We start from the raw sequence: 230686 nt of genomic DNA, 5'->3' as shown, positions 1-230686 counted from the left end.
TAGTTTGTCCGGTCGTGTTGACGCTTGCCTGCTGAACAGTGTCCTCGACCGTCCATAGAACCGGGTTACCCATCCGCACATTTGGAAACACATCGATCCAAAGCCATCCAAAGCAAACGATTGCCCCCAAGGCCAATGCACACTGACACAGAAACGCGAGGTGGTGTTTGAGCTCTAGAAAGTGTTCGCCGAGTGCACCAGCGACGCGTCCCGTTTCAAGTTCCTCACTGTCACCTGGCTCTTGAGTGGATCCACGCGTCCCGGTCAGCAGATGCCAAAGTTCGGCGGACACATACTTCACACCGGCCCAAAGAATCGACGCAGACATCAAGGTTGCGGCCGTGAAGATGATCCGCTGAATGATCTCGTGCGTCGTGACGCTGTACCCAAGTGCAGACAAACCAATCAAAAACAACGGCAAACCGATGCCAGCGAAATACATCAGGAATCGACCGCGATGGATGACGCTACCGCAATACTTTTCAATCAACGGTTCCAGAAAACCCCCGACCGGTCGCAACGCCAAATGCATCGTCCATCCAACCAGCAACATCGCCAGAATGAATCCCACTCGAGCGACGGAACCACGCCACATCCCGTGATCGATTTGGCTCATCAATGTGATGGTGTACGCAGCGATGACCAATCCCATCCCAATGATGGTCAGGTACTTCATCGCTCGTGGGCGACGCGACAACTCGATGTCGACATGCTGATCCAAGTACCCGTCCGCCCGCAGCCATTGCCGTGGGACTTCGATCAACCACGCTACCAAACTGCCTGCACAAAAGGCACTCGCAGCATGCAATGTTGCTTCGGACACCACACCGGTTCCCAACCATCGACCAATCCAGAACAGGACCGCGGGAATCCCAGCGGCGACCAAAACCGTGAGCACACCGGCGTAAAGCTTCCGCTTATTCGGCGATGCCTTCCGCATTCTCCTACGGCTTCCGATGGCGACCAACCAAGACTTCGCGATCCAACGAAGCACCAATATCAAGACGATTCCGACGAGCAAACCAATCGCACCCACTGGATTGGCAGAGATTTTCCGCTCAAAGGTCGGGCCAAAGTCGGCACTTCGATTGGAGTCAAACAAGGCCGCCATGCCGCCTTTCAGATTGCGAGCGTCACGCAGTCCGATTGGCTCATCACTGCGAATCCACATGACATGCCGATCGATCAGCATTCGGTAGTCGGTTGCCAATGACTGCGATGCGGTCGCGATAGAATCCAATTCACTGATCTTTTGCTGCTGATCCTGATAACCGACCTGCAGCGAGCGAATCCACGCAGCTCGTTGACGCAGCAATTCCTCCACTTGCAAACGCAGCGGATCGCCATAGCGGTTTGCGTCGTAACCAACATCACCAAGAACTTGCGCCGCTTGCTGCTCCGGATCCGAACCATCCAACCGGATCAGGTCGAGTTCCAATTGTTTTTGTCTCGCCTTCCCAAGTGCTTCGCTGGCCAAAGCCGTCTGGCTGTTTTCAATTTGCCACTGATCCAGCTGATCCTTTTTGTGGCGAAGCAACAAACCAATGGTCGGTGTCAAACCGTGGCGAGTGAGCTTTTGATGGACGTCTTCGTAGTCCGAACGCGTCGCATCGAGTTGATCCTTGGCATCGTAAAGGCGAGTCGCTAGTTGGTTGTAACTCGTTGCAAGTTCGATCCATTGCTGAACCAAATCCACGTTTTGATTTGCGATGTCCGCCGCAATGGGATCTGATGTTTGAGCGAGCGAGCGGAATCGCATTTCGGATTGCTGAGCGGCTCGCACATGCATGTCGGCGTAGGGCGATTGTCGCCACTCGTCGGACTCTCCGCGTTGGCGTGGCAGCAACGGATAGCTCACCGTTTTTGCTTCCGTGGCATCTGCGCCATCCCACTCCGACGTGGTGCGGGCCCAATCTGAATCGGTGCGGGACCATCCCGACGCTGTGCGGGCTTGTCGGTTGAGATTCAGAGGCGATGCTTCAGACGACGCTGTGTACCTTTTTTCGACGGGCCGAGTTTGCAGCTGCGAATCGCCCAACCGCGACGACCGCGAATCAGCGAACGAACTGGACGGATTGCCGGAAGTGAACGCGTTGTTGGAGGTGAACTCGGGAGGCGACAAACGTCCTCGCGTCGAAGTTTCGGAGTGTCCGTGTTCGGTGTAACCCGGGCTCGCGCTGACTGATTCGGTTTGGGTTGCCCAACCAGGACTCGACGAAATGACAGTCGAAGACGTGACGTTTGATGAAGTGAAGGGAGGCGGCTTGGGAGTCGTCCAAACAATCTCTTGCGCGTCTGCGATGCTGATGGTGAGCCACACCAATATGCAGCAGATAAACCACAGCAAAACGGTCCACCGCCTGCCGATGGAGCGATCGATATCAATTGCCGATGCCGTGGCATGAGCCAGCGAAATTCGCATTTGCGAATGAGTGGAACGAGACGTCGATCTCAGTGGGTGGCTCATCGGGACCACTGCGTGCAATCAGTATGGCGGCGAAACCGCCGGAAAGATTTGGCCGTCGGCGGAGAACGGACACCGTTTCAATACGGAAATTTGAGTTTGATCGCCACAGCGATCGTGTTTCACGCCGCGGAGAGCGACAAAACAGCGAACCCAGGCAAAATACAGCAACTCGTAACGTCCTCGCGGACGCATTAGACTTCCACGTTCCGTACTCTTTTTCCGATCAGGAACTTCCGATGGCTATCCGACGTTTGATTCGAAGTGCTCTATTCTCGTCAGGCATTTGTGGCCGGTCGGCAAAACGATTGTTGTTGCTCGGAACTTTGCTGATTTTTGGCGGCAACGCGATCGCAGAGGATTGGCCTCAATGGCGAGGCACTGATCGCGATGGCAATTGGACCGAGACCGGGATCGTAACTGAGCTGCCTGAAGGCCAACTTCCGCTGAAATGGTCGGTAGCAATCGGTTCAGGCTACAGCGGACCGACCGTGGCTGACGGACGCGTCTATGTCACCGACCGTCAATCGGAGCCCAATGAAATCGAACGTGTGCTGTGCTTCGCAGAATCAGATGGCAGTCTGATCTGGGAACAGTCTTATCCAGCCGCTTACGAAATCGGCTATCGAGCCGGTCCGCGTGCCAGCGTCACTGTTCATGAAGGAAAGGCATTGGCGGTGGGTTCAATGGGACATTTTCATTGTCTCGATGCTGCCAATGGAAACATTCTTTGGAAACACGATCTGCATCAGGAATACGATATCGACATGCCAGCTTGGGGCATCACTGGTGCTCCTCTTGTAGTTGTCGGCGACACCGATCAGCCCATTGTGATCCAGATCGTCGGGGGTTCGGACGGGGCGTGCGTGGTTGGATTTGATTTGGCAACCGGCAAAGAAGTATGGCGTTCGCTTGATGAACGTGCCTGCTATTCCGCTCCGATCCTGATTCAACAAGGCGGCAAAGATGTCGTCGTCTGCTGGACGGGAGACAGCATCAGCGGATTGTCTCCTTCGACCGGCGATGTGTTCTGGAGCATCCCGTTCCCTCCGTCTCGTATGCCGATTGGAGTCGCCACACCCGTCGTCAATGACAACCTTTTGTTTGTGACTTCGTTCTACGATGGTTCGATGATGGTCGAGTTGTCCGCGACCGAACCAACCGCGAAGAAAAAGTGGCATCGAGTCGGTGTCGACGAAAAGAACACACGTGCTTTGCAATCAATCATCAGCACACCGGTCATGCGTGACGGATACGTCTACGGTGTCGACAGCTATGGCGAACTGCGGTGCCTCGATGCAGAGACCGGCGAACGGGTATGGGAAGACACCACCGCGGTTCCGCGAAATCGCTGGGGCACGATCCACACTGTGGTCCATCAACAAGCGGGATCGCAAACGGATTGGATGTTCAACGATCAAGGTCAACTAACGATCGCACATTTGACGCCAGAAGGATATCAACCGCTCAGCCAAACACATTTGCTTGACACAACCACTGTTCAACTGCCACGCCGCAACGGTGTCACCTGGTCTCATCCCGCATACGCTAACCGCTGTATCTTTGCCAGAAATGACAAGCAATTGGTGTGCGCATCTTTGGAGGAATGAACGCCGAATAAGAGTCGGCATTGCCCGGTCCACTTGTGTTCCAACGCGATTGGGATAGGGTTGCCTTCGTAGGGGGGATCACTCATTTTGTCGGGATTCGCCCAGTCCATTTTTCTAGGATCAAATTGATGTTCACGAAGCTCACCCAATTGTTGCTCGCCCTCGCGTTTGTTGCTGTTTTGAGCGGATGCGAAAAAGGCTCGGACACCGCTGCCGGAATCGCTGACCAAGCCAAAGCGGGCGTCGATTCCGCTGCTGGTTCCGCGAAAGACGCGACCACAGACATGGTTCCTGAAGCTGCCAAAGAAACCGTTGATGGTGCCATCGACCAAGGTGGCGAGAAAGCCAAAGAAGGCATCGATGCAGCTGCCGGCACCGCCGAGTAGTCAAATGGACTCGCGATAAGTCCGATCGAACCGCAGTTCATCACGGAGCCAGACTTGCCAGCGATTTCAATTCGCTGCGGGTGGGCTCCGTTTTTTCGTGATTCACGGTCTGGCGAACGTGCCCATACACCACGGATCGGACGGGAATTTCCAAGAGCAAACAAAGGGGTCTGGAATCAGCGGTGACCAGACGGACAATGGATGACCATCTCGGTCTGCCGAGAGCGTTGATGAATTTCTCATGCCCCAGGATCGTTTCGTGGCCTCCGATTCCATTGCCAGCCGCGTGCAACAACTCGTCGACGAAATTAATCGCCACAATCGCCTGTACTACGACGATGCGGCACCCGAGATCACCGACCTGCAATACGATCAATTGCTGGCCGAGCTTACGCAACTCGAAAACGATCACCCGGACCTCCGCCGGCCCGATTCGCCAACACAATTGGTCGGCGGCGATGTTGTGGACCAATTGGTTCAGGTTCCGCACCGCGTTCCCATGTTGTCGATCGACAACACCTACAGTCGCGAAGAATTGGCCGCGGCGATGGAGCGAATTGAGAAATCGCTCGAAGGCGAATCGGTTGCGTGGACAATGGAGTACAAGATCGACGGTGTCGCCGGTTCCATTCGCTACGAGAACGGTGAATTGACACTGGCACTCACACGAGGCAACGGGCAAGTCGGCGATGACATCACACACAACGTTCGCACCATCCGCGAATTGCCCCGATCGATCGCCGATGCCGCACTTGCACATCCGGAAGTTGCCGGCGGCAACGTTCCCGAAGTTCTGGAAGTACGCGGCGAACTGTACATGACCGACGCGGATCTAGCGGACCTCAATGTCCGTCAAACCGATGCCGGTCACGAACCGTTCAAGAACACCCGCAACGTCACTGCGGGAACGATTCGCTTGCTCGATCCCAAAATCGCAGCCTCACGCAACATCCGATTCTTCTGTCATGGCAGCGGCGAATTAGTCGGCGTTCGAGCATCTGACCACATGACGTTCCTGCAACATGTTCAGGCGTTAGGAATCCCGATCGCACCGGATGTTGTTCGCTTTGAAAACAAAGAGGATGCACTTCAAGCGATCGCGAAACTCGAATTGGAGATGCCTGATCTGCCGTTTGAAATCGACGGCATCGTGTTCAAAGTCGACTCGTTCGAGCAGCGCGAAAAACTGGGTGTCCGCAGCAAGAGCCCACGCTGGGTAATAGCTTACAAATTCGAACGCTATGAAGCCATCACCACACTTGAGGCGATCGATGTGCAAGTCGGCAAGACGGGCACAATCACGCCAGTTGCTTACCTGACGCCGGTCGACATCGCCGACACCACCGTCTCGCGAGCCTCCCTGCACAACGCTGACGAGATCGAACGATTGGACGTTCGCGTCGGAGATACCGTGGTCGTCGAGAAGGCCGGCAAAATCATTCCCAAGGTCGTGCGAGTCGAGAAACATGCTCGCACCAAACCACTTCCTAAGTTCGAATTCCCAACCCACTGCCCACAGTGCGATGAAGTACTGACTCGTGACGAAGGCGGCGTTTACATCCGTTGCACTAACCCGGCGTGTCCCGCTCAACTTCGGCAACGATTGGTCTACTTTGGCAGTCGAACCGGCATGGACATCGATGGCCTGGGTGAAGAAGTCGTCGATCTGCTGCTGCAAAAAGAGTTGGTCGAAAACTACGCCGACCTTTACCGATTGAATGTGGATGAACTCGCCGAATTGACTTGGCCGCGGTTGAGAAAGGGCAAAGGCGATGAGATGATCGAGGTGCAGTTCGGCCGTAAGAACGCCGAGAGCCTTGTCGCCGGCATCAACGAAAGCCGCACCCGCGGGTTGGCTCGCGTGCTGTCATCGATCAGCATCCGTCACATCGGACCACGAGTCGCCAAGCTTATCACGGCGAAGTTTTGGAATCTTGATCTACTGCGTTCGGCAAAGGCAGAAGACCTGGCGGCGATCCATGAGATCGGCGATCGAATCGCTGAAAGCTTGGTCAAATTTATCCACAGCGAATCGGGCTCACAAACGCTCAGTGATTTGGATGCCGTGGGCGTCACAATGTCCGAAACGGAACCGGTCGCAACACCTGACGAAGAAGCAAACCTGCCACTGGCGGGCAAGAACATCGTCGCGACGGGAACGTTGCAGCACTACACTCGCGATGAGATCAAAGCCCGCATCGAGGAACTCGGTGGGCGTGCTGCGAGCAGCGTGAGCAAGAAAACCGATTTCCTGATCGCGGGCGAGAAGGCGGGCAGCAAACTCACGAAAGCCGAATCACTTGGGGTCGAAGTCCTCAGCGAAGATGACTTTCGGTTGCGGTACGAAACCGAGGCGACTTGATCACGCCCCGTCGGTTTCCTCGTCTGACTTCGGTGGCAATTTGCCCCCGTTTTCTTTCGCCACAATCACCGCCTCTTCCAAGTCCCGCACCAACTTTGGATTGATGTGTTTGGTCAGCATTTCACGTGTCACGCTGAACATCTCATCCACTTTGCGTTGTTGATTGGCATTCTTCCCGATCGCTTTGATGAACTCAGACTGACGCTTGCCCATGTCGTTGGCGAGACGTTCGTTGGTCGGTTGATTTCGCAAAACTTCCAACAACTCTTCGGCTGGTTCTAAATCACCCCGTTCGAGTCGCATCATGATTCGAGCTTTGAACAATTCGCGAATTGCCAGAAGGTCGATGATCGAATTTTGGACGCCACGGATGTATGACTCAGCTTGCAAACGCATGTCGTCGCCACCGAGATCGGCAACCATCTTTTCGTGATGACCGGGAACCATCGGCAATCGAGCCAACACGGCGCCGCCGTTTTTGACGTACAACAATCGTAGAGGCTGTTCGTCGGTCGGTTCAACATCCAAGCGACCGTTCCAATCGGTACGGCCAATGAATGTCATGCTTTTGCCTTCGAGTTCCTTTTCGTAAATCTCGTATCCAATCAGCGGCTGATTCGGGTCACCCTTGGCATGCAAACGCAACAGCGTCTGATCTTTTCGCGGTCGGATACGGAGCCCGACTCGGTGGGTGCGTGCGTTCTTTCGACCCTGCAGTCCACCCGCTCGCCCCGCATGAAAATCCATTTTGACGCGGCGCCCGTCCAACTCTTTGGCGAGCAAGTAGGCCCAGTCGAGCGGCCCAATCGAAATCGGATTGCCGTTGCGATCATCTTTGCGAACCATCGGCACCAACACGTCGCCTACGTCGACCAGTGCCGGTGAATTCTTGTCAGTCACCAATCCCGACGCTCGCACCAATCCAACTGCATTGCTCTTTCCCGCGTCATCGATCCGGGCCACGGGAGCAAAGACATCTCGCAGCGTTGCGCCGACAACTTCAGGCAATAGATTGAAACTGGAAACGGTGGCTCGTGATGTGTCGCCGAAATACCGCATCAGAGTATCGAACTCAACGCTTTCGACTTTCATCGGTGAGGTTGCCGTTCGAATGCGAACGATAAAGATTTTGTCATAGGCTTCCGCGGCATCGATGACCTGACCGGTAATTGGCGGAACAATGATCTTGGCTTCTGGTTCGGTCAGAGTTTCCGCCATGCCGCGCGAGACCAAGATGGCCTCGGTGTCTTCTTTCGCCCACGCGTCCTTCAGTGCGACGGCATCGCCCTCGATCGCATGCAGGATTCTCAGCCAAGCATTCTTTGGAGAATCTGGATCACCAGCCAATCGAGCGTTGATCTCTTCCATGCGGCCCGTCGTGGTCAAAATGCTAGACGCGTAACGGCCCACATCACCTGCGAAACGAATTCGGACGGCATCACCGTGAGACCTTTTGACGGCAATCACCGGATCCGTGGCGGCTAACGTATCGAAGTTGACTTCGGATAACACTCGCATTGCCATCGAAGCCACTGACATGGGCGCGTCTTCGATCTTCGTTCGCCATACCGCATGAAAATCGCGATCGAGGACCTTCTGCAAATCATCTCGCAATGTGTCGGCACAAACACGAGGAGAGTCTGACGCAACCCAAATCAATGTTCGATATGGATCGAAATCGAATGGTTGAACCTCTTTGGTCTCGACTTCCGCGCCAGGATCAGTCTCCGACGCTGGATCCGTTTGGACAGCAGCATCGCCATTTGGCTCTTGCCCACGCGCAGATGGCCCCAGTGCGATGAACAAGGCGATCAGAGTGGTCGCATATCGAAGCAGCGGACCGGAATTAGAAAACGATGTTGCGATACTCATTGACTCAACCGCCATTTTTCAGCGTTCTGATACAGCGACACGATGTCAGACCCCACGCCCAGCAAGTCTCGACTGTAGGCGTACGAATCGACCAATTGCCACAACGGCAGCACAGGCAGTTCGTGGTGAGCGATCGCATGCAAATCCAACAATCGGTCTCGAGCATCTCGCCAGTTCTTAGACTCTTCTAAACGTCGCAAACCAAGTCCAACCAATTGATCGGTGCTGCCAGCCATGCCTTCGGGACCGAGCACGCGACGAGCGTCAATGATGGGCTCCCATACCGCGGCCGACACATACGCAATGTCGGCGGTCCCCGGATCCGGAAACGCGCGACCGACGGGCAACTCAACCAACTCGATTTCCAATCCCAACAATTGCCATTGGCTGCGAATGGCTTCGCAAGCGATTCGAGAAAGGTTCTCCGGTGGAAACGCCAGACGAATTGGTTTTAGCTCAGGTGGCTTTTCTTTTTTCCGTGACGCTTCGGATTCCATTTGCTTGGCGGTCATCGTCATCAGGAGCTTCGCCAAACGGGGCTCGTAATTCCGCGGTGCAATGGATTGATCATAGGCGTAACCAAGCGGGTCATTGTCTTCGAGTCCCGCGGGAAATGGCCCTGACAAAACGCGACATCCAGGGACTTCCAAGCTTTCCAGCAATTCACCATTCAAGATGTCTTCCCGGTTGGTTCCATACACCAACGCACGCCGGAATGTCTTGTCGGCCAGATACTCGTGGTCGCTGCACGGAACCAGCATGTGCACGCTGGGAAGCGGATATTTGACGACACGAACCTTTCGATTGCTGGACAACCGCACCGCATCAGCGGGGAACAATTGGTCCAGCACGTCGACCTCGCCTTGCAACAATTTGCTCACGCCGTCGGCTGCGGATTCCGTTCGAATCTCAACAATCTCGCGTGGCTGCAATTCGGTGCGAGGCTCTCCCTTGAGGACATAACGCACCACGTCGCCTTCGACGACGTCGCGGCGATAGTCACCGGTGGGAGAACCTGGCTCGCCGCCAAACCAAGATCCATCAACGGTGACCTGAATCAATGCTGATGGAAGCACGTTGGGACGCCGTAAGATGCAATCGATTCGTTTGGGACCGTCCAGCCCGATGGCCTGAACCGCGGCGGCCCAAGGCGAGAAGTAAGTCGGCGATTCTGATTTGACTCGGTCCGCCAAAACATCGGCCAGATAGAAGCCATCGACTTGATTGAGAGGTTCCGGCAATCGTTCGGGTTCCAAAAACATCGAAAACCGTTGACGGTCAGGACTCTGTTCCGTGTCACCGAAAATGAATTCGTACTCGCCGCCCTCGGGACCTGCTCCCTGCATCTCGAACAACACGCGGTACAGCAACCGTCCGGCGCGACGCGCGGCCCAGTTATCTAAACGAGTTGGATCCAAAACGGTTGCGGTTTGCAAAACTCCGACGTTCACCAACGGGTAGATCTGATCGACTTTGCGAACCAGTTCCGTGCCGCCTTCGATGTCCGGTTTGAGGAAGATACTCTCACGCGAGAACTTGCGTGCTTCGCGATATTTCTTGGCTTCTAGTGCTGCCAAAGCCTGGTCGCGTTTGTCTTCCGCCATCGATAGGAATCGAGCATTCCATTTCTTGATCGATGACAAATCCTGGCCGCGATATTCCTTTTCCAACCGCGTTAGCAACTGCTGTCCCAACTCCAACTTTCCGTCGCTGACGAGTTGCTCCATCAGCTGATCCGTCAACGCGCCGATTGCGGTCAAAACCGTTTGCGTCTTGTACTCTGGTGCATAGCGACGCAGTTCTTCCAACATCGCCAGTGACGCACCGTACTCACCATTCTTTGCTCGTCGCCCCGCATCTCGCCACAGGAACTCCGTCCGCAGCTGTCTCAAGCCGGGCCGAGCCGGGTAGTCACGAATCAACACCGACAGAAACGGGTAAGCACCGACGAAGTCACCTGCCTTGATTCGTTCGGCCGTTTCTCGTTCGAGACGTTTTTCCCAGAAATCGATGTTCTCGATGTCGGTCCACTTCGCAACAAATTCTTGTTGCTCCACACCGACGATGCTGAACTTCAGCGATCCAGTCGGCGAGGCTGGGATCTCGCGTCTAGGTAGATCCAACAACCGAGTCTTGACCCAACCGCCGCCGGACTTCTGCGTGAAGTAAATCAGGTCGTGAGGTTCTTCCTGCAGCAGTTCCAAACCGGGAGCTTCCGGACGACCGGACTCGGCATAGTTCAGCAATTGGGCGTGCGCACTGGACGTGCACACGACGAAAAGAACCACCGCCAGAAAAGCTATCTGAGCGACGCGTGGAATGCAGCGAGGTCGTCGAAAATGCAACACGTTGGAATTCATCAAGGACTGGAATTGCATGGATATCAGGCGTCACCGGGAATGTTCGTGATGTAGACGACACCTTCCGTGCCCGGGACCAGCAACTTATCGCCAACAGGCAACGGGCCGGCCGACAAAGGTTGGCCCAAGAGGGTAGTGCCAACCACATTGCCGGAGGCGGGATCGACCGCGGTCAACCAACCATCTTTGCCGGTCAGAACCCAACGACCACCGGTCGAAACGACTTGGTCGACCAACAAGCCGCCTTCTGGCATTTGCGTTTGGAAGAGAGGTTCACCAGATGCACTGAAACCTCGCAACACTTGGTCGTCTGTGATCAACAATGCGATCTCACCATTGGAATCCGACGGAGCAGCGATGGGGCCCCAAACGATCCGTCCGTCCAAGACCTTCTTGAACGTTTGTTCGAGCCCCGTTTGATCGTGTCCGACCAAGTAATCCGATGCGGGACCACTGACACTGCCGAGCAAGCTCGATTCGATGCCGGCCACGGTGCCCAAGAAAGGCGACTCCAAGTCAACGCTCGATAACTCTCGAATCTGGTCGCCGACTCGCAATCGATAAAGCTTCTTCCGACTGTCTGCGATCAACACTTGATCGGGGTCAGCGGCACTCTTGATTGGGTTGGTCCACTGAACCGTGGCGGTGGGGTCGCTGGCCGGTTGGAACGGAGCCCCTTTGACGCTTCCGGTTTGCCAATCCATCAACACAGCACGCCCGGTATCAAGCGGCAAGAACAAACCACCGCCACTGAACGTTGCCACTCCGGTCGGCTTGGGCCCGGTCAACTGGAACGTCACCTTGCGTAGTTTTTCACTTCGGCGGGTAGGGTCATAGATCAACGCTTCACCCTTCTGAGATTGATTCAGCAGCATGCGCCGAACGTCATCCACCACAATGGGGTTTTGGAAACTCATCGAGATTCCGTTGGCACCTGGGTTTTCGATCGGGCCTTGCGTTGAACCCTCCGAGAGCGATTCCGCCGTCAACTCGAACAGTGCACCTTGGCTGGTGACCGCATGAAAACCACTTTCGGGAGCGCGCGTGATCATGGCGATTGGTGTTCCGACATCGGTCCGCCACAATTCGCGTCCCGTCTTAGGTTCCGCCGCCGTCACACGAATCGCGGAGGTGCCTTTCAACACGCGAGCGTGAACGAGAACATCCTCAAGCGACAATGGTTGGCCGATGAAGGTGTCACCTTCGTTCTTGCCCCAATCGTAAACGACGCGGCCCGTGTTGATTTGCAATTCATAACGACCGATTCGCGTTCCGGTGATCCACATTTGACTGCGACCGACCGCCATACGAGTCAGCGTGGGTTTGTCATACGCGGCAACTTGCTGAGCGATCAGCGAGACCTGCTCTTTTTCAGATGTGGGCTCAATGTCGTACACCGCAACTTGGCCACGATCGGTCAATACGATCAATCGACGGTTTTGAACAATCGGAGGTACGACAACATTGCCATCCAAGCGGAAAGGACTTTGAGCGATCTTGATGTTTTCGCCGTTTTCGTCGACTTTCAGCACGTGAACCTGAGCGTAGTCGCTACCGGCGTTTTCGATCACAAACACGTGCCCCAACAATGACACAGGAGCGACCGCAATCGTTCCTTCGTCGTGTTCGAGATACAAGCTTTCGATGCACTTGCCATCGCGTGCGTTGAGCACATACAGGTTGCTGTGACTGCCGGGGATATAAATTCGATTCAGCGTGTCATCGAGTCCCGCGGGCGTCGATAACTCCTGCGACAAATCCGTCGACCATTTGACATCGCCCGAATCCGAATCCAAGGAAACCAACGTGCCCGAATCCATGGTCACCAAGATGGAATCGCGTCCCGAAACAGGTTCAACAAACGGCTCGCCAAATTTCGCACGCCATTCGACTTCGCCGTCTTCTCCGCGACAGCGACGAATTTCGTCGTTGGCCATGTCAGACAAAAGGACTGCGGTGCCATCGTCCAAACGCAGCGGCGTGTAATCTTCGCCTTGCCCGGTGTAATCACGCCACAACAAACGACCGTCGTCGACCGCGAACGCTAATACCGATCCACCGGCACGCAGAAAAAAGACTTCCTCTTCCACGCCCGGAATGGAATCACCCTGACGTGTTGTCAGCACAATGGACTTCACTGCGGCGTCACTGGCCGGTTCGTTCGTGATCTTCGGAGTCTTTGCCGATGGCTTGACCAACGTTTGTTGAATGTCGCTCGCTTCTTCAATCAATGTCACCAAACGCGGATCTTTGGCCAGTTCAGGAAAATCACGAAGCAACGAGTCGCGTTCGTCGTAAGCTTCCTTTGTCTTTTTCTCCGCCAATGCGGATTGCATGGCAGCTTCAGTCGCATCCAAACGAACGTTGCGATCAATTTCTCGTTTGACGCGGTTGCGTGCTTCACTCAATTGCAACAAACGACCCGACAACGTTGTCTTCATTGTCGACAACATGTAGTTCGGGTTGTCGATCAGCGTTTGCTGCTCATCGAGTCGCTCAAGCAGGCGCCGTTTCTCTTCGGTTTCTTTTGCCGCCTCGGCTTCTCTCGCGATGTTCTCAGCGACATCGACGAGGAAGCCAGCTAGGTTGCCGCGTTCATCGTTCATCGCCTCTTCATTGATGATCGTTGGGAGCTTCTCCTTTGCCATTTCCAAACCGGCAACGGGGTCAGTCATTTGCTCGGCACGAAACAATTCGCACATCGTGATTCGTGTTCGCGCCAGCGAGGAGTACTGGCTGTTTTCACCAAACTGATCGAGGTAAGCGATGTAGGCGTCTTGGGCGGGTTGATAACTTTGGCTGTCGTACTGCTTGTTTGCCAACGCAATGAACTCGTCCGCGTTACCCTTGGAAAGCACAAACCAGAGCACACCGCCGGCGATGATCAAGAATCCGATGATTCCCAAGTAGCCATAGATCTTGAACGAGTCCCACGTGGACTTGGTCTCTGGCTTCTTCACTCGAGCAGACGGGCGACCGCGAGACGGCGCTCCGTCCATCGCATCCCCCATGACTTCCGCCTCGGCGACCACTTCGACGGGTTCTGCCTCAATGGCTTCGACTTCGACCGGATTGTCACCAAATGGGTCGTCGTCTTCGATAACGGCTTCGGCAACCTCTTCATCGTCGATCAATTGCGCCGTCAAATCTTCTTCGCCTTCGATCACTTCCGCAGCTTCGGAATCGTATGATTCGCTGCGCAGTTCCCCGATCAGCTTGGTCGCTTGGAATCGTGTCAGTTGCCCATTGTCGACCAACAACTTGGCCACCGCTTCGGGCGTCACGCGCGAGCCACCTTGAGACATTTGTTCTCGCAACGCCTCAATGATCTCTTGGTCCAAGAGACCCCGCCGTTCCAGTTGGTCAATCAGTTCGTTTGCAAGCATGTTGATGAATGTGAAACCGCCGACCATCGAGCCGGTGGGTTCTGTTGGTGGATAGAAAAGACAAGAGGCAAGGAATCACAACTGCTGACGCGGGGACATTGTCAGCGTGCGATGAGGGGGACGAGCGTCTAGAAAAGGATCAGTCAAAACCGTCGACTTCCGTGACCTGCAAGGCCGCAAAACCAGCAATCGTTCCAGCGTCCATGCCATCGACCAGAAACTGCAGCTTGGCATTTTCGTGAACCTTGATGTTCAACTGCATGCCATCGCGATTGTCGCCCACCGCCTCTTTCAGGGCACTGATCAAGTTCTGTTTACCAGGTGTTTCTTTTTCCCATTCAGGAGCAAGAACGAGGAAGCCGCCGTTCTCGTCGATCTCGAGTTCGACAGGGTCTTTTTCGTCGGTTTCTTCAGGATCGTTGTTCGTGCTGGGCAGCTCGGATTGCTGGCGAGGCATCTGGATCGACTTTTGCAGCGAGAAGCTCGCCGTGACCATGAAGAAGATCAGCAGCAAGAACGTCACATCGACCATCGGTGTCATGTCCAACTCGCCGTCATCGCGTTTCTTCCGCGGCGGCAGGGCATCGTCATCATCGTCATCCAAACTGAACGCGGCGGGTTCGACCGAGTCAGCCGCCGCAGCAACATCGCCCATCGCGGCATGAGCTTTGGAAGCAGCACTCCCGACAGCCACCAACTCAGGCTCCGCATCCACAACTGGCTCCGCTGGGATCGCTTCGACCGCCACCGGTTCAGCCTCGATTGGCTCAACCTCCACCGGTTCGGCTTCGACGACAGCGGGCGCCTCCGGGATCGTGATAGGTGAGTCACAACCTGGGCACCGAATTTTTCGTCCGCCCAAGCGTTCGTTCACGAGACGTGACTCACCGCAGGAAGGGCACTCAAATTGGATTGACATGTTTGTCACTCAAAACGGATGCGGGTTAGGAACGAATGAAAAAAGGTACCTGACACCTTTTCCCAGCTCGTTGCTTACTGTTCTTTGACGGCGATGTAAGTGAATTCTAAATCTTGAAACGCGTCGCCAATGATCTTCTGGACTCTGGTGACCTCGGACACCTTCACCTCCGCGTCCCCGAGCAACATCACTTGGTTCTTGTTTGTCCCGATGGACTTCTCCAATTCGCCAGTGACGTATTCAACGATCTCACTGGTCGCGGTCTCTTCGTCTTTACTGAATTCACTACCGTCGTAACGACGCAAAATCGCGGGTGAATCACCGCCGGCGGGTTCAATGAAAATGACGGCCGAATCCTTCGCTGAGATCGCCAAACCGTTGGTCGCCTCAGGAATCTTGCCGGTTTGGGTCGGATCCATTTTGGATGCAACCACAAAGAAGATCAGCAATAGGAATGTGATGTCGATCATCGGAGTGATGTCCATCTCCTCCTCGGGACGCTTCTTCCGAGGCATCGCTGGTTCGTCGTCATCATCATCGTCGTCAATGAATCCTTGACTCATTATCGCACTCCAGCAGCAATCGCTTCGGCGTTAGAGGAGGCACCATTTTTGGTTGCCGCGCCTTGAGACTTGGCCAAACCAACCTTGAAGGCTTCGAAGAATCGCTGCAGACCAGAGCCCAACAAGTCTTCCATTTTCGCGATCCGAATCATCACGGTGGCGACCAACAACATCAGTGGAATCGCGATTGCCAATCCACTGGCCGTCGTCACCAGTGCAACCTGAATATCGCCGGCCAGAGCGGAAGGTTCGACTTGCTCAGCCGTTGCGAGCGTTTTAAACGCCCCCATCATCCCGAACACCGTCCCGAACAGCCCGATCATGGGAGCACTTTTGATAACCGTGCTGACCCAGCTAAGCCGGTACTCAAGATCGCTCATCACGTCGCGTTGAAAACGGTCCATCATGATTTGCTTGGCACGTTTGAATCCTTCGTCGCGATTGACGACGGCCATATCGATCATTTGTGGAATCGCACGCACGTCTCCGTCGCAGTACTCGTGCACGCCTTCATAGTCGCCCGCACGCAGCATTTGCTCGACGTCATCCATGAACGCGTCTTGTTGTTCTTCCGTCTTGAATCGTTTTTGGCCGACGCGAGTCCAGACGATCACGATCTGATACAGCCCCCAAAGCGCAACGGCAGCAAGAGCCAGGTACGTTGAGTTGGAGATAATTTCGTACAGCGAAGTTTCAGCGAGCAACAACGTTTTGTCCTAAGTACTTTCAGAGTGATACGGTTGTTTGTTTGGATTCGGTTGGGCGTCCCGCTGAGGAGACAACTTGGTCTGGTGCCAGCCCGCTTTGTCTCGCGTACTGGACTTGGTTGGGTGTGGTTTCAATCAGGCTCGTGTTGGTCGTGCGACCGGATCGGAGCCGACAAAGATTCGTTGGGAGGTGAAGACGACCAGGGTCGCTGCACTCCATTGTGGTCACCCGTTTGGAAATTTCACGTCATTTGCCTTTGCGATATCGCTGATCCACGACTTCGAATTGGTACCCGCTTCCGCTCGCGGTGCTTTGGAAGATCGTTTTGGCGATCGAAACGACGCTTGGATGTCCCTTTTCTCTGGCGTATTCGAGCTCGATATGGGCCAGTTCATTTTCCAACTGTTCCGGAATGAACTTCAACATCTGGCGACCGGTGACATTGATTCCGGCCTGAGTCAGCAGAGTTCGGTCGAACTGCATCAGGGGGCTGGGTGTCGTCCACATGAAGTACAGACGCTTTTCTGATTCACTGTCGTCGACGTGCCGCGATTTTGGTTTGCTCGCCAAATTGCTCGCGTAATCGACGCCCTGAACGGAACCGCCGATCGCCCCGAGCTCGATTTTGTAGTAGTCCAACTGGCTGGCGTATGGCTTCAACCCCTTGGCCGAAAAGTTCAATTGCCAACGTTCAAATCGTGGAATGATGTCTTCGCCTTCACCCTCGGGACCAGGTGGACGGCTGTCTCCCTTTCCCGTGCCCGCGGTGCTGGCTGTCGCGCTCGTGTTCATGGTGTCCAGAGCACCGGCGACGCTGCTGACCGCATCGGTCACCGCTTCGATCGTGTCCTGGAGGGTCGGCTCCATCAACTCTTCGACTTCTTCCGCTCCCGGCGGTTCAAAGTCGCGTTCGAAACCTTCGGCGTTGTCGGCACGACCGGCCGCGTTTTCTTCGATCGGCGGGAATGACTTGACTCTTTCTGGCATTCGCATCGTCAGCCAGACGATGAACAACATCAGAACAAAGGCGCCGATAAACAGAATCAGCGACATGAACAGCGAAGTCACCACGTCGAACTTGCTGGTCCGCAAACGTTCGCGTTCTTCCAATCGCTGCTTCTGAATCTCCGTCATGCCATCCGTGCCGGCAGAACCCACCCCTTGCGACGCACCGCCATTGCTCGTGGAGTTTGAATTTTCGTCGATCTGTGGTTCGTCGATCACGTTCTGATCGGAAGAAGCCATGTATCAATCCTTGAGCAAGGAACGACCAATTCGTTGGCCAGGAAAAGTGTTTTGAAGAGGCCGATTGACGACAACACCCATCATAGCGTACTTTCCTTACTTGTCGCCGAGGAACTTGCTCTTTTGAAGCAAGCAAAAGGCAACATTTCCGGGGCAATACGCCTCAAAATCTCGGTTAGATAGCTCAGTTGGTAGAGCACGGCCCTGAAAAGGCCGGTGTCGGCGGTTCGAGCCCGCCTCTAACCACTTCCATCTTTCTTGCCTTTCGTCGCCGGAATCACCCGACCGACGAAAGAGCCTCTGATTCGCGGCCGATCACCTCATCGAGCCAAACACGCGTCCGGAACCTTGCCGGATCAATGCGTGCCCGAATCCAGCGCGTTCCCGAGCTGGTTCTTGCCCTGCCGCCGGCGCCGCCGAAGGATTTCAGCGGCGAGCTCTTACCGGCTACCCAAACGGACTATTTTCGGCCGATGGCTTCCAAGTAGGCACTCAGTTCCTCGCGAACCTTCGGGAACAGCAGGAACAGCCCAATCATGTTGGGAAAGACCATTGCGAAAATCATCGCGTCAGAAAATTCGATGACCGAACCCAGCGAAACGGCTGCTCCAATCACCACGACCAAGCAAAACAGCAATTTGTAGGACAAGTCAGCCGCCGTGCTGCGTCCGAACAGATACTTCCACGATTGCAGACCGTAGTACGACCACGAAATCATGGTTGAAAACGCGAACAGGATGATCGCGATCGTCAGCAAGTAACGGAATCCCGGCAACACGCTGTCAAACGCGGCCGAGGTCAAATCCACCCCGCCCATTCGAGCACCATCGATCAACACGGTGCTGGTTGCCGAGTCGACTTGCCCCCAGGCAAACGAATTGTCGGCGTTGAAAAGAACGATCACAATCGCGGTCATCGTGCAGATCACGACCGTATCAATGAATGGCTCCAGCAACGCGACGATGCCTTCCGAAGCGGGAAAACGCGTCTTCACGGCCGAGTGAGCAATCGCGGCAGAACCCGCTCCGGCTTCGTTCGAAAATGCGGCTCGACGGAAACCTTGCACCATCACGCCCAACAAACCACCAAAGCCAGCCTCCAGCGAAAACGCTCCGGAGATGACTTGGCCGATCGCCCAAGGCACGCTTTGAATGTGCATTAAGATGATCCCGAGTGCGGCGATCACGTACATCAATGCCATCAGCGGCACGACCTTCTCGGTCACCTTCGCGATTCGTTTGATGCCGCCGATGATCACGATCGCGACCAAAACCGCCATCACCAAACCAATGATCGTTCCTGAAGACCCCGTGTCGGGCAGCCCCAGCAAGGACTTGATTTGCTGGGCCGCTTGATTGGACTGAAACGCGTTGCCACCACCAAACGATCCGCCCACGCAGAACACGGCAAAAAGCACGCCCAAGACCTTTCCAACGGGCGCCATCCCACGCTCCGCAAGACCTTTCTTGAGGTAGTACATCGGTCCGCCGTGCACCACACCATTGGCATCCACGTCGCGGTACTTCACACCCAAAGTGCATTCGACAAACTTGGTCGACATGCCCAACAAACCGCAAACAACCATCCAAAACGTCGCGCCAGGCCCACCCGCAGCAACCGCAACGGCGACTCCAGCGATGTTCCCCAAACCAACCGTTCCCGAAACCGCGGTCGCCAGAGCTTGGAAGTGCGAAACCTCGCCTTCGCCCTCGTCGCGAATGGTGTCGACCAGGTCACCGTCTACCTCCATGACCTCGACTCCCTTCGGGATGTCTTGGCCTTGTTTCTCAATTTCGTCGAACTTCCCGCTGACCACCTCGATCGCCAAAGGAAACAATCGCAGGTTGATGAACCCAAACACGATCGTGAAGAACAACGCTCCGCCAACGAGCAAGATCAGCACGAGCGGCAGGGGACCAACCCCCGGCAACTCCACACTGAAGAAAACAACGCTTCCCCACGTGTCGGCAATTGGCCTGAAAAAATGATCGACCTGCTGGTCCAGCCCCAACGCCGGTTCAACAACCGACTCCTCCGCCACCTCCTCTGAGGTCACTTCTTCTTGCGCGAATGCAGCCACTCCCCCCGTCCCGAAAAGGACAACAACCAAGGTGGCGATTCTTAGCAAGCTGAAACGAGCGAGCTTTGACAACAACATGAAGACTCCTGTACGAAGGACTGATTCGAACCAAAATGATGGGGAGATGGGCCATAGGATAGTGAATCCTTCGCAAACGCGTCGGGGGTTTGTCACCAGGGATGTGCCAAGAAACACTCGAAAGCGGCTGAACTCGCAAAAAAGTAGCCTTACGTGACAAAACTCTGCATTCTGAACGTCGTTGGACTGACCCCAAAACTGCTTCGCCACGCTCCCAACCTCGCCGCAATGGGAAATCACCGGGCTTGGACCAGCCCCGTCCCGGCCGTGACCTGCACCAGCCAAGCGACCATGCTGACCGGACTGTCACCACGAGATCACGGCATCGTCGGCAACGGTTGGCTATACCGCGACACCCAGGAAATCCGTTTCTGGCAGCAAACCCGCACGCTGGTCCAAGGCGACGTTTTTTACGACCGCTACGAAACCGCCAAAATGTTTTGGTGGTTCAACCAATCCACCACCGCCAAGTACGGGGCCACTCCCAAACCTCACTATGGATGCGACGGCAGCAAAGTCTTTGACATCCTGGATTGGTCAGGCTGCAACCTGACCGAGAAACTCGGCCCGTTCCCGTTCTTCGGTTTCTGGGGCCCCGCAGCGGGCATCGCGTCGAGCGACTGGATCGCCAAAGCCACCGCACTGGTCATGCGTGAGAAACAACCGCAACTGACACTGTGCTACTTGCCGCACCTGGATTACGATTTTCAACGCTTGCCCGATCACGATCCAGCCCGAGTGGCGGAGGTCGACGCCGCCGCTGCCAAAGTCATCGAGGCCGCCGGCGAGATCGGAGCTCGAGTTGTCGTCGTCAGCGAGTACGGCTTGGTCCCCGTCGACACGCCGATCGGAATCAACCAAGTCCTCCGCCGCAACGACTGGCTGAAAGTCCGTCGCGGTCCCTTCGGCGAAATCATGTTGCCAGGCGAAAGCGACGCCTTCGCGGTCGCGGATCATCAACTGGCCCATGTCTACGTCCGCCACCCCGAACTGATCCCCACCGTTCGCAAAACGCTGGAAGAAACACCCGGCATCGCATCGGTCGTTTCGCCCGGCGACCTGCAACTGGACCATCCACGAAGCGGCGAACTGATCGCCTTGGCCGAACCCAACGCCTGGTTCACATACTACTACTGGCTCGACGATGCCAACGCCCCGGACTTCGCGAGAACGGTCGACATCCATCGCAAGCCGGGCTACGACCCGTGCGAGCTGTTCATGACCAGCAAGCTTCGCGCAGCCGCACGACTGGCTCAAAAGAAAGCCGGTCTCCGCTACAAGATGGATGTGATCCCACTGGACCCAAAACTCGTTCGCGGCAGCCACGGCGTCCTCATAGCAAACCACAGCGATGGCCCGCTGGTCATCGGCCCCGGCGAGCCACCCGAAACCATGCAAGGTTTCCCGAACTACGTCGAGCAGCTTCTAGCTTCTAGCTTCTAGCTTCTAGCTTCTAGCTTCTAGCTTCTAGCTTCTAGCTTCTAGCTTCCGTGCTCGTGCTCGTGCTCGTCGCTCGTCAGCTCGTCAGCTCGTCAGTTCGTCAGTTCGTCAGTTCGTCAGTTCGTCAGTTCGTCAGTTCGTCAGTTCGTCAGTTCGTCAGTTCGTCAGTTCGTCAGTTCGTCAGTTCGTCAGTTCGTCAGTTCGTCAGTTCGTCAGTTCGTCAGTTCGTCAGTTCGTCAGTTCGTCAGTTCGTCAGTTCGTCAGTTCTTTTTTTCGATTACGAGTACGAGCACCGGTCTACGACCTGAGCACGAGCACGACGGGAAGCACAATCGCGACGGGATCAAACGTCGTTCGCCACTCGCTTGTTTCGATGACGAGCACGAGCACCGGTCTACGACCTGAGCACGAGCACGACCTGAGCACGAGGCTCGATGCCGCAGGAGCTGTTACGAGCGAGACGGAATCAAATGTCGTAGTCCGCCCCATCTTCGGAAACTTCGCCGAACTTCATCGCCATTCGAGTGAGCATCGCGACGACACGAACGAGTGGAAGCTTGAGTTCCTCGCTGCGAATGGATGTGATGCCACCGGTTGCGACCAAGACATCTTGGATTGCCGAACACTCCAGCGCCGAACCGCGGGCAATGTCGAGAAACCGGGCTCGATCCCGCAGGCTTCGCTTGCCATTCCCTTCGGCAATGTTCAGCGGAATGGACTGCGCGGCCCGCAGCCATTGATCGCGAGCGTGACGATGAAGACCACTCAGTGAATCGGACACTACGAAAGCCGAAGAAACATAATCCACTGCCACCCGGTAGACATCCAGCCGCTCGTGATCGAATTGCGGTTCCCCCATCGAAGTGCCTCGCCTTTCCAAAAGAATCAAAACAAATCACCTCTCGCTCTCGCTCTCGCTCTCGTGCTCGTGCTCGTGCTCGTGCTCGTGCTCGTGCTCGTCGCTCGTCGCTCGTCAGCTCGTCAGCTCGTCAGCTCGTCAGCTCGTCAGCTCTTTTTTTCGATTACGAGCACGAGCACCGGTCTACGACCTGAGCACGAGCACGACGGGGGGAACATGACTTCGCTACGAACCCGCAGCGCTCGAAACACTCTCGGTGTCCTTCGCTGCCTTGGGATCGTGCAGCGGGAAATACTCTTCGACAACCGAGTGAAATTCCTCCGGCGTGGAAACCTTGGCAACGTGAGTCCGGAAATAACGGGCTCCGTGCTTGCCTTGGGCGTAGCAACACGCGTACTTCCGCATCAGTACGGTTCCCTTTTCGTCGCCAAAGCGGTCCACCACCAATTGATAATGCTTCAGCATCACATCGCGCTGCTCCGGCAAAGTCGGCTCGGGCGGGATCGGTTCGCCTCGCAGCGCCGCGGCGGCTTGGGCAAACAACCATGGCCGCCCCAGGCACGCGCGAGCGATCATGACCGCATCGACATCGTACTGATCGAATGCAGCGACCACTTTCTCCGCACTATCCAAATCACCGTTTCCGATCAACGGAATGTTGCGAAGGTGCGATTTGATCTCGCTGATCCGTTCCCAATCCGCATTGCCTCGGAACATGTCCGCTGCCGTCCGACCATGCACGGTGAGCGCCGCCGCACCAGCCTCCTCGACCACCCGAGCGATCTCGTTGCAGTTGATATTTTCGCGACTGCACCCCAAGCGGATTTTCGCCGTCACCGGCGTCGGGGCACAAACCTGAACCAATCGCGAAATGATCGCGTGCATCCGGTTGGGTTCCCGCAGCAAGTAGCTTCCGCTGTGAGCCTTTTCAGTGACTTGCCGAACCGGGCACCCAAAATTGATATCAACCACGCTGACGCGATACTCTTCCGCCAACCGGCGACCGACCTTGGCCATGGTCTCCGGATCGTTGTCCCAAATTTGAACCGCCAGCGGCCGGGGTTCATCCGCCACCCCCCACAATCGATCGGGGTGCTCGGCTTCATTTTCGTCCAGCCAAACGAACCCACGAGCGTTGACCATTTCGGTCGCCAACAGCCCGGCACCGCCAAATTGACGTACAATGTGGCGAAACGCAGCGTTGGTGAACCCAGCCATGGGTGCCTGCAAAATCGGCGGGTCAATGACCAAATCACCAATCCGAAGCGGCGGCACGGTTCGCGTGGGGGCGGATACTGGCGTGGCGTCTTTCTCAATCATTCGACGGTCGGCTTTCGCGGCGGTTTGTTTTCACTTCAGTTTATCGTCGCTTTGCAAAATTGGCGAATCGCCCGTTCATGAATCCCAAGCCTTTTCGCGTTGGCCTGGTCGCTTGGCACGCTCTACCGGCCATCGTCCCGCCTACAACGTTTCCCCATGCTGTTGGCGACGTCGCAGAAACAGCAACCACCGAACGGCCCTCACTGAAGAGGTACGGCGAGACATTCGGTGGACTTGAGACGGCAATGTGGACGCTCGCTCAACACCTTGCTCGACAACCAGATATCCAGCCCGTCTGCTTTCTGGAAGCCGATCGCCCACGCAACGGCACCATGGATTGGCCCACTGAAGTAGAGGGCGTGAAGCTCGAAATTAGCGTCAATCGGTTTCGTGCGATTCGTCATGCGGTGGGAGAATGCATCGACACCGAATCGAAACGCATCAAACGCTTCTCACCGCACTTGCTGTGGCAAATTCCATTTCTTGCGATGACGCGACCATTTCGGTCTCGCGACCCAATCGACAGCCATCCCGACCCTCGGTTGACCGACCGATCGATCGACGCCTGGATCAGTTTTGGAGTCAACTCTTCAAGTTCACGGGTGGTGGCAACCGCAGCAATCGAACAAACGCCAAGTTTCGTCTGCATTCGATCCAATGCTGGATTGGAGGACGGATTGGCAACCGACTCAGAATACCGAAACGAATGCGGCGAACCATCCTCCGCCCGTCGCTATGCGCTTATGCGATCGGACCAAGTTGTTTGCCAAAGCCAATGGCAACTCAACCGACTGAGACAGATGTTTCATCGCGAAGGACTATTGGCCCGAAATCCAATTGTTCGCAAAGACTGGCAACCGCCTTTCACCAATCCCGCTCCCAAATCATTTCGAAATCCCTTCGACGTGCTCTGGATTGGTCGCTACGACGATTTCCACAAGCGTCCTTTGCTTATGCTGGAAGCCGCCAATAAGCTGCCGCATGTGTCATTCAAAATGATCGTCAATCCATTTGACCCTGATATTGAAAAATGCGTTCGCCGCGAAGCCCCCAGGAACGTTGAGCTGATCGACCGAGTTCCCTTCGCCCAAATGCCGATGGTCTTTGCTGCGGCCAAGTTGTTCGTGTCAACGGGAAGTCTTGAACACGAAGGTTTCCCAAACGTCTTGTTGCAATCGGCCGCCTCCCACACGCCCATTGTTGCATTGTCTGATCACGACAACTTCTTGTCACGATCGGGCGCGGGAGTAGATTGCAACGACTTCGTTGAACTACTAGCACAACGCATCACCGAGCAACTAAAGAGCGATGCGATCAACTGGGAGAAAGTGGACGACTACCTTGATCAACATCACAGTGCTGATCTGATTGCATCCAATTTCGCCAACTGGATTCGTTGCTCGATCGCTAACGAACCCATTGTGCCCGCAACCACTGGCAAAAACACCTGACAGCTGGCTCACCTCTTAAGTGACTCACTGATCAACGAAGATATGCTTCGGGTTAACAGTAAGGTACCAATCCATCCAAGCTCTCTCTGCTTTTCGTAGCTCACCTTCGGTCGGCTTGTCAGGCATTTCGAATCCCTCAAATCTCCGACTGATGAATCGCAAGCCGTCTCTCGCGTACCGACGAACCGCCAAGTCAGGATCACTGAGGGCGTAGATGAGTGCTGGCACCACCCGCATGTCATCGCTTTTGCCCAACAATCGGGCTGCGACTCGGCGAGCTTGGTAGGACTGACTGCCGCGAACCAACCGCTCCAATCGATCAAGCTGAGCACGTAATTCCTTGGGATCGGTTGCCAGTTGCATATTCTCGGGCAACGACTTTCCCTCTAGAGCTTCGTTGCCATCGTCTTCAAGAGCCGACAACAAATCCAACACCGACGCGCCAACAGGCTCACCCTTGATCTGAGAACCTTCGCGACGAATCTTGGTTGTGTCTTTTGGCAAACCCTGCCCACCAGCAAGAGTACCACTACTGGCTGCCGCAATACTTCTCTGGGTACTCCGAATCAGAAACAAAATCGCGAAACAAGTCCCCGCAACCGACCCGGAGTGGTCATGGTCCTCAACACCCCATCCGCCCGACTTGGGGTCTTGATAGCCGATCAACTCGTCGACACCCTGGTTGTACCAACTGGGACTCTCGTCAGGCTTCAAACCGAGTGCGATTTCCTTGAAGCTCTCGTAACGCTCTTGGGTGTAGAGCTGGTAGTAGTAGTAATCTTTCGCGGCTCGCTTGTATTCGGTATTTGCCAAATATCGATCGGAAGCCTTGATCGCACCGATGACCTTTTCGCTATTCACTGTCGCTCCCTTCCGCCGTTCGCTGTTTGCATCTGGCACGTATAGCTTGATCGCCTTTGGCGCACCTGGGAAAGCCGACATGTCCGAGCGGCTCGTATCACCCCACAGACGCAGCGCATCACCAGCGATCAGGATGCTACTCCCACCGGCATAGGCCATCGCAGGGTACACGTCTTTCTGCCGAATGTTCGGCCTTCCTGCACCGGGATCCTCCGCTTGGTAAGGCCAACCACCGCTAGGGTCTTGGACTCGAATCAACCATTTCGCGCACGCCGCGACGCGTTTGTAGTCGAGCGGAATCCCAGCGTGGTCCAATGTCCAAATGGCGAGAACACCGTATTGCGTCTGAGAAATATCCCCCGTTTTGTGGCCGATGTAGCTGAATGCACCGTTGGGGTACTGCAGTTCGTACAAAAATCCTTGCAGAGTTTTGAGCTCCGATTTGTATTTCTCTTTGTCTACCTCAGCGAGCAACATGACGGCGACGGCTGTGGAATACACCTCAAAACTGATCCCGGGAACATTGCGTTTTCCACTGCGGATCACCCCAACCATCGTCTTGACCGCCGCGATGCCTTGCTGGACGACACGCGCGTTAGGATCGTGTTTCACTTTGAAGTGGGTGTAAGCGACCAGGGCGCGCTCCCCTAACCCACCAGCAAATCCACTCGTGCCGTAGTGATAGTCCTTGGGGTCGGCGTTCTCAAGGTAAACCAACCCCCGGTCGACCATGTTGACAACTTTCGTGTCAAACGGGGTGTACGCGAGAGCCGTGTTCGTATGAATACAAATCGCAGCGAGACTCGCAAATGCCCAAAGAAGGGTCTTAAGTATCATCTAAAGCCTTTGAGCGTTCGTGTGGTGGCAGACGATGGACGTGATTTCTTACCCAATTCATTGAGCGAGAGCATCATTTTGTGCCCGGCCGTTCGGGCCCAGACCGATTTTCTCTAGCGTTCTCGCCTTGGACACAGTGAATGGAACAAAGTGGAACGCTCATTTTCGATCAGCGTGAAGCCGGAATGGACCGGGTTCACGTCCTTTCGATGGGTCGGCAGAGCCGTTAAAAACCTGACCGAGTGAGTTTCATCGATGCACCGAGTATAACGTACGGACGTCTTTTTTTGCAACGAAAAGGGTGCTTTTCTGCCGGCCGCAAAGCCCCGCCGACTCCGGCGGATGCCATCGAAGCGGGGACCCGAGCAAATGACATCCCCCGGACCGTCATGCACCTTGAATAGACGTCTCACGCCAAAACGATGACCGAATCGAAAGGACACGGCATTTTGTGCAATAAACAACGGGGTGATGGGCCCTCCTCCTTTCCCTGGCTTTCGCTGGCGATTGGTTTTCTCGCGATTGCATCGGGCATCCTTTGGCTCGTTCCAGCAGAATTAGTTGAAAAGGCGGTCACCATCGGTGACGGAGAAACAGCTCGTGTTTTGGCTGCCAAACTGCGAGAGCTACTGCTTCCCTTTTGTGCCATCGGACTGATCGCGTCAGCAGCTAGCTGGATACTGGGAGCTCGCGCAAAATCTTTCTACGACCTCCGCCTGCATTCCTGGCTTGCCGCAACCATTGACGACCAGCCTAGACCTCAACCTTACGCGAGCCTGTCGGTCCCAGAACACCTGTTTTGGGCAGGGTGCGCCGTCATCGCGGTATTGACTTACGATTGGCGGACTTTGTTCTGGGGATTCTTTGAAAGCGATGACTACTCCATGGTTGAAGTCGCTCGCGACGGAGATTTCCCGGGCTCTCTGTTGTCGACGCACAACGACCACGTACTTCCGCTGCTCCGATTGGAGTTTTCGGTATTGTACGAGATGTTCGGCACCAATCCATTCGCATACAACTTGGGTGTCATCGCTTCTTTTTCGTTGATGCTTTACGCAGGCTGTATTCTTGCCAGAGAATGCTCGATCAATCGAATCGGCACGCTCGCTTTTCTGTTTTTGTGCATCAACTGGTCTCTTTGGGGCGAATTCACCGCAGGATCGTACATCCTTCAGAAATACATGCAGATCACCACCTGCGGCTTGTTGAGCTGCTGGTGCTGGATCCGTTGGGAGAAGACACAACGCCCTGGATACTTCGCCGGTTGTGTGTTTGCGGTATTGATAGCCTGTTTGATGAACCCGAGCGGTTACTGGGTTCCATGTGCTGTCCTGGTCTTCGCCGCGCTCCGCTTGTATTCAAGACGCAGTACTCACCCCGTACGTGACACTGTTCGAGACGGACGTTCACTCACCTTCGCAGTCATTGGCGTGGTGGCACTTTCGATGGCTGTGTATCGCTACGCGTATTCACTTCCTGGAAACAATGAGTTTCTGACTCTGACGGATAACCCGCTCACTCTCGGCGGGTTCGTCCAACAACTCTTTGTTTTTGTATCAACACTGATCGCAACCGTGCTTGTTCCGCTACCGCACCACTTCGACAAAGTTGGTCTGCTAGTGCCGTCCTTGCTTTTGTTTCTGGTTGCAGCTGGAACGATTTTCGCTTTCGGCATCCACGGTCTAAAACGGGAACTGAAAGCGACAGCTGTGGCGTTGGTATTGGTTCTCTTAGGAATCACGGCCATGGTGTGTTTAGGCCGCCCCATTCCGGGAATCAATTACATTGTCGCTTCGAAATATCTTGGACCTGCTTATGTTTGGCTATGCCTGATTGCAAGCTTTTGCATCCAAGGTTTGTGGAATGCAACATCAACCAATAGCCGTTCTCACTGGCGACTCGTCCGGATGGTGTTCAGTATTCTTGCGATCGCTCTTTTGACACACGGAGCGATTGAGTTGGGTGCTCGTGCCGAGCTACCGTTCTTAGATCGCGATGTGTGCCGAAACAGCAAGCTCCGTGAACAGATACGTGAGCGAAACGCCATTGGCCGATTGCGCTCTGAGGTAATCGCAGTTCTGGAGCAAAACTCGACCGAGAATCTGCGCCTTCCAAATTTCTCGGGAGATGCCATCGCACATGCACTTCCGGAACTAGCGTTTCCATGGGGCGAACGACCTTCGCTTCGAATGCTGATGCCGATGCTCGAATCCAAACCTCGCACCATCAGGTGTTTACCATTAAACGGACGGTACGACGAAGACGCTTCCGATGCAACGCTTCGTGAATCAATCTCTCCTTCGTTCTTTAAGCAACTCCAAGTCAACGAACTTCTACGAGAGATCGCGTTTGCACCGGTTGATGTTGAAATCCTGGATAAAACGCCTTCGGCCAAGGACGGTGACTTTCAGCACGACCAAAACTCACCACCCAATTCACATCTTTCGCTGACCACCGCAAAAGCGGGCGGTTCCTTGCAACTCCGCACTCTGACTGGCCCATGGAACCCAACCAGCTACCCCATCCTTCGCTTAAAAATTGCAGAGAGACAAACCGTCAAACTGAACCTCGTGGTGAACGGAGAATTTGACATTCGTGTTCCACATTCAGTCGCCATCAACTCCGAAGTCGGCACAGAAGCTCATTTAAATTTGGCTCCGCTGTTTGAATACAGCTGCAGCGGTGATGTCAGGCATATCGAATTCGTCGGGGAAGAACTTGCCAAACTTTCCATCGAGAGTGCCGAGTTAGGCAACAGATAGATTCCGAAGGAAGTCGCGGCACTGATCGTTGACCATCTATAGGCGAACCACATCCCGTCCATAAATTTTCACATTCCCGGAAAACTCTTGTTTCCATCGACATACCCAGTAGCAGCTAATTCGCAGTCTTTGTTGCTGTATCTTCACGCGTCGAACTGGCTTCCATTTCGCAATCCCTTCATTTTAACGAAGGCCCTCCGAGTGCCACTCTTTCGATTTAGCACTCGGCTTCAAAATCGTTCGCTGACGGGTGAACTGCAATGAGCGATAGCACTCCTCCAGAACGACGCTCCTGGCCGCGTCGAATGGTGAATCGACTGGAGGTCGACCGGGCGACGTTTTATGCGGTCGCAACACGGTATTGGCAATTCGTGTCTGGACCGGTGACACTTTGGCTGGTGGTTCAGTTCTTCACGCCTGAGGTACAGGGTTTCTATGTGACTTTTTGGTCCGTGATCGGCCTTCAAATGTTCTTCGAGCTGGCGTTTCCTCAAACCATCGTGACCATGACCAGCCATCTTTGGAGTCAGCTTGATCTGGACAACAGCAATCGACTGGTTGGAAAGCCTGATGCGGTTTCACGACTGACTCACTTGATGCGAATTTCGGTGGTGGTGCAGGTAATCCTTGCAACTCTCTTCGCCGCAATTGCAAGCTTCTTTGGGTTATGGTTCTTCGCCGATGATCCGTCGGCTCAAACAATCACTTGGCGGGGTCCATGGTTGACGCTGGTGGGGCTATCTTCGATCGCGTTCGCTCTTATTCCATTTCTGGCTGTACTGGAAGGATGCGATCAGGTTCGCGAAATACACAAACTCAATTTGGTCCGTGGCATTGCAGGCAGTCTCGTCGTTTGGATTGCCATACCGCTTGGTGCCGCTTTATGGATTCCGGCAATAGCAACAGCAGTACGCTTGCTCTGTGAAATCGGTTGGATGTTGGGCAAATACCCTCGCTTTTTCGCCACTTTCGCTAAACGCCCTACTGGGGAACGGGTTGCCTGGCGGAAAGAGGTCTGGCCATTCCAGTCGAAATTGATGCTGAAAGGTTTCTTCAACTACTTCAATGCTGATGTGATGCTTCCGGTTTTGTTCCGGTACCAAGACGCTGTCATTGCTGGCCAATTTGGATTGACCTGGAATATTTTGCAATCAATGCGAATGGCCTGTTCGTCCTGGGTGCGAACTCGCGTCCCTCGATTTGGCGTTTTGATCGCAGAGCGAAACTACAAAGAGCTGGATCGAATTTACTTTCGAGTTGGAAAGATCGCAGCTAGCTTGCTCGCTCTACTTGGCTGCGTGTTTGTTTTAGGGGTGGCTGGACTGGACTACTTTGACTTCCGCTACGCACATCGTTTTCTTCCCGTACTTCCGACAACATTGCTCATCATTGGATTATGGACGGCATTGGTGTTCGAATTTCAGTGGCTCTACCTCCATGCTCATGGCAAGTCACCTTATTTGACACTGAGTTTGATAGCATGTTGTATCAGCGGTCTGCTCATCTGGTGGGCAGGTATTTACTATGGTGCGATCGGCGTAAGTCTAGCTTTTCTATTCATGCAGGGAATTGTCTACCTTCCACTCTCGACGGTTGGGTGGTTTCATCTGCGACGGCAGTGGCATCGCGAAGAATGACGCCGTCGCAACCATCCCGTCGAATCGATTCGGTCTTTTCCTGGTAAGGTACCGAGCTCAAAAACATCGAGCCCCCTATCGACAGCTAGTTTCAAATTCAATCAGAGTCCGTTTAAGGGAAGTTCGTTCTTCGCCAATTTTCTCATTGCGCAACGGAGCTCAGGTGAAATGACGAGAACTCGCTCCTTCAGTTCACGCGAACCATCGACAGAATGGCGTTGGCGAAGCTTGCTTTGGGCTCAATTCGTTGGACTGGCAATCAGCATGACGCTTTGCTGGCACTCGTTCGATGAAGTCCTTCAAGCCGAAAAACCTGTTGGCTTCCTGGTTGCGACTTGGAGGCTGTTTCAAGCATTCCTGCCTTTAGCCGTCTTGTTCACCGTCGGCAATGTATTGCGATGCGAGCGGTGGGCTTGCGCAATGATGACGGGCTGGTGGTATTGGATCATGGTAGATCTGATTGTTCATCAATGGACCGGCATGCATGTCGCTTCATTCGAAGTCCTTCGTCTTCTTTATGAAAAGTCGCTCAGTCTGCTTCCCTACGTGCACCTGGGTATGGTCATCCGATTTGGGATTGGATTTGCCACGCTTCTCCTATTGACTCAGGTCGGACGAATTGCAACTCGAAGGATTGCGAGGCGATGCAGCGATGCCGGAAATAGCCTGAGTTCATTGGGAGCTTCACTCGCCTGGCTTGGGGCGATTACTTTGCTTGCAGCCCCCGCGTGGATGTTCTGGGCGACTGTCCAATCTGAAATGCGAGCGGAGCCCTCGCGACATGCATTGAGTGTCATCGGCTGGCCCGCTTCAAAAAGAAGTGATAGGCCAACGCTTCTCGCGAAAGAAAGCACTTCCCTGAAGTTGACGAATGCTTCGATCCGTCGTCGTACGCAAGCGTTCCGTCTGAATGTGGCAACAAATGAACCAAAACAACGCCCTGATATTCTTTTCATCGTGGTGGAATCTCTTCGGCCAGAATTGATTGATTCAGATGTGATGCCGAATGTAAACGCCGCCGCAGAGAATGGTCTTTGGATGCAGCGGCATTTCTCTGGTGGCAACGCGAGCTCCCTAGGTCTGTTCTCGCTGTTCAACGGCTTGGATGCAATCTGGTTCTACCGGTCGGATGTGAGATACGCACCAGCAATGAATCGTTTGTTTCACCAATCTGGTTACGAATGCGGTTTCTTCGGCGCCGCGAATGATTGGGCCGCATTCCAAATGGATGCTTTCGTTCGAAAAGATGTCTACGACGCCTTTGAAGTGAGTTCTTATGACGGTCTGAGATCAGATCGCCGGGCGATTCAGGCGAGCGAAGAATTCCTAGCCGATCATGCTGATCGGCGGCCACGGTTAGCCGTGCTTTACCTGTATGCGACTCATGCCCCATTTGAGATCAATCCCCTCCTCCAGCAGGATCAGCCTGCCGCATCTAGTAATTATTCCATTCCTTTCGGACCCGCCAACCGAGAATTGATCTGGAATCGCTACCGCAATTCAGCCCGGACAGTTGATCATCTGATTGCTCCACTGTTGAAACACCCCAACCGAATCGTGGCCATCGTTGGCGATCATGGCGAATCGTTTTTAGATGACGGAACAATCGGTCACGGAACACGCTTGTCTGCTTCGCAAACCCAAACCCCAGCAATCATCGTCGGCAGAAACGTTCCCACAAAGAAGGTCCGAGAAGCGACGAGTCACGCTGATCTCCTGCCCACGCTGTTGGAGCTGTGCGACATCCAGACGAGCAGTCCAATGAGTTTTGATGGTCGTGATGTGTCGAACCCCATCTTTCGTCCACGAGTCATTGCCATCGCAGACTACTTGCGAGAGCAAGCGATCCTCATTCCGAACGAAGCGGACTTAGACCCCACATTCTTTGGCCTTCAGGTCGGAATATCGCTTCTGAAGCCCCATTTTCAAATCATCGGGACGAGAAGCCGACAGGGAGATCCTCGCCAATTCTCCCATGAAGAATTGATTACGCATCGTCAGATTGCTCGCAAATACCTCGATCAGACGTTTCCTGATTGACCACTGGTGGCTCATCGCCAGCCGTGAGATGAGCAGACAACCAGCTGCCATATCTTCCCCGCTTCACCCAGGCCTCTTATCTTCTCTATTCGTCGTGTGGTGTCACACACAGCTTGCAGATCCCCCAGAAAAGCATTGACGATGAGATTCCCAAGCCGCTATTCACGGATGAACGACAGTGCCCCAAAGTGCACTCGCAGAGGCAGACGTCGGTTACTGCTGGAGTCACTTGAAAGTCGGCGGTTGTTGGCGGTGGCTTCTGATTTGGTGACGATCCGTGGGCAAGTCACGGATAGCTTCATTGGAGGCGATTTCGAAGACGTTGCTCTGGATCTGTTCCGCGATGATGGCGATGGGGTGTTTGAGCCCGATACGGGGGACGTTGAAGTCAACATGGCCATGGCGGATCCCAGCGGCAACTATCAGTTCACCGGCGTCACCGCGGGTTCGTACTTCGTTTTCCAGCCCGCTCAAACCGTCAACGGTCGCACGCTGCAGCAACAGATCTCGCCGTTGATCACCGTCAACTCGACCCAGGTTGCCGGGCAAGCCTTTCAAACTATCGACTCGTTCCAAACCACTCAAAGCGTCGAAGACACGGTCACCGATGGGACCCCGGTGACGTCCTCGCAAGCCGCCGCCGAAGCCATCGGCGGTTCGCGAGATTTGATCGTCGACAAGACTCAAGGCGGCACGGGCGACATTGGAACGGTTGCCATTGGCGTCAACCAAGCCGTCTCGCCCAACTTGCTCAGCTTCGATGCCAACGGATTCGCCGACGGAAGCCGCTCGGTCATCTGGGACGGTGCCGACGATGACGCCGCAACCGTCGACGACGATGGCTTGGGAGCGATCGATCTGACCAGCGGTGGTTCCGCGACTGGATTGCGATTTGTCATTGGATCGGTGACCAGTGGCACGGCTGTGATCCGGCTTTATAGCGACGACGGAATCGCGGGCAGCAGGACTCTGGTCAGCCAAGCCACGCTGACCATCCCCGCTCTGCCAACGCAGCCCACCTCGGTGGAGTACATCCCGTTCAGTGACTTCCAAGCAGTCAGCGGAAGCGGTGCGGACCTGACTCAAATCGGTGCGATTGAACTCGAAGTCAGCGGCGGCCCCGACTACGACGCGATCGCGGATTTGCTTGGCACCGTTGGCCCCACCATTATCATCCAGAACATCGACAACGCGGGCGAAGCGGACTTGGAATTGACCAAGACGTTGATCACCACGGAACCAACATTGAACCAGAATGTGGTGTTCGATGTGGTGGTCACAAACAACGGCCCCGATCCAGCAACCGGTATCGTTGTGACCGACCGCATCCCCGCGGGAATCATCAACACGACCGGAACAACCTCCACGGGAACCTTCACCCCCGGCACGGGACTTTGGACCATCCCAAATCTCGCCGTGGGAGCGACGGCAACGCTGCGTCTGACCGGGCAACTGGACAGCTTGGATCCACAAACCAACGTCGCGGAAATCACGGCGGCGGAGCAACTCGACGCAGACAGTCCTCGCGACAACAACGTGCTGGCCGACGACGATCAAGACGCGGCGACCGTGACCGCGACACGAGTTGACTTGCAATTGTCCAAAGCGGTTTCCGACAGCCAACCCAACGTTGGTGACGAGATCACATTCACTCTCACACTGCAGAACTCATCGCTCGACACGGCCACCGACGCGACGCTCAGCACCGCAACCGGCATCTTGATCGAAGACCGATTGCCTGCGGGATTGTCGCTGGTCAGCAACACGCCCAGCGCCGGCACCTCCTTCAACACAACAACGAATCGGTGGTCGATCCCATCGCTCGATGTCGGCGGACTGGCAACACTGCAATTGGTCGCGCGAGTTGACCAAGCGGGCGACTTCACCAATGTGGCGGAAGTCTTGGCGGTCGCCCAAACAGATCGCGACAGCACTCCTAACAATGACTTGATTGATGAGGACGACCAAGACGAAGTCCTCATCCAAACACCCGTCGCAGACCTTTCGCTGACGAAGACCGTCTCAAACGAGTCCCCCACGGTCGGCGAGAACGTGACCTTCACAATCACAGTCGACAACGAAGGTCCCAACAACGCGACCGGCGTACGAGTCCAGGACAGCCTCCCAAGCGGTTTGACTTACATCAGCGATGTGACCTCCTCGGGAACGTACGATCCAGACACGGGACTTTGGACCGTTGGCGACGTGACCGCTCCCAACCCTGGCAACCCGATCCCGGCGATGCCAACCCTGCAAATCATTGCTCGCGTCGACAGCCTCGGGATCAAAACCAACTCGGCCACCATCACGGCGTCGGACCAGAGCGACCCGGACAGCACCCCTGGTGCGGGTCCTTCGACCGAAGACGACACCGATGCGGCGACCTTGACGCCCAACGCGATCGATTTGCAACTGACCAAGACCGTCACCCCGTCGCGTCCCGAACCTGGCGACTCGATCACCTACACGATCACGTTGTCCAATGCCGAAACCAGCGCAGCGATTCCCATCACAACGGCGACCAACATCCAAGTCACCGACCTGCTGCCGGCCGGGTTGATTCTTCAAGATGCACAAGTCACCGCGGGCACCCATGTCGACGCGACTGGAACATGGACGGTCGATTCGCTGGCCGCAGGAGCGAGCGAAACGCTGACCCTCACCGCGATTCTGGATCCTGGCCGCAGCGATCTGTTCGCTTCCATCACCAACACCGCGGAAATCACCCAGGCGGCCCAGTTCGATCCCGACAGCACGCCTGACAACCAAGACGCCAGCGAAGACGACCAAGCGTCCAGCGTCATCACTCCCGCGCAAGCCGATTTGTCGCTCACCAAAACCGTTGACAACGCCAATGCAGACGTCGGCGAAAATGTGACCTTCACCATCACAGCTCGCCACGACAGCGGAGATCCCTCAGGGCAGTTCATCGTTTTGGACACGCTGCCCGCGGGATTGGAATTCGTCGAAGCCACCGCTTCGATCGGCGACTACGATGAAACCACTGGCCGCTGGACCGTCCCGGAACTGGACGCTGATTCTGGTACCGCAGCCCCCTCATTCGCAACACTCGAAATTGTCGCGACAACGCTTTCACGAGGCACACTGACCAACTCGGCCGAGATCATTCAAGCCACGCTTCCCGATCCTGACAGCACGCCGGGCAACGGATTGATCGACGAAGATGACCAAGCGGACGCCAGCGTGCAGGCCGAACAGATCGATCTGGAACTGTTCAAAACCGTCGACAATCCCACGCCCCGATTGGGCGAAACGATCCAGTACGAAATCGTCGTCCGCAATGAAGGCTTGGACACCGCCACCGGAGTCATCGTCGAAGAAAACTTGCCCGCCGGGCTGACCTTCATCGATGCCACACCGACGACCGGCAGCTTCAATTCGTCCAGCGGTCGCTGGACAGTCGGCGAGTTGGCCCCATCCGGCTCCGCCACGTTGACCATCAATGCTCGCGTCAACAACAACGTGACGGCCGACTCACCGACGATCACCAACCGCACCGAAGTCATCGCGGCGGGACAAGTCGACTCGGACAGCACGCCTGACAACAACGAACCCGACGAAGACGATCAAGCCAGCGTGACCGCCCGCGTCGAGTTCATCGACTTGTCGCTGGAAAAGACCGTCGACAACCCGGCCCCCAACGTTGGTGATCGCGTCGCTTTCACGATCACATTGACCAACGATGGCGAAACCGCGACCACAAGAGACACAGCGACCAACATCGTCGTCCGCGACTTGCTTCCCGCGGGAATGACTTACGAATCGAATTCGCTCAGCGACGGTTCCTACGATTCCGACACGGGCGAGTGGACCATCGACTCGTTGGCCGACGACGCCACCGCGACATTGACGCTGTTCGCGATTGTCGATCAAGTCGGAACGCAAACCAACACCGCCGAAGTCGCTTCGGTTGATCAAGACGACATCGACTCGACGCCCGACAACAACGTCGCGGCAGAAGATGACCAAGCCAGCGCGAGCATCACCACGCCGGTCATCGATCTCTCCCTCACACAAACCGCTTCCCCTCAACGCCCCGCCATCAACGGCGAAGTCACCTTCACGCTGACGCTTCGCAATGATGGACCCGACGATGCGACAGGAATCATCGTTCGTGACTCATTGCCCGATGGTTACACCTTCACATCCTCTTCACCCGCCGGTGCGTTCAATTCCGCAAACGGACTTTGGACCGTCGGTAATTTGGCGTCTGGCGAAGAAACCACGCTGGAATTGACCGGCACGATCGGCGATGTCGAAACGCTGGAAAACCGTGCCGAAGTGATCGCGGCCGATCAAGCAGACCGGGACAGTGTCCCTGACAGTGGACTGGATGATGGCGAAGACGACACCGCCGCGGCAATCGTCACCCTCGCCAACGCCGACCTTTCACTGACCAAGACCGTCGACAACGCCTCGCCCAACTTTGGCGATGAGGTCACCTTCACAATCACCGTTCGCAACAGCGGCCCTGACCCAGCCACCGGAATTCGAGTCCGAGACTTTTTGCCCGCCGGAATGGACCTCACCGACCAAACCACATCCGACGGCACCTACTCGCCCGTCACCGAAATTTGGATGATCGACGAACTGGAATCAGGGCAGACCGCGACCCTGACTTTGACCGCGAATGTGAACTCCGAATCGTTGCAAACCAACGTGGCGGAGATCATGGCCAGCGACCAACGCGACCCCGACAGCACACCGGGCAATGGCGATACCGACCCAGCCGAAGACGACCGAGCCTCGGTGGACGTCCAAGCACAATTGATCGATTTGGCTCTCAGCAAAACCGTTGACGGCACCCGTTTTGACTTGGACGATCCGGTCGAATTTGAATTGACCGTTTCCAACACCGGCCCAACGACAGCCACCAATGTCGAGATCGCTGACTCGCTGCCCGCCGGGCTGATCTTTGTTTCGTCATCGACCGCGAACGGAGGCTACAACCCACAGTCGGGCACTTGGTCGATCCCAAGCATCCCCAGCAACGAGTCGGTCACGCTGACACTGAACGCGTCGGTAAACCGAGACGCGGTCACCGACGACATCCTTCGCGATGGCATCACCAACTTTGCGGAAGTCATCTCCGCCGACCAACCTGACCGCAACAGCGTGTTTGGAAACGGTGACGTCAACGAAGACGATGCTGACTCGGCGATTCTGATGATCGCCCGTGCCGATCTTTCGTTGACCAAATCCGTCGACATTTTCAACCCCAATCGCGGCGACACGATTCAGTACTTGGTCACCATCACGAACGCGAACAACGATCCAGCGACCAACGTGGTGGTTCGTGACATTTTGCCGCGCACATTGAACTTCCAAGATGCAACGCCAACGCAAGGCACCTTCGATGCCCTAACGGGACTTTGGACACTCGCACGATTGGAACCCAACCAATCCGCGACCTTGCAAATCAATGCCATCGTCGAACAGTCCGGTTCAGTGACCAACGTCGCCGAAATCATCCAGTCCGATCAAATCGACCCTGACAGCACGCCGGGCAATGCCAATGGTGATGAAGACGATCTCGCGTCGGTCGAGGTCACTCCTCAAGTCGTCGACATCAGCGTCACCGCTGCGGTGGACAACTTGGAACCCGAGGTCGATGACATCATCACGATCACGTTGACCGCGGCCAACGCCGACGGTGTTTCAGATGCTACCGGCGTCGTCGTCGAATCGTTGCTCCCCGATGGATTGACGTTGGTTCCGCCAGCTTCACCACAACAAGGATCTTACGACCCCGCGACGGGTCAGTGGAACATCGGCCCCTTGGCGTCCGGTGCAAGCGTTCAATTGGTTTTGACCGCACGCGTCGACACTCGCGGGTTAAAAACGTTGAACGCCGAAGTCACGCAAACCGATCAGTTCGACGTCGACAGTGTGCCGGGCAATGGCGATCCGGACGAAGACGATCAAGTCGCACTTGAGATCCGAGCCCCACGTGTCCTATCCAAGCGGTTGTTTTTGTCTCGCTGAAGCGATGCCACAACCGCTGCACGATGAACACCCGCCGCCGCATCCACCGGCGTCGGCGGTGCCGCATCCCGGGCCACACCCGGTCTGCATCAAATCACTCAGCTCGATGCTCTTGACTTCGGATTCGTAGCGGCGAACGATCGCATCGGTCAGCTCGCGGCCAAGAGCATCCGGTTCCCCTAAAAAGTGCAGCACCAGCGTCCCGCCGTCGAACAATTGGTCGACGTCCAGCAACACCGCTGACGATTCACTTTCCGCCAAAATCGCTTGGCATTCCCGAACCGCGCGAACCTTGTGCCGCTGCAAACGCTCGATCAGAAGATCGTCGTTGTGCGTGGTCGGCCGGAGAATCTCTAGCGTGGTTGGCGTGCCGTCATCGTCGCAAACCGACAACACTTCGGCCAATTCCACGCCACGTGGTGTCCGCACCAACACACGTCGGCCACGTTCGATCCGTCGCTCGGCACGAGCCAGATAGATTTCCCCCGCGAAGCCGATTCGAACATGGTGCGTTATCATGACGTTCAGTCTAGCCGTCTGACACGACGTCGTCGTCCCCAACTCGCCCGCCACTCACCCCGCCCGCAGGAAGCCCTTTGAGTCACCGCCGCATCCTTCACGCCGCCGACATTCATCTGGACAGCCCCCTGCAGAAACTCGACGCCTACGAAGACGCTCCCGTCGACGAAATTCGCGAGGCATCCCGGCGGGCACTCGAAAACATGACGGACTTGGCGATTGAAGAACAAGTCGACTTGGTCGTCATCGCGGGCGACCTCTACGACGGGGATTGGCCCGATCAAAACACCGGTTTGTTCTTTGTCAAACAAGCCACCCGCTTGGTCAACGAAAAAATTCACGTCGCCGTCATCCGTGGCAACCACGACGCCGCCAACAAAATGACGTCGAACCTGCCGCTGCCAAAGAACCCCGACGGCTCCGACATTCTGCTCAGCGAAAAGAAAGTCGACCAACGAGTTCTCGAAGACCTCGGCATCGTGATCCACGGCCGATCCTATGCCAAGCGAGCCGAAACCGGTGACATGGCCGCTGAATACCCCTCACCGATCGGCGGCATGTTCAACCTCGGCATCCTGCACACCGGTTTGTCGGGCTTGGACGGTCACGATCCCTACGCTCCCTGTTCCCCGCAACAACTGGCCGACAAAGGCTACGACTACTGGGCACTCGGCCACATCCACTTGCGCGGCGAACATCAAATCAAAGGCACCGCACCGGTTGTCTTCAGCGGCAACATCCAAGGCCGACACATTCGCGAATCGGGACCGAAAGGTTGCATCTTGGTCGACGTCGACGCTCGCAACCAAACCCAACGTCGGTTCGTCCCACTCGACGTCGTTCGCTTCGAAACGTTCGATGCCAACGCGGGCGAATGGTCACACACCGATGAATTGATGGACGCCTACGAAGACTGGATGAACGACCAACTTCAACTGGCGGAGGACCGGTTGCTTGTCACCCGAGTCATCTTGTCGGGCGAATCACGCCTGCATCACCAATGGATGCGTGAACAATCCAACCTGGAAGCGTCGCTGCGAGCCACTTCCGTCACTCACGGCCACGGACAGGTTTGGCTGGAACGATTGAAGATCAAAACCTCGGCCGAAGCCGATCGTTCCAACACCGAACAACACGATGCGAATCAAGAAGGCCCGCTGCAAAGCATCCTGTCCGTCGTCGAAGAGCTCAAATCAAGTGGAGGCGACTCAGAATGGATGGCCAACGAACTTTCGCCTCTGCTGAAAAAGCTGCCAACCGAGTTCAGCGGCGACCAAGCCCCAATCCGCTTGGACAACACGGAAGAACGTCATGAATGGATCGAAGCAGCAACGACAGAACTGCTCGCCCGACTGCAAGGAGGCAAACGATGATCATCGAACGCTTGGACCTGATCGCCTTTGGTCACATCACCAACCGCAGCCTCGATCTTTCCGCCGGCCCAAACCGGTTCCACCTGATCGTCGGCCCCAACGAATCGGGTAAATCAACCAGCCTGCGCGCCATCTCGTCTTGGTTGTTTGGAATGGCCACTCGCGCCGACGATGCCTTCCTGCATCCGGCGGCAAAACTCCGCGTTGGCGGGCGTCTAACATCATTTTCCAGTGATGGAACCGGCACTCAAAAAGTTCTCGAGTGCATTCGGCGTCGTGGTCGCAAAAACACGCTGCGTGGAGCGGACGACCAAGCTGAAATCGCCGACTCCGAATTAGCACAGATGCTCGGCGGAATCGACGAAGCCACCTTTCGCTCGCGATTTGGTTTGTCGCACGAAGAATTGTTGCTTGGCGGCGAACAAATCCTACGAGGCGAAGGCGAACTCGGCGAAATCCTATTCTCGGCGGGAGCCGGCATCGGACGCCTTCGCGAAATCTATGAACAGCTCGACTCCGAAGCCAGCGAACGCTTCAAACGCACTGGCAAAACGCCCACGATCAACAACAGTCTGCAAGAACTCGACGAGATGCGTCGTCGGCTACGCGAAGCGCAAGTCCCACCGGCTGAATTCGCAGACTTGCAAAAGCAACTGGCCGAAAAGGAAACCCAAATCCAAAGTTGGCGAGAAGAATCCCAATCACTCGCCCAACAAATCGCTCAACTGAAATCGGCCGAACAAGCCTTGCCGTTGATCCCACGCTGGAAAACGGCGACGCAAGAATTGTCTAGCGTGCAAGACGCCCCCATGCTTTCGGATGACTTCCCAGATCGACGACGCGAATGGGAACAAGAACAAAAATCGACCATCCGTTTGCTGCAAACTCTGCAACAAAACCATGCCGCTCTTACCGAGCAACTGAAACAACTCGGACACGATGAATCCATCGGACTGTTCGAGAGCGAAATCGTCACGCTTTATCGAGAACTCCCAGGGCGAGAAAAAGCCGAGGGAGAAAAGGAAACCCTGCGACAATCACTGGCGGTCCTTGAACGAGAGATGCGTTCGCAACTCCATGACCTCGCTTTCGGTGAAGTCCCGCAGGAATTTGACCAACAGGTAACTGATCCCGATGCGTTGATGCAACAAGTCGACTCGCTGCAAATCAGTGAGTCACAACGAGCCAAGATTCAACGACTGGCGAGCGAATACGAAAAACTGGTCCAACAACGCGATGACGCCTCGGATCAGCTCGACCAAGCCAAACGGGAACTGACGTTGGCCGAGGAAGCGTTGGCCGAATCTAAAACACCAACGCAGTTCCAATTGCTCGACCGCACCCTCGATGAAATGGGTGCCCCCGAACGCTGGATCGAAGCGGCACGCCGAGAACAATCGCAAGTCGAAAAACTGGCTCGCGAATGCCAGACCATTCATCGTCGATTGAAACTGGATCCATCCAGCGATGACGACGCGATTCAGTCCGCTGTGGAACTTTCGCTGCCAACGCAGTCGCAATTGACGGATTTGACGCAGGACCTCGATCGGGCTGGCAAAGAAGTCATGTTGTGCCAGCAACGTGGCCAGGAACTTCAACAAACACTCGCTAACGCGGAAGAAAAAATCGCCTCGCTGAACGCGGACGCAGGCGACCTTCCCACGCCCGAAGATCTTCGCGACGCCCGCCAGCATCGCGATAAAATCATTGATGCAATGAAGCAAGACGCGGGCACAACCTCCGCCGACCAATGGGCCGCGCAGCTTGCCGCAGCCGAACTGGCGATCCATCGCGCCGATTCGATCGCGGACATTTTCCAGTCGCAACACCAGTCGATCTATCGACGACAAGCTGCTCAGAACAACCTGGACCAACTGCGTCGGCAATTGTCCGAGCACGACTCCGTGCTTGCCACCGCGCAAGCATCACTGGCCCAAGCCCAAGAAAACTGGCAATCCATCTGGCAAGCGGCTGGCGTCCCAGCAAGTGATCCCGACACCATGCGGAGCTGGATTTCCGATCACCAAAAATTGATTGAACACTTTGCCGAGTTGCAAACCGCAATCGCCGAACGTGATCAATCACACGCTCAACTGCGACAAGCCATTTCACGTCTGCAACAAGCGTTGGAGATGGTAGGCTCCGACAACTCATCAAAGGATTCACTAGAACAAACCAGCACCAATCTTTCGCGATTGCATGACGTGGCGTTGACCCAACGTGCAGAGCACGCTCAACAACTCAAACTTCGCGAACAGCGTGAAAACAAACGCAACGAATGCCGAACTGAGATTCCCGGCTTAGAATCCAAACTGCAACGTCGACAGAGTGCCCTGGATTCTTGGGACCAACAGTGGGACGAACTGACGGCATCGCTCAAACTGACAACCAAACCCGCTCCGCAAGACGCATTGTCGATGATGGACTCGATCACACAGTTGATCGGTCAAAAGAAGCAACGGGACGACATCTCGCTTCGCATCGCATCGATTAGCAAAGAAACCGATGCCTTTGTCCGACGAGCGATCCGGCTGCGTGATTCGTTGGACTCACCGGACGTTGTCGCAAACTCCTCGACCATTCCTTCAGGCGACACCGCCGGCTTGACCGAACTGGCTGAGACGATTAACTCGGCGCACGAGCGTTTGCAACGGGAACAACGTGCTCGCAGCGCTCGAGACGAAGTTCAACAGCAGCTCAGCCAACGCGAACGTGAACTCGCGGATGCCAACGAGCAGTTGGAGCGACTCGCAATCACGCAACAACAACTTTTCGATGAAGCTCATTGTTCTGCTCCGGAAGAACTGGGCGACGTGGAAGAACGCAGCCGTCGCCGCATCCTCGCGCAGTCCAAGGTTGAGGACCTGCAATCTCAACTCGATCATTGGGCAAGCGGCCAGGATCGCGAATCGTTCATCGAATCCTTGCAGGGTCAACAACCGGCGATGATCGCCGAAGAACTTAAGCAGCTGACTGACAAGAAAAGCGAACTGGACGAAAGACTCTCGGCGTCTCAAAAAGAGCTTTGGAGTCTGAATCAAAGACTGGACGCCATCAACGGAAGCAGTGAGGCGTCCAAACTCTCGCAGCAAATGCAATTCTCACTTGGAAAACTCCAGCGGGAATCGGAAGAGTACATCCGTCTGCGATTGGCGGCGGCGATCTTGCAACGGGCCATGGAACATTATCGCAATCAAAACCAAGAACCAGTGCTGCGCGAGGCAGAATCCTTTTTCGCGACACTGACCTGTGACGAATATCAATCGTTGCGAGTCGACTACGGAGAAGGCGACAAACCATCGCTCTTTGGCGTACGAGATGGAATCGACGTGCCGGCCAACCGCATGAGCACGGGAACTGCGGATGCCTTGTATCTGGCGTTGCGTTTGGCGTCGCTAAAACACCAGTTGGCCCACGCCAATGCAATCCCGCTGATCATCGACGATTGCTTGATCCAGCTCGACGATCGCCGCGCCGCAGCGGCACTGAAGGTGTTCTCGGAACTCTCCACCACCACCCAAGTCATCTTGTTCACGCACCACGATCACTTGGTCGACTTGGCGTCCGAAACGCTTCCCGATGACGGCTACCACGTTCACCGGCTAGGAGAAGCCAGCTCAACCGCATCCGGGTCATCCGCTAGACCGGCCACTTCAGATCCAAAACCAAAGAAGAGACCTGCGCGGAAAAAGGCGTCCCCCAAAGCATCGCCGAAAAAGCCAGACGAGAGTCTCTCGCCTCCCGACACGCTGTTTGACGTGTTCTCACCGTGATTGTTTCGAGGCTTCGCCTCCGAATTATCAACAACAACTCTTCTGAAGCCGTTCACGCAAATTCGCCTCGGGATGAGCCGACGTCCTTAGGACGGAGCGGAAAACAAGTGGCGTAGGCTTCCAGCCTTTTTATACCCCACATCTCGAAACACCAAAGATTAGTGTCCGATCAGAGTGGATTAGTGTTCCGCCAGAGCGACCAAGGGAACACTAATCTCCGCTGATCGAACACTAATGGTTTTTGGGCAAGGGATGCTTGGCTTCAAAACGTCTGTATTCCTAACGCAAGCGGCTCCCAAAAGATGTGGGGTACAAAAAGGCTTCCAGCCTGTGATTGCGCGGAACACAGCCCAGAAGCCTATGCCACACTTACCTTCCAACACTTGAACTTCGCTCGCTGTTTAGCTCGAAGTGGAAACGCTGCGAACGTTGCAGAACAACACAATGCCGCCCCGGACGTGGCCGTCGTCGATCATGCGGCGAGAAGTCTTCCCAACAATAGACGGAAGCCGCCTCAAATTTCGGTCTCAGACATCTGTATTAGTCTGCTGGCGATAGGCGGCTGGTGACTGGCCGACCATGGATGTGAATCTTCGATAGAAGGTCGACAGGTCAGCGAAACCGGATTCGAAGGCAACCGACGCGATCGGCAAATCGGTTTCTTGCAACAGTTTTTTGGCGTGTTCGATTCCGAGTTCTCGCACTCGCCGCAACCAAGTGGTGCCCGTTAATTCACGAAAAAGATGGGTGAAGGTGCGGCGAGACAAATTGAGTTGGTTTGCGGCGGCATCGATCGTGGTTGCTTCCAAGAATGATGTCTGCAACTCATCGATGTATTGCTGGACGACCTCCACATCAGACGTCTGGGCAACACCGTTCGGCTCGAGATCCGCCACATCGTTGCCTTCCTTTCGATTGCAATCGAAATCGGTCACGCCTCGAAGCAAACGCCAAGCATCAATCATCATGTCGACGCCACACGAGGCCGACGACAAGTCTTGCGTGTAAACCATCCGCCGCAACGTTGAAGCGACAAAATGCGTTTGCCGACTCCCGCCCGACAGCTTGCCCGAAGCAATCTTTTCGGCGGTGACGGGCTCCGCCTTCAGTACGTTCTCGCAGATGCAGCCGACATACAAACTGGACGGCGTTCCTTCGCCATCGCAAATTCGATTCCGCTGATGCGGTGCTATTACAAATACATCGCCCGCTGAGAACTCAATGCCATGCTCATCCAAATGAAACATCCCCGCGCCACTGAGGAAGTAAACGATTTTGACAAATGCGTGCTCACGCCATTGCATCGAAAAGTCGGGAGCATGATGACTCTCCAACACCAAAACACCCCATGGCGGCAACTGCTCTGACATCGCTGTGCGAACTTGCCGGGCGCGAGTTGGCGGGGACAACTTTGAGTGTGTTGATTTTCCGGACATCAATTGGATCCCCGGAACTATCACACGGATGGAGCAGCCAGCTTGGCCCGCAGTGATGGAATGATGGGACGAGGCACAAACTTCGCCAAGTGATCGTCGTTCTCACTGAGTGCAGCAATCTGTTTCAACAACGATGAACTGACGTGCGCGAACCGTTCGTCGGCCATCAAGAACACGGTTTCGATATCCGCATCCAACTGGCGATTGGCCATCATCATCGTGAACTCACCAGCGATGTCGGTAAGCGGGCGGATACCGCGCACCATGACGCCGGCCCCCAGTGAACGAACAAAATCGACCGCCAAACCATCGAAGGTTTGAACACGGACATTGGGCAGGTGATTTGAAATGGTTTGCACCAATTCAATGCGCTCTTCCGGGTTGAACAAAGACTTCTTGTCGGCATTGATGCCGATCCCGACCACCAACGTGTCGAATAGCTTTGAAGCACGCTCGATGATGTGCAAATGCCCAAGCGTGACAGGATCGAACGACCCGGTGTACACCGCAATGGAATGCGACAACCCGCCAGCGTCGGTGTGGGAGGAATTCAGAGTCAAAACAGATCAGCTCCGCGCTGGATTGGAAGAGGAAACAGCGGGGGACGAGGCGACCAAATCGGTCAATCGTTGCAAATCCGCGTCGTCATTATAGACATGAACGCTAGCCCGAATGCCGCCACCGCGACAACTGATCACCACGCCCGCATCGAGTGCCCGAGTGCGGAAATCATCGGGCGATTCCCCCGGCACTTCGAAGGTTGTGATCGCACTGGCGTGAGGCGTCTCATCCCACGGCCCAAACAGCAACTTCGCACCAGCCTGCGTCAGCATCGAGCGAAGACGCTGAGCACGTTCCAAAACGCGATTTCCGATCGCATCGGCGCCGAATCGCTGCGACACCGCCGTAAACATTTGCAAACTGGCCGCAAACGCGATCATCCCCGATTGGTTCAGCGAACCGCCCTCGAAACGAGATGCGTCCTCACGCAACTCAAATTTGGATCCTGAGAACAGGTGAGCGTTTTCAACACTCTTCCATCCCACGGTCGGACACCGAAGCGAATTCAGATGACGTTGACGAATCACCGCCACCCCAGCTCCTTCGGGTCCCAGCAACCACTTGTGCCCATCCGCGGCAACGAAGTCGACATCGCAACTCCGCATGTCGAGCGGGTACATGCCCAAACCCTGGATCGCATCGAGGAACACGAGCACACCACGTGAATGTGCTTCTTTCACCAAGTGACCCAGATCCACCCGAAAGCCGCTGGCGTAACCAACCCAACTGACCGAGATCAATCGCGTGCGATCATCGACTTGAGCCATCAAGTCAGCGACTTCGACGCGTCCATCGCGACGCGGAACGATTCGAATCTCGACGCCGCGAGATTGCTGGTTCAGCCACGGATACAGGTTGCTAGGAAACTCGCCCTCCGGAACAACCATGTTGTCACCGGGTTTCCAATCCAATCCTTCGGCAACCAAATTGATCCCCGTGGTGGTGTTGGGAACCAAAGTGACTTCTTCCTTCTCGCAATGAATCAAATCCGACGTCAAGTCTCGCAATTGATTGACGGCGTTGGACCAATCCATCCAGTGGACGTCCCCGTGCGACGCCGCAACGTCAGCGAACGAACGAAGGGCTTCCGCAGCGGGCTGACTGATCGGAGCCACGGCCGCATGATCAAAGTAGGCCCAATGCTTGGTCACCGGCATTCGGTCTCGCCACCACGACCAAGGATCGTCACCCAGATCTGATCCGATCGACGTATTTGTGCCTCGCGACGAAGGCTTGGAAACCATCACGGCTTGATTCCGGTCATCAGTCCCAAACCAACACGACTGGCGGCGATGAAGGTGAACTGGATCGACTCCAGTCCGGCGTCTTTCATTCGCTCCTGAGCCTCTTTCAGCTCGGGTACCGCACCACCTTCGGTTTCGATCCCAATCCGCAACGCTTCGATCGACTCAGCCAGACTTGGGCGGTTCGGTCCTTCGAATGAATCAATCACGATCACTCGACCGCCCGGCTTCACCGCGGATGTCGCTCGTTGCAACATCAAACGAATTTGATCAGGCGAGTAGCTGTTGAGTCGTTGAGCGATCAAAACATGATCGAACTGCCCCTCAGGAAGTTCGGCTGTGAGCGCGTCGCCTTCGATAGATTCAAAGCGATCGCCCAATTCAATCGAATTGGCCGTTGCCATGGCGGCTTCCAAAGCGCCGGGGTGATCGACCAACGTGACACGAAGTTGCGGGTCGCGATGAGCCGCCGCACAGCTCCAAACCGCCGAACCACATCCCAGGTCGAGCAAGGTTTGGGGTTCTGATTCTTCAGAACTTAAGACCGTGCCTTCCCCTTCCTCGCTGCCGTCTTCTGCCGGTGTTGGACCAAAGTCCAAGATCTCAGCAGCCTGCATCGCCGCGGGAGTGTGCACCCACTGAGTCGCAGCAATCGAATCAAATCGGCTTTGCGGCACGTCGGTATCGACCGACGATTGCGATTCTGATTTCAACGCTGCCGAAGCGTTCTTCCAAACCGCATCACCCAGGTCCGCGTCGTATTGGCACAACAATCGAGCCACCGAAGAGATCGCGTAGTCCTCTGCGTACTTCTCGATGATGCCCACTGATGTCAGCGGTCGCAGCAACAGCAACAATCGCGACTCGGGCAAACCGGTTCGTTCGGCTAACACTTCAAGTGTTTTTTGGCCTTCTAATAACGCGTCGAACAAACCGAGCTCACGGCCGGTTCGCAACACATGCGAAGTCGCGTTGATGGTCATCAATTCCTGGTAGTGATCCAGGGTACGGTCTTGGGCAGACATACAATCAGAGAAGAAGAGTCAAACGGGCAGATGGAGTGGGCAAGGGGTCAGCACGAGGCCTGCATCACCGCCCCAATACCAACGAGGTTCAGTGGTTCACCACTCTTCGCCGCGAAGACGAGCGATTTCCATCGAGTCCTTGTCGCCTCGGCCGGACAAGCAAATCACCAAGTGTTCTTGGTCCGACATCTTGCCCGCGATCTCGATGGCTTTGGCCACCGCATGTGAGGTTTCAAGTGCCGCGAGAATACCTTCGCTGGATGCCAATCGTTCAAACGCGGTCAACGCCTCGTCGTCACGACAATCGATGTAGTCAACGCGTTTGGTGTCTTTCCAATAACTGTGTTCTGGACCAACACCGGGATAGTCCAACCCTGCGCTCATCGAATGGACGTCGCACGTTTGCCCATCCTCGTCTTGCATCACATAGCTGTAACTGCCGTGCAAGACACCGGGGTTTCCATAAGACAATGGCGACGCGTGATCGCCGGGCGTTGCTGATCGACCGCCGGCTTCGACACCGACCATTCGAACACCTTCGTCTTCCACAAACGGATAGAACATGCCGGCCGCGTTGCTGCCACCGCCGACGCATGCGACGACGCAATCAGGCAAACGCCCAAATGTGTCTCGGCACTGCTCGCGGGTTTCGCGACCGATCACCGATTGGAAATCGCGAACCATCATCGGGAATGGGTGCGGACCGATCACGCTGCCGATGATGTAGTGGGTGTCCTCAACCGAAGACATCCAGTCTCGCATCGCTTCGTTGACGGCATCACGCAGCGTCCGCGAACCGGACTCGACGGCCGAGATATTGGCACCGAGCAACTTCATGCTGAACACATTGGGTTTCTGCCGCCGGATGTCTTCCGCACCCATGTAAACGGTGCAGGGCAGACCAAAGTGCGCACAAGCGGTCGCCGACGCCACGCCGTGTTGTCCGGCACCCGTTTCGGCGATCACTCGGGTTTTCCCCATTCGCAACGTCAGCAACGCTTGCCCGATCGTGTTGTTGATTTTGTGAGCACCGGTGTGGTTGAGGTCTTCGCGTTTCAACCAAATTTGGGCTCCACCAACCGCCGACGACAACCGTTTGGCGTGATACAGCGGGCTGGGGCGACCGACGAAGGTCTTCAGCAATCCATCCAATTCACGCTGGAATTCCGGGTCCCGCTTGGCCTTCTCGTACTCTTCGGAAAGCTCATCGAGTGCCCGCGTGAGTGTCTCGGGAACGAAACGGCCACCAAAATCGCCAAATCGCCCGCGGGGATCGGGAACTTGGGCGGAGGCGTGTTGCTGCGACGGGGCGGTACTCATGAGGTAGTTTCAGCGGGAAAAACGAAATGGGTTCGAAGACTTCCGTAACCGAATTGTCACTGGAGAACAAAACTTGGTCAACGTGAAGCGAGACGCGTACGGAGCGATGTTTTGCACTTCTGGGGCCAAGGTTTGCTTCCAAACCGTGTTCGGCGTCGACTTCAGCGGTGCAGCCTTGGCGGGAAAGAACGCCTGGATCGCAGAAATTCAGGTTTCGTCCAGCGACTCCACTTCGCCGCCGCTGGAACTGGTGGATCTTCAACCACTCGGGCGGGTCGCCGGGCAGGACCAACGTGAGTGCGTCTACCAGTGGCTGACAAATCGGATCGTGGCCAGCGAGGACGCTCTGTGGGGAATGGATTTCCCATTTGGATTGCCCGTCGAACTGGAACTGGGAAGCTGGGACGATCAGCTGAACCATGTCGCGATGCACTCAGGCGACGCGAAAAGCTATGGCCGGTCGCTGGTCGAGCTGGCTCGCCAGAGATGCGGTGCGATTCACATTCGTCGTGAAACCGATCGCGAAACGCAAACGCCATTTGACTGCTATCACTACCGAATCATCTACCAAACGTTTCACGGCATGCGAGACGTCTTGCTGCCAATCAAAGACTCACCCACGTCCGCCGTCATGCCATTCCAGGTGAACAAGCTCGCCCGTTCGATGACTGGCAAAGCTCCCACAGCCATCCGCAGCATCGTGGTCGAGGCTTGCCCTTCGTCGACCTTGAAACGAATGCAGCTGCCTCACCAGCGATACAAACAAACCGGGAACAAGCCAATCGACGCGGTCCATCTTCGAAACCGCCAACTGATTCTCCGAGGGCTTCGAGAGATCATTCAAATATCAGCTCATCGGCGGCGGGTGATCTTGAGCAATCCTGGTGGAGACGCTTTGGACGCCGTCCTGGCGGGAGTGGGTGCATGGTTTGGCTGGAATCGCGTGGACCATGGCCACATCGCCAGCCACGGCCGCTACCCACGCGAAGGCTTTGTTTACTGTTGAGCCGATTGGGTCAAGTTTGACGACCGCGTGTGCCGATTCAACGAATACACGTGTGCGCGCACGATCGCTCGGCTTCACACTTTCGCGAGACGACCATGGGGCTGTTCGGCACCATTCAACAATCGAAGGGCGCGCTCGACGCGGCTCAGATTGGACTGCAAGTCGTTGGCAACAACATCGCCAACGCCAACACCGAAGGCTATATCCGCCAGCGTCTCGAGCAGACGCCCGCAGTGGCGTATCGCCAGGGCAACTTGATCCAAGGTCATGGTGTTCGCGCCACCGGTGTCGTGCAGGTCATCGACCAGCAGTTGGCCGAGCGGATGTTCAACGCCAAGACCGCGGCGGCCGGTGCGGACTCGCTCAGTTCGGCCTACGGTCAGCTTGAAACGCTGATCACCGACCTAGATGGCGGCGGGTTGAACGAGCAATTCAGCCTCTTCAACAACGCACTGCACGATCTGTCGACCCAACCCAATGACGCGGCCACCCGTGAATTTGTGATCATCCAAGGCGAAGCTCTCGCCACCAGTATGAAACAAATCCGGACCAGAGCCGGCGAACTGCAAGACGGCTGGAACGCGGAAGTGGACGAAGCCGCCACACAGATCAACCGACTGACAGAACGAATCGCACAGCTCAACGTCGAGATCGCTACCATCGAAGGCGGTGGGACACTCGGAAGCGATGCAACCGGTCTTCGCGACCAACGCTATCGCGACCTCGAAGAACTGGCCAGTTACGTCAACATCAACTTCCAAGAACAGGCATCGGGGAACGTCAGCGTTTTCGTCGGCGGGGACTACCTGATCGCCGATGGCAATCGGCGCGAGGTCTACTCGGCTTACGACGAGGACGCGGGTGGATTGGAAGTTCGAATTGTGGATACCGATGCACCACTCAAAGCGAAAGGCGGGAAACTCGGAGCCGCCATCGAAGCTCGAGGCGGCGTCTTTGGCGATTACGTCGAGAACCTGGATCAGATGGCGGCCGCATTGATCCGTGGAGTCAACAGCGTTCACTCACAAGGCCAAGGCCGCACGGGATTTTCATCCTTGGTATCGAGCAACACCAGCGAACCGGGTGTTCCCCTGAACGCCGCAGAACTGCCATTTGAACCGAACAACGGCAGCTTCGATTTCAACATCGTCGACACCAGCGGCGAATTGATCAGCACCACACGGATCAACGTTCGAAACCTGGGAACAATCGATGACTCGACCATCTCATCGATCGTTGCAGACATCAATGCGGTCGAAGGCGTGACCGCGTCGATCTCGGGCGACGGGCGAGTTCGAATCGATAGTGATTCGGCGACATCCAAGTTCACCTTTGGTGAAGACACTAGTGGCTTCCTCGCCGCGGCTGGGTTGAACACGTTCTTCACCGGTTCATCGGCGGTCGACATCGCCGTGAACTCCGTCGTGAAAGACGACATCGACTTGCTGGCAATTTCCAATGGCGGCATCAACGCCGACACCAACACGCTGTACAACCTGTTGGATATCGTTGATGAACCACTCGACGAACTCGGCAACCGCTCCATTCGTGGGATGCACGAACAGGCCATTTCGACGTTGGGACGCGAAATCAGTGTGCAAAAAAGTGCGACCGATGGGCTGAACGATTTGTATGCATCGCTACAAAGCCAACACCTTGCGATCACCGGTGTGAACATCGACGAAGAGTCGATTAAGATGATCTCTTACCAACGCGCGTTCCAAGCTTCCTCGCGTGTGATTTCAACCGCAGCGGAAATGCTGGACATCTTGTTGGCAATTTGATTTGAGTGGCTATCTGCAAGAACTGACGCTTCGTTTGTCCGTCGGTGCAAGCCGCTTGACTCCTGAATTCCGTTCTCGCCACGCCAACTGGCTGAAGAACTGTCAACGCGACGATGGTGGATTCGCCGGTCGCGAAGGCGAAAGCGATCCCTACTACACCAGCTTCGCATTGCGAACACTGTGGGTGCTCGGAGAACTGGACGTCGAAACAGCCGAATCCGCGGGCCGCTTCCTGCGACAACGGATGCAGAAACGTGACTCCATTGTCGACCTGATGTCGCTGATCTTTGCCGCCGCCATCCTCGAAATGGCATCGGGCGTCGTTGTGATCTCCGATGAAGACCACCAATGGCGGGACAACGTCGCCGCGCTGCTGGCCAAGCTTCGCACCGAAGATGGCGGGTTCGCGAAAACACCCGAAGGCCGGGCGGGAAGCACCTATCAAACGTTCTTGTCAGTCCTGTGCCATGAACTGATGGAAGTTCCCGTTCCGGATGTGGAAGGCGTGTTGCGATTCTTAGTCAGCCAGAACCAGCCGGACGGCGGCTACCGAGAGATTCGTGTTGCGAAACGAGCAGGCGTGAACCCGACGGCCGCGGCAATTGGATCGCTGAAGACACTCGGGCATCTGGATGCAACCGAACAAACCGACACGATCGAATTCCTGCTTGAGATGCAGGGCGACGAAGGCGGGCTGGCCGCGAACACTCGAATCCCGTTTGCGGACCTGCTGAGTTCCTGCACTGGATTGATCACGCTGGTCGACCTGGGCGCCGCTTCGCGTTTGGATGCGCCGCGACTGCAAAGCTATGCCGAGTCGATGCAGCGCGACGGCGGCTTCGTCGGCTTCGCCCTCGACCAAACTCCGGACGTCGAATACACGTTCTATGGCGTTGCCACGATGTCGTTGTTGCAGACGTTGGATTTATAGAGGAGCCCGAATTCCGGCGAATCCGGCTACGGATGTGTTTGTCGACGCATCCGAATTCTGGCGAATCCGGCTACGGGTGGATCACAAAAAAACGCCTTGCTCATGAAAGCCATGAGCAAGGCGTTTTGTATCTCTGATTCTCGGTTCAACGATCAGTTGACGGAGATACGTTTGAAGGCCACCACTTCAGCTTCGGGGTGGAATTCTTTGATCGCGGCTTCCACGGTCTTGGTGTCATCCAAGGCGTAGAACTGGCTCAACAAGCAACGCTCTTGATCGAGCAAAGTGTTGTCAGCGATGAAACGCTCGAGCTTCCCAGGAACGATTTTGTCCCAGATCTTCTCGGGCTTGCCTTCGGCTTTCAATTCTTCCTTGATCGCTTCTTCAGTCGCAGCCAAAACTTCGGGAGTCAATTGGCGACGGCTAGCGAACTGAGGAACGTTCTTCATCGGCTTGCCGAGATTCTCCTTCTCGTTCAACTCATTCTCAGCGTTGATCTGAGCCTGAAGTGCTTCGGTTTCCTTCTGCACGAACTCTTCGTCGAATTCGTTGGGGTGAAGGATCGAAGGTTTCATAGCAGCGATGTGCATCGACACGCCGCGGAAGAACTGATCCGCGTCGTCTTTTGCTCCATCTTTGTACGAAACCAAAACGCCGATCTTCGCACCCGCGTGGATGTACGAAGCCAGGTTTTCGCCTTCAACGACTTCCAGGTTCGTCACTTCGATCTTTTCGCCGACCTTGCCGGTTTCGTTGACCAAACGTTCCTTGACAGTCGTCCCGTCAATTTCGAGTGCGTTGACGTCGTCGATGGTTTTGCAGTCAGCATCGAAAGCCATCTTGGCGATGGTATTCGTCAACTCGATGAACGCTTCGTTCTTAGCAACGAAATCGGTTTCGCAACCAAGCGACAGAAGCAGACCTTTGTTGCCTTCGACCACAGCAGCCACGACGCCTTCGGAAGCTTCGCGGTCCGCACGTTTCGCGGCGACCTTTTGGCCTTTCTTGCGGAGGTAGTCCATTGCGCCGTCCAAGTCGCCACCGGATTCTTCCAGTGCCTTCTTGCAGTCCATCATCCCAGCGCCGGTGGACTTGCGAAGTTCGCTCACCGCCTTAGCGGAAATCGTCGTCATGTTTCTGTTTCCTAATCGTTGATTGAATTCAGTGAATGTTGGGGTCGAGATCAGCCTTCGCTTGACGCGGCGGCAGCTTCTTCAGCAGGTTGTTCTGCTGGCGCGGCGGCTTCAGGAGCAGCTTGTGCGTTTGGTGCCGCTTCGGTTTGGGTTTGTCCCTTGCCAGCGATCACGGCGTCGGCCAATTCACGCATGATCATTTCAACGCTGCGGATCCCGTCATCGTTGCCTGGAATCGGCAAATCGATTTGGCTTGGGTCGCTGTCGGTATCGATCAGAGCAACGGTTGTGATGCCCAATCGTTTTGCTTCGCGAACCGCGTTGCGTTCTTTGCCTGGGTCGACGATGAACATGACTTCTGGCAAACGGTTCATCGTTCGCAGACCGTTCAGGTTGCGATACATCTTGCGATATTCGCGGTTCAACGACGATTGCATTTTCTTGCTGTAGTCGTTGATGCCATCGCCTGCACGCAGTGCTTCCAGCTCTTCCAAACGGCCCAGTCGGCTACGAATGGTGCGGAAGTTGGTCAGCGTGCCACCGAGCCAACGCTCGCTGACGAAAGGCATGCCGCAACGCAGCGACTGCTCTTCGACGGCTTCACCAGCCTGACGCTTGGTGCCGACGAACAGGATCAAGCTGCCGCCAGCGGCAACTTGCGACAAATACTTCTTCGCTCGAAGCAGACCGCGAAGCGTTTCGCGAATGTCGAGGATGTGGATTTGGTTTTTCTTGCCGAAGATGTAAGGAGCCATCTTCGGATTCCAGAGACTGGTGCGGTGACCAAAGTGGACACCAGCTTCAATCATCTCTTTGACAATTTCATTCGCCATCAGAATCTTTGCCGCGCATATTCGCGGCATCTCCGGGATTTGGTCCATTGCGGGTTCGGAGAACTGGCTTTCCAACAAGCAGGAAAACAGCAGCCCCAGAGCGGTGAAAACGACGCAAAACGCGTGAATTCGGTGCCCTTCGCCCCAAAATGCAGTGAACTGGGTAAAGGATACGCCCTGCCAAAACGCAGGCGGGGCGGGAAAGGAAGGCAAAAAGTACGGCTCAGAGCGAAAATTTGCAACCCCGACGGGCTTCTTCCGATCGTGTCTTCCCAAGGAATTCACGGGTTTCCGCGAATTTCGCGGAGGCGGAATCAGCCCAGGACCACGCTCATCGGACCTTCTGCCCTCGGACATGCCCCAAAGGGCAGCATCAAGTCGATCAAAGAACAGCCACCGCGGCGGCAAATCCCCAGACGCTCAACTCACCACTCATCGGCCAAAGCCGAACCAAAATCGACTCCGATTCGGCGAATTCACTTGTTACGGATCCGCAGGCAAAACGAAACCAACCGCGAGCAAGAATCGGCCCGGCTTCACTCCGGTGAATGGTTGGCCCCTCGAAGCAAGCCGGCTGCAATCAGTGGAGTCACCACCAGACCACACAAACCCGCGTAGACGGCCTTCACGGCAATCAACGTGAACGGGCTCACTGAATCGTCATGGAAGCCAAGCAACCCAAGGAATGTGGGGATCGTCAAAAAGGGAAATGTCACCACGGAAAACGACAAACAACCGCCAAACGATGCGTCTCGCAAAATCCGGCCCACCCAACTCACCAATCGCGACACGATCCCAGAGTTTGATTCCACTTCGAGGATCGGCTGCACCATCCCCGAGTGAAGATGCCGGATAAGAATTCGAGAGCTGATCATCGCCGTGATCAACGGCAACAGAAAGCCGGTGCCAACAACTTCCATCGCAACGCTTTGCGGGAATCCCCACACCGGAATCGATTCTTGATCCAGAAACAGCAACCATCCCAGCAAAACATTGATTGCAACGTTGATCGCCAACGGAATCAGCACATAGCCGATCAACACGTAGCGAACCGTCGCCGCTGGCGACTGACTCATCGCCCACCTTCGTTGCTGACCGGCGCGTCCACTCGGACGGGCACTTCATCACGGGACGCCTCCGATCGCAGGCCACACTTCTCGGCCACATGGTTTTGCAACGCATGCACGAGTTCTTCCCGAGTGCTGACGCAGCCCTTGAACGGACTGTGCTCCATTCCGGTCTGAATTCCAGGATAAAGCGACGCATCCTCAGCCAAGATTTTCTTGACCGCCGATGTTTTGACGCGACCCCAGAATCGAGTTAGCCATTTTGACCATATCGTTTCGTGTTCACGCCGAAGCACGAAGACTGAAACGGTCACCCGACAAGTTGTCGGGGATGTCGGCATCAACACCATCACCTGAAGCATCACGTCGGTCCGCATCAAAAACAGATGGGGAAAGAGATGGTGCATACGGTATTGCGGAGAACATCCAGGCTGAATCTGTGTTGTCACCCAATTAGAAAACCGCGTCGACCATGGCGAGGACTTGATGGTTGCCCGCATGATCGTGCCACCATCGTGAATCTCGTGTTCAATCGCATCTTCCGGTTCGAAACGAAAGCTATCCGTGTGCACGGATTCCAGGTGATACGACTCGACGGTGTTTTCCGCCACCACTTTCCAGTTCGCTGGAAAATCGTAGTGCCAAGTTTCAGCATGAGCCCAGCGATCACTTGAGAACTCGTCCGTCACCGAAGCAAACGGAGCGAACTGTTCCGTCAGTGGAGGACAACTCGGATCGAGCGATACGAATATCAAGGGTCCGTGGACGGCGAGCGCAAACTTTTTCAGACACTCCGGTCCGCCGCTCATCGGCCGGAAATTCTTTGCATCCGGAATGCGACCGCTCGAACCGTCCACATTGAATCCCCATCCGTGATATTGGCACTTCAAAGTGGGGCTGTTTCCACTGCATTCACTCGACAACGTGCTGTGCCGGTGAGGACACACATTGAGAAAGCAGTGATAAGCACCCTGATGATTCCGCACCAAAATGGGAACGCCAAACAGCTCACGAGTGAAGAAGTCCCCATCGCCGGGAGCATCATGCAACGATCCCACCCAATGCCACTGAGGCCGGAACATCGCTTCCATCTCGACTTCATATTGCGATTGGCTGCTGTAGTGCTCCGGCAACAGAAGATGCGGCAACTTAGTTTTGTTGACGAACATGAGTGATGTGGGACGAGGAACACACAGACAATTTCACACCCAAACATAGCCGCCGAAGCTCGATGATGTTGTTTGTCGAGGCAATGGCTGGATGAGATCATGAAACCAACAAAAAACCCTTCGCCGAAGAACAGCGAAGGGTTTGATGTCTGGAACACAGAGGGCTGAAACGAACGTTCGGCCCGACTGGATCAATACATGTCGTGGTCGCCACCGTGACCGGCTTTGCCACTCTTTTCTGGCTTCTCTGCAACCAACGCGTCGCTGGTAAGCAACAAGGTTGCGACGCTGGCGGCGTTGCCCAGTGCGGTGCGAGTCACCTTGGTTGGGTCGATCACGCCCGACTTGACCAAGTCTTCGTAAACGTCGGTCAATGCGTTGTAGCCTTCGTTGCCCTTCATCGCCAAAACTTTTTCGCAGACGATGCCACCGTCTTGGCCAGCGTTTTCGCTGATCATGGTCAACGGAGCACGGCAAGCACGCAGAACGATGTTGTAACCAACCAGTTGGTCATCGGTCAGAGTGTCGGCAGCTTTGACTTTGCCACTGGCACGCAGCAAAGCAACGCCACCGCCGGGCAGAATGCCTTCTTCGACGGCTGCACGAGTCGCGTGCAACGCATCTTCGACGCGAGCCTTCTTCTCTTTCATTTCGCTTTCGGTTGCCGCACCGACGTTCACCTTGGCAACACCGCCAGCCAACTTGGCCAAACGCTCTTCCAATTTCTCGCGATCGTAATCGCTGGTGCTGAGTTCGATTTCGCGACGGATTTGGTCGATGCGAGCCTTGATGTCAGCGCTCTTGCCGCCACCTTCGATGACTGTCGTGTTGTCTTTGTCGACGATGATCTTCTTGGCACGACCGAGTTGTGGCAGGTCGACGCTTTCCAGCTTGACGCCAAGAGCTTCGAAGATCGCTTGACCACCGGTCAAAATCGCGATGTCTTCCATCATGGCTTTGCGACGATCGCCGTAACCAGGTGCCTTCACAGCACACACGGTGAACGTGCCACGCAGACGGTTGATGACGAGCGTTGCGAGTGCTTCACCGTCGACGTCTTCGGCGATGATCAACAAAGGCTTGCCTTGCTGAACGACTTTTTCGAGCAACGGCACCATGTCTTTGATGTTGCTGATCTTCTTTTCGAAGACCAAGACGTAAGCGTCTTCGAGAACGACTTCCATGCTGGTCGAGTCGGTCACGAAGTAAGGCGACAAGTAGCCGCGGTCGAACTGCATGCCTTCGACCCATTCTTGTTCGGTCTGCAGGCTTTTGCCTTCGTCGACGGTGATGACGCCGTCTTTTCCGACCTTGCTCATCGCGTCGGCGAGCAACGTTCCGATTTCACGGTCGTTGTTGCTGGCGATGGTCGCGACGTTGGCCATGGCTTCTTGGTCTTTGACCTTGACCGCCATGCTGTGAAGTTGCTCGGTGATGTCCGAGACAGCGGTTTCGATGCCGCTCTTCATTTGAATTGGGTTGACGCCAGCGACAACGGCTTTAAGGCCTTCGTTGAAGATCGCTTCGGCCATCACGGTTGCGGTCGTCGTTCCGTCACCAGCAACGTCGCTGGTCTTGCTGGCGACTTCGCGAACCATCGACGCACCCATGTTTTCATAGGGGTCTTCCAGTTCGATTTCCTTAGCAACGGTCACGCCGTCTTTGGTCACGGTGGGGCTGCCGAAGCTCTTTTGCAAAATCACGTTGCGACCCTTGGGGCCCAAAGTGACTTTCACGGTGCGAGCGAGTTTGGACACGCCGCGGCGAATGGCTTCGCGTGCTTCTTGGTCAAACGCAATGATTTTTGGCATGGTGGTCTATTATTTTAGAGGTGTGCAGAGATGGGTTTCAGAACGACGTGATGGAAACCATCGGCGTGGATCACTCGATCACGGCCAGAACGTCGTCTTCTCGCATGAGCAGGTATTCGGTGTCATCAACTTCCACAGTTTCGCCGGCATAGCTGCTGAACAACACGCGGTCGCCAGCGGCAAGTTGGAAGTCAGCTCGACTGCCGTCGTCCAGCAATTTGCCGGTGCCCAAGGCCACAACGGTTCCGCGAGCGGGTTTTTCCTTGGCCGAATCGGGAAGCACGATGCCGCCGGCAGTCGTGGTTTCGCTTTCCTCACGCTGAACAACGATGCGTTCGCCGAGGGGTTGCAAACGAATTTTGGTTGCACTCTTGGTGGCTGCAGCCATGTCCGTGACACCTTTCGTGGTATTGAGTCGAGATGTGGGGGAAATGTGTGGTGGGGCTGACCTGTATTGGCTGACTGATCAGACCGATCTCGCAAACGGTCCAACGTCACGGCCAACCAAAATGGCAGCTTTGTTCGTTGAAGCCGCCCAATAAGCAATCGCTGTGCCGCGCAATCCAAAACGCGACGCAAGACATTGACTCAAAGGGACTTACGCCAAAAAAGACCATCGCGTCGTCATCGCAGAAGCTCACCCGTGACAGCCCGCCACCGTGGCACAGTCGACGGAACTGCCAATTGCAGGACGCTCCCAACCCGTCCGCGAGGAGGTCGTGCGGTTTTCAAGTGCCGTGCTCGCAAGGTTGAAATCACCCTCCTGAACGCAGGAGGTTGTGCAGTTCCTAATTACTTTGCCAGTAACTCCTTGAGAACCCCGCCCGCACAGCGGGAGGGGTCGGAAAGCGAGCGTTCAGGGAGATTTCCGGGGGAGGGCAATACGCGACGCTTTCCATGCTCGGCCCCCTCCCTCACGTACACCTAAACGGCACCGCATGACCTCCCCCGAAACTTCGTTTCAGGAGAGGTGCATGTTGCCTGAACCCGCGAAAAACCGCGTGAACTTAGAGAAGAGAGACGCGATTGCTACATGCCGGGATTCACGGCGGGGACCGCCGTGCTACAGGTTGCTGCGCGGCAGATAAATCTGGCCGCTGCCGAAACTACTTCGACATTGCCTTGACGACGGCTTCGCCCATTTCGGCTGGCGATGGAGCGACCACGATGCCGGCATCTTCCAATGCGGCGACCTTTTCTTCTGCCGTTCCTTTGCCGCCGCTGATGATCGCACCGGCGTGGCCCATGCGTTTTCCGGGAGGTGCGGTGCGACCGGCGATGAAGGCGGCGACCGGTTTGGTCACGTGCTCTTTGACGAACGCGGCGGCTTCTTCTTCGGCGCTGCCACCGATTTCACCGATCATCAAGATCGCTTCGGTTTGGTCGTCTTCTTGGTACATCTTGAACAAGTCGATGTAGTTCGTTCCGACGATGGGGTCGCCACCCAAACCAACACAGGTGCTTTGGCCGAGCTTCAGCGAACTGGTTTGCCAAACGGCTTCGTAGGTCAGCGTTCCACTGCGGCTCATCACGCCAACTTTGCCGGGGTTGTGGATGTAACCGGGCATGATGCCGATCTTGCACTCGCCGGGAGTGATCAAACCGGGGCAGTTGGGGCCGATCAGCGTCGATCCGCTGGCTTTGACCTTTTCATAAACTCGCACCATGTCGATGACAGGCACGCCTTCGGTGATGGCGGCGATGACGCGGATGCCAGCGTCAACGGCTTCCAAGATGGCGTCGGCGGTGAACGGAGGCGGGACGAAAATCATCGTCGCGTCGGCACCGGTTTTCTGAACCGCTTCTTCAACGGTATCAAAAACAGGAATGCCTTCGACGTCTTGGCCACCCTTGCCGGGCGTGACACCGCCGACCATTTGGGTGCCGTAATCGCGGCACCCAAGCGAGTGGAATTTTCCGGCGTTGCCAGTGATCCCCTGGCAGATGACCTTGGTGTTTTTGTCGACCAGAATACTCATGGAAGATTGCTCTTAGCGATTAGCCGCCGGCGATTGGCCAGCAGCAGGAGGTGTGATTGGAGGGTTGATTCAAGAAGCTAGAAGCCGACAGCTCATAGCCAACAGCAGCGACGACGCCACTACGCAGTTGCCGCGACGATCTTCTTCGCCGCGTCGGTCAAATCCATCGCATTGATGATGTCGACATCGCTTTCGGCCAGCATTTTGCGGCCTTCCTCGACTTCGGTTCCTTCCAATCGCACCACCAAAGGCACGTTGAACCCGACTTCTTTGCTGGCCGTGATCAAGGCTCCCGCAATCGTTGTGCAACGAGCGATCCCGCCGAAGATATTGACCAACACACCCTTGCAGTTGGGATCCGACAACAGGATCCGGAACGCTTCGGTGACTTGAGCCGCGTTGGCTCCACCACCGACGTCCAAGAAGTTGGCCGGTTCGCCACCGTGATACTTGATGATGTCCATCGTCGACATCGCCAGCCCGGCTCCGTTGACCAAGCAAGCGATGTTGCCATCGAGCTTGACGTAGCTGAGACCAGCCTTCTTGGCCCGCAACTCGGACTCTTCCTCTTCACTAAGGTCGCGCAGTTCTTCCAAGTCTTTGTGACGGAACATCGCGTTCTCGTCGAAGATGATCTTGGCGTCCAAAGCCACCATTTCACCGTCGCCGGTGATCACGAGCGGGTTGATCTCCGCCATTTCGCAATCGAAGTCGACGAAGAAACGGCACATCGCGGTCATGAACTTATAGGCACTTTTGGCCGCAGCACCTTCGATGCCGAGCTTCTTGCAAAGCTTGCGGACTTGGAAACCGTCCAGCCCAACGGCGGGATCGAAGTGTTCCTTGAAAATCAGCTCGGGAGTTTCTTCCGCGACGGTTTCGATCTCGACACCGCCTTCGGTGCTGACCATCAAAACGGGCTTGCTTCCCGCACGATCCACCACGATGCCCAAGTACAATTCGCGAGCGATGTCGCATCCGGCTTCGACGAAAACTTTAGAAACCGTTTGCCCTTCGGGCCCGGTTTGAATGGTGACCAACTTCTTGCCCAACAATCCCTCGGCTGCCGCTTTGGCTTCTTCGGCCGATTTGACCAGGACGACGCCCTTTTGGTCCGGGTTGTCAATGACGTTGCCTTTGCCACGCCCGCCAGCGTGAATCTGAGCTTTAACGACCGCGATTTTGCCACCTAGTTTGTCGTATGCGGCAGCCGCTTCGTCAGGCGTTGTCACCATGTGCCCATCCAAAACCGGCACGCCGGCGGTTCGGAAAAGCTGTTTGCCTTGATACTCGTGAATTTTCATCGGGGGTTCAGCCCAGTTGGCAAGCGAAAGGAATGCGAAGGTACGTCTCCTCGCCATGATGGCGAGCGAGTCCGGGGTCTGTCAGACTGCCCAGAAGTGAAAATGGTAGCAGCTCGGAAAATTCCAACCACCACCGCTCTATTGATGACTGGCACCGACCCACAATCCGCCTCCTCGCCAAACCGTAACGCCAACGCGGAAGGTCCCGGAGCAGCCGGTCCAACGATGAATGATTTGGCTGGCGGCATACCAAACGGAACCGACCACGGAGTCGTCCGACTGCACGACGGCGACAACGTTTGGATGGCCGCGTGGGCCTTGGTGGCAGGCGAAACGATCGGCAACCTCCGCATCGCAGGGTCGGCCGTTCCCGCCGGACACAAAGTCGCCGCCCAAGCGATTCCCGCCGGCGAATTGGTGATCAAGTTTGGCCAACCGATCGGCAAAGCATCCTGCGACATCGGCGTCGGTGAACACGTGCACTCGCACAATTTGGTCGACGCTCACCAAGTCGACTCGGATTGGCGTTCGCTGGTCGGAACCGCTTTCTCAAAATCCGCTCCTGCAAAAAAGCCAGCCGTTCCAGCCGAGAAGACCTTTGAGGGGTTTGTGCGACCGGACGGCCAAGTCGGCACGCGAAACTACGTTCAGATTCTGGCTCGCGTGAACTGCAGTGCGACGGTTTGCCACCATGTCGCGGCTCGGTTTCCTCCCGAACGCTTGGCCGAATTCCCCAACGTGGATGGAATCGCGATCGGGACGCACACCACCGGCTGCGCCCTTCGCTACGCCGGCCAAAAACAGCAAATGCTCGGCCGAGTCCTCAAGGGCTACGCCGGTCACGCGAATGTTGGATCTTGCCTGACGATCGGATTGGGCTGCGAACAAACGACGCCCGAGTACCTGAGCGAACATCACCAGCTCGTCGCGATCTCCGACCCTCGTTCGCTGCCGGTCACCTCGCCCGAATCAGAATCGGTCTCGACGACCATGCTGACCATGCAAGCCGAAGGCGGCACGCGAGCGACGATCGATCGTGCGGAAAAGCATCTCGAAACGATGCTCGAGATCGCCAACCAAAATTCGCGAACCACAGTCCCGGCTCATCACCTTCGACTCGCTCTGGAGTGCGGCGGCAGCGATGGCCATTCGGGATGGACCGCGAATCCGTTGGTCGGTGCGATCGCTGATCGCATGGTGGCTTTTGGTGGTGCGGCCGTGCTCAGCGAGACCACGGAACTGATCGGTGCCGAACATTTGCTGGTCGCTCGTTCGCGTGACGAATCAGTGGCCCAGCGTTTGATGGACAAAGTCGATTGGTGGAAGAAGCATGTGGCAATGTATGGCGGCGAGATCGACAACAACCCATCGATCGGCAACAAAGCCGGTGGGCTGACCACGATCACTGAAAAATCACTCGGTGCAGTCAGCAAGTCCGGAACGGGAATCCTCGACGGTGTCCTGGACTACGCGGACACGGTTCCCAAACAAGGCTTGTACGTGATGGACTCGCCGGGCTTTGATCCGTCCAGCGTCACGGGCAAGGTCGCTGGCGGTTGCAACCTAGTGTTGTTCACCACCGGCCGCGGAAGTTGCTTCGGCGGCAAACCGGTTCCCGTGATCAAGATCGCCAGCCATTCCACTTTGTTCCACGCCATGCGAGACGACATGGACTGGAACGCGGGCCAGTTGCTCGAGGGTGTCGCGATGGAAGAGCTCGCAGATCAACTGTTCGAAGAGTTGCTGCGATTCGCCAGCGGAACACAAACGGCCAGCGAACGCCTCGGGTTGGGCGATCACGAATTTGTACCGTGGACGGTCGGGCCGGTGCTGTGAATTGTAAGTGGCTCTGATTTGCGATTGGCACCATGAACATTGACCTGATCATCACCGAGATGAACTTTGGCGGGGCCGAACGAGCGCTCACCCAGCTCGCCATCGGCCTTCGCGATCGAGGCGATGACGTGCGGCTGTTCAGCTTCGGCAAATTGCCCACCGCGGACTCACTGCCCAAAGGCAACGACCGACTTGTCCAACAGTTGCATGACGAAGGAATCGAAGTCACCAGCGGCGGAGTCCAAACGTCTCGCGGTTTTCTGCCAGCAACGATTCAGTTGCGACGTTGGTTGGCACGTCGACCTGGTTCATTGATCCAAACGTTTCTCTGGCACGCCAACGTGCTCGGCATACTCAATGCCTCGTCCCGACAACCACGAGTCGCCGGCATCCGTGTCGCCGAGCCCAATTCGTTGCGACTGGCGGTCGAACGGCAAACGCTTCGCAAAGTCGACCACGTGGTCTGCGTCAGCCGAGCGGTCGAGACCTTCGCCCAGCAACAACTGAACCTCTCACCGGATCGCACATCGGTGATCCCAAACGCGGTCGACGTTGATGCGTTTGCTTCCGCCGATCCAATCGACTGGACCGACCTGGGTTGGCCCGCCGACAGCCCCGTGGTTCTGTTCGTCGGCCGATTGCACACGCAAAAAGGCTTGGAGCATCTGCAGCGCACCGTCGAGCGGTTCGCTCCCGAAGACAGCCATCGCAAGTTGGTGCTGATCGGCAACGGCCCACTGCAAAACGAACTGGCGACTTGGGCCAAACAAGTCTCCGGTGACCGCGTTCGCGTGCTGACATGGCAGAGCAACATCGCAAGCTGGATCGCCGCCAGCCGCGTGGTGGTTTTGCCGAGCCGTTACGAAGGCATGCCCAACGTGATCTTGGAAGCCATGGCAGCAGGCAAACCCGTCGTCAGCAGCCGCGTCGAAGGCAGCCAAGAATTGATCGGTCACGATCCCAACCAAGGTTTCGAGCTGAACGATGACACGGCGCTCGTCCATTCGCTGGAACGATTCTTGGCCGACGAAGATCTGGCAACGCAAACCGGACAAGCCAACCAGTCTCGTGTCCGTTCCCAATTCACCGTCGACGCAATGGTCGACGCCTACCGCGAACTCTACGCCAAAATAGTGGCATAGGCTTCCAAAGTGGCATAGGCTTTTAGCCAGTGGAGTGAGAATCACAGCCTGGAAGCCTTTTTGTACCCCACATCTTTTGGGAGCCGCTTGCGTTGGGAACACAGGCGTTTTGAAGCCAAACATCCTTTGTCCAAGAACCATTAGTGTTCGATCAGCGACGATTAGTGTTCCCTTGGCCGCTCTGGCGGAACACTAATCCACTCTGATCGGGCACTAATCTTTGGTGATTCGAGATGTGGGGTATAAAAAGGCTTCCAGCCTGTGGAATGAGAATCACAGGCTGGGATTCTATGCCACTTTGTCTGCTCAGAACTGCTGACGGTTGGCCAAGCGTTCTTTCAAACGTTGATGCAACTGCTGGACGAGCTCAAGGTTCTCGTCGGCGATGTTCTTGGTTTCGCCTGGGTCCGTTTCGTGATCGTACAGCTCATGAAAGCCCTTCGGATGCGAGATCAAACGATGCGTGGAAGTGCGAATGGTTGTGGCCTTCGCATACGAAACCGCTTCACCTTCGGATGATGCTGGGTCTTTCAATACAGGCACCAACGACTCGCCATCGACCTTTGGCGGCGACGGCAAATTTGCCAGCTCGCACAACGTTGGAAACACGTCGATCGTTTCCACAATCGCGTCCGTTTGGCTGGCGTTGCTCATCGACGGATCGTGAATGATCAGCGGTGAGTGCAGCGATTCCTCGAACAAAGCGTGTTTGCCCCAAATCGCATGCTCGCCCAAGTGCCAGCCGTGGTCTCCCCAAACAACCACGACGGTGGACTCTCGCAGCCCCAGCTCATCGAGTTGCTTCAACACCTCACCCACGTTTGCATCCGCGTAAGAAACGCAAGCGGCGTAGTGCCGCCGGACCGCATCTGCGAATTCGGCGTCTTGGTTCGGATCCTTGCCCCAGCGGTTGTAACGCATGAATTCGCCAGATCGATGCCAAGTCGTTTGGCCGAATGGCTTGTTGGGATGCTCGATCATTGGCAACACGGACTGCCGGTAAGGTTTCATGTACTCGGCGGGAGCCCCAAATGGCAGGTGCGGACGAATGAACCCGACCGCCAAAAAGAACGGCTTGTTGGCGGAGTCCTCAGCCAGCGTGGTGAGTTCGTTCAGCGATGTTTCCAGAATCAAATCGTCGGGGTACTTCGCCTCGCCGCCTGCGGATTGGAACACATCCATTTGGCTGGCGTCTTTGCGAATCTCGCCGTCGGCCAATCCGTGCATGGCTCCGCGAGGATGCTGCCACGGCCCGGTCGGCATGAGGTGCCGGTCCCAAGCACCTGGCATTTCAATCTCGGCTTCTTCGTTCCAGTCCGCTCCGCCGCGACCGCCGGGATGATGCGAAACCTTGCCGACAGAAACGCTGGTGTACCCATGATCGCGGAACCAACGCGGCATCGACGGGGTGACGGAAGTCGGATCCTTCGCGATCTTTTTGGCTCGTTGAAACAACGCGTGATTTCCCGAGGGGCCATAGCAACCCGTCAGCATCGCAAATCGAGATGCACCACAGGTCGGGGCCTGAACGAAGTGGCGATTGAACTGGATGCCTTTGGCGGCGAGCGAATCAATGTTGGGCGACGAAACGTAGTCCGCTCCATAGCAGCCCAATTCAGGTCGCAAGTCATCGACGCAGATCAGCAACACGTTCTTCGGCTTCTCCGCGAAAACGTTGATCGAAGAAGCCAACGCGACGAGGGTCACGATCACGCTTCGCAAGATCCAGACCAACGGGGAGTCAACTTGCTGAGACGAAAACGGCAGTTGGAGCAAGGATCGCATCGCGAGAATCCTTCGTGGGGAGGGGTGGGCGTGGGGACGCCTACCATACTTCATCTCCATCACGATTTGTCGATTTGCCGTGGGGCCAATTTGTGGCGCATCATCGACGACGGCCCCTGCCGGGGCGGCCTGGTTTTCTTTTGGGATGGCGTTCTCGGGGCTTCCGCCGAATGGCACTTACTTTAGATCCGAGTCTCTCATTTTAGACGGTGGTTTCGTGCGTTTTTCAAACTGCATGTTTTTGGGGCGTTTCCGGTAGGCCTCGCGGCGATAACTACGTTTGCTGCGAATCGGTAGCTTGTCCTTGCGGGCGATCGACAATGCTGTTTGGTAGGCCATTCTCCAACGCTCAGGCTCCGTGTGCATGTGCCGCAGGAGGAAGGTTTGAAACGTGGTCCACGTTCGTTTGAAGCTCATTCGACGCGGCGGAACTTTCTCGAAGGCCGCCGCTTCGATCCGAAGCTGGCTGGTCAGGTTGTAAGCCACCACCGACGTATAGAGTTCTTTCATGAATGTGTCGACGCTTTTGGCGCGAATGTTCTCGGCGTCCATGACCACCTTGAAGTTGCGAATGTCAATTTCTACGTCGTAGCGTCGCTCAAATAGCGAGGCAGACGCGAAAGCATCTTGCGCAAGCGTACTGACCAGATAAAGTGTCAGCGTGTCGGTCGCCTGGACTTCATGCAAATAGACATCCAACTGGCAGTCGGACGGGAGATCTGGCTGCGTCTGGCGATTCTTCTTCGTGGGTTTCCAGGTGTGCCGATAAGTTTTGTGGTGCTCGGATTGTTCGATCAATTCGGCATCCTTCTGCAGCGACTGAAAGTTCACCTTCTTCATTCGCAGCAGGATGTCGTGACCTGCGTCGATTGCCCCATGTGCGATTCCAAAGATCCCAAATCCTGCATCGGACATGATGATCGAATTCTCCGGAAGCTGCTCAAACCCCTGCCGAGCAAGTTGCGTTTCGGAGATCGCCTCAGGACCGTACATCGGTCCCACTTGTGGAAGCATCGCTGCACCGCTGGCGAGTTCGTGAAAGACCGTCAACAGCACACAAGGCCACACGCCTTCACCGAGCTGATTGCTTGCCGGTGGAAACGCTTGCTGGAGTTCTTTTTCCGGGGCCAGTGCCAACGTGGTTCCATCGATCAAGAACACGCGTTGTTCGTCCACCGCCGGCTCGGTGGCAGAAAGGATCCCCGAGCTCACTTCCTCGGCAAACCAACGAACGACTTCTAACGGTAAGCGAGATCTAGCACGACTGTAGCCACCCGTTGCGACCGAGAGCGTGTTGTCTTCCAGGCGTTTGTTTTCGGGAAGATAAGTCGGTCGCGTATCGAGTAAATGCTTGACTGCGTTTTCAAGCGAGGCATCCGGCTTGAGTCGCTGGTAAACGAGCATCCACAGGACAACACATGCCGTATAGACGGTATGAGCTTGTTGCTCGAAGAGCTTGTTGGCATCTTCAAAGTTGACTAGCTGCTGCAACAACTCAAAAGAGCGGTCGAACTGGAGGTCAGCTTCGTGATTTGGACCGGTATAGTTCATGCCAAAATGGCTCCTTATTGGGAAAAGAAGCCTCTATGCGCAAACCATGTGCCTAAAGTGCAGTTCGTCAAGAATTTAGCGCAAAGTAAGTGCCATTCGGCTTCCGCCCCGAGCTATGAACGCGGGCTCCTCCGGAGCCATCCATTCCCATTCGCCCCGGAAGGGGCCGTCGTCCGTGATGATCTTCGCGTCCGGCCATCAAGTCCCCAGCCGTATCGGCCTGTTGATCTAATCCTAACCCGAAGCGTGAGCGAGGGATCGCGTGCCATTGCAACGAGCCTGTGGATCCCTCGCTCACGCGTCGGGTTCCAAACTCGAGTCAATCAACAGGCCGGTTCACTATCGATTCAAAAAGCTATTCAATAACACCAAACCGATTTCAGCACCCTTGGGCACCGATTTCCGCGAAGGGATCGAAGCTCGGTAGTTGCCGGGGCGAGGAGCGTCGCGATGCGAAGCACCTCGGTAGACATCATGCGAGTTGAAATCACGCGAATTGCGATGGGGATAGCTGATGGGTTTCTGCTGCACGTGCGGCACGGTCCGTGGAAGCGGCAACGGCATTTGACCAGGGAAGACAACCGGAGGACTCGATGGGTAGGTCGGTGCCGAGTAGCGGCTTCGGTGATGAACGTCACAGGTCACCGCTGGGCGGGCTGCAACGTAAGGTTGCACATAGGCCATTTGCTGCTGAAGCGCGGCGAACGAACCCAACACATCTCCCCAGCACGGCGTCAGCGCTCGAGCGATGATCGGGCATCCACTGCCGAAGACGGCTTGTTCGGTTTGTGCCTGCAGAAACTGAACGTCATTGAACTCCCGAGCCAATCGATCGGAGCGATCAGGATGACGAGCCGCGGACCGAACATCGCTCGTCTGGTCTTCGAAATCGTCAATCAAACGCAACACGCCACGATCAAGGCTTCGAACCCGCCGGGCCTCGTCTTCAAAGTGGCTGACGGCATCGCGATAACGATCCGCGGCGACGTACAGCGGCGAATCGTGTCCGGCTTGGGCGGTTTGCGGCCCGGCCAACACAGCAACCATGGCGGCGAAGAAAGTGCCCGCGGCGAAAGTCCGAAGTGAGCGTGTCATGTGCTTAAGTCCTAGTGATCCATTGGGAGAAGCCGTCCTTGATCCATTCCCCGACATCCTCATCGAGACAGCATTCCTTCATGCGACCAGGATGCCAAATAGTCACCGACACTCACAAACAACCACCTAAACCCTTTCAAGCGAACGACTTAGAAACATATTCGGTTCTACAAACCCCGCCAGAACGAAACCGCAGCCGACATCGATCCGATGACACTGACTTCAGTCCGATGTTTCAATGTGAGACACTTCTGACGACACTTGCCGGGTCTGCTCAGAGGTTTGCACGCGATTGATTCACGCAGCTACATTGGTAGCCCATCGAGCCCGCGTCTCCGAGAGATTCTTTCATGCGACCTACCAATTTCGCTCCCCGACCAAATCCGCAACATTCCAATCGTGCGAAAACCGCCGCCCTCAACCTGCGAGAGACACCGTTGTCGACGTTGCTTTGGATGCTGTTTGCGACCATCACGTTTGCTTGCTTGTCTATTACGCAGGCCAATGCCCAGGACGATCGCCCCAACGTGGTGCTGATTTTGGTCGATGACTTGGGCCTGCATGACATTGGTATCGAGGGCAGCAAGTTCCATCAAACACCTCACATCGATGCACTCGCCAAACGCGGCATGCGGTTCACGGCAGGCTATGCCAACTGCCGCGTCTGCAGCCCCTCACGAGCCAGCATTCAACTGGGTCAGTTCACCGCTCGGCACGGAATCACGGACTGGATCGGTGCGAAGACCGGCATGGACTTCAACCGTGGTGATGAGCTGCTGCCGGCCGAGTACGTCCACGCGATGCCCGCGAAAGACGTGACCTTGCCGGAAGCTCTTCGCGAATCGGGCTACAAAACGTTCTTTGCCGGCAAGTGGCACCTGGGCGGCGAAGGCTCGATGCCGACCGATCACGGTTTTGACATCAACATCGGGGGTCACCACCGCGGCAGCCCTCCCGGAGGCTTCTTTGCGCCGTTCAAAAACCCAGTGATGGAAGACGGGCCCGATGGCGAATCGCTGACTCGCCGGTTGGGAAAAGAAACCGCTTCGTTCATCGAAGGACAAGACGACCAGCCTTACTTTGCGATGCTTTCGTTCTACGCCGTTCACGGGCCGATCCAAACCACGCAAGAACTTTGGCAGAAGTACCGAGAGTCAGCGCCGGCACCGCCCGCCGATGGCAATCGGTTCAAGATCGATCGCACGTTGCCGGTTCGACAGATCCAAGACAACCCGGTGTACGCCGGCATGATGGAAACGCTCGACAACGCGGTCGGCGACGTGATGGCTGCGATCGAAGCATCCGGCAAAGCTGACAACACGTTGGTCATCTTCACCGGCGACAACGGCGGTGTCTCCTCCGGCGACGCTTACTCGACCAGCAACTTGCCACACCGCGGCGGCAAAGGTCGACAATGGGAAGGCGGACTGCGTGAGCCCTACTACGTTTCGATGCCAGCGATCGTCCCGGAGAATTCCACCAGCGACGTGCCTGTGATTGGCTCGGATTTGTATCCCACGATTCTTGACGTTTGCAATTTGCCTCTGCGTCCGCAGCAACACATCGACGGCCGATCACTTGAGACGGTGTTGGCCGGCGGCAAAGACGAATTGCTGGAGCAACGTTCGCTGATCTGGCATTACCCGCACTACGGCAACCAAGGCGGGGAACCATCGTCGGTGATCCGAACCGGTGACTACAAGCTGATCCATTACCACTTGGATTCACACGACGAGCTGTACCATTTGCCCACCGACATCGGCGAACAAAATGACCTCGCGTCGGAGCAACCTGAACGAGTCGCAGCCATGCGAAAAGAGTTGCTGGCCTACCTGAAATCGGTCGACGCGAAGTTCCCACAACCCGACCCACGTTTCGATCCTGAAAAAGCCAAGCAACGTTGGGCTCGCACTCACGGTCCCAACAAAGAACGCCTGGAAAAACGCGAAGCAGCGATGCTGGAACCCAACTGGCAACCCAACAAGGACTGGTGGGGAAGCACGGTCGACTGAACGTGCAAACGAGGCTCGATCCCGAATCAACTTTTCCACGCTGTGACCGCGAATGACGACCTGCGACTCCGCATCCCCTTCGCGACACAGCCTGGAACGTTTGCCGTGGTTGTTCTCACCCGCGGTTGATTTGGCAACGTTCGGCGGCAGCGCGTTGGTCGCCCTGGCGATGCTGCCGCTCGGTGCCGCACTCGGGTTCCTTCACGACGAAACACCGGGTTGGACCTGGGTCGCGACGATCTTGCTGATCGATGTCGCTCATGTGTACGCCACCGGTTTTCGTGTCTACTTCGACGGCACCGAACTTCGCCGGCGGCCTTGGTTGTACGGGCTGACCCCGGTCCTCGCGTTTGCAATCGGCGGTGCGATCTACAGCGAGAGCGTGACGCTGTTTTGGAGCGTGTTGGCGTATCTGGCCGTCTTCCACTTCATCCGCCAACAATACGGCTGGGTCGCTCTCTATCGATCACGAGAGGGCGACGACGAAAAAGTCGGCTGGTGGATCGATGCTTCCGCGATCTACCTGGCCACGTTGTATCCGTTGATCCACTGGCACGCTCATCTGCCGAGGCACTTTTGGTGGTTTGCCGAAGGTGACTTCATTCAGGTGCCGGAGATCGCGGCGACGATTGTGATGCCGATCTACTGGATCAGCATGTTGGCCTACGCCGCTCGCAGCCTGAGCCGAGGTCTCCGTGATGGGGCTTGGAACCCGGGCAAGGACATTGTGGTTTTGACGACAGCGGTGTGCTGGTACATCGGCATCATCACCTTCAATTCGGACTACGCGTTCACGGTCACCAACGTCATCATCCACGGCGTGCCCTACATGGTGCTGATCTACTGGTATCGATGGTGCCGGATCGCAGAGAGTTCTGATTCGGCAACTGACCAAGCTTCGGCCCATCCGCCTCGCCCGACCTCGCGACGGCAAATCAACACCGGCCGAGTCGCGTTGTTCCTGGGCGTGGTCTGGATCCTCGCCTACGCGGAAGAAATGCTGTGGGACTTCGGAATCTGGCAGGAACGCGGTTGGTTGTTCGCTTGGGTACCCCCTGGTTTTGCGAATTCGGCGGGCGAAACGCTGGCGGAAGCGTCCGTTTGGCTGGCCCCCGCCTTGGCGGTTCCCCAGATCACGCATTACGTTCTGGACGGGTTTCTTTGGCGACGCAGACAACGAGCATCTTCATGACGACGTCCGAACAGCAACGACTCGACGAAGACGAACGCCGCGAAAAGAATTGGAAACGCTGGGGGCCGTACCTTTCCGAGCGTCAGTGGGGAACGGTTCGAGAGGACTACTCCGAGGGCGGAAACTCCTGGAGCGATTTCCCGCACGAGCACGCTCGCAGCCGCGCCTATCGCTGGGGCGAAGACGGTTTGCTCGGGTTCTCTGACCGCCAATGCCGGTTGTGCTTTTCGATTGCACTTTGGAATAGCAACGACACGATTTTGAAAGAACGCCTGTTTGGACTCACCGGTCCGGAAGGCAACCACGGCGAAGACGTCAAAGAACTCTACTACTACCTGGATTCAACGCCGACGCATTCTTACGCCAAGGCGATGTATCGCTACCCACAACAGCGATACCCGTACCGTGACTTGGTCAGCATCAATGCACAACGCGGACTGAACGATCGCGAATATGAACTGATCGACACAGGATTGCTGGACGAGAATCGCTTCTTCGACGCAAAGGCCACTTACGCGAAAGCGTCGGACAACGATTTGTTGATCGACATTGCGATCACCAACCAAGGCCCTGATGCTCACGACATCACGCTGCTGCCAACGCTGTGGTTCCGCAACACGTGGGTCTGGGGATGTTTGCACGAAGGCTGCACGGCAAAGCCCACCATTCAAGCGATTGATTCGCACATCGTTCAAACGCGACACGACACACTGGAACCGTTTGTTTGCGCGTTCGAGAATCAACCGGACAGCGAGCTGCTGTTCACGGAAAACGAAACCAATTCCGAACACCTCTTCGGCACCGAAAACTTCTCGCCGTACACAAAAGACGCCTTCCATCGGTACGTCATCGACGACCAAACCGACGCAGTGAACCCGAAGCGTCATGGAACCAAAGTCGCGGCCCTGTATCGTTGGAACTTGGCACCCGGCGAAACGCGACACGTCAAAGTTCGCTTGAGCGTGAAAGAGAAAGTCGGCGAGTTTCATCCGGATCTGGGTGATGACTTTGACAACGTTATGAATCAACGGCGTGAAGAAGCCGACGAGTTCTACAACGCCATCATTCCGTCGAAAGCAACCGACGAGCAGCGTCTTGTTTCCCGGCAAGCCTACGCGGGACTGATGTGGACGAAGCAGTTTTATCACTACATCGTCGCGGACTGGTTGGACGGCGATCGCGATGTGATGACGCCTCCCGCCGCACGTCACAATGGCCGCAACAAAGACTGGCGGCACCTCTACGCTCGCGACGTTTTGTCGATGCCGGACAAGTGGGAATACCCTTGGTTCGCGGCCTGGGATTTAGCATTTCACATGATCCCAGCGGCTCGCATCGACCCGGCTTTTGCAAAGAAGCAATTGATGGTGTTGTTGCGGGAATGGTACATGCATCCCAACGGTCAATTGCCGGCTTACGAGTTCTACTTCGATGACGTGAACCCGCCCGTTCATGCGTGGGCGTGTTTGCGTGTCTTCCAAATGGAAGCCGAAACAGGCAAACGCGATTACAAGTTTCTCTCGCAAGCGTTCCAGCGGTTGCTGGTGAACTTCACGTGGTGGGTGAACCAAGTCGACAGCAACGGCGACAACGTTTTCGCTGGCGGTTTTCTGGGCCTGGACAACATCGGTGTGTTCGACCGCAGCAAAGGTTTGCCCGAAGGAGCCGAACTGGAACAGGCCGACGGCACCGCTTGGATGGCGTTCTACTGCGGCACGATGATGTCGATGGCTCTCGAGCTCGCTCGCCACGATCGATCGTATTCCGACATGGCGTCGAAATTCCTGGATCACTTCATCCGTATTGTCGACGCCATGAACGGCGGTGAAAGTGGCGGGCTGTGGGACGAGGAAGATGGCTTCTACTACGACCAACTTCAAATCGACGGCGAAACCCATCCGATGCGGGTGAAATCGCTGGTCGGATTGTTGCCCCTGATCGCGGTCGAGATTCTAGACGAAGACCTGTTGGCGGACCTACCAGGGTTCCGCAATCGATTGGAATGGTTCCTGAACAACCGTCATGACTTGGTCCAGCACATCACGTTCTGCCAAACGACGAAACGCCATCACCGAATGTTGATTTCGATTCCGACGCAAGAACGTTTGGAACGCGTTTTGGAAATATTGCTCGATGAATCGGAGTTCTTATCAGACTTCGGAATTCGATCCCTTTCGAAAAAGCACGAAAGCGAACCGTTTCGCGTCACGGTTCGAGGCAAAGAACACACGGTCGCTTACGTGCCAGGCGAATCCGACAGTTGGATGTTTGGCGGCAACAGCAACTGGCGAGGCCCGATCTGGTTTCCGACCAGTTACTTGTTGATCGAAGCCTTGCAACGGTACCACGAGTTCTATGGCGACGACATCCAAGTCGAATGTCCGACGGGATCGGGCGTGAAGATGAATCTTCGCGAGGTGGCCGATGAATTGAATCGCCGAATGTCAAACATTTTCTCGACGCCCGCAGAAGGCGGCTCGCGGCCCTGTCTCCGTGGCAGCGGGATGAAGAGCGACGAATCGTTGTGGCAGGACCAGGTCTTGTTCTACGAGTACTTCCACGGCGACACCGGTGAAGGCTTGGGCGCAAGTCATCAAACGGGTTGGACTGCGTTGATTGCCACCTGCATCGAGCATCTGCACGGTCGCATCACCGAAGGCGTCGAGTAGCATCTTCCAGTTGGCTCCCCGCTCGACGGAACAGTTGGGGACAACTGTTCTACTCTGGCGGATCGCGCCGAAACCGGTCTCAGAACAACAATTTCTTTTGCGGGCACATCAAGTCGTTCCAGTTGCTGAACGGGCGTTTTGAAACGTGTAGATTAAGCACGTGAGCGGGAGTCATTGGGCTTGATCACGTAGCAGCGTCTCTCCGAGACGCTGTCATTTGCGAGTCTCAGAGAGACTCGCCTACGTGAGGTTCTACCCGATCATTCCTGCCGACCTGCTTAACAGCTCGACTTTGACTTCCCCGCAATGGATGCCCTGATGACCGTCGCTGATACTGACTCCGCCAATATTCGCCCGATTCGAAAATTGCTGGCTGCCAACCGCAGCGAAATCGCCACCCGAGTGTTTCGGTCAGCACATGAATTAGGCATTCGCACGGTCGCAATCTATTCTCACGAAGACCGCTACGCACTGCACCGATTCAAAGCCGACGAGGCGTACCAAATCGGAACGCCCGGCGAGCCCATTCGTTCTTACCTCAACATCGACGCGATCGTCGGGTTGTGTCTCAAGCATCACATCGATGCAGTCCACCCGGGTTACGGTTTCTTGTCGGAGAACCCTGAGTTCGCCAAAGCGCTCACGGACGCGGGCATTTTGTTTGTCGGTCCCAGCGAACAAAGCTTGCGAGATTTGGGCGACAAAACCAGCGCCCGTCGCTTGGCCGAAATCGCAGGCGTGCCAGTACTCGGCGGAACCGCACAAGCCGTCTCGTCGCTGAAAGAAGCCACCGATGCGGCGGAAAAACTCGGCTACCCGATCATGCTCAAAGCGGCCAAAGGCGGTGGCGGTCGCGGCATGCGAGTCGTCATGGAACCGAGCGAATTGGCCAGCTCACTCGATTCCGCTCAGCGCGAAGCCAAAACAGCATTCGGAAGCGATGAAGTGTTCCTGGAACGTTTTGTCCAACGAGCCCGGCACTTGGAAGTCCAATTGCTCGGCGACCGCCATGGCAACTTGGTCCACTTGTATGAACGCGACTGCAGCGTTCAACGACGGCACCAGAAAGTTGTCGAACTTGCCCCCGCACCGAACCTTTCCACCGAAATGCGAGACGCGATTTGCGATGCGGCGTTGCGAATCGGACGCGCGGTCGGCAAAGAAAGTGGCGGCTACGAGAACGCGGGAACGGTTGAGTTCCTGCTCGACGTCGACAAAGACGAATTCTACTTCATCGAAGTCAATCCACGAATCCAAGTCGAGCACACCGTGACCGAAGAGGTCACTGGCATCGACATTGTCCGCAACCAAATCCTGGTCGCGCAAGGCCATCCTCTTCACAGCGAAGAAGTCGGCCTGCCATCGCAGGACGTTATCCGAACCATGGGATTCGCGATGCAGTGCCGGATCACGACGGAAGATCCCGCCGCCGAGTTCCGTCCCGACTATGGCCGCATCAGCCACTACCGAAGTGCGGCAGGTTTGGGCGTCCGTCTCGATGCGGGCACGGCATTCAGCGGAGCGGTCGTCAATCCCTTCTACGATTCCATGTTGGTGAAGGTCACCGCGAGAGCTCCCACCCTGGCCGCTGCCGCTCGCCGGATGGATCGGTGTCTGCACGAATTTCGAATTCGCGGCGTGAAGACGAACATTCCGTTTCTGACGCGGCTGGTCAATCATCCCACATTCTTGGCCGGCGAAGCCACGACGCGTTTGATCGACACAACCCCGGAACTGTTCCGTTTGCCACGCCGGCGTGACCGAGCCACCAAGCTGCTGACTTTCTTGGGCGAAACGATCGTCAACGGAAACCCGCTTGTCACGGGACGCCCGCCTGCCGTCCGCCGCGAACCGGCTCCCGTTCCTGAGATCCCAACCGCAGCCAAACCTCCTCGCGGAACCGCCGACATTTTCCGAGAAGAAGGTGTCGATGGTTTGGTGCGCTGGATTCGTGATCAGAAAGGCCTGCTGCTGACCGACACGACCATGCGCGACGCACATCAATCGCTGTTGGCCACTCGAGTTCGCACCGATGACATGCTCCGCATTGCGCCGGCTTACGCTCATCTGGCTCCGCAATTGTTCTCGCTTGAGATGTGGGGAGGGGCGACGTTTGACACATCCATGCGATTCCTCAAGGAATCACCGTGGCAACGTTTGGCTGACCTGCGAGAGGCAGTTCCCAACATCCTGACGCAAATGTTGCTGCGTGCCAGCAACGCGGTTGGCTACACCAATTATCCCGACAACGTCGTGCGACTGTTCGTTCGCGAAGCGGTCCAAGCCGGCATGGACGTGTTCCGTGTCTTCGACGCGTTGAACTGGGAAGAGAACATGCGTGTCGCGATGGATGCCGTGATCGAAGAAGGCGGCATCTGCGAAGCCTCGATCTGCTACACCGGCGATCTGCAAGACCCACGGCGGACCAAGTACGACTTGAAGTACTACGTCGATCTGGCAAAAAAACTGCAAGCCGGTGGCGCTCACATGATCGCGATCAAGGACATGGCTGGGCTGCTCAAACCCGCCGCGGCGGTGAAACTGCTGCGTGCCTTGCGTGACGAAGTCGACTTGCCAATCCACCTGCACACCCATGACACGGCGGGCATCCAAGCGTCCACATTGATGGCCGCCGCCGGGGAAGGCCTGCAGATCGCGGACGCGGCACTCGCACCAATGTCAGGTGGAACCAGCCAAGTGAACTTGAACACGCTGGTCGAAGCCCTTCGTTTCACCGATCGTGAATCTCCACTGGACAGCGAGTCGCTGACTCAGTTGGCGACCTACTGGCAAGCCGCTCGCGAGTTCTACAAGCCGTTTGAAAGCGATGTTCTGCCAGCCACGGGTGACTTGTACGATCACGAGATGCCTGGTGGCCAATACACCAACTTGTTTCAACAGGCCCGTGCTTTGGGTTTGGCCGACCAATGGGCCGGAGTTTGCCGCGCTTACGCGGATGTGAACCGATTGTTCGGCGACATCGTGAAGGTGACTCCCACCAGCAAAGCCGTCGGCGACATGGCGTTGTTCTTGGTTGCCAATGAGATGTCAGCGGAAGAGGTCCTGACAACCAACAAGGCTCTCGCGTTTCCCGCCAGCGTTTTGGACTTGATCGGCGGTCGCATGGGCCAACCACCGGGTGGCTTCCCCGAGAAAGTCATGCGGAAAATCCTCGGTGACCAGGCTCCTGTGCTGGAACGCCCTGGTGCATCGATGCCACCGGCAGACCTGGGGGCCGCCAAAGCGAAAGCAGCGGAACTCACCCATGAAGCCCCCAGCGATCGCGATGCGGTGACGTACTTGCTGTACCCCAAGGTGTTTGAGGAGTACTCGCAGCATCGCAACACCTACGGCGATGTGGCAGCCTTGCCGACGCCCAACTTTTTCTATGGGCAAGAACCAGGTGACGAAATCGCGGTCGACATCGAACCCGGCAAACGACTGATCGTCAAATACTTGGCGGTTGGGCAACCGTATCCCGATGGGACGCGGACCGTGTTCTTTGAACTCAATGGACAACCTCGAGAAGTGTCCGTCATCGACCGATCATTGGAAGTCGACATCAAAGCCGCGGTGAAAGCCGATCCGTCGGATGCCACTCACGTCGCCGCGTCGATGCCCGGGATGGTGATCACGGTGGCGGCCGCCGAAGGCGAAAAGGTGAAGGCCGGGCAAAAGCTATTGGTGCTGGAAGCGATGAAAATGGAAACCACCATCAACGCACCTGCCGATGGCGTCGTCACCAAAATCCATACACCTCCGGGGACCCAGGTTGAAGCAGGGGATCTGCTGGCGGTGGTGGAGTGAGGAAATCACGGGGCGAAGATTCGCTTTTGCGTTCGCTAAGTTGAATTCACCCTCCCGCGGCGAAGCCGTGGGAGGGTCGGTCGGCCCTAGGCCGCCGGGGAGGGCAGTACGCGCCAACGAACCACCTATCTCACGATTTCAGCCCTCCCCGGAATTCTCGCTGAACGCTCGCATTCCGACCCTCCCCAGCTGCGCTCAGGAGGGTGAATTCAAGATCGCGAACATCGACATCAAAGCAACCTTCACCACTCCTGACGGGGCGACGAAATTCAAAGGATTCGATAGGCTCTTGGAAAATTCACGCGTTCGCGTCCCTTGAGCTTTCGGAACCTATCCTCATGTCAATCAAACGTGTCGGAATTCTCACCGCTGGTGGCTTGGCCCCGTGTCTGTCATCGGCCATCGGAGCCTTGATTGAAGCTTACACAGAGCAAGCTCCTGAAATCGAAATCCTCTGCTACCGCTCTGGTTACAAAGGCTTGCTTCTCGGCGACAGCTTCGTCGTCGATGCCCATTCGCGGAAGAACGCGGCAATCTTGCACCAGCATGGTGGCAGCCCCATCGGCAACAGCCGGGTCAAACTGACCAACGTTGCCGATTGTGTGAAACGTGGTTTGGTCAGCGAAGGACAAGATCCACTGCAGGTTGCCGCGGAGCGATTGCAATCGGACGAAGTCGACGTGTTGCACACCATCGGTGGCGACGACACCAACACCACCGCAGCGGACTTGGCCGCTTATTTGGCCAAGCACGAATATCAACTGACGGTTGTTGGTTTGCCCAAGACGATCGACAACGACGTCATCCCCATCAAACAAAGTTTGGGTGCTTGGACCGCCGCCGAAGAAGGCGCCAAGTTCTTTGAAAATGTGGTCGGCGAACACAACGCCAATCCACGCATGCTGATCATTCACGAAGTCATGGGTCGCAACTGTGGTTGGTTGACCGCCGCCACCGCAGCCAAATATCGCGAACGTTTGCAGAAGCTCAACTTCTTGCCTGAAATGGGACTCAGTCAAGAACGTCGTGACGTGCACGGCGTCTTTGTTCCTGAGATGAGTTTTGACCTCGAAGAAGAAGCCAAACGTTTGCGGGCGATCATGGATGAGATCGATTGCGTCAACATCTTCATCTCCGAAGGTGCTGGCGTCGACACCATCGTCAAGGAAATGGAATCACGCGGCGAAAGCGTCCCCAAAGATGCATTCGGCCACTACAAACTGGACGCAGTGAACCCAGGCAAATGGTTCGGCAAACAGTTCGCTGACATGTTGGGTGCCGAAAAAACGCTTGTGCAAAAGAGCGGCTACTTCAGTCGTGCCGCCGCCGCCAACGCGGAAGACATCGCGCTGATCGGTCGCTGTGCCAAGAAAGCCGTCGAATGTGCCATGCAGGGCATCGGTGGTGTGGTCGGAGAAGACGAAGATCAAAACAACGAGCTTCGTGCCATCGAGTTTGAACGCATCGCCGGCGGCAAACCTTTCGACATCAACGTGGAATGGTTCGGTGACCTGCTTTCACAGATGGGCCAACCCAAAGGCGAAGTCCTGGAAACGTCTCACTAGCGGACCAACTGAGCGGCAACGACTTCCGAGCCGGGCGCGTCATTCGCGCTCGGCTCGTTCACGTTTGGCGCCGCTGGTTTTCGCTTTCCGTTGAGCAACCATCCGATCGGAGTGTAGCGAACGAAGACTTGGTAGCTGATCAACAGCACCACGCTTGAAATCACGCTGACCACCGTGAACTTCACCAGCAACGGGACTTCCCAGTCTCGAACCCAAAACTGCAAATACATCACCAGTGGAAGGTGAGCGAGGTACAACCAGTAGCTCGAGTCGGACAAGTATCGCAGCGAGCGACTGGGGTGAGCAAAGAGCGTCCGAAACAATCCCATCATGCCGAAGGAAACACACCACGCATAAGCGGATTGAATCAACACGGACGCAACCAACCCTCCGCCATCCGTTTGCCCTCTCAATGCCCACCCAATTCCGAACAGGACCGTGAGAGACAGTGGCAAACTGATCTTCCATCCACGACTAAGATTTCCATCGTGATCATCGGCGTCGAAGTAGATCGCACCAAATCCGAAAAACAACGCGTAGTACGCCAGCACCGATGGCATCGGCAGCAGGCCGACTGATGTTGCGGGCCCGAAGCCTTCGTGCCGCATGAACCAATGCGGCAACATCGTCAGCGGAATCAACCACAGCAAACAGTGCGGCGACCGAACCACCGTCGCGAGGTTCAATCTTGAACGCCATCCCCGAGGGGTCAACGTCATGACGAGCACGAACCCCGTCACTAAAAAGCACAAGAACCAAAGAAACCAAAGGTGACCGGTCGCGGGAAATTCAAACAGCAAGAACATCAACCCTTTCCAGTCCACCGCGTTGGCACCGCCATCAGTGGCCATGCCCGAGCTTGGTCCTGACAGTGTTTCGCCCATCATCGCTGCGATCTTTTCTCGGCCGGATTCCACGTCCTCGCGGTCCACTTCGATCTGCAACAACCCCGCCACGAACTCGGTCGTTCCCCATGGAGCCCGCATCACATCGATCGGTCGCTCTCCTTTGTGATTCCCGAGTTCGGGATCAGCGTCGTGATCCAACAACACCTCGGCAATGTCATCACGCCCAAGGAACGCGGCCACTAAAAACGGTGAATCACCTTGCTCGGATCGTTGATTGACATCAGCTCCCGCTGCCAATGCTTTTTCCACCGCTGCCAAGTCATCTTGGACGCCGGGAATTAACAAGTCGGTTTCATCAAACACCGTGACATTGGCCGATGGGTTAGCCTGGATGTGGCCAGCAACGATCCAGATCGATGGAATGATGGTGGACATACCAATCACAAATGGAATCGCGATGCGCAGGATGCGGTGCTCAATCAGCTTGGACATTCCGCGACGCCGATAGAGCATCATGGTGAAGAAGCCGCTCAACAGAAAAAACAACGGCATCCGAAAGCCGTGCACCATCGCGATGAACAACGATGTGATTTGACTGCTCTGTGAATCTTGAATCGGCCAACCACGGCCCGCATCAGGCGAATACGCGATGGCGGCGTGCAGGAAAATGCCCAGCAACATCGCGATGCCTCGCAACGCATCCAAGTCGTGTCGGCGAGACGGTATGGAATTCATTGAATCATTCATTCGCCCACTTTCCTCGATATCGGAATCGATCTCGCCTCCGTTTCGGTAACGCAATGTAACCGTTTGAAACGAAATCCATGCGAACCGAGCAAAAGACAAACGCCGCGGTTCGAATGATGGGCAAGAAGTGACTTGCGACGGGGCGCGTCAACCTGCACACGAATTCTGAGCAGCGAGATCGACAAGGATTGCGATGCGTGAATTCAGACCGCGACGACCTGCTCATCAGCGATCACCCAGATGCGATCGTTTTCTTTCGGCGAGATCCTCATCGTTCCGATAAACCGTCCGCAAGCGGGCAGCACCAAACAGCCGCTGGACCACCAAAAGCACGGCAACTTTCCCGTCGACTCGCCGCCATCGCTGAGCACATGAGCCGGATGCAGATGACCGCTGACCAACAGATCAGCATCGGATGGCAATGAACCGGGCTCATGGGCCATCGCCAGCGTGTCCAGGTGGAATGTCCCAAGCACAACTTCCATCGGCCAAGACTCCGGCAACGCCCCGACCGCACGATCGTGATTGCCTTCGATTAAAGTTACCGCGACGTCGTGGTGATGATCGAGAAAACCACCAAACAACGAGGTCGCATCCATCGACAACGAACTGCGCGCATGGAACAAGTCACCGATCACAAAGAGTTCCGTTGCGCCGCTGGCTTCCAGCATGTCCGAAACACAACGCAGCGTCGCACGGCTGGATCCAACCGGCACGCCGATCCCATGACGCCGAAACGTCGCGTCTTTTCCCAAATGCAGATCCGACACCATCAACGCCTGATGCTTTGGCCAGTACAAGCCGCCGGGATACAGTTCCAATTCGTGTCCCGACAGTGTGATGGCCAGAGGCGTCGAAACAGGCATCAGTTTGGATTCCAATCCAGCCCCATGGGTAACTGGTTCAAGTTGACAGGACCGTCCGCCGTCACGACCAACATGTCTTCGACGCGAACGCCACCATCTTGACGCCCATACAATCCCGGTTCGACCGTGAAAACTTCACCCGCGAGCATTTCGCCTCCGCCGTGATCCAGCAGAATTGGCTCGTGAACTTCCAATCCAATTCCATGGCCGGTGCCGTGTTGAATCGAAGGACCATCGGTCAACTCACCACGTGAGATCGGATAGCCATGACCGACCAAGACTTTCTCGACTGCCAACTGGACTTCTTCGCCCGTTCGCCCAGGGAACAAGACGGCCTCGGCAGCTTCCTTGGACGCGACCACGGCGGCATGCATCTTCTGAACCGTCTCGCTGGGCGTTCCGTTGACCACGGTTCGTGTGCAGTCGCCGTTGTAACGAGTCGACTCATCACGTGGAAACAAATCGACGATGACCGGATGACCCGTATACAAATTGCCGTCGCCACGATGATGGCAGTCTGCTGAATCGGGCAAGGTGGCAACGATCGCACCATGGCTCATCGTGTAATTGCGTTTCATGAACGCTTCCCCAGCCATCGTGCGAACTCTTTCGCTGGTCAACGGCTCGCCACCGAACATCAACCGGCCTTCTGAACCGACATCTGCCGTGGCGATCATTTCGCACATCTGCCGCATGACCGCTTCGGTGACCGATTGAGCTTTTCGAAGCCAGTCGATTTCTTCGTCTGTTTTAACTCGTCGGTCAATCACCCCAAGATCATCGTCATAAGCCACCGCGATCCCAGCGTCAGCCAAATGCCATGCGTAGATGAACGGGAACGCTCGATCGACAACCACTTGATCGATGGATTGAAGCTGCAAGAACCGAGCAACTGATTGAGCCGACGCGGTCTCGCGATCGCCACTGGCGGAACCTGAGGCGGGCGGAAAATCAGCGGGGCAGTGAACCCGGTCCAAACGCCCTGCGGCACGCGTGCGGTCCATTTCCAAATCACGCACGATCCCGATATTCTTTCCATCGGGCAATTTCAGCCAGGCGGCAGGATCACCCAACGCAATCCCCAACCGACGAAACAAATTCGCGTTTCGATCGGCGAGTCCCGCCATCACCTGAACCGCGTTTGAGCCAGCGTTTTTGGAAGCAGAACCGTCAGCCGAGTCGCTCGTGGCGACCATCAATTTAGAGTGAATCATGCACCCAAATTAACCGACTGCGTCGAGGCTGCCGAGAGTCCGTCGATTCAGCAAGTCACCAACCACCCAATCACCGACACAATCCGGGTTTGCTGGAACCCAAGTCGCCTCAACCGCCGCGCTCCTCATTCGCGTGTTTTGCGACTTCGAAGAACTGAACCGCTTTGCCCGACTCAACAACCAAACAATGTGAATCCGCAGGAATGTTTCCAAAGGATTGCTGCGTTCCGGACGGCCACTTGATGTGCAACTGATCGATCCGATCATGAATGCCGATCCCGACGTCAACCGTCTTCTCGTTGGCCCCCATGTAGGCCCCGCCAATCATCCAAGCGTGCCACTGCTCGTCACCACAAACCGCAATCACCTCCGCCCCCACCGCGTCGCGTTCCGACGCCGTGCCGACCAAATCAACTCGCAACCAATGCTGGGTCTCGGTGCAATTTTTCAAAACGGAAACGCGAGCACCCAACGAATTGGCCACTAAATCAGGCCGACCGTCTCGATTGAAATCCAAACGAACCAGCGTCCTGCCAATCCGAGGCGTTTGCCAAAAAGAGAACGAACCGTCTGATGAGTCATCCAACTCAGACACTCCTTGCGTCACAAATCCCGACGGGCCGCCTCGAAACAACTGCGGCAACATTCGAAACGGAATGTCGGGCGTACCGTTCTGAGCGGGTTCGAACACATGCCCATTGACGACGGTCAAATCCAACCATCCATCTCGGTTCAGGTCCGATGCCTGGGCTCCAAATCCAACCATTTCACGACCGTCATCAGCCAGCCCAAACGGGGATGCCATATCCGTAAAAAAACCTGGCATCCTCTGCAAGAATAGATTGTTGGGCTGTGCATAGTAATTCGTCACAAACAAATCCAACGAACCGTCGCGGTCAAAATCGCCGCCCGCGATCCCCATGCAACCTTGCGTTTCCGCATTATCACCCGATGCACACCCGCGAAGGATCGCTTGTTCCTTCAATTCCAAAGTGCCATCGCCACCGGGCTGACTGACCCAAAAGTGATTGTTGGTCGTGTCGTTGGAAAGAAACAAGTCGTTCCCTGCCTGTCGATCAAAGTCCGCGATGATTCCCGCGAAAGCGTAGTTGGGTTCTTGATGGTCCGCGTCAACACGTGGCCACTCATGCCAATCGCCGTTTGCCATCCGCTTCAAAAAGCGATCTTTGGCGGGAGCAAAGATTCGCGGTGAACAATCGAAACCCTCACCCCAACACTTGGTTTCAAACGCGGTCTCGTCATCGATGTAGTTGACCTCGACGATCTCTGGCAACCGGTCCCCGTCCAAGTCCCCGCAGACGATGCTGCTGGTCCATCCATCAGATCCTGCAATCGTTTGAGGCGAATAGGTCCCGTCGCCGTTGTTGATGCACATCACGTTGGCACCAATGTTCGCGATCACTAAATCAGGGAATCCATCCTGATTCAGATCAGCGGACGTGGCTCCCTGAGCGTACGACCGATCATCACTGCCGGATGCGACGGAAACGTTTCGAGTCGTTTGCCCACTCAAATTTCGAAACAACTGGTTTGGCCCCGAACCGGCGGGATCATTTGGCGGGCCTCCCGCGTCACAAAAATACAAATCCGGCCAACCATCCAAATCGAAGTCAACGACCGCGATGCCTCCACCGTTGACCTGGCTCATTCGTAAATGACTTGGGTCGGTGTCGAGATGATTGCGAAACTGAAAGTCAACGCCGATCTTCGCCGCAACGTCGACCATCTGGACCGGGATAGCAGTCGTGAGTGGATCGCTTGGTCGTTTTGTCGCACTCGAGTTCGACGCGGCATCAGCCAGCAATTCCGTGGCGGTGGGAAGAGGCCAATGCCGCAATTCAAGACCGCACAGCAAGTCGGGTGGAGACGGATGATCCTGTGTGAGACGTTGCCTGGCTTGCTTCAACTCGGGCATCGCTTCTTCCAAACGACCTTCTTCGTAGGCCAAGATGGTTTGCCAAGAAATGGCTTCCCAATGACGACCGAGTTTTTCAAGTTGCTCCACGAGCGTCCTCAAATCCTGCCGACGGTTTTCGCGATTCAAACCCACGTTGATCGCCATTTGCCAAGCCTCATCCAGCCACTTCTTTCGCTTCAAAATCCGCTCGGCCGCATCCAACTCGCCAAGCATTGCCAACGCTTCGGCCATTCGAAGGTAAGCGACTCGATCGGTGGGATCGATTTGGACCGCTTCGCCGAAAGCACGAATGGCCACGGAGGGTTGCTTCAAACGCAAAGACCATTGCCCGATCGCAGTCCAGTACTCGGCTTCCTGCTCGACTGACTTTGGCAGGGCGGCAAACCACTTTTCGAGATCCAAATCGGACTGCAATGCCTCGTAAACGCGTCCTTCGAATGCAGCGACGCAAGATGAATCTGGAAACGCCGCTCGCAGTTGTCGCACCAAATATTTGGCATCCTCAGCTTCATTCTGAACCAACAACTGCTTGGCTCTCGCCAAGTCTTTCAAGCTCAGCGTTTCGTGGATTGGTTTGGTTGATGAAACGAGTTCCGTTGCCAATGGCTCGTCGTCGTGATACGGAACACTCAGCGTCGTCATGCTCAGCAATTCTTTTTCAGTCACATCTCCCAGCCGGATCAACGCTTCGACATGACGGGTCGCTTCGACGCGTCGTCCTTGAGCATTCAGCAGGTTCGCCAGCCGCCGATGGACGGGAACCAAGTCACCAAAGCGGGAAAGCATCTCGCGATAAGTTGATTCCGCCTCTTCAAAACGGCCAGCATCCTGCAACCAGTCCGCGACTTGTCCTAAAGCCGGCAACCCAGCCTCAGGGTGATCCGGCGGAATCGCTTGAAGATACGAAATGGCAACGTCGAATTCATTCTGTCCTTGCGCAATCCGCGCCGCCAAGAAAAGTGCAGCGGGTGAATCAGGCCGCAACAGCAGCAACGACCGATTCAGTTCTTCCGCTTCGGCATACCGACTCTGATGAACCAAATCCCCAACTCGTTCCTGGAGTTCGTCGGGCGAGAGTTGTTCGGTCTCCGAAGGTGGAGCCGCCGCTGCGATTTGCACCGCGTCATCATTCACCGTGTCGCGATTTGTAGCGATCGAACCATCGGCCGAATCCGGTCGGTCGACTGAGTCGCGGGAGCCGCAACCTGACTGAGTCATTAATCCGAAGAGCAGAAGGATCGGGACCAAGCGACGCCAGTTGGCGTTCTTCGCTTCTAGCGTGAACAGGAATCGGATCCGTGTCGCAGCGTTGTGACTCACGATCATTTGATGCATCGTCGGTCTCATCCCATTTGGCCCCTATTCAAAACAAAATGTTGCTCGGGTCGCGATGACCCGAGCAACATTCATTCGTTGCAAACGGCGAAGATCAAAGTCAGCTCTATTCGAGCGACTCCGTTTCTTTTCCCGCTTTGGTACCCAAGGCACCCCACAATCCGTAGGGACTCTTCTCGCCGGGCTGGCCCGCTTTCGGAAGCGTCGCGCGGTTTTGGTTACCTGACTCAATGCTGTCGGTGATGAATTTCACCGCACCATCAGCCATCAGAATGTGGCACCCGCCTTGATGGCGACTTCCCATGGTGTAGGTCCCGTCGGAACCATCCCCACCCCACAAACAGCTTTCCTTGTTGGGTGGACGCACCGTGTTCACACTCGTGAACATCGGACGACCATCTGCCCAACGCTTGCCACGACGTTGATCGGCTGCGCCGGTCTCGTTGCCGTCGAGCCAAAACTGAGGTCGCGCGGGGTCAACGTTGTCTCGATAACACAACTCGGGATCAAAGAAGAACGGATCGCGTTGATTCATCTTGGGTTGCGAATTGATTTCCAAGTTCCCCGCATCGGTGACGATTTCGCCACATGCGATCGTGTTGGATGTACCGTCCAAGATGTCGCGGAAACGAGTTGAGAAGTGACTCTCGAAAACGCCGCGTTGGCGTGACTTGGCTCCGGCATCCGCCACCGTGCCATCGTTGTTGATGCCGCCGGTGTGAGTCGTTTGAATCGAGTCGCCAATGCATGCGGAGTAGTTGTTCAATCCCGTTTGGCCCGCTGTTCCGATGGTCGGGTCGCTGGGACAACGGAACGTTCCGACGGTCGTCCGCCATGGGGTGTAGTTGGTGTCCCATGGCACAGGTCCCATCGCTTGGTAAGGAGGACTCTTGGCACTCCCGTCACCATTCAGAGCGAGCGGATTGCTGATTTGCTCCCACAATCCTTGCTGCTCGATTTGCGGCAGGATACCAACCAACCAACTCAACAAATACGAGTTGTCGCCCTGTGCCCCCGCACCGGTGCAGCAATACGTGCCGCCCATCTGCTGAGGGAACTGAGCAAATGCGGAATGATAATTGTGCAGGCCCAAGCCGATTTGCTTGAAATTATTGCTGCAACTCATGCGGCGAGCGGCTTCACGAGCTGCTTGAACAGCCGGCAAGAGCAAACCGACAAGAACACCGATGATCGCGATCACGACCAGGAGCTCCACCAAAGTAAAGCCTTTGCGGCTATGGCGGACAAAGTTTGAATTCATACGAACCTCTCAGAAAAGCTTTCAAAAACAGAAAAGAATCAGGAACCGCGAGACTGGCGTCTCACCTGCTCCCGGGTAAATCAACGACTGGAGTCCCGTTGCTGCATCTCTCGCTGTTGCTGCTGGTAGTCCTTGGCTTGAGCTTCGTAAGAAGCAGCCAACTCTTCCGCAGTCGGAACTTTCTCGGGCGGAGCCGCCACCGAGTTCTCAGCACCACCGCCGCAACCGGGCGACAAAATGCAGCAGAACGCGACCAGCGCAGCCGCATGCACGAACTTCTTCATGGACATATTTCTTATCTACAAACGAGGGAGATAATTGTGAGCACCCGGGCATGGACACATCCGAGCGTTCCAAACGCCTATCGAAATCGCCACGCACCGCAAAACACTGGTGACGGGTGAAATACTGCCGATAGCTTAGCCTGCCGTCAATTGACAATATGTCTTATTCTTAAATTTTCAATGTGATTTTGCACAGCGGATCGAACCGCACTCGGTCCAGCTACACAGTTTGAGCAATCACCTGCTCAACAACGCCAAGGCCCGACCGTGACGACTCCGCAGCTAACGGCTAAGCATCTGCATCTGCGCTGCATGAACCGGCTCACCGATCACTGATGGCGATGGGAATTTGCCGTTCTGGAGGCATTCATTTTCATCAGCTTCACGAACGAAACTGAGGCTCAGCCTCTTAAGTTCACTAACCGTTCCGACCCACCTAGCAGACGCGAAAATCGCTTGCGACTGTTCTGGCGGATGAAGCGATCCGGTGGTTCGTGCCGATCGCTGGGAGAGACGTCGCTCTGACGCGATCGCATGGCATCGCTTCGGCGACCAAGCGTCTCGCCCCGCCGCCATCGCTTGAGTCTGTTTCATGACATGGTTTTTAAAACCCACTGATGCGTCCGCCTCCGACGCCCACGAAGCAACATCCACCCGCACGATCGCAGCCGCGGTCCTTCGCTTGGATCGAATGCTTCGACGTCGTCGGATACTCACCGTCGCGATTGGGTGCACCGTGTTGTCAGCTGGTCCCGGCTGGATCGGAACCACCTCAGCAGGATTCCCAGAGATGGTCGAGCGGGTCGGACGCTTTTGCGGATGCAGTTGGGGCGATGGCTATCACACATGCCACAGCAGCGGCATGCGTCCGATGGCGAATCTGCCACCGCGCTCGTATCCCGCTCGCACCGGCAACCTGGCCGACAAAGTGATGGGATGCCGCAACTGCCAATCACCAAATTGCCAGGGGACGTGCCAACCAAACCCGTTGCATACCAGCGGTACCCGTGACGGCTTCAGCACGTTGCGTCCAACCTTGTTACCAACGACGAGGCGGCCGACATTCTACGATCGCTTTGATGAGTACGCCCGCGAAGTCAGCTTCCAAGCCGCCGCGACCGAGGTGGGGGCCCGTCCCGTCGATCCCATTCTTGACCACGAGTCCATCGAAGGTCACTACCCGAAGACCAACTCACCACGTTTCGAATTGCACTCCAACCACATCGATACATTCACCCACCATGGGTTCTCGGTGTTGGCTAACGAGGATCCCTCCACGGCAACGCAATCCGTACAAACATTCAACAACACTGACACCAACATCGATGCACCTGCTGAATCAACATCGCTTCCCAAGCATCAGTTGACTGAAGAAGAGATCCAACGCTTTCGTGACTACCAAGAACACCAACGTTTAGAAAAGAAGTACAAGAAGTACTTGATCGAACCAGACGAAGTGGAACCGTTTCAAACGTTTGGAGGACCACCAGTTGGAAGCGAGCAACGACGATTGCTCGACGAGAACAAAGTCAACGAACTGTTGAAAGCAAAGTCGCAGCAACTTCCGCCGCCTTCAATGGAAAAAGAAGAATCCTCGGAAGACTCATTGCCCAGTTCGAGCGACCTACTGGACTCTCCGATTGAGGAGCCAGCGTTGGACGACGCGATGCCGCTGGAACAACTCCTGCCACCTTATCCAGAAGAGAACTCGGATCCGTCAACAGACTCTGTCGGACCTCTGTCGTGGCCCACGCCTTCTGCAACAGATTCGTTGACTCATCAACCGCCTCCATCCGCATCGACACGGAACTTCATCCGACAACCGTCCGACAATCCGATCACTCCGAAGGCAACGGACAGCAGCCCGAATGAGCGAGTGGCGGAAGTTCCGGATTGGCGATTCGTGAGGCAACCGCATTAGCGGCAACACCTAGATGCGGCCACCTTCGCAGCATGTTTCGCAAATGGTGTGGCAGCGTTCGCATTGCAACTTGCCGCGAATTTCGATCAAGGTTCGCCCCAAGCAAACGGGACAAACACCCTGCGTCGCATTCGCGGGTGCGCACTGATTCCATTGGCTCGCGGCTTGGTTTCCGGAAGAATCCCCGGGCGTCTGCTGGTTCGATGCGGAAGCTTGCGGTTCGTTCATAATGCAATCCATTTGGTGCGTTGATTCTAGAGCGGTTAGACTCAAGCGGGAGGATAACCGATGGCTTCCGAGCATTCACTCTTCAAAGATTCCGATCGAGACGCGTTCGCAAATCTTCAGACAACACGACTGAACCGCCTGCTGCGGGTGGCAACTGCCCTGACCATCGTGCTCGGCATGAGTGTTTTGGTTCAGCTACTGATTCCATACCGCGGTTACTTCCCAGCCGACCTACAGGACTCCGTTTTCCTGTCCGCGCATCGAGGGCACTTTCACGGTTGGTATCGGGTCGCGTTCTACATTCACATTGTTGCCGGACCAATCGCCTTGGTTCAAGGTGCGGTTTTGTTCTTCAGCGGATCTCGGCAGAAACCAACTCCTTCGTGGCACCGTGTTGTCGGCCGAGTGCAAACCGCAGTGGTTCTGCTGTTCCTGTTACCTAGCGGCTTGGTGATGGCTCAGTACGCCATGGCGGGTCCAACCGCTGAAGCAGCCTTCACGCTATTGTCATTGGCAACAGCGATCACGATGGTGATGGCCATCCGCAGTGCGATGGTTGGGCGAATGACCCAACATCGTCTTTGGGCAACTCGCTGTTTTTTGTTGCTGTGTTCGCCTTTGCTGCTTCGAGTGGTGGTGGGGTTCACGATCGTCACGGGTACTGAAACGGATTTCGCACACCGCCTTATCGCCTGGACCAGTTGGTTGGTCCCATGGTTCCTTTTCGAAGTCGGGAGAAAACGTCATGACACTGCACACCACGAAACCAAGACGCCACGCCTTCACACTGCTTGAACTTCTTGTGGTTATTGGCATCATCGCCGTCTTGATTGGACTGCTGATGCCCGCGGTTCGCACATCCAGTGGAGCCGCCAGAAGAATGACCTGCAGCAACAACTTCAAACAGATCGGGCTTGGCCTACACAACTACCACTCGGCCTACGAGCACCTTCCTTCCGCCCAAGGAGGCACACTTCGAGGGCCATCCGAACGCGATGGCAACTCGCGACGACTCAGCGGCTTGGTGGCGTTGATGCCGTTCATCGAAGCGTCAAGCATGTGGGAAACCATTGCCAACCCATCTGAATTCAACGGAATGTTGTACCCACCAATGGGTCCGGCACCCTGGGTCGAAACCTACGATCCTTGGACCACACAGATTCCAACCTATCAATGCCCCTCCTCAGCGGCCACGCCCGAACCATTTGGATTAACGAGCTATGCGTTTTGCGTCGGCGACCAAGTTGACATGCTGAATACCGAGCACTCGACAACGCAATCGGTGCGAGGCATCTTCGCAGGGGCGCATGTCCCAAACTTCCGAACGATCACCGATGGCTTGTCCAACACGATTGCCATGTGTGAGATCGGCAACGACCTCGGCGATCGTTGGGACATCGGACAAACCGCGATTCGAACGACCGAGCAAATCTTTGAATCACCCGCCACGTGCCGAGAAACTCTGAACGTGGATCGTCCTGATTTCTATGCCCCCTCGATCCAACTCGCCAGCGTCGGGCGGGGCGGTCGGTGGGCAGATGGGGCTTCAGCCATTGCGGCCGTCAACACGATTCTGCCACCCAACTCGCCAAGCTGTTCCGTCGGAAAGCAATTGACCGCCCCAGGCATCTACTCTGCTGGCAGCTTTCATCAAGGTGGAGCACATGTGTTGATGGCCGATGGTGCGGTCAAATTCATCACCGAATCAATCGACCATGGTGACTCAATCACAGCGGTCGTGCGGTTGACCAAATCCAACGAAGCGAAGGGAGTCGATCCAGTTGAAACCGATCATGAAGACGACAACGATTCGTCATCCCAATCCAAGTACGTACACACGGAAAGCCGACATGGTATCTGGGGCGCGCTTGGGACCGCCCGCAGCCAAGAATTGGTGAACGACGCTCTTTGACTTCGACAACGAATTGGCTCCCAAACGACAACCCGATCCATCGCCGCCGCAATCCGGTACGCTGGATGACATGAGTCCCGCGAGAGATCATTTTCCCGAAAGTGCCGAGCCCCTGCGTCATCGAATGATGTTGGTTCAGGATGCCGTCAGTGATTGCCCCTACATCGATGGCGAACCGGCGCGTATGCCGCTTTACTACCCGACGCCGCCACGCCGTAGCGACGACACGGACACGCTGCTGGCCGCCGGCTTTCGTCGGAGCAGTCAATTTGTCTATCACACGAATTGTCCGAATTGCCGTGCCTGCCAACCAACTCGACTGCGCGCGGATGACTTTCAGCTGACAAAATCATTGCGTCGTGTCCTGAAGAAGGCGGAGCGTGAACTGACCTGGAGTTGGCAAACCCCGCGAGTCGACGCGGATCGTGTTCGTCTTTACAACGACCATCGCAATCTGCGTGGTTTGGCCCACGACGGTGACATCAGTGCATCGGACTACGAGACGTTCTTGATCGCATCGTGCTGGCCGACCCTCGAGCTTGAAATTCGACATCAAGACCAATTGGTCGGCGTTTCGATCATGGACATCGGTCGAGACAGCATCAGTGCGGTGTACACGCACTTTGACCCCATCGCATCCAAGTTCAGCTTGGGAACATTCGCGGTGTTGCAGCAAATTCAGTGGGCCAAAGACAACGGCCGCACCTGGGTCTACTTGGGTTTGTATGTCGCCGAGAACCCGCACCTGAATTACAAATCGCGTTTCGTCCCACAAGAACGTTTGATCGACGGGCAATGGCGTGTCTGCTTGGAGTAGACTCTGGCGTCACACATCCATTCCCCACGCTGTGAGTAGAAATCTTGACGATCTGGTGGTTGGTCGCGCTCGCCGTGACGATGGTGCTGGTCTCGATCCTCGCGTTCCGACTGCATCCGTTTCTGGCGTTGCTATCGACGGCAATCATGGTGGCGATGCTGACCACGCCGGCTCAATTGTCATCGTTTGCATCGGCAAGATTGGCCGACGGCAAATTCACAGACGCCGAAGCCACCGCCTTCGTCGGACAATCCGCGTCCGCACGAGTCGCAGATGCCTTCGGTGCGACCGCCGGTTCCATTGGAATCGTGATCGCATTGGCCAGCGTCATTGGCGGATTGCTGATGCAGTCCGGTGCGGCGGCGAGAATCGTTGACACGATGCTCCGCTGGACCGGGGAACAACGTGCTCCCGAAGCAATGGCCGCGGCGTCGTTTGTTCTTGGCATCCCCGTGTTCTTCGACACGGTTTTCTACCTGATGCTCCCGCTGGCCAGGTCACTGCGCCGCAAAACGGGGAAGAACTATGTCTTGTTCATCTTGGCCATCTTGGCAGGTGGATCGATCACGCACTCGTTGATCCCGCCGACGCCTGGCCCACTTCAAGTGGCCGCTTTCTTGGAAGTCGAAATCGGTGCGATGTTGATCGCCGGGCTCGGTATCGGAAGCATCACCAGCGTGATTGCGTTGGCCGCCGCCAGAGTCATCAATCACTTTGTCGATCTGCCACTTCGCGACGAAGATGGCGAGGAGATTCGCCCCAAGACGCAGCGACTGGCATCAGCCGGCGATCAATCAACAGAGATCCCACCCAAACCGCCATTGTGGCTGTCGCTGTTCCCAATTGCCTTGCCGGTGGTTCTGATCGCGCTCGGATCGACCATCAAATCCGTTTACGGAAGCGAAGCCGTCGCGGAATCCGAACTGCTGGGATGGATCCTTCGGTTGGGCGACAAGAACCTCGCGTTGGGGTTAGGTTGCCTCGTCGCGTTCGGATTGATCCGCTGGGTTCCCAACGACCAACGACGCAAAGTGGTTTCCGCTGCGATCGCCTCCGCCGGATCCATCATTCTGATCACCGCCGCCGGTGGGGCAATGGGTAAAATGCTCTATCAAGCCGGCATCGCAGAAGTCGTCGGTTCCATCGCCAAAGGATTCCCCGGGCTTTGGTTGCTTCCGTTGGCATTCCTCGTGACGACCGCGATCCGAACGATCCAAGGCTCGGCGACCATCGCGATGATCACTTCGGCCAGCATTCTGCAATCACTGGCAACCAGCGGCGAGCTTCCGTTTCACCCGGTCTACCTGGCGATGGCGATCGGTGCGGGAAGCAAACCGATCTCATGGATGACCGACAGCGCGTTTTGGATCATCTCCGAAATGACGGGCATGACCGAGAAAGAAGCCCTGCGAACGATCTCTCCGATGAGTGCCGCGTTGGGTGTTTCAGCGTTGCTGGTCACCGTTGTTGCCGCGGCGATCTTTCCCGCCGTGTGACCTCGTTTTGATTGCGTAGCAACGGAACGCTCACCGAACGAGGTCACAGATGTACCGATGAACGGTTTCAAATTTCTAGTCGAGTGATTTTAATGGGACGTTCTGATTTGCCCGAAAATTGCTAGCAACGAACGTTCATGGATACGACCCAACCCGATTTGATCAACGCTTCCGCCTCGGAAAGCTCCGTTCCCAATGCCAGCAACAACGCTGGATCGTCGTCGAATTCGGATGCGCCCGCTATGAGCAAAAGCGAGCGAATCCGTCGCTACATTCAGGCTCATCCCCAGGCTCGGAACACGGAAATCGTTGCCGCTTTGGAAGAACACGGCATCAAATACCAGGATGTCGGAAACGTTCGGTCGCAGGAAAAGCGCAAGGCGGCAAAGAAGTCCGCTCCTTCGAAACGCCGCCGCCAAGTCGCAGCCGTCCCTGAACCGGCAGCGACGCCAAACGCGCCATCCGCGCCAGCACCAACGACGGGTGCGGTCAGCATGGAAACGCTGCAGGCGGGTGCCGAATTCGTGAAGCAGGCTGGTGGAATCGACCAAGCCGAGGCAATTCTCGCCCTGATTCGGCAAATTCAATCCGTTTGAGCGCGGACTCGCCGTGCGTCGGCAAGCCGATTCATAGATCCGTCTCGCAGCCACCGAATGGGTGCCACAGCGGCATCCAGGGACCGACATTTTGTCCAGTGGTCTGGATCGCGTCGCGACTTCGAGTCATTCAGCGTGCGAGCAAGGCGAATTTGCCAAGATTCGCGCCGCGAGAGTGATACAGACAAATGATCACAGAGGTCTTCGGCAGCCCGAAAACCCCGAAAAACATTGACTCTGCTTGATAATTCAGTACTCTACAAGTCCCCCCTGCGATCCTCTTCGTCGACAGTTCCTTCGATCGCTCCCCACCTCCCACCGAATCAAAGCCGATGGTTTCACCGCCACCGAGCTTCCAGCCTCATGAACAATGCATTGAACTTCCCAAAGCGATGGGTCGCTTTGGACGAATGTTTCTCAAGCCGCAATGCGTCCGCCGGTCTCAAGACCAAGCGTCAACGCAGCGTTTCGAGTAAACGACGAGTTCGAGCTTCGCTGGCATTGGCCGTGCTCGCCGGTGCATGCGTGGGCACTGGAACAGCGGCACCAATGATGAGTGCATGTTCGGCGGACGAAGTTGCCGACGTCGCCCCCGCCGATTCGGTGGAACAATCCAACGTGGATGGGCAAACAGCTGAAACGTTGCGGTTCTCGTTCAACGGCGTGCCGTGGCGAGAAGTGATTCAGTGGCTGGCCGATGAAGCTGACTTGGCACTGCACATCAGTGAGCTGCCTTCGGGCAGCTTTACCTACAGCGACAACAGTGAGTTCACCGTTCAAGAAGCGATTGATCGAGTCAATCTGTTTCTGATCTCGGAAGGCTTCACGTTGGTGCGCAGCGGTCGCTTGCTTTCGGTCATCGATTTGACCGATCCACGCGGTGTTCAACAACTCGAAACATTGGCCGAGTTTGTCGACGCCGAACAACTCGCTGACAGAAAACCACACGACGTCGTCAAATGCATTTTCTCACTTGGTGAGATCGATGGCGAAGACGCTGTCCAGGAATTGTCGGCGCTCAACTTGATGACCAGCCCCACGGTCCTCAACAAAACCAATCAACTGATCGTCACTGATTCTGTCGCGAAACTGAGAAGCGTTCAACGAGTCCTGTCGGCGTTCAAATTGGACGAGATGGACAACGGCACAATTGTTCAATCATTCCAATTGCAACACGTCACGGCAGACGACGTGCTGACGGTTGCTCGCCCCCACTTGGGTTTGGCGACGGATGAAATGATCGGTATCGATGTCAGCCTGTCGGCCGACCTGGGTGGCAACAGCATCTTCGTCACCGGCATCGAAGACAAAGTGAAGCTGCTCGAAGGTTTGGTCAAAGCGGTCGATCAACCCGACTCTGCCAAGGCCTCCTCAAACGAACCGATGCAGCTTCGGTCTTACCTCGTTCCCGGCGGGAACGTTCGAACGGTCTACAACGTTTTGCAGACATTGCTTTCCGGCAAAACCGTTCGGCTTTCAATGGATGATGACGCTGGCACAATTGTGGCTTTGGCGTCGGCTGAAACTCAAGCAGAAATCAGCCAAACCGTGGAAGAACTTCAAGCTGCCGACGACGAGTTCGAAGTCATCCAACTGAAGTCCGTCGATCCGTCCTACGCGATCAGCTTGATCGACCAGATGTTGGATCTGCCTGACGAGTACGCCGACCCGGACGACATCGATCCGGACACCCCTCGAATCGATGCTGACCCCGGCAACCGCCGCCTCTTCGTTCGAGGAAAACGGCATCGCATTGACCAGATCAAAACCATCGTCGAAGGACTCGAAAAAGGTGGCGTATCAAGCGACGCCGAACAAATTCGCGTGCTTCCGTTCAAAGGCAAAAATGCCGAACGCTTGTTGGAAACCGGGGCCAAATTTTGGCAATCCACGAACCCGGTGATCCTCTACCCAGGACACGAATCCAATTCGCCCAATGTCCTTGAACGTGTCCCCAACGAAGACGAAGGCGACGCGTCCGAGAGTTCAGATCCCGGTGCTGATCACGGTGCTCTCGAACTGACCAGCAAACGAAGCCTGACCGACGAACCCACCGAAGCTCGACTGCTGACAACCGTCACACGTTCGCGATCCGAACCGATCACTTGCCAAATCACGTCGCGTGGATTGATTCTTCAATCCGAAGACACCACGGCACTCAATGAATTCGAGCAACACCTGCGATCGCTCGGCACATCGATGCAGCCCGCGTCATCTCCACCCATCGCGTTCTACCTGAAACACATTCGTCCCGACGACGCGCTTCGAATGCTGGCGGAATTGCTCGAAGGCGGAGAAGCAGCCAAGGAAGGCGAAGCCGGAACGTTGATCAATGGAACGATGACTTCGGTTTCATCCGGCGGCTACCTGGGCAGCTTCCTGACCACACGCGACGGAACGATGACGTTGCTGTTCGGTTCCATCACGATCGTTTCCGATTCGCGTTTGAATCGCTTGATTGCTCAGGGATCCTCCGACGACATCGACCTGATCGAAAACTACCTCAAGATCATCGACAAAGACCGTAGCATCACGACGGTGCAAACCTACGGCACCTCTCGCGTCATCGAACTCAAACACACCCGTGCGGCGGACGTCGCCGAAGCCGTTCAAGCCGCCTACGCCGGTCGCATGGCCGAAGGAGCTGGCAAAGCCAATGCGGCAGCCGGTGGTGGAAACGATTCCGAAGCACGCGACGCGGCTCGCAATGGTGACAACCGCGGCAACTCAAAAAATCCACCCAAGAAGTCGGCCTCGCAAGCGGCTCGCGATTTAGAACCGAAGATGACGGTCGCCGTTCACGAAGCCAGCAATTCCTTGATCGTAACTGCACCTCAGCAACTGTTCGCGGAAGTTGAAACCCTCGTTCAAACAATCGATTCGCGTGGAGAACAGGCCGTCGAAGTCATCATCCCCAGCAGCGATGAAGTGATGGGGGAAGTGCTGCAACAGGTGCTCGGTGCGTCGACCATCACCAGCCGCCGATCAACGACATCGTCATCCCGCGATCGTTCGCGAGACCGAGGAGGGCGATGATGCGATTCCACTGGAACGCGGCCATGTCCTCTTCGCTCATCAGATCGTTGCGTCGCACCGTTCTTCGCGCCGCTCTGCCGGTCTCGATGGCCGCCATTGGCGTCATCGTGGTTTCGAACGGTAACGTCGCCCAAGCACAATCAGGGCTTCGCGAATCACTTGAACGACTTGATCGTGATCAAGACGGCGACATTGAACCAGAAGAGATCACGGCACTTGCTCGTCCGTATTTGGAACGTGTGGCCGAAGCCCGCCGCATGGACCTGAACCGGGACAACTCGGTCGAACGCTGGCAGGAAGCTGCTCGAATCTACCACGCACTTCAAAATGGCGTTGCCGGGCGAGAAGTCGATCCGGAAGCCGATGTGACGGTTCTTCCGTTCGGACCTCGAGACGACGAGCCGATGGTTCCTGAGTTTGGTTTGGGCGAAATGAAGTTCCAATACACCATCTCAGACTATCGCCAAGCCGAACGAACGATGTCGCGAAGCGATCGAAACGGCGATGGCTTCCTTGACCGCCGTGAAGTTGAACGAGCCGACTGGAAGTTTCGTGATCCCTTCGAAGAGGATTACGACAAAGACAACCGGCTCAGCACAGTCGAACTGGCTCAGCGTTACGCCCGTCGACGACTTCTGTCAGGTGCCTCTCGCGAACTGGTGCAGAAGAACCGCCGAGTTGGAAGCGAAGTCCGTCGCAACGAATCATCCGACCGCGAAGATGACTCACGTTACTGGCGACGCGACCGTCGCTATTACCTCGCATCGACCGTGATGGAACGATTTGACAAGAATCGCAACGGACGGTTGGAAGCGAGCGAGACCGTCGCAATGGGCATTCCCTTCGGCCGGATTGACCTCGACCGAGACGGCGAGATTTCTCGTGACGAACTCAACGACCACCTCCTTCAAGTTCAAGAACGAGAAGACCAGGATGCGGAAGGATTGCCGCCGTGGTTCTTTGAACGCGACGAAGACGGCGACCAACAAATCTCGATGCCGGAATTCACCTCCGAATGGACCCCTGAATTACTGGCTGAGTTTGAATCGTACGACCAAAACGCCGATGGTCTGCTAACCAAAAGCGAGCTCGCGGGATCAACCGCTTTGATGGGCGGCAACTACCGAAACGAAACCGCTTCCGCTTTGCCGCCTCGCAAAACGGTCGTCTCAGAAATCTTCATCGAAGAAGAGTATCTGATCGCGGACGTCGACGTTCAGCTTTCGATCACGCACACGCACGACGAGGCGCTCGATGCCTACCTGGTCGGCCCCGACGAGACGAAGATCGAATTGTTCTCGGGAGTCGGCGGTCACGATGATCACTTCGACCGAACTCGATTCGATGACGATGCACGACTGCCGATCACCAAAGCTCGTCCACCCTTCGAAGGAACCTTCATCCCCGAAGGCCGGCTGAAGAACCAACCCAGCCTAAGCTCTTTCAATGGAAAGAATGTTCAAGGCACTTGGCAATTGATCATCGTGGGAACCCGCAGCGAACGATTTGGGTTGCTGCACAACTGGAGCCTCGACATCACGCCGGATACGTCCAAGCCTTGAGGCGGAGAATTCCGGTTGAGGTGTCGAACTGATCAAACGCCCCGGCGCGGATACGTTACCGCCGATGGGTCGTCCACGGCATAGGCTTCGATCTCAAATGGATTGCCGCGATAAGCGTCGCGGCCCATCAGCCTCAACACCAACGAAGCACCGAGATAAGCGGGCAAAAAGAAAGGCCCCCAGCGTTCATACTGCCGCACGTGAACTCGTTCGTGCCTGCGAGTTCGTTCCAAATCCCCAATCGTACATCCCAGTACAACATGGCCGAGCGTCATGGCCGCGGCGGGAACAGGCATCGATCGCAGGCCTCGGGCAATCCAGCGTCCGTGAATTTCAGCAACTCCTGAAACCCACTCAACGCGTCCGCCCAATAACAATCCGATCGTGATTCCGATCAGCGTGTTGGGAGCGGCCCATAGATACCGCAACCAACGCAATTACTTGTCGAACCACTTCTTAATCGCGTGAAGCGTCGTCGCTCGCCCAGCACGTGCGATGGAGGTCGTCAGCGGGATTTCCTTTGGACAAACCGCGACACAGTTTTGAGCGTTACCGCAGGATGCCAAACCGCCGGGTCCTTCGAGTGCGTCCAGTCGCTCGCCGGCGAGCGATTTTCCGGTGGGATGGTTGTTGAACAACATCGCCTGCGAAATCGCATGTGGACCGACAAACGCCTCGGAGTAAGCCTGACGCTTGCGAGCCTCGAACTCCTCAGCCGTTTCGTCTGACTTTTGTGTCAGCTCGATCTTGTTGTATTGAGGACAAGCCTCGACGCAACAGCCACAGCTCATGCACTGGCTGAGTGGATAGTTGCGTTCTTGGTCTTCCCGCAGGATCCGCTCGCCAGCACCCATGTTGTAGTAGCTGTCGACGGGCACCCAGGCTTTGACTCGTTCCAAACCTTGGAACAAACGAGCTCGGTCGACAACCAAGTCACGAACGACGGGGAACTTGCTCATCGGCTCCAAAACGATTTCGTCCGCATTGTCCGCGAGCAAACGATCGACCAATGCACTGCAGCTTTGACGCACTCGGCCGTTGATGACCATCGTGCAGGAACCGCAAACCTCTTCCAGGCAACCGCAATCCCAAGCAACAGGAGTCACCTTCTTGCCGTCGCGATTGGTCGACTGAGCAGCGATCCGTTGCAGAACGCTGATCACGTTCATCTCCGGCTCATACTTGATCTTGTGCAGTTCCCAGTATGGAGCTTTTCCGGGAGCGTCCTGACGGCGCACACGAACGTTGATGAACTCGGGTCGTTTCTTTGTCGAGGGTTCGAGAGCAATCATCGGATCAAGAATTCAAAAGGTGGTTGAGAGGCAGTGCGGTGAACAAAGCGATTGGCGGGAAACGCAAAGGTTGAAATTGAAGGAGAACTCAGTTGGCTCCCACCAACCCCGCACCCGATTTCGATTGAGCTACCTTCTTGGCGGCCCGCTCGTTCCAAACTTCTTCGATCGCCTCGGCACCCACCAATCCGTACAAACGCGGACGTGGTGGGATCAACGATGTATCAACATCTTCGTAAGCGAGATCCGGTTGGTTCGTCGTGGCGTTCCAGGTCGCAACCGTGGTCTTGAGATACTTCTCATTGTTGGCTTCAAACTCATCGCACCACGCTTCGGCTTGGCGACGACGTTCTACAGGATCCTCGGAAGTCAACGATGGCTTCTTGAAGTCAGGCTTGAAATGAGCCCCACGGCACTCGTCTCGCTGCAAAGCTCCCTTGAGCAAGGCTTTCGCCAGCGGGAACATGTCCTGCAACGACTTCGCGAAAATGACGTTTTGGTTAGTCCACGAACCGGTGTCGGCCAAGGAGACCTTCATCGCCCGCTCGTGCAGCTCGTCGACCTTCTTGATCGCTTCTTCCAATTGGTCGTTTCGGCGAACCACGGTGGCAACGCGAGTCATCAAATCGCCCAACTCTTGGTGGATCAGGTAGGGATTTTCATCACTTCCCGCGTTCCCGTTGAGCAAGTGATCGTGGCGATCTTGCTGAGCCTTCACGGCCGAATCAAGCAGCGATTGAGGCACGTCGGCCGCCCCGGAGTCCTGCGATGCCGAGTAGTTCATGATCGACGAACCGGTGAACAATCCGGTGAAGATGCATGACAACAACGAGTTCGCACCCAAGCGGTTTGCACCGTGATAGTGGTAGTCGCATTCGCCAATCGCGTACAAACCGTCAATGCTGGTCATGTGGTTACGAGGTGCTCCGGCTTCCATCCCGCCGTCTTCGCTCTTCACGTAATCCGCCCACAATCCGCCCATGCTGTAGTGAACAGCGGGGAAGATCTTCATGGGTTCGTCGCGTGGGTCGACTCCTTGGAATTTCTCATAGATTTCCAGGATACCGCCGAGTTTGCGATCCAGCTCGTGACGCGGGATGTGCGTCAAATCGAGGTACACGCACATGCGATCGTCTTCAACGCTGAGCCCTTCGTTGACGCAGATGTCAAAGATCTCTCGTGTCGCGATATCCCGTGGAACCAGGTTCCCGTATTCGGGATAGCGTTCTTCCAGGAAGTAGTAGCGATCCGCTTCGGGGATATCACGAGGTCCGCGGGGATCCTGCGGTGTGCGTGGCACCCACACTCGGCCGCCTTCGCCACGAGCCGACTCGCTCATCAAACGCAATTTGTCGGCGCCGGGAATGGCCGTGGGGTGAACCTGAATGAATTCCGCGTTGGCGTACTTGGCACCATTTTGGAAACAACGGCTCGCGGCACTGCCGGTGCAGAACACACTCATCGTGCTGCGACCGTAAATCAAGCCACATCCGCCCGTCGCAACCACCACCGCGTCAGCCGGAAACGCTTTGATTTCCATCGACACCATGTCTTGAGCCACCACGCCGCGGCAGCGGCCGGTTTCATCTTGGATGGGGCCGAGGAAGTCCCAGAACTCGTATTTGTTGACGTTGCCTTCCACTTCTTGACGGCGGACCTGTTCATCCAAGGCATACAACAACTGTTGCCCGGTGGTCGCACCAGCGAATGCTGTTCGCTTGTAGAGCGTTCCGCCAAACCGCCGGCGGTCGATGAATCCTTCGCCAGTCCGGTTGAAAGGCACGCCCAAGCGGTCCATCAACTCGATGACCTTGGGTGCCCAGTAAGCCATTTCTTTGACAGGCGGTTGGTGATTCAGAAAGTCACCTCCGTAGACCGTGTCGTCGAGGTGTTTCCACTCATCGTCGCCGAGCTGCCGAGTCGCGTCATTGCAGCTGTTGATGCCGCCTTGCGCGCAAACGCTATGCGAACGTTTGACCGGGGTCAGACTGATCAAATCGACTTGGGCGCCCAGCTCGGTCAACTTCATCGTTGACGCCAAACCGGCCAAACCACCCCCAACGACAACCACGCGAGTGGGCGAGTTGGATTGTGCCATGGAATGTTTCCTTCAAAGAATCAAAATGGGTGGTTGCAAACTTATTCGGTGATCGTGTCGTCGTCAGAATCGGATGCGTTTTCGGCTTCCTCGACGTCGACTGGTGTTCGTTTTTCGGGCATGTCATAAGCCAAACCAGTTTCCTTGGCCGCCTCGTACATGATCGCCTCGTCGGCCCGGGCCTGAGCAATGTCTTCGGCGTCCATTCGGACCGCGCCCCACCAGGCCGCTGTTCCAATAACCGCCAAAATGACTCCAAAGGCCACACACACTTTGGTGGCTCGCTGCTGAGCTTGTGGTGAAACCCAAAATCCCCAGGTGATTCCAGCGGTCCAGATGCCGTTGGCCAAGTGATAAACCGTCGCCAGGACACCCGCTAAGTAAAACGCTGGCCAGACATAGCCCTGCATCGCTTCACCAAGCGACGAAGCAGCGTTGTATGGGTCGAAGCTCGCAAACCCGAGCGGCTCCATGATCGCCAGCCAAAATCCGGCATGGAACCAACCGTGAAGGTGCAACACGTGAGTCATCAAGAAAACCAAGGCGATCAAACCAGTCCAGCGTTGCCACACATAGCGGCGGTTGCCGGTGAACTGGTAGTTGCCAAGATTTGATTTGCCCGTCCGGATGATCCAAACGCCCAAAATCGCGTGGAACAACAACGGAGCAAAAATGCCTCCCCATTCGACCACGGGCAGCAAATTCCCGAGGCTGTGGATCATAAACACCGCTCGTTGGAACGTTTCCGTCCCGTTGAGCAGACTGGCGTTGGTGGTCAAGTGAATGACCATGTAAACGCCCAGCGGCACAATCCCGGTCAACGAGTGCAGCCGTCGAATGGCGAATTCGTGACGCAGGAAAAACGATTGCGAACGAGTGAGTTCAGACACGTGGGTCCAGGTCTTCTTGAGGTGGAAACTGGCCAATCGAAGAACCGTCGTTCACCGTTTGAGATAACGCCACAATGCGTCCATCCTATCGGTTCAATCGGCTCAACCCTCGGAGTTTACGCCTTGAGGACAGTTCAGCCTAGAGAGCCGCGGGAATCGTTCCCCGCAACTGCGACCATCTGTCGCTGAAGTGTCCCCCTGACACTGTTGGCGGTTTCTGAGATTGCGATCAAACCGTCACGCGGGCCCAGCAGCCTGAAAAATGCGGATTGTCGCAGAATGCCTGCCCGTAAATTGCTCTCGGGGGCATCGAGCACCGCATGGGCATGACCAAACGGCGGCGGTGTGCGAGTCTCCGAATGATTATTTCGTGAATTGATTTCTTCTTTCGAATCATTGGGACTCGACTTTTGATGTCAGTGGTTATCCTGACGACGAACACGTTGACCTTCGTTTGGCCCGATGGACCACCCTGTTGATCACTTTTTTGCCCAATCAATCGTCCACCGTCTTACCCCCTCGCCGCCGGCGAACGGGACCTTTTTCGCGATCCAGCGCGACGGTTGCGCCCGCGAAAGTGGCGGCTGAGCACCGAGCGACACGGTCGGTTCGTTCGATTTTCATCAGCGATGTTCATCTGGGACTTCGGCACGCGCAAGTCGACCGGCTGCTTTCTTTTCTAAACAGCCACTCGCCTGAACATTTGTATCTTGTTGGCGATTTCATTGATGCCCGCGTGCTGCACATGCAGCCATATTGGCCGCCAATTTACGATCGCTTGCTGAATCGACTGGCCGAACTCGCCGCCGAAGGGACCGCGATTCATTACACGCCTGGCAATCACGACGATTACCTGCGGCATGTGGACTGGCCCGAAGTCGCCGAGTCGAACGATGTAACGGTCGGCGAACAATTCGTCCATGAAACCGTCGACGGCCGCCGGGTCGTGGTGTTGCACGGTGACCAATTCGACAAAGTCGAACGCCAAGCCCATTGGCTTTCACTGATCGGCACGTTTCTGTACACGTTGCTGCTGACCGCTGATCGAGCGATCAACCGCGTCCTGAAATGGCTGCGGATGAAGCCCCGTCGGATCAGCCGTTATCTAAAACAAACCACGAAACGCATGGTTCAGTGGGTCAGCGGATTCAAGTCGAAAGTCCGCCAGCACGCTTGCGAGAACGACTGCGACGCGATCGTCTGCGGCCACATTCACATCCCAACCGTGCGACGACTCAGCCCAACGTCGGACAATCCCGATGCCAAACGCCCTCTGTATTTCAACCTGGGCGACTGGGTTGAGAACGCCACCGCGATGGTGGAGTACGGAAACGGAGAACTGGAACTGATCGATTTCGACCAACCCGATCGAGTCCCACCGGCATCTGCCAAATCTCAATCTCAAGCCACCGACCAACTCACCCCCAAAGCCGCCGCCATCAAACGCCACCTCTTCACCGGCATGGGGTGAGCAGGGAACTGCCTTGTTCATTTCCATGCTTTCAGGCGAGTTGATAGAGCATCAACCACGGCCCAAGGCGTGGGCTCCAAGACGGAACCCACCACGCTGCCAAATGCACCATCGCAATTAGATGCACCATCGCAATTAGCGAGGTAGCTCAACAAGAACGGACGAGAGCCCAATCAGGTGGACGCTTTCATTCGTGACTGGATTTCCGAAACGACGTCGTCGATTTTGACTCGGGTTTGTTCCAGGGTGTCTCGGTCGCGGATGGTGACCGTCTTATCGGTCAGGGAATCACCATCGACGGTGATGCAGTACGGCGTTCCGGCTTCGTCCTGTCGACGGTATCGTCGACCGACCGCACCCTTGGCATCGTAGAAAACGTTGTAGTGTTCTTTGAGGGCACCGTAGATTTCTTGCGCGACTTCCGGCATTCCGTCCTTCTTGACGAGGGGGAACACAGCGGCTTTGATCGGTGCCAAACGCGGGTCCAATTTCATGACCGTTCGAGTTTGCATTTTGCCGTTTTCATCCGGTGCCTCGTCTTCGGTGTAGGCTTCGCATAGGAACGCGAGTGCCGCCCGGTCCGCACCGGCGGATGGCTCGATCACGTGCGGCACGAATTTCTCGTTCGTGATGTCATCGCGATAGGCGAGGTCTTTGCCGCTGCCACGGTGCTTGGGTTTGCCGTGTTCATTCAGTTCGACGGTCATCGGATTGGTCGCTGGATCCAGCTTGCCTTCCATGTGGCTGCGAAGGTCGAAATCGCCGCGGTGCGCGATCCCTTCCAGCTCGCCGTATTCGCCTTCGGGCAGGAACGGGAACGCATACTCAATGTCGGCGGTGCCAACGCTGTAGTGAGCCAATTCCTCGGTATGGTGCTCCCGCATGATCAGCGATTCGTTGGACAAACCGAGTTTGGTGTACCAAGCCATCCGGCGATCACGCCAATAGCGGTACCACTCCTGCGACTGATTCGGGTGGCAGAAGAATTCGATCTCCATCTGCTCAAATTCGCGCGAACGGAACGTGAAGTTTCGCGGCGTAATCTCGTTGCGGAAACTCTTCCCGACTTGGCCGATTCCAAATGGAATGCGAACGCGCGAGCTGTCGACGACATTCTTGAAGTTGACGAAGATGCCTTGTGCGGTTTCCGGACGCAGGAACGTCGTGTCCTCCTCACCACCCAAAGCACCCAAGGTGGTCTTGAACATCAAATTGAATTCGCGGGGCTCGGTGAGTGTTCCGAGTGTCTTCGCATCGGGAGCGAGGACGTTGTCGGTCGAATCGAGCTTGTCCAGCGTCAGAGATTCTTTTTCGACAGTCAGTTCATCCGCGTTTTTGGGACGAAGCTTGAAAAACTTCATACCACGACGTCGAACTTCGTCTTCTTCCTGCTCGATCTCAGCAAGCGTCGAGACAAAGATTTTCGTGCCTTGGTATTCCACAAAACGTCCGCGAACTTGATCAAAGCGATATCGCTTCTTCGATTCGCGACAATCCACCATGTGATCGTGGAAAAGATCGTAGTGGCCGCTGCACTTCCAAACCTGCGGGTGCATGATGATCGTGCAATCCAGCCCCACCATCTCAAACGTCGAGGGAGCACCGGCGGGCGATACCAATTCGTTGTGGCCCGAGATCATGTCGTGCCACCACGCATCCTTCAGATTGCGTTTTAGCTCCACGCCCAACGGCCCGTAGTCCCAGAAGCCTTGGACACCGCCGTAAATTTCGCTGGATTGAAAAAGAAAACCGCGTCGTTTGCACAACGACACCAAGGCGTCCATTGATTTCATGAGAATCGGGCAGGCAATCGAGGAGTGAAGGGAAATCCAACCCAACATTGTCCCCAAATTCGTTCGCTAGCCTATCCCACTGGTCCAAACGCGATGGACCACGTATCTGCCTTGAGTTGCCCGCGATCGGAAAAGAAAATCACCGAAATCGGGGCAGAATTCAAACCGGAATTCAATAACGAGACGAGCCAAATCCGGCCGGAGCGGCCATTTGCGTGCCGCCCGCATTGAACGATGCCGCGTCGCGAGTCGAGTTGATTTGGCGGCTGAGTGCTGCCACTCGTTCGCTGACCATCGCACCGTTGGGGCCCAAAACGCCGCCACCCAGTGCGAGAGCACGCTGATAATTCTGCAATGCCTGAACAGGATCGTTGCTGGCCTCCCTCAAACGTGCCAATGCCAACCACGCTCGAGCGTTGTTGGCGTCTTGTTGCACTGCGTCTTCCAAATATTTCAGGGCGGTTTGTGGTTCGCCATGCTCTTCGTAAAGGCGTGCCAATTCGATGCGTGGCTCAGCCAAGGCCGGATTCTGGGCCGCCCAATTTTTCAGCAAAGTGAAGGCTCGGTCGGGACGGCCGGAATCGACCAGCAAAACCGCCAATCCGCGGTGGCAATCCACGTGATTTGGGTCGTGGTCCAGACATTGATTGTAAAGTGCTTCGCTTTGACGGATCAGATTGGGATCTTGTCGCTGATTTCCCAATCGATGTGTCGTAGCGGCCAAGTTGTAGTAGCCGTCCGAGTCGGTTGGGTCTGAGGCAATCGCTTTTTGAAATTGCTCCATCGCCGCCGTGTATTGGCCTTGGTTGTACAAAGCCGCACCCTGCGTGTTCTGGCTCCCGGCGGCCCATTGGCATCCGGTCATCGTGGCAAAGATGGTGCCCGCGATGAGGGAAGCGGTCAAACAACTCCAAATGGTCAGCCGACTTTGGCGGACGGGCTCAGTCGCCGATCCCGCCGCCGCGTTCTCATTTGGATTGAAAATCCGCAAGCCATTCGGGTTCGTTGTGGTCGCGTCATTGGCATGCAACGGCTTGCCGACCGAAACCGGGGAGGCGGACGAAAGAGAAGAATCGTTGCGAAGAGCAGGGCTGGGCATCGTTAGCGACTGGGTGCTGGAGCCATTCGGAAAACGCGCAGGTTGAACACAAACGCGCGTCATGCAGCCCTGTACTAGTCCTTTCCGACGAACCGTCGCAAGACCGACGATTCACGTTGCGTCAATTTGTGGGTTGCCGCTACAAGGAAGTCACCCACGGTCTCGCCCCGCACCCCGACACACGTCACGAAAAAAGGATTTTTCAAATGGCGTCTTCCAACGGATTGTCACTGCAAGAAATCGCCGATCTCGTCGGTGGTCAATTGCTCGACTTCAGCGACTGCATCAATGACGAGACCAATTCGTCTGACGGTGCCGTCCAAGGAAAATCCCCGAGCGTTGAAATCTCCTCCACAATTTGCACGGGTGCTGCGCCGCCGGCCGAAGCGGGACCTCAACAAATCACGCTGATCGACCAAGCCAACCACGCGGGCCAATTAGCTGACAGCCAAGCCTTCGCTGTGATCGCACCTGAATACGTGGCGGCGTCACCGATTCGATTGCAGATTTTGGTCGATGATCCCCACGCGGCGTTCACGAAACTTGTCAGCCATTACCGCCCGGCACTGGGCGAGACGATGCCGGTCAGTGGAATTGATCCAACGGCCAAAGTGGATCCGACTTGCCAAGTGCATCCCTCGGCCAACATCGGTGCGAATGTCGAAATTGGTCCTGGCTGCACCATCGCGCCGGGAGTCAACATTGGTGCGGGATGCCAAATCGGTGCGGACTGCACGCTGCATCCCAATGTGACTCTGTATGCCTACTGCCAACTCGGTGAACGGGTCACATTGCACGCCGGCACCGTGGTGGGAGCTCACGGCTTTGGCTACAAAATGGTCGACGGTCGCCACATCCCAACGGCACAGCTTGGCTATGTCGTGATTGAAAACGATGTCGAAGTCGGAGCGAGTTCAACGATCGATCGTGGCACTTATGGCGCCACGCGTATCGGCGAAGGCACCAAGATCGACAACCAAGTCATGATCGCACACAACTGCCAAATCGGTCGACACAACTTGCTCTGCAGCCAAGTCGGAATCGCGGGCAGCTGCACGACCGGCGATTATGTCGTCTTGGCCGGCCAAGTTGGGTTGAAGGACCACATCGCATTGGCCGACGGAGTCATCGTCGGTGCTCAAGCCGGTGTGATGGATGACCTCGCACCCAACCAAGTTTACTTGGGTTCGCCGGCGACGCCGCAACGCGATCAAATGCAGATCATGGCCGTCCAACGCAAACTCCCAGAGATGCGTCGTGAACTGAAACGACTGACCCAACGAATCGGTCGGCTGAGTGAAGCTTTGGAAGAACAATCCGCCGACATCGATCAGCGCAAAGCGGCCTGAATCATCCTGGGTTCCCGCATAGCTGCAATGCCATGACAAACGCTCTCCCAATGCGAAACGCGGTTCACAACACCAGCGAAAGCCGGTCGCATGATTGCGAATCAATTCTTCGCGACGTGCCCGAAGGCGCGCCGGTGGGTTTGATCGCGGGATGGGGACGTTTTCCAATCTGCGTTGCCGAAAAGCTGAAGGCACTCGGTCATCCGGTTCACTGTGTGGCTATCACCGGTCATGCGGGAGAAGAGCTCAACGACATTTGTGAAAGCGTGCTTTGGGCAGGCGTTGGGCGTTTCGGAGGCCATCTTCGATACTTCAAACGCAATGATGTCGCCCATGTGACGATGGCAGGAAAACTATTTAAATCAGATCTGCTTTACAGCGGTTCGGTTTGGATTCGCCATACGCCGGACTGGACATGTATCAAAACGTTTTGGCCCTGTTTGTTTGGTGCTCGCCGGGACGCACGCGACGACAGATTGCTCGGTGCAGTAATCGACACCTATGAGAATCACGCGATGAAAATATGCTCCGCCACGGACTTGGCCCCTGAGTTGCTCGCCAAAACAGGACAACTGACTCGGCGTAAACCTTCATCGGCAATTCAATCCGACATTTCCTCGGGATGGCAAATCGCGAAAACGATGGGTGGGTTGGATATCGGGCAAGCCATCACAATCAAAGATGGGACGATCATCGCAGTCGAGGCCATCGAAGGCACCGACGCGTGCATCGCACGAACTGGCGAACTTTGTCGACGCGGTGGTTGGACACTGGTCAAAGTCAGCAAACCAGATCAAGACATGCGATTCGACGTGCCAACGATTGGGCCTCAAACCATTCAACGCGTTCATGAAGCCGGCGGTGCGGCGATCGCGATCGAAGCCGGCAAAACGATCCTGCTCGACAGCGAAGAAACGATCCAACTTGCCGACCGACTCGGGATCGCTTTGGTAGCAATGGCATCTGCTGATACCATGGAAGACCAACTGTCGTCTTCTCGCAAAGCAGCCTGAACAAGTGACCGAATCTCGCTGGTATTCCACGTCGCCTCCCGCCAAACTCAATCTCTTCCTCGAACTCTTGGCACGTCGCGACGACGGTTTTCATGAACTGGATACCGTGATGGTCGCGATCGATTGGCGAGATGAACTTCATGTCCGTCGCACCACGAATCCCGGTGTCCAACTTTCGGTTGATTGGACGGATGGACGAACTTCGGTCGCTGCAGAATTGCAAGTCGACGAAGACAACGAATTGCTACTGGTCCCGACCGATGACAAAAACCTGGTCGTGCGTGCTCTCAATCGTCTCACTGAAACGCTGAGGTTAGACGGCGGCTGGGAAGTTCAACTGAACAAAAACATTCCAAGCGGGGCGGGAATGGGTGGCGCCAGCAGCGATGCTGCGTCGGCGTTGCAATTGGGATGGGCCGCCGCTCGTGAGACGCAATCGGACCTGCCCGAAACGCTTAAGAATGAGACGCTTCTTTCTTTAGCAGCGGAAATTGGAAGTGACGTCCCATTTTTCTTAGGTGATCTGCAAGCCGACCGTTTGGTTCAATGCGCACATGCAACCGGACGTGGTGAGAAATTGAACTTCTTCACATTAGCCAATCCACTGCACGCAGTCGTCATTTACCCAGCGGCGAGTGTTTCGACCGCACAAGTCTATTCAAGGTGCCAAGTCCCCGATTCTCCCCAATCTAGCAACGAATTATTGCGTGCTTTGCAAGGAATCGCAGCGGAATCCGAGTTTTCATTGCATAACGCCTTGCAAGCGCCCGCACGCGGGCTTTCATCGCGCATCGATCCCGCCCTAGAATGTCTGTCGAAGGCTGGACTGACACATTGCCACATGACGGGCAGCGGTTCGGCTTGCTTCGCTTTGGCAGACTCGTCGCAACAAGCAGCAATCGCTGCTGAAACTTTGCGTTCGACTTTTCCGGGCGGCGCATTGATCCGACCGGTTATGAGTTGTGTGGTGCCGTCGGAGATCCACATCGCATAGGGGTACGTCGTGGAAATTACCGAGATTCGCATCAAGCTGATGGAAAGTTCGGAGGATCGTCTACGGGCGTTTTGCTCGATCACCATTGATCAATCATTCGTCGTTCGTGATCTGAAAATCATCGACGGTACGAGCGGCCCCTTCGTCGCGATGCCCAGCCGAAAGTTGACCGGCCACTGCGGGCGTTGCAGTTCGAAGAACCACTTGCGAGCAACCTACTGCAACCATTGTGGCGCCAAGCTGAGCGGCCAAAACGCGAACTCGCCTCAAAAGCTCTACGCGGATGTCGCGCACCCGATTAACAGTGAGTGCCGCGAAATGATTCAGCAGGCGGTGATCGAAGAATTCGAAGCCGAACTCGATCGATCGCAGCAACCCGGTTACCGAAGCCGTTACGAGGACGACTTTGACGCCGGAGACTACGACGAAGCCGATTACGCCAATTCTTCCTCGGGCGATTCCGCGTCAGCATCCAACGAGAGTTCCGACCGCACCGACGCAACAGAAAACGATTCAGAGACACTGATCGTTCGTGGCGAGCAAGGCGATGAAAAACGCATCCCTCAACCCCATCTTCATCGTCGTGGCGGTGGGTCTCGTGGTTCGACCGTGACCAATTCGCCAAACCGCGACGCTGGAGGAGCGAAACCCGACGCCTCGCCGCAAGAGAACTCGGATCCTTTCGACAACTTTGGGTCTGGCATTTTTAATGACTGAAGCCGACTCCATTCATCCGCCCGACCCCAGGACACCGTCACGCGGTGCATCACGGCCGCAAGTCAGCATCGCCGTGTCGCTGCTGCTGGTCCTGATCAGCGCCGTCTTTCTGGCAGGGTTGTTTTATGCGTCTCGAGTTCCGAGCGTTCAAACCGACTTTGCAATTTGGATGGGTGCCAAACCTCCCGAAGATGACTCGGGCAGCCTCGCACAGGTGCTGTTCATCATGTTCACCTTCACCTCGCCGCTCGTGATCGCGATGACGCTGTCGTTAGTGATGTCCATCTGGAACAAGATCACACGAACGTGAGCCGGTCTCGAAAAGGCTCAAAGAAAGCCAGCCGCAAATCGTCGGCATCTTCCAAACCATCCGCCAATCGCAAACCGGTCGAGCTTGACGCGGAGCAGGTCTCCGCGGCGATCGCACCCATTGAATTACCAAAAGATGAGCAGGAGCGGCTCGCCGCGGCGATGAGCCAGCGTCACGCGAATGTGATGCGAGTTCGTCGAGATCGCACCGATGCGTTTCGATTCAGCCACAGTGACGCCGATTCGCTGAACCCAATTGATGTGCCTTGGTACCCACTGGCTCTTGCGATACCGGATGGCTTTCACGCCTCACGTTCCATTGACTTCGCCGCAGGTGATTTCTACTTGCAAGACGCTGGATCACTTCTCGCTCTCGCAGCCGCTGAAGCTCATACCGATTCGCTGTCTGGACAACTGGTTTGTGATCTTTGCGCAGCTCCCGGCGGAAAAGCGACTGGTCTCTTGGAAGCCATCGGCGACGACGGCTTCTTGCTCGCCAACGAACCGATCCGTTCACGGGTCGCGCCGCTAGCGTACAACTTGTCTCGCACGGGATCCGATCGGTACGCGATCAGCAGCGAAGACCCGGATGCTCTCGCGGAGAAGTTACCGGGCGTCTTCGACACGATTTTGATCGACGCTCCTTGCAGCGGCCAAGCCTTGCTATCACGAGGCCGGCAATCCAAAGGCGCCGTCAACGAATCGATGGTAGCGACGAATGCTGCACGCCAACAACGAATCCTCGCAGCCGCTCACAAACTGCTACGACCTGGCGGAACGATCGTCTACAGCACATGCACCTTTGCCGTCGCGGAAAACGAAGATCAAATCGATTGGATGATTCGGGAATTGGAGATGCAACCATTTCCCGTTTCGACTTTGAGCGACTACCAAAGCCCGCTCGCCGATTGCGGTTACCGAGTATGGCCGCATCGCGATGAATGTGCTGGTGCGTTTGCGGCTCGATTGACCAAACCAATCGTCGTGGGCGAATCCGAAGAAGCCGCTGAATTCTCAGAAGATCCTTGGCTGCTTCGTCGAGGCGTGTTGCGATCAGAGCAACCACTGGATTCCGACTGCGATGAACTGATCCAATCCGTCCTCGGTGTATCCCCGTCGGAAGCCGACACAGAAGGCTCAGTGTTCTTTCGGCAACGAGACTGGATCGCAGAAGCGTTCTGCAAAGGTGCTCCCGAGTGGGTCAAACAAGACTGGACGATTGGCCCGGAAGTCGCCCACCGTACCGGACAAACTTGGAAACCGTCCCATGCGTGCGCACTGAGACACACGAGTGATCCTTTGACCGTGAACGCCGCACGCATCGAACTGGACGATACCGAAGCCGCGACCTTTCTAGCAGGCGGCACGGTCCCCACGGATCTCCGCGGGTGGCTGATTGTGCAACATCAAAACCGTCCGCTCGGATGGGGCAAAGCCGACGGAAGAATTGGCAAGAACCACCTGCCGACGCACGCTCGAATGCAGGTGGCAAAGAATGTCACCCAGGAACAATCGACCTAGCAAGCTGTTGATTCGGTCGGATACCGAATGACAACAATGAGCCGATGGGCGTTAGCACCGGTTGGCATCTGTTTCACCGCCGCGAACGCGGTACGGCTCGTTAAATCAACAAGCCGGTGGGCGAACATGCGGTTCAGATGAACGAGATTGGTCCGGACCGAAGCCAGTCGATCGCGTGCGAAGAGTGCTCAGCGAACGCTCAAGACGTCGAGCTTTTGGCGGAATACATCTCGGCGTATTCGATCGCCCAGGAGTCGATCAATTGGCTAAAATCTTCCGTTTCCACTTCCGCGATTTTGGTGTAGTGCGTGCGATTGAATAGCTCACGGTTCATGACCGTGCCTTTGCCCTTCAAGTCCAGCACTCTCAAATCGCTGTACGGCCGAATGACCAATTCCAAACGGCTGTACAGATTGGTGCGACGCCCGGCATCGAGCCTCAGATCATCTCGGTAACAGGCCGCACCCCAGCCTTCTTCGCCGAAGACAGATTCGTAGCGGAAACCGGGAAAGTGATCTGCCACGCGACGCACGGCAGTTTCAATTTGTTCTGACAAGGACAAACGATACGACGTGTGAAGTCGTTTCAGCTCTTCCTCGGACATCTCCTTCTGCCGCTCCTGCGAAGCTTCATGCTCCGCGCGCCGGCGTCCACGAGCGATGGCCGATTCCAATCGAGACTGAAAGTCGTCGCTCATTCGTCTCCCTCAGAAGCGGCTGGTTTCGATGCTTCGGCAACTGGAGCCTCGGCCTTCGGCGCGTCCGCAGGTGCAGTGTCAGCCGGCTTCACTTCTGCTGGCTTTTCGGCAACCGGCTTCTCTGCAGCAGGTGGCTTCGCGGCTGGCTTTTTGTCCGCAGAAGGAGTCGTTTGACCTTTCTCCTTGCTGAACATTTGCATCAGATCGCCGAAGGATCGCATGGGCTCATCGCCTTTGGCCATCGCATCGCTGATCTTTGGCTTCTCAGGATCCTTGCCGATCACTTCATAAACTTCTGGTTTCTTTGGTCCACGACCGCGACCGCCTCGGCCACCATCGCGTCCGCCGGGACGACCACCTGGCTTGCCGCCACGTCCGCCTTGGGCACCACGACCTTGCCCCTGTCCACGACCTGGACCGCCGCGTTGTCCACCTTGACCGGTGCGTCCATCGCCTCCGGACTGTCCACCACGACCACGTGGTGCCGATTCCGAACGTTGACCTTGCCCAGTACCTTGAGCACCGCCTTGGCCGCCGCGTTGACCGCGACCGCCGGGGCCACGCCCACCGCGTTCGTTCTGGCGTCGCGACTCCATTGCCGCTTCGCGTTCGGGCGAGATCGCACTGAGTGCCACTCGGCGACGCTTCGCATCCGTCCCTGTCACCCAAGCGGTGATAACGTCACCGACTTGAACGGCTTCGTGCAAATCCTCGACGTAGCTGTCCGAGATGCGGCTGACGTGGATCAAGCCACTGCAGTCGGGCGACAACTCAATGAACACGCCGAACGGCATTACACCGACGACCACGCCGATGACTTGATCGCCTTGCTTGAGTTCAGACAGTGATGGCATTGCTGTCATCACGGCCGGTGCTTCGCCCTCGGAAGCTCCTTCGCCGAACGGATCGCACAACCAACGAACCAATTGATGCGAACGCCGTTTTCCGATTTGCCATTCCTTGATCAGCTTGTCGACAGCGGCACGTTCCGGCATCGGACGACGAACGGGCTCCGGTGCGGCGGGTGCCGCGGGAGCGTCCGCTTCAGCCTTGGTTTCGGCTGCATCGCCACCTGCCACTGCGGGCTCTTCACTGGCCTCACTATCGCTTGCAGCGGATTCTGCTGATTCGGCCACGGCTTCCGGTGCGGGGGCATCGTCGGCGGGGGTTTCGTCCGAACTGGCTTCCGCGACTGGTTCTTCGCTGGAAGCATCCGAAGCAGGAGCTTCGGTCGATTCCGGCGAGGTTTCCGCTGACAACTCAGCGGAAGATGCACTGGCGGCGTTTTCTGACTCGGCACCGTCTGCTGCCGTTTCTTCAGCGGCGGGGACTGCTTCGCTGGTCGCTTCCGCGGGTGCTTCCACCGCAGCGGGAGCAGGAGCCGGTGCAGGCGTGCTGTAGTCAGGCAGTTCGTAAGCTGGCGGACGGTCTGGCGGCAGCTCGACATTCAAAGCGGTGGCGAGCTTCTTTGCGAGTGGATAGTCATCCGGATGAATCAATGTTCCATCGAGCGTTTCTTCGCTAGCGAAAACTCGCAGGAACGGCATCGCTTGACGAGAATTCACGACGGATGGCCATTCGACCGCGGTCGCCAAATCTTCGCGGGACGCAATCAGCTTCTCACGACGACGTTCATCAATGGCTTGAGAGATATCAGGCGTGATGCCGGGCAATCGCTGCATCCAGGTCGTCGCGGTTGAGTTGACATCCACGCCGCCTCGGGCAGCACCGCTGACCATCACGTCTTCGAGTGCTGACAAAACCGCGTCATCGGACAATTCGCGTTGGAACGAACCGAGTCGCAACTTCAGCGGATCGACTTTGACCAATGCTTGAGCAGGCTGCATCGCAGAAAAAGCGATCCAGGCGGCCGCTCGGAATCGACGCGGAGTCGATTTCATTTCTTGATCGCCGGCCGGCCCACCGGCATACGCGTCTGCGCCGCTGCGGTCAGCCAAAGTCCAACGAACCGATTTGTCCGCTGATTGCTTGATCAGTTCGCCAACCGCGATCATGCAAGCCCGGCGTGCGGGACCGTTGCTGATCACGATCAGATCGACGTGGTGAGCATGAATCAGCTCGCCCATCTTTGTCACGGCCAACGTCCGCATGGCGGCGGACAATTGACACGGAATGTCTTCGCTGTGAAGCAGACGTCCGTCCGATGAGACGATCGAAGTGGCGGCGGTACGAGGGCCAACGGCATCGATCGACATCACCACTTTGGCTTCGACGCCGCCACGGTTGATTTGCGAATGCAAGTTGTCGGCGGCGATGGAAACCAATCGTGCAGAAGCCTGCTCCTGCAATTCGTCCCACCATGCCGCTTCGGCCGCGTCGCGAATGATGGCTTCGTTTTCGAGCACCAACCCGGACAAACGATCCGCCAACGGGCGGTTGAATCCGGCGGCGGTCTTTTGCAATTCCGCGACCAACTTCGCTGCGTCGTAATCAAACGCACACTGGGCCACTTGGCTTCGCAGGGCACGCCCGAGCATCACCAATTGGAACGAGCTGAGCTTGTTGGCGGGCATACTCTTCCCGGCAAGCGGCTTGAGCGTGCTGACCAACCAGCGGCGGCGACGTTGCCGAGGAGAAATCTTCTTCGATTTCTTGGCTTTCGCTTTTGCCGGGGCCGCTTTGGCTGCTGGTGCCTGCTTGGTCACCGAGGCAGCTGGCTTGTCCGAGGCAGGCTGCTCGGTCGATTCGGCTGATTCCGCCGCTGGGGCAAGTGCTTCGGCAGTCGGTGTTGCCGCTGCAGCAGGCTGCTCAGCGGAAGGTTGCTCAGCGGGAGCTTCTGCGTCGGCTGGCTCGGTCGGAGCAGCTTGTTCCGCCGGGGCGGCCTCAGCAACCGGCTCGCTGGCTGGCGTTTGGGCTGCTTCCGCGGTTGGCGTTTCCGGACTGCTGGCGGCTTCGGTGGCGTTTGCTTCCGGAGCGGCACCTTCAGCAGCAGCACTTTCAGCAGCAGGGGCATCTGCTGCTGGAGTTGCTTCGGCGGTCTCGGTCGCGGCAGCCGAGGCGGGAGCTTCCGAAACTTTCGTCTCGGCGGCCGCTTCGGGTTGGTCCTTTGCAGGAGCAGCCGACTTTTGGGCTTTGGGCTGAGGATCAGACGATTCCGATGAGTCGTCGTCGGCCTGAATGTGAGGATCGTGAACTTCCATCACGCGAATTTTCGCGTTGCGAGAAAGCCAACGGACCGCGGCACCGACAATTCGCGGATCGCCGATCAAGCGTTTGGCGATGGTCGCATCCAGCTTTGCCAACGCACCGTCGACATCGTTCGAGGCGGGCTCTGGTGAGGCTGCTTCGCCCTCGGCCGTGGTTTCTACTGCGGCTGGTTCGGCAGCCAAGGACTCCGCCAAAGCCTTTAGGTCTTCGCCATCGCCCTTTTGTGGGTTGAGCGTGCGAACGGCCAAACGCTGGGCCAGGTTTGCCGATTCGCCCGTTTCCAATTTGACCCGGCGACTCAGCCGATCAAGCAGACGCTTGGACTGTGCGTTGCCGATCGCTCGTCCGATAGCGGGATCCGCCAGCGGAGTTTGCTTCCAGGCTTCTTGTAGATCAGATCGATATTCATCGAGTTTTTTCTGCGTTCGCACCGCATGTGCGAGGTTCCACAGACTGGCCTCGTCGATATCCCCGAGTTCGTCACGACGATATCGCGAGAGAAACGGGGGCGTGTAACCTTGCTCAATCAGTGGCAGGGCCAGGCGTAAACTCGAGACCTCGCATCGCCCGCGTTGGGCGATTGCGTCCAGATCAACAGTCATCGGATGTCGGTCGCTTTGCTAGCATCGTGGGACGATTCGAATGCGCGCGTGGCAAAATCTCTCTCACGAGTGACCTAGCCATCGGTCAAAACATTGCGGCGATCGAATCGAAAGAAACGGTTGAGATTGAATCGTAAGTGTCGTTCACCATCGCAGATGAAGCCACATTGGGGCGAAATGAAACACCGCCGCCAAGTCAGCGTCGCGAGGACCTTCGGTGAACAGCCACGAACGGGGGCTTGGAACCAAGGCGGGAGAATAGCGCTGCAGGCCCGAACTGTCAACCTTCTCAGATCCGCGACACATACTGACCGCTTAAGCGGCGAACAAACCGTTTCATCTCCAAAATACTGACAATCGCGTTGACGCGGGATGCGGGAAGCCCACTGCTGAGCGTCACTTCGTCGATTGCCGTGCCAGATGTCCCCACCGCAGCGAGCACCTGCCGCTCGACGTCATTGAGCGTCATTTCGCGACCGTCCCGAACAACGTCACCACCCTCAACCGCCGTTGCCAGAGAGACGTTTCCGCTCAAAGGCCCCAGCAATTCCAACACATCATCGGCGTGCTGAACCAACGTCGCACCGTCCCGAATCAGATGATGACACCCCTGCGACGCCCGACTATTCACTTGGCCAGGCAAGGCACCAACCGAATGCCCCAGCTCGGACGCCAGGCGAGCCGTGATCAGCGATCCGCTTCGCATGGGAGCCTCGATGACCAGGGTGGCTTGCCCCAAAGCCGCGATGATTCGATTGCGTTGCGGAAACATTCCGCCACGGGGTTGGGCCATCGGTGCGTACTCGCTGATGACGGCCCCATGCTCGGAAATTTTGTCTGCCAGAGGTGAATTCTCGGCCGGATAAATTTTCCCCAGCCCGCCACCGAGGACAGCGATCGTTCGACCCTCGGCCTCCAGTGCCGCCCGATGAGCCGCCGTGTCGACACCTCGAGCCAACCCGCTAACGATCGTCACACCGGCCCGGGCCAAATCCATCGCGATGCGACGAGTTTGCTGCAATCCATACGCTGTCGCATGCCGAGTTCCAACAATCGCAACCGAAATCGTGTCGCGAGGCAAAATCGAGCCACGACAAAACATCAGCGGTGGAGCGTCATCGAGTTCTTCCATCGCCGCCGGATAAGACGCCTGACCCCGCCTGAGAATGTTGACATCCATGGCGGCGCACCACGCGAACACGTCCTCGATATCAACGTGATCGCTCGCCGTATCGATCACGTGCGCCAACTTTGGCCCCACACCGTGAACCGACGCCAACGAATTCTTATCCGCATTCAATATCGCACGCGCCGAGCCAAACGCTTCCATCAAAGACGTCAACGTCCGTGGCCCCAGCCCAGGAAGCAAGCACAACTGAACCAAGTCGCGAGTCGAATCGTCGGCCGGTGAGTTCACCTCCTCTGGGGCAAAATCGTCCTTCGCATCCAGTTCTTGATGGGGGACATCCGGACCGGCTGGATTCGAACTGGCATTTGCCTCGGATCCCGAAACGTTTTCAATTTCGGAAACATCGCAATCGGGAATCGATCGACCGTCGTTCATCAGATGGTCACCATTGAATGGACTCGTACGGGCTGACTCGCGATGAGACTGCTCCAGAGTCTCCACTCCATCGAGCTTGCTTCTCACCCACACGACATTTCACCTGATCAAGGCGAAAGAGTCTCCCCTTCAAGTTTCTCGTTTTGGGCACAAGTCCGCGTGCTCAACATGACACTCGCGCAACTTCGATCACCGCTGACAATACGCCTAAAAGAATCAAAAACGCGATGTTCACCCGAGATGACGAACAAGGTGGACATGCTCGGCCCCTGAAGATCAGGCCGATAGAAAAGCTTTCCCAGAGCCACTAGCATACAGTTCTCCTCAGACGAGTTCTTCGCTCCTTCTTCCTTCGCTCACAATTCACGGTCGACCATATGTCATTTCGGGCCGCGTCCGACTTATGTCAAAACCTCTGCGATAATTTGGCAAAAGTCGTTTTGGGCAAAGACGAACTGGTGGATTTGTTGGTCGTTGCGTTGCTGGCCGGCGAACACGTTTTGCTGGAAGACGTTCCCGGTGTCGGCAAGACGTTGACCGCCAAAGCGCTCGCGCGAAGCCTGGATGCCAAATTCACGCGGCTCCAATTCACACCTGACTTGCTGCCCAGTGACATCACCGGCAGCATGATCTATCGGACCGACACCAGCCAATTTGAATTCGCACCGGGACCAATCTTCGCGAACATCGTCTTGGCAGACGAGATCAACCGCGCCCCGCCACGAACCCAATCGGCGTTGCTCGAAGCGATGAGTGAAGGGCAAGTCACCGTCGATGGCGTGACTCACGAATTGCCGAAACCATTCATGGTGGTGGCCACGCAAAACCCTTTTGAATACGAAGGCACCTATGCGTTGCCCGAGAGTCAACTGGACCGTTTTCTACTGCGAACATCGATTGGTTATCCGTCGCGAAACGTTGAACGCGACATTTTGACAACGCACAAATCAGGCGAACCGGTCGACGACCTTCAGTCGATCGTTGGCGCAGCGGAAGTTTCTGCTGCTCAAGAAAACGTCGGAGAAGTCCGCATGGACGAATCGTTGGTGGATTATTTGTTGGACATCGTGGAAGCAACACGCCATCACGATGCATTTCAGGTTGGCGTCAGTACACGCGGTTTGCTCAGCTTCCACCGAGGTTGCCAGGCGATGGCGATTCGTCGAGGTCGCGACTATGTCACGCCTGACGACATCAAACAAATGGCGGTTCCTTCGCTGGCCCACCGAGTTTTGGCCGAAGGCATCTTCCAAGGTGGCAACCGTGCCGTTGTCGAACAGCAGTTGGCAGATTTGATCGAACCCATTCCCGTGCCGGTTTAAACCACGATGGTCCTCCAGCGACGCAACACTCGCAATCGCCTGACGCGACTCGGTTGGCAATTCATGCTGATCGGTATGTTCGGGCTTCTTGGCGGGTCGCTCAACGGATTGAACCTGCTGATCGTTGTCGCCGCAATGACATTGGCGGTGTTATTGGCGCAGTGGCGAGTCAGTCGATCAACCATCGAATCCGTTCGAGTCGACCGACGAGTTCCCAGCGAAGTGTTTGCCGGCAAACCCGCCCGAGTTCGCTATCAAGTCAGCAACCAGCATCGATTGATGCCGCTTTGGTTGGTCTGCCTTAGCGATCAAATCATGCGAACGGGCGCGGACACTCAAGCCATCGAGTCAACCGACAACGTCGCAACGGCGGCAATTGAATCCCGCACGATCCACACCGGCGTTGGACTGCTGCTTCCTAATCAGGCCACCAGTGCCTACCTCGACCTCACCTTTGAACGACGCGGTCGATACCGATTGGGACGTTGGCGAGTCTCCACAACCGCCCCCTTCGCTCTGTCGACCGCATGGCGAGAATCGACCGACGAAGAAGAGTTTGTGGACGTTTACCCGCGTTTGTTGAATTTGCCTCGGTCTTGGCGGCAACGGCTTCCCACCAAAGTCGGCAACGTTTCATCATCGGCCCACCGACAGGGCCACGCGGACGAAGTTTTCTTCGGCCTTCGCGAATACCGCCGGGGTGACAGCCGACGGCACATCCACTGGCGAACCACAGCGAGAATCGGTGACCTGGTGGTGCGTCAATTCGAACAACAACGACGTTTGGACATCTGTTTTCTGGTGGACTCCTATTGCCCAGCTTCCGCGGCTGAGAACGATCCCGCTCACCAAAACGTCGAAACGGCGATCAGCCTCGCCGCATCGTTGGTGGTTCAATTGTTTGGCGGTTCGGGCAGCCAAATCATGCTGAGCGTCGCCGGCCAACAAAACGAAACCTGTGGTGGCGGTTTGTCCCGCGAAGCATTGCGACGGATGTTGCAAATACTCGCCCGCGTTCAAACCACCGCCACGCCTGACTTGGATCAATCGCTCGAACAAGTCGCCAAAGCGGTCAAGCATTTGCCCGATCTGGTTGTGCTCAGTCCCAGACCGCTGGCCCAAGTCTTGGCTTCGGATGACAACCAATCCTCACTCCTGCGACAATGGCAGCAAAGAGGACGCCTGAACTGGGTCAATTTGTCCGGCCGAGACGCCGCGAATTGGATTGCCGAAGGTTCGTCATCAAAATCATCCGATGAGGCACTTCATGAGTGACGCTTCGATCACCGACGACGAAATGAGTCGCACCGACGCACTCAACCTGCGCGAATTGCAGGCGATCACCGAGTCCATTCCGGACTCGCCACTGCGGCTGCGCACCAAGCTTGCCTTTGCGTTGGTAACGATGCTGTCGGGATTGGTCATCGGCAGCAGCGGACAAACTCAATCTTTGCCGATCATCGTTATCTTCTTCAGCATCGTCGGGTTTCTGTTTGTCGACTGGATGAAGCTATTCGCGTTGCCCGCCGTGATCGCGTACGCCGCCATGGCGATCGCTGCAATTTATTGCGTCTCCGGCTTCATGCAGAACGACATGCAAGTCGGCAACAAAATGAGCGCCGTTGCGGAACTGCTGATCATCGCGCAATCAATTTTGATGCTGCAAGAAAAGACGTCTCGACTGTTTGAGCAACTGATGATTTTCGCATTGCTCAACTGCGTGGTCGCCGCGGTGTTCAATGATGCATTCGCCTACGCAATTTTCTTCATCCCGCTGTCGATCTGCGGTGGCATGGCGATCGCTTTGTTGGCTGCGGACAACGTGGTCGAACAATCTCAATCACCGGACCAAAACGCGACCCTCGCGGCACGTCCATCGGCTTCGACCGCCCAGCCCGATGATTCGAACATTCAGTGGAACAATTCCGCCGCGGTGGATTCACTTGCGCGAGCGGGAGTGAACTTGCCGTGGATGGTCGCGGTGATCCTGTTCCCTGCGGTGTTGCTGTTCTCCGCGTTGTTCTTCTTCGGCCTGCCGCGACGCGTGGATGCTTCCCGGGGGAGCTCGCAAGGTGTCGCGATGACCGGATTCAGCGAAGAACTTCGCTTCGGCACGATTCAGGAGATGCAAAAGAGCAGCCAGCGTGCTCTGCGAGTCGATTTGGTCGATCGGCAAACCAAAAAACCTTACCCGGCCATCAACGATTTGTATCTTCGCGGCGCGGTGCTGGAACAATACTTGGTCGAGGCTGCAACAACTTGGCGTGCAACTTCGGTTTCCACCTCGCCACCCAGCCCGCTGCCTCCCGAGTTTGTTCCTGATCGATCTAGCGACACAAACTTTTACGATCGTGTCAACGTTCGCATCGCGTGCGAATCGATGAGCACGGAAAACCTCTTCGCGATTGCACCTTATCACTGGTCACCCGGCAGTGATGACCTGGTGGAACTCAGCGGCAAATGGACGTTCACCCGCCGCAGCTCATCCGGCGGTTCAAACTCGGCCGGTGCACTGGGTGTGCCTTGGTACCCGCCGGTGAAATATCACTTCGGAACTCACGCGTTTCGCAACGGTGCTCAAAGCCGATGGATGGCCTACAAGACACCTATGTTGGAAAGGTCCATTCGATCCGATGAAACGTCGTCGGACCTCACCGCTAACGACCTGAACTACATGGACCAGTTGCTGGAATACCCGCAAGTCCTGATTCCTAACGCTGAGATTCTGGCGAACTCCATCGTTGACAATTTACCGCCGAACAAACGGACAACCGCCGGCATCGCTGACGCGTTGGAAAGACACTTGGCCTACAGCAGTGATTTCAGATACTCGCTGCAACCCAATCCTTCGACCACGGTTGGTGTCGATCCAATCGATCAGTTTCTTTCGACCGATCGACGAGGGCATTGCCAATACTTTGCTTCGGCATTGGTCATGATGCTGCGAAGCCAGAACATTCCTGCACGACTGGTCGTTGGTTATCACACCGACGAATTCAGTGAACTGGGACAGTACTTCATCGTCCGGCAAAACCATGCTCACGTTTGGGTCGAGGCATTGATCCCTCGCGAGGACATTCCGGTTGGGACATCGGTGTACGGACAACCTCGGTCCGATTTCTATTGGCTGCGACTGGATCCGACCCCGGGTGGAGGCGGAATCGATGGGGCGGAAGTCGGTAGCAACCAAATGCTCGATCTGGCACGCGATCTGTGGGACGACTATGTCATCGAGATGGATTCGAAACGACAGCAAACGGCCCTGATGTCGACACCGGGGTTGGCCCCCATGACCGCCTCTTATCGATCGTGGATCGACCGAACTCGCGATTTCGCCATGCGGATCAACTCCGGTGACGTGGAAGGCATCGGAGGAGGCAGGCTGTTTTCCTGGCAGGGTGCGGTCATCGCCATCGTGCTCAGTATTTTGGCATTGATTGGACTGAAGATCCGTTTTCCGCGTTGGCTACGCAGCAAGCTTGGCAAGAATGGTCAGCAAAAAGCGCCGCGCCCATCGATCCCTTTTTATGCCGAAGCACTTGACCTGCTTTCGAACCTGGGCATCGAAAGACGTCCCGGCCAAACGCCCGAAGAACTCACTCGGCAACTCGCGATTGCGAGTGCTTCTCCTGGCTCAACGTCCGCTCGCGATTCGGAGGGGCGAACCCAGGCAACATCGGATCACCATCCAGAGTGGACACAAGCTCTCGGACCAATGCGTCGTTTAACCGATGCGTTTTACTCATTACGGTATGGCCAAGCGTCGGCGATGCCTCACGCAACTCGCCAGGACTCCGGCGGCGGATCTTCAAAAGCACCTCCGAATGCCGAAACGTCTGACGCATCCATCAAATCGAATTCGGCGGTCTCTTCGAGCCCTGACATCGAAGACGCATTGAACTCTCTTCGCCAAATCACAAAGCGTTCCCCCTCATGATCATCACCATCGATGGCCCAGCCGGAGCAGGCAAGAGCAGCATCGCACGGCGCGTCGCCAGTGAACTCGGATTTGAGTTCCTGGACACGGGTGCGATGTACCGCGCCGTGACATGGGGTGTGATGCAGCAGGGAATTGCATGGGATGACGTAGAGTCGCTGGTCGAATTCGCGGACGCGGCTCAATTGATTTGGCAAGACGATCGCATCTATCTCGACAACCAGGACATCTCAGAAGAAATCCGAACGCCGCAGGTTACCAGCCACATCCGATACCTGGCCGACCCTCCCAGAATTCGCGAACGAATCACCGCCCAACAACGGCGCATCGCGACGGGTCGTGACATCGTGACGGAAGGCCGCGATCAGGGCACCGAGGTCTTCCCCGATGCGCACTGCAAAATCTTCTTGACCGCATCGCCAGAAGAGCGCGCCAGACGTCGACAGCGACAACTCGCCGAAAATGGCCGGGTAATGTCGGTGGAAGAAATCTTGGCAGCGCAAAATCAACGCGATCTGGAAGACCGGATGCGTCCGGTTGGACGATTGCGAGCCGCCAGCGACGCAATTGTGGTTCAAACCGATGGCATGTCACCTGACGAAGTTCGCGAAGAGGTTTTGCGTTTGGTTCGCGAATGTGTGCAAGCGTCGGCGGCAAACTCTGCATCGAGTGACGTGACGAGATGACCACCACGGGTGCCTCGGCGAACGAGACGACTGACCCGCGAGTGGTCGCAACCGATTTGGTTTCGCAGTTGAAACAATCGCAGCACCGATTGATCTTGGCCGAAAGCTGCACCTGTGGCGCAGCCGCCGCGGCGATCGGAAGCGTCCCTGGTGCGTCCAACGTTTTTTGCGGCAGTGCCGTGACGTATCGCGAAACCACCAAGCAAGCTTGGCTGGGAATCACCACAATCGATCTGGCGCAGTTCACTGCAGAGAGTGAGGAGATAACCAATCAGATGGCCGCAGCGATCTTGCAAAACACCCCCGACGCCACGATCGCCGCTGCCATCACTGGACACTTTGGCCCCGACGCGCCACCAGCTTTGGACGGAGTGATTTTTGTCGCCGTGCAACAACGCGGCCGCGAACTTGAAACTCAACGAGTCGTCCTTCGCAGTTCCACCCGCCAGGCCCGCCAAACCGAAGCCACCGCCGGCCTTCTCACCGCGATCCAACAAAGCTTGATCGCTTCTGGCCAGACGACCGAATGAGCAACAAACGGGACATTACTCGTTCAGCATCGGCGAAATCATGATCGCGCATCCGCTTCCAGAGCTCATGGTCGCGGTCAATTTGCTGTCTGAGGTGACCTGGCATGACTGGATGACCACCTGCTTTTTGTCGTCTGGATCTTCCGCGTAGATCTTGGCGTCGAACTCTCCTGGGCCCAAGAAATTGAGCGCGATGTCCAGGCTTCGGGCTTCGTTGACAATCGTTCCAACGAACCACCGATCACCTTTCCGCCTGGCGACCGTCATGTAGCTCCCGATGGATCCATGAACGACCTTCGAGTCATCCCAAGTCGTCGGCATCTCCTTCCAAAATTCAAGTTCAGGATAGCGGTTCTCAGGATACTGATGAGCTTGGTCGTACCAATGCAGATATTGCAGCGGACTGTAGAACACGACTCCCAAAGCAAGCTGGAATGAACGACTGACAACTCGACCATTCAGATAGCACGGTGTGTAGTCGCCAGCCCCTGCGATCATGCGAGCAAACGATGTGGTCAGAACATTCTTCGGCGGATTCCCGTTGTCCGGACGCTCCTCATTCCCAAGAATTCCTTCGACCGTCAGAAGATGAGGGTACGTGCGTTCGATCCCGGTCAACCGAAAGTTGTCATGGATATCAACGATCAATTCGTATTCCGCAGCTTTCTCGATCGCAGCGTACAAGAACTCCATGTCAGACTGGCTCTTCCAGTCAACAAACCCCATCTTGACCCCGCGAATGCCCCATTTTTGAAACGTCCGAAATGTTTTGTCGAGGTCGTACCCTGACATGGCAATTTTGTTGATGTAGCAGATCAACCCGATACCGTGTTGGTCCGCATAGCGAATCGTTTCCTGCATGTCGATCGGATCGATGACCGTCAGTGGGTCCGAATTCGCGTCGCGTTCAGGGCCATACCAACCAGCGTCATAGTGCACGTATTGGTAATTGTTCGCGGCAGCGTAGTCGACAATCGCTTTTGCACCCTCCGTCGTCAGACTACTTCGCCAGACCTTTCCCGGTTTGATCCATGATGTGTCACTCAACTTGGACGGCGGCGAAAGATTCTGAAGCAGGTAATGATTTTCAACCAACGTCCCAGGTTGTTCCGCCACCATGATCACTCGCCAAGGAGTCGTCAGTGACTTGCTTGCCGACACGGTCCCACTTCGAAACCGCGTGACCAGTTGATTCTTACCGGATCGATTCAACATCATGGGGGCGTAATGCCCGAGGCTTCCTGCTTCGGCGATTGCCACAAAATGCGATCCTGCTTCGACGAGCAGCGGGCGAATCGAGCGTTCCGGCATCTCAGAAAGTCGCAGCTTGGAATACCGTGCTTGCGGATAATCGTCCCAGTAAACAAAGTGATCGTCCGTGAACTGAAAGTGAGTCGCTTCCGATTTCAGCTTTAACTCATCGATCCCTTCTTGCGGAGGAATCGTGTAGCGGAACGCGACCCCTTCGTCGTATGCCCGGAATGCCAGTTCAAGCCGTTGTGCCTTCTGAGTTGCCCCACGAAGTTGAATGACACACGCATTGTAAGAATCAGGGTAGGAAGCTCTGGAACCGACCACAGGAACCCAACTTCCGTTTACAGATTCGGTCTGCTTGCTCTCGACAACGAACTGTTCCTCGAGTCCGCTCCCATCGAGAACCAGCGAAAGCTTGGAATTGTCAAGAATGGTGACGTCCCGAAAGGAGACACTGTAGTGCGGCACCCCATCATGAAGCGAAAACCGGATCGACTGATCTCCCGAGGGAGACACGATCGTCGTCTCTTCTGCAGCCCAACTGCAGTTCGATGTGGAAAGAAGCAACCAACACGCGATTGAGAAAGAAGCCAGCTTTGGCATTGAGATCATCATTTGGGGATAGACACTGGTTTGCACGACCGTTGAGCACTTGCCTGATAGCGGCGAGCGAGGCGGAGGCCATTTAGAAACAGGCAAATTTACCTTGCCTCGGAGCGACGCGGCGACACGAGGTGATTCAGCCGCTCAACAAGATGGGTTTGGCGAACGATTTCGCAAGCCAAACTCCGTTGACTCCAAAAACCGGCCTGCGTTGGCTGAATATGGTGTGACTCCCCAAGACCCCAGATTCGTTCGTGAATCCGGAGTTTTGGGGCACAGCGTTTGGATCACAGGCTGGAAGCCTATGCCACTTTGGGTCAGACCAATTTGGTCTTGCCGGGGATCGCGTAAGCGGGTTCGGGCAGGGACGCTTTCATGTCCAGGTTCTCTGGGAACAGATCCAATTTCGACTCGTTCACCGCGAAATCCCACGTCACCAACTTGCCGGTGTAAGCGGCCATCCGCCCCAGCACTGCGGTCAACGAACTGTCCGCTGTCTCTTTGAATTCGACGATTGGCTTGCCATTGCGAACGCTGTCGACCAAATCCTTGTGCTCTTGTTTGTAGGCCGCACCAATGTCGCCCTTCATTGACCACACTTCGTTGCCATCTTTGTCTCGGATCTCAGCACCACGGTTGAGTCCGTAGATCGTGCAGATACCTTTGCTGCCATAGATGACATTGGAATTGTCACTTTGGGCATTTGGAATCTGACGGCACTTGAATGAAACGGTTCGATTGCCGGGATAGAGGTAGTCGATGCTCATGCTGTCCCACATCTCGCTGCCTTCGGGACGAGTGAACCGGCCACCGCTGCCATAAGCGGATTCAGGCGGTCCGCCCATGATCCAGTTGATCGCATCGATGTTGTGAACCGCTTGCTCAGCGATCTGGTCACCCGACAACCAAATGAAGTGCATCCAGTTGTAGATTTGGTACTCGGTATCGCTCATGCCTTCTTTGCGAGTCTTGTTCCAAATCCCATTGCTGCAATAGCGAGCTGTTGCAGAGATAATGTCGCCGATCGCGCCATCATGCAGTCGCTTGATCGCTTCGACGTAATTGGTCTGCCGACGATACTGGGTGCCTGTCACGATCGAGGTTTTGTTCGCCACGGCTTTCTCGTGCGCTTCCACACAAACGCGGTAGCCAGCGGGATCGACGCAGGTTGGTTTTTCCGCGAAGACGTGCTTCCCCGCGTCCACCGCTTCGGTGACGTACTGTGGTCGAAAACCAGGAGGTGTGGCGAACAACACCACATCGATTTCGGGGTCATCGAGAATCCGTTTGTAGGCGTCGATGCCGCCATACATTTTGTCGGAAGCGACGGAGACCTTGTCACCGTGTCGCTTGGCAAGTGACTCGCAGATTTTGCCGAGCTTGTCACCTTCCAAGTCCGCGATTGCCGCCAGCGAAACATTTTCGTTGATGCTGAGCGAATCATTGATCGCTCCGGAACCACGACCGCCGGCTCCGATCAATGCCAATCGAATGTGCGAGTTGGGCGAATGGCTCACCGACTCAGCGGGCTCCGCCCCGCGAATCGGACGTGCCGCCGAAGTAGCAGCGACTCCCGCGGTCAGAGCTGCACCGGTGCTCATGAAACGGCGGCGGGTGGTTGCCTCGCCGCCAGTGGCGAGGTCGCCGTTGGCTGGCGACGTGGTGTTGTTTGGGCGAGTGGTTTTCGGCATGGTCGGCGGGCTCCTGAAGGAGAATGCACGGGAGGGAAGAACTCGAATGTCCTTCCCAGTTTAATGCAATCCCGCCGCCAAATCAGAAATCGTTGTAAGACGGCCTGACATCCGCCGTTCGGATCTCGCACGGTTGCCGATTGATCCCAATCCGGCTGACGGCAACCGCACCAGCCCGACGCAGGCGAGGAGATCGTCGGAATCCGTGACCTACGTCGCGGGCCGATGAACCAACCGCCTGCTCGTCCCAACTCTCGAAACTCAGTCCCGAAAGCTTGTTTCTATTCAAGCTTCGTCGAGCAAATCGACGGCTGCGAAGGCTTGGCCTTCCAACATTGCCAAGCTGGCTCCGCCACCGGTGCTGACGTGGCTGACATCGTCGGCGAACCCGAGTTGATCAACAGCAGCAGCGCTGTCACCACCACCGATGATGCTGACGGCATCGCCATCGGCGATTGCTTGAGCGACGGCTTTGGTGCCTTCATCCATTGGTGGTTTTTCAAACACGCCCATCGGTCCGTTCCAGACGATGGTCTTGGCCGACTTGATGACCTCTGCGTACTTCTTCGCCGTTTCAGGACCGATGTCCAAACCTTCCATGTCGTCAGGAATTTCACCTGCAGCAACAACCTTTTTGTTGCAACCAGCGATGTTTCCGAAGTCGTCACCGCAGTGCGTGTCGACGGGAAGCTGTAGCTTGTCGCCACCCTTTGCCATCAACTCCTTTGCCAACTCGACCTTGTCTTTCTCGACCAATGACTTGCCGACTTTACCGCCACTGGCTAACGAAAACGTGTAAGCCATCGCACCACCGATCAAGACCGCATCACAGATGCCGAGCAAGTTGTTGATCACGTTGATCTTGTCGCTGACCTTGGCTCCACCCAGGATCGCAACGAAAGGTCGCTCGGGTTTGCTGATCGCATCGGTGAGGTACTGGATTTCTTTGGCGACCAAATGCCCAACCACGCGAGGCTTGCCAGCCATCGCTTCGGGGACGGCGACCATCGATGCGTCTTTGCGGTGACAGGTGCCGAATGCGTCGTTGCAGTAGGCGTCGGCCATCGCGGCCAACTTGCCAGCGAACTCTGAGTCGCCTTTCTTCTCGCCTGGATTGAAACGCAAGTTTTCCAGCACCAAAACTTCGCCAGCGGCCAACGAGCTTGCTTTGCTCGATGCGTCGTCTCCGACAGTGTCGGTCGCGAAGTGAACGGTGCTGCCGAGCAATTCACCCAAACGTTTCGCGGCCGGAGCCAAGGAATACTTCTCGTCGCCTTCACCACCAGTCGGTCGTCCCAGGTGGCTCATCAGGATCACTTTGCCACCGCGGTCGATGACGCTCTTGATGCTGGGCAACGCCATGCGAATACGGCGGTCATCGGTGATGGCGAGCGATTCGTCCAACGGCACGTTGAAGTCGACTCGCATGAGAACGGTTTTGTCTTGAACGTCGATTTGATCAATGGTTTTCTTGGCCATCTGCCGGGAAACTCCGAGGTTGTGTTGAGTGGGGTCGATTTCAGCACCAAGTATCGGGCAGCGACCCAATTTCGCGAAGGGGACCGGCCGAACCCCGCTTTTTTCGCGACTTGGTGCGGTCCCCCCGGCGGGAACGTCACTCCCAGGCGTCTTTTTCTCACGTCGCGCCACCGTCACAACCGAAACAAAGGGAGCGGTGACGATTCGCGTGCGGCTCGTCAACAGCACCGGTCCGCCGTGAGTTTTGGTGGAACTGACCACACGTCGACCGGGTCAATTTGGATGGTCATTCGCCATGAGTGATCTTTTTCGCGACGAAATATGCCTCGAGCCAAAAGCTCCGGGCCGTTTTCGATCGCAGCCGATACCAGCGGGGGTGGTGCGGGTGAGAGCTCGCGCCGGGATTGCAATGCGCCATGGCCAAACGGTCACATCATCGCGAGACACCCTGGTTCGAGACTTCGCGGTCGCCAATGCCGCCGATGGTTCTCTCGTCGGAGCCCGCGTGACAACCAATTCGTTCTCGAAAGACCGTGTCACCACGACGTTGCTGCCGCGCCGATCGGTGCGATTGCAATTTGTAAGTGCATTGATGCTTGTGATGGTGTGCAGCGTCGCATCGGCTCAATCGCCAACGGAATCGTCGACACGTCGATTTTCGTTGCTGCCCGGTTCCGGACCGCCTCGGGTGGGATCGATGGCACATCGAGAACAGATCCTCGCGGCGTTGCCGATGGATCGACTAACCGATGAAGCCAAACAACGCATTTTGGGCATCGCGGAAAAGCCGACACTGTTCCGCCGGCTTCCATCGCAGATCGTTCCTTGCGACCGAGACATGTTCCTGTTCCTGACTCGCAACCCCGACGTCTTGGTCGGGCTGTGGGATCTGATGGGGATCACCCAAGTTCAATCCACTCGGACGGGTCCCTACCAGCTCGACGCCAGCGATGGTGTCGGCACGCTGTGCCGAGTCGACCTCGTCTACGGCGATGCCAACAAACACATCTTTGTGGTGGATGGGTCTTACGACGGCAAAATGACGCCGACCGAAATCCGTGGCAAAGGTGTCTTTGTTCTGGAATCGACTTACACGGCAGGCGAGGACGGACGCACCCGAGTTTCAGGCACACTCGACTGCTTCGTGCAACTCGACAGTCTGGGCATTGACTTGATCGCTCGGACGATGAGCCCCATCATCGGACGTTCCGCGGACAGCAACTTCGAGCAGACGGCACAGTTCATCGCTCAGGTCAGTGAAGCGAGCGAGCGAAACCCGTCTGCGATGCTGGACATCGCGGCTCGTTTGCCACAGGTCAACCAAGCGACTCGGGACGAGTTTTCGAAAACGATTTTGGCCGTCGCGAGCCGTGGGCAACAAGTCGCCGCCCGCGCCCGCGCCCGCGAAAATTCGAATCAGTGATTCGAGCTAGAACGCTGATTCGCGACAAACACTGATTCAGTTCAGGGGTGCTTCCCACAATCCCAACGCGGGATTCTGTACGAAGTAAAACTCCGACCCGTCGACATCGGTGTGGAAGCCATCCTCGAGTGAATGAACGTCGTAACGTTTCATCAATGCATCCAAGTCACCCGGCGTGAATCCAACCGAAGCGATCTCTTCATCGGTTAGTTTCCCAGCTGCGTAAACGACCTCGAATCGGTTCTCCGGAGAACCATGGACCAGGTGAGCGGCCGCCGACGGATCGCCCGCCAGGTCTTCGTTTTCGGCGACCAATTGCATCACTTCGGCTTTGGTTCGATAGCCATACTTGCGAATCAATTGGTCGATGCGTGGATCTTCGCCGAACTCTTCCACGGCAGGACCAATGACGGTCAATCGACCGCCGGTCGCGATCGCTTTGCGGGTTCGGTAGATCGCTTTGTTGCCCAGCCACGTGCTTTTGAACTCATCAGGGTCCAGGTAAGCGACCACGTGCTGGGGAGCCTTTGGCAAGTGCGTGATGTTGACTTTGCGAGCCAGTTCAGCGGCGCGAAAGAACGTTTCGTGATCGTCGCCGATGAAAAGACCTCGCGTGTGCTTCGTTCCATCCTTCATCTGCTGAATCACGGTCAACGCGTAGAGCAAAGGCATGTTGTCGCAGAAGTGATCCGAGGCGTAATTCAGGATCTTTCTCAGCGGCGTGTCAGCGATACCAAGCGTGTCATCGATTCCAACCATCGCGCTGAGGTAGTGACTCTCGTTGATCCCTGACACGCCGCCGGTGCCGACGAACACATTTTTGTTGTAGTTCGCCATTCCGATCACTTCGTGGGGCACAACTTGGCCCAACGAGAAAATCAAATCGTGACCGCCATCTCGCAGCATCTTGTTGACCTGCGCGGGCCAACTTTTGGTGTAGATGCCACCGGTAACTTCGCTGACAAAGTCCGCCGGAACCTGCCCCAATTCCACCACGTCCTCTCGCCAACGGTGCGGACGGAACAAATCGTGTGGCACACCGGGGAACATGTGGTCCAGCTGGGCGGGCTTCATCGGCGTGTGAGTGCCAAGCGCCGGCATGATGTCCTTGACTCGATCGCCCAACAATTCGTGGCACAGCACCGTGAGTTCGCCTGCGCGGCTGAACAATCGCGTCGCGTCCGGAGGCAACAACAACACACGTTCGGGCCGTTTGATCGCGTCAAACGTCTGCTTCAGAGCGTCGCGCAGGTCGTCTGTCGTCAGCGATGTGGTTTCCGATCCAACAGAAAAATAAAGAGTCATTCGGCTCGCTCCAGCGACAATTTTGAAGGGTACTGCACACACTCTGCCCCATTAACCCTAAGATTAGGGGTGGTTCCTTCACCGGAACCAAGCCTGTCCTGCTTGCTCAACATGAAAGAGGTAGATGCGATGGCCAAGATCTTACTCGTCGAGGACAGTGCAACCCAGGCGGTAGAAATGACGATGCTGCTCCAGGCGGCAAACCACGAAGTCGTCCATGTCGCCAACGGACAGCTCGGTCTTTCGCACCTGAAAGAACAGGCTCCCGATCTCGTGATCACCGACTTGGAGATGCCCGAAATCAATGGACTTCAGTTGGTGGAGAGCATGCGAGCCAACTTCTCGCACATCCCCAGCATCTTGGTCACCAGCCACGGCAGCGAGGAACTCGCCGCCGAAGCCCTTCGTCGCGGTGCCGCGGGTTACGTGCCCAAAACCCGTATGTCGGATTTGCTTAACGACACCATTGTCGATGTGCTCGGCGTCATCCGCAGCGATGCCTCCTACGCGAAATTGATTTCGACGCTGAAGAAAAACGTCTTCGTTTTTGATTTGCCATCGGACCCCGAATTGATCTCGCCGTTGGTGGGATTGTTGATGCAGGTCAGTGCCGGGATGGAACTTTTGCCCAGCATTGAAATGGTGCGACTGGGTGTCGCCGTTGAGCATTCACTGACCAATGCGATGCTGCATGGCAACTTAGAAATTCCCCGGGACAAGCAACCGAGCCATGGACAACTCGCCCGCGAAGGCATGATCAACGACGCGATGAAGGAACGGTTGTCGCAAGAACCCTACAAAAGCCGAGTGACACATGTGGAAGCCACCGCTTCTGAACACGCCATTCGCATTGTCATCACCGATCAAGGCCCCGGCTTCGACACGTCCAATGTGCCACAAGCCGGTGAACTCGATGCAAGCTCACTCGCCGCCAGTGCCGACGGAGTCGGACAAGCGGACAAACAGGGATTGCTGCTGATTGCCAGCTTTGTTGATCAGATGTGGTTCAACGACGAGGGGAATCAGATCACGTTGGTCAAACGTTGCGGTGCCGAGTGAACCGATGAGTAGCGTCTCCGAGTTCCAAACATCCTCAACCTATCGCGCGCTCGCCAATGCGTTGCCGCTGAACCTGCTGATCAAGGCTGCGGATGGACGGCGTGTCTTCGCCAATGATTCGTACCTGAAATGGCGGGGCGTCACTTGGCAAGAACTCGCCGGCAAACACGACGAAGATCTGTTTCCGCCGGAGATCGCTCGAAAGTATCGCGAAGACGACCAGAAGGTCATGCAGACGGGCGAGTCGCTGCACAGCGTCGAGTCGGCAAAATTGGCGGACGACTCGATCGGATGGATCGAACGCGTCAAAACTGCAGTGCATGATCATCATGGCAACTTGCTCGGCGTGCAGGTCTTGTTTTGGGACGTGACCGCGAAAGTCGAAGAAGAAAAGGCGACGCAGTTCGAGCAATCGTTGCTGAAAACGCTCCTCGCCAACATTCCCGATTCGATCTACTTCAAAGACATCGACAGCCGTTTCATTCGTGTCAGTCACGCGATGGCGATGAAGTTTGGCCGGGCCAGTGTCGACGAAGTTCACGGCCGAACCGACGCGGACATTTTCACTCCCGAGCACGCCGAAGGTGCACGGCTGGACGAACTGCGTGTGATCGAAACGGGCGAGGCACTCGTTGACCGAGTCGAACGCGAAACGTGGCCGGATCGAGAAGACACGTGGTGCATGACGACCAAAATGCCGCTGCGGAATGACACCGGCGAAATCATCGGCACGTTTGGAATTTCCCGCGACATCACGGACCTCAAACGTTCCGAAGCTGCACTGCATGAAGCGGTCCGAATGGCCGACGCCGCGAACCGTTCCAAAAGCGAATTTCTGGCGAACATGAGCCACGAAATTCGCACGCCGATGAACGCTTTGATCGGAATGGCGGATCTACTGTCACAAACGAAGCTCGATCCGGACCAACAGGACTACGTTCAAATCATTCAAGAATCATCCAATGGTTTGCTTCGACTGATCAACGACATTCTTGATTTTTCCAAGATCGAGGCCCGACGCCTCGAACTGGAATCGGTACCGTTCTCGCTCGGCAAAACAATCGAATCGACTCTGCGATCGTTCTCTTTCAAAGCGTCCGAAAAAGGCTTGGAACTGCAACGCGACATCTCGCCGGAGTTGCCTGATCGATTGATTGGTGACCCGGGACGAGTCCGCCAAGTGCTGACCAATCTGATCGGCAACGCAATCAAATTCACCGACCACGGTGGCGTCCGCGTACGAGTCGAAGTGCTTCGCCGCGAAGAACGCGCCGATCGTGATCTCGCTGCGACACACAGTGGTCGCGAATCGCCTGAACGCGATGACATGGTCGAACTTCGACTGAGCGTTTGCGATTCGGGTATCGGGATTCCTCCCGCACAACAAGACGCAGTTCTCAATCCCTTCACTCAAGCGGATGCTTCGACAACGCGACGTTTTGGTGGCACCGGACTGGGCCTGAGCATCAGTCGTCAACTAGTGGAACTGATGGGCGGTGAACTGCATTTGCAAAGCGAAGTTGGCGTGGGCACTACATTTTCGTTTCAACTTAAAATGCCGGTTTGCCCGGCGTCGATGCCGAATGAAGTCGACGACGAAGAGGAAGACCTTGGTGGTCCCGCTCGCCAACGACTTGCGCCACTCCATGTGTTGGTCGCCGAAGACGGCGTGACCAACCAACACGTCATCGCCGGTTTGCTGCGTTCACTCGGCCACAAGTGTTCGATCGCAAGCGACGGCCGAGAAACGTTGACAAAGTGGCGATCCGAATCGTACGACGTTGTCTTGATGGACATGCATATGCCCGTGATGGATGGTCTGGAAGCGACCCGCGCCATCCGGCAAGAGGAATGGGGCACCGAGCGTCACACACCGATTGTTGCTCTAACCGCCGCGGCGATGAGCGAAGACGCTGCCGCTTGTCGCGAAGCCGGCATGGACAGTTACCTCACCAAACCAATCCACAGTCGTAAACTTCGTGACGCGTTAGCGCCCTACCAACGAGAGTTGCCTCCCGCCGACGACGGGTCACACGAGGAAACATTGGAGCAAGCTTTTTCGCCAGCCGCCCATCTGGCCACCGAGCAGGACTCGACCACGATCAACGCTGCTCACGCCGCGTTCCCGTCATTGGGTTCCACCTCCGATGCGATCTCGCTCTCACCAGAAAACATTGGTTGCCTGGATCTTGATTCGGCCCGCTCACGCATTCCAGGCGGAACGGCTGGCGTCCTGCGACTGGCATTTGTATTTCGAACCGAGTGCGCTCAGTTGGTGGATCAACTCAGCAATGAAATTCCCGCGGGCCTGAACGATGAAACACGTCGGAACGCACACACACTGAAAGGAGCCTGCGGATTGCTCGGCGCCAAACAACTTCAGGAAGCAGCCGAACGCATTGAGGAAGCCGGCCGAGAAAATCGCGTGCAAGATTCGCCTGAACTGCTCGCCGATTTGCAACACGAAGCCCAACGCGTCCTGCGAGCGATCGACGAACTGCTCAGCCAATCCGACAACGCTGATCAACCAAAGTAAGCCCTGATCGCACCCGACCATCAAAATCGATGACCTGCGATTCGTTCGGTCACCTCCACCTGCGCCAACCGTGATTCTCGTCGCACGTGCATGTATGACGAACCGAAACGACTACAAATTCCTCAATCGCTTTGCGTTGGCCGGCGTGTCGGCCCAAGCGGGATCGATCGTCTGTCCCGCCCGTGCCGCAGCGATCAAGTGATCGACCAACGCTTCCGTTGACTCACCGCGAATTTCGGAGATTTGCTGCAACGTGTAGCCGTCCCGGCATAATTTCCAGGTCCAGTACTCGTTTCGCCACGCGGATGGATCAACGACCTTTTCATCGGGGCGATCAGCAGCAGGGCTCGGTTGCGGATCGACAGCGGGTGACTCGGCAGGCTCGCTCGGTTCCACCGAATGGTTCGAAGGCGGCGTGGCTGATTTTGGTGGGCAGTCAATCTCGTGCTCTGCCAGTGTATTGGCGATCAACTCCAGTAGATCGCTGCCGTACGCCTCAATGAACTCACTGGAAATTCCTGACACCGCTTCCAATTGCGTCGCATTGGCAGGCTTGGATTCAATCACCCGTTTGATCGTTGACTCAGACAGAATCCGGTGCGGCGCGACATTTAACGCCGCCGATCGTTTGCGGCGAAAACGCTTGATCCGGTCCGAAAGATCTTGGTCGAGCAACTGCTCGGCATCGTCCGAGGTCAATGGCTCGGCCGCGACCACGCTTGCTTCGGTTTTAGAACTTTCCTGTTGTGGCGATGGTCGCTCAGGTTGCTTCGGCGGAACATCCATAACCGCCGAGACGGTTGGCTCGATGTCACCGGGCTCTTCCTCGGCGACATCGCCCGATTCGATCTTGCTGGCGACCTTGGCCAGCTTCTTCGCAAGTGGAAACTTCAATTGCAAAGATGGCGGCAACGGCACCTGTCCATTCATCACTTGGCGACCGAGGTCCGTCATGTGCACGGTTGGTCGCCGCTCGTTCAATTCTTTCTGGTCCAACAACCCGACGGTCAATAACGAATCCATTGCATCGGTCAGCTCGCCTTGCTTCAATCCCGTCAGCATTCCGTAGGTACTCAGTCGACTCAGCCGCAACTGCGTCACCTTTTTGTTCTTTGACCCGGCGAGCATTTGGGCGATCAGGTTCTTCCCCAAACGTCCGTGTGTTCGGGTGACTCCGCTGAGGATGACACGAATGGCGGTTGTCAGTGCGGTCATATCGATCCCGGCTTGCTCGCTCAACGCCCCTACCGAACCACTCTCTCCGAGCGTCTTCGCCGTCGTCAAATTCGAGCCGAGCTTCGACGGATCCACCTTTGGCATACAATCGCCGGCCGGATCGCAGTGGTCGCATCGACCACAATTTTCCGCATTCGGATCGCCAAAGTAAGTCAGGATGACATGCTGACGACACGAAGTTGAACGAGCGAACTGGATCACAGAATCCAATTTCTCGTACTCGGCTTGTTTTCGCCTGGCCAATTCTTCGAAGTCAATCTTCAACTGATTGAATGGAACATCCCGCCGCATGATATGAACGGCACGCCCTCGAAATGGCGGGATGTAATCGAACGACTTCAGCTTCGTCAGTTCCCGCAGCGTTCGCGTCAATTGAACCCGTTCCACGCCGGCCCGTGTTGCCAAGTAGCTCAATCGAACAAAGACGTCTTCTCCGCGGCGAGGTCCAACGATCTTCTCGATCGCCGTCATGACCTGACGCTTCAACTTGGCTTCACGCGGCAAGAAATCAAGCAGTGTTGGCACGTCGCTATCAATTCGCAGCACCGCTTGGTTGGCGCTCGCGTCCAAACGTCGAAGAGCACCTGCCTTGGATAGCAACGTTTCCGAAGTCCCGATCGCTTCGCTGCCGTCGCGAACACCGATCGCTTCCCGCACCTGATCCAATGTCAGCTCAATCGGGTCTTCCTCACGCGAGAGCAGGTACTCGTAAACCTTCTTCACCGTTTCCCGTGAGGGGTAACGGTTCTCGATGAAGAACTCTTGGATCTGACGATCGGAGTAAGCGAACAACAGAAGACATTGGCTCATCTCCCCGTCGCGTCCGGCTCGGCCTGCTTCCTGATAGTACGCCTCCAACGAACCTGGCATGTTGTAGTGCACCACAAACCGGATATCCGATTTGTCGATGCCCATCCCAAACGCGTTGGTCGCAACGATTGCGGACAAGTCTCCTTTCATGAACGCTTCTTGCACGCGGCGTCGCTCGTCCGGATGCATGCCAGCGTGGTACACGCCGACCTTGCGTCCGGTCTTTTCCGGCAACCATTCCGCGATTTCTTCGCAACGTTTGCGTGTCGCGCCATAGATGATGCCGGCACCGGGCTGCTTCGACAGATAATCACGCAGTGCGTTTTGCTTGGCGACATCGTTGTTGCATGGCGTGACTGTGAACCGCAAATTGGTTCTCGCAAACCCGGTCACGAACACGCGAGGTTGTTTCAGGTTCAACAACTCGCAAATGTCGTCGCGAACCGTCGGCGTTGCCGTCGCGGTCAATCCGATCGTTTGAACGCCGCCCAAATAGCGATCTCGGAATCGTCCGAGACGCGAATAATCGGGGCGAAAGTCGTGGCCCCATTCGCTCACGCAGTGTGCTTCATCGACTGCCAACAAACTCACGTTGGCTTTGGGAACCACATCCAAGAAGCGACCGTTCCTCAATCGCTCGGGAGCCACATAAATCAGATCCAACTTCCCCGCGGCCATTTCCTCCATGACGGATTCTTGTTGCCCCGGCGATTGCGTGCTGTTGAGCAATCGAGCTTGGATGCCTCGCCGCTGGAGCGTGTCGACCTGATCCTTCATCAACGCAATCAGAGGCGAAACGACAATGGTGGTTCCTTCGCGAGCCAGCGACGGCAGCTGATAACACAGACTTTTTCCGCCGCCGGTTGGCATCACGCAAAGACAATCCGTCCCCGCGGCCAAAGCATCGACGACATCGCGTTGGCCAGGCCGAAACTCTTTCAGACCAAAGCGTGGCAGCAGCGATTCAGGATCGATGGACGGATTGGAATTGGATGCGAGAGACGACATCCGATCTTTCGTTCGGTGGGTATTTGGCGGGCAAGAATGAATCGCGTCCCAGCGACGCAATGCCATCTTCCGCGATGCGGCCCGTTTTTGCCACCTCGACTCGACTCGATACGCTCAGAGCTCGCCTTCTGCGCTGGCGCACAAAAAAACCACCCCGCTGAAGAACAGGCGGGATGGCTTTTTGAATCTCAATTCTTGCGGGTCGATTACGACTTCGCAGGTGCTTGCTGTTGTTGCAGGCCTGGACGAACGCGTTTGTTGATGTCCGTTTCCAGAACACCGAAGACGGATTCGTGACGGGCAACCGACATTTGCAAAGCAGCGAGCAAACGTTTCGCGGTGAAGAAGTTCACGATGATACGTTGCTTGACTTGGATGGGGTCCTTTGGCACACCGATCGGCTGTGGGTTCAGACCGAAGTCGATGATCAACTCCTCGGGCGAACCAGTCACGCGGCAGAAGTTCGCGTAGGTTGCGACAGCGTTGTCGTCGTTAACCTGAACTTGAACTGGGGCCTGAGCTTGAGTTTGTGCTTTCTCAGCGGGAGCGGCCTTCTCTGCGGCGGGGGCTTCAGCCGTCTTGGTTTCGTCTGCCATCAAATTCTCCAAAAAATCAAAAGGGAAACAGGTAAGTTGAGATTCGCGTGTTTGGGGCCAATGTAGTGATCCCCCCCAACGTCGCAACGCGAAAGCGACTAGCGGGGATCAAGAATCCGTTTTTTTGGTTTGTCTTCAAAAACCAAACGTTAAACCACGTCAAATGGAAAGGATGGTGGAAGCCTAGCTCACTCAAGAGCGGTTGGCAGAAAAGTATCAGGACCTTTTGTACAAAGCGGTCGGTGGACTGTTCCGGCAATAACACCTGACTCTCTTTTCTCCTTGTTCACTCAGAAGTCAAAGTTAAAAGTTTTAATGATCACTCGCCATAAACGTGATCCAAGCGACATGGGGTCCACGTGAACCTTGGCCGCGCCACGGTATCCCGGTCGCAATGGCATTTCGATTCCATCGATCGGCACGCGAGCTTGATACGAAACACTACGAGGTTTGATTTGTCCGGTTTTGGGATCGATCTCGGTTTGCAAGCTGCCGCCGGTCTGGCTCGACATCGAAGCCGAGGCGGCTTCGAGTGGCTTCTTTGAGATCTCTTCGATTGAACCGTGGAACGTTTCCAATCGCCGCGAATCAAGCTTCAGATCCACCTCTTGCGATTCGCGAACCAGCTGCCGGTCACCTTGGTCGATGATCAACACAGCTTCGAATGCTTCGGGCGATCCAATCTCACAGATCAAATCATCCGCTGTCAGCAACGCGCCTCGGTTTCGTTCTTGAAGCGGTGTCCCACTCCAACTTGGTAGACGCCCATCACCAGGATCTTGTTCCTTCTTTTCTGGTGGAGGAAGTACAAAACCATCCCGTTTGGCTCGCACGGTCAAACGGTCCAGTTCCTCTTGAGTCTTGGCAAGCAACGCTTCGATCGAGTCGAGCATTTCTTCCTGAGTTTCGATCTGAATCTTTGCCGACGCATCGTCCAATCGACGCGACTTCAAGTTCGCTAGCTGCACCTGAGCGAGTTTGCGTTCACCGTGAAGGTCAGCCAAACGAATTTCGAGTTCTGGGTTCTTCAGCAATGCAATCGTGTCGCCGGTGCTGACAAGCGTCCCAACCGGCACGGTTTCCTCCACTCGTCCGACGACGCCGGCGTAAACCATCCCGGCGCGACTGGGACGAATTTCGAATGCCGCATCAATGTGGTGAGGCAATGGGATGTAGCACACCGCGGCGATGATCACGCCCAACACGGCGAGCGAAGTTAACAACGGCCCGCGTTTCACTTTTGACAATCTCCCAGGAGTGCGGATGAATTTCCACGTTTGAATGACGGGTTGAGCGACCAAACCCGAGAAGCCGATCACGGCCAAAATCCGTCCAAGTGCTTGCAAGCCGTAAGGCTCGAGAACCTGCATCACAAACCATACGATCGAAAAGACCACCACCCAGCGATAAATCACACTGGCGACGGTGAACATTCCAAACATGAATTGGTTGCGTGTGGGCAGGAATGGATCGTCCTGCAATTCCAAACCCAAGCAAGTGGTTTGGAACCAACGCTTGAGGACTTCCGTGCTCTTTTGACGGAGGTTAGGGATCTCCAAATAATCCATCATGATGTAGTAGCCGTCGAATCGGAGCAACGGATTCCCGTTGACCAAAATCGTGCTGACGACGTTCAAGAACATCATGTTCAAACACAAGTCATTGATCGTCGTCCCCGGCTCGCTGAAGAACCAAACGAACGCCGCAATCGACGCAAGGATCATCTCGACGTAGATCCCGCCGGCACCAATCCAAATGCGTTTCCACTTGTTGGGCAACATCCACGAGTCGGACACGTTGCAGTACAAGCACGGTGTGAACACCAACAGCATGAAGCCGATTTCGTGACACTCACCACCGAATTTTTTACAACTCAAACCGTGACCAAATTCGTGAATGACTTTCACGATCGCCATCGTCGCGGCCAAGATAATCCAACGATCCGCAGCAAAGAACTGATGGAACGTCGGTAGTTTCGCGTAAACCGTTTGGTACTGCGTCGCCAGCAGCAAAGACGCCGCCAACAGCAACCCAGCGAAGAAGATCAACGCCGGAACGGTGAAGATCCATCCAAAGATCGGTAACATCCGATTGAGAATCTTCTCGGGATCGATCCCGCGAAAACGGACGGCGAAGACGTTGGACATCTTCCCCATTAACTCTTTGTTCTTTTTCTTCCGCCCGCGTTCTCGCAGCGACTTTCCTTGACCAGGCGAATTGCTGATCACCAAACCGCTGCGGTGCAACATTCCGATGAACTGCTGCAAATCACCAAACGTGATCTTTTGCGGTGCGAACCGTTGCTCAAAACCGTCTTTGATTTGCTGCAAACTGACATGCCCATCCAGCATGTTCAGGATGAAATACTCTTCGTCGTGAAAACGAAAGTACTGCAATCCCACCGGCTCTTTGACCACCCAGTACCCTTGTCCTTGGTAGTGGTGGCGGCTGGCGGTCAAGTCAGGACGCCGGCGCACCGTCAGTGCACGTGACGAACTGCTTACCAGTGATTCAGCCAGAGTGGTCATGGGGCCAGGTGTCGAATGAGAAGGTAAGGAAGAGAAGAGCAGCGGGTGAAATCAGAAACGGATGAATGCGTCGGAATTCATTGGAAAATGATTTCTGCTTCCATCCCTGGCTTGATCATCCAATTGCCGTTGCTGTCCTTTTGATTGTCCACGTCGACCCAAATGCGATAGCGTTTTTGACCATCGACTTCACTGCTGACAAATCCCAGCGGAGCACGCACTTCAAAATTTTGATCGGGGTCTGCGGTATTGAAAACACGAACCAGAACCGGGGCACCGGCATGGACAGCGCCATTGGACGCCAATGCGTCGATGTCGCCACCAACTCGTACTCGGTCAAGCTGAACCAGCGTTGCGATTGGCGAACCAGGTTGCACCCATTCGCCGAGCTGTGCGATTCGCATTTCGATGTATCCATCAAACAACGCGGTGATGCGGCGACGGTCCAGTTCGAACTCGGCGATCTCTCGCTCACTACGCTTCGCGATGTACTGTGCCTCGGCAATCTTCTTCTGCATCTCAGCCAAGTCGATTCGAAGCAATGCACGAATGGCTTCGAGCACCTTCTTCTTCATCTCGTAATAAGGCGTAGCTCCCTTTTCGTAGAGCTCACGGAACGATTCCGCTTCGGCTCGAGCCAACTCTTCGTTGTTGCGAGCGTCCTTCAAGTTGACTTCGTTCGCCGCATTGAGCTGAGCTTCCTTCTCTTCGGCCTTTTTGAATTCGAGTGCCAATCGAGCGGAGGTGTCATCCACCAATGCAAGCAGATCATCTTTGGCGACGGTCATCCCCTCTTCGATGGGCAGCTCAACCAATTTGCCTTCCACCTCGGCGGGAATATCAACCTTGCGGATGTATCGAACTTGGCAATACTCCGCGACCAACGGGGACTCACCCCTCAGGCTAGTTTGTGCCGTGGCAGGCTCAGTGCTGATTGCGGCAACGCAAACGCCGGCCAATGCAGCAACGATCAATCGCCAGGATTTCATCAATGGGATCTCTTGGTGGAGGGACAAGGAGAAGAGGTTCGGAAGAGAAGACATGGAAGAGAATCAGAAAGCGAACTTGTAGGCCCACTCGAAGACCTCGTGCAGCAACACAAAGCCGCTAGCTCGTTTGCCACATTTGACGTCCGCAGTCAGCTTGGTGCCGGGACTCGGAGACAGCTTTTTCAGCGCCTCCAGATCAGGCAGAACTCGCATCTTGATGACCGAGCCATGCTCTTCGTTGGTTTCCGCTCGCAACGAGATGTTTTCGACCGGCAACTTGGCGGGCAACGGTTCGTCGGGGTTGGATGCCAAGATGTAGTCGACGTCCAATGTCTGAACTTTGTTGTCGTGGATGAACTCATCCAGATGACCTTCGCGTTTTTCGGGCATCTCAATTTCGAGATACATCGGCTTGGATAGATCAGCGATCTCCATCAACACTTGCCCGGTTTGGATCGGACGGTTGAGCAGCATCTTTTCGACTTCCCACGAAACAACAATGCCATCGATTGGCGAACGCACGACCAAGTCTTCAGCACGCTGTTCTTTCAATTTCAGCTTCGCACGTTGTGCTTCGAGCTTGGTTTGAACTTCAACTTCTTCCAATTCAATTGCACGCCGTTCGGTTGCTTTCAATTGCGACCGACTGCGGGACTGAGTTCGAATGCGTTGCAGTTCCGCCATCGTCGTTCGAATCTGGCCACGCAGATCTTCCAACTCGATACCGATGTCTGGGTTGATCATCTTCACCAACGGATCACCCGCTTGGACGATGGAGTTGTGATCGACCAGCACTTCACGGACTTCGCCATCGATCCCCGCGAAGACTTCCCGGCGAGCTTCGGCTTTGAGTGTTCCGTCGGCTTCCAGGTCAAACTCCATCGGGATGAAGATCAACCCACAAATCAAAGCGGCGATCGCACCGATCACTCCCAAAGTTTTTGGCAGTGTTCGAGCTCGCAAGACCCAAGTCGCTCGTCCAAGCGTTCGCCAAACGGGCATCAAGAACAGATTCGAGTGAGCCTGTGAGTTGGCAATTGCACGAGTGCCGTGCTCGTAAACCAAATCGCATCGTTGACGGAAGATTTCAGGCGGGAGATCCGTTTCGATTTGCTCGACGATCAACGCACCGATCACTTCGCCACGGTGGGCATCATCGCGATCGACTTCGCCGGCCGCACCCATCTCAGCTTCCTGGCCGAGTTTGCGTTGTGGCTCCCGTAGCGGAAGCACTGCAAGATTACGGCCATAGGAAAGGTCGACGTAATCTTCGAGAGCCTCTTCGATTTGCGGCGGCAAGTCTTCGGTGGATCCATCGTGCCACAGAGGTTCGCCAGCCGCGACAACTCGCGTGGCCAGCACATTCAGGGCTGCAACGATGTTCGAGCGGTTTTCGATTGTGTCCTGACCACTGATGGCCTCGACCTTGCACTTGCCACCTTTCTTGATCGCCACACTGACACGGTCGCACCCGATCAGACGCCTGCCTTCGTTGGCGACAATCGCGGCGGTCTCTTTCAAATCCAATGATTCGTGAGCGGCACGCGCGAACGAGTCGGCTTGTTGCCACAGCGTTTGACGATCGCCGAGTGTGCGAAGTTTTTGGCTGCGAAGCCATTCCGCAGCCAACTCGCACATCTGCTGCAAGAACCGCAGGTAGCCACGCTGTGTATCGGGAGCGGTATCGGGACGCTGGAAGATCTCGATCAAACCGTCTTTTTGACCGTCGTGTTGAAGGGCCCCCAAAACCAACAGGTAACGGGTTGGGTTGCCTTCTGCGTCTCCATCGGTCGTTCCGCTATACGGAGGAACGAGCAACGATTGGCCCGAGGCGGCAGCGCGACGGATCAAACGGTTGTGGCGATCGGCATCCTCGGTGCCTTCGGTCAAAATCGACGGCTCAGCGTTGATTTGATACTGCAACCGAAGTTGTTGATCCTCGTCCAGCATCCACACCGCACCTCCGGCCGCAGCCAGGGCAGTGATGATTTTGCTCAGCAACTCCGGATAAAACTCCGAAGCGGTGGCACCGCTCTTCGTGAGAGCTGCAATTTCGTTAACCAAACCGCGGATCTGCGCTTTGGTTTCTTCGACCGTTTGTTGATTGACCGACATGGGCCTGTCTGACTGCTCGGGCGAGAAGGGGGCGGAAATGTCCAGTGGGCCGACACTACTTAAAAATCCGCTCAGATCGCCACTGGAAGTCGCTTCAAAAGCGGAGTTTGCATTCTTCGCTGGCGAACTGTGACGCTGGCATGGGAAACGCCGGTTGCCCCGGTCTTTCCCCCCAACGCGACTACTCCGACAACGCTGAAAACACAGAGAAAATCGATTACAACGATTCCCGCTGGACAACTTATACATTTTGTATAACCTCTTGTCCAGACTCATGTCGGAAAGTTCACGGAACTCGTTTTCGCGTTCACCGACCAATCCTCTCGAGCTTCTCAGACACGCACCTCCGCCTGGACGCCCGCTTTGGCTGCACCCGACGATCAACCCGACACATCCAATGGCGGATCCGCTGGCGGTGGTTCTTCAGAATGCGACTTGGCTCATGAAAAGCCCACGATGCACGTGGGGAAAAGCGAGCAACCATCCGGCAGCCAACCTTCTGCACCCGAGAATTCCGAAACGGGGCAGATGTTGAAATCGCTGCAATGGGAACTCAACCGAATCCAGCGAACCGTTCGATTGACGCTACAATCAAAACTTCAGGGCTTGGTTGGCAAATCGCTCTCGTCACTCAACGAAAACCGAGAACTTGCCAATTCCATCCAAAAGATGTTGGACACACATAGCCTTCGGATTCGATGCCCTCAGTGCGGACATGCGTCAATCTTGCGTGTCTCGCCGCGAAAGGGGATGCCAGGCGGAGCTTTTGTGCTCGATCACACCATTGAAGGCAAGCGTACGTTTCATGGTGGATCGTCTTCCGTCCCGCCGATTCAACTGACGGCAAAGCCGGAGCGAAAAGCAACGGCGACCGCCAAGACTCGGCCCCAACCCGCCGACGCGGGGGAGCTTCAGTTCAAGGTTGGCTAGCTCGGCTATCCCATTTCGCCCAAAAAGCCTACAAACGTTTCCCAAATAGCCCTTGCCGAATTTGGGTTCAGTCGATTAGGTTCTGCGATTCAAATTTTCGGTGCCCTTTTGTCAGAAGTTGTGAGCAGTGGCTGTTCAACGAACCTACATGGCCAAACCCGGCCAAATCGAAAAGCAATGGCATGTTGTGGATGCCAGCGACGAAGTCCTCGGTCGACTCGCCAGCGATATCGCTGTCGTGCTGATGGGAAAACATCGTCCTGAGTACACACCTCACGTTGATTGCGGTGATTTCGTGATCGTCACCAACGCCGACAAGATCGGCATGACGGGCAACAAGATGCGTGATCGCCACTACACTTGGTACACCGGCTACCCAGGCTTGCGTCTGGAAAGCTACCAAGATCGCCATGATCGCAAACCGGAATACTTGCTGTATCACGCCGTTCGCCGGATGCTGCCAAAGAACAAACTTGCTCGCCAAATGCTGAGCAAGCTGAAAATCTACGCTGGCCCTGAGCACCCACACACCGCTCAGCAACCCGTTGAATTGGTTCGCACCAGCAAAAAAGCTAGCGCTTAGTTCCCACACGCCCTCACCGACCGCATCACGCGGGTCTGATCCATGATTGCAGTTAAAAAAGACAAGATCAACGGCGACGCACTGGGAACAGGACGTCGTAAAAGCAGCGTTGCCCGAGTACGCGTTCGTCCAGGCAGCGGAAAAATCACTATCAATGGTAAGTCGATCGAAGAGTACTTCGTCAACGACCAACATCGCTACGCGATCACTGAAACCCTCGAAGCCGCTGGCTTGACCGAATCGGTCGACTTGCTGATTCGTGTTTCGGGCGGCGGAATGACCGGCCAAGCCGGAGCCGTTCGCATGGGCCTCGCTCGTGCTCTGTGCAGCCACGATGAGGCTCTGCACGACCCGATGCGTGAAGGCAGCTTCCTGACGCGTGATTCACGCATGAAGGAACGTAAGAAACCAGGCCTTCGTGGTGCTCGCCGTGGCGTTCAGTTTAGCAAACGCTAAGAAGGTTCAATTTTGGGTAAGAAAGAAGAAGCTTTTGAAGTCGAGGGCACCGTTACACAAGCCCTCGCCAACACTCGCTTTCGTGTGCAATTGGAAACCGGCAACGAGGTCATGGCCCATGTTGCTGGTCGAATGCGAAAGCACTTCATCCGGATCGTTCCAGGCGACAAAGTTCGCGTGGAGCTTTCGCCATACGATTTGACCAAAGGTCGTATCGTTTACCGCGAACGCTAATATCCGATTGCGTTGGCTGACGGTTTCAATCGCCGATTTGCTTGCCATTTCCAGACGTCTTTCCTCCAGAAACAGCGACCGATACAGTGGCCAAGCCCCACCGGAAAACGAAGAAAGCCAATCACGGCAAACGCCCCGCAAATGCGAAGGCACGCAAAGCTAAGCGGAAAAAAATCAAGACCTGATCGTGGCACGCAGCGAATTCATCCTTGATCCGGCTCTGCTGGACGTTGACAAGCCAATCGCCGATATCGAAGCGATTCGCGAGTACAACCCGCAGCGGCACGAAATGGAACAACTGACCGCGATTCTCCATGAGGATCTCGATCAGCACGCGTGCGCAGCTTACAAAGCGATCACCGAAAACGAATTCTGGGTTCGCGGTCACATGCCCGGCATGCCGCTCATGCCAGGCGTCGTTATGCTGGAAGCGGTTGCTCAGCTATCCAGCTATTACACCCAAAAGCACGATTTGCTGGGTGCAGCCATGGTCGGCTTTGGCGGAGTGGACGAAGTTCGCTTCCGCGGAGTCGTTACCCCCGGCGACAATCTCATCGTCCTGGTCAAGCTCGAAAAAGCTCGCCGTGGACGCATGATCGTTGCCCGATTCCAAGGTGTCGTGGGTACCGAACTGGTTCTCGAAGGTTGCCTGCGTGGGATTCCAATCCCAATCGAAGCGGTCACCCGACAACTTGGCGCTTCTAAAGAATCCGCCGATTCCTGAGCCCTCACTGCGATAGTGAGGCACGGAACCCGAGAAGTTCGAGCGAGCCAGCACTCCACGAAACTCGCATTCTGAACTCGGCCGCGTGGTTTCTTGCAAAGGAATCTCGCAGCTTGAAAGCTCGGCGGAGAACCGCCGAGCCTTCTCTTAGTCAAAGCTGACTAGCAGCTGAAACCGTCAGGGATCTGACCGTCTTTGATCACGATGCTGATACCATCGCGAATTTGCAGGTCATCGTCTTCACCTTGATGATCAACCTTGGCTTCGTTCAAGATCCGAACGTTTTCGCCAACGCGGCAATTCTTGTCCAGAATTGCACCCTGGATCACGCTTCCCGCACCGACGCCAACCGGCAATTTGCCGTCGCGTTCAGCGCCGCGCATCTCGATAAAGTCAGCTCCCATCACAACGCTGTCCTTGATCGTTACGTTGTCGCCGATCACGGTTCTCAGACCAATGACGCTGTTTTCGATCGTGACATTGTCGCCAATTCGGCAGCCATCCGCGATCAAACTGCCCGTGATCTTGGCATCGCCCATGATCGTCGGCGGCAAAAAGCGTGGCCGACTGTAGATTGGCGAATGGCGGTTGCGAATATCAAACGGTGGGTTCTTGCTAGCGAGCGATAGGTTCGCTTCGTAGAACGATCGGATGGTTCCGATGTCTTCCCAGTACCCATCAAACAGGTGCAACTGAACCTTGTGAGTGTTGATAGCTTCGGGGAAAACCTCTTTCCCGAAGTCGCTGTGCAGGCTGTTCTCGAGCATGTCGACCATCAGGTCTTTGTCGAAAATATACAGCCCCATGCTGGCTAACAAATCACGTCCTTGGCTTTCGATGCCGCGAGCGTCGATCCAGCTGGGTTCCATGCGAACCTTCGCGATCTCTTCTTCCGTTTGCGGCTTTTCGACGAAGCCGGTCACGCGTCCGGTATCGTCGACTTGCATGATCCCCAACGCCGAAGCGTCTTTTCGAGTCACAGGGATGCCGGCGATGGTCGCTGCGGCTCCGGACTCAATGTGAGTCTTCATCATGTCGCGAAAATCCATTCGGTACAGCTGATCGCCCGAAAGGATCAACACGTGCTTGATCCAGCTCTCACGCAAATGGACCAAGTTTTTGCGGACCGCGTCGGCGGTGCCTTGGTACCAATCGGTGCCGGAATTGACCGTTTGCTGAGCGGCCAACAGTTCAACGAAGCCACCGCTGAAGTGGTCAAACGTGTACGTCTGCCGAAGGTGACGGTGAAGACTCTCTGACAAAAATTGCGTCAATACATAAGCGCGATTCAGGCCGCTATTGATGCAGTTGCTGATCGGAATGTCGATCAACCGATACTTCGCAGCCAAGGGCACAGCGGGTTTGGCGCGGATCTTTGTGAGCGGGAACAATCGAGTTCCGCGGCCACCGCCAAGAATCAACGCGATTGTATTGTTCAAGTCCATGATCACTCTCGTGGGATGACGTGCTAGTTAGTGTGAAGGATGGTGAATGTGAACGCTTGTTTCGGATCTGACTAGCTTACCAATACTTCTCAAAGCGAATGGTGCCAGGTCCGGGTGTTTCTGTGGCATCGTGGAAACCGGCAGCGCGAAGCAGAGGCAGCATGCCAGGTCGGTCGGGAACGTCTCCGCCAGGCGGCACGTAACCAATCATGTCCGGATTTCCACACAAAAAGACGTGCGTGTTGCCGGGCGCGAGTGGATCACCAACCAACTCCGCCAGCTTGCCGGTGGTGAACATGGTTTGCAGATACTGCTTGCCGACATAGTCGGGCCGGTTCGGTTCCAGATTCTTGGGCTCACGAGTCGTCAACGGCAAGTAGCAATAGTTCGGAAAACGTCGCATCAGTTCATCGTGCTCGCTCTGGTAAGCGATGTCCGACTGATAACGGACGCTGGTTGCGATGACGACTTTTCCACGGTGCCCGCCAGACAACAATGTGGTCGCCATGGCGTTGTGCGGAGCTTCGCCGGTGCCGGTCCCGAGCATCAAGACGTTTTCGTCCGCCGGAATATCACCCAGCAAATACCGACCCGTGATTTTGCGCTCGACGCAAATTCGATCTCCCTCACCTTTGCCAAACAGACGAGGTGTCAGGGCGGGAGGCTTGCTCGCGGCAGTTGCGCCCTGACGCACCAACGTGATGTAAAACTCCAGGTAGTCGATTTGATCGACGGGCGCCAACTCACCCGCTTTGGGCGATTCGGCATCGTGAAGCATCGGACATGAAATGGAATACGCCCGTCGCACCAATTTTCGCGACTTTTTGATTGGAACGTCCTCCGGCTGGGTGCCACGCAATCGCGGTTCCCAGTTCCCAAGCCCGATGGCGACATACTGTCCGGGCTCAAACGGCATCACGGGTTCATCGCATTGGATGCGGAACCGGGCCAGGTCTTCCGTCAGATCCATCCGTTTGATGATGGTCGCGTTGTAGTGCCGCTCGCGAAGCAGTCGCTTCTCTTCATCGTCCGGGTAGCCCAATTCATCCATCGCGTTTTCAACTCCCAGATGCCTTTTTCACGTCGGCGACCTCGTCCGCCTGAGTTACTATAGTGGATGAGGTCGAGCGGCGTGGTTGTATCCACCTCGCTTTGTCAGCCCGGCATTTTTTGACAAATGGCTTGACTGCAAGGCGATGTGAATCGGCCGAGATGGAAAGCCCTCCGCCTAGTGAATCAGCGACCGCTATCACAGTGGTCACTGTCGCTTCGCTTGTCTCGACTTCGCGATCTCACCGCCTCACCTTTCATTCGGACCTTCGATCATGCTTGATCGCCAAGTCTTCTTTCGGCAACTTCCGCATCGTCTCTCGATCCTATCAGGCACAATCGCTCTTTCGTTCGTGTTGGGCACATCGTCGAACTTGTCCGCAGAGAACTGGACCAGCTTGGTTGGCAACCGAACGATCCAAGCCCAGATGGTTGGACTGTGGGACGACAACGTCATCCTGCTGATGTCCAACGGAAAACGTGTCAGCGTCCCAATGAAATCGCTGATCGCAGAAAGCCGGATTCAAGCCGAAGAGATTGCGACTCGCTTGAAAGAACAGCGCGAAATGTTGAGCGAGGAACTTCGACAAGTCGCGGACGCAGAAGCTGCTGCTGCTCCAGACCCATTGCCGACTCCTCCTGCACCTGCCGCGTACCAACCGTTGGCACCGAATCTTTCCATTGACGAAGCGATCCAACAAATTCACACGCAACTTCGCGAAGGACATTTGGCCATTGCCATCGACGCGTTGCCACCTTCTTATCGAAGCGACATCGATGAACTGACTGACTTGGCTTTGCAAAAGGCTGACGCGAATAGTTTGAATGAAGGCGTCCGAGAGCTTCACCGATGGGCGGATTTGATTGTCACGCGTCAGAACTGGATCAAGTCACATCCGCGAGTGGCCGCCGGTTCACCTGACAGTGACAGCCCTTATGTGGAAGTCATCGACGAAATGATTTTGCCAATCGCGAACATGATTCGTGCTGGCTTTGCCGATGGTGCTGGCGACGCAGAAACCATTCGTCAAAAGGGCGTCACGAACTGGATTCGCGAACGTAGCGAAGCGATGGCACCCTACTTCCGACAACTCACTCAGTCATTCACATCGTCTGATCCAAGATGGGAAGTCGCCCGTTTTGACGAAAAGACCGCAACAATCAAGCGTGCTGGATCGGGCACCCAACAACCGGGACAACGGCGTCCGAGCCGCGGCGAAACGATTGACTTCGTACAAGTCGAAGGCTACTGGATTCCGAAGTCCGTCGCGGATCAATTCCCGAAGTGGGTTGAAGAACAACGGAAGCAAATCAGCGAAATGAATGCTGATGAAGTCTCCGGTTTGACACTCCCTCAGGCGGGCCCCGCCGCTGCGATGGTGTCGGGCATGGCTGCCCAAATGAGCCAAAATTTGGCGACATTGGAAGCTGCTGCCGATGCCACGGCTTTCCATGAGGCATCCGAACAAATGCTCGCACCACTTCAACCAATGCTGAGCTTGGCGGGAGCAGCGTTGAAGATGGGCGGTGGTCGAAATGCGAATGGGATGTCAGGCTACGGTGACTCCGGTTACGGCATGGGCGATCCTGGATACGAAGACATGGGCATGGACCCTCTCTATGACGAAACCATGATGGAAGATGGCAGCATGGACCAAAGTGGTTCGAACTATGGCATGGAACCGATGAATCAATGAGCACAATGAATCGATGAACATTGCGATCATTGGTGGTGGACTGTCAGGATTGTCCACTTCCGTTCACATACGCTTGTTGGCCCAAAAGCAAAACAAGCCTCTTCCGAACATCACTCTTTTCGAAGCTTCCGATCGACTCGGAGGCGTGATTCACACTGAAACGCTGACGGACGATCACGGCCGCACTTTTGTGATCGATCACGGGGCCGATATGTTTGCCACCGCCCCATCGGCAGCAATCGATTTGTGTGAGCAACTTGGTGTCGCGGATCAATTGCTGCGTCCCAGTCCGCTCGGCCGCGGCGCGATGATCGCACGAGGCAACCGTCTGATTCCAATCCCGGAAGGATTCGTACTGATGCGTCCGACCAAACTTGGGTCGATGCTGACGACGCCTCTGCTGAGCCTCACGGCCAAACTTCGTTTGCTGCAAGAGCGTTTCATTGCACGAAGGGTGGAAAGCGTGACCGATGAGAGCGTGGGATCGTTCGTCCGCCGGCGACTTGGCGAAGAGTGCCTGGACAACATCGTCGCTCCCTTGGTCGCTGGCATTTACACCGCGGATGTCGATCGCCTCAGCATGGCGGCAACGATGAAACCGATTTGGGACATGGAGACCAGCGACGGTTCACTTGCGAAAGCGACGTTGCGACGCATTCGGACAGGCGAAGACTCCACCGAGCAAGCCAGCAGTGGAGCTCGCTATGAGAAGTTCCGCGCGTTTCCCAATGGCATGAAGCAGTGGATCGACACGCTTGCAGACTTCACAGGCCGGGAAAACATTCGGCTCAACACCGCTGTGCAGTCGATTGTCCCACTTCCCGACAATCGCTATCAACTGAACGTCAAATCTGACATCGACGGTCAATCAACTCAAGAGTTTGATCAGGTCGTTGTTTCAACGCCCGCGCACGTCGCGGCAACACTTCTGCAACCACTCAGCGAAGAAGCCGCGTCCACGCTTCGCTCCATACCATTCGCGTCCACCGCAATTGTTGTGATGGCAGTCCGACGCGAGTGCATCTCGCGGTTGCCGACGACGTTTGGGTTTGTTGTGCCACCAAAAGAAAACCGCCGCGTATTGGCAGGCAGTTTCGCGAGTACAAAATTTCCCCAGCGGGCGCCCGATGACTATGTCATTGTCAGGGCATTTGTGGGCGGCGTGATGCAACCTGAGATCTTAGATAGCAGCGATAATGAGATCATCGACATTGTTCGTGCCGAACTGGGTGAGCTGATCGGGCTGGACCAAACTCAATCGCTCCAAGACATCACCGCGATGGTGAAAGTCGTGCGATGGAACGACGCGATGCCTCAATACGAAGTTGGCCATTTGGACAAAGTCCAACGGATCCGCACCGCTCTTGCATCACTCGAAGGACTGCACCTGAACACAAACGCACTGGGTGGCGTCGGGATCGCTCCAGTGATCGCAGCTTCAAAACGGACCGCGGAACGCATCTTGAAGTGACACCAAGACTTCCGCTCGGAGGCGGATTGGCGGGCAAGAGGCACGATTGAGTCACCCCTCGAAATCCAGAGTAAAACCGCCTGGAACACTCTCGAATTGTTTCGCGAATTCCGAGGGAGGGGCAAAAAGATGGGATTGACTGGGGTATCGGGATGGTTCACGCTGCGCAGTCAGTTGAGCACCACATTTGGGTTGGTTGGTTTGTTTTGGAAGCGTTTTCCAGTGAAACGAGCCCGAATGCGAGAGGCATCTTGCCTCGTTGGTGACGGTTTGCAGGGTATCAGATTAGTGACGAACATTTATGTCGGGAACCTCTCGTTCAAGGCCACCGAAGAAGAACTCCGTGGCGCGTTCGAACAGTATGGCGAAGTGTCAGCTGTGAACATCATCATGGACCGAGAGACAGGACGTAGTCGCGGTTTTGCCTTTGTCGAAATGGCGGATGCCGAAGGCGCGAAGGACGCGATCGAAAACCTGAACGGTCATGAAATCGATGGCCGTAGCGTGACAGTCAATGAAGCTCGTCCACGCGAGCCGCGTAGTGGCGGCGGTGGTGGAGGAGGAGGCTACGGTGGTGGCGGCGGCGGTCGCGGCCGAGGCGGTGGCGGCGGTGGTTACGGCGGCGGCGGTGGCAACCGCGGCGGTGGCTATGGTGGCGGCGGTGGAGGATACGGCGGAGGCGGTGGCGGCGGCTACGGTGGCCGTGGCGATCGCTAGTCCCGAACCAAATCGCAAATAAGATTCATTGAACGGAAGCCAGTTTGGTAACAGATTGGCTTCCGTTTTTTACGTCCACTCTGCCGTCACGGTGACCTCATCGGAGCGTCCCGTGACGCTTTGCATCAGTCATCCAGTCCGGTCATCATCGGACGCTTCGATGGCATCAAAATCGCGTCGTCACGCGAAACCTCTTCTCGCATCGCCTTCAACCGTTCGTACTTGCGACGAGCGGCTTCCGCCACTTCCGGGTCTTCGTATTTTGGCGCAGTGTCGATGGGTGACTGCATCGCGAGCTTTCCAAATTCATCCAAGATTTCGGTCAAGCTCATCCCCGTACGGTCGCTGGTTCCTCGAGTGAGCCGAGTGATCATTTCCATCGAAAGGATGCCAGCCGAACGGAAATGAATCTCCGTCACGACGGGTTCCGCCGGGTACATCCCCATCAAAACCATCTTGTCGAAACGAACCTCTGAAGAGATCGTCGGAAGCGGCGAATTGACCGCTTCGTTGCCCAAATCCAATCGGTGCAAATTGGCTCGCTCATCACTGGTGATGTAGACCTCGATGTTGAGGTCATCCGCCGTTGAGTCCTGGGGCAAGTGCAACAGCATCAACTCCAACGCTTGACGACCACCATCGGCCACACCCGAAACGGTGTCGTCGCTTTTTTCAAATGCGAACATCAATGCTAGGGTCCGCCCCAATAGAACTCCGGACTCCTCCGAAGTGCCAACAATCCCTAGCGTACGAAATCGACTGACCGCGACATTGATCATTGGCTCCGGTTCGATTGTGTAGCCGGGACGTTCAATCTCATAGAAAGCTGCCGTGCAATCGGTGCCGAAGTAAACCCGTTTTTCCTCGTCGTAGTACAACTTGGGCTGGACCGACAAACGATGCTCCTCAAAGTACTGATCGACCTGTTGCCGGGTAACAGAAGGCAGCTTTTGCCGACCTTGTGACGCCATTTCCAATCCAATCGTGATCGCCGAGATTCGCCCCAACTCGCCATGCTGACCACTGCGAGCCATCGACAAAGGTGCAGAAACGGATGCTCCGGGAGCAACCAAACGACACGAGTTCCCCTTCGCCATCGTGTAAGCACGTGTCCACTCGCGTTCGGAATTTGGCAACGATTTCAACACAGTGATTTCGTCGCGTCGCGGCGCGGATCCGATCTTTCCAACGCGAAGGGTCAGTTCACCGGCCGACTCTCCATCGGATCTGGAAGACAAAGACGGTTGCGCAAAACTACCCAGGCTCAGTTCAGGCTCATTCGGATCACGTTCTTTCGTTGCCGTCGATTGTTCCGCGGTGGACTTCATCACCTGCCAAACAACCATCCCCGCCAACAGGACCACCAGCGCTATCGTCGCCCGTCTAAGAATCAATGGATCAATCATCGAACTACCAATCGCCTAGAAACATCTGTCACAAATACTTGCATGGCCGACTTTCGCATCACACGCGAATGCTGACGCCACCATCGATCACGAGCGTTTGCCCTTGGATCAAATCACTTCCATCACCACACAAAAACGCTACCACTGACGAAACGTCTTGTTCGCATAGCCGTCGTTTACCAACCATCATTCGTTCGCTCGCCGCTTCAATCAAACCTTCCGAACCGGGCATGCTGGCGATCGCGTCTGTGGCAATGATGCCTGGCAGTACACAGTTGAAGTTGATCCCACGATCACCAAACTCCAACGCAAGATGACGGACCAACGCTTCCAACGCTGCCTTGGATGCACCGATGGCTCCGTAATGAGGCACCGCCCAATTCGAACCGTGGCTACTGACGGCGACCAACTTGCCGTGAGATTCGCCCTCGGCCAAATACTTCCAAGCCGCTTGAGCCAACCACACCACCGGCGCTGAGTTACTGCGAAGAACCGCGTCGAAATTGACAGGTGTCAAATCATTCAGATCGCGAAAACCGCCCGCCGCGGCATTGCTGACAACAATGTCCAATCCGCCCCACTTCTCAACGACGCTCTCGACCATCGCGTCGACGTCTTCCTTGCAAGAGATGTCAGCTCGCACCAACATCACCGCTCCGCCGGAATTGGAAATCTCCGTTGCGACCTCGACCGCACGCTCTTCCGACTTCAAAAAGTTGATCGCAACCGACGCACCGCGAGCAGCCAATTCCAACGCGATCGCGCGACCGATCCCTCGGCTCGCACCGGTCACCAACGCTCGTTTGCCTTGCAAGTCCGCCAATGGTTTCATGCCTGTCCTCGATCCCTCATTCATGGTGATCTTCCAGCGTACCTTCTTTCGAAGCCGCGATTTCTGATTTCATTGATGTGTTCCAGTGCAAATGAAAGGCGTGCAGTCTTTCTTCACAGCGGCCAAAGATCCGACCGGCGTCTTCATCCGGATTGTCGCAACGAGCCGAATCCATGCCGGCCTGAACCAGCGGGAAAATCGCCGCGTCTTCGGCCAACACTTTTCGAGCCATCGATGCGGCACTGCGCCCCAATCCATTCGCGACCCGATTTCGAATCAAGCCGGACCGGGTGGGACGGCGGGTAAACCCGAATACGGTCAGCTTGCACTTCGATGTCCCGGTGGGTGTGATCTGATAAACCAAACTCATTGTGTCCGTGAACGATGCCATGATATTTGGGAACACGTGAACATGCTGATAGTGGGTCGAAAAATCTCCAACCAACCAACGCATCACCCGCTCTTCCGTCCGAGCCAAGAACGAATCGTCTCGCGCATCGGTCCGAAATCTGGTGCCCCAATCCAACAATATATGAGTGCTCTCACTCTCGCCCGGGTCGTTGCCAAATGTTTGCGAGTGGACCTCACTCAGATGATAACTTTCCAGCGAACCTTCGATCGGGATTTTCCAATCGCATGAGTACTCGAGTTCCTCGCAAAGAACCTGCTGCCACGAGGCCGTATTGGTCTTCGTCGCAAAGTCATCCAACCAAGCGTCGTTACCGAGCGAATTGGATTCGCCAGCCAGATTCACAAAGACCAATTGTCCGACGACGCGAACTGGAAAGCTGCTCAGCCGATACCGTTCACGATCAAAATGCGGGAAGTTTTTTGCAGCAGGAATCTTGCGAGTCCGTCCGTCACCGCCGTACTGCCATCCGTGATAGGGGCACTTCAGTTCTGTTGCGTGACCGCCTCCTTCGGAAACCAATTGGCACTGTCGGTGAGCACAAACATTTCGGAGTGCGACCAATTCGCCGCCGTGGTTGCGTACGATCAACGGCACTCCCAACCGGTCCATCGCTTGATAGTCGCCGACTCTGGATAGCCCCTTTGTCGTGGTGACCAATTGCCAACCGGAATGACGCAGCACGGACACTTCGCGTCGATGAATCGATGGATCGGTGTACCAGTTCGACGGCAGCAATGCCGGTTGAGAAGTCGTCGCGTGATACATGGCTTAGCGAAGCCAACCAATTTGGTAGCCTTCGATCCTTAGGATCAACTCCTGGTTTTGCCCAACCAAGATCGCGGACATCATCCCACCATCCGAGACGGTGGTTGATTTACCTTCCCATTGTACATGGACCTTTAATGGCTCACCGGGATCAGGCAAACGTCCAATCTCGATTGAATCAAACGAGACCGGCAGACTTGCTCGATCCGCAACATGGTATGCAAGCATGCCCGCGGCGTACAAAACCGCATCCATCGTCGCCGGCGACAAGACCCATCCCATCAAAGGACGTGCCTCGCCCGCCAAATGAGCTGGACTAGGGGCAACAATGGTCCCAACCGCGATCGGAAGTTTGGACATATCATCGCCGGACATTCCCGCGTTGACGTTCGCAAATCCAATTGACCGCAAACACTGCAGCGATGGTCCGTGGTAAATCGGGGCTGTCTCGTCGGAGTACTGCACTGCGGCCTCCGTGACTTTCGTATCGCCGATTGCCGCAATGGGCACGCTGTCGTTTCCCAGTTCGATCATTGCCGAGAAATGTGGGCGTTGAGCTTGGACCAACCGCCCGTCGCGTCGACGCAGATCGCTGACCAAAGACCACCGCGTATGCTCGGTTGGGTCTTGCAATAGCTCGACTGCTAACGAATCATCCCCTATGAGCTTCAGTGGCATGGTCGCCGAAATGTTTCGACAACGAACAACCTTCTGATTGGTTCCAAAACGTGCCGCCTCGGCCAACATTTCAATTGCCATAACGAATGGCAGCGTAGGACGACCGTTCACGAGGTGGTGCTTCAAAAACAAATCACGTTCAGGGTCGAGCGTTACCGCAAACGAATCCCGCGAGGTCGCTACCAACCGTTCTGTGGGGTCAATCATCGGCGAGGGGCCTGGCAACGAATGCCCGGCTCGCGATGACTCGGCGGGAAAGAACTTGCGGACGTAGCGACGGTCAGTGATCAGCACTTCCGCTTCATCACCACCATGCTCCATTTCATTTAGGAAGTGCTGCAGTCCTTCTTCGGCAGGCATGAATTCCATGCCAATCATGTCAAGTGCCAGCTTGGCTTCCGGTTTGGTCGCCATTCCGATGTCTCCCCAAGCGTGCCAATGAAAAGTCAGGCAGCGGGTCTGAGGGCGTTGTTGACGCAACCGGCCAATCAACTTCGCGAGCATGTCATTCGCGGCGGAGTAGTCCGTGTGACCGTTGGCGCCAAAGCGTCCACTGATCGAACCGTAGCCGACGAAAAACTCCAATGGATCCTCCTGAGTCGCTGCAGCCAAAGCGATCGTCCCATCCACCTTGGCGGAGAAACACTGAGCGACCTTGTCGGGACGCTTGCGATCAAAACGTGCATCTTGACCGGACCCAGCACCTTGGATGACTCCGTGAATCGCCCCTTCCATGCCTCGGATCTTCTCGACGACATCAGCAACGGCTTTAAAATCTGAAACGTTGACGCTGTGATAGGTCGCTTCGATCCCGCGTTCTCGACACGCTTGCAAAGTCAGATCGATCTCGATGGCCTTCTCGAGTTGCCGCCAAGTCTTGACCGGGTTGCCACCTTCTTTCTGAATGCGAGCCATCATCACACGACGCAGATCCGCTCGATCTCGCTGAGCATGCTCTCGCATGGACGGATCGATTTCCGGCACGGGGGCCATTCCCAATAGATGCAGTTTCAACCCGTGCCGTTCGGCCAGCGCCATCGCCGTCATCGCAGTGATCCCACGACCGCCGCCGGCAACAATCCAGGTTCCGCCCCGAGTGATTTGGTTCGCCACGGCGGCGATACCAAGCGGACGATAACAGGCTTCCGTGGCCAAGCGTTGTTCACCCGCCACGGCGACTTCTTCGTCATAAGACGGAACCGCCAATTCTCGGAAGACACCGTCCACCAAATCATCAGGGCTCGCACCTTCAATTTGATCGACAACCAACATCGGCGTGTCGCGATATCCACGCATCCAAGCCTCGATCAACATCGCTTTGGTTAGACCAGCCAACCCGCCAGACTCAGCCGAGCGACCTTTGATCTGTTCAGAAGTCTGGACCGATTCAGACATCGCGTCGAATCCGAAACCGCCACCCAACTTCAGCGTGGTAACCAAGGAAGCCTTGCCCATACGATCATCATCGATCGTTCGCTGCATCCAGCGTTGACACACTCGATAAGGAATCGCGAGTGCATCGGAATGTCGTCGTTCCCAACCGGCGGTGTCCAACGTTGTCCAGCAAGCCGCATCATCATGTGGCGTTGTCAGGAACAAATGTGGCGTCGAATCATTGGCCCAAATTCGATCGAGCTCGGTATCCAAATCTGACAGTGTCAGTTCGGCGGCGATTCGATAAACGGCTACCCCAGCCATCCGACATCGATTTTCAACCGAATCCGCGACAGGATTGTTGCCGACGATCAGCGCCGCCCCATTCAGCTGCGGCATCGTCGGCATCCCTTTTCGTCGCGGTGCCGATGTCATCCGCATAACGAAACGATGTGTTCCCGTCGCAGGAGCTTGAGGTGTCTCCTCAGTTGCGGTGGGATTCTGATTCAGCGAGGCGTTTTTTTTTTCGTCCGTAGGCTGACCAATCTGATCCATCACAAAAGCGTGAATGGATGAGAGGGTCGGGAAATCAGAAAGCTTCAAATTCGACTCACGAAGCGACTGCAACTCATATTGTTGTTCCAGTTCGCCGAGCAATTGAGCTCGCTTGATGCTATCGATGCCCAGTTCTCCTTCGAGATCAGCATCCATGTCGATGATGTCTTCATCGTATCCCGTTTGATCGACGACCAAATCAATCATCAATCGCCGCAATGATTCAGCAATGTCGGTCGGAGCTTCATCGCTGACCTGCCTGCATTCGATATCACTTTCGCAAGCGTCCAATGTTGCGTCAATCAATTCGACTTCGCCGCAACTCGCAGGATCACCGACCAATTGCAGAATGTCATTGAGCGAAGCGAACTGAGCCAATCGCATCGATTGCGTGTCGACTTCCAAGTTGCCCCACTGAACGATCTCGCCGATCAACTGAGCTTTCTTGATACTGTCGACGCCCAACTCGGCTTCCAAGTCTGCATCGAATTCAATCACTTCAGGATCGTATCCCGTCAGGTCGACAACGAGATCAAACAAGAACGATCGCGCCGAGCGGACGCGGTCTTGCAAGTCCTCTTGTACCGCTGAGTCGATTGCTTCCGTGGCAACCGCAACCGGTTGAAGATGCCCCGACGCAACACTGCCGTGATGCACGCCGTTTACATGGGCCTTTCCATTGCCATTGATTGACGGAATAGAAGCAGACGTTGTGCCAGCGTCACTCGCCATCGCTTTCGAAGCTAGATTGGCTTCATTGCGACTTTCATCCTGAACAGTCTCCTGTTGTCGCCGACTTCGACGAGTCACATCGACGACTTCAAACGTGGGCTGGCTCGGTTCAACAACGCTCGTCGCGACCGCTTGCGGTGCCAAAGTGACTTCGCCAACCGCGCTGTCAGTGGACCGGTTCGACGAGTCCACCGAACGACCGAGGGATTCATAAGCCAAATCGATCAATTGCCGCTGCCGATTCGGATCGCGACCACGATCATCTGCCGACAAACACAGGACATGCGGGGCGACCGTCGCGTTGGCCAAACGAGTCAGCACATTGTTGGGACCTACTTCCACCAGCAACTCGCAACCATCGTGGACCAAACGCTCGGTCGCGCCGCTAAAGCACACCGGACGGGTCAACTGGGTGACCAAATTGTCGACAATGTCGGAGGGCTCGGCCAAGTAGCGATTCGAAACGGCGGACAGGAAAGCAAACCGTGGAGGTCGTGCGTTCTGACCGGTGAACCGAGCTCGCAACATCTCTTGCGCCGGCATCATCTCGGGCGTGTGGAATGCGGCTGGAACAGGAATCACGATTGACGCCATTCCAGATGCAGCAAGCTGCTTCTTTGCAGCTGCCATTTGGTCAGGAGATCCAGCGATCACTGTTTGCTGTGGCGAATTGTGATGCGAAATCGTGTAGCGAACGTCAGATCCCTGCAGGGCAGCATCTACCGCCGATGGTGCACCGCGAACGGAGAGCAATTCACCACGCTCTCGTGTTGTCATCACCACACTGTCACTTCGCGACTTGGCAAACTCGATCGCTTGTCGCGTTGACACAACGCCAGCACACCAAGCTGCTGTGCACTCACCAAAACTGTGACCGAGCACCGCATCGGGACGCAAACCGCGACGCATCAGTGAATCGGCAAACATTGAACCGACCGCCAAAACCCAAGCCTGGGTCCACCATACGTCTCGACCAAGTTGAGAGTCGGGGTCGTGCAATCGATCCGAAACCGAAGGGAGTCCCATCGACTTCAGATTTCGATCGAATCCATCCAAGAAGGCTTGGCTGGCCGAACCATCCTTTGTTTGCAACCAAGTGGGCACGGCCGAGTACTGCGAACCTTGCCCAGGGAACAACCAACCGACGCGTGGATCGGAGAACTCACTGGAACGAGCATTTGGCAGCCAAACCCAGCCATCATGTTTTGAAAGCACGCCAGACACCTGCTGGCGAACTGGACCAGCCAATGCCGCCAATGCCGCCGCTGATAACTCGCTAGCGCCTTTGGCCAACAAGACTGCTCGGAAAGTCATTGCCAACGAAGGCGAGAATGCCGAAACATGGGTCTCGGTCGAAGGCTTCCCACCAGCGATCTTTTCCAAGGAAGCTGTCAGCGCATCCAACGATGCACACTGGAGTCGAACAACTAAAGTTTCTGACGCATCCAAGTCCGCCGCCGTCACGATCGCTTCGGAACGAGACCGTGTTGGCGCGGAAGAAGTCGGCTGAGGCGTGGATGCTAGGGAGGTCGAAATCAAAGTGGACTCGCCGGAAGACAATGTGGACGACTCGTAGTTCATCTGGGGGGCGACACTATAATTAACTCGATATCCGTCGTCGGCAACTTCACCGATGGGGATTGAAATGCCGGAAGCATCCTTGCGATTGAACTTGGGTGACAATGTCGCCGCTATCGTTCGAACGATACCCTGACCGCCGCCCATATGCCCGATTTGGCCGACCAATTTTTGTGAAGAAATAAATCCGGGCACTTCAGAAAGACTCGCTGATTCCGCACGAGCCACCTTAACATCCCCCGCGAAAGACTCGGTTGGCTTGGACAAAACTCCCAGAATCGTTCTTCCTTCCGCTTTGGCGTCGGACAGACGTTGGAGCGTCAGAACTGCGACCCCTTCGCCGGGGATAATCTGCGATCCGTCGGCAGGTAGGTCTTCGGGTCGACCTGATGGCAACAGTTGTTTCTTGTGAGCGAGCTGCTCAAAAGCAACCAGATCCATGCCTCGCTGGGTCACGCCGCACAAAGCTAGATCGATCGCATGGCAATGCAGTTGTTCCATAGCTGTGATGAGCGCTAAGCCACCAGATGCCTCGTCCGCGTCAACAGCAAACGCTCCGCCCATCAGGTCGAACGTTCTGGCGATTCGAGACGCGAGCGTGCTGGCGGTGAAACCACCGGTCTCATCAAGAAGGGCACCATACTTTTTCAGTGCCAACTTTCTAAGTTCATCGGCGGCGGACTGGGTTGCTGATGTGTCCCATCCCATCGCCGCCAATGCTTGACCCAGATGCTTTGCGATCTCAGGCAATCGCAAACCAATTTGCAGCTCGTTACTGAACTGACCGCCAAAAATCGTACCGACGACAACACCGACACGCTCGCGGTCGACCGACCACTTCCCACCATCGAATTCGTCCATCGCCTGGCGAACCGCTTCAATCAACATCAGCTGCGCGGGATTGGCATTCGCCACCATTTTCGGCGGGATACGGTAGGACTGCGCGTCGAACTTGAAATCCCGAACGTATCCACCGCGGCAATGTAGCGTTGTGTAGCTGGACCGATTCGGATCCAAACCCATCCAAGATCCGTTCTTCGCATCAACCACCCAGCGTCCTTCCGGCGGATCACTGATTGCGGATCGCCCGCTTTGAAGCAACGCCTGGAACTCTTGCAACGTTCCAGCACCCGGCAAAACCACTCCACGACCCACGATCGCGATGGGCTCCTCAGTCAACTTGGCTTCTGATGCGGAAGCGCCGGATGAAGGCTTCTCTTCGATCACCGCGTGAGCATTCAATCCACCAATGCCGAATGCATTGACCGCGGCGACGCGACCGCTGGACGCGGTTCGCTGCTGCCACGGTTCCACCCGATCCACAATCCGAACCGCTGGATCGCTCCAGTCGTGACGTTCCGTTGGAACAGCAAAGTTGATTGACGGCGGAATCTCTCCTCGACGCATCGCCAGCAAACATTTTACCACGCCAACCAATCCAGCGGCTTCCAACAAGTGGCCCAAATTGCTTTTGACACTACCGATGGGCAAGACCGTCCGGGTGCTTTTGCCATCTCGCAAAAGCGAAGTCAAACTTTCCAATTCCGTTGCATCGCCCACTTGAGTGCTTGTAGCATGGCACTCCAAGTAATCTATGTTGAGAGGTTCTGCATCAACCGCGCGACGCATCGCCGTTTGCTGACCTTCACTTCGCGGAGCCCAGAGGCCTTTGCCTTTTCCGTCGGACGCAACCCCCACACCTCGCAACGTTGCCAAAACAGGGAGCCCGTTGGCTTCCGCGACGCTTCGCCGAGCGACGACAACCGCGACGTAACCTTCGCTGCTGATCAATCCGCTGGCACGGTTATCAAAGGGGAACGATCCGGTTTCGCTACACGCGCCCGACTGAGAAAACAACGCTAGATTGTCGACATTGTTGAACGTTGCACCGCCAACGATTGCCAAGTCCAACCGATTCGCTGCAATTGCCGAAGCCGCATGCTGCAATGCCAAGAGCGAAGATGAACAAGCCGCGTCGATGACCTCTCGACGGCCTTCGAATCCCATCAATCTCGCCGCCAAAGACGCTGCCGAGTACGCATTGAACGCTGGCGAATGACCTGACTCATACCGAGGCCGATCACGTCGAATGGCCGATACAACGGTGTCTTTGACTCGGTTCCGCAAATCAGAATCGATGTGGTGCATTGACGGCACCTGATCCACCAATTCCATCGCGGTTTTTGCCATCGTCGCCATCGCGAGCGGGCCACCCAGTTCGGTTCCACCGCTGTGGCCGACGAACACGCCAGCTCGCATGGCTTTGATCGATAGCGTCCGACTGGACGCCCGATGCAGCGGCGAATCCGACGACAAGCTGCCCGTGCCAGAAGCGGCCTTGAGTGCCGCGACGGCGACCTGGGCAAACTGGCGATGCGTCAAATCAAAATCGCCTAAAGACTCAATCGCATTCTCGACGTTGGCGTCCAACGGGCCGGGCGAAACACAACCTCCCAACTGCGTGTACGTTTTTCCTGGAACACCATGCTGCTTCGCAAAATACAATTCGCGATTCAATCGGTCTTCAGGCATCGGTGCGATCACCGAACGCCCCTCAAACAGCATGCTTTCAAACGCTTTCGCGTTATCAACTCCACCTGGCAAACGAACCTCGAAACCACAAATCACACAGTCGTCGGGGTCGCCACTCCGGTGCGTTGCCGATGGTTGAAGTGCGGCTTGCGGTTCGGCTGACGGTCGCTTCGCTGCCTTCGGCACCCTTGTCGGAACCGCTGACCAATTGCCGATCATCTGCAGTAGTTCGGTGCTGCCAATCTCGGGTGTATCATCCAAGTGCGTTGTCGCGATCACATCATCGATGTTGGCGCGATCAAAGACCGGATCATCCCGAAAGTATGGCAAGAACGTTTTCACGAACGGATCCGCCATCTGATCCAACTCTTCGCGTTGAGTGGAATGGCCAGTGGGATCGGGCCGATCGAGTTGCCGTGGTCGTTTCAGCCGATCCGGTTTTCGCGTCTGAAGCCATTTCGTGGTGGCAGAATGGAACGCGGCGTCCAACGATTTGATTGCTGTGCCTTCTCGAGTCGTTAGATGATAAGTCCGACCGTGCAATCTCGGCGTGCTCATCACCTTGCAAATCGCTCGAGCGATCCAGTCCACATCGACGATGTTCTTGCGTTCGCTCCCTGAAAAGCCAAGGTCGCGAAACCACTGACCATCTTCCGGCAATCCAAATCGTGATGCCAACATCTGGTACATCGAGAATGCACCATAAATCGTTCGATCACCCGAGACAGGTGACAGTCCCGTCCGATCGATCACAATCGATGGGCGATAAACGGTCAGGTTTGAACCACGAAACGCTTCTCGAACGATGCCTTCGGCGATCAGCTTGCTTCGCTCGTAGTCGTTTGCGAACGACTGGCCTGTATCACCTTCGGTTTCTTTCACCCGTCCCGAACGGGTACCGCAAACATAAGCGGTGGAAACATGATGCAGCTGCGTGATCCCAACGGCCTTGCAGAAAGCCACGACTTCGCGGGTTCCATCGACATTGGTTCGGTAGGGTTCGTTGTCGCCCGTCGGATCGGCGGGCAAGAAGCTCAAGCTCGCTGCACTATGCAGCATTCGATCGCAATTGGCTCGCACCCACTGAATTGACTCGTCTGGCAATCCCAATCGAGACTGGTTCAAATCGCCTTCCAAAACTTTTGGCCTTGGCAGCGACACTTGCCACGCCTGTTCGAAACGCGCCAAGATTTGGTCGATGCGTTGTTCCGCTGTTTGCTTCCCCTTAGCTCGGACCAGGACCGCGCACTCGATTCGCCCCCGCAACAACTCAGCAACCACGTAGGAGCCGAGCATTCCGCTGGCTCCCGTGATCAAGGGCATTCGTCGATAGGGCGAGTCAGACATGATGTGAGCAGGGCTTCGTTGAACGGCGCTCAAAGCGGCAGAAGTACAAATGTTTCGTATCGCCCAAGTTTATTCACAGAATCCCTAGTGCAAATGTTGTGACATAAAAAGACGCCCTTGCCGTGGGAGCCAAACCGTAAGATCCGAATCAAATCGATCACGCGGCCTGTGCGGATCATCCCGATTGGATCCACGGTCTCTCCAGCACGCGTGTTCCATTGCCAAAGCCCGCCAAATCGGCTCTAGCTTGATTCAGCGGGTTGTCAACGTGGCCCAACGGCCTCAACTGTCCACTCCGCCGCACCGTGAATTTCCCGCTAAAACCACAGTTCTGATTTGGCGGAACCACCTATTCTGACTAGGTTGATTAAACCGTGTGGAGGCGGCCGCATCAGATCTCGGCCGATCAATTCGGCACTGCTGGACTCCCGCAACTTCCTCTCAACCAGACCCGCGACCATGCATTCGACGTCCAATCCGTCCCGGTTGCCGGCATCTTCGAGACTGCCCGAGAGCCCGGACTCGCCCGTTCGTTGCTTGATGATCCAACCGTGTTTTGAGCAAACAAACTATTGGAACTTCGTGGAAAGTGCCAAGGCGATTGGTGCAAAAGCGACCGCCCCACCGCTTGGATTGATGACCGTCGCAGCTTTGCTGCCTCAACAATGGGAATTCCGCATCGCGGACCAAAACGTTGGCCCAGTCGAGGAATCGGATTGGCAATGGGCTGATGTGATCTGCACGGGAGGAATGCTGCCTCAACAACCTGGCATCTTGCAGTGGGTTGAACGTGCCAACGCCGAAGGCAAATTTGTTGTCGTCGGCGGACCTGACCCAACCAGCCAACCGCAAATCTACCAGGACGCGGACGCTGTCATTGTCGGCGAAGGCGAACTGACCATTCCGATGTGGCTGGATGCTTGGCGAGATGGAAATCCCAAGGGCCAATTTGAATCGCCACACAAACCGGACGTGACCACGACACCAACTCCGCGTTTCGACTTGGTCGACTTCAACGATTATCTGCACGTCGGAGTGCAATCCTCGCGGGGATGTCCGTACAACTGCGAGTTCTGCGACATCATTGAACTGTTTGGCCGGCGACCACGCGTCAAAACGCCAGATCAATTTCTCGCCGAACTTCAAAAGCTTTACGACTTGGGCTATCGAGGTTGGGTCGACTTCACTGATGACAACTTCATCGGTAATCGCAAACTGATCAAACCATTGCTCGTGGCCCTGAAGCAATGGAACGAAGATCACAACTATCCCTTTGTGTTTTCAACCGAAGCCAGCATCAACCTCGCTGACGACAAGGAACTGCTGGAATTGATGCGCGACGTTCAGTTTCGATACGTCTTTTTGGGAATTGAATCACCCGATGAAGAAACGCTGATTCACACCCAAAAACGAATCAACACGGTTCACCCCATCATCGATCGAGTTCGAACGATCTACGACCATGGCATCTCCGTCGCGGCCGGTTTGATCATCGGGTTCGATACTGACAAACCTGGCACCGATGGCCCGATGATTCGTTTCATCCAAGAAAGCGGCATCACACTATCCATGGTTGGCCTGCTGTCAGCACTCCCCAATACACAACTCACTCGCCGTCTCGCCAAAGAACGCCGGCTGATCGATTCCGAACACAACTGGATCCAGGACACGGGCGTGAATTACGAGCTCCGAAGCGCTGAGTCCAAGGACCAAACGATCAGCGGTATGAATTTCATCACGACTCGAGATCGGGTGGAGATTTACCAAGAACTTCGAAACATCATCGAAAACGTGTACTCGCCACGAGCGTTCATGGACCGGGTGATCGACACCGCTGCACGAATCAAGATCGTCAACAAACACGTTCCCAATGCCTGGGAATTCCGCCGGATGTTCAAGGGCTTTCGAACCATCGCCTGGCGAATGCTTCGCGACAAACGCACTCGGTCGCTTTACATTCGCAACTTTGTTCGTGCCGCAATGATGGGACCGACCAAGTTTGAGTACGCGCATACCGTCATGGGCAGCTTCCTGCACTTCGATCTGCAAACGCAGAAGATGCTCGACGCCCTCGATGTTTCCATCGACTTTGCAAAGAACCACGCGACCTATCCGAGAAGCGTCGCGGACATGCCCGCCATTGCACCAGCCAACAATTTGCATCCATTGCCACTTGCCCAAGCCGGCGGCTGCGACACCCAAACCGAAGGCAAATCAACATGACAGCGCAACGTCGAGGATGGACGACTTGTGAGCGCTGGTGGATGAGCGATCAAACTGAAAATCGTTGGCGTTGATCCGAACAAATCCGACCCCCATTCACGTGAGATCTGAAGTGCGACAGCCCATCAATGGACTCAAGTGTCCGGCTCCATAATCCTCCCAAATCCTTGAAACACTTTACCTAACGGAAACCAAAACACCTTTATAACGAGATGGCGGCACCTCGCCATTGATCAGCTCGAAAGTCGAGCGAAGCTGCCTTTATTCCTGGTTAGCGCAATTACAATGCCAACCGTCCAGCCACCGAATGAAAGGTGACTGGAGCGCCCACTCTTCTTTGTTTGTTCACCTTGGCTAGCGTTTGATGCCGCAACTAGACACAAATCCGCTCCCGGTCGGTGTCGTTTGCACAGACACGATCGAACAACTGAACCCGTTCGTCCCCAGCGGCGCGGTTACTGATCAACGTCGTACCGAACGCACAGGAAACAACTCGAAACGCCGACGCATCACGCGCAACAAGGCGACCGGCACCCTGCAGGTGCTTTTAACACTGACCCCGCTATTCATCGCCGACATAGCTGCGTTAACGTTCTCGATTCTTGCCGCTACGCTTTCACTTGTCTTGCTGGGTTTGATTGGCCTTCATCCGGGCCTACTACTGAATAGCATCTGCGTCATGACGTTCTACGTCGCATGTGCGGCTATTTACGGCCTGTATCCTGGAACAGGTATGAGCCCTGTTCTGGAATTGCGCCAATGCGTCCTCGCGTCGATGGCCGCTTTTGCTTTCGCTATTGTCGCAAATCTCGTTCTGGCAACGCTTAGCGTTACCGAACTGGCAATTTTCTTGATGGCAAGCGCACTTGCGTCGCTGATTGTCCCACTAGCTCGATTAACAACGCGACGTCTCTGCTCCACCACGAGCTGGTGGGGCGAAAACGCTATCATCATCGGCTCTGGCCCTCAAGGCAGGGCGATCTACAGATACTATTCCCGTGCTCCGCAACGTGGACTCCGCCCTCTCGGTGTAGTCGATTTTGCCAAGACGGCCTCATCGCAGGATTCCCTTGAACTCACCGGCATCCCATACCTGGGATCTGTGCAACGGCTAGAACGCTTGCGTCGAAAGACACAAGCTCGCTGGTCAATCGTGGCTCCGGGCGGTTGCCAGACAATTGACATGAACGAGGTTTTGTCTCATGCCGGCAACTTCTCCAACGTGCTGATCCTCCCTTCGCAAATGCAACTGCCCAGTCTCTGGTCAGGATCTCGCGAATGTGCTGGTGCCATGGGGATCCACCTGAAAGATCATTTGCACAACCATCCCGCGAGAGCCATCAAGCGGTTCGTCGATATTTGCTTGTCAGGCTTCGCCTTAACCATACTTTCTCCGTTCATCCTCGCCTTCGTCCTTCTCTTGAAGTTGCGCGACCCCGGCCCCGCGTTCTATGGCCAAACTCGTGTCGGCAAAGACGGCAAGCTCTTCAAGGCATGGAAGTTCCGGACAATGGTCATCAATGCAGACCAAGTCCTGGAGGACTATCTCGAGAACGACCCAGACATGCGTCAAGAATGGATCGAATACCAGAAATTACAAAATGACCCACGCGTCATATCAGGCATAGGATCGTTCCTCCGCAAATCCAGCCTCGATGAACTACCCCAACTGTGGAATGTAATGAAGGGAGACATGAGCCTAGTAGGCCCCAGACCATGCATGACCTCCCAAACCTCACTCTACGGCAGCGTGCTGCCACTCTACCAACGCGTTCGTCCAGGAATCACCGGCCTGTGGCAAGTCTCAGGCCGAAACAAAACAACCTACGACCAACGCGTCCGCTTCGACAGCTACTACGTCACGAATTGGTCACCGTGGCTCGACATCTACATCTTGATCCACACAATCAAAACGATTGTGCTCCGAGAGGGAGCATACTGAGCGTTGCATGTCTCGCAGGCGATTGATCGTCGAGCAAAGAAAACGGCTTATCATCGTCTATAGAATACAATGACTCCTAACAACACACCACTTTCGCACGAAGCCAAAGTATGCCTCGTTACTGACTGGCTGACCAACCTTGGTGGCGCAGAAAGAGTCCTATTTGCGTTGGCTCAAATCTTTCCAACTGCCCCAATTTTCACCACTGTCCACTCTCACGATGCCGTGAAAGAGCTTTTCCCCGATAAAACCCGTGTGCGGACAAGCTACCTTCAAAAACTCCCAATATTGAATCGCAAACACCAAGCTCTGTTGCCCCTGTTGTCTCATGCAATTGAACAGCACGATCTCAGCGAATTCGATTTAATCATCAGTTTGTCCTCATGTGTCGCTAAGAATGTCAAAAAAACTCGCAAGGAACAAACTCATGTTTGCTACATACACACACCGATACGCTACGCGTGGGAACCAGCCCTAGACTCTCGAGTTTCAAATCTTCCGTGGGGTGCGCGCAGCCTTGCCTCTAGAATGCTGGACAAGATCAAACAGCATGACTTCCACTGCCGCAGTCGCCCCGACTTTTATATAGCCAACTCAATTGCAACCGCCAAGAAAGTCAAAGACTTTTATCAGATCAAGGCGTCGGTTCTATATCCACCTTACGATGATGTGGTTCCCGATCTAGCCCAGGACCGCAACGGCGATTACCTAGCGTTAGGTCGGTTAGTACCCTACAAGCGATTTGATCTTGCGATTGAGGCATTCCGGAATTTGCCCACCAAGCAGCTAGTCATTGCTGGCACAGGTCCCGATGAATCTCGACTACGTGCTCTTGCCAAAGACTCGGCAAACATTCGTTTCGCCGGACGAGTAGATGAAGACGTAAAGAATGAACTACTATCAAAATCGCGAGCCTTCCTGCTTCCCCAGCAAGAAGACGCCGGAATCGTACAACTAGAGGCAATGGCACGTGGCACACCCGTCATTGCCTTCGGACGGGGCGGAGCAGTTGATGTTGTTCGCCACGGGGTCAATGGAATCCTCTTCCACGAACAAACTTCCGATTGCCTCATCTCCGCAATCAATGAACTCGAATCACACCAGTTCGGATCGAAGGTCAAGCAAATCTCAAACTCAGTCACTGAGTACTCTCGCAGCAACTTCCAACAAAATTTCCGCGACCTCTTGAACCAAATCACCAATAGGAATGGGATTCATACTCGAGTAAGCGATGTGGTTGAGCGCATGCAAACACCGGAGCGAGTTTAGCATGACGAACAACGACAGGCCCCAGGACATAATGCTAAACGGGAGGTTTTTAACACGTCCATCAACCGGGGTGGAGCGGGTTGCACACGAACTTTGGAACTCAGTGACCCAAAGGCTTGAGCAAAAACCGGGCCGGCTAAAGGGCGCCTGCTCGATTGCAATCCCGAATGCCGCTTGCGGCGAACCTAAGACGTCGTCACGAATTCTCAAAGGACGAACATCTGGCCAATTCTGGGAGCAGGTGGAACTGCCTTTCCAAGCGAAGAATGCTCTGCTTCTGAACCTCTGCAACCTAGCACCGGTTACGGTCTCAAATCAACTTGTCATGATTCATGATGCTCAGGTATTCCTAACACCTGAGTCGTACTCCCTCGCATTTCGCAACTGGTACCGTTGGATCTTGCCTCAACTGGGTCATCGGGCCAAATACGTCGCGACCGTGTCAGAATACTCACGCCAGCAACTAGAATCATTTGGCGTGGTCCCAAAAGGGAAAGCAATGGTCATTCCAAATGGTGGTGATCATATCCTGCGAGTGAAAGCTTGCGACGACATCTTGTCGAAACATAAGATCCAGCAAAACGGCTATTTTCTTGCTATCGGCAGCCTGAGCCCGCACAAGAACATACGCGTGTTGCTGGAAGCACTTGCGCTACGAAAAAATAAGAAGCACCCTCTCATAGTTGCTGGCGGCGGTAACAACGCCGTTTTCCAGAAGCACTTCACCGGAGCGCACAAAGATGCCAAGTTTATTGGCCGTGTCACCGACCAAGAACTGAAAGCTTTGTATCAAAACGCAAAAGCACTACTATTCCCCTCCATCTTCGAAGGTTTCGGACTTCCACCTATTGAAGCGATGTATTGTGGATGCCCTGTTGTCGCCTCCAACACTGCGGCTATACCTGAAACCTGTGGTTCCGCCGCTCTATATCGAGACCCGAGGGATGGTGAAGCATGGTCCGACGCCTTGGACCAAATCGCAGGAAACGAAAGCATTCGAGAGAGAATGTCCATCAATGGGCACCTGAGATGCATTGAGTATACCTGGGAAGCATCAGCGGATAAAATCGCTACCGCAATTCTCCCCAAATGCAGTCATTAAACACAACCACTATTAAATGGGCACAAATTCTCCAAACGATACGACATTACTGTATCTCGCTATTTTCCTGCATGCCGTCGTATGTTTTTATATTTTCATGAGCGAACGAAGGACTGGCTCCTGGATCACGCTTGGGAACTTCTATGTCTTCAAAGCATTGTTTATGCCTGTGGTAGTAGTTGGCTTTGTTGCATGTAGCGACTCGCAAGAAATTCTTCCAAAACACATTCAAACGGTCCAAAGTGCAATCGGTGATGCCAGCATACTTTCCTCCGCAGCAGTTTTGTGCATCGCTTTTGGTTACTGCATCGCCAGCAAATTCACGTTCCGCACTGGGAAGGCAAGTGAGCGACAGTGGTTTCACTATATCGGTTCGGTCTTGTGCTCAAACGCGTTTGCAATCAGCGCAATAGTTTTAGTAGCGTTTTTCATGGCAATTGCGTTATCAAAGGGGGCGCCGTTTGGAACGTTTCGCAAGTTTGCCCAACAGAACCAGGAAATACGGCCCCTGCTGAAGTCCATGACCGCCTTGGCGTCGATGGGGATCGCAATTGGGTGTGTTCGCCTAGAAGGTTCAAAACGTTCAAGTTCAAGATTTGCATGGTTCTCATACACGACGTTCATGCTCCTGGCAGCAATCTCATCCGGAACTCGAACCGCGGTGTTAATGCCAATCATCGTTGGGCTGTCTGCGATCTGTCAAAGACGCAAACTCGGTGGTTTACAATTCCTGGTAGTGTTGTTGCCACTTGCGATGATTGGCGGGGTGGCGATGTCAAGTTTCCGAGGTGAAAGAGACCTTGGCTTGGACATACAGGAGATTAACAGCAAGATCCTTTATGGCGAAAACTTTCCTGACTTCCGAAATCTGGCATGGCTACTCGGTAACTTAGAGTCCGACTTCGACAGCCAATATGGAGGACTGACCATACTGAGCTCAGTCTTAGGCTTTGTGCCTAGCAGTGTCATGCCATGGCGAGATCAATTCGCATGGGGAAATATCGGTCCAGAAATCCTCGGCTTCGATCCCAAATCTCACCCTGGAGTGCGGGCTTTGCCTTTCACAGAATGGTACTATAACTTCAGTATTCCCGGATTAGTTTTGTCATCTTTCGCATTTGGATACTTGATCAAGATCTGTAGCACTCCATCGTATACTCATCACGATCGAGACAGACCGATTATCGCTGGTTTTTTCATCTTTCTGTTTTTTGGATACTTAGTGTCTAACACACCAAATATCGCTGCTTGCTACCCTATATATGCGCTTTTCATTTCGATCTGCCTAGTGAAGGCAATCGCAGGCATGTCGAATCGCCGCAAACTTACATACTCTAAGTAAATAACCTTAACTGCAATTTCAAGATGTCATCAACAACAAACACCAAATTGTTAGTTGTAACTGGTATGCCACGCTCGGGAACGACGGCAGTTGGGGAATTGCTTTCTAAGGCAGGTGCGACGCAAACAGTTTACGAGCCGTTCAATTTCCATACAGGACTTTCACAAATCCCTTCCTATTTTGCCATTGCAGGCCAATCCGACTTCACGAACGAAAGTTTTGACAGTTGTATCGATGAAATCAGCAGCCTCCGCCCGAAACTGAAATCAGGCTGTTTCCCAGAAGACAACATCCTTCGAAGGCTTCGAAAGCGAACAATCGGCAGTCGCACAAAACTAAGCTTCCTAAACGCGAGATTGAGAGCTAGAGGCCTTCGCAATCTGATCTGGAAAGACCCCTTTGTGATATTTAACCTTACTCACTTGGCCCACATTCCCACGATCGTGCTTATTCGTAGCCCTGAAGCAATCGCCGCCAGCTTTAAGCGAATGAATTGGTCGTTCGATTTGAATAAGCTTTCTGAGAACCTAGCTCACGCTGGGCATCCTTTACCTTACCCCGGGACCGGATGTGTCCCAGAGCACAATCAGTGCCCGGTCTCCAATGCTGCTATCCTTTGGAACATTGTATATAGCTATGTAATATCGGTCTTTGATGACAATCGTCAATCACATATTTCGCTCTTCGATCTGCAGCACGTTGTCGAGGCACCCTCTCGAAATTACCAATTAATGTACAAGCACCTCGGATTAGAGTGGACAGAGGAGGCTGACCGAACAATTCATGAGTTGACTAGCAAATCCAAAAAGCGTTCTAGCGTGCCGAGCAAGACCAAAGCGCACGTCAAGAAACGCGACATCAGTCAAGTCAACAAATACGGTCGCGGACTCCTCACTTCGTCTGAGTTGGATGCGGTTCACTCCATCACGTCTGACACATGGATTAAAGTCCAAGACCTCCTTGATTCGAGAAGAGAAAGTCGTGTCAAATCATAGACTGAAAATTGTGTACATCGTCGGTTCAGGGCGATCCGGCAGCACTGTGCTCGACCGAATGTTAGGCACCCTTGATGGAGTTGTCTCCATGAATGAAATATATCGTTTCTTTCCCGATGGCATTGAGAGCAACGACAAATGCACATGTGGGCATCATTTTCACGATTGCAAATTCTGGAGATCAATCTGCGAAAGTGTCGACAGGAACGAAAACGAACTGCTCCATGCAGCTTCCCTTTATGAACGGTTCGACCACACGAAATCCTTGCCTAGCACTGTGTTTCACGCGAAGTTGGGGCAAAGGATGGCAGATTTCAACGCCTATCTAGACTGGCTAAAACGCTTGTACAATGCGATTGCAGAGCAGTCCAAATCTGAGATTTTGATTGACTCATCAAAGGTACCGAGCAGGCTATACCTCTTATCGCAGATCCCTGAGTTCGATGTATATGCTATTCATCTCGTGCGCGACGTCAGAGCAGTTGTAACTGCTTGGAGAAGAACGAGACTCAATCCAGCTACTGGTGAGCAGTTCACCAAGATTGCTCCGGGCCGGGTCGTTTCAAATTGGATTGCGAGGAATTTGATTGCGGAACTAATTGGGAGAAAAATACCTTACTACATGCAAAACTATGAAGGACTCATGGAGAACCCTGTTGGACGAATGAACGATCTCGTCGCGGCAATTGACCCGCTAAAGGGCAAGGCAATCCCATTTGATGATGAGGGCCGGCTTGATTTCCAACCGTTCCACAGCATCGGAGGGAACCCAGATCGATTTCAATCAGGAATGACCAGTTTTAGAACTGATGATCGTTGGCAAAAAGAACTCCCAGTGGCACTTCGTCGAAAGGTAAGCCTGCTTGCATACCCCCTACTGAGGCGTTACGGATACAGAATCTCGTAGCAGACTACCGCCTGCTCTTATTGAGACTCGCTGTCTTGCCAAAAGTAACGTATCTTGCTTGCGTCCCGCGGACATTCAGCTAGAAAAGTTTGTCGCTTAACAACAATACCTTTAAGACTAGATTCGAACGCAAATTCGGGTAATTCAATTCTCTAGGAGAAAATGCGTGCCGCGAGCAAAGGGGGTATCCCACCAAGTACTCATCGCACTCTTGGTACGTGGATTTGGGGCAGGCGCTAGTTTCGCATTAAGCCTTGTCGTCGCTCGTGTATTGAACACCACAGAAGCGGGATTATTCTTCATTGCATTCACGATTGTTTCAGCGGGCAGTCGGGTTGCCTCCATGGGAATGCCCACAGCAATCCTCAAAGTGGTTGGTGCAAATGAGCATTCAGACTGGGGTCTGATTAACAATGTGATTGGAGTCGCTCATCGTCGGATCGCGGCAATAGGTTTTCTCGTGGTATGCGTGGCCTCATGGCTTTCTGCGTCAATCGCGAACTACATATTCGGCAAACCAATGCTGGCAACGCTTTTGCCTATCACCTCGCTATGCGTTTTCTTACTCGCATTGTTACAAGTTCTCGCTTCCGCAATACAAGGAAGACACCGAGCCGGCATTTCTTCGTTTGTACTCAATTCCGTTTTCCCGCTAGTCATCATTATCGGAACAGGAATCTTAGTTGCTCTTGGTTTATCCATCGATGCGAGATCGCTCGTTCTGCTATTGGTATCGGGACTTTTAGTTGCACTTGCGATTGCTTCGATTGTTTGGTGGCGGGACTCAAGAAGTCGATGGACACCATTTGCGAAACCTGACGTCAGTTTCAACCGTTCCGTCATCTACTTGTCCCCGATTGTGATCATGGACATCGTTGTTCAATGGTCCGGCTATTTTTTGGGTTCGGCTATGCTATCGAGTACGGACATGGCGATTTTCTCGACCGCTCAACGAACTGCCATGCTTGGGAGCCTTCTTTTGATTGGTGTCAATTTGGTTGTGGCACCCAAATTTTCCGCTGCGTTTACCAAAAGCGACATGCGCCAGATCAAGCAACTATCTCGCCAGTCAAATCGCTTGATGCTTATCGCTGCCACGCCCTTTGTTGCACTGATTCTTGCATTTCCCTCTATGTGGATGGGCTTTTTTGGCGCCGAATATGAACGGGGATCAGCCCTACTCCAGATCCTGACGCTGGGTCAGTTCATCAACCTCCTGACAGGCTCAGTGGGCTATCTGCTGATGATGACAAATCATGAACGTGATTACCGAAATATTGTCCTTCTAACTGGGCCTTTTGCTATCGGACTTGCATTCGTCCTCACCAACTTCTTTGGTGTTGTCGGTGCCGCGATTGCGACTGCGGTTGCGGTCGCAACACAAAACTTGCTGGCCGTCTACATGGTAAAAAAAAGACTTGGATTCAACACACTAAGTTTTTTCAGTCCTTAGTAAGCGTCAAGCCATTCTAAAACCACAATATTGCCGTTCTTTGTATCCACTGATTAATTTGCAACTTCAGAAGGTGACCATCGAACCAAATCGATCTCCCAGCAAATCCAGGAAGGGTAATCATCGATTTCGCCTTTTCACACTAGCTAAAAAAGCTTTCCCTCGGCGAGAACTTGATCGATAGACTCTTCTGACCAAAACTCTTCCTCATCGACTATGACGCTTGCTGGCACTTGCTCCAACTGGTTGAGTTTGTTGATCACGAGCAGAGCATCCAGCGCAGTGACCGAACCGTCGCCATTGACATCTAACCGTGACCATCCGGTGTTGATTTGTTCTCCTTCAGCCTTCGCGATGCTTTCGTTGTTCATATAGTTGATGACTCTCAGGGCATCCGATGCCGTCACCGTTCCATCGGCATTTGTGTCTTCTCTGTCCATTTGGCTGGGTGCGGCGACGGTGAGAGAAGAAAGCATCGCTGAACTACCCTGAGAATTCAGAATTGCTGCAGCCAGCTGCTGCAACTCCAACTCACTCAAGACGCGATTGTAAATGCGAGCGTCATCGATCAGGCCGGCGTAGTGACCTGATGTGCCAGCTATGTTAACGCTGCCACCAGAACCGTTGCTGTATAGCGTCCCACCCTCAGACCGACCGATCGTCGCATTGGCATGACTTGCGATCGAGACCGGGGCCGCACCGGTGATCGAAACGCCGCCGTTAAGCTGCAGACGGAGTTCACCTCCTATCGAGTCAAACACCAACGCAACATAGTTCCACTCGTCAGCCTGCACACTGGAGTCCGATATCCAGGTCCCACCCCAACCATCCGGTACGTTCCACCCACCGGCAAGAAGACTGCCATTCTCCAGGTAGAGGTTCAGGCCACGAGACGCTCCACCTTCCTGATAAAGCACCTGACGTCCGCTGGCCTCCAAGTCAGTTGGGTAAAACCACAGACCGATTGTTCGCTGATCCGTCGTCCGGTCGTTGATGTCCGATGAAGTAGCAAGCCTCATCACTTGGCCCGTCCCAGAGAACTGAACCGAACTGCTGCCCAAACCTCCGGGCACAATCGCAGCTCCTATCAAGTTGCCATCGTCGCTTACACCACCTTCGGGGGCGCTGTCCAAAACATTCCCTTCAAATTGCCAGTGAGACACCAAGCCGAGGGCCAGGTCCACCGGCGCACTGGGTGCTGCTGAAGAGAGTTGCTGCAACTCCAACTCATTCAAGACACGATTGTAAATGCGAGTGTCATCAATCAGGCCAACGTAGTGACCTGATGTGCCAGCTATGTTAACGCTGCCACCAGAACCGTTGCTGTATAGCGTCCCACCCTCAGACCGACCGATCGTCGCATTGGCATGACTTGCGATCGAGACCGGGGCCGCACCGGTGATCGAAACGCCGCCGTTAAGCTGCAGACGGAGTTCACCTCCTATCGAGTCAAACACCAACGCAACATAGTTCCACTCGTCAGCCTGCACACTGGAGTCCGATATCCAGGTCCCACCCCAACCATCCGGTACGTTCCACCCACCGGCAAGAAGACTGCCATTCTCCAGGTAGAGATTCAGGCCACGAGACGCTCCACCTTCCTGATAAAGCACCTGACGTCCGCTGGCCTCCAAGTCAGTTGGGTAAAACCACAGACCGATTGTTCGCTGATCCGTCGTCCGGTCGTTGATGTCCGATGAAGTAGCAAGCCTCATCACTTGGCCCGTCCCAGAGAACTGAACCGAACTGCTGCCCAAACCTCCGGGGACAATCGTCGCACCAACCAACGTGCCATCATCGACGACGCTTCCCTCCGGAGCACTCTCCAGAGCATCCCCTTCAAATTCCCAGTGGGCCACCAGACTGAGACTGAGATCGGCACTCGGTTGAACAATGATGTCAATTCCTGCAGTATCGGTTCCCAGACCATCGCTGATGGTGACCAAGGCGTTGTAGCTCAATGCCTGGGTGTAGGTATGATTGAGAACAAACGTCTTCGTTAACGGATCGATGGTCAAAGGTTCGACCGGAGTCCCATCTCCATAGTCGATCGTTCCGGTCCAAATGTCGTCACCTGGGTCGATAAAGGAAAATGTTTCGTTCAAGACGCCGAAGGCCGTTGACGGTACGTTGAGATTGCCGAACGGACTAAATCTGGGAGTGACGTTGTTCACAACCAAATCGAATGTAGCCGCGTCGCTGTCAGTTCCATCATCGGCGGTGACGGTGATGGTTTGCGAATCGCCTGGACCATCGCTGGTAGGGAGCAAGAGACTCCAGGTGCCGTCGCCGTTGTTGGTGACTTGGCCGGCAGGCGACGACAAAACCACGGAGGATAAGCCATCGATGTCGCCGTACGTGCCAGTGACGAAAGCGGCATCGCCTTCGTTGACGGTGTAAGTGGGCTGGTCGACGTCGACCGTCGGCAGATCGTTCACCGGCGTGACGTCGATGACCATCGAATTGTTGGTCGTCGAAAATTCAAAGCCATCGCTGACTTCAAAACCGAAGCTGGCGTAGCTCGTCCCGTTGGCATTTGGTGCTGGTGTAAAGATCAAACGCCCCGCCGTGATATCGCTGATATCGACGACGTCAGTCGCCGATAGGACCTCGCTTGCACCATCGAAGGTGCCATTGCCATTCGTATCCAAGAACAACGTTCCGGCCAATGGTACAGTCGTAAGAGAAACCGCCTCAAGTGAATCGAAGGGTTCCGAAACATCACTGAAATTGAAGTTCGCCGCGGTAAAGACATGAGCCGTGTCCTCCAGCGTCGTGCCCGTATTGTCCGATGCAGTGGGGGGCGTATTGAGGTCAACGTCGACGGTCATGAATCGGAAACCAGAACCACCATCATCATCGGTAACAGTCACCTGGATCTGAAAAACTCCTTCGCTTGCATACGTATGATCTAGCTGGATCGTCTTTCCAGGGCCAATCATTAAAGGTTCGATGGTTCCATCGCCGTAGTTCACCGTCCCGGTCCACTCATCCGCTCCGGAATCATTAAAAATGAGTGTTCGGGTGTACCGCCCCTCGTCCATTGGATCGAGAGTTGTATTGGAACCGAGAACAACCACGGGAGAAACGTTTTCCACAATTACCGTCACCGACTTGACAAGGTGCGATCCGTCTTCGTTGTTGGCAAACACCTTAAAGTCAAAGGATCCATTGTCTGGGTAAACGTGAGTCGGGAAGGCGGTCACTGGAGGTGCTAACGTGCTAGTTCCGTCACCCCATTCAATCAGAATGCTTTCCAACGTATCGGCACCGGGATCGACAAGGTCATTGCCATGTACTGTTACAAAGTAAGTTTCTCCTTCCACGGCAGCCGCTGACGCAGTTACTGGAAAGGTTGGCAAAACGTCTTCAATTTCCATGTCGAAAGAGACCGAGGCTGTTAGCCCATCCGAGTCGGTGACCGTGAGGACAACGGATTCCATTGCCGGTCCATCAGCGAAGGATCCGGTCCAGGTCCAGGTTCCATCAAGGTTGTCAACGACGCCCGCAGGAACCGATGTGATCGTGTCGGCAAAACGCAATGTACCTGACGCTGTGAAGGTGGCCCCCTCGTCGACACTCACCGGCGAGTTGGTCACCGTGACCTGCGGCAGCGTGAATTTCCACAATTCTTCACCGACAACACCATTGTCGGCAGGGAAGAACAATTGGTTGTCAAACTCTACAAACTCAAAGAAGGTGTCGTTGGCAAGCGATCCGGTTCCAACAGCCGAATGGATGTCGTCGATCAAGATGGTTCCGCTCTGCGTGCCGTCACTCATCCAAAGTTCACGGCCAGACTCACCGTCATCGGCTGAGAAAACGAGCTTGCCCTGGAACTCGGTCAGACCTAGCGGATAGGAACCTTCATCACCCACTCGGATGTCTTTGACAACGCTTGCGGTTGTGCCATCAAACTTCCACAACTCGAAGTCGTTGTATCCAACCGAATCCGCATCTGCAACAAAATACAGCAAGCCTCCTGCCTCGGTGAGGTATCCAACGTCAGCGTAGTCGTACGGGTCGGTGGTTGCATCGAAGAGTGACACGGTGCCGCTGGGCGTTCCATCGGTCTTCCATAGCTCGTCCGAGCGTGCGATGAAGTGGAGTTCGTTTTGATGTGCGACGAAAAATCGAGGGCCGTAGTAATCGGGGTAGCCGCTGAAATTGCCCAGCGAACCCACCGTTGTGCTTCCGGTTTGGTCGGTCGTGGTCCAGAGTCCAAAATCACTTTCGACAAACAATTCGCCGTTGAAATCGGTCAGTGAAGTGGGCGAGAGGATGGGGTCCCCCGTTCCGGCTTGCGTGACCGGCACCGTCCCGGCCGCATCACCGGTGCTTCGGTACAACTGTTCGCCGGTTCCGTCGTTCGCAGAAAAGTACAGCATCCCACCCGAGACGGTTAGCCAGTCTGGGTATGATCCGTCATAGGAACCACCGACCGACAAGTCTTTCACCATTGAGGTCGTGTTGAGAACCGAATCATGTTTCCACAGTTCGTTTCCATGGACTCCATCATTGGCGGTAAAGAACAGCGTTGAACCGACCGCGGTCAGGTTGGTTGGATAAGAATCGCCACTCGAGTTGATGTCCGCGACCTGCATGGTACCACCAGGCGTGCCATCGGTTTTCCACAGCTCGTAACCATCCACGTTCGACCAGCCAGAGAAATAGACCTCCCCGTTGACCTCGACGAGATCACGCGGGTAGAGCCCAAAACCATTTGCAATGGGATCGTCCAGCCGGATGGTACCGCTTTCTGTCCCATCGGATTTCCACAGCCCATTGTCGGCGGCAAAAAACAGTCCTTGGGAAGTTGAGAGCAGGGAGCTTGGATTGGATCCAGAACTTGCGAAATTGCTGGTCAAATTTGTCGCTGTGCTGGGCGTTCCGTCGGTCGAAAACCAATCAATCGTGGTGCTAGGGCGGAAGAATAAATGCGAACTGGTCGCCAAAAAACCGACAACGGACGGATAGGAATAAGGGGTTGGTTCGAGCAACGACAAATCTTCCACCAACACGGTTCCTGTGGTCGATCCGTCCGTCTTCCAAAGCTCTCCACTCGAGGACGCCGGATTGTAAGCTTCGAAGAACAACTGTCCGTTCGACTCAACCAATTTGCTCGGATAGGAACCACCTGCTCCTGGAACAACATCCTTGACCAGATTTGTTCCCAACTCGCTTCCGTCACTGGTCCAGAGCTCCTTCCCATCGCTGCCATCCGCAGCGAAGTACAGGTTGCCGTTGAACTCGGTCAGGTCGCTCGGGGAACTCCAGAGGTACCCACTTTGAATATCTTTAACAATTCCGGTTGTCCCAGGAGTGCCATCGGACTTCCACAGTTCATTGCCCGTCGTTGCATCGGTTGCGGTGAAGAAAACGGTGCCCGCAGCCACTGTCAGATCATCGATTTGGCCAAGCTGCGCAAGCTCAACGGTGTTGGCCAATGTCCCGCCTGAGGTCATGAGCACGTCACCTGACGAACCATCCGCAACGTAGAAAAGTTGACCTCCAGAATCAACAAAATCACGTGGGTAGCTGTTGGCGATTCCAGGGTTCGTGTCACCCAAAAATGTGACGCTGCTTGAACCAGGTGACGCGGACCACAGTTCACGACCATGTGTCCCGTCAACTGCTGTGAAGTACAAGTTGCCGCCGGCTTCAAAGAAATTGGATGGGTCGGAACCTGTAGCCCCCGGAAGGATGTCATCATAAATTTCGGTGCCTTCATACGTGCCATCGCTGACCCAAAGTTCTTCACCATGCACGCCATCATCGTAAGCAAAGAAAAGCTTGCCCCCAGCCGCCGAGAAGTCAGAGTAAATCCCTTGCGTGAAGTCGTCTTTAACGACCATCGTTCCGCCAGCCGTGCCGTCGGATTTCCACAATTCATATTCGTAGTTGATGTTGTCGTAGTTCGTGAAGAACAACGTTCCTGAAACATCGGCTTTGGCAGTCGCATAATTTCGTTCGAGTAACAACTCAGGTTCACTCAGTGTCGTGTCGTAGTAGAACAGGCCCACGTCTCCGGAACTGTTTTCAGCATCGAATACAAACCCCGTCTTGAACGGCAGGAAGTCTCTTGGTGCTGAGTCAAACTCGCCCGGATTGAGATCTGCCAGTCGGTAGGTTCCTGAGGACGTTCCATCGCTCCGCCACAGCTCTTCGCCCGTCGAGTCGGTGTTGCCGAAGTAGGCAATGTTTCCGATCGCGATTCCTTCGTTGGGTGAACTGGCGATGTTATCGGCCACAATGTCAGTGACCAAATCTACTGCCAGTAACCGACGCTGCTCCAGACACTCAAATGACCGCCGTGAGCGATTGCGTGAAGCCCGCGGTTGACGTCGTTTCTTGAAAGAGATCATGGTTGAGTCCGAGAGAGTCAAATCAGGTCGTGGTGATGGGAAATCAATTAGCGCCGGTAGCGTTAGTCAGTCGCAGATGGCGCCTTCAAGGGCGGTACGATCCAAAGTTCTTGGTCGTCTTCTTCCAAGTCGGGGCTGTGGATGCGGGTGGGAGCGGCGTTGCAGAGGACTTCCACCGCAAAAATTTCTTCGACGGCGGTTTCGAATTCGAACCAAGCGACGCTCCGGCCCGAGATCAAATCAACAACGGCGACCCCGCAGCGCAGAGCGTCGTGCTTTTTGGCAATCGGCAATCCGCCGAAAACGTTTGACTCGCGAATCTGGGACATTCCCACGAATGCGAACTGGCCTGCAATCGACAACCCGCGGGTGTAACCGGGAACGGCATCGATCGGATCGACGTGCCCGTCCGTTTCGTCAAAGACACACAATTCGCCGCAGCCAGAATTGAGCACAAACAATTTCGAATCATGGAGTCGCGGCGAGTGTGGCATACACAATCCACTCGCAACGATTCGGTTGTTGCGAACGTCGATCAAACACCCACTGTCAATTTTGTTTTCCCGCCATCCGCCGCCGACATCCGTTTGCCCCAACGCAGTGACATAGCGAGGCCCATCATCGTCCATTGCCATGCCGTTGAGATGGCATCGGTCTTCGGGACGGAGTTCCGAAATGAACCACGGCTTCCACTTCGGAACAAAATTGTGCAATGTCTCAAACGTGCAGAGGCACGAAAACAATGTATTGACGCCCCACAATGTGTCGCCGTGGTATGCCAGCTCGTGAATGCTAATGTTGCCGGTGATGTGATAATCACGAGCCGCTAGTGTGAGCGACTTTGAATTGCTCGATGGCCCAGTGGACGACGAGGCCTCCCAGGGAATGTCTCTCTCAGCCGCAAGCGTCCACAGTCCGCGGCGAGTTCCCACCGTGATTTTTCTGGGATGAATTGCCAATCCCATCGCCGTTGGGAACGACGTCAAACGCACATCCAGGGCACTCCCAGAAGCCTGGATCACAGCTACTTTTCCCAGCTTGTAAGTTGACACCACGATGGATGCCCGCAAATGCTGCAAAATGGGTATGAACTCAGAACTACACCGATAGCGGAGTTCAATCGAGCAATCAGAGGAGGACTGGGTTGCGCTCAAAGTAGTCCGGTCGTCAAAATTCAGCTCAGCACCAACGATCGTGATGAAAAGCCCTCGACAGCCCCTTCTTTCAGGGGGATCCGCCAGTCACATTAAGCCCTTCCACGAGGGTAGTCTAGACCCTACATCCAGAAAGCTCACTTTTCGCAATCGAGGCCCTTAGGCGGTCTCAGGCAATTCAATCGTCAGAGTTGAGATGGTGAATTGCCCCGTCACCTGACGGACTTTGATTTCAAGTGTGACAACGGAGTCCGAGAGCGAACCAGCAGCAAATGTGAAGTTTCCATCTGGTGATAGCGTGAACGATGAGCCACCGAGCAATTCCTCAACAGGTTGAATCCATTCATAGAGAAGATCGCCAGGCGAGATGGCACTGTCATTGTCACTTAGGTTACCTCTGATGCTCTGGAGACTCATTGGTCCCCAAAGAGTCCACTGCGTTAGGCTTTCGTGGGTCACTGCGGATGAGAGAACGCCGAGATCACACACGGAAAAAATGCCTGATGGCCGACGGAAATCAGCGCCCAATGTCAAGCCTCCGACGTTGCCCAAGGTATCCCCGACCAAGATCCGAACACGATCGAGCTGTCCGTCAAGATAGAGTTCAAGGCGCTGCCCCCGTTTTACGATGGTTACATTCGACCAGACTCCAAGTGGCAATTCCGAATCACTGACCAAGCCTTCGTCGTCACGATGATCCGTTGAAACCCGAACGTGCAACCGCATGTCATTGGGGCGAAGGAAAACAGCTGGCCCACGTTGGGAGTCGTCATCGCCTTTGAACAAGACCGAACGCCATTGGCCATCAGGAGGTGCGTCAGGACGAAGGTCGAACCCAATCGTCCAGTCGCCATTTTCAGCTCCGATCGAATCGAGATCCAAACTCGATTCAAACCGAATTTGATCATCCGGTTGCTGGAAAGCGGTCTCTGTCGAGAGGCTGACGTCCGGCAATACATCGAATGGGTTTGCAGTGAAGTGGTCATCCATTGAGTCCGGTGGCACATCAATCACGAACGTGAGAACGCCTTCCGTCTGGGATGCATCCACTAGATAAAAACCATCGAACTGATCTGCCTCGATCCGAATGCGATGGGATCCAGGATTTAATACGGCGTCCACGCTGGCGCCAGTTCGAACAAGCGTTTGCTCGTCAGATGTTTGGTCCAACAACCATTGGCCGTTGGGTTTGGGGGTCCAGTCTTGGTTAAAGAGGGCGGCCTCTTCTTCGGAACGCCAATGATCGCCTTCCCAGACCCCCCAAGGTGTGAAGAGGCTGGCGGCTTGATTGCTGGCCAGGAGTTGATAGAAGTCCCGGGTGAAGTCGGCTTGGGTTTGCTCATCGATGAACAATGCGTCCACGTCGAATTCGGTGATTTGGAAATTGCGGCCAAAGCTCTCGTAACGATCGAGTTCCGCCAGAACGCGGTCGATGGCGGGTAAACGCTCTGACAGAAAATGACCTTGAAAGCCAATCGTGTCGTAGTCGGCACGACCGCTAGCGGACTGGGCGTCAAGGAACGTCAGCAGGTTGAAGAAATCATCGCTCTGGCCATTGTCAGGGTTGGAGAGAATATCGAACTCATTGATGATCAATCGCGTGTCGGGATGAACGACCGCCCGAGCCGCCTCGATGACATCGAGCATGAAGTCATCGCCGACGATGTCCCAAAGGTCGTCACTGAAGATCGGATGGTTGATGACATCCCACCACGTCACGAGCGGCTCGTCGGTGCCATCCCGTGTTCCAGAGAATGCGGACGCGGGACCGGTGGCAATGTGCGTGAGCACTTCTCTTTCGAGCCAAGCCTTGGCAGCGACGGGGCCCTCCGTGGTCTCTACCTGCTCGTAGTTTGTGAGCAAATCAGCAGGGGCAGGAAAGCGATCGAGCTCACCCCACACAAGAGCGTGCCCGTGATACAAGGCATCGCGATCCACGACCCACTGCAAGAAATCAGTTGGAAGCTGCGAGTCCTCTTCCCAAGGGCCCCACTGAGCTTCACCACCATCGGTCAGTGTGTCAAAGTAATTTTCGATGATCGCCCGGTAACGAGCCGAGTCGGCGGTCAATGAAATGGGATCCGCTGACAGCACCACCTGAGAGGGCGAGACTGCCATTCCCATGGGAAGAGACAGTGCCTGCGGCGTGATCGTGACAACAGCCCCTTCAACAGGATTGCCGGCGGCATCCTGGACGAGGATTTGGACCGGATTTGATCGCTGAGTTTGCTCGTTGATCTTGGCCTGGGCTCGCCAGGCGGCGTCCGCGTCGCGGCCTTCGTAACTGAAGATCGTTCGCGGGAGGCTGTTCATCTCCGTCGAGCCCGGCATTTTCAGCAGGCTGAAACCTGCCAGTTCAACGGACTGCTGCTGGTACCCCAGCCGAATATCGAGACCACGGGTAGCGGTTGCGTTGTTGTTGAAGTCGGCGACGACTGGCCAAAGCAACGGAGTCCATTCATCCTTGACTTCCCAGGTTTGCTCCTTGCCGTGATAGCTGTCACTTTCCTGAAGACGCATGCCCACGGTCACCGGAGAACCATCGATGTTGACACTGCGGGCCCAAAGGCTGACGAACAACTTGTCACCGTCGACAATCTCAGTTGGTGGCAGCGTGTGTGAGAAGGCGACGTCCCACGGGTTCGTGAATGAGTTGACATCGACTCGGATCGCATTGTTACCAGCGGAGGCATCAACGAACGGCAGTCTGGGATCAGTCTCTTCGAATTCGACCACCGAGTTCGGCGAGCTCACGTCGTAGTAGGAAAAGGCGGACAAGAGGATGGGATCGACGGGAAGCAGTTCCGTTCCGCCTAGGGCCTCTCCACCAATCGTTCCGGTCACCTGCCGAGTGAATTCACTGCCGAGTTGGTAGGCAGGATCTGCGACCAATCGAATCACGACTGTTTCAGTCGGTTCGGGCAGTCCATCTTTGGTCACTTCCAACTCAATCTCGGCAGATCGCTGTCCCGCTGGAATGATGACGGTTCCGGTGTCGGCCGGGTAATCCGCACCGTTGGTTGCAGTGCCTCCTAGGGTGTACGCAACCGGCAGATCCCGCCCCAGATCGTCGTCGCGTATGACGACGAAACGCATGGATGAGTCGACGGAAAAAACCTCGTTTGTCTGTGAGATCTCGGCATGCAAACTGACCTGGGGCACAATCGGACGCAAGAACTCGTTGCCGATCAACTGTGGTCCGGAAGCAAGCTGGTCCGGACGAGTCCAAGCCACCGAAAGATGATTTTTTGCCACTGGATCGTCGTGAACCTGCAGCGTTTCGACGTAGTAATCTTGACCGGCGACCAGATAGACGGATGCGGAGAGACCGGCATTGGCGTCGGTGAATCCTTCCATCAACGTGGGTGTTGCCACCGAGGCGATCAATCGGGAAGTGTCAGATGTGACGCCTTGGGACAACCACAGTTCGGCCTCGTCGCTGGCGGCAAGATGGAAGGTGTAATGCCCGCTGACAGGCGGTGAGACGATGCCTCGGATTCGACTGACCTTTGCACCGGGCGCCGCCGAGTAACTGAAGCTGCTGATATCCGACGCAGTGCTCGGTGTGTTAGCAACGAATGTTTCATCATCACGCAATTCGGCGATCGACGAGAGTGGCGGGGAGGGGGCAACGGGCTCAAACGTTTCAACCAATACGCCGCTGCGGAGTTGATTTGCAGGAACCAGCGGCGTGAGTTGGTTACTCGGCAATGCCGTTTTAAAGGACGATCCGGTTTCACTGCCAACGCGAATCTTTGAAACTCCCGCCCCAGCAACGTAATCAACCTTGAGATCAACGCTTTGATTTTCGGTGAGGAGAATCGTTGCGGACTGTTCACCGTCGCTGGCAGTGAACAGCAATTGATTATCTAGGTAGAAGTCGACCGTATCGTTTTCCCCAACCTCTGCGAAAAAAGTGTAGTTAGTAGTTTGAATCGGATTGAATTGGCCCTGCCATCGAATTGAGAAGGGTGCCGAACCGATGTTCAAATTTGGATCAGGAGAACCAACGCCAAAATCGAAGTCGATCGTGGGATCCGTTCGCACACTGACCGACGGCCCTGTGAAGGTCGTGTTGTCGTAGACCTCAGCGGTGAGTCCCTCATTGGCTCGGTCGACGATGAACGGCGAATTGGCGACAACGTCGATCGAAGCGTTCTGCAGAACGATCGCAGAACCAACATGGGGTACAGCGCGGACTTCGACGAATGCCGTGGCGGGATCAATGAAATAGGAGTGCAACCGTATCAGCGGTTGTGACAGATCATCCTTGATTTCCGTCACCCGTCCGTCACCCCAATCGATTTCAAGATGATCGATGGTCGAAAGATCGAGGTCGTTGATCGAATGGATGGTCAACTCGGCGATGTCACGTGCCCGAATCTGCCCAGGCAAAGATATCGAAGCGGTCGGTGCCGGTTCACTCTGCAAAGACTGGTTGATGACACGTGTGTCCTCATCATTGACAAAGTTAATGACCCAAAGCGCATCGACGGCCGAGACCCTGCCATCTTGGTTGACATCATGCCGGGCCTCGACGGAACTCTTTCCTGCCCCCAACGCGGTATGATCCGCTTGCAGAACATTAATGACTTGCAACGCGTCCAGTTCAGTGATCGTCCCATCTCGATTGACATCAAGATGTTCGAAGGCGTTGCTGCCAGGCGATGCGGTGAGCAGTCGACGATCCTCGAGCGATTCGAAAATTGCCCTGCAACGCTGACGCGGTGAAAAAGCCGGCGTCAGGTGATGGGGTCGTCGGTGAGAAAACAGCATTTCGAGGGCTTGGAAACAGAGAGCTCGCGGTCGCCAGATGATGTCCGCCACAATAACCCGATTGAGGGGACTGCTCAAGTTTTCCTGAGGCGTATCAAGGTGAGATACAAATTGCGGAAAGGCGAGGGATTCTGAGTTTCAGTGCTGACGCAACATCCACGTCCTGCCGAGAACGAACGCGAGAGCCCAAACAATTTGCTTGAAACCACCCCTGTTGAGCTATATCATCCCCCTGGAAATGAGGGCCGCAGAGTTGATGCTGAAGGACGCCAACTCCAACACGCAATCATTTGTCTGGCGATCAACCCTGAAACTTTTTGCTTTGAATCATGGCCATTCGAACTCTGGTTACGAAGCTGTTACAGACCGGCAATCTGGACAGTTTTCTCACTCCGAACAGCAGTCCTCCCGTCATTCAGTCTGGAGTTTCGTCCCGTAGGGCGAGTGTTCGTCGTAAACGATCCATGCAATGCGAGCCGCTGGAGCGTCGAGAACTCTTGGCCGCCGAGGTACTGCCAGAAATTCGGAGTTTTGCCGACTTCCCGGCGTTTCTGAGTGGGAGCTCAAATGCCGCGTTGATTCAAAGTGAAAGCTCGGCATTCACCCAAACAATTTCATCCAATGACTTTTCTGAATTTTGGGAAGCTAGTGATCCTACGGAATTGATTTCGGTGGAGATCCGGGTCGACGATGCGTTTTCGACGCAGGATGCTCAGGCCGCACTAGCCGAGTTGGATTTCGAGAAAACCGCTTCCTTTGGCTGGAATTTGGAAGGCTATTTGGCGCGGGGCAAAATGGTGGAGGCGGCAGAATTGCCGATGGTCCAGGTCGTTCGCGAAAATTCGGCCGCCATTTTCAATGCGGGAACCGTTTTTAGCCAAGCGGATCCGGCAATGCGAAGCAATCTCGCACGGTCACAATTCAATGTGAATGGAGCCGGTATCAAGATTGGTGTGATCTCGGACAGCTACAGCCGAACCAATGGAGGCGGAGGAGCTAGTGGAAGCGTTGCATCCGGCAATCTACCTGGATCCGGTAACCCGAACGGCTTCACAATCCCGGTTACCGTGTTGCAGGATGCACCAACGACGGGGCCAACCGCAGGTAATGGCAAAGATGAAGGGCGAGCAATGCTGGAGCTGATCCACGACATTGCTCCTGGCGCACAACTGTTTTTCCACACCGCAATCACAGGTCCCGTGCAGTTCGCGGAAGCAGTACAAGCACTGAGTGCTGCGGGCGTTGATATCATCGTTGATGATGTCACGTATGCTGGGATGCAAATTTTCCAAGATGGGGTCACTGCGCAGGCTGTCGCTCAAGCGACAAGTGCGGGAATCTCTTTCTTTTCATCGGCCGGTAATCAAGGCAGTGAAGCCTACAGTGCGCTGTATCATACGGACGGACGGACCAGTACCATCCCTAATTTCCCCCCATCCGCAGGCAAAGTCTACGAACCTCACGACTTTGATCCCGGACCAGGAGTCGACAATTTCCAGAGAGTCGTTCTCGGCTCCGGGCGTTCAACAACGATCACGTTCCAGTGGGACCAGCCGTCGGCAAGTTTGGGTGGCCCCGGTGCGTCGACCGACATGGACATCATAGTATTCAATGAGTTTGGGACGCCCGTTTCCGGAGGCGTGCAAAACAACGTTGGCCAGGACCCCATTGAGATCTTTGCGCTTTCTAATCCGACCAATAGTCCACTCATTCTTGAGGTTGGCATTTTTCGTAATGTCAGTGCGGGAGGCCCGCGACCTAGCATCGTTCATTACCACCCGCTCACTTCGCCGACCGACTTCGATATTTTTCAGTTCGAAACGCTCGGTGGAACGCTGTTCGGACACCATCAAGCGCCGGGTGTAGCCGCGATTGCTGCCGTCGACTATCGGCAAACTCCAGCCTTTGGCGTCTCCCCACCTGGAGTCCAAGAATCAACCAGTGAAGGAGGTTTGCCTATTCTGTTCGATACCGCGGGCAACCGGCTTGCAACACCCGAGATCCGGACTCAGCCAGTTGTTACCGCTCCCGACACAATCAATAATTCGTTTTTTGGCTCACCGCTGGACGTCGAAGGCGACGGAATCTTCAATTTCGCGGGCACATCGGCCGCCGCCCCCAACGCCGCCGCCGTTGCAGCCCTGATGCTCCAAGCTGCTGGCGGACGAGGCTCACTCACGCCCGCCCAGATTCGCGCCGCCATGGCCAATACTGCCATCGACATCCCGCTGACCGGTAACGGGTTTGATCACTTCACAGGATTTGGGCTTATCGACGCTAATGCTGCCGTCGCGGCCGTCAGAAATACAAATCCACCACCGCCTCCTCCACCACCGCCTCCTCCACCACCACCGCCTCCTAATCCTCCAAGCCCATCACTGATCGATCGTGAAATCGGCGAGTCGGGTAACACTCGTGTGGATCAGGATTGGAAAACGATCCAGCTGCAAAACGCTTATGTAGATCCGGTCGTGATCGCTTCTCCCGCGTCCTTCGGTGGCCCGGATCCAGTCACCGTGCGTATCCGCAACGTGACTTCCAATAGTTTCCAAGTTCGGCTGCAAGAATGGGACTACGACGACGGGAACCACTCCCTAGAAACAGTGAGCTACTTGGTCGTTGAAAAAGGCTCCTACGCGCTACCCGATGGACGTGTGCTGCACGCGGGAACAACGAGTGTCAATCAGAACCTCAAACGCGTCGATTTTCCGGACATCTTCGAGACGTCTCCGGTCGTGTTGAGCCAGAGCCAAACGGTGAATGGACCCTCTGCGATTGTCACCCGTCAACAGGAGATCAGTCGAACTGGGTTCAGGGTTCGTGTGCAGGAAGAGCAGGGAGCAGACGGCAATCATAGCACTGAGCGTGTTGGATACATTGCCATCGAAGCAGGCGCTGGCAACGCAGCTGGCACATCATATCGTGTCGGCCGCACCGGCGAGAGAATCTCCGAAGCCTTCGCATCAATCAACCTTGGCACCGGTTTCGATGCCCCACCTGCATTCTTGGCTGCGATGCAAACTACCACCGGGGCCGACCCTGCTGGATTGCGATTCCGCAATCTCGGCAAGAACTCGGTCCAGGTCTTCGTCGAAGAGGAACAGTCTGCCGACGCAGAAACCAGCCACTCGGACGAAAATGTTGGATTCGCAGCCTTCGAAATCGGTGCACTCGTGGGTCAGCCCGTTGAAGTAGTCGGCGAGTCGGGGACGTTCCGTGTGGATCAGGATTGGAAAACGATCCAGCTGCAAAACGCTTATGTAGATCCGGTCGTGATCGCTTCTCCCGCGTCCTTCGGTGGCCCGGATCCAGTCACCGTGCGTATCCGCAACGTGACTTCCAATAGTTTCCAAGTTCGGCTGCAAGAATGGGACTACGACGACGGGAACCACTCCCTAGAAACAGTGAGCTACTTGGTCGTTGAAAAAGGCTCCTACGCGCTACCCGATGGACGTGTGCTGCACGCGGGAACAACGAGTGTCAATCAGAACCTCAAACGCGTCGATTTTCCGGACATCTTCGAGACGTCTCCGGTCGTGTTGAGCCAGAGCCAAACGGTGAATGGACCCTCTGCGATTGTCACCCGTCAACAGGAGATCAGTCGAACTGGGTTCAGGGTTCGTGTGCAGGAAGAGCAGGGAGCAGACGGCAATCATAGCACTGAGCGTGTTGGATACGTTGCCATCGAAGCAGGCGCTGGCAACGCAGCTGGCACATCATATCGTGTCGGCCGCACCGGCGAGAGAATCTCCGAAGCCTTCGCATCAATCAACCTTGGCGCAGGTTTCGATGCCCCACCCGCATTTTTGGCAGCGATGCAAACCACCACCGGGGCCGACCCTGCTGGATTGCGATTCCGCAATCTCGACAAGAACTCGGTCCAGGTCTTCGTCGAAGAGGAACAGTCTGCCGACGCAGAAACCGGCCACTCGGACGAAAATGTTGGATTCGCAGCCTTCGAAATCGGTGCCATTCTCGCACGAGCCGCAACGTCAAATGCCTCTCTCAACCAAGCTGTAACGATGTCGTCTAGCAACGCAGCGAGCTACGACAACAACAATGATGTTGCAATGGACTCAAATCGCGATGGCTCCATCAGCGCTCTGGACGCCTTGATCATCATCAACTTCCTTTCTCACTCCAGCATGAGTGAGCCAATCGACGTTGGCGTATCGAATATGGCATTGACGTTCGATGCGAATGAGGACGGGTTCGTCACCGCTCGTGATGCACTTGTTGTCATCAATTATTTGACCAAACAGAGCGTCATTGGCTCGAAAACAGACGAAAGCAAAACAGTTCCCCGATGGGACGCTGATGAGGTATTTGCTTCTGATGAAGACTTCCTGTTGGAACACAACTTAGGTATCTCAACCGACCTCTTTTAAGCTCCATCAGTATTGACATTGAAATAGAGCGATGACACCGATTTGCGTCGTTCGCGAAAACGCACCAACGGCACCGTTAAAGGTGCGAACCGCAGCAACGCTTGCAGAATTGTGGTTTTCTGCTGTGCTCTAGTCACGCGAAAAAACCGCTGGCAAACAATAGGATTTCTCAATCACAAAAGTTGGGTCGTTTCAAGCTCGATGCCAAGCCAGAAAGCAACCCGAACCCGAAGATGATCCAGAGGGCGTAATCATACGACCAGAACACTGTGGCGATTTCGAATAGAAACGCAAGAGCGAGCGTTGCCGCGGCGATGAAGTAGCGCTGATCGAGTGGGAAGAAATAGGTGCTCGCTCGACGCGACAGTTGGAACGCGGTGATTGCTGTGGCGATGAACAAACCCGAAAACAAAACGAGTCCAACCCAGCCAAAACGTAGGCCGTTGTTTAGGAACGCGTTGTCAACGATTCCGAGGCGTTTCCTTACTTTTGGATCGGTCGGCAATCCTGGCAGGTTTGCTGGCGGAAATCCTGTGCTGCTGATTGTTCCGTAGCCCAATGGTCCGCCCTCGATCAAAATTGGCATGTAAACCTGCAGATTGACCAAACGATTTCGAGTCCCGGTGTACACCACCTGTTGATCGTCGACGACCAAAACAGCTGCTCGTTTGTGCTCATTTGCATCAGACTCAAGCAGACGGAGGAATCCGTCCCAATTGCTTGCGACCAATCCTGCTAGAACAATTACGACCATTGACAGTCCCCAAGCGGCCGGCCGATAGTGCCATGCCAAGGCCAGACCGCCTGTCAAAATGAGTGTGACGATGGGTCCGCGAGACAGTGACGATGCGACACCCAAAAGGAGCACAGTTAAAAGGATCGAACCAATCCATCGATTCCATTTGCCTAGTCCAGGAATCCAAGCAATTTCTCGCTGCGTCATCAGAATGGCAAAGGGGACCATGGTGAGCAGCACGTTACTCAGAAAGATCGCGTGTCGGGTCGGACCGCAGGCGCGATAGGCAATTCCGTAACGCAGTTGCCCGGTGAAAGTGACGAGTTCATCGCGAGGCGAAAACGCTGTCTCCCACAAATTGATCCCCGTCCAAGCTTCCGCAATGCAAAGCAATGAGATGACAGCACCAATGATGCTGAAGACCGGCGCGAGTTTGAGCAAACTATCCCGATGCAGGAATGCATATCGCCCCGCTGCGTAGGGCAGCATCCACTGGCCGTAGGCTTGAGCCGCGACGGCGAGTGGTTGCTCGCCATAATACGTGTCGACAATGACATGCCAAATGGTCAGCGCACCAATTAAATAGTCGAGTGGTCCGAGAAACCGAAAAATCTCACGCCATGAGTGCGTGCAATAGACCACGAGAAGCACAATCGCAGTCGCCATCGTTACGTTGATCTGAGTGCCCATCACGATGATGTCAAACCACGTGCCAGCAAGCAGTGAGGCTGCCATACCAGCCCCTAGCGCGTAATGCTTGCCGTGCCGCCAGCCGAACCACCCTGCGAAGCCGAGCGAAACGGCCAGCATGATCCAAAACGAAATTTCGGGGCTGAACATGTGGAGGTGAAGGTTGAAAGAGGAAGGAAGAAAAGAACCGCAGATGGCAAAGCGAACCGAATGGCGCTCATTGCCTTTTCTTTTGGCTGAACGCTCACGACTGAGCGAATGATTTTGCTGAGACTGATTTACGCCTGCAGGTTGTCATTGGGATTTTTCCGTGGAGCATCTTGCGGAATGCAGAATGTATTTGCGCGGTACTAGGCTCAGGGGGTAACCAGTTTAGTCTGGGTCACGTTGGATTGCTTCGATGAGAAGTGCATGGAGAGCCCAATGGCGGGTCTATCTTGCTTGCCAGCGTTTGGATGAAAGAGATGCTGCGACGTACGTGCATCCTTGCTGACGCTGCGGGTCATGAATAGTTGAGCAAAGACGTGCAAAAGGTTGTTGCGTGGTGCGTTGCGAGCAGTCACCCAAACCCGAGCGAACCGCCTGGGCAAACTTTGACGGCTGTTGCAGTCGCGCCGGTTTTGAAGCTCGCAGGATGGGGGGAGTGTCAATTGGACGTGTTTTCCCGAGTTCCCCACCGGCATTTCGCTTGACTTTCCGAAAACACCGGTAGGCGATCCCATTCACGGGCCTCGAACGAGCCACAGTGCGAGTATGAATATGAAACGAAAACTTTTAGCGACCATGCTGCTGATGGTCCCGTTCGGCGGTTGTGCATCGTTGAACGATTGTTGCTACGAGCACACTCAATCAGCTCGAGCGATGGTCCAGTACGTCAAGTGCGGAAACCCTGAGTCATCTTGCTACCCGCATGATTACAAATGTGGTTGGATCGATGGCTTCTACGAAGTCTCGACCGGCGGAAGCACATGCCCGCCGGCAGTCGCTCCATCGCGGTATTGGAAACCGGGTCAGATCCTGAAGGATTGTGACAACAAACGACACGCCTACTACAGTGGTTGGCAAGACGGTGCAGCACGTGCCGAGCAGTTCCCCGACACTCATACCATTCGCATCTTTGAAACTTGCGAATGTCCATTCCCGCGCTGCGAAGAACCGTGTGCGGACGGGACCTGTGTGCCTTGCGGAATGCCAACGATGGGAATGCCTGTTTCGGATGAATTGATCGAAATGGCTCCGGTTCCCATGCCAACCGTCGAAACGACCGACATCGAAAAGTCTTTCAGCGACTTGCAAGCGGCCGCCGCGAAAAAGAACGCGATCATCAACTTGGACGCGGGCGTTCTTCCAAGCAACGAGACTGAAGTCAGTCAACGGTCTACCAAGGAAGCATCAGCTGACACAGCAACCCGCCGTGCAGCTCACAAGCACGAGTCGGAACTCGTGGCGAAAAAGAATGTTCGATCAATTGAGGCAACGCCCGCCTCAGCTCGAACAACCATCGTTCGCATGGTAGAGCCAATTGACAAAGGCTTGAAAGCAACGGCTGAGTTGAAAGATGCCAGCGGCAACGCAATTGCATTGCCAACTGGCTTCTTTGAAATGATTGAAACCGAATCGGTTGTCAAACTCGCCGAATAGTCGAGTTCCCGTTTTTGCAACTTTAACAACACATACATTCCTTGCATTGCGAAGGGACTCAGCAATGACTCGCTCAAAAGAATCCATTCTGAAAAGCGTGGCACAGACCGCATGCGGATTGCTTGCTCTGGCTGCCATCGGCACCACCGGCTGCCATCAACACTTGGTTTCGTCCGCTGCTCACGCAGTTCCGGCGCACCGACTCGATCCAGAGCTGTTTGCCTGCTCACGAGAAGCGTTGGGTCCGTTGCCCTATGCGACTTTGGGGCAACCCAAACCGGCGGCTCACCGAATCGGCGCTGGCGACACGCTCAGTGTTTATGTCTTCGGGGTCTTTCCGCCGAATGAAGACGAGACTCCGGTTCAGCAACGAACCCAGGCTGTCAATCAACGGTACTACCCACCGCGTGGTAGCGTCGTTGCACCTGCAACAGGTCTTCCAATTCAAGTCGATGCCGACGGCAGCATCACACTTCCCATCATCGGTCGACTGGACGTCAATGGCCTGACGATGGCCGAAACGATTGAACGAATCACCTCGCGTTTGGTTGAGGAAGAGGTCGTTCAAGAAGGCAAGGAGCGTGTGACGGTTGATCTCTTGATTCCACGTGTCAAGCGAGTCGTTGTCCTTCGAGAAGACACACCAAACACTGCTGTTGCTTTGGTGTCGCCGCAAGCCGTCGATGAAATCCATCGCGGTTCGGGTGAAGTCATCGACTTGCCCATCTACGAAAACGACGTGCTGCATGCTTTGGCGTCGACCGGTGGTTTGCCGGGAACGGATGCGGCTCGTGAACTTTACGTGATCCGTGCCAGTGCCGGTCTGAACAACAGCTTCATCAGTGGCGGTCAACTTCAGAGCATCGTCTCTGGCGGTGAAGGCGGTCAATGCAACGCAGGTGTCATTCGCATTCCACTTGCTGGATGCCCTTGCGACAACCTGCCGTTCACACAGGAAGATGTGATTCTAGAAGAAGGTGACGTTGTTTTCATCCCACGTCGCAACGAATACTTCATCTCGGGCGGCTTACTACCTGGTGGACGCGTGCCGCTACCACGTGATCAAGATGTCGACGTCATCGAGGCAATCGCACTTGCCAGCGGATCTGCTGGTGGTCCACTTGGGCGAGACGGAAGCGTTCTGGCAGGTGGAACGCCGGGTTACCTTCGCGAACCAAGCCGCGTCTTGATTCTACGAACGCTGCCTGACGGTCGCCAAATGACGATTCGATGCGACCTCGATCGTGCCATGAAAGATCCGAAAGAACGGATTCGAATTCTTCCTGATGATGTTGTGATGCTGCAACAGAAACCAGGTGGAGCGTTCTTCAATGGGTTCCTGAACTACTTCAGCGGCGATTCAATCTTGGTCGCATTCACTCGAGAATAGTGATTGCCTGACCAGACAAAACCAAAAGGCCGCGAACAACAATTTGTTCGCGGCCTTTTTTGCGTTGATATCAAATCAAAAGAGAACTGATTGCAAGCTCTTACTCTTTCATGAAACAGTGAAGATAACAGCTTTACTCTGCTACACGTCCATTGCTGGAAATCGTCGCTGCTTTTGGAGCGGCTTGGCGAGTCGTTGACGATGATGGTCGTGTGTAGTCGCTCTTGTAGTACCCGTAGTAGCCACCATCGGAGTCAAACTTCTTGCCAGCTCCGAAAGCGTTGAGCATGCAGCCCAGCATCTCACCGCCGGAACTATCGATCCGGCGAAGTGTGTTGACCACTTCATCTCGACGAACATTGGCAACCTTGACAACCAGAATGCCACCATCTAATCGCGGCATCACCACCACTGGGTCGGAAACCGCCAGCACGGGCGGCAAGTCAACCAGCACCAAGTCGTAGTCTTCTTTCACAACCGCCAAGACTTCGTCGAGTCGTTGCGACTGCAATAGTTCGGCAGGTGTTTGGCTGGATGATCCTGCTGTCATCACTGAAACATTCTCAGCCTCCGTCACTTTGATCGCTTCCGGAATTTCCAAGCGACCTTCGAGAACATCACAAAGCCCATCTTCTTTCCCTAGACTGAAGTAGCGATGAGCACTCGGACGTCGAAGGTCAGCGTCGATCACCAATACCTTCAATCCGACTTGAGAGAACGACACAGCAAAATTGGAAACCACGGTCGATTTACCATCGCCCTGCATAGGACTGGTGAACCCAATTGCACGAACATTCCCGTTTCGGACATCAGGTAGCAAGACTGTGCGTCCTAAACGGAAAGCTTCGGCGTCCGGCGAAAGCTCCGTTGCAATCAATCCCTTGATGCCTTGATTGATCGAGTTCAGCTTGCCAACACGCCCCAGGCTTGGCAATCCAATTGCTTCGTCCAGCTCAGCAGCCGACCGGAAACGTCCATCACGAACGTCGTTGGCAACAGCCAGAAACAGTCCGGAAAACAGCCCCAGCATCAAACCGCCAAGTCCACAAAGCGGCAGTTTTGGCCATGACTTTTCGCCGGTTCGCGGAACGGCCAAAAACTCGTAAAGATATCCAGTCAATCCACTCGCCGTATCCAATTCCCGGAGTTGCTGCACGACGCCTTCGAACAAATCTTCTTGTCGACCAATCTTCTTTTGCAGAATCATGTCGGTGAGTTCGTACTCGATCAGTTCTTTCGCTTTTGTTTCAGCATCGGCCGCGAGATAGGTCAGTTCCTTACGACGTTCGGAAAGAGCCGCCAAGTCATGATTCAAAAAGCCCACATAAGCTTTCAACAATCCCTCAGGGGTCAGTGCACTGTCGCCGAACATTTCCGCCGGACTGGTGAGATCCTTTTGGTCTTGCAAAAACTCTTTGACCAGCGTGATTTCACTCTCGAGTTCCTGCACCTTCGGATGCCCAGGCCCAAAGACCGAAGTCAACCGTTGCTTTTCACTGTTAAGCCTCAACAGGTGAGTGATCTGCGTCCGAGCTTCTTCCATTTTGGCTGGCATCGCCGCTTTGAATTCAGCCGTGTTGGCAGAGTTCATTTGCAGTCCTGCAAAGACGCCAAGACGTTCCAAACTCTCGCTATCAATCAAGGCAAGTTTGTCCAGTTGATCGATTGGATCTGTCGACTCATCCATCTCCTTCAGCGTTTCATCGACTCGAGTCAAACGTGTTTTGACCGTTGACTCTTGGATGTCGAGATCCAGCAGTTCGTCCTGCAACCGGCGATAGCGATCTTGGTAGATATTGCTGCTACCTTCGCCTTGAAAAAACAGCGGAGCTTCCTGACGAGCTTTCAAGTGTTCCTGCTCAGCGGCAACCAACTCGGCTTCAACTTCCGTCTTTGCCTTGTTGACCATCTCATTCGCGCGGCCCATCACCTGTTCGACCTGGTCGATGATGAATTGCTCGTAGCGTTTCATCACGGCGGTCAAGATCCGCTTGGCATCATCAGGCTCCGTATGCGTGAATGTGATGTTGAGACTTCGAGCAGTCTTGGCGGAACCATCTCCACCTTTGACTATGGAAAGTTGATCGATGACATAGTCGATCGCATCCGTTTTCTCATCCAGGTGAGATTCGATAGAAGGCAAATTCACTAACTCGGTTTGCTCCAAGGCCTCACCGACGATCATTCGGCTTTGAATCAACTCCATATGGTTGGCGAGAATGTCCTCATCAACCATGTCAGTGCCAGTGCTATTGCCACCCAACCCAGCACTCTTCTGGTTGATCAGAACCTTGGCGTTGGACTCGTACCAAACCTGAGCATTCAGAGCGTAAGCCACGCCAGCCGCGAGTCCTGCGATTGACAAAAACGCAATCAGCCACCGTTGCCGACTCAATATTTGCAGAACATCCAGCGTTTCTTCGCCGTCAGACGTTGAGCTTGATGGACTGCGTGATGGAAGTCGGTTGGTCGGTTTGGCAGACTCAGCCATAGATACTTTCTCGAGATCGATCGATTGTGGACCGCAGGGTTTCGTTGACTCCCCCTACCGTGACAAACCGATGTTCACTTGCGCTCTCGATATCGTCAAGCGAAAAAGCGTTTTTGCCCATTTTTCCCGCACGAAGTGCTGTCATTGTGACATCACACCCGGACCAAAAGCCGGACAATCCGTGCGATTCACACAAACAGCCAATCCGGATCAGCGATGATCCACAAAGCGTTTGGATTTCCCCTCCGAGCGTGGTAACGATCCTTCAGGCACCGAAGCAATCTCAACACGCAGGGCCAATCGCTCGCGAAAGGCATTTTGCAGTCTTCGCAAATCACCCAGTCTGCCGGCATCAGAGTTCATTTCGCCCGGAGCTTCAATTTCGATCGAAAGTTGGTCTAAATGATCCTGACGGGTCGCGATCATTCGAAATTCCGCCTTAGGCAGCGTCTGACGAACAATCGCTTCGATGCTGGCGGGAAAAACGTTGACACCACGGATGACCAGCATGTCGTCTGCTCGCCCAATCGCACCCCCGTCTAGTTTGACGAACTGGCATTCCAAACCGTGATCCCAAACCGGTCGGACAATGTCACCGGTTCGATAGCGAACAATCGGTCCACCAGAGCGTCCCAAGTTGGTCATCACCAATTCGGCTTCTTCACCAGCCTCTGCGAAACGCACGGCCCGACCGTCTTCGTCAAACACCACAAATTCAGCAATGAACTCTGACTCAATGACGTGCAAACCAAGATCATCAGCAGTCGGAAATCCCCACGCTCCAAGCTCGCTCGCTCCAGCATGATCGACTACACGAGCCCCCCAGGGTTCTTCGATTGCCCGGCGGATTTCGGGCACACTACCGCCAGGCTCTCCCGCCACGATCAATCGCGAAACGTTGCTTCCTTTCAAATCGATTCCATGTTCATTCGCGACCGAAATCAAATGCAAAGCGTAGGTCGGAGTGCAACACACGACCGTACAATCACGATCGAGCATCATCTGCAAACGAGCCGATGAAGACAGGCCACCACCCGGAACGACGAGGCAACCACGCTCGACCAATGCATCGTTGGCGGTCCAAAACCCGATGAACGGTCCGAACGAAAACGCCATCATGACTGTGTCAGCGGGTGTGACATCAGCTGCATCCAAAACGTATTGCCAACATTTCAACCACCAACGCCAGTCATCGGGCGTGTCAAAAATTGGCATCGGCCAACCCCGGGAGCCGCTGGTCTGGTGTGCTCGCGAATAGGCTCGTCGCGCAAGAGTGAAAAGCTTGGACGGTTCCTCACGAGCGTTTCCCAGCAAATCAGATTTGGTGAGGAATGGCAAAGATTCGAATGAATTCCAATCATGCAAATTCGGCGTCGCGGTGACAGCCTGTTGATAAAGCGGATGCTTTGATTCTTTCAGCCCTTGCCAAACGCATTGCAACCGAGCCCATTGATGCGTCCGAAGGCTGTCGCGGTCCATCGAGCGGAATTCAGATCGAGAAGGTTCCATGAAGTTGATCGTCGTGTCGTGGCAGCACCCCGGCCGCAAAAGGGAAAGCAAGCAAAACAAGACCGCGGCCGATTGGCCCAGCATAGCAAGGTCGTGCATCGAGATAGATGACGGTAGACTGAACACAGAGAGACGCGACACGGATCGCAACATCCAAAAAGGATGCCTCTGAATACATCGAACGCCTCACCACTCACGGCATGCCGCCATCCATGGACGAAAAGATCGAGCCCGTGCTAGCGGTGGTTGGCCATCCGGTTGCCGGCAACCCCACCCAATTCGCTCTTGAAAGCGCGCTGGAACAAGCCAACGTGGATTGCCGCGTCTTGTCCTTCGATCTCGATGCAAAGCAATTGCCGATCGCTTTGAATGGCATGCACGCGATGAGCTTTCGGGGCGTTTGGATCGACGCGAGCTGTCGCGGCCAAATCTCGAAAGACTCAAACACCGCTGACAATCTTCACATCACCGGCATGGACCAATCATCGCCCGTTGAAGCATTGCGGAGTGCACCCGAATCCAACTCAGCCGATGAGCCCCGGTCAAACTGGAACGCGATTTCAGTTCGAGAGAAAACCTGGACTCAGTTGGTCCGAGATCAGCTCGAACGGGGAGGATTTTCGGTTCAACAAGTTTTGATCATCAGTACTGACGCGGACGTTCGCAAACAACTCTCGCAAAAGCTGGTCGCTAAAAATCAACTCGCCGCAACCGAATCAAAGCACGCCACTGCATCTGACAAGGATATCTCTACAAAAGAGAGCGACCCTGATTGTCCATCGGGCGCTGAACCGCAACTTGAATCAGCGCTGGACCGCGTCGTGATGGTGACTTCGCCGGACGAAATCACCACGACTTCGCTGGCTAACGTTTGGCTGGCCGTTGACGGTCCGGCATCCGAAATCATCGATGCGTTCCGTAGCTCAACAACACCTCCAGGAACGGTGCTCGTCGACCTGACCGAAAACTGGGACACCAACGACATTAGCGAGTGGGAACGCTGCAAGATGGACGCAGGCAGCAACTGCATCACTCGCTGGGACATCCACGCGGCCTGCTTGGCAAAAGTTGTTCCCCAGTGGCTTGGTGCTGAAGTGCAGGTGGATGTGCTTCGCGAAGCGATGGAAGAGTATCTGTCCGTTTAAGGCTACGATGGAAAAGCAATTGCTCTCTCGCTTGACGCTGCAAGACACCCACATCGTGGAGACGATTGCGAAATTGCAACGTCGCATCAGCGAACGGTTTCCCGATTCGGGACTTCAGCATTTGTGCGGTGAATTGCTGGAAGTTGGACGCAGTGCATCTCAGCGTTCTCAAGAAATTGGCCGACCGATTCGACGCATACGATTCGCCAGTTATCTGCTGCTGGCTGGATTGATCGGATCATTGGTCGTTCTAATTTTTTCCATCGCGCAACCCACAACGACGGATTTGTCCAGCGATGACATGAAGCTGCCCAATCTGATTGCGATGGCGGATTCTTCCAGCCAAGTGATGCTGCTACTCAGTGCGGGCATCTACTTTTTGATCTCGCTGGAGACGCGATTGAAACGTCGTCGTGCACTCACAGCGATTCACGAATTACGTTCGATCTGTCACATCATCGACATGCATCAGCTCACCAAAGATCCCGAACGGGTGCTGGCGAACTTTCGTGGAACCGACAACTCGCCGCGTCAGAAAATGACGCCGCTGGAGCTGAATCGATACCTCGACTACTGCAGCGAGATGCTGTCCTTGACCGGTAAGATCGCTGCTTTGTACGTCAAGAACTTCGACGATGCCGCATCCGTCGCTGCCGTTAGTGAGGTTGAACAACTCTCCACCGGTTTGTCGCGAAAAATTTGGCAGAAGATCATGATCCTCAACCAGTCCGTTGGAACCACCACGCCGACTCGTAACCCCAACCCGCAGTGACCATGACGTCAGCTAGAAATCCAAGTCAAGAGAAGATTCAAAAGCAATTGCTCGACGCCGCGAGCGAGCTTTCGGATGAAGTGGATCAACTACAATTCGCTGAACCAGTCACCCACGTTTACAACCCACTGCGATATGCGTGGAACCTTCACCAACAATACGTTCGGCAAATCGGCGCCGATGCTCACGTGTTGTTTCTCGGAATGAACCCGGGGCCATGGGGCATGGCGCAAAGCGGGGTTCCATTCGGTGAAATCGATTCCGTGGTTCAGTGGATGGGTTTGAAAGGCGAAGTCGAACGTCCAAGCAACGAACATTCTAAACGTCCCATCGAAGGATTGAACTGTTCACGCAGCGAAGTCAGTGGGCGTCGGTTGTGGGGATTGATTTCCGAAAGATACCCCGAGCCGTCTAACTTCTTCCAACAACACTTCGTTGCGAATTATTGTCCGCTGGTTTTCATGGAAGAAAGTGGCAGAAACCGAACCCCGGACAAACTGCCCGCCGCCGAAAGAGACGCTTTGCAAGCAGTCTGTGACGCCCACTTGAAAAAGGTCATCGCCGCAGCCCCGTGGACGGATCTGGTTGGCGTGGGCGCGTTCGCGGAAAATTGCCTTCAACGCGTTGTGAAGTCCATGGAGCAAACATCCGTTTCGATCCATCGGATTTTGCATCCCAGCCCCGCATCCCCAGCGGCGAACAAGGATTGGGCGGGAAAAGCGACCAGCCAACTCGTGGAGGCTCAAATTTGGTGAGCAAATGAGCTCGACAACGATCCGACCGAAGTTGCAAATTTCACGTGATCATCCGTCAAATGAGTCTGTTAAACTGACAACAGATTGACCGGAGAGCCGCACGGGAACCCCTCTGCGGAAAAGCACTCGCATGGGGCATCGAATTGTTGGATTCAGTCTCGCAGTATCGCCGTCGCACTCGGCTGACAGCTTATGCCGTTGCCGCTCTGATCGCCGTTGTAGCGGTCCTTCTTAACTTTCCATGGCGATACACGCAGATCAGTGAGCGTTGGATGGGCGAACCATTCACGCTCGTGCAACGCGCGCCCGCCTTAGAAGCGGATCAAATCACCCGGGCCGGTTGGCCGTGGCGGTATCAAGTTTTGGTCGACGAAGGTCCAGACGGCAATTCGAAACGATCTACCAGCAATGTTCTCGCGGCACGTTCGCTTGCAAACAACGCCCCGCAGTATTGGTCCGGATGGGCGTTGCTGGCCGACGTTGCCTTCGCTTCCCTATTGATCGGTCTTACGTTTTGGCTGTGGTGCTGGAGAGGTGAACGCATCGCGGTATCTGAAACGCCTGAGCGAACTCGTCGAAAGTTTGACATCGCCGTCGCCTCGGCCTGCTTCCTTTTGCCGGCCGGTTTGGTTTTCGCGAGCAACTGGACCGCCAAAACACAATTGGCGATTATCGAATCGTCAAAGTCGCGTGGTGGCTATCAATTCACCTTCGAAGCACCTCGCTTTTTGAAAAAGCGAATCCCGGCACAACTGCATCCGTGCTTTTTGCGGCTTCGCACTTTGGAGCTTTATTCACCGACCGAAAACACACTGAACTCGCTTATCGGAATCAAGACCTTGCGATCGGTCCTGATCACGGATGGTCGACTAGGAACACATACGCTCGATCCACTTCGCAATGCCACCGAACTGACCAGCCTGACTTTGAACGGATCTCCCGTATCAAACGAGATTTGCGAAGACATTCGAGCTTGCAAACGGTTGATGTTTCTCAGCTTGGACCAGTGCAATCTGACATCTCAGATGGCGGCCCCCATCAATGAGATGGACAAACTGCAGTACGTTGATCTACGCAGAAACCCGCTGAAGTTGGATACGATTTCAAAACCAGAATGGTCAACCACCTGTCGTTCGTTGCTACTGAGTCGCCCTGAGCCAGGTGAAACAGGGCATATAAATCTCTATCAATGGCCCAGTCTGGAACGGTTGTCCATTCGAAGTTCAATTCGCATTTACAACAATGCGACCCTCAAGTTGACGCTTACGAACCTGCCGTCGCTGACCGAAATCGAACTGGACCGTTCGCAAAAGCATTCGCTGCACGCAAAGAACCTGCCGCGATTCCGGCGGATCTTAGAACCGATCGATCTGATGCTTTTGTACGGCCGTAACGACCAATTGCACGGGCTTACACGATTCGAAAGCGTCGATCTCCAAGATGTTCCCAATCTCCGACGATTGCAGTGCCACGCCGCCGATTTGAAAGAACTTCGGCTATCGGATGTGGGTCGCCTGAAGGAGTTCTACTTGGGTGTGTACTCTTACGACTCACAAGGGCAGATCACAACCAATTCGAAAACGGTCGTTGGTGACGAAGCTTGGCTGCAGCAAATCGCGAAAATACCTTCGTTGACCAAGGTCGACTTGGCGAGCGTTCACTTCCGGCCTGAGTCTCTCGAACAACTTGCAACCCTTTCGTATCTGAAACAGCTCAGCATTCAAAAGTGCGGACTGAAGTATTCGGATCTCGACTGGGTGTTGAGTTTAGAAAAGCTTCAGTCGCTTGGCATCCGTGACTGCCGAATCTCGGCCGAGTGGCTTCAGGATTGCTTGGCAAAGCTTCCGAGGTTACGAATGGTCCAAGCCGACCTTTCCGATCTGGATCAACTGACCATCGCGGAGAACCTAAATTTGGTTTCGCTCGATCACTTCGAGGTTTCCAAGATGAACCGATTGGAACTGAGGGGTCTTCCCCGGCTACGGGGTTCCATTCAAATTCGCGGCGAGATCAAAAATGTGCATTTGGTCGATTTACCGCTTCTCGATGAGTTACTGGTCGAAAGCCCGTGGCCTCGAAAGGCGAGCTTGGAAGGCTTGACCAACCTGCGTTATTTCGGTGGTGGTGGGCCTGAGCTGAACGATGACGTGATCGATCAACTGCTAGAGTTCAAGCAGCTTGACCACATCGTGCTGGCGTATCCGAATGTCTCCACTGACCGATTACAAGCTTTGGGGCAGTACAGGTATCTGACCGGCCTGGAGATCCCAGGTTGTCGCGTGGACGACGAGGTGACATCACACTGGACCAAACTTCTTCGTCTCCGCGTCGCGAATTTCGATGACACACAGGTGTCATTGCCAACATTCGAATGGTTGCATGCGATTCCATCGTTACGCCGGCTATCCATTGCGCGGGTCCCCTTGAGCCCTGACTCTCGACGCATGGTCAGCACTCTGTACCAACTGTCTTCCTTGAACTTAAGCGGATGCGATTTCCCAGCCGAGGATTTGCAACGACTTCTTGCTGCAGGCAACCTCGAGGCTCTCGACCTGACCGGGTGCGAACTTAGTGAATCGCATCTCAACACGTTGGCCAACTCGCAATCCCTTCGTCGCGTTGTCCTAAAAGATTGCTCGTTGGACCCCAAACAAATCGCCAATCTGCTTCGGGTGAATCCTCGGCTGACCTTGGATTTGGGTGTTCACGACCAAACGTTCTTCGTCAACTTCGCGCCTCCGTATCACACCCGTTTGATCGGTTGTCGTGTTCGCAAGCGTGCCTTTTCAATGCCGAAGGTCAGCACCAGTGACTACCTGACGTCCGCGAACTCGATGAACCTTGACGATTCCGCTTTCCCGTACGAGTTGAGCGAAGAAGTCATCAGGGACGACGACACCCCTGACGTGAGCCTCGCATCGAATAGTTCGAACGACGACGACGACGAAGACCAACGTCAAGATGTTGTCGTTGATTTGGCGGAGTTTCGGATGCAGTCCGAAAGAGCATTCTCTACCGAACTGTTTCGGGCCGCGAATGAATTGACGGCCCAGAAATAAGTGACCGAAAAAAGCCGACGGGGAATGGTCAACCGCCGACGAAACAGTCCCACCAGCCGGCAGGAGTTTGTGCATAGGTCCAGCTGTGCACAGGTTTGAGCGTTGATTCAAGCTGCAGCGGTCGGCTGCTTCTGACGCGAAGCCAATCCACCGAGGACGATTGACCCTCCGACCAACAATGAGAAACCGCCCAAGATTACAATCCCCGTCGCTGCCAAACGTTCTTTGAGCTTCATGTCGGCGATAGCAGTTTCGAAGACCTTTTTGTCTTCGGGTTCAATTCGGATCAAGATCGCTTTTTCGAACTGCTGCTCATCGCCCACCTGGACAACACCCTCGTAACGCCGCACAACAAGTTCATCGCGGATCCAATCGATGTCCAGCGGAATCATCTCAGGTTCAGTCGCCCATTCTTGCTCAGACACCAGTTCATCGACGTAACTCTGAACGGCGCCACGAGCATAAACTCCTATGAGTTCATCGGCTTCCTCCATCGAACCACTCGGTCCCGCAGTCACGACCAAGCTGTAATCCTTGCCGTCATTTACGATCGGCTGATCGATCCAACCGGGTCGATCGTCCGGATAGATCAAATGCGAAAGTGGCGCAACACTGAGTTCAGCGGCCTCTTTCACTTTCGGCTTCACTTCAGTTTTGACTTCATCGTCGGCGAAGCATCGCCGCGCGTTGGAAAGCCCCAAACTGGGTAGACCACTTAGCAAAAACATCGCGATCGCGATGCTCACCCATCGGTATTCAGATTGTTGAGATTGCATTGGATTTCACCCAGGGAGCAGACAATTGTGTCATCACGATCACGCCGCCGGCAATCAACATGCCTGCGGGCTGAGGAACGGGAACGATTTGATGAACGACCCATTCACCAACCACCGCAACGGTGACCGCCCACAAACTCAATCGAACGCGACGCAAAGGATCAACCGGCTTCCACATGCGAAGTAGTGCAAACAGCAGAGCGAAGTGCCCCATCATCGCCGCGGCTTTGGGAACGCCCGATTCCAGATAGAACGAAACGGGCAGCACCGTTGCATCGATGTCTCGCCCCAATCCTTCATCCATTGGCACCATTAGGAAATGGCCGAGAGCGTAGGCGAGAAGACCAACGCAGGCTCCCCAGGAAGCGGACACCAGGCGACGAACCAATCCTTCGCCTTCACTGCCTTCCCAGAATTTACCAATGCCAAGCAATCCAAACGCCCCCAACCAAATCACCAACGCCATCCAAACGTAAGGTGCCAAGGCGATGGGTGTCAGCGGGGTGCTTCGCATTCCGATCACGGAACTAAGCAAGAGCAGCACACCGGCCACGATCATCGATGTCATTCCCGATGTTGCCCATTCCGCCGAACGCGACAACCGTGTTCGTTCAGATAAACTGGTTCTCAGCAGTGATCGGACTTGAGCCTTCGTCATGACTGGTTTTCCAGCTGGCCGAACATTCGCGACGGCATGAGCCGTCGAATTTTGATGCGGCACACTTCGCGAATCTGTTGCACCTGGCGAATACGACGTCGGTTCGGACAGTTGCAGTACAACGTGACGAATCACGTAGTACGGAACGTAGAAGAACCCAACCATCGACAGTACTGGCAACAACCAATGCGTATTGATCAACAAAATGGCGACCGCAGAGATGGCCAAGACCAGCTTGACACCAGGCGATGTTTCCAGTGCCCGCCACCAAGCTCGTGCATCTGAAAAACTGTTTCGGACTGCTCGAGCGATGGGTTCTTCGCCGGTCGATGTGTTCAATACCATGGACGCACCGTCTGCATTTGGTGAAGCCACACCGCCCGCGGCACCAACTAGCTCGCTTCTTCGGTTGTTCTTTGGATGAAAGCAGAATGTAGCGCCGTTTTGTTCTTTTGAATCGAACGAAACCACTTCCGCTAAAACGGGTGTCTGATCGGCCGGCATCGAAGCCAGCGAAAGCATTTCTGCAACATCACGAGGACGTTTGCTGGGATCCTTTTGCAAGCAGCGATGGATCACATTTCGATATTGATTCGGCACACGCGATAAATCGGGTGAGTCAGTCAGGTGCTTAACGATGATCTCTTGGGGAGTCTCGCCATCGAACGGCAACTCGCCCGTCAACATTTCAAACAAGATCACGCCGAGTGCATACAAGTCAATTTCGCGACCGTACTGCCCACGACCAATCTCGGGTGCCATGTAGTGGAACGTACCGATGCTTTCGGTATGTCCGCTTCTGTGAGACGCCGAAATGAATTTGCTCAGCCCATAGTCACCAACTTTGACGATGCCGTTGTCGTCAAACAAGTTGCCAGGTTTGATGTCACGGTGGACCAAACCAGCGGAATGCAAATGGGCAACGCCGGCCGCGGCTCCGGCGAACCAGTGACGAGCCTGCGATTCAAACATGCCGCTGGGCAACACATTGCGAGAATCGGATGCGGCGGACTTGGCCGCGTCATCCAATACTTCTCGCAAGTTGGGACCGGCAACATACTCCATCACCACCCAGGCTTGGTCGTCGGCATCCCGACACACGTCGTGAAGCGAGACCAAGTTCAGGTGTTTTAGATTCAAACAGTGAGAAACCCCTCGCAGTTCAACTTCCAGATTTCGCTGGATGCGTTTCAGTGCGACTTCCTTGCCCGCTTGGCTGACCGCGAAATACACCTCGCCAAATCCCCCCACTCCGATGCCACGACGAATCGTGTATCGGTCCAGGACCAGATCGTTAGGGGAGTGGGTGAATTTCATCGAACGAGTTGATGGCATTGGGTTCGAGTAGTCTGCGGGAAGTTCCATTGTATCGGCCAAAGCACTCATCGCATGCCTTTTCATCAAGACGAGAACGTTCCGCCAGGTTCACTCGGACGGTCACACGGGGAGCCCGATGCTCCCCGTGCCAGACAAATCACAGCGACGAATCGCTGCTTTCTTCTTCCAATTGAATCGAAACGTAGGCCTGATCTTTGCCGCCATCCAGCTTTTGCATGTAAGCGGTAACGTCATCGAGCAGGTTCTCGTCCGAAGGTTCGTCCAAGTTGATCTCGCCGAAGTACTCGACATCGACCTTCATCGTTTCCTCTTCCACATCGATTCGCGTGGCAATGTCGTCCAGCAAACGCCGCGTATCCGACAAAGCACTGTCATCAAGGTGCAACTGAGTGCTGGTTTGAGCGACACGGAGGGCACCCAAACGAGCCTGCAAGTTTTCGACTTCGACTTCCAACTGGCGTTTTGCGTCCAGCATTGCGTCCATCCGCTCAGAAGCCGCAGCGAGCGAAGCTTCGCGAGCGGCAAGCATTTGTCGCAGCTTTTCCGAAGTTTGCTGACGAGTTTGGAAGCGTTTGAAACGATTTCCCAAATCCGACTTCACCTGAGCCGACGTGTAAGTCACACCGCCATAGGAGTAAACGGAACTTTCATCCCGCAGGTCATTGGTCAGTCGTTCAATGTCGTTCTTCGCCTTTGCCAACTTCTCGTCGGTTGTCGACAACTCGCGTTGCAATCGAACCACCTCAGTTTTTTCCTGAGCGATTCGGCGAGCGTTTTGTTGAATTTCGGGCTTCAAATCAACGATCAATTGGCGGGCTCGGTTGAGTTCCCATTCCAATGGCACCGCGTCGCTAGCGGTATTGGTCATGTACGACCAACCGCAACGAGCGTAACTGCCGATTGGAGTGGCGATGGTCAAACCAGACAACAAAGTGGCAGCAGTTCCTGCCAGCACTAGTTTTTTGAGCATGTGTGTTCTCCTGAGAAAACATTTTGTGGGATTTTTTGGCGGAGTCAGTGCCGCATCATTGGGTTCTTCGTTCCAGGCGGTCGCGTCTTGGCAAACGGGCGCAAAAAAACCGAAAATCCCACAAACAGGGTGAATTCCGGCGACCTGCCGCGGTTTCGATTCGTAGAAACACCAGTCCCAGGCTGGCGTTTTCTCTTCTCTTTCAGGCGATTCCGACGCGTTTCGATCGCGTTTAACGTAGGTTTTCAGTAAACCACATTGATTCTTCGGCCCACTTTTTGCCGAACCTTATCCTGGGTGAAGCCATCTGGAATGGTCCTGGAGAAACAACCATGTCAACTTCATCACCAACACCGAATCCATCCGAATGGGTGCCGTCTGAAACCGGCTCGCCTCGGCATGAAATCCAATGTCTTGATTGGGGACGGATCACGGCTCTTTTTGACACCGAGTCAGTAAACGCTGCCTTTGGCGATTGGATTGACACGGATTTGTCGGACATGGAAACGCGTTTGTCTGCATTTCAATCGCACGGTTCGATTCTGCGTGGACTGAAAGACTCACGTTGAAGATCAATCGTTGTCCTGCACCACGGAAAACGCACTGTTTTTCGTGACGTAAGGGCAGGATTGGCTTGGTCTTCGTGCTGACTTTTTGCTACGGTCGGCGCACCTTCGGCACTTTTCACGATAGCCGAGGGACGAATTCTCCGATTGGTTACTCGGATTGTTCGGGTTGTAGTTGAGTCGAACACTCGATTGGCTGCTGCATACCAAGTCGGTCGATTCTGATTGACGCAGACCCTTGGATCGTCTTCCCGTGGCGTTCCTCCCACTCAATGCCTGACCCACACGCAGCAAGGAAGCTGAGATGAATACACCCCGTCGTCAATTTTTGGGACTCGCCGGCGGACTGCTGGCCGGTGGACTCTCTCAATCAACTCTCTTTGGGCAAGACCCCCAGTGGACCAAGCCGGTTCACCGAGTCGCCAACGCCGCCCTATCCGCACAAAAAGCTGCACCGGCCGCCCCGGTCAGTTCCGCGAAAGCCGACTTAGTTCGTGGCTTGGAAATGGCTCGTCAATCGCTGACGCGTTCCAAAACGGAAGTCAACGATTACACCGCGATCCTGGTCAAACGAGAACGCATCGGTGACACCGTTGGCGAACACGAATACATGTCGATCAAGGTTCGCAACCGCAAAGAGGCCAATGGTCGTCTGGTGCAACCATTCAGCGTTTACCTGTCGTTCCTGAAACCAAGCTCGGTGAAAGGTCGCGAAGTCATCTACGTTGAGAATCAAAACAATGGCAACATTGTCGCTCACGAAGGCGGCTTCAAAGGCCGCTTCTTGCCAACTGTCTCGATTCCGCCGACCGGGATGCTTGCCATGCGTGGCCAGCGATATCCGATGACCGAAATCGGTGTCGAGAACATGATTTTGAAGCTGATCGAACGAGGCGAAAAGGCTCTGCAATTCGAAGACGTCCACGCAGAATTCCGCAAAGGCGCCCGGCTGAAAGATCGTTCGTGCACCGTACTTCAATTGACCCAACCCACCCGTCGTCCGGATGCGGAATTCCATACCGCTCAAGTATTCATGGACGACGAACTGGACATGCCGATCCGCTACATCGCCTATGACTGGCCGAACAACGCGGACGGACGCGGCGAAGTGATCGAGGAGTACAACTACCTCAATCTGAAGGTCAATGTTGGACTGACCGATGCGGATTTCGATCCGTACAACAAGGACTACAACTTCCACTCTTGAGTGGGATATCCGCCTGCAAACGGGCGAATTTGAAATGAAATCCAGTGCGGGGAAATCCGTGGAACAGACATTGCATACCTAGCAGTACAATAGTTTGTTTCCCGTTCCTCGCATTGCGTCTTTTCGCGTTGCCCATTTTTGCACCGCATTTTCCGGCGGTGCTTTGTTCGCGGAGTCTGATCATGACGTCCTATCCTCGCCCCGCTTCACTTGCCGTGACTTCCATTGCGGCTGCAGGTATCGGTCTGGCTTCGTTGTTCTTCATCGGGTGCAACGTCCCCAACAACCCCGGGCCGACGGTGAACGTCCCCGCCGAAGCCATCCAACAGGTTGTCGGTTCAGCAGGCGATCAAGATTTGGTGCTCGTCAAATTTGGTGCGCCATGGTGCGGACCATGTCGGCAGATTGACAAGGAATTGGAATCGCTTGAACCGACTCTCGCGGGGGAGGTTCGTGTGGTGAAAATTGATGTGGGAGAGCAACCAGAAGTCGCCGCCCAATTTGGAATCGAAGGCATTCCAAGGATGTTCCTGGTCCGAAACGGCAAGGTCTTGGCGGACGAAGTGGGCTATCGATCGGAATCTGAGCTCCGAAGTTGGGTCGCCAGTCACCAGTGACCCCGGCTGAGCCGGCCTGGATGTGCGGAATTGTTGGCTCTTTGGAATGCAGGCCCTCTTGCTTTCTAACATTCTGAGACGATTGCGGCTTCTTCTCGGATAGTCATCTGGGAAATTTCGCCTCCGCAATCTACGGTGCTGGCTGATTGAAGCACCCCGAGCAGGCACTGTCTGCTTCGCGTTCCTCCATTTGGCCCACCCGAATGAATTCAGCCAAAGTGAATCCTTCCGGACACGCCCCCACCCCAGCGCCAACCGCTAGCCAGGGGGCAGCGTTTCCCGCCAACCGCTATGCATTGTTTTTCGGCCTCGCCATTGCTGGTGGCGCATTGGACCTGTGGAGCAAAGAGGCCATCTTCCGTTGGCGTGGTTTGCCGGGAACCCAAGACGTTTATTGGATCATCGAAGGTTACTTCGGGATTGAAACCGCGGTGAACATCGGCGCGGTCTTCGGTTTGGGAGCTGGCCAAGGTTTGGTTTTCGCGGCGATCTCAGTCTTTGCCGCTGCGGCAATCATCGCTTGGCTGTTCTTCTTCAAGGCCGCGCGATCGTGTTGGTTGACGTTCGCACTCGGATGCATCACCGGAGGCATCATCGGCAACCTTTACGACCGTCTAGGATTTTGGTGGAAACCGGGACTGCCGGATCAATGGCAAAGCGGCGTTCGCGATTGGATTCTTTGGCAGGCATCCGATCAATGGAAATGGCCCAACTTCAACATTGCGGACTCTTTGTTGGTTACCGGAGCGATCATGTTGTTGGTTCAATCATTCTTCTTCCCGCCACCACCGCACGGTGAAGCCGACGGCAATGAGTTACCAGGCCGGAGGGCGCCGGACGAACCGACCGAAGGTACGAAGCCGGCCGCGTCGTGAGAACTTCGCTGATCGCGTCGCCACGACACACTCTGGCTCGATTGCTTTGGGTTTGGCGTTGGTGGTTATTCCTCATCGGTTGTCTGTCGGCGATCCCGCTGGCGATCTACCAGACAGACCTGGGGATGGACCGTTCCCTGGCGGCGATGTTTTCTCCAACCGATCCAACGCTGAATCAGTATCAGCATCTGCAGCGAACCTTTGGCGGCAATTTGGTCGTCATGTTGGTCTACGATGACGCCGAATTGATGACCCCTGAGGGAGTCGCCCGGAATCGAGCATGGACCAACTCTGCTGAATCGATCGATGGCGTTCGAGGCGTTTTGTCAGTCTCGAAATTGGTCCAGGCGTTTGCTTACATCCGGCCACAGTTTTCGTTCCTAGCAGGATCGCTTCCATCTGGTTCAGAAGCTCCGCCGCCTCCGTCAAAGATGCTAGCGAAAGACGATCCGGTCGCGAATTCGTTTCGGGATCTCTTTGCGGGGTACACCCATGGGCAGGACGAGAAGACCGCTGCGATTGTGGCGATGCTTCAACCTGGGCAGACCGAATCAGCCATTGCAGAATTGCGACGGCTTGCTGATCAAATTCCTTCTCAACGAGCCCCGGTTCTGATAGGTGAACCCGTGTTGCTCGATGATGCTTTTGACATGATCCAAGCTGATGGCAATCGATTGGCGTTGGGCACGATCGGTCTGCTGAGCCTGGTGATGCTGTTGACGCTTCGCGATTATCGCGTTGTCCTGCTGGCCACCATGGCAATCGTATGGGCGACACTTTGCACGAGAGCATCCATCGTCGCGTTGGGAATGGAAATGTCTTTGGTCTCAACCATTCTGATCGCCATCATCGCGGTCATCGTAGTCGCCGCTGTGATGCATATCGGCGTCCGTTCGCGAGACAACTCCAACGGGTCAGGCGAATCCCCTGTTAATGAATCGATCGTCCGAGTCACTGCGTTTCTGGCGATTCCCATTCTCTGGACCTGCCTGACGGATGCGGCCGGATTCGCTTCGCTGTTGAACTCGGAAGTGCGACCGGTTCAGCAATTTGGCACGATGACCGCTGTTGCCGCATTGGCGATTGTTGCCGCATTGGTTTGGTTCACCGCGGCTTTGATGAGCCTGCCATCAGGTAAACGAACTCCGCTTGAACCAACGCACTCCAACGGAGCACCCAGTCTCTCAGAAAGATTCCTCGTTCACCTGGTGTCAGTCAGCCTGCGTCACAGCAAACTTTTGTCAATCGTTTCTATCATCGCTCTGATCGTAAGCATAACGATGGTCACTCAACTGCGAACCGAAACCAGCTTCCTAAGCAACTTTCGAGAAACCAGCAACATCGTTCAGGCTTATGCTCGTGTGGAGCAACAGTTGGGCGGAGCGGGGGTATGGGACGTTGTACTTCCCGCACCAGAAACCATTTCGCCGGACTACGTGTCTCGAGTTCAAAGTTTGGAGACCAAACTGCGTGAACTGGAAGTTGTTGATTCCTCGACCGGCGAAATTCATCGCCTGACGAAGGTCTTGTCACTTGCGGATGCGGACGGAGTTGCAGCTCAGAGTCCACTGCTATCCATCGTGACCCCCGAAGTTCGCTTGGCAGGCATGCGAACCGCGATTCCCACTTTCGCTGACGCTCTGTTGACGTTTGATCCACCAAAGGAAGGTGAGACACGAGAACTGAGAATCATGCTGCGAAGCGAAGAAAGCCTGCCTGGCGAAGTGAAGCGAGAACTCATCGATCAAGTCTCGCAATTGGCCCAAAAGTTTGATGAACGAGCACTCGTTACCGGTTACTCCGTTCTGATGTCTCAACTCGTCAGCAGTTTGCTTCGCGACCAATGGAAAGCCTTGGCGATCGCTCTGGCCTTGGTCGGCATATTGATCGGAATCGCGACCGGAAGCCTGCGATACTCTCTCGTCGCATTGCTGACGAACACGTTGCCGGTGATGCTGGTCTTGGCTGTCATGGGACTTGCCGGCGGAGGTTTGGATTTAGGATCCGCCATGATTGGTGCGGTCTCCATTGGTTTGTCCATCGACGGTTCGATCCACTTCCTTGCGGGCTATCAGCGTGGACGATCCGCCGGCGTGGATGTGGTGGTGGCTGCGACGGAAGCGGCGACGGATGTGGCGGCTCCGATCTTGCTGGCGACATTAGCATTGGTGATTGGGTTTGGCATTTTGATGACCAGCCCCTTCATCCCCACCGCCACCTTTGGAATGTTGATCGCCGCGACATTGGCGGCGTCCGCTTTGATCAATCTCACGTTATTGCCCGCTGCCATCGTCGCGGTCGACGGTCTGACAAACTCACATTGAAATCTGGAGCGAACATGCATCTTCGAGGCGTTGCGTTGGACATGGATGGGCTGTTGTTCGATACCGAGCGAATTTATTTCCAGGTCGGTCAAGTGTTGATGGAACGTCGCGGTCACACTTTCACATTGGAACTGCAACAGAAGATGATGGGGCGGGTAGGTTTGTCCGCTGTTGGTCAAATGATCGATCACCACCAATTGGATGACGACCCGGTGTCTTTGCTCGCGGAGTCCGATGACGTCTACGGCGATCTTTTGCTCGGAGAACTTCGACCGATGCCAGGTCTGGCGGAATGGATCGAACGGTTGCGAACCAGTGGACTGCCGTTCGGTTTAGCCACCAGCAGTCGTCGAAAGTTCGTGGACATGATCTTGCCGACTACCGAATGGTCGGACGATCTGGCGTTTGCGTTGACCGGTGACGATGTTACTCACGGCAAGCCCAATCCAGAAATGTACTTGAAAGCGGCCGATCGGCTCCGTGTATCGCCAACAGAGATGCTTGTTTTAGAAGACAGCGGTAACGGATCGAAAGCTGCGGTTTCGGCCGGTGCAGTCACGGTCGCGGTACCGAACGAGCACACTCGGTCGCACGTTTTTGAGGACGTCCATTTGGTCGCTGAATCACTTGCCGATCCGCGACTTTGGGAACTGTTGCCGCAGAACACCAACGCGTGAAGAGCTTCCTGACACGCTTTTCGGTTTGCCAGAAGCGGTTGGCTATTCTTTCCAGTTCACGTCGCTGCGAGCGTGCAAGCGTTTGCTGACCTGCGTGTTGCCGCCGGATACCAACTCCAGCTGTTCCAAAACATTATCAATCGGAATTTGCTGGGCTTCGTGAACCAAAATCGGAGTCACACCCGGGATCACCACCGTCGTCAATGAGCCCGTGTGAGCGGACGAAACCTGGGGTTCCAAACGCTCACGATCCGACTCGCTTCCGACCAACAACAACAATCGTTGCCGCCCGCCGCATTGCAGCAGCGGTGGCGATGCAACCCGCAACGCGGATTCAATCGTTGTTTGTTCATTCCACAACGAGGTGCCGTTCTGTGGTTGCTCAAATGTTTGAGTTTCGCAAACACCTGTCCGGGCTAGCTGAGCCGTGTTGGTGTCGCGTTGATCCGGGATCACTTGGGTATTAGTCAGGTCTGAATCCTGAGTCAGAACCGATGCTGACGAGGTCGTTGAATCAGTCAAACTAGCAGAAGACTGTCGATGAGCGTCGATCACATTTTCGACGACGGGTAAACACTTCCCGACCAAATCAGTTGCCAACGCCTGTTCGTCCCACTCGATTTTCGCGTCACGCAACGGACCGAGCAACCAAGGTGACGCGGTTTGCGAATGCAGGTTTTCCAGTACCGCATTGAAACGCATCTGAATCTCCTGCGGCATCTCCGTCCAAGGATTCTCTGTGTCGCGATTGTCACCGGGAACACATCGAATGGCCTTCGCGATGCCGACTGCCATCTTGGTCAATGTCGCATGCAGATTCTCAATTCGTTTTGCAAATGCTTTGAGCTGTTCGCCGGCCATTTCTGATGCAATCAGATTCAACTCCATCATCGCCAACTTCTCGGCCGCTTCGATTTCGCTTTCCAAGTCTGTATTGGAGCACAGCTGTTGCCGCACCGCGGTTTGCTGCTCGCGTAGGTCGGTTCGGAATTGTTCCAATTCTTGGACTTGGGCCGAACACCAATTCATCAATCCTTCGGTGGCCTGCATGCTGGAAGTGACATCGATTCGTCCATCGTGCATCCTGACCGACACTTCGCGACGAAGCATGACCATTTGAGTTGCCGCCCGGCGGTCCAATCGATCCAAAACATCACACTCGCTTAGTTTTTCCTTCAACAGTCGCGTGATTCGTGGGCCATCCATGATTTCCTGAACCGATAGACGGGAAAGCATCTCGGACAAATTTCTTGCGATGTTGTCCGCGTCTTGGCCAAACGGTGCCTTCACTTCGTCCAAATAATTCGCGATGTCCAGACCGCACCGTTTCCGTAAGCGTTCGGTTGTTGGACCTGCGATCTGACGTGACTCATTGGGGTTGCCGAGCCAACGCAACAAAAGGTGACGTGCCGCAGCGGGCGCGAGCAAATTCTCTTCCAATGCGCGAACACATTTCAGCCGAGCCACTCCGACCGATCGCAGCATAGGTTTCGCGAGCACCGCAGCATCGGCTTGATCACTTCGTCGAGCTTCCGCCAACAGTTCGCCAGCACCGGTCGCATCCGCCCACAGGTAATCCACCATCGTTGCCGCGGCCGAACCTGATTTTGGGAGAGCGTGATCGCCGTCGACGACCACATACGCATTTCGCAGCGGGTTTCGAGAGGCAGGAACTCCGGACCAGTCCACGCCGGAATCCCCGGGATAACTGTTCTCGGGCAACATGTAGTGACCGATCTCAGAGATCGCGGCGAATGAATCATGAAGCGTCAATGGTTGGTGCGGGTTGCCCTGCAGCGATACGGTCGACAACAACGGCAATACCGAAGCGCTTTCCAGACCCGCTTCATCCAAGATTGTTCGAATCCGAGGTGCCAAGTCCATCACCATTCCGCTGGCCGTTCCACCAGAAAGCGAACCAATGATGTAGACCGACGGAATGCGGTCACCACAGACCGCAGCCAAGTGATCAATCGATTCGCGAAGCCCCGAGTCGATGGTTTTCGCGTGATCAATCATCGCCAACCGACCCAGTGGACGCATGCCTTCGGTCGTACCGCTGCGAGGCACGTTGTAAATCCAACGACGTGACAACGATCGGAAGTGATCAGTCCGTCCTTCGCGGTATTGCTGAGCCGATTTGAGCGGTGTGTGCAGAATTGTCGCCGGCGGAATGCGGTCCGATGCTTCTGCCAAACGAGCCGCGTGAATGGTATGCATGTCCGTGTCGATCAATACCGAATGCAGATCCAAGGGGCAAGCACTATGCAAGGTCGCAACACGGCTGCGTAGTTCATGCAAGCATTCTGCTCCGACGCCACCAACGGCGACCACCAAGGCGTGTCCCGTCACACGGGCGTGGACCATCGCCTTTCCCGACTTCAGACTTGGCAAGTCTTCGACGGCTTCCTGGCGAGTCCGAATGCTTGGTTTGGTCGAAGTATGGATGGCCGTCTCATCGCGACCACGGGTTGTTCGCAGTGCTTCGACGAAGTCCTTGCACGAGTCGAAACGACGTTCCGGGTCTTTCTCCAATGCTCGCGCCACCGCCACACGGTCGGCTGCTGGCAATGAATCCAACACGGGTGCGGCATGGATGTGCTGCGTTGCCAATTGCGCGATCGTACGACCGGTGAATGGACGCGTACCGGTCAACAACTCTTGATACATCACCGCGAGCGAATACTGATCGCTGTTGATGCATGGCCGACCGTCAAACAACTCCGGCGGAGCGTAGATGGGGGTCAATCCGCCAATCACCGAGTGATCGATCTCTCGCAGATCTTTGAGTAACCCAAAGTCACCAACCTTGACGTGCCCACCGACCAACAACAAATTTCCTGGCTTCACGTCGAGGTGCTGTAGTTGATAGCTGCCGTGCAAGTAATCCAAAGCATCCGCTGCATCATGCAGATACGACAACAAAGCGGCCCGGGGAATACCACATGAACCGCGGTCTTGATGTCGTTTCAGTACGTCTTCGAGCGATCCGTCAGCCAGTTCCGTGACGATCACCAAGCGATCGTCCACGATTCCAAATCGCTCCAGAGTCAACAGAAACGGGTGGTGAACTCCCTTGATTCGCTCCAACGATTTCAGCTCACGCGAACCGCGTCTGGCGTCGTTGGCACCAAACACAAACTTGACCGCTTTCTTCAATCCGCCTGGCGCATTGGCCAACCAAACTTCACCAAAGCCGCCTTCACCAATCTTTTTCTCCAGCGTGTAGCCGGTGATTGGTTCGTATCCGGGAGCGATCGTTTGGGTTGTCTTGACGGTCATCGGGCGACTGTGAACGACATTGTTGAGCGGCGAATGGAAAGTCTGGTTCGGCACGAATTCTTTGATGGAATCCGCTGTTTTCGAAAAATCAGTAGACGTCGAGCATTCCCTATTGAAGGGTCAGCCACGCCTAGAACAAAACCTAGAGAGCACTGAAGTAACTACGGCATGCTTGATCGAGGTACTCCGGCCGCAACGTCAAAGGCAATCGACGGTAACGACAGAAGTTAGCGACTTGCGTCAGCAAATCTCGCGGGTGGCATCGACGCGGTGGTCGATTGTTTTGCTTGTAGTAGGCGAGCAAATGGTTGGCGGCTTCGGGTGTCTCAGGGAAACCCATTTGCGAAGCGACTGTTTTCATGAGCGACCGAAACTCGTCGGGCGACGGGTCGTTCACAAAGATCTTGTAGGGGACGCGGCGAAGAAACGCTTCGTCAACAAGGTCGTCCGGGTTCAAATTGGTCGAGAACAAGATGAGCTGCTCAAACGGGATCTGAATCTTCTTACCCGTTGGCAACGTCAAGTAATCGCATCGATTTTCCAGCGGCACAATCCACCGGTTGAGCAACTCTTCCGGAGCAATTCGTTGACGGCCAAAGTCATCGATCAACAGACAACCGCAGTTGCTTTTCATCTGAAGCGGTGCTTCGCAGATATTGGATCGATGATCGTGGCGAACTTCGAGGTTCTCCATTACCAATTCACCGCCAACAACGACGCTGGGTCGTTGAATTCGCACCCAACGCTTGTCCCATTCCTGCGCCTTCAACAACTGACCGTCGCCTTCCGGCACAGGCGTTTCTTGGTGATAGGCATCGTCTTTGACTTTGATCAAATTGCCATCATCCAGGATCGCATGGGGGATCCAAATTTCCTGTCCCAAACACTGGGTCAAGCTTCGAGCGATGGTGGTCTTTCCATTGCCGGGAGGACCGAACAAGAACATCCCAGTGTTGCTATTGATCGCTGGACCAATCTGGTCGAGCAATTCGTCCTGGTAGGAGATCTTCGAAAGCGAAGCTTGTAAATCATCTCGCTCGATGGGATCGACACCGGCGGCTTGAGCTTCCACGCTGAGTGTGTAATCAGCCAATGGCACGGGTGCTGGCCCGATGTAGCTGCATTGCTGAAGGTGAGTCTGCGCCCGCTTTTGCCCCAGTTCGGTCAGCGAGTAGTAATAGTCGTTGAACGCTGCCGGTCGCACGTGAGCAACAAACTTGCGAGTCCGAAGCGCATCAACGATGGGTTCCACCAAACGAAACGGCAATCCCATCATCGTCGCCACATTGCGACCACTGATGGTTCCGATTTGATGAATCGACTTGATCGTCAACGCTTCGATAAAGCTGACCGACAGGCCGAGTTCATTCAGCGAGCGGGGTTCCGCCGGCCAAAACGTATCGTCCGTCAACAAACCGCCCAACGCGGCTGATTCGAAGTTGTGTGTGTCGGTTAGCAGGGCATTCATGCGTGAAGCAAGCATTTGGAGTTGTTTGCATTGGTTCCGAACAACCCACCCCAGCGGGACGAGATCGTTGGCCATGCAAACCTAGCTTGCGATTCGAGCCCGAACTGCAACCTGCCTTCATAGTGAACATATCTATCAATCCACCACCAAGCGTGCCGCAATAATCGCCGCAGCCGTTTCAATCCTTAAAATACGCCGCCCCAATCCAATGGATTCTGCTCCGACGTCAACGCATCTCTGATGCTCCGCCTCCGACAACCCACCCTCCGGGCCTATCAATGCCAGCGTTCTCGGTCGGTCATTCAAACCGGATTGCCCTGTGTTGATTTGTCTCGCGTCGGATTGTCCCACGCCCGTTTGCGCCGCGCCGGTTTGCCTCACGCCGGTTGGCTCAACATCCGTTGCACTCAGTGGCGGTGAGTCCGGCATCGCGACCAACACCCGTTGCCAACTCCATTGACGCGGCTGTGGATCTTCCTCGTCGTTGGTCGCGCTGCTTGCGGCAAGTGTCTCGGTGAAGCTAACAAAGTCGATTGGTGATTCGATTGTCATCAGAACGTTGCGTCCCGATTGCTTGCACGACTCGATCACGATCCTTCGAAGCTTATCGAGAAAATTTTCCTTGGGAGGCCGCTGGGTTCTTTCGAAGACGATTGGAAACACACGCGCAACGCCCAGCTCGGTCAACCGCTCGATCATTTCCTTGGCTCGATCCGGTTTGGGCAAACCGATCGCAAGGTCGACCGCGATGCTGGGCTCCCGATCCACTGCCTCGATCGCATCGCACCGGACAACACATTCCCGTTTGCTGACTGATACCACTTCCGCATCGGCCTGGTGCCCGCACCCGTCAAATAATTCGATCTGGTCACCCGTTTGCACCCTCATGACTCGCGACGCGTGCGACGCCTCTTCATCAGGCAGTTGCACAACGGGTACTTGGGTTTGCAGATCGGGAACGTAATAGCGTCGGGTCATCGCGAGCGGTTCAGCAGGATTCGAAGAGATACAAAAAAGCCAAAAGGTACAATCGTGCCGGTTGCATCGATCGGTGCAAGGTAACCGAAACGGAAAGCGATCGGCGAGCGGGTCAGTCGATCTGACTGACTAGCGAACCCCAGTGGTGCCTCAAACCAACCAAAGATTCTTGACTCAGATTGCTGCCACGTCAGCTTCGGTCATGCATCTTCCCCGCTGGGCCAGCCGATTCTTTTCCGAGAGAGACCGCCGTCGATGCCGATCCCGTTGCTCAGCCCGGCCGATCAAAGCCACTGGGGATTGTTCCGCCAACCATTCGCCGATTCTCCCGCGGTGAACGTTCCATCGCGGCCAGATGAGTTTCTATACGCGTCCGCAGAACATTCGCAGGCTCGGATCTGGTTGGAAACCATTCTGCGAAACAAGGTCGGAATCGCGAAGTTGAACATCTGCCCGGGAGTTGGCGCAACCACGTGGGCCAGACAGTGGATGGCAACACACGGTTTGGCTGATCTACCGCTGGACGTTTTGGGAACAGAGGCAACAAAATTTGACCATGACGTTTGTCAGCAATGGCTGTCGATTGCAAGAAGCAATCGGCCCCTTGGCATTCACACGTTGTGCATCGTCGACGGAACACCCGACCAGGCAACGATTCAGTGGTACAAGCAGTCCTTGAAGCTCGATCCGCGATGCAGCCCAATGACCTTGCTCCTGATGGGGCCGGAAACCTTTCCTGGCGTCAGTCATACGATGAGCGTTTCCACAAATTCGCTTGTCCGTTGTCTCGCAGCAGCGCTGTCACACGCCGGTCAGCTCCGACCTCGCGTCACCGAAGACGCCGTGAAGCTGATCGCTGAATGGGCCAACGAAGACTATCGTCAACTGGCGTTTTGGACGCACGTCGTGTTGGCATGGGGCGCACGCGAACGATGCCAACAAATCGACGAACGAGCGATCCATCGGTTGGACCAACAACGCCAAGCTTGGACTTCTGAAACAGCTGCTCAGCGGAACTCGGCTGCGGCCTGATCAACGAACGTCACTCGCCACGAATGTGGTTGGTGCTCGCTTTCGTCCGGGTTAAAAGAATGATCCGCCGCAAAAGATTCGAAGTCGGAGGGGACAAACGTTCCGCGATTGATGATCCGCGAATAGACGGGATCGACTTGTTCGTACCCCGAATCCAGCGGTGTCAAACAATGGTCATCGCTCCATGCGGCACCTAGTTCGCTTAAGTCGTCGACCGTGCCATTTTGGTTATCATCCCAGCCGTCCCAACCTGGTTTGCCATCGGCACCCGACACGATCCACACTTCCGCGTTGGGATCGAATCGCTGAACAGAATTAAGCTTCCATGAACGCGATGCAGCAACCGATGGCTCTGCCGAGCTAGCATCACCAAAATACGCCA

The 230686-nt window shown here is 55.4% G+C and carries 148 protein-coding genes and 1 tRNA gene (2 of these 149 running past the window's edge); 76 read left to right on the top strand and 73 right to left on the bottom strand.

What is annotated here, in order from left to right; all coding sequences use genetic code 11:
- On the bottom strand, positions 1–2422 hold the 5' portion of the coding sequence (locus RB_RS22185) for a mechanosensitive ion channel domain-containing protein (RefSeq protein WP_231845880.1). It extends 899 nt beyond the left edge of the window; 2422 of the gene's 3321 nt are visible here — the first part of the coding sequence; its start codon is at positions 2420–2422; its stop codon lies off the left edge, out of view.
- A 281-nt stretch (positions 2423–2703) separates the two neighbouring features.
- Between RB_RS22185 and RB_RS22170 the strand changes: the two genes are divergently transcribed.
- The 3 genes from RB_RS22170 (at position 2704) to ligA (ending at position 6822) form a co-directional block, all read left to right on the top strand.
- The gene (locus RB_RS22170) at positions 2704–4074 is read left to right on the top strand and encodes a PQQ-binding-like beta-propeller repeat protein (RefSeq protein WP_007335012.1); all 1371 of its coding nucleotides are present in this window, start codon (positions 2704–2706) and stop codon (positions 4072–4074) included.
- A gap of 128 nt (positions 4075–4202) precedes the next feature.
- Entirely contained in the window at positions 4203–4460 is a 258-nt protein-coding gene (locus RB_RS22165) for a hypothetical protein (RefSeq protein WP_007325512.1), read from the top strand.
- 259 nt (positions 4461–4719) lie between these two features.
- Entirely contained in the window at positions 4720–6822 is a 2103-nt protein-coding gene (gene ligA / locus RB_RS22160) for an NAD-dependent DNA ligase LigA (RefSeq protein WP_423816369.1), read from the top strand.
- On the opposite strand, the gene RB_RS22155 is transcribed toward ligA, so the two are convergent.
- The 7 genes from RB_RS22155 to RB_RS22120 form a co-directional block, all read right to left on the bottom strand.
- On the bottom strand, positions 6823–8709 hold the full coding sequence (locus RB_RS22155) for a hypothetical protein (protein ID WP_011122893.1): 1887 nt from the start codon (positions 8707–8709) through the stop codon (positions 6823–6825). It abuts the gene before it with no gap.
- Positions 8691–11072 carry an ABC transporter substrate-binding protein gene (locus tag RB_RS22150; protein WP_011122892.1) on the bottom strand — a complete coding sequence of 794 codons (2382 nt, stop codon included), beginning with the start codon at positions 11070–11072 and terminating at the stop codon, positions 8691–8693. The genes RB_RS22155 and RB_RS22150 overlap by 19 nt, the downstream gene beginning before the upstream one ends.
- 5 nt (positions 11073–11077) lie before the next feature.
- Positions 11078–14467 (bottom strand): outer membrane protein assembly factor BamB family protein, encoded by a 3390-nt coding sequence (locus RB_RS22145; RefSeq protein WP_011122891.1) that lies wholly within the window; start codon positions 14465–14467, stop codon positions 11078–11080.
- Between the two features lie 112 nt (positions 14468–14579).
- Positions 14580–15314, bottom strand: a complete 735-nt coding sequence (locus RB_RS22140) for an ExbD/TolR family protein (RefSeq protein ID WP_007324223.1) — start codon at positions 15312–15314, stop codon at positions 14580–14582.
- A gap of 119 nt (positions 15315–15433) precedes the next feature.
- Entirely contained in the window at positions 15434–15922 is a 489-nt protein-coding gene (locus RB_RS22135) for an ExbD/TolR family protein (RefSeq protein WP_007324222.1), read from the bottom strand.
- Complete coding sequence (locus RB_RS22130) at positions 15922–16629, bottom strand: MotA/TolQ/ExbB proton channel family protein (RefSeq protein WP_007324221.1); 708 nt, start codon at positions 16627–16629, stop codon at positions 15922–15924. The genes RB_RS22135 and RB_RS22130 overlap by 1 nt, the downstream gene beginning before the upstream one ends.
- A 247-nt stretch (positions 16630–16876) precedes the next feature.
- Entirely contained in the window at positions 16877–17875 is a 999-nt protein-coding gene (locus tag RB_RS22120; RefSeq protein ID WP_011122886.1) for a hypothetical protein, read from the bottom strand.
- A gap of 173 nt (positions 17876–18048) precedes the next feature.
- Between RB_RS22120 and RB_RS22115 the strand changes: the two genes are divergently transcribed.
- A tRNA-Phe gene (locus RB_RS22115) sits at positions 18049–18121 on the top strand.
- A 214-nt stretch (positions 18122–18335) separates the two neighbouring features.
- On the opposite strand, the gene RB_RS22110 is transcribed toward RB_RS22115, so the two are convergent.
- The gene (locus RB_RS22110) at positions 18336–20033 is read right to left on the bottom strand and encodes an alanine/glycine:cation symporter family protein (protein WP_011122885.1); all 1698 of its coding nucleotides are present in this window, start codon (positions 20031–20033) and stop codon (positions 18336–18338) included.
- A 153-nt stretch (positions 20034–20186) separates the two neighbouring features.
- Between RB_RS22110 and RB_RS22105 the strand changes: the two genes are divergently transcribed.
- A complete protein-coding gene (locus RB_RS22105; protein WP_011122884.1) occupies positions 20187–21476 on the top strand; it encodes a nucleotide pyrophosphatase/phosphodiesterase family protein in 1290 nt (429 codons plus the stop codon).
- A 463-nt stretch (positions 21477–21939) separates the two neighbouring features.
- Here the strand turns inward: RB_RS22105 and RB_RS22100 are convergent, their stop codons facing one another.
- Both RB_RS22100 and dusB read right to left on the bottom strand, forming a co-directional pair.
- The gene (locus RB_RS22100) at positions 21940–22332 is read right to left on the bottom strand and encodes a four helix bundle protein (RefSeq protein WP_261340183.1); all 393 of its coding nucleotides are present in this window, start codon (positions 22330–22332) and stop codon (positions 21940–21942) included.
- 225 nt (positions 22333–22557) lie between these two features.
- A complete protein-coding gene (gene dusB, locus RB_RS22095; protein ID WP_007334998.1) occupies positions 22558–23652 on the bottom strand; it encodes a tRNA dihydrouridine synthase DusB in 1095 nt (364 codons plus the stop codon).
- Between the two features lie 77 nt (positions 23653–23729).
- Here dusB and RB_RS22090 point away from each other — a divergent pair, with 77 nt between their 5' ends.
- Positions 23730–25103, top strand: a complete 1374-nt coding sequence (locus RB_RS22090; RefSeq protein WP_231845877.1) for a glycosyltransferase family 4 protein — start codon at positions 23730–23732, stop codon at positions 25101–25103.
- Between the two features lie 24 nt (positions 25104–25127).
- Here RB_RS22090 and RB_RS22085 read toward each other — a convergent pair whose 3' ends face one another.
- Entirely contained in the window at positions 25128–26801 is a 1674-nt protein-coding gene (locus RB_RS22085; protein WP_011122878.1) for a hypothetical protein, read from the bottom strand.
- A 422-nt stretch (positions 26802–27223) separates the two neighbouring features.
- Here RB_RS22085 and RB_RS22080 point away from each other — a divergent pair, with 422 nt between their 5' ends.
- The 4 genes from RB_RS22080 (at position 27224) to RB_RS22065 (ending at position 39246) form a co-directional block, all read left to right on the top strand.
- On the top strand, positions 27224–29563 hold the full coding sequence (locus RB_RS22080; RefSeq protein WP_011122876.1) for a membrane protein: 2340 nt from the start codon (positions 27224–27226) through the stop codon (positions 29561–29563).
- A gap of 260 nt (positions 29564–29823) precedes the next feature.
- Positions 29824–31200, top strand: coding sequence for a lipopolysaccharide biosynthesis protein (locus tag RB_RS22075; protein WP_011122874.1), 1377 nt, complete (start codon positions 29824–29826; stop codon positions 31198–31200).
- 168 nt (positions 31201–31368) lie between these two features.
- Positions 31369–33240 (top strand): sulfatase-like hydrolase/transferase, encoded by a 1872-nt coding sequence (locus tag RB_RS22070; RefSeq protein WP_011122872.1) that lies wholly within the window; start codon positions 31369–31371, stop codon positions 33238–33240.
- 168 nt (positions 33241–33408) lie between these two features.
- Positions 33409–39246 carry a DUF11 domain-containing protein gene (locus RB_RS22065; protein WP_164922995.1) on the top strand — a complete coding sequence of 1946 codons (5838 nt, stop codon included), beginning with the start codon at positions 33409–33411 and terminating at the stop codon, positions 39244–39246.
- Here the strand turns inward: RB_RS22065 and RB_RS22060 are convergent.
- Complete coding sequence (locus RB_RS22060; protein WP_007324135.1) at positions 39217–39765, bottom strand: hypothetical protein; 549 nt, start codon at positions 39763–39765, stop codon at positions 39217–39219. The two genes, RB_RS22065 and RB_RS22060, sit on opposite strands and share 30 nt — an antisense overlap.
- 77 nt (positions 39766–39842) lie before the next feature.
- On the opposite strand from RB_RS22060, the gene RB_RS22055 reads away from it, so the two are divergent.
- Both RB_RS22055 and RB_RS22050 read left to right on the top strand, forming a co-directional pair.
- Positions 39843–41138: a metallophosphoesterase family protein gene (locus RB_RS22055; RefSeq protein WP_011122868.1), complete on the top strand. Its 1296-nt coding sequence runs from the start codon at positions 39843–39845 to the stop codon at positions 41136–41138.
- Entirely contained in the window at positions 41135–44911 is a 3777-nt protein-coding gene (locus RB_RS22050) for a YhaN family protein (RefSeq protein WP_164922355.1), read from the top strand. The genes RB_RS22055 and RB_RS22050 overlap by 4 nt, the downstream gene beginning before the upstream one ends.
- 527 nt (positions 44912–45438) lie before the next feature.
- Here the strand turns inward: RB_RS22050 and RB_RS22040 are convergent.
- From RB_RS22040 to trpB, 5 genes are all read right to left on the bottom strand, one after another.
- The gene (locus RB_RS22040) at positions 45439–46371 is read right to left on the bottom strand and encodes an AraC family transcriptional regulator (RefSeq protein WP_011122864.1); all 933 of its coding nucleotides are present in this window, start codon (positions 46369–46371) and stop codon (positions 45439–45441) included.
- Positions 46368–46907 (bottom strand): pantetheine-phosphate adenylyltransferase, encoded by a 540-nt coding sequence (coaD, locus tag RB_RS22035; RefSeq protein WP_011122863.1) that lies wholly within the window; start codon positions 46905–46907, stop codon positions 46368–46370. The genes RB_RS22040 and coaD overlap by 4 nt, the downstream gene beginning before the upstream one ends.
- Positions 46908–46913: 6 nt before the next feature.
- Entirely contained in the window at positions 46914–48152 is a 1239-nt protein-coding gene (locus tag RB_RS22030) for an aminotransferase class V-fold PLP-dependent enzyme (RefSeq protein ID WP_164922354.1), read from the bottom strand.
- Positions 48152–49177 (bottom strand): class I SAM-dependent methyltransferase, encoded by a 1026-nt coding sequence (locus RB_RS22025; RefSeq protein ID WP_011122861.1) that lies wholly within the window; start codon positions 49175–49177, stop codon positions 48152–48154. Before RB_RS22025 ends, RB_RS22030 begins: the two co-directional genes overlap by 1 nt.
- A gap of 96 nt (positions 49178–49273) precedes the next feature.
- Positions 49274–50497 (bottom strand): tryptophan synthase subunit beta, encoded by a 1224-nt coding sequence (gene trpB, locus RB_RS22020; protein ID WP_007324127.1) that lies wholly within the window; start codon positions 50495–50497, stop codon positions 49274–49276.
- 73 nt (positions 50498–50570) lie between these two features.
- Between trpB and RB_RS22015 the strand changes: the two genes are divergently transcribed.
- From RB_RS22015 to RB_RS22005, 3 genes are all read left to right on the top strand, one after another.
- Positions 50571–51503, top strand: coding sequence for a hypothetical protein (locus RB_RS22015; protein ID WP_011122860.1), 933 nt, complete (start codon positions 50571–50573; stop codon positions 51501–51503).
- Between the two features lie 95 nt (positions 51504–51598).
- Positions 51599–53287: a flagellar hook-associated protein FlgK gene (gene flgK, locus RB_RS22010; RefSeq protein WP_007324125.1), complete on the top strand. Its 1689-nt coding sequence runs from the start codon at positions 51599–51601 to the stop codon at positions 53285–53287.
- Between the two features lies 1 nt (position 53288).
- Positions 53289–54218, top strand: a complete 930-nt coding sequence (locus RB_RS22005; RefSeq protein WP_011122858.1) for a prenyltransferase/squalene oxidase repeat-containing protein — start codon at positions 53289–53291, stop codon at positions 54216–54218.
- Between the two features lie 152 nt (positions 54219–54370).
- On the opposite strand, the gene tsf is transcribed toward RB_RS22005, so the two are convergent.
- From tsf to sucC, 8 genes are all read right to left on the bottom strand, one after another.
- On the bottom strand, positions 54371–55351 hold the full coding sequence (gene tsf / locus RB_RS22000) for a translation elongation factor Ts (RefSeq protein ID WP_007325915.1): 981 nt from the start codon (positions 55349–55351) through the stop codon (positions 54371–54373).
- Positions 55352–55401: 50 nt separating this feature from the next.
- The gene (rpsB, locus tag RB_RS21995) at positions 55402–56184 is read right to left on the bottom strand and encodes a 30S ribosomal protein S2 (protein ID WP_011122857.1); all 783 of its coding nucleotides are present in this window, start codon (positions 56182–56184) and stop codon (positions 55402–55404) included.
- Positions 56185–56720: 536 nt separating this feature from the next.
- On the bottom strand, positions 56721–57260 hold the full coding sequence (locus tag RB_RS21990; RefSeq protein WP_011122855.1) for a hypothetical protein: 540 nt from the start codon (positions 57258–57260) through the stop codon (positions 56721–56723).
- Positions 57257–58420: an aromatic ring-hydroxylating oxygenase subunit alpha gene (locus RB_RS21985; RefSeq protein WP_011122854.1), complete on the bottom strand. Its 1164-nt coding sequence runs from the start codon at positions 58418–58420 to the stop codon at positions 57257–57259. Before RB_RS21985 ends, RB_RS21990 begins: the two co-directional genes overlap by 4 nt.
- Before the next feature lie 191 nt (positions 58421–58611).
- Positions 58612–60231 carry a chaperonin GroEL gene (groL, locus tag RB_RS21980; protein ID WP_007325911.1) on the bottom strand — a complete coding sequence of 540 codons (1620 nt, stop codon included), beginning with the start codon at positions 60229–60231 and terminating at the stop codon, positions 58612–58614.
- A 70-nt stretch (positions 60232–60301) separates the two neighbouring features.
- Positions 60302–60619: a co-chaperone GroES gene (locus RB_RS21975; RefSeq protein WP_007325910.1), complete on the bottom strand. Its 318-nt coding sequence runs from the start codon at positions 60617–60619 to the stop codon at positions 60302–60304.
- A gap of 718 nt (positions 60620–61337) precedes the next feature.
- Positions 61338–62210 (bottom strand): succinate--CoA ligase subunit alpha, encoded by an 873-nt coding sequence (gene sucD / locus RB_RS21960; RefSeq protein WP_007327387.1) that lies wholly within the window; start codon positions 62208–62210, stop codon positions 61338–61340.
- A gap of 119 nt (positions 62211–62329) precedes the next feature.
- Positions 62330–63514 (bottom strand): ADP-forming succinate--CoA ligase subunit beta, encoded by a 1185-nt coding sequence (sucC, locus tag RB_RS21955; protein ID WP_007327386.1) that lies wholly within the window; start codon positions 63512–63514, stop codon positions 62330–62332.
- A 144-nt stretch (positions 63515–63658) separates the two neighbouring features.
- On the opposite strand from sucC, the gene RB_RS21950 reads away from it, so the two are divergent.
- Both RB_RS21950 and RB_RS21945 read left to right on the top strand, forming a co-directional pair.
- Positions 63659–65350, top strand: a complete 1692-nt coding sequence (locus tag RB_RS21950; RefSeq protein ID WP_164922352.1) for a UxaA family hydrolase — start codon at positions 63659–63661, stop codon at positions 65348–65350.
- A 32-nt stretch (positions 65351–65382) separates the two neighbouring features.
- Complete coding sequence (locus RB_RS21945) at positions 65383–66492, top strand: glycosyltransferase (protein WP_011122846.1); 1110 nt, start codon at positions 65383–65385, stop codon at positions 66490–66492.
- Between the two features lie 306 nt (positions 66493–66798).
- Here the strand turns inward: RB_RS21945 and RB_RS21935 are convergent, their stop codons facing one another.
- The 3 genes from RB_RS21935 to RB_RS21925 form a co-directional block, all read right to left on the bottom strand.
- The gene (locus RB_RS21935) at positions 66799–68277 is read right to left on the bottom strand and encodes a sulfatase (RefSeq protein ID WP_011122845.1); all 1479 of its coding nucleotides are present in this window, start codon (positions 68275–68277) and stop codon (positions 66799–66801) included.
- Between the two features lie 177 nt (positions 68278–68454).
- On the bottom strand, positions 68455–69828 hold the full coding sequence (locus RB_RS21930; protein WP_011119835.1) for an IS4-like element ISRba1 family transposase: 1374 nt from the start codon (positions 69826–69828) through the stop codon (positions 68455–68457).
- Between the two features lie 339 nt (positions 69829–70167).
- Positions 70168–70923 (bottom strand): hypothetical protein, encoded by a 756-nt coding sequence (locus RB_RS21925; protein WP_231845873.1) that lies wholly within the window; start codon positions 70921–70923, stop codon positions 70168–70170.
- Positions 70924–71273: 350 nt separating this feature from the next.
- Here RB_RS21925 and RB_RS21920 point away from each other — a divergent pair, with 350 nt between their 5' ends.
- The 5 genes from RB_RS21920 (at position 71274) to RB_RS21895 (ending at position 82168) form a co-directional block, all read left to right on the top strand.
- On the top strand, positions 71274–72935 hold the full coding sequence (locus RB_RS21920; RefSeq protein ID WP_011122841.1) for a sulfatase: 1662 nt from the start codon (positions 71274–71276) through the stop codon (positions 72933–72935).
- A gap of 52 nt (positions 72936–72987) precedes the next feature.
- Positions 72988–74127: a hypothetical protein gene (locus tag RB_RS21915; RefSeq protein WP_011122840.1), complete on the top strand. Its 1140-nt coding sequence runs from the start codon at positions 72988–72990 to the stop codon at positions 74125–74127.
- On the top strand, positions 74124–76796 hold the full coding sequence (locus RB_RS21910; protein ID WP_164922351.1) for an MGH1-like glycoside hydrolase domain-containing protein: 2673 nt from the start codon (positions 74124–74126) through the stop codon (positions 76794–76796). The genes RB_RS21915 and RB_RS21910 overlap by 4 nt, the downstream gene beginning before the upstream one ends.
- Positions 76797–77102: 306 nt before the next feature.
- Positions 77103–80603, top strand: coding sequence for a pyruvate carboxylase (locus tag RB_RS21905; protein ID WP_011122837.1), 3501 nt, complete (start codon positions 77103–77105; stop codon positions 80601–80603).
- Between the two features lie 338 nt (positions 80604–80941).
- Entirely contained in the window at positions 80942–82168 is a 1227-nt protein-coding gene (locus RB_RS21895) for a pyrophosphate--fructose-6-phosphate 1-phosphotransferase (RefSeq protein ID WP_164922349.1), read from the top strand.
- Here RB_RS21895 and RB_RS21890 read toward each other — a convergent pair.
- The 6 genes from RB_RS21890 to RB_RS21865 all read right to left on the bottom strand — a co-directional run bounded on the left by RB_RS21890 (position 82165) and on the right by RB_RS21865 (position 90662).
- Complete coding sequence (locus RB_RS21890; RefSeq protein ID WP_231845872.1) at positions 82165–83751, bottom strand: acyltransferase family protein; 1587 nt, start codon at positions 83749–83751, stop codon at positions 82165–82167. The two genes, RB_RS21895 and RB_RS21890, sit on opposite strands and share 4 nt — an antisense overlap.
- Before the next feature lie 215 nt (positions 83752–83966).
- Positions 83967–84629, bottom strand: a complete 663-nt coding sequence (pdeM, locus tag RB_RS21885) for a ligase-associated DNA damage response endonuclease PdeM (RefSeq protein ID WP_164922347.1) — start codon at positions 84627–84629, stop codon at positions 83967–83969.
- The gene (locus RB_RS21880; protein ID WP_011122832.1) at positions 84629–85843 is read right to left on the bottom strand and encodes a M24 family metallopeptidase; all 1215 of its coding nucleotides are present in this window, start codon (positions 85841–85843) and stop codon (positions 84629–84631) included. The genes pdeM and RB_RS21880 overlap by 1 nt, the downstream gene beginning before the upstream one ends.
- A 109-nt stretch (positions 85844–85952) precedes the next feature.
- Positions 85953–89108 (bottom strand): FG-GAP-like repeat-containing protein, encoded by a 3156-nt coding sequence (locus RB_RS21875; protein ID WP_231846511.1) that lies wholly within the window; start codon positions 89106–89108, stop codon positions 85953–85955.
- Between the two features lie 115 nt (positions 89109–89223).
- Positions 89224–90378, bottom strand: a complete 1155-nt coding sequence (locus tag RB_RS21870; protein ID WP_007324315.1) for a DUF1559 family PulG-like putative transporter — start codon at positions 90376–90378, stop codon at positions 89224–89226.
- Positions 90379–90458: 80 nt separating this feature from the next.
- The gene (locus RB_RS21865; protein WP_231845871.1) at positions 90459–90662 is read right to left on the bottom strand and encodes a hypothetical protein; all 204 of its coding nucleotides are present in this window, start codon (positions 90660–90662) and stop codon (positions 90459–90461) included.
- 592 nt (positions 90663–91254) lie between these two features.
- On the opposite strand from RB_RS21865, the gene RB_RS21860 reads away from it, so the two are divergent.
- Entirely contained in the window at positions 91255–92583 is a 1329-nt protein-coding gene (locus RB_RS21860) for a hypothetical protein (protein ID WP_164922346.1), read from the top strand.
- 9 nt (positions 92584–92592) lie between these two features.
- Here RB_RS21860 and RB_RS21855 read toward each other — a convergent pair whose 3' ends face one another.
- Positions 92593–92811, bottom strand: a complete 219-nt coding sequence (locus RB_RS21855) for a hypothetical protein (protein WP_231845870.1) — start codon at positions 92809–92811, stop codon at positions 92593–92595.
- A gap of 60 nt (positions 92812–92871) precedes the next feature.
- Between RB_RS21855 and RB_RS21850 the strand changes: the two genes are divergently transcribed.
- From RB_RS21850 to RB_RS21820, 7 genes are all read left to right on the top strand, one after another.
- Entirely contained in the window at positions 92872–93606 is a 735-nt protein-coding gene (locus RB_RS21850; RefSeq protein ID WP_011122826.1) for a DUF2306 domain-containing protein, read from the top strand.
- Complete coding sequence (locus tag RB_RS21845; protein WP_011122825.1) at positions 93557–94723, top strand: DUF1559 domain-containing protein; 1167 nt, start codon at positions 93557–93559, stop codon at positions 94721–94723. Before RB_RS21850 ends, RB_RS21845 begins: the two co-directional genes overlap by 50 nt.
- A gap of 13 nt (positions 94724–94736) precedes the next feature.
- Complete coding sequence (locus RB_RS21840; RefSeq protein WP_007324308.1) at positions 94737–95540, top strand: arginyltransferase; 804 nt, start codon at positions 94737–94739, stop codon at positions 95538–95540.
- Positions 95541–95584: 44 nt separating this feature from the next.
- Complete coding sequence (locus tag RB_RS21835) at positions 95585–97036, top strand: GntP family permease (protein WP_011122824.1); 1452 nt, start codon at positions 95585–95587, stop codon at positions 97034–97036.
- 137 nt (positions 97037–97173) lie between these two features.
- Positions 97174–97632 carry a hypothetical protein gene (locus RB_RS21830; RefSeq protein ID WP_164922344.1) on the top strand — a complete coding sequence of 153 codons (459 nt, stop codon included), beginning with the start codon at positions 97174–97176 and terminating at the stop codon, positions 97630–97632.
- Between the two features lie 363 nt (positions 97633–97995).
- On the top strand, positions 97996–100668 hold the full coding sequence (locus tag RB_RS21825; protein WP_164922343.1) for a secretin N-terminal domain-containing protein: 2673 nt from the start codon (positions 97996–97998) through the stop codon (positions 100666–100668).
- Positions 100665–102230 carry a proprotein convertase P-domain-containing protein gene (locus RB_RS21820; RefSeq protein WP_011122821.1) on the top strand — a complete coding sequence of 522 codons (1566 nt, stop codon included), beginning with the start codon at positions 100665–100667 and terminating at the stop codon, positions 102228–102230. The genes RB_RS21825 and RB_RS21820 overlap by 4 nt, the downstream gene beginning before the upstream one ends.
- A gap of 32 nt (positions 102231–102262) precedes the next feature.
- On the opposite strand, the gene RB_RS21815 is transcribed toward RB_RS21820, so the two are convergent.
- The 4 genes from RB_RS21815 to RB_RS21800 all read right to left on the bottom strand — a co-directional run bounded on the left by RB_RS21815 (position 102263) and on the right by RB_RS21800 (position 106510).
- Positions 102263–102667 (bottom strand): hypothetical protein, encoded by a 405-nt coding sequence (locus RB_RS21815; protein WP_011122820.1) that lies wholly within the window; start codon positions 102665–102667, stop codon positions 102263–102265.
- Positions 102668–103522 carry a succinate dehydrogenase iron-sulfur subunit gene (gene sdhB / locus RB_RS21810; RefSeq protein WP_011122819.1) on the bottom strand — a complete coding sequence of 285 codons (855 nt, stop codon included), beginning with the start codon at positions 103520–103522 and terminating at the stop codon, positions 102668–102670.
- 88 nt (positions 103523–103610) lie between these two features.
- On the bottom strand, positions 103611–105620 hold the full coding sequence (sdhA, locus tag RB_RS21805) for a succinate dehydrogenase flavoprotein subunit (RefSeq protein WP_011122818.1): 2010 nt from the start codon (positions 105618–105620) through the stop codon (positions 103611–103613).
- 41 nt (positions 105621–105661) lie between these two features.
- Complete coding sequence (locus RB_RS21800) at positions 105662–106510, bottom strand: succinate dehydrogenase cytochrome b558 subunit (protein ID WP_164922342.1); 849 nt, start codon at positions 106508–106510, stop codon at positions 105662–105664.
- A gap of 577 nt (positions 106511–107087) precedes the next feature.
- On the opposite strand from RB_RS21800, the gene RB_RS21795 reads away from it, so the two are divergent.
- Positions 107088–107981, top strand: coding sequence for a UDP-2,3-diacylglucosamine diphosphatase (locus RB_RS21795; protein ID WP_011122814.1), 894 nt, complete (start codon positions 107088–107090; stop codon positions 107979–107981).
- A 173-nt stretch (positions 107982–108154) separates the two neighbouring features.
- Here the strand turns inward: RB_RS21795 and RB_RS21790 are convergent, their stop codons facing one another.
- Together RB_RS21790 and RB_RS21785 are read right to left on the bottom strand one after the other, a co-directional pair.
- Positions 108155–109765 carry a glycine--tRNA ligase gene (locus tag RB_RS21790; protein WP_007337137.1) on the bottom strand — a complete coding sequence of 537 codons (1611 nt, stop codon included), beginning with the start codon at positions 109763–109765 and terminating at the stop codon, positions 108155–108157.
- Positions 109766–109946: 181 nt separating this feature from the next.
- A complete protein-coding gene (locus tag RB_RS21785; protein WP_231845868.1) occupies positions 109947–110873 on the bottom strand; it encodes a tetratricopeptide repeat protein in 927 nt (308 codons plus the stop codon).
- Between the two features lie 206 nt (positions 110874–111079).
- On the opposite strand from RB_RS21785, the gene lpxD reads away from it, so the two are divergent.
- Genes lpxD through RB_RS21750 form a run of 6 tightly spaced genes read left to right on the top strand, consistent with a single transcriptional unit; the run spans position 111080 to position 116776 of the window.
- On the top strand, positions 111080–112222 hold the full coding sequence (lpxD, locus tag RB_RS21775) for a UDP-3-O-(3-hydroxymyristoyl)glucosamine N-acyltransferase (protein WP_164922341.1): 1143 nt from the start codon (positions 111080–111082) through the stop codon (positions 112220–112222).
- A 50-nt stretch (positions 112223–112272) separates the two neighbouring features.
- Complete coding sequence (locus RB_RS21770; protein WP_164922990.1) at positions 112273–113235, top strand: LpxI family protein; 963 nt, start codon at positions 112273–112275, stop codon at positions 113233–113235.
- Positions 113236–113239: 4 nt separating this feature from the next.
- Positions 113240–114229, top strand: coding sequence for a 4-(cytidine 5'-diphospho)-2-C-methyl-D-erythritol kinase (gene ispE / locus RB_RS21765; protein ID WP_011122808.1), 990 nt, complete (start codon positions 113240–113242; stop codon positions 114227–114229).
- Positions 114230–114238: 9 nt separating this feature from the next.
- The gene (locus RB_RS21760; protein ID WP_011122807.1) at positions 114239–114946 is read left to right on the top strand and encodes a SpoVG family protein; all 708 of its coding nucleotides are present in this window, start codon (positions 114239–114241) and stop codon (positions 114944–114946) included.
- Positions 114939–115256, top strand: a complete 318-nt coding sequence (locus tag RB_RS21755; protein ID WP_037225524.1) for a hypothetical protein — start codon at positions 114939–114941, stop codon at positions 115254–115256. The genes RB_RS21760 and RB_RS21755 overlap by 8 nt, the downstream gene beginning before the upstream one ends.
- On the top strand, positions 115253–116776 hold the full coding sequence (locus RB_RS21750; RefSeq protein WP_011122805.1) for a methyltransferase RsmF C-terminal domain-like protein: 1524 nt from the start codon (positions 115253–115255) through the stop codon (positions 116774–116776). The genes RB_RS21755 and RB_RS21750 overlap by 4 nt, the downstream gene beginning before the upstream one ends.
- Positions 116777–116975: 199 nt before the next feature.
- Here RB_RS21750 and RB_RS21740 read toward each other — a convergent pair whose 3' ends face one another.
- The 3 genes from RB_RS21740 to dprA all read right to left on the bottom strand — a co-directional run bounded on the left by RB_RS21740 (position 116976) and on the right by dprA (position 122807).
- The gene (locus tag RB_RS21740; protein WP_007324288.1) at positions 116976–117473 is read right to left on the bottom strand and encodes a hypothetical protein; all 498 of its coding nucleotides are present in this window, start codon (positions 117471–117473) and stop codon (positions 116976–116978) included.
- Positions 117470–121243: a S1 RNA-binding domain-containing protein gene (locus RB_RS21735; protein ID WP_011122803.1), complete on the bottom strand. Its 3774-nt coding sequence runs from the start codon at positions 121241–121243 to the stop codon at positions 117470–117472. The genes RB_RS21740 and RB_RS21735 overlap by 4 nt, the downstream gene beginning before the upstream one ends.
- Before the next feature lie 289 nt (positions 121244–121532).
- Entirely contained in the window at positions 121533–122807 is a 1275-nt protein-coding gene (gene dprA / locus RB_RS21730; RefSeq protein ID WP_164922340.1) for a DNA-processing protein DprA, read from the bottom strand.
- Positions 122808–123232: 425 nt separating this feature from the next.
- On the opposite strand from dprA, the gene RB_RS21725 reads away from it, so the two are divergent.
- Genes RB_RS21725 through RB_RS21705 form a run of 5 tightly spaced genes read left to right on the top strand, consistent with a single transcriptional unit; the run spans position 123233 to position 129282 of the window.
- The gene (locus RB_RS21725) at positions 123233–124129 is read left to right on the top strand and encodes an AAA family ATPase (RefSeq protein ID WP_007334387.1); all 897 of its coding nucleotides are present in this window, start codon (positions 123233–123235) and stop codon (positions 124127–124129) included.
- 6 nt (positions 124130–124135) lie between these two features.
- Entirely contained in the window at positions 124136–125404 is a 1269-nt protein-coding gene (locus RB_RS21720; protein ID WP_011122798.1) for a DUF58 domain-containing protein, read from the top strand.
- Positions 125397–128066, top strand: coding sequence for a transglutaminase TgpA family protein (locus tag RB_RS21715; RefSeq protein WP_164922339.1), 2670 nt, complete (start codon positions 125397–125399; stop codon positions 128064–128066). The genes RB_RS21720 and RB_RS21715 overlap by 8 nt, the downstream gene beginning before the upstream one ends.
- Positions 128063–128752: a (d)CMP kinase gene (gene cmk, locus RB_RS21710; RefSeq protein ID WP_011122796.1), complete on the top strand. Its 690-nt coding sequence runs from the start codon at positions 128063–128065 to the stop codon at positions 128750–128752. Before RB_RS21715 ends, cmk begins: the two co-directional genes overlap by 4 nt.
- Positions 128749–129282, top strand: coding sequence for a CinA family protein (locus RB_RS21705; protein ID WP_011122795.1), 534 nt, complete (start codon positions 128749–128751; stop codon positions 129280–129282). The genes cmk and RB_RS21705 overlap by 4 nt, the downstream gene beginning before the upstream one ends.
- Before the next feature lie 15 nt (positions 129283–129297).
- On the opposite strand, the gene RB_RS21700 is transcribed toward RB_RS21705, so the two are convergent.
- The 3 genes from RB_RS21700 to RB_RS21690 all read right to left on the bottom strand — a co-directional run bounded on the left by RB_RS21700 (position 129298) and on the right by RB_RS21690 (position 134309).
- Entirely contained in the window at positions 129298–131148 is a 1851-nt protein-coding gene (locus RB_RS21700) for a glycoside hydrolase family 97 protein (protein ID WP_390175299.1), read from the bottom strand.
- Positions 131149–131456: 308 nt separating this feature from the next.
- Positions 131457–132830: a Gfo/Idh/MocA family protein gene (locus RB_RS21695; RefSeq protein WP_011122793.1), complete on the bottom strand. Its 1374-nt coding sequence runs from the start codon at positions 132828–132830 to the stop codon at positions 131457–131459.
- A gap of 285 nt (positions 132831–133115) precedes the next feature.
- A complete protein-coding gene (locus tag RB_RS21690; RefSeq protein WP_011122791.1) occupies positions 133116–134309 on the bottom strand; it encodes a phosphoglycerate kinase in 1194 nt (397 codons plus the stop codon).
- A 409-nt stretch (positions 134310–134718) separates the two neighbouring features.
- On the opposite strand from RB_RS21690, the gene RB_RS21685 reads away from it, so the two are divergent.
- The gene (locus tag RB_RS21685; protein ID WP_164922338.1) at positions 134719–135732 is read left to right on the top strand and encodes a hypothetical protein; all 1014 of its coding nucleotides are present in this window, start codon (positions 134719–134721) and stop codon (positions 135730–135732) included.
- 36 nt (positions 135733–135768) lie between these two features.
- Here the strand turns inward: RB_RS21685 and RB_RS21680 are convergent, their stop codons facing one another.
- Positions 135769–137037, bottom strand: a complete 1269-nt coding sequence (locus tag RB_RS21680; RefSeq protein ID WP_007334376.1) for a lactate racemase domain-containing protein — start codon at positions 137035–137037, stop codon at positions 135769–135771.
- Between the two features lie 129 nt (positions 137038–137166).
- Between RB_RS21680 and RB_RS21675 the strand changes: the two genes are divergently transcribed.
- Both RB_RS21675 and RB_RS21670 read left to right on the top strand, forming a co-directional pair.
- Positions 137167–138096 (top strand): ATP-binding response regulator, encoded by a 930-nt coding sequence (locus RB_RS21675; protein ID WP_231845866.1) that lies wholly within the window; start codon positions 137167–137169, stop codon positions 138094–138096.
- Between the two features lie 4 nt (positions 138097–138100).
- Entirely contained in the window at positions 138101–140632 is a 2532-nt protein-coding gene (locus tag RB_RS21670) for a PAS domain-containing hybrid sensor histidine kinase/response regulator (protein ID WP_164922337.1), read from the top strand.
- 111 nt (positions 140633–140743) lie between these two features.
- On the opposite strand, the gene RB_RS21665 is transcribed toward RB_RS21670, so the two are convergent.
- From RB_RS21665 to RB_RS21645, 5 genes are all read right to left on the bottom strand, one after another.
- Positions 140744–143752 (bottom strand): RecQ family ATP-dependent DNA helicase, encoded by a 3009-nt coding sequence (locus tag RB_RS21665; protein WP_011122787.1) that lies wholly within the window; start codon positions 143750–143752, stop codon positions 140744–140746.
- A gap of 140 nt (positions 143753–143892) precedes the next feature.
- Positions 143893–144294, bottom strand: a complete 402-nt coding sequence (locus tag RB_RS21660; RefSeq protein WP_007328015.1) for a DUF3467 domain-containing protein — start codon at positions 144292–144294, stop codon at positions 143893–143895.
- Between the two features lie 278 nt (positions 144295–144572).
- On the bottom strand, positions 144573–146810 hold the full coding sequence (locus RB_RS21655) for a hemolysin D (protein WP_011122785.1): 2238 nt from the start codon (positions 146808–146810) through the stop codon (positions 144573–144575).
- A gap of 77 nt (positions 146811–146887) precedes the next feature.
- On the bottom strand, positions 146888–147799 hold the full coding sequence (locus tag RB_RS21650; RefSeq protein ID WP_231845864.1) for an efflux RND transporter periplasmic adaptor subunit: 912 nt from the start codon (positions 147797–147799) through the stop codon (positions 146888–146890).
- A gap of 63 nt (positions 147800–147862) precedes the next feature.
- Positions 147863–149914 (bottom strand): efflux RND transporter periplasmic adaptor subunit, encoded by a 2052-nt coding sequence (locus RB_RS21645; RefSeq protein ID WP_164922336.1) that lies wholly within the window; start codon positions 149912–149914, stop codon positions 147863–147865.
- Between the two features lie 363 nt (positions 149915–150277).
- Here RB_RS21645 and RB_RS21640 point away from each other — a divergent pair, with 363 nt between their 5' ends.
- The 6 genes from RB_RS21640 (at position 150278) to RB_RS21620 (ending at position 152841) form a co-directional block, all read left to right on the top strand.
- A complete protein-coding gene (locus RB_RS21640; RefSeq protein ID WP_011122782.1) occupies positions 150278–150844 on the top strand; it encodes a hypothetical protein in 567 nt (188 codons plus the stop codon).
- A 148-nt stretch (positions 150845–150992) separates the two neighbouring features.
- On the top strand, positions 150993–151427 hold the full coding sequence (gene rplM / locus RB_RS21635) for a 50S ribosomal protein L13 (protein ID WP_007328021.1): 435 nt from the start codon (positions 150993–150995) through the stop codon (positions 151425–151427).
- Between the two features lie 42 nt (positions 151428–151469).
- On the top strand, positions 151470–151883 hold the full coding sequence (gene rpsI / locus RB_RS21630) for a 30S ribosomal protein S9 (RefSeq protein WP_011122781.1): 414 nt from the start codon (positions 151470–151472) through the stop codon (positions 151881–151883).
- Between the two features lie 12 nt (positions 151884–151895).
- Positions 151896–152117, top strand: coding sequence for a translation initiation factor IF-1 (infA, locus tag RB_RS21625; protein ID WP_007328023.1), 222 nt, complete (start codon positions 151896–151898; stop codon positions 152115–152117).
- Positions 152118–152203: 86 nt separating this feature from the next.
- Positions 152204–152302, top strand: a complete 99-nt coding sequence (locus RB_RS28620; protein WP_390173962.1) for a 50S ribosomal protein bL37 — start codon at positions 152204–152206, stop codon at positions 152300–152302.
- A 2-nt stretch (positions 152303–152304) separates the two neighbouring features.
- Positions 152305–152841: a 3-hydroxyacyl-ACP dehydratase FabZ family protein gene (locus RB_RS21620; RefSeq protein WP_007328025.1), complete on the top strand. Its 537-nt coding sequence runs from the start codon at positions 152305–152307 to the stop codon at positions 152839–152841.
- A 161-nt stretch (positions 152842–153002) separates the two neighbouring features.
- Here RB_RS21620 and RB_RS21615 read toward each other — a convergent pair whose 3' ends face one another.
- Both RB_RS21615 and RB_RS21610 read right to left on the bottom strand, forming a co-directional pair.
- Positions 153003–154292, bottom strand: a complete 1290-nt coding sequence (locus RB_RS21615) for a glucose-1-phosphate adenylyltransferase (RefSeq protein ID WP_007337168.1) — start codon at positions 154290–154292, stop codon at positions 153003–153005.
- 70 nt (positions 154293–154362) lie between these two features.
- Positions 154363–155337, bottom strand: a complete 975-nt coding sequence (locus tag RB_RS21610; protein WP_011122780.1) for a ferredoxin--NADP reductase — start codon at positions 155335–155337, stop codon at positions 154363–154365.
- Between the two features lie 274 nt (positions 155338–155611).
- On the opposite strand from RB_RS21610, the gene RB_RS21605 reads away from it, so the two are divergent.
- The 3 genes from RB_RS21605 to RB_RS28355 all read left to right on the top strand — a co-directional run bounded on the left by RB_RS21605 (position 155612) and on the right by RB_RS28355 (position 159221).
- Positions 155612–157033, top strand: coding sequence for a hypothetical protein (locus RB_RS21605; RefSeq protein WP_011122778.1), 1422 nt, complete (start codon positions 155612–155614; stop codon positions 157031–157033).
- Positions 157034–157046: 13 nt separating this feature from the next.
- Complete coding sequence (hemG, locus tag RB_RS21600) at positions 157047–158504, top strand: protoporphyrinogen oxidase (RefSeq protein WP_011122777.1); 1458 nt, start codon at positions 157047–157049, stop codon at positions 158502–158504.
- A gap of 129 nt (positions 158505–158633) precedes the next feature.
- A complete protein-coding gene (locus RB_RS28355) occupies positions 158634–159221 on the top strand; it encodes an RNA recognition motif domain-containing protein (protein WP_007328030.1) in 588 nt (195 codons plus the stop codon).
- A 125-nt stretch (positions 159222–159346) separates the two neighbouring features.
- On the opposite strand, the gene RB_RS21590 is transcribed toward RB_RS28355, so the two are convergent.
- Genes RB_RS21590 through RB_RS21575 form a run of 4 tightly spaced genes read right to left on the bottom strand, consistent with a single transcriptional unit; the run spans position 159347 to position 171432 of the window.
- Positions 159347–160627 (bottom strand): hypothetical protein, encoded by a 1281-nt coding sequence (locus RB_RS21590; protein WP_011122775.1) that lies wholly within the window; start codon positions 160625–160627, stop codon positions 159347–159349.
- Positions 160628–160685: 58 nt separating this feature from the next.
- The gene (locus tag RB_RS21585; protein WP_007328032.1) at positions 160686–161459 is read right to left on the bottom strand and encodes an SDR family oxidoreductase; all 774 of its coding nucleotides are present in this window, start codon (positions 161457–161459) and stop codon (positions 160686–160688) included.
- A gap of 16 nt (positions 161460–161475) precedes the next feature.
- Positions 161476–162636, bottom strand: a complete 1161-nt coding sequence (locus RB_RS21580) for an aromatic ring-hydroxylating oxygenase subunit alpha (RefSeq protein WP_011122773.1) — start codon at positions 162634–162636, stop codon at positions 161476–161478.
- Between the two features lie 3 nt (positions 162637–162639).
- Positions 162640–171432 (bottom strand): type I polyketide synthase, encoded by an 8793-nt coding sequence (locus tag RB_RS21575; protein WP_164922335.1) that lies wholly within the window; start codon positions 171430–171432, stop codon positions 162640–162642.
- Between the two features lie 540 nt (positions 171433–171972).
- Between RB_RS21575 and RB_RS21570 the strand changes: the two genes are divergently transcribed.
- The 8 genes from RB_RS21570 (at position 171973) to RB_RS21535 (ending at position 182665) form a co-directional block, all read left to right on the top strand.
- On the top strand, positions 171973–173655 hold the full coding sequence (locus RB_RS21570) for a B12-binding domain-containing radical SAM protein (RefSeq protein ID WP_164922334.1): 1683 nt from the start codon (positions 171973–171975) through the stop codon (positions 173653–173655).
- A gap of 364 nt (positions 173656–174019) precedes the next feature.
- Positions 174020–175597: a sugar transferase gene (locus RB_RS21565; protein ID WP_164922333.1), complete on the top strand. Its 1578-nt coding sequence runs from the start codon at positions 174020–174022 to the stop codon at positions 175595–175597.
- Positions 175598–175666: 69 nt separating this feature from the next.
- Entirely contained in the window at positions 175667–176866 is a 1200-nt protein-coding gene (locus RB_RS21560) for a glycosyltransferase (protein WP_011122766.1), read from the top strand.
- A 1-nt stretch (position 176867) separates the two neighbouring features.
- Positions 176868–177968, top strand: coding sequence for a glycosyltransferase family 4 protein (locus RB_RS21555; RefSeq protein WP_164922332.1), 1101 nt, complete (start codon positions 176868–176870; stop codon positions 177966–177968).
- 16 nt (positions 177969–177984) lie between these two features.
- Positions 177985–179310 carry a hypothetical protein gene (locus RB_RS21550; RefSeq protein ID WP_011122764.1) on the top strand — a complete coding sequence of 442 codons (1326 nt, stop codon included), beginning with the start codon at positions 177985–177987 and terminating at the stop codon, positions 179308–179310.
- A gap of 23 nt (positions 179311–179333) precedes the next feature.
- Positions 179334–180305, top strand: a complete 972-nt coding sequence (locus RB_RS21545) for a sulfotransferase domain-containing protein (RefSeq protein ID WP_011122763.1) — start codon at positions 179334–179336, stop codon at positions 180303–180305.
- Positions 180220–181212: a sulfotransferase gene (locus tag RB_RS21540; protein WP_011122762.1), complete on the top strand. Its 993-nt coding sequence runs from the start codon at positions 180220–180222 to the stop codon at positions 181210–181212. Before RB_RS21545 ends, RB_RS21540 begins: the two co-directional genes overlap by 86 nt.
- Before the next feature lie 166 nt (positions 181213–181378).
- Positions 181379–182665, top strand: a complete 1287-nt coding sequence (locus RB_RS21535) for an oligosaccharide flippase family protein (protein ID WP_011122761.1) — start codon at positions 181379–181381, stop codon at positions 182663–182665.
- Between the two features lie 146 nt (positions 182666–182811).
- Here the strand turns inward: RB_RS21535 and RB_RS21530 are convergent, their stop codons facing one another.
- From RB_RS21530 to RB_RS21520, 3 genes are all read right to left on the bottom strand, one after another.
- On the bottom strand, positions 182812–188931 hold the full coding sequence (locus tag RB_RS21530; protein ID WP_164922330.1) for an ELWxxDGT repeat protein: 6120 nt from the start codon (positions 188929–188931) through the stop codon (positions 182812–182814).
- Between the two features lie 161 nt (positions 188932–189092).
- Entirely contained in the window at positions 189093–190184 is a 1092-nt protein-coding gene (locus RB_RS21525) for a TIGR03032 family protein (protein WP_011122758.1), read from the bottom strand.
- 159 nt (positions 190185–190343) lie between these two features.
- On the bottom strand, positions 190344–194960 hold the full coding sequence (locus RB_RS21520) for a PA14 domain-containing protein (RefSeq protein ID WP_164922328.1): 4617 nt from the start codon (positions 194958–194960) through the stop codon (positions 190344–190346).
- Between the two features lie 671 nt (positions 194961–195631).
- Here RB_RS21520 and RB_RS21515 point away from each other — a divergent pair.
- Positions 195632–199348 carry a dockerin type I domain-containing protein gene (locus RB_RS21515; RefSeq protein WP_231845860.1) on the top strand — a complete coding sequence of 1239 codons (3717 nt, stop codon included), beginning with the start codon at positions 195632–195634 and terminating at the stop codon, positions 199346–199348.
- Between the two features lie 169 nt (positions 199349–199517).
- Here the strand turns inward: RB_RS21515 and RB_RS21510 are convergent, their stop codons facing one another.
- The gene (locus RB_RS21510; protein WP_231845859.1) at positions 199518–200819 is read right to left on the bottom strand and encodes an O-antigen ligase family protein; all 1302 of its coding nucleotides are present in this window, start codon (positions 200817–200819) and stop codon (positions 199518–199520) included.
- A 714-nt stretch (positions 200820–201533) separates the two neighbouring features.
- On the opposite strand from RB_RS21510, the gene RB_RS21505 reads away from it, so the two are divergent.
- Complete coding sequence (locus RB_RS21505; RefSeq protein WP_231845858.1) at positions 201534–202415, top strand: hypothetical protein; 882 nt, start codon at positions 201534–201536, stop codon at positions 202413–202415.
- 64 nt (positions 202416–202479) lie between these two features.
- A complete protein-coding gene (locus tag RB_RS21500) occupies positions 202480–203805 on the top strand; it encodes a polysaccharide biosynthesis/export family protein (protein WP_164922326.1) in 1326 nt (441 codons plus the stop codon).
- Positions 203806–203938: 133 nt separating this feature from the next.
- Here the strand turns inward: RB_RS21500 and RB_RS21495 are convergent, their stop codons facing one another.
- Together RB_RS21495 and RB_RS21490 are read right to left on the bottom strand one after the other, a co-directional pair.
- On the bottom strand, positions 203939–206296 hold the full coding sequence (locus RB_RS21495; RefSeq protein WP_011122749.1) for a polysaccharide biosynthesis tyrosine autokinase: 2358 nt from the start codon (positions 206294–206296) through the stop codon (positions 203939–203941).
- 210 nt (positions 206297–206506) lie between these two features.
- A complete protein-coding gene (locus RB_RS21490; protein ID WP_164922988.1) occupies positions 206507–207889 on the bottom strand; it encodes a phenylacetate--CoA ligase in 1383 nt (460 codons plus the stop codon).
- Positions 207890–208005: 116 nt separating this feature from the next.
- On the opposite strand from RB_RS21490, the gene RB_RS21485 reads away from it, so the two are divergent.
- From RB_RS21485 to RB_RS21470, 4 genes are all read left to right on the top strand, one after another.
- Positions 208006–208950 (top strand): hypothetical protein, encoded by a 945-nt coding sequence (locus RB_RS21485; protein ID WP_011122746.1) that lies wholly within the window; start codon positions 208006–208008, stop codon positions 208948–208950.
- Positions 208951–208957: 7 nt separating this feature from the next.
- A complete protein-coding gene (locus tag RB_RS21480) occupies positions 208958–209722 on the top strand; it encodes a hypothetical protein (RefSeq protein ID WP_164922325.1) in 765 nt (254 codons plus the stop codon).
- A gap of 2 nt (positions 209723–209724) precedes the next feature.
- Positions 209725–210477, top strand: a complete 753-nt coding sequence (locus RB_RS21475; RefSeq protein ID WP_164922324.1) for a single-stranded DNA-binding protein — start codon at positions 209725–209727, stop codon at positions 210475–210477.
- A 143-nt stretch (positions 210478–210620) separates the two neighbouring features.
- A complete protein-coding gene (locus RB_RS21470) occupies positions 210621–213536 on the top strand; it encodes a leucine-rich repeat domain-containing protein (protein ID WP_011122743.1) in 2916 nt (971 codons plus the stop codon).
- Positions 213537–213643: 107 nt separating this feature from the next.
- Here the strand turns inward: RB_RS21470 and RB_RS21465 are convergent, their stop codons facing one another.
- The 3 genes from RB_RS21465 to RB_RS21455 all read right to left on the bottom strand — a co-directional run bounded on the left by RB_RS21465 (position 213644) and on the right by RB_RS21455 (position 217278).
- The gene (locus RB_RS21465; RefSeq protein WP_011122742.1) at positions 213644–214312 is read right to left on the bottom strand and encodes a hypothetical protein; all 669 of its coding nucleotides are present in this window, start codon (positions 214310–214312) and stop codon (positions 213644–213646) included.
- On the bottom strand, positions 214293–216371 hold the full coding sequence (locus tag RB_RS21460) for a serine/threonine-protein kinase (RefSeq protein ID WP_164922986.1): 2079 nt from the start codon (positions 216369–216371) through the stop codon (positions 214293–214295). The genes RB_RS21465 and RB_RS21460 overlap by 20 nt, the downstream gene beginning before the upstream one ends.
- Positions 216372–216444: 73 nt before the next feature.
- Complete coding sequence (locus RB_RS21455) at positions 216445–217278, bottom strand: hypothetical protein (protein WP_007334335.1); 834 nt, start codon at positions 217276–217278, stop codon at positions 216445–216447.
- A 332-nt stretch (positions 217279–217610) separates the two neighbouring features.
- Between RB_RS21455 and RB_RS21450 the strand changes: the two genes are divergently transcribed.
- The 6 genes from RB_RS21450 to RB_RS21425 all read left to right on the top strand — a co-directional run bounded on the left by RB_RS21450 (position 217611) and on the right by RB_RS21425 (position 223544).
- Positions 217611–217847 carry a hypothetical protein gene (locus tag RB_RS21450; RefSeq protein WP_007328312.1) on the top strand — a complete coding sequence of 79 codons (237 nt, stop codon included), beginning with the start codon at positions 217611–217613 and terminating at the stop codon, positions 217845–217847.
- A 301-nt stretch (positions 217848–218148) separates the two neighbouring features.
- A complete protein-coding gene (locus RB_RS21445) occupies positions 218149–219051 on the top strand; it encodes a DUF1571 domain-containing protein (RefSeq protein WP_011122738.1) in 903 nt (300 codons plus the stop codon).
- A gap of 182 nt (positions 219052–219233) precedes the next feature.
- The gene (locus RB_RS21440; RefSeq protein ID WP_011122737.1) at positions 219234–219668 is read left to right on the top strand and encodes a thioredoxin family protein; all 435 of its coding nucleotides are present in this window, start codon (positions 219234–219236) and stop codon (positions 219666–219668) included.
- A gap of 203 nt (positions 219669–219871) precedes the next feature.
- Positions 219872–220543, top strand: coding sequence for a signal peptidase II (locus RB_RS21435; RefSeq protein ID WP_193427748.1), 672 nt, complete (start codon positions 219872–219874; stop codon positions 220541–220543).
- Entirely contained in the window at positions 220540–222867 is a 2328-nt protein-coding gene (locus tag RB_RS21430; RefSeq protein WP_011122735.1) for an efflux RND transporter permease subunit, read from the top strand. The genes RB_RS21435 and RB_RS21430 overlap by 4 nt, the downstream gene beginning before the upstream one ends.
- Positions 222868–222881: 14 nt before the next feature.
- Positions 222882–223544 carry an HAD family hydrolase gene (locus RB_RS21425; protein ID WP_164922323.1) on the top strand — a complete coding sequence of 221 codons (663 nt, stop codon included), beginning with the start codon at positions 222882–222884 and terminating at the stop codon, positions 223542–223544.
- Between the two features lie 42 nt (positions 223545–223586).
- Here RB_RS21425 and RB_RS21420 read toward each other — a convergent pair whose 3' ends face one another.
- From RB_RS21420 to RB_RS21410, 3 genes are all read right to left on the bottom strand, one after another.
- Positions 223587–226826 (bottom strand): serine/threonine protein kinase, encoded by a 3240-nt coding sequence (locus RB_RS21420; protein WP_037245963.1) that lies wholly within the window; start codon positions 226824–226826, stop codon positions 223587–223589.
- A 142-nt stretch (positions 226827–226968) separates the two neighbouring features.
- Positions 226969–228369, bottom strand: coding sequence for an AAA family ATPase (locus tag RB_RS21415; RefSeq protein ID WP_164922322.1), 1401 nt, complete (start codon positions 228367–228369; stop codon positions 226969–226971).
- Between the two features lie 60 nt (positions 228370–228429).
- On the bottom strand, positions 228430–229272 hold the full coding sequence (locus RB_RS21410) for an RsmE family RNA methyltransferase (RefSeq protein ID WP_011122730.1): 843 nt from the start codon (positions 229270–229272) through the stop codon (positions 228430–228432).
- Between the two features lie 255 nt (positions 229273–229527).
- Between RB_RS21410 and RB_RS21405 the strand changes: the two genes are divergently transcribed.
- The gene (locus RB_RS21405) at positions 229528–230304 is read left to right on the top strand and encodes a hypothetical protein (RefSeq protein WP_011122729.1); all 777 of its coding nucleotides are present in this window, start codon (positions 229528–229530) and stop codon (positions 230302–230304) included.
- Here RB_RS21405 and RB_RS21400 read toward each other — a convergent pair.
- Positions 230280–230686: the 3' portion of a hypothetical protein gene (locus tag RB_RS21400; protein ID WP_011122728.1), read on the bottom strand. The gene runs 199 nt beyond the window's last position; 407 of the gene's 606 nt are visible here — the last part of the coding sequence; its start codon lies beyond the right edge, outside the window; it ends in the stop codon at positions 230280–230282. The genes RB_RS21405 and RB_RS21400 overlap by 25 nt on opposite strands.

The organism is Rhodopirellula baltica SH 1 (genome assembly GCF_000196115.1).
Lineage (GTDB): Bacteria > Planctomycetota > Planctomycetia > Pirellulales > Pirellulaceae > Rhodopirellula > Rhodopirellula baltica.
This window is presented reverse-complemented; position numbering and strand designations above follow the sequence as displayed.

What these genes read in the sequence shown, in the direction of transcription:
- RB_RS22170 (WP_007335012.1), top strand. Translation starts at nt 2,704, where the DNA reads ATGGCTATCCGACGTTTGATTCGAAGTGCTCTATTCTCGTCAGGCATT.
- RB_RS22165 (WP_007325512.1), top strand. Translation starts at nt 4,203, where the DNA reads ATGTTCACGAAGCTCACCCAATTGTTGCTCGCCCTCGCGTTTGTTGCT.
- RB_RS22155 (WP_011122893.1), bottom strand. Translation starts at nt 8,709, where the DNA reads ATGGCGGTTGAGTCAATGAGTATCGCAACATCGTTTTCTAATTCCGGT.
- RB_RS22150 (WP_011122892.1), bottom strand. Translation starts at nt 11,072, where the DNA reads ATGCAATTCCAGTCCTTGATGAATTCCAACGTGTTGCATTTTCGACGA.
- RB_RS22145 (WP_011122891.1), bottom strand. Translation starts at nt 14,467, where the DNA reads ATGGTCGGCGGTTTCACATTCATCAACATGCTTGCAAACGAACTGATT.
- RB_RS22135 (WP_007324222.1), bottom strand. Translation starts at nt 15,922, where the DNA reads ATGAGTCAAGGATTCATTGACGACGATGATGATGACGACGAACCAGCG.
- RB_RS22120 (WP_011122886.1), bottom strand. Translation starts at nt 17,875, where the DNA reads ATGGCTTCTTCCGATCAGAACGTGATCGACGAACCACAGATCGACGAA.
- RB_RS22110 (WP_011122885.1), bottom strand. Translation starts at nt 20,033, where the DNA reads ATGTTGTTGTCAAAGCTCGCTCGTTTCAGCTTGCTAAGAATCGCCACC.
- RB_RS22100 (WP_261340183.1), bottom strand. Translation starts at nt 22,332, where the DNA reads ATGGGGGAACCGCAATTCGATCACGAGCGGCTGGATGTCTACCGGGTG.
- dusB (WP_007334998.1), bottom strand. Translation starts at nt 23,652, where the DNA reads ATGATTGAGAAAGACGCCACGCCAGTATCCGCCCCCACGCGAACCGTG.
- RB_RS22090 (WP_231845877.1), top strand. Translation starts at nt 23,730, where the DNA reads ATGAATCCCAAGCCTTTTCGCGTTGGCCTGGTCGCTTGGCACGCTCTA.
- RB_RS22085 (WP_011122878.1), bottom strand. Translation starts at nt 26,801, where the DNA reads ATGATACTTAAGACCCTTCTTTGGGCATTTGCGAGTCTCGCTGCGATT.
- RB_RS22080 (WP_011122876.1), top strand. Translation starts at nt 27,224, where the DNA reads ATGACCGAATCGAAAGGACACGGCATTTTGTGCAATAAACAACGGGGT.
- RB_RS22075 (WP_011122874.1), top strand. Translation starts at nt 29,824, where the DNA reads ATGAGCGATAGCACTCCTCCAGAACGACGCTCCTGGCCGCGTCGAATG.
- RB_RS22070 (WP_011122872.1), top strand. Translation starts at nt 31,369, where the DNA reads ATGACGAGAACTCGCTCCTTCAGTTCACGCGAACCATCGACAGAATGG.
- RB_RS22065 (WP_164922995.1), top strand. Translation starts at nt 33,409, where the DNA reads ATGAACGACAGTGCCCCAAAGTGCACTCGCAGAGGCAGACGTCGGTTA.
- RB_RS22060 (WP_007324135.1), bottom strand. Translation starts at nt 39,765, where the DNA reads ATGATAACGCACCATGTTCGAATCGGCTTCGCGGGGGAAATCTATCTG.
- RB_RS22050 (WP_164922355.1), top strand. Translation starts at nt 41,135, where the DNA reads ATGATCATCGAACGCTTGGACCTGATCGCCTTTGGTCACATCACCAAC.
- RB_RS22030 (WP_164922354.1), bottom strand. Translation starts at nt 48,152, where the DNA reads ATGGTTTCCAAGCCTTCGTCGCGAGGCACAAATACGTCGATCGGATCA.
- RB_RS22025 (WP_011122861.1), bottom strand. Translation starts at nt 49,177, where the DNA reads ATGTCTGCCCAAGACCGTACCCTGGATCACTACCAGGAATTGATGACC.
- trpB (WP_007324127.1), bottom strand. Translation starts at nt 50,497, where the DNA reads ATGAGTACCGCCCCGTCGCAGCAACACGCCTCCGCCCAAGTTCCCGAT.
- flgK (WP_007324125.1), top strand. Translation starts at nt 51,599, where the DNA reads ATGGGGCTGTTCGGCACCATTCAACAATCGAAGGGCGCGCTCGACGCG.
- tsf (WP_007325915.1), bottom strand. Translation starts at nt 55,351, where the DNA reads ATGACGACGATTTCCGCTAAGGCGGTGAGCGAACTTCGCAAGTCCACC.
- rpsB (WP_011122857.1), bottom strand. Translation starts at nt 56,184, where the DNA reads ATGGCGAATGAAATTGTCAAAGAGATGATTGAAGCTGGTGTCCACTTT.
- RB_RS21990 (WP_011122855.1), bottom strand. Translation starts at nt 57,260, where the DNA reads ATGAGTCAGTCGCCAGCGGCGACGGTTCGCTACGTGTTGATCGGCTAT.
- RB_RS21985 (WP_011122854.1), bottom strand. Translation starts at nt 58,420, where the DNA reads ATGTTCGTCAACAAAACTAAGTTGCCGCATCTTCTGTTGCCGGAGCAC.
- groL (WP_007325911.1), bottom strand. Translation starts at nt 60,231, where the DNA reads ATGCCAAAAATCATTGCGTTTGACCAAGAAGCACGCGAAGCCATTCGC.
- RB_RS21975 (WP_007325910.1), bottom strand. Translation starts at nt 60,619, where the DNA reads ATGGCTGCAGCCACCAAGAGTGCAACCAAAATTCGTTTGCAACCCCTC.
- sucD (WP_007327387.1), bottom strand. Translation starts at nt 62,210, where the DNA reads ATGAGTATTCTGGTCGACAAAAACACCAAGGTCATCTGCCAGGGGATC.
- sucC (WP_007327386.1), bottom strand. Translation starts at nt 63,514, where the DNA reads ATGAAAATTCACGAGTATCAAGGCAAACAGCTTTTCCGAACCGCCGGC.
- RB_RS21950 (WP_164922352.1), top strand. Translation starts at nt 63,659, where the DNA reads ATGACTGGCACCGACCCACAATCCGCCTCCTCGCCAAACCGTAACGCC.
- RB_RS21945 (WP_011122846.1), top strand. Translation starts at nt 65,383, where the DNA reads ATGAACATTGACCTGATCATCACCGAGATGAACTTTGGCGGGGCCGAA.
- RB_RS21935 (WP_011122845.1), bottom strand. Translation starts at nt 68,277, where the DNA reads ATGCGATCCTTGCTCCAACTGCCGTTTTCGTCTCAGCAAGTTGACTCC.
- RB_RS21930 (WP_011119835.1), bottom strand. Translation starts at nt 69,828, where the DNA reads ATGAACTATACCGGTCCAAATCACGAAGCTGACCTCCAGTTCGACCGC.
- RB_RS21925 (WP_231845873.1), bottom strand. Translation starts at nt 70,923, where the DNA reads ATGACACGCTCACTTCGGACTTTCGCCGCGGGCACTTTCTTCGCCGCC.
- RB_RS21920 (WP_011122841.1), top strand. Translation starts at nt 71,274, where the DNA reads ATGCGACCTACCAATTTCGCTCCCCGACCAAATCCGCAACATTCCAAT.
- RB_RS21915 (WP_011122840.1), top strand. Translation starts at nt 72,988, where the DNA reads ATGACGACCTGCGACTCCGCATCCCCTTCGCGACACAGCCTGGAACGT.
- RB_RS21910 (WP_164922351.1), top strand. Translation starts at nt 74,124, where the DNA reads ATGACGACGTCCGAACAGCAACGACTCGACGAAGACGAACGCCGCGAA.
- RB_RS21905 (WP_011122837.1), top strand. Translation starts at nt 77,103, where the DNA reads ATGGATGCCCTGATGACCGTCGCTGATACTGACTCCGCCAATATTCGC.
- RB_RS21895 (WP_164922349.1), top strand. Translation starts at nt 80,942, where the DNA reads ATGTCAATCAAACGTGTCGGAATTCTCACCGCTGGTGGCTTGGCCCCG.
- RB_RS21890 (WP_231845872.1), bottom strand. Translation starts at nt 83,751, where the DNA reads ATGAATTCCATACCGTCTCGCCGACACGACTTGGATGCGTTGCGAGGC.
- pdeM (WP_164922347.1), bottom strand. Translation starts at nt 84,629, where the DNA reads ATGCCTGTTTCGACGCCTCTGGCCATCACACTGTCGGGACACGAATTG.
- RB_RS21880 (WP_011122832.1), bottom strand. Translation starts at nt 85,843, where the DNA reads ATGATTCACTCTAAATTGATGGTCGCCACGAGCGACTCGGCTGACGGT.
- RB_RS21875 (WP_231846511.1), bottom strand. Translation starts at nt 89,108, where the DNA reads ATGATCGTGAGTCACAACGCTGCGACACGGATCCGATTCCTGTTCACG.
- RB_RS21870 (WP_007324315.1), bottom strand. Translation starts at nt 90,378, where the DNA reads ATGAATTCAAACTTTGTCCGCCATAGCCGCAAAGGCTTTACTTTGGTG.
- RB_RS21865 (WP_231845871.1), bottom strand. Translation starts at nt 90,662, where the DNA reads ATGAAGAAGTTCGTGCATGCGGCTGCGCTGGTCGCGTTCTGCTGCATT.
- RB_RS21860 (WP_164922346.1), top strand. Translation starts at nt 91,255, where the DNA reads ATGACATGGTTTTTAAAACCCACTGATGCGTCCGCCTCCGACGCCCAC.
- RB_RS21855 (WP_231845870.1), bottom strand. Translation starts at nt 92,811, where the DNA reads ATGAACGAACCGCAAGCTTCCGCATCGAACCAGCAGACGCCCGGGGAT.
- RB_RS21850 (WP_011122826.1), top strand. Translation starts at nt 92,872, where the DNA reads ATGGCTTCCGAGCATTCACTCTTCAAAGATTCCGATCGAGACGCGTTC.
- RB_RS21845 (WP_011122825.1), top strand. Translation starts at nt 93,557, where the DNA reads ATGACACTGCACACCACGAAACCAAGACGCCACGCCTTCACACTGCTT.
- RB_RS21830 (WP_164922344.1), top strand. Translation starts at nt 97,174, where the DNA reads ATGGATACGACCCAACCCGATTTGATCAACGCTTCCGCCTCGGAAAGC.
- RB_RS21825 (WP_164922343.1), top strand. Translation starts at nt 97,996, where the DNA reads ATGAACAATGCATTGAACTTCCCAAAGCGATGGGTCGCTTTGGACGAA.
- RB_RS21820 (WP_011122821.1), top strand. Translation starts at nt 100,665, where the DNA reads ATGATGCGATTCCACTGGAACGCGGCCATGTCCTCTTCGCTCATCAGA.
- sdhB (WP_011122819.1), bottom strand. Translation starts at nt 103,522, where the DNA reads ATGATTGCTCTCGAACCCTCGACAAAGAAACGACCCGAGTTCATCAAC.
- sdhA (WP_011122818.1), bottom strand. Translation starts at nt 105,620, where the DNA reads ATGGCACAATCCAACTCGCCCACTCGCGTGGTTGTCGTTGGGGGTGGT.
- RB_RS21790 (WP_007337137.1), bottom strand. Translation starts at nt 109,765, where the DNA reads ATGGACGCCTTGGTGTCGTTGTGCAAACGACGCGGTTTTCTTTTTCAA.
- RB_RS21785 (WP_231845868.1), bottom strand. Translation starts at nt 110,873, where the DNA reads ATGCCCAGCCCTGCTCTTCGCAACGATTCTTCTCTTTCGTCCGCCTCC.
- lpxD (WP_164922341.1), top strand. Translation starts at nt 111,080, where the DNA reads ATGGCGTCTTCCAACGGATTGTCACTGCAAGAAATCGCCGATCTCGTC.
- RB_RS21770 (WP_164922990.1), top strand. Translation starts at nt 112,273, where the DNA reads ATGCGAAACGCGGTTCACAACACCAGCGAAAGCCGGTCGCATGATTGC.
- RB_RS21755 (WP_037225524.1), top strand. Translation starts at nt 114,939, where the DNA reads ATGACTGAAGCCGACTCCATTCATCCGCCCGACCCCAGGACACCGTCA.
- RB_RS21740 (WP_007324288.1), bottom strand. Translation starts at nt 117,473, where the DNA reads ATGAGCGACGACTTTCAGTCTCGATTGGAATCGGCCATCGCTCGTGGA.
- RB_RS21735 (WP_011122803.1), bottom strand. Translation starts at nt 121,243, where the DNA reads ATGACTGTTGATCTGGACGCAATCGCCCAACGCGGGCGATGCGAGGTC.
- dprA (WP_164922340.1), bottom strand. Translation starts at nt 122,807, where the DNA reads ATGAACGACGGTCGATCGATTCCCGATTGCGATGTTTCCGAAATTGAA.
- RB_RS21720 (WP_011122798.1), top strand. Translation starts at nt 124,136, where the DNA reads ATGGTCCTCCAGCGACGCAACACTCGCAATCGCCTGACGCGACTCGGT.
- RB_RS21715 (WP_164922339.1), top strand. Translation starts at nt 125,397, where the DNA reads ATGAGTGACGCTTCGATCACCGACGACGAAATGAGTCGCACCGACGCA.
- cmk (WP_011122796.1), top strand. Translation starts at nt 128,063, where the DNA reads ATGATCATCACCATCGATGGCCCAGCCGGAGCAGGCAAGAGCAGCATC.
- RB_RS21705 (WP_011122795.1), top strand. Translation starts at nt 128,749, where the DNA reads ATGACCACCACGGGTGCCTCGGCGAACGAGACGACTGACCCGCGAGTG.
- RB_RS21700 (WP_390175299.1), bottom strand. Translation starts at nt 131,148, where the DNA reads ATGATCTCAATGCCAAAGCTGGCTTCTTTCTCAATCGCGTGTTGGTTG.
- RB_RS21695 (WP_011122793.1), bottom strand. Translation starts at nt 132,830, where the DNA reads ATGCCGAAAACCACTCGCCCAAACAACACCACGTCGCCAGCCAACGGC.
- RB_RS21690 (WP_011122791.1), bottom strand. Translation starts at nt 134,309, where the DNA reads ATGGCCAAGAAAACCATTGATCAAATCGACGTTCAAGACAAAACCGTT.
- RB_RS21685 (WP_164922338.1), top strand. Translation starts at nt 134,719, where the DNA reads ATGCGCCATGGCCAAACGGTCACATCATCGCGAGACACCCTGGTTCGA.
- RB_RS21680 (WP_007334376.1), bottom strand. Translation starts at nt 137,037, where the DNA reads ATGACTCTTTATTTTTCTGTTGGATCGGAAACCACATCGCTGACGACA.
- RB_RS21675 (WP_231845866.1), top strand. Translation starts at nt 137,167, where the DNA reads ATGGCCAAGATCTTACTCGTCGAGGACAGTGCAACCCAGGCGGTAGAA.
- RB_RS21670 (WP_164922337.1), top strand. Translation starts at nt 138,101, where the DNA reads ATGAGTAGCGTCTCCGAGTTCCAAACATCCTCAACCTATCGCGCGCTC.
- RB_RS21665 (WP_011122787.1), bottom strand. Translation starts at nt 143,752, where the DNA reads ATGGCATTGCGTCGCTGGGACGCGATTCATTCTTGCCCGCCAAATACC.
- RB_RS21655 (WP_011122785.1), bottom strand. Translation starts at nt 146,810, where the DNA reads ATGACCACTCTGGCTGAATCACTGGTAAGCAGTTCGTCACGTGCACTG.
- RB_RS21650 (WP_231845864.1), bottom strand. Translation starts at nt 147,799, where the DNA reads ATGAAATCCTGGCGATTGATCGTTGCTGCATTGGCCGGCGTTTGCGTT.
- RB_RS21645 (WP_164922336.1), bottom strand. Translation starts at nt 149,914, where the DNA reads ATGTCGGTCAATCAACAAACGGTCGAAGAAACCAAAGCGCAGATCCGC.
- rplM (WP_007328021.1), top strand. Translation starts at nt 150,993, where the DNA reads ATGGCCAAACCCGGCCAAATCGAAAAGCAATGGCATGTTGTGGATGCC.
- rpsI (WP_011122781.1), top strand. Translation starts at nt 151,470, where the DNA reads ATGATTGCAGTTAAAAAAGACAAGATCAACGGCGACGCACTGGGAACA.
- RB_RS21610 (WP_011122780.1), bottom strand. Translation starts at nt 155,337, where the DNA reads ATGGATGAATTGGGCTACCCGGACGATGAAGAGAAGCGACTGCTTCGC.
- RB_RS21605 (WP_011122778.1), top strand. Translation starts at nt 155,612, where the DNA reads ATGCTTGATCGCCAAGTCTTCTTTCGGCAACTTCCGCATCGTCTCTCG.
- hemG (WP_011122777.1), top strand. Translation starts at nt 157,047, where the DNA reads ATGAACATTGCGATCATTGGTGGTGGACTGTCAGGATTGTCCACTTCC.
- RB_RS28355 (WP_007328030.1), top strand. Translation starts at nt 158,634, where the DNA reads ATGGGATTGACTGGGGTATCGGGATGGTTCACGCTGCGCAGTCAGTTG.
- RB_RS21590 (WP_011122775.1), bottom strand. Translation starts at nt 160,627, where the DNA reads ATGATTGATCCATTGATTCTTAGACGGGCGACGATAGCGCTGGTGGTC.
- RB_RS21585 (WP_007328032.1), bottom strand. Translation starts at nt 161,459, where the DNA reads ATGAAACCATTGGCGGACTTGCAAGGCAAACGAGCGTTGGTGACCGGT.
- RB_RS21580 (WP_011122773.1), bottom strand. Translation starts at nt 162,636, where the DNA reads ATGTATCACGCGACGACTTCTCAACCGGCATTGCTGCCGTCGAACTGG.
- RB_RS21575 (WP_164922335.1), bottom strand. Translation starts at nt 171,432, where the DNA reads ATGTCTGACTCGCCCTATCGACGAATGCCCTTGATCACGGGAGCCAGC.
- RB_RS21570 (WP_164922334.1), top strand. Translation starts at nt 171,973, where the DNA reads ATGATCCAACCGTGTTTTGAGCAAACAAACTATTGGAACTTCGTGGAA.
- RB_RS21565 (WP_164922333.1), top strand. Translation starts at nt 174,020, where the DNA reads ATGCCGCAACTAGACACAAATCCGCTCCCGGTCGGTGTCGTTTGCACA.
- RB_RS21560 (WP_011122766.1), top strand. Translation starts at nt 175,667, where the DNA reads ATGACTCCTAACAACACACCACTTTCGCACGAAGCCAAAGTATGCCTC.
- RB_RS21555 (WP_164922332.1), top strand. Translation starts at nt 176,868, where the DNA reads ATGACGAACAACGACAGGCCCCAGGACATAATGCTAAACGGGAGGTTT.
- RB_RS21550 (WP_011122764.1), top strand. Translation starts at nt 177,985, where the DNA reads ATGGGCACAAATTCTCCAAACGATACGACATTACTGTATCTCGCTATT.
- RB_RS21545 (WP_011122763.1), top strand. Translation starts at nt 179,334, where the DNA reads ATGTCATCAACAACAAACACCAAATTGTTAGTTGTAACTGGTATGCCA.
- RB_RS21540 (WP_011122762.1), top strand. Translation starts at nt 180,220, where the DNA reads ATGCGGTTCACTCCATCACGTCTGACACATGGATTAAAGTCCAAGACC.
- RB_RS21520 (WP_164922328.1), bottom strand. Translation starts at nt 194,960, where the DNA reads ATGCTGTTTTCTCACCGACGACCCCATCACCTGACGCCGGCTTTTTCA.
- RB_RS21510 (WP_231845859.1), bottom strand. Translation starts at nt 200,819, where the DNA reads ATGGCAGCCTCACTGCTTGCTGGCACGTGGTTTGACATCATCGTGATG.
- RB_RS21505 (WP_231845858.1), top strand. Translation starts at nt 201,534, where the DNA reads ATGAAACGAAAACTTTTAGCGACCATGCTGCTGATGGTCCCGTTCGGC.
- RB_RS21500 (WP_164922326.1), top strand. Translation starts at nt 202,480, where the DNA reads ATGACTCGCTCAAAAGAATCCATTCTGAAAAGCGTGGCACAGACCGCA.
- RB_RS21495 (WP_011122749.1), bottom strand. Translation starts at nt 206,296, where the DNA reads ATGGCTGAGTCTGCCAAACCGACCAACCGACTTCCATCACGCAGTCCA.
- RB_RS21490 (WP_164922988.1), bottom strand. Translation starts at nt 207,889, where the DNA reads ATGCTGGGCCAATCGGCCGCGGTCTTGTTTTGCTTGCTTTCCCTTTTG.
- RB_RS21485 (WP_011122746.1), top strand. Translation starts at nt 208,006, where the DNA reads ATGCCGCCATCCATGGACGAAAAGATCGAGCCCGTGCTAGCGGTGGTT.
- RB_RS21480 (WP_164922325.1), top strand. Translation starts at nt 208,958, where the DNA reads ATGGAAAAGCAATTGCTCTCTCGCTTGACGCTGCAAGACACCCACATC.
- RB_RS21475 (WP_164922324.1), top strand. Translation starts at nt 209,725, where the DNA reads ATGACGTCAGCTAGAAATCCAAGTCAAGAGAAGATTCAAAAGCAATTG.
- RB_RS21465 (WP_011122742.1), bottom strand. Translation starts at nt 214,312, where the DNA reads ATGCAATCTCAACAATCTGAATACCGATGGGTGAGCATCGCGATCGCG.
- RB_RS21460 (WP_164922986.1), bottom strand. Translation starts at nt 216,371, where the DNA reads ATGAAAAGGCATGCGATGAGTGCTTTGGCCGATACAATGGAACTTCCC.
- RB_RS21455 (WP_007334335.1), bottom strand. Translation starts at nt 217,278, where the DNA reads ATGCTCAAAAAACTAGTGCTGGCAGGAACTGCTGCCACTTTGTTGTCT.
- RB_RS21450 (WP_007328312.1), top strand. Translation starts at nt 217,611, where the DNA reads ATGTCAACTTCATCACCAACACCGAATCCATCCGAATGGGTGCCGTCT.
- RB_RS21445 (WP_011122738.1), top strand. Translation starts at nt 218,149, where the DNA reads ATGAATACACCCCGTCGTCAATTTTTGGGACTCGCCGGCGGACTGCTG.
- RB_RS21440 (WP_011122737.1), top strand. Translation starts at nt 219,234, where the DNA reads ATGACGTCCTATCCTCGCCCCGCTTCACTTGCCGTGACTTCCATTGCG.
- RB_RS21435 (WP_193427748.1), top strand. Translation starts at nt 219,872, where the DNA reads ATGAATTCAGCCAAAGTGAATCCTTCCGGACACGCCCCCACCCCAGCG.
- RB_RS21425 (WP_164922323.1), top strand. Translation starts at nt 222,882, where the DNA reads ATGCATCTTCGAGGCGTTGCGTTGGACATGGATGGGCTGTTGTTCGAT.
- RB_RS21420 (WP_037245963.1), bottom strand. Translation starts at nt 226,826, where the DNA reads ATGACCGTCAAGACAACCCAAACGATCGCTCCCGGATACGAACCAATC.
- RB_RS21415 (WP_164922322.1), bottom strand. Translation starts at nt 228,369, where the DNA reads ATGGCCAACGATCTCGTCCCGCTGGGGTGGGTTGTTCGGAACCAATGC.
- RB_RS21410 (WP_011122730.1), bottom strand. Translation starts at nt 229,272, where the DNA reads ATGACCCGACGCTATTACGTTCCCGATCTGCAAACCCAAGTACCCGTT.
- RB_RS21405 (WP_011122729.1), top strand. Translation starts at nt 229,528, where the DNA reads ATGCCGATCCCGTTGCTCAGCCCGGCCGATCAAAGCCACTGGGGATTG.